This is a genomic window from Consotaella salsifontis, from assembly GCF_900167365.1.
GTDB lineage: Bacteria > Pseudomonadota > Alphaproteobacteria > Rhizobiales > Rhizobiaceae > Consotaella > Consotaella salsifontis.
The window spans coordinates 248156-449417 of record NZ_FUXL01000001.1; the positions used below are offsets into that span (position 1 = coordinate 248156).

Sequence of the window (201262 nt, forward strand, 5' to 3'; positions counted from 1 at the left end):
ATACGCTCAACCCCGGCGATCTGTCCTGGGCCGCGTTCGAGGCGTTCGGTGCGCTGAGCGTCCACGATAGAACGCCCGAGCCCGCTGTCGTCGAGAGGATCGGTGAGGCTGAAGCCATCTTCACCAACAAGACGGTGATTACGCGTCAGCACCTCGACGCTTGCCCGAACGTACGGTTCATTGGCGTTCTGGCGACCGGCTACAACGTGGTCGATATCGCAGCAGCCAGGGATAGGGGCATCGTCGTCGCCAATGTGCCGACCTACGGCACGGCCTCGGTCGCGCAGTTCGCGACCGCGCTTCTTCTGGAGTTATGCCACCACGTCGGGGCCCATAGCGAGGACGCCAGGAGCGGGCGCTGGGCCCGATCGGAAGACTTCTGCTACTGGACCTCGCCGCTGGTGGAACTGGCCGGCAAGACGGTGGGCATCATCGGTTTCGGGCGCATCGGCCAGGCCTTCGGTCGGGTGGCGCAAGCCTTGGGCATGAACATCCTCGCCCATGACGAGCATCCGAATGCAAACCTCGAAGAAGAGGGGCTGCGGTATTGCTCGCTCGACGAGCTTTACGCCAAGAGCGACGTCATCAGCCTTCACTGCCCGCTGTTCGAGAACAATCGAGGCATGATCAATGCGGCGGCGATCGCGAAGATGAAGAAGGGCGTCTTCCTCATCAACACCTCGCGCGGCCCGCTGATCAATGAGCAGGATCTGGCCGATGCCCTGAGCCGCGGTCACGTCGGTGGCGCGGGGTTGGACGTGCTCTCCAGCGAGCCTCCCGCACCCGACAACCCGCTGCTTTCCGCCCCCAACTGTATCGTGACGCCACACATTGCCTGGGCGGCACGCGAGGCGCGGTCGCGCATCATGAACACTGCGGCGGAAAACCTCGCGGCCTTCGTCGGCGGCAATCCCCAGAACGTGGTCAATTCCTGACCCTTTACGCGGCGCGGACATTCCGTGAGCGCGGCCATCAATTCGGAGACGGACAATTGCAGACGGTCGGCAAGATCGAGAGCGCGGCGCTGCGGCTGCGCACGGCCTATGAAACTCGCACGACATGCGAACCGGTGCGCGACCTCGTGGAACCGGCGTCACTGGAAACGGGGTATGCCATCCAGCGCGCCAATGTCCGCCATTGGGAGGATGCGGGACGCCGCGTCGTCGGTCGAAAGGTGGCGCTCTCCGCCAAGGCGGTGCAGCAGCAGATGGGCGTGTCGTCGCCGACCGCCGGCGTGCTCTTCGACGATATGTGCGCGGTCGACGGCGCCGAGCTGAGCATTGCCGATCTCGTCCAGCCCAAGCTGGAGACCGAGGTGGCCGTGGTGCTGGAGCGCGATCTCCCCCATGAGCGACACACGGTCGCCGACGTCCTCAGCGCCATAGCCTATGCCGTCCCCGCGTTTGAGATCGTGGGCAGCCGTGTTCGGAACTGGGATGTCTCGGCGCTCGATTTCATCGCCGACAACTCGGCGGCCAGCATGATCGTCCTGGGCACGCGGCCGAAGCGCCTCTCCGATTTCGACATTCTGCGCTGCGCCATGGAGACAAGGCGCAACGGCGAGGTGGCGACGACGGGAACGGGCGCGGCCGTGGCGGGCAATCCGGTCAACGCGCTGATCTGGCTGGCGGATGCTCTGGTGCGTGCCGGCCGCCCTTTGGAAATCGGAGAGATCGTGATGACGGGGTCGCTGGGTCCGATGGCTCTGGTCGGCGAGGGGGAGCACTATTGCGGCGCCATCTCAGGGCTGGGCTCCGTCGACCTTCATTTCGTACCCTAGCCGCCTCGGCGGCTTCCCCGATCCGCGTCTTTGCGAAAGCCAAGCACATGAAGATTGCCAAGAACTCGCTCAAGGCAGCGCTCGCCGAAGGAAAGACTCAGATTGGCTTGTGGAGCCAGCTGGCCAACCCGTTCGTCGTCGAGATGATCGCCGGCGCCGGCTTCGATTGGATTGGGCTGGACGCCGAGCATGGACCGAGCGACCTTGTCGGCATCTATCATCAGCTCCATGCATGCCTCGCCGCCGGCTCCTCGCATCCGATGGTTCGTCTTCCGTCCTTCGACAAGGTGGCCATCAAGCAGTATCTCGACATCGGGGTGCAGACGCTCCTGATCCCTCAGGTCGATAGCGCCGACATGGCCCGCGCCATCGTCAAGGCGACGCGCTATGCGCCGGCAGGCGAACGCGGCTATTGCAACGCGCCGCGCGCCTCCAATTTCGGCCGGGTCAAGGACTATCCCTTCGTTGCAGCAGACGAGCTCTTCCTGATCGCCCAGCCGGAATCGATGCTGGCGGTCGAAAATCTGCCCGCCATGGTCGAGGTGGACGGCATCGACGCGTTCTTCTTTGGCCCCGGAGACCTGTCCGCCGACATGGGGCACCTTCACCAAGGCAATCATCCGGAGATCGTCGACGTGCTCTCCAAGGCGGCCCGCGTCGTGCGCGACGCTGGAAAGGCCGCCGGCATCATCTGTTCCGACGAGGCATTGACCCGGCGCTATATCGACATGGGCTTCAATATCGTCGCCGTTGGTTCCGACCAGGGACTTCTGGTCAAGGGAGCGGACGCGCTGGCGGCGCGTTTTCGACAAGCCTGATCGCTTCCTTGCGCAGGGTTTCCATTGCCGTCAGCGAGTTCTATTCGTATGACCGTGCGATGCTCTAGGGGCCGATCTTGCCGAACAACGTAAAAGGTGCCGGGACCGGCCCGACCATCAAGCAATTGGCACAGACGCTGGGCATGGCGCATTCGACGGTTTCGCGAGCGCTCAACGATCATCCCGCCATCAGTGATGCCACAAAGGAGCGGATACGGCGCGCCGCTGCCGAGTTTGGTTATGTCCCGAACACGGCGGCGCGCATGCTTCGCACGTCTCAAAGCGGGATCGTGGGTCTGGTGGTGCCCGACATCGTCAACCCGTTCTTCTCGCGCGTCGCCAAGTCCATTTCCAGCCTCGCCATGGAGCACCGCTGGCAGGTGGTGCTTTCCGATACGGCGGGCGATCCCGAGAGAGAGCGGCTGGCGGTCGAGAGCCTCCTGAGGACGCGCGCCGAGGGCGTCATCATCTCGGTGACGGAGGACCCGCTGCCGGAAACCATCGAAATGCTCGGCCGGCTGCGGGTGGTCCAGTTTCTGCGCAGCCATCCGAGCATTAGGGCGCCGGTCGTCAAGATCGGCGATTTCGAAGCGGTGGCGACGGCGACCGCCCATCTTCAGTCGCTGGGCCACACGAATATCGGGTTCATCGGCTCGCCCGCCTCGCTCTCGACGGGCTTCGAGAGACGATCCGGCTTCCTGTCGCGCTTTCCGTCTCGTCCGCCGGAGGAGGACCTCGTGGTTTGCGGTCCGGTCACGCCGGAGTTCGGCACCGAGGCATTTCTCAGAATGATCAGCCGGGACGATCCGCCGACGGCCATCGTTCTCGGCAGCGCGTCCTATTCCCAGGGCGTCGCCGTCGCGGCGAACCGGGCGCGTATCCAAATCCCTGAGGATCTGTCGATCGTCGGGTTCGGCGACACCTATTTGAACGAGGTGCTGCTCGGCGGTCTCACGACCATGGTTCTTCCCTTGCAGGAAATCGCCGACACTTGCGTCGAAACCTTGCGCCTAAGCTTCGCTCAATCCGAGCGAGCGGCGGAGGCCGGCGACGGCTTGGCCATCATTCAGTCGCTGCCGGCCCGCCTCTTGCTGCGCAGCACCACTCGCAAGCTCGATGTCTAGCCGGTCGGCCACACAACGGTTGCCGTTGCCGATGCCCGTACTCTCCAGGAGACGTCGTCGATGAGCTTGCGGCCGAGCGCCTGTCGACCCCTCTGAAAATCCGGAAGCCCGCATCCACGTTTTCGCTCCGTTCCGGGGCGGATTGGGTGACGTGCTTGATGCCGCGTGGCCTGACCGCACGAAGGCGGCGTGGCGATCGAGTGAAGGCGAGACATCCTGCCGCTGAATTTTTATTTGACGAACAAAAGCGCCCAACGTACGATGCACACGTGAGCATTAAGGGATGGCGCTGGCGCGTGGGAGTGTCAAGCGTTCGCGATTCCGCCGCCTTGATGACTTGCCAAAGAGAAAAAAGATGCCGCGCCAAGGGTGCGGTCGGGAAGGGAGGTCGGCTTTCCGCTGCATGGCGAAGTGTCTCGCCGCTGAGGCGTTGCCTGTTGGCGCGAATGGTCTCCTTCGATCGATCGACCCCGAGTGGATAGCCAACCTCCGCCGGGCCTGTCCTTGGAAAAAGAACGTCGTCCGCACGGGACATTCTTCCCTTGAAGAGGAAACAACGATGAAAATGTTGAACTATACGTCGGCGCTGGTAACGGCTGCCCTGCTGATCTCGGGAGCTGCCCTTGCCGAGGATTATCCCACCAAGGATGTCCGCATGGTGGTGAATGCCGGCGCGGGCGGTGGTACCGACGGCATTGTGCGCAAGCTGTCCTCGATCGCCGAAAAGGACCTGGGTCACACGATCTATATCGAGAATGTCGAGGGCGGCGCCAGCGGCAAGGGGACCTATCAGGTCATGACCGCCCGGCCCGATGGCTACACCATCGGCAACCTGACCTACGACTCGGTCATCACAGTGCCTTATCAGAAGCTGCTGCCGGGCTATGAGATGTCCAAGCTCGCCTGGATCGGCCGCGTCACGCTGGAGCCTGACGCGATCGTCGTCGCCGCCGATTCCGAATACAAGACCCTGGAGGATTTGATCGCTGCGGCGAAGGAGAACCCGGGCGAGATCCGCGTCGCGGTGCAGAACTCCGGTTCGCGCACCCATCTCGACATGCTGCGACTCCAGGATATGGCAGACGTCGAGTTCAACCTGATCGCCTATGCCGGCGGCGCGGCGCCCCAGAAGGAAGCCATTCTGAACGGCGAGGTCGAAGTGGCCGTGACGAGCCTCGGAGACTTTTCCAACCTGATCGAGGAAGGAGATGTGCGCGGCCTCGTCGAGTTTTCGGGCACACCCAACCCGACCTATTCGGACGTGCCGCTCGCCAAGGATCAGGGCTACGACATCCAGGCCGGTAGCTACATCATTCTCGCCGCGCCCCAAGGGACGCCGGACGATATCGTCAACAAGCTGGCTGATACCTTCCACAAGGCCCTCGATAGCGAGGAATTCCAGAAATGGGTTTCCAAGGTCGGCGTCACGCCTGGCTGGCTTGGACCGGATGAGGTCGGTGGCTTCGTTGAAGAGCAGCAGAACAAGCTTTTCACCCAGATGGACGATCTGAAGAAGCAGGGAATCCTCAAGTAAATCATCGCGAACGTTGCACAACAGCGGCGGCGAAGACGCTTCGCCGCCAAACCGCTTCGGGGTGCGAATATGGATTCTCTGCCATCTCCATTAAGGAACAAGCGCCTTGTTCTTCCGGCGATGTTCTTCGTCTTCACGACGATCTACCTGCTGAAGGCCATAACCATCGTGCCTCAGGTCGATGAAGGGCTTGTCGGCCCTTCGTTCCTGCCGGTCGTGATATCGATCATCATGTATGCGGCGCTGGCGGTTGTCGTGTTCCAGGAAGTTCGGGCCGGATTGCCCGCTCGCGACAAGCAGACCTTCAACCTCGTCGAGCCCGTGCTGGTCGTCGTTGCGACGGCTGCCTACATCGCGCTGTTCGAGCTGATCGGCTTCGTTCTCTCCACGATCCTCTACGTCTTCGTCCTGCTTTACATCTTCCGGCTGGATCGCAAGGGGATGGGCTGGCGCATCGCCTATACGCTGATCATCACCGGCATTGGCTACCTGCTTTTCAGGGTGTTCTTCGACGTGCGGCTGCCGACGCTGACGGAGTGGCTGTGATGGATTTCGCTCTCAGCATTCTCGCGGGATTTGGCGTTCTTCTGAAGCCAACTGTGTTCGCCTATATGGTCGGCGGGTTCCTCATCGGCACGTTCTTCGGTGCCGTTCCGGGGCTGACGGCGACCCTCGCCATTGCTCTGCTTCTGCCCATCACCTTCAGTCTCGACGTCGAGACATCGCTGGTCATGTGCGCAGCGATCTTCATGTCGGGCATGTATGCCGGCTCGATCACCGCGACGACGATCAACATCCCCGGCGCGCCGTCCTCGATGATGACGAGCCTCGAGGGCTATCCGCTGATGAAAAAGGGAGAGGGTGCCAGCGCTCTCGGCCATGCCGCTTTGGGCTCAATGGTCGGCGGCACCCTTGGCGCGGTGTTTCTCATTCTTTTCACGCCCTTGGCGGCAAAGCTGGCCTTGCTCATTCAAACTCCCGGCAAGTTCTCGCTGGTGCTTTTCGCCCTGATCGTCATCGCCATCTCTCACCGGGGTCTCATTGCCAAGAGTGTCGTGACGACGGCGGTCGGCGTGATGGTGGCGACGGTCGGCATCGATGTCATGCAGCCGGTGGCGCGCTTCGTTTTCGATTCTCCCGCCCTCGTGGAGGGCATCGGCCTGATGCCGGTGGTCATCGGAACCTTCGCGGTCAGCGAGCTCCTGATCCAGGCGCAGGACGTGCGCAGCGCTCGGACGGTCGATCAGAACAACGTCGCCAAGCTTCCGATTCGGCGGCGGGACTTCGTGCCGACGCGCGAGCAGCTGCGTGAGATCGGTGCCTGGACGTACATCAAGAGCACGATCATCGGCTTCATGATCGGCGTCTTGCCGGGGGCGGGCGGCTCCATGGCGGCCTTCGTCTCCTATGCGGAGGCAATGCGAAAATCCAAGCGCCCAGAGCTTTTCGGCAAGGGAAGCCGGGAGGGCATCGCCGCTGCCGAAGCGGCGAACAACTCCATGTGCGGCGGCGCCTTCGTGCCGATGCTGATGTTCGGCATCCCTGGCGACCCGACCACCGCCATCGTTCTCGGCGTCCTGGTGATCAACGGTTTGCAGCCGGGTCCGCGTCTTCTGGCTCGTCAGCTGGACCTGATCGCGCCGATGTTCGCCTCGCTGCTGATCAGCGCCTTGATCCTCATTCCGCTGACGCTGTGGTTGCTCGGGCCGTACTTCGTGAAGATCGTCTCGATCCGCAAGGCGCTGCTCTACTCCTCCATCGCGGTGATCGCGCTGGTGGGCACCTACGTTGCGACATTCTCGCCTTTCCAGATGGTGCTGTCGCTCGTCTTCGGCGTGCTGGCCTTCTTCCTGCGGGTGAACAACTATCCGACGGTCACGCTCCTGCTCGGGTTCATCCTGGGGCCTGACCTCGAGAGCTATCTCAGACGCACGCTCTCGCTCAACCACGGAGACCCCACGGTCTTCCTGACCAATCTCGACAGTCTGTTCTTCCTGCTGCTCACGCTGGTCTTCTTCTACCTGATGGTCATCAAGAAGCCGAAGGTGACCGAGGCAACGGAAACTTGACGTTCGGAAGTAACGGATCGTCCAGGGATCAATCCGCCTCAGACGCTCAGAAATTTCGGTCGCCTCGATAAGGGGCGACCGTCGATTCCCAAAAGGAAAGGAATATCATCATGAAAGTAGGATTCATTGGCCTTGGGATCATGGGCCGGCCGATGGCAAAGAACCTGTTGAAGGCGGGTTATTCCCTCGTCGTATTCGATAAGTTCGCGCCCTCGGAGGATCTGGTGGCGCTGGGCGCCGAGGCCGGGACATCGAGCGCGGACGTCGCCTCGAAGGCCGATATTGTCCTGACGATGCTGCCGAATTCGCCGCACGTGCGCGAGGCGGTGATGGGCGAGGGCGGCGTGCTGGAGGGCGCGAGGTCCGGCACGATCCTCGTCGACATGAGCTCGATCGCCCCGGCGGCCTCGCAGGAGATTTGCGCGGCGGCCAAGGAGAAGGGCGTCGTCATGCTCGACGCGCCGGTTTCCGGCGGTGAGCCGAAGGCGATCGACGGCACGCTGGCCATCATGGTGGGCGGCGACGAGGCGGCGTTCGATAAGGTGAAGCCGCTTCTGGACGTGATGGGGGGCTCGGTGGTGCGGGTCGGCGACATCGGCGCGGGCAACGTGACGAAGCTCGCCAACCAGATGATCGTGGCGCTCAATATCGCCGCCGTCTCGGAGGCCTTCACCCTGGCGACCAAGGCGGGCGTTTCGCCAGAGGCAGTGTTCAATGCCATCAAGGGCGGGCTCGCGGGCTCGACGGTGATGAACGCCAAGGTGCCGATGATCCTCGATGGCAACTTCAAACCGGGGTTCCGCATCGACCTTCACATCAAGGACCTGCAGAACGCGCTGGATACGGCGCATAACCTGCACGTTCCGGTGCCGCTGTCGGCAGGTATCATGGAGATCATGCAGGCGCTGACGATCGACGGCGAAGGCCAGAGAGATCACAGCGCCGTGGCGCGCTATTACGAGAAGCTCGCCAAGGTCGAGGTGAGGAAATAGCCATCGCCCGACCCCGGCGCGGATGTGTCGCGCCGGGGTCGAACGGCAGAATGTCTAGCGGGCGAATGCCGCTCGAGAAACAGAAGAGACGAGAAGAGGCAGATGACCAGCCAGGCTGAACAGCTTCTGCGCGCGATGTTCGAGGCGGCGGTGGCCGCGGCGCAGCCCTCCCTGGTGGTGCGCCAGCATCTTCCTCAGGCGCCGAAAGGGCGTCTGGTGGTGATCGGTGCTGGCAAGGCGTCGGCGGCGATGGCGCGGGCATTCGAGGAGGCATGGACCGGCGAGGCCTCGGGCCTCGTGGTGACGCGCTACGGCTATTCGGTGCCATGCGAGCGGATCGAGATTGTGGAGGCGGCCCATCCCGTGCCCGATCAGGCGGGGATCGATGCGGCGCGGCGCATTCTCGATCTGGTGTCGAATCTCTCGGAAGACGATCTGGTGGTGTGCCTGATTTCGGGGGGCGGATCGTCCCTGCTGTGCCTGCCGCTGGAGGGCGTGACGCTCGCCGACAAGCAGGCGGTCAACAAGGCGCTGCTGAAATCCGGCGCGACTATCACCGAGATGAACTGCGTTCGCCGGCACCTCAGCCAGGTCAAGGGAGGCCGGCTTGCGGCCGCCTGTCATCCGGCAAAGGTTTTGACGCTCATGATCTCCGACGTTCCGGGCGATGATCCGATGGACATCGCCTCCGGGCCGACAGTGGGCGACCCGACGACCTGCGAGGACGCGCTGGCGATCATCGAGCGCTATGGCATCGACGTTCCCGCGAGCGTTCGCGAGGCGCTGGAAAGCGGGCGGGGCGAGAGCGTGAAGCCGCAGGACGAGCGCCTGGCGGGACATGAGACGCGGATCGTGGCCGCGCCGCAACTGGCGCTGGAGGCGGCAGCGGGGATCGCGCGGGACGCAGGCTGGCCGGTCCACATTCTGTCGGACGCCATCGAGGGCGAGGCAAGGGATGTGGGCAAGGTGCTGGCGGGCATTGCGCTTCAGGTGTCGCGCCATGGCCAGCCCTTCGAGCCTCCTTGCGTCATCTTGTCGGGAGGCGAGACGACGGTGACGGTGAAGGGCGATGGGCGAGGGGGCCGCAATGTGGAGTTCCTCTTGTCGCTTGCGGTCGCGCTGAATGGCGCCCCCGGCATTCATGCCCTCGCAGCCGATACGGACGGAGTGGACGGTCTGGAGGAGATCGCCGGGGCCGTGATCGATCCGACCACGCTAGACCGGGCCTGGGCGAAGGGGATCAATCCCAAGACGAGCCTTGGCCGCAACGACGGTCACAGCTTTTTCGAGGCACTCGGGAACCAGGTGATCACCGGCCCGACGCTGACCAACGTGAACGATTTCCGCGCCTTGCTTGTCGAGGGACGCGGCGAAGGACAGTCGGCGAAAACGCCGGGACAAGGAGAAGAACGATAATGTCTGCCGCACCTGCCTACAATGCCTTTCCCAACAGCTTTCGCCGCAAGCTTCTGGCGCGCGAACGCTTGATCGGGTGCTGGAGCGCGCTGGGAAGTCCGATCGCGACCGAGGTTCTGGGGCTTGCCGGATTCGACTGGCTGCTTTTGGACGCCGAGCACGCGCCCAATGATGTTCTGACGCTGATCCCGCAGTTGATGGCGTTGAAGGACAGCTCCTCCGCGCCGGTGGTCCGCCCGCCGTGGAACGAGCCTGTCATCATCAAGCGCCTTCTGGACGCCGGGTTCTACAATCTGTTGATTCCGTTCGTGCAGTCGGTGGAGGAGGCGAAGGCAGCCGTCGCCGCGACGCGCTATCCGCCGCAGGGCATCCGGGGCGTATCGGTGGCTCAGCGCAACAACCGATACGGAACGGTCGCCGACTACCAGGCGGTGATCAACGACAACATCGCGGTGGCGGTCCAGATCGAGAATGGCGCCGGCGTCGAGGCAGCGGCCGAGATCGCGGCGATCGATGGGGTGGACTGCCTGTTTGTCGGTCCGTCGGATCTCGCGGCGAGCCTGGGGCATCTGGGCCACGCGACCCATGAGGATGTGCAAGCGGCGATCAAGTCCGTGTTCGAGGCCGCCGCCGCCGCCGGCAAGGCATCCGGCATCCTCGCGCCAGTGGAGGCCGAAGCGCGGCGCTATCTCGACATGGGCGCCAACATGGTCGCCGTCGGGTCCGACCTCGGCGCCTTCAAGGCAGCCACAAGCGCCCTCTGCCAGAAATACCGCTGACAAACGGTCGAGCGCGGCACGCGTCAGGTGCTGCCGCGCTCGACGATGCTGAAGCCGACATCGATGACCTTCTTCGTGATTTCCTCACCCCTGAGGCGCGCCAGAAGAAGCTCGGCGGACAGGCGCCCGATCATTTCGCGGTTGGTCGCAAGACCACCCTGGGCGAGGCATTGGAGACTTCACAACCAGATGACGCTCTTCACTCCAGCACCCGTGACCTGAGCCGCAGCGCACAGCTCGCCCCGAGCCAAACAAGACGTCGTTGCAAAGATGATCCGAGGGAGCCTCGCGAAGGAGAAGGCCATGTCGAACCCGCTTCCATCCGTCACATCCTCACCGACCGTCACCGCCATGCGCGTCGTGCCGGTGGCGGGCCATGACGACATGCTGCTCAACCTGTCGGGCGCCCATGCGCCGTTCTTCACCCGCAACCTCGTGATTCTCACCGACAACGCCGGCCATACCGGGGTTGGCGAGGTGCCGGGCGGCGAGAAGATCCGGCGAACGCTGGAAGAGGCGATTCCGCTTGTCGTCGGGCAGAGAATTTCCACCTTCAATGCCGTTCTGAATGCCATGCGCCGCACCTTTGCGGACCGCGACGCTGGCGGCCGTGGGCTCCAGACCTTCGACCTTCGAACGACCATTCACGCCGTCACGGCCGTGGAGGCGGCGATGCTGGACCTTCTCGGTCAGTTTCTCGGCGTTCCGGTTGCCGCGCTTCTTGGGGAGGGGCAGCAGCGTGAGGCCGTGAAGATGCTCGGCTATCTCTTCTATGTCGGTGATCGCCGAAAGACCGATCTGCCCTATCGCGAGGAGCCTAGCGCCAAGGTGGATTGGTTCCGCCTGCGCCACGAGGAGGCCCTGACGCCGGAGGCGGTGGTGCGCCTGGCGGAGGCGGCGCAGGATCACTACGGCTTCGACGATTTCAAGCTGAAGGGGGGGGTGCTTACCGGCGAGGAAGAGATCGCGGCAGTTTCGGCGCTGGCCAAGCGCTTTCCCGAGGCCCGGATCACGTTGGACCCCAATGGCGGATGGCTGCTGGAGGAGGCGATCCGCCTGTGCAAGGGCATGCATGGCGTTCTCGCCTATGCCGAGGACCCATGCGGCGCCGAGGACGGCTATTCGGGGCGCGAGATCATGGCCGAGTTCCGCCGCGCCACAGGCCTGCCGACGGCGACCAACATGATCGCCACGGATTGGCGCCAGATGAGCCACGCGATCCAGCTGCACTCGGTGGACATTCCCCTGGCCGATCCGCATTTCTGGACCATGCAGGGCTCGGTGCGCGTCGCTCAGACCTGCCGCGATCATGGCCTGACCTGGGGCTCGCATTCCAACAACCATTTCGACGTGTCGCTCGCCATGTTCACCCACGTCGGAGCCGCGGCGCCGGGCAACGTGACCGCCATCGACACGCACTGGATCTGGCAGGACGGACAGCGCCTGACGAAGGAACCGTTCCAGATCAGGAACGGCTGGGTCGCCGTTCCCGACAAGCCCGGCCTCGGCGTCGAGATCGACATGGACGCGGTGGAAAAGGCCCACGCGCTCTACAAGGACAAGGCCCTGGGCGCGCGGGACGACGCCGCCGGGATGCAGTACCTCGTTCCCGGCTGGACCTTTGACCCCAAGCGTCCTTGCATGGCGCGGTGAGGCAACGGGGATTCGGCGCCTTTAGCGCGGTGGTGGGATCGCTCCAGTCTGCCCTGAAGGGCCGACAGCCCGCGACACTCTGAAGATCCCACCAATCGGGTTGGTCAGCAAACTGATAGGCCCGGGGTGTGTTCGACTTTCTCCCCATGACGTGAATGGCGCCGGTCCAAGGATGCGAGAAGCGTTTGGCGCGCCGTGCCCAGGTGAAATATCGCCGCATCTTCGATGGCGCGCTTATCGCGGCTGCGCAGTGCCGCGATATACCGAAGATGCTCATGGATCGCGACGAAGTTGCGCTCCTTTTCATCGACCTTATTCCATGAATAGTGACAATGAAAGATGAGGCAACGCAGGTTGTCGAAACGATTGATGAAACGGTTCTTCGAGGCGGAATTGATCAAGCTGTGAAGGCTGTTGTCGACATGAGGAAACTCGACGTGGCGCGCGTCGTAATCTTCCAATAGCCAGAGATGAGCGCGTTCGATCGCGTTAAGCTGACCCCAAACTGCGTCGTCATCAGCGAAGTTGACGAAGCGACGGGCCGACTCTAGCTCGAAAATCTGTCTGACATCGCAAAGTTCCTGCGCAAAATCGCGGTCGAAGCCAACGAAAATCCAGCTTCCGCTTGGTCGCCTTTCGATCAGGCCGCATTCGCTGAAGTCGCGCAAGTATTCGCGGATCGCCGATGGCGAAACCGAAAAGCGCCGTGACAGTTCCAGCGCGTTCACCTGCTGCCCCGGCAGGATGTTTTCCTCCAGCACGAAATCCATGAACCGGCGCTCGATAAGAGCGTGGACCGACTGCGTCTCCGCTTCGGGAAAGAAGTCGTTGGGGATTGGCAGGCGGACGATCCTGCGCGAGCGCCCGTCGTCGGCAATAATCCGCCGTTCCTCCAATGTCTCCAGCACAGACCGAACAGTGGTGCGGCTGACGGAGAGCGAACGGGCCAGACTGGCCTCGGCACCGATCTCCTCTCCCACAGAAAGCTGCTCAATGTGTGAAAGGCAATCGTTGAAGGCTCTTTTGTAGACGTCATTGCTGCGCATCAGCAAACATGCCTCCTGCGGGTTGCATGAGAACGTTTTTTAAAGACAAAAGACTTCCGTGCTTTATCAATAAAAACGGTGGTTTCAACCGATTGTTAGCCGCCCCTATTCCTCAGTTCAACCAAAAACCTAAGGCGCAATGCCTGCAGTCGACGCCATTGCCATCCAGGGAGCTGTCTTTGTAAAGTGCTTTTTTTCGATAAAAAACACATATGCCAAACGCGCTGTCATGTCTATAGTCGATAAAAGACAGGCGGGCGGTGTGCTGAAGCGGAAAGTGATCGCGGCAGACCCTTCCCGCCACGCTGCGGCGGCACGGACGATGGTGCGAGTGTCCAAGCGGCAGATCTAGCGAGGGCATGATGAGAGCGCTGGTCATCGAAGGCGTCGAGAGTAATCGCATCTACGAGGTGCCAGAACCCACCGTTGAGCCGGGCCAGGTTCTGTTGGCCGTGCGCCACGTCAGTCTGTGCGGCAGCGACTACAACACATTCAAGGGGCTTAACCCGTTGGTGTCCTTGCCTCGAATTCCGGGGCATGAGATCGGCGGCGTGATTGCAGCTGTCGGCGAGGGAGTCCCTCCAGAATATTCCATGGGTCGCCGAGCGTTGATCGTTCCCTATACGAACTGCGGCGTCTGTCCGTCTTGCCGCAAGGGGCGCGTCAATGCTTGCCGCAGCAACAAGACATTGGGTGTGCAGCAGAATGGCGGCCTGACGGAGAAGATCGCGCTGCCCCACGAAAAGATCATTCTCAACGATACTCTGGCTCCGCGACATCTGGCGCTCGTTGAGCCCCTATCTGTGGGTTTCCATGCCGTCGATCGGGGACACGTATGCTCGGCCGATACTGTGGTCGTGATCGGTTGCGGGATGATCGGAATGGGCGCCATCGCCGGTTCCGTCCATCGCAAGGCGCGGGTCATTGCCGTGGATCTGGGTGAGACGAAGCTGGCGTTGGCGCGCCGCTACGGCGCGGCCGAAGTCATCGACGCGGGCCGCGAGGACGTTGCGGCGCGCGTCGCCGAACTAACGGGGGGCGACGGGGCCGATGTGGTGATCGAGGCGGTCGGTCTGCCGCAGACCTTCACACAAGCTATCGACTTTGCGGCTTTCTCAGGCCGAGTGGTCTATGTCGGCTATGCCAAGGCACCGGTGACGTACCAGACCCAGTTTTTCAATCTCAAGGAGCTGAATATCTACGGCTCGCGCAATGCCACCGCTGCCGATTTCCATACGGTGATCGACTACCTCGAGTCCCTCGAGACTCCGCCTGATGACTTGATCTCAAAGGTCTTTCCTTTCGATCAGGCTGATCAGGCCTTGCCCTACTGGGTCGCCGAAAGAGACACAACCATCAAGGTCATGGTGGAGATGCCGGAACCGGCGCTCTGAAGCCGTGCTGGTCTGTCGGCCGCAGCGGGCGGACCGCGGTCCCATAACGAGATCCGGATCGGCACCGGCCGGTCCGCTAAAGAGCACGGGCGAGCAGAAAGCTCTCCGCCTCTGCAATGCGGCGCTGGCGTTGATCCGTGCCGAGGAAACGAAGATCGAAGGCCTTTGAAGGAGGATCGAATGAAAGGCTTGATGAAGACGACGCTGGCTGCCTGCGCATTCGCGCTCGGCAGCCTGACGGGCGCCAACGCGGCGACGGAAATCAAAATCGCCTATGAAAACAATCCTGGCGAGCCAGTCGACCAGGTAATGCACTATTGGAAGGACCTGCTGGAGAAGCGCAGCAACGGCGAAATCGTTCTGCAGCTTTATCCGAGCTCGCAGCTGGGTGCGAAAAAGGACGTGACCGAGCAGGCGATGATGGGAATGAACGTCGTCACCCTCACCGACGTCGGCTTCCTGCAGGATTATGAGCCCGATCTTGGCGTTTTGTTCGGCCCTTACCTGACCGACGATCCAAAGAAGCTCTTCGATATCTATGAGAGTGACTGGTTCAAGGAAAAGAACGAGAAGCTCAAAGAGGCGGGCATCCACGTTGTGATGAATAACTACCTCTACGGTGTTCGTCATCTGCTGGCAAAGAAGCCGGTGGAAAAGCCCGAGGACATGAAGGGCCTGAAGATCCGCACGCCCAACAACATCATGCAGATCAAGTCCATCGAGGCGATGGGCGCCACTGCCACCCCGATGCCTCTGGGTGATGTCTATCCGGCTCTCACCACCGGCATGATCGACGGCGTCGAGAATCCCATCTCTGTTCTCTACGGCGGAAAGTTTCACGAACAGGCCAAGTATCTGAGCCTGATCGGCTATCTGACCAACACCTCTCTTTGGATCGGCGGCGAGGCCTTCTTCAGCAGTCTGCCCCAGGAAACCCTGGACATGATCCACGAGACTGCTCACGAAGCAGGTGTCTACAGCCAGGAATTGGCTGCCAAGGAAGATGCCAAGTTCATCGAAAAGATGAAGGAAGAAGGCGTAACGGTTGTCGAGCCCGATATCGGCCCCTTCCGTGAGGCGACGCGTGCGGTCTACGACCAGTTTCCCGAATGGTCGCCCAATCTCTACCAGACAATTCAGGATCAGCTGAAGTAATCGGCAAAAACCGGGCGGGCCTTAGGTCCGCCCGTAGCCGGAGGAGCTTTCATGAAAGCGGGACTTTCGCGCGTACCCTCGCTGATTGCGGGAACAGCGCTATTCGGGCTGGTCGCGATCACGATTGCATCCGTGGTCATGAGGTACGTCTTCGCCGCGCCGATATTCTGGTTGGAAGAGGTGTCTGGATTGCTCATGATCTGGATCGTCATGATCGGCGCGATTACGGCAGAGCGTGACGGACAGCATCTTTCCATCCCATTGATTATGGACGGCCTGCCAAGTCGGCCCCGCGCGGTCATCGGCGTTTTCGTATCGCTGCTGTCGCTCGCTGTGCTGCTCTATACGAGCTATCTCGGAGTGATCCTGGCGCTAGGCGCACGGACCAAGATTACCTCCATCCTTCATATTTCCTGGACATGGATCGATCTGGCAGTTCCCGTGGGGGCGCTGGGGCTTTCCGCATACATGGTCGCGCATATCGTTCGCGACATCAGGATCATTGCCGGGCGCGGAGAAAGCGAATGAGCTGGCCGGTCATCGTCCTGATCATGTTGGTGCTTTTCGCGCTCAACATGCGTCTCTATATCGCGGTCTTCGCTGCGGTGCTTTCCTACTTCGTGTTCTTCAGCCCGGTTCCTCATCAGATCGCGGTACAGCGGCTTATCGGCGCTTCGCAGAACATGTCGCTTGTGGCGATCCCGTTCTTTATCCTTCTCGGCACACTGATGGACCATACGGGCGTCGCGCGCCGCCTTTTGCGAGTCGCCGATCTGTTCGTCGGAAAGTTCACCGGCGGAATGGCGCTCACGAATATCGGTCTGTCGACACTGCTCGGCGGCGTCAGCGCCTCGAACCTGGCCGACAGTGCGATGCTAACGCGCATGCTGGTGCCAGAAATGGAGCGCGCCGGCTACAATCGCGCCTTCGCGGCAGCCGTAACCGCTTCCGGTGCTCTTATTACGCCCATCATCCCGCCGGGCATCGCACTCATCATCTATGCCCTAGTGGCGGATGTCTCTATCGGCTCGATGTTCATGGCCGGCATCCTTCCCGGCATCATGATGGCGGTGCTCTTGATGCTGTCGGCCTATTTCGTCAGCAAGCGGCGCGGATATCGTCCCTCCCGCGAGCAGTGGCCTTCGGCCGGTGAGACCGTCAAGACCCTGGCCTTGGCATGGCCGGTGCTCCTGCTGCTGGTTGCGATCATTGGCGGCATTCGAATGAACGTCTTTACGCCGACCGAGGCAGGCGCCGTTGCCGTGGCCATTGTCTTGGCCATCGGCTTCGTCATCTACCGCGAGATGCGGGTCGAGCATGTCGTCCATGCTCTGACGGAGACTTTCAAGTCCACGTCCGCGGTGATGCTCGTAATCATGGCATCCTCTGCTCTGGCATGGATTCTGTCGCTGGAGCAGGCGGCCCAGCAATTGGCCGTGATGATCACGTCATTCACTGCCAACAAGTACGTATTCCTTCTCCTCCTGAACGTCATCCTTCTGGTGCTGGGAATGCTGATCGAAGGCAACGCCATCCTGATCGTGATGGTGCCGCTCATCATGCCGACCGTGCATCAACTCGGCATCGACCCAGTTCACTTCGGCATCGTCATCATCGTCAACTTGGCTCTCGGTTGCCTGTCTCCGCCCGTCGGGACCGTAATGCTGCTGGTTTGCAATCTGGCCAAGGTGAAGATGTCGGACTTCCTGTCAGAAGGAGCACTGCTTTTCGCGGCGCTGTTTCTTTCCCTGATCCTCGTCACCTACGTGCCGATGCTCTCGCTGGCCTTCGTCAACTGAGGTCCCCGGGCTGGGCGGCTCCATTCGACGCCGCCCAATCTCCCAATCATTTTCAGAAAGATCGAGATGACAAAGATCGCTCGCATCCATCCTGATGACACTGTAGCCGTTGCATTGGAACCATTGACCCGAGGCAGCGTGCTGTCCGACTTCGGTGCCCGGCTGATGGATGATGTGCCCCAGGGCCACAAATTGGCGCTCAAGCCGCATCAGGCCGGAGACCCGGTTATAAAGTACGGGAGCGTGATTGGCTTGGCGAAAGAAGCCATCGAGCCCGGTCAACACATTCATACCCATAACATCAAAACGGCATTGGGCGGTCTTCAGGAATATTCCTATGCCGGACCAGCGGACGAGATAGGCGCGGCTTCGTCGCCTCAGAATGCGCCCACCATCGACGCTTACGTGCGAGCCAACGGCGAAATTGGGGTGCGCAACGACCTGTGGATCATCCCGCTGGTCGGGTGCATCAATGGTCTCGCCAAGAACGTTGCCCGCCGGTTCGAACGCATGGGCGCCCTGCCGGAGGGATGTCGCGTTCTGGTTCTGGATCATCCCTACGGTTGCTCGCAGCTCGGCGATGACCTGGACAACACCCGCAACATCCTGCGTGACCTCGCGGTTCATCCCAATGCTGGCGGGGTCTTGATCATGGGGCTCGGCTGCGAAAACAACACGCGCGAGCTCTTCATCCAGGGCTTCGAGCATCCCGACCCGCGCCGTATCCGCTATCTCACGACTCAGGAAGTGGGCGACGAGATGGAAGCAGCCCTCAGTGCTCTTTGCGATCTTTCCGATGTCATCGGGCAGGATCGGCGAGAGAGCGTCAGCGCCAGCCGCTTGCGCATCGGGTTGAAGTGCGGCGGCTCGGATGGCTTTTCCGGGATCACGGGAAATCCCCTGCTTGGGGCCTTTTCGGACTGGCTATGCTCCATGGGCGGCGCCTCGGTGTTGACCGAGGTTCCGGAGATGTTCGGAGCGGAACAGATCCTGATGCAACGCGCAGAAAACCGAGAGGTCTTCGACAAGATCGTCAGTCTGATCAACGACTTCAAGCAATACTTTCTGGATCACGATCAGCCAGTCTACGAAAACCCTTCACCGGGGAACAAGGCCGGCGGCATCAGCACACTTGAAGAGAAGTCACTAGGCTGTACCCAGAAGGCGGGGCGCTCGATCGTGCGTGACGTCATCCGCTATGGCCAGCGTATCAAGACGTCTGGGTTGACCCTTCTGGAAGCGCCGGGCAACGACGGTACGGCCGTGACTGCTCTCACTGCGGCCGGCTGCCACATCGTTCTTTTCACCACCGGGCGGGGCACTCCGCTTGGCGGCGTGGTGCCGACGATCAAGGTCTCCACCAACACCGATCTGGCTGCTCGCAAGGGCCATTGGATTGATTTCGATGCCGGCCCTGTGGCGGCCGGCCTGGAAACAGTTGACGGCTTGCTGCCAACCTTTATCGACACCGTGCTTGCCATTGCCAATGGGCGGTCCACGCGTAACGAAGATAACGACGTCCACGACGTCGTTATCTTCAAGACGGGCGTCACGCTCTGAACGCTGATCAACGGAACAGTCACATGAAGCGACTCGACGAAAGCTTTTTGAACGGGCGTGCCCGCCCCACGCCGCGCATTTTGCAGTGGGGCGAGGGCAATTTTCTGCGTGCCTTCTTCGACTGGAAGGTCGATCGCATGAATGAGGTTTCCGGCGGCGACTGGGGCGTCATTGTGGTGCGGCCCATCGCCGGCGGCCTGCCTTTCACGCTCAACGAGCAGGATGGCGTCTATACGGTTCTCTCGCGGGGCGTCGGGGACGATGGCAAGGCGGTCTCCGAGCCGCGCCTCGTCGCGGCCGTTCGCCGTGAGATGTCGGCGCACGAGGATTGGGCGGGCGTGCTTGCGCTCGCGCACAATCCCGACATCACGGTGGTGGTGTCCAACACCACGGACGCCGGCATCGCCTACGTGTCGACTGTCGCCTATGAGGACGCGCCTCCGGTGTCCTTTCCAGCGAAGATGACGCGTTTCCTGCACGAGCGCTGGAAGGCCTTCGACGGCACCGCGCAATCCGGTCTTCAGATGATTGCCTGCGAGCTGATCGAGCACAATGGCGACGAGTTGCGCCGCATCGTGCTGCAGCACGCCCACGAATGGCAGCTGGAGCCGGCCTTCATCGAATGGGTCGAGAGTGCCAACGCCTTCTACAACACACTGGTCGACCGAATCGTGCCGGGTTATCCGCGCGCCGAGGCCGAGACGCTGCAGGAGGAACTCGGCTACGAAGACAAGTTCATGGCCGCGGCCGAGCTTTTCCACTTCTTCGTCATCGAAAGAAAGCCGGGCATGCCGGCGCTGCGCCTGCCGCTCGCCCAGTATGATGACGCCACGGTGGTCGTTGAGAATGCCGATCCCTATAAGGCACGCAAGGTGGCGATCCTGAACGGCGCGCACACGGCTCTTTGTGCGCTATCGCTCTTGGCAGGCGTCGAGACAGTGGGAGAAGCCGTCAACGATCCTACCGGAGCGCGCTTCCTGGATAGGCTTCTCGGTGAGGAGGTCATCCCCTTCCTGTCCCTGCCGAAGGACGAATTGGAGCAGTTTGCGGCGGCCGTTCTGCGCCGCTTCCGCAACCCCTATATTCGCCATCTTTGGTACGACATCTCGCTCAACGGCATCGTCAAATACCAGACGCGCAACCTCGACCGCCTCACGGCCTACCAGGAGCGCTTCGCCAAGCCTGCGCCGCTGAATACGCTGGCGCTGGCAGCGTGGCTGGCCTTCTATCTCGGCCGCTTCGCCGGTGCCGATAAGCTCACACCGCGCGACAGCGAAGCGGTGATCGCCAAGGCAAAGGAGATCGGCGCCTTTGACGATGGAACCGCTCAGGGGCGCGAAGCGATGGTTGCTGCCTATCTTCAGGAAGCGTCGTTCTGGGGGCGCTCCATCGACAACCCGGCCCTTCGCGCCGCGATCCTCGAAGATTTCGCCTTCCTTACCGAGGAGCCTTTCACCTTCGCTCGCTTGGCAAAGTTCATCGACGGGGCCTGACCTGTCGAATTATTGGCCAGAGCGAAAAGGGCGCGCCGAGCGACGCGCCCTTTTTGCCGTTTTCGAAATCAGGACGAGAAGCCGATCGTCAAGCGCCTCTCTGTGTGGTGGAGACGCTTTACACGGCCTATGGTCGTCCTCAGTCCGACGCCCACGCCGGCGAAACGTTCATTGTGGAAAGAGCGGGGCGCCGGTACGGCGAGTCGCTGCCGAATAGGGGGCGGTCGGAGCGCAACGGCGGCGACCAATGGCATTGATCGGGCCAGTCAGAGACCGCGCATCGAGATCTCCTGGGAGTGTCCCCATGAATGGGTTCAGCGCAGTGGCGTAGTCTGACTCAATCTCCTGGAAGTGAGATTGTCCTGCGCCGCCATGAACTGCCGGATGAGGAATGGGCTGTCATCGAGCTGCTGCTGCCGCGAGAGAGCCGCGGTGTCGCCCGGGTCGATAATTGTCGCTCAATCAACGGCATCCTCCGGCGGTCCCGAACAGACTCGTCCCGGAGCGCTACGGGCCTCGGACCCGCTCTACAAACGCTTCACGCGCTGGCGGAGCGCCGGCGTGTGGGACCGCCTTCTGGCAGCTGTCTCCGAGACTCGCAACGGCGACATCGTCATGATCGACAGCTCCTGCGTTCGCGTCCATCAGCATTGTGCCGGCGTGCAAAAAAAGGGATCTGTCGATCCTTGCATGGGCCATTCCCGCAGCGGCGTGACTACCAAAACCCATGCCCTCGTCGATGCCCACGGACGCCCAGTGCGCGCCGAATTGGCGGCTGGGCAGGCTGGCGACACCCCATGGCAACCAAGCTGTTCGATGCTGTCACACCCGGCGCCACCGTCATCGCCGACGAGGCCAATGATCCGAGGGCGCCCGCTCCTTCGTCGTCAGTCGATGGGTCTAGCGCCAGCGCAACCTCATCGAGCGCTTCTTCAAGCGCATCAAGCAGATGCGATGCCCTGTTGCGCGCTACGACCGCCGCGCCGACAACTTCGCCGCCGCTCTCAAGCTTGCTGCCGACCGCATCTCGATGAATGCCTAATGAGTCCGTTTCCTGGCGCGCGGGACGCGGAATAGAAGAGCGTTCGTGTTGCCAAATTCAACGCTGTTTCATGCGTCTGAAACGCCAGCGACATGCTCTCGTAGCGTCATCTCAGCGATGCTGAACAATCGGAGTGCCGGGGGCGACATAACGACTCACTCATCTGCGGCAGTGTCATCGAATACAGAATGCTATGCTTGTTAAAGCGAATATCAATATTTCGGATTCTAAATTGTCAGTGCATCAAAAGTAGACTCTGGTCGGAGTAATTTGTGTCGGCCAGTCGGGATTAGGAGAGAATCCGATGCGCGGCAAAGTCCTTGGATACGACATGAACTCCGGCGAGGGAATGGTGAGCGGAGACGACGGCAAGCGCTACGCGCTTCATCGTTCTTCTCTTGGTCCAGGAACAAAAGTGCTTCGCGCTGGCGAGGATGTGGATTTCGAAGCCGTGGGCGATGTGGCGCATTCGCTCTTCGTTATCCCCTCCGTGACCGGTGTTGTCTTGTCCAACGGAGACGTAGGCGGAAAGAACAAGATCCTGGCGGGCCTTCTCGCTTTGTTTTTCGGCTCGCTCGGTGTTCACAAGTTCTACCTGGGTCGCATTGGCGCAGGATTGATCATGCTTTTGGTGTTCGTATTTGGATGGTTGCTCCTAGGTGTGCCAAGTATTTTTATAGGAATCATTGCGTTTGTTGAGGCGATACTTTATCTCACACGGAGCGACGAGGCATTTTACAATTTGTACGTCGTTGGCAAGAAGGCTTGGTTCTAGAGTTCGAGACGTTTCCCTGATGTTTGCCGATCCTCGGCCGCGGCTCAGGACCTTTCGGTGCGGTTGAAGCACGACGACCGCGCCGTCCTACCGATGCGGCGTGGTCAATCCCGAAAGCAAGAAACGTCGCTCGAAGCCCGCTGCCTCGGCCGCATTTCAGCACATCAAAGCTAAGCCGCACGGGCAGCGACAGCATTCAATGTGGCGACCATCCATCGAGATGGTGCAGCCGGGCGACACCTCGGTGCCAAGTTTTCTCTATCGCGCAGTAGCCGTTGCGGTTGTGTCCTTGTCGGGGCAAGAATGAGTCCAGATTGTGTCGGGGATTCGATTGGCATGCTTAGGCTCCGCTCAAACCTTGGGCGGCCTGCGAGTTTGCAGTGTCGAGAATGGCTGATTTAATGGTGGAAGCAGCAAAAGAAGATCCGATACTGTGCGGCGGTTGTGGTTCGCCGTTACAGTTGGAGGTCGGCTTTTGCCCGTTCTGCGGGTTTCTGTGCCATTTCGAGCTGCCCAACCGAGAAGCATCGAAACGCGACCTTGGTCAAGACGGTCTGGTCGGACGTCTGGACGAGCCGGAGGCGACGACGGCGGAAGAAGGGGCGCGCTCAGCAAGTTTGGTTGGCCACGGACCGCCTAGAGAGCTGCGGATGATCGACGCGGGCGCCACCGAACCCCCGCTGGATCATGGCGCGACACTTGCCGTTCCGCGGCTTGACACGGGGCTGCCACCTACGGTGTCGCGGAGCCAGACGGCGCGACGCATGGCGATGGCGTTGCTGGTAGTTGTGGCCGCCGGCGGCGGATACTTGGCAGTCCGGACGGGGATGGCGTGGCTGAAATCTTCGCTACCGACTTCAGCTGCTTCGCCTTCTGAATCCGCCGCACCGGCAGGCGCTGTAACGGTTCGATCAGCGCCTGTGCGCCAAGTTCCCGAAGCTGGCCGTCAGGCATCTATCGAGGGGCCGGAAGCTGTCTCAGGCAAGCAAATTGAGAGTGGGCCCTCTCGGTCTGCGCCTCCAGCCCCCGACGTCGTAGACCGGCTCATTCTAACGTCGGCATGGCAGACCATCAGTCTGGGTGCTCCGGCGGCCGCGGACGGAAAGATGGTTCTCGCGGCTGATGGCCCCTTCCGGATGCGGCTCGGCAACAGCCTTTACATCGTGGATGACAAAGGGCCGCTCAGCTTGGATGCCGATATGGCCGGGAAGATCCAGGCTCGGGCGGCTGGAGGGTCGGTCAATCTTGAGGTGATCAGGACAAACATCAGTCAGGCGGGCAGTCGATGACGGTGGCGGATGGAACTTGGCGATTTGCAGCGCCTTCGGACGAGCAGGCAGCACGAGAGTGGCTGTTCGCCCAAGGTCGGCTGGCGGGCCTGAAAGTGCTGGATCGATGGTATCCGATCGACGATCCGCGATTCGATCTGGTCGATTTGCGCCTCACGGACGACGGAGAACGGGTCTATCCGCCGCAGTTTGCCTTCGACCCTGGGACGGGGCGCCCCCTTGGTCGCCGCCAACCGCAATAGCGCCCTTTGCGGCGCCCCAACTTCGCGCTGATGGTCTTCCCGGCTTGACGCTCGGTTCGTCTCAGCCGGCGCCGGATTCGCGCACCACCGAGGCGATGCCGGCAGGCATCTCTGCAGTGTTCGCCTGCGGCGCTCCGCCGTCTCTGCTGGCGCTGACGGTGCAAGGCGATCTACTCTTCCGGCGGATCTCCGGCGAGTGGTGCCCTCTGGAGCGATTGGCACCCTGTAGCTTGCCGGGTTTTTCATTCGCAGTCGCCACCTGCGAACTCGGCTTCGCCACTGTGCTGGGCGGCCGCGCAGTCATCGGCCGCATCAATTCTGACTGCCCCGAGCCCTCGATCCAATCGAGGGTGTTCGAGGAGGCTGTTATCTGTGGTGCTCCCGCACTGATTGAGAACGATCGGATGGCGTTTCCTGTTCGATCCGGATCGTCGGTAAAGATCGCGTTCTATGACTTTAGGTCAGAGTCATGGAGCGAAATGGCGGTTGCCGGCTACTTTGCTGACAGCGAAGGCTACTTCGCTGTCCCGGTTCAGAATCGCTCGGCAGTCCCCGACACCTTCTGGGTCGGTCGACGAAACTACCTCGTTCTCGGCTCGGACTTCGGCGAGCGAAGCGGCGAACTTCGAGACTTCGGCCCGGAAGTTCACGCCGTTCTGGGGCCGCTGCCGTATCGAGATAAAAGCGATATCCTCCATGTGCTTATCGAGACGGAATCGTCCTTCGCCTTTCAAAGTCTGACCTCCAACCCCAGAACAAAACCGCTCGATGGCCCGCATCTGGCCGCCGGAAATCAGAGTTATTTCAGCCGTCTCGCCTATCCATCGGTTCTCGACGATGAGCCTGTAGCGCTGCAGATCGAGGCTGGCGTTGACCGAATCCTTTTGCCGCTCGCCTTCAGCGAGACGACCGGAAGTCGGAACGAAGGCACGCTGCTCGTCTATGTCGAAGGTGTCACGTCGTCTCCTGACATCTTCTCTGATGATACCAGTCGCGTGTTTCGCGGCAGCCTTTACTGGCACTCCGGGGTGCGCCTTTTCAACCTGCAGGCGACCCTTCAGTTCCGTTCCCGCTATGACATCATCGTTTATCAGATTGGCAAGGCGTTGTTTGCAGGAAGCGCAACGACGGGGGTTCTTCACCGATGGGACTGCATTTGATGCGTTTCCTAAGCGTCATATTGCTGATGTGTGCTTTCGTTCCGGAAGCAGCGCAGGCTCAGGCGCAGATACGCGAAGTCTATCTCGTTCAGAACTCCGGTTGGATGGAGCCCTTCTACACAGATAGCCGTTCGCAATTTCGCGGACTGATAGAAAGCCTCGTCGAGGTCACGCGCCTCAACCGAGTTCCAATCTCGATTGCGACATTCAACCAAAACGGGCAGATTCCCGGGGTGGCATCACCCAATGTGGTCTATTCGGGGGAATACTCGGCAGCGGATGTGTCGCAAGCCGTCCGCTCCATATCTTTGCCTCGCCGCCCAAACGGTAAATATGCCGACGCTGATTTTTTCGGCGCACTCAACAATACGCTCAAAGAAGTTCTGCAGGGCGAAGAAGGCGTGATCTGGATGATCACGAACAATAAGAATTCCCCGGACAACGATCAGGACGTGTTAAAGAACACACAAGGTTTCTACGACCTGTTGCGGAACTCCGACTTTATCACCCGGATAGTTGCCTACCCACTCCGCATGAAGGTGACCGGCGAGCATTTCTCTGAAAGTGGCTTCATCATATATGGCATCGCCTACGGGCAGACCGCGGCGCGGGCTCTCGACGTGCTGCTTGGCACCGGCGCTCCGATCCACGGGCTGTTTAATGATCCGGCCGTTTTCCTGAAGCCGATCGCCCCCGAAAGCGTCGAACTTGTCCTGTCGATGCAGGAAGTGGGCGAGGGCATCACAGCCCACATGGAAAGTGGCGTTCTGGTTATCGATGATCTGCCAGGGTCGCAAGAAAACGTCGTTCAACTTACTGGTCGGCTGAAGAACGTTGCTTATCCAAAGAGGATAGCCACGGCACAGATTTCTTCCGGCTGGAGCGGAACCAGCGGAAGTTCGCCCGTGATCGCGGCAGACCCCTCGACGATTGACGGCCTTGCTTATGGGGCGGTTTCGGATCCCGTCACTTTCCAAATCGCACTCCCGGCGGTCCACCGTCCCGCTGGACTGTCAGGCCTTCTTCAGAGCGAGTCGGTTATCGACGGCCGGCTCCAGATCGCTCTCAACAATCTCGATTACGACTTAGACGACGCCTTTGTGGACAAGGCTGCCGCGGTGTTCGGGGGCGACATGCTGGGGCAGGGGCAGCGGCGTCTAGTCGACCAGCAGCTGCCAGACATTTTCTTCGACTTCCGCAATGTTTCGCAGTCGGTGAGCGAGGTTCCTGTGCGTCTGATAGTGCGCTTCTCTTTGCTCCCGCTTTACGGTGCCGTCGCAATATTGGCTTTGATCCTCGCTGGTGGCGGACTGCTGTTCTGGCTGCGAAGCCATGTGCGCACGGCCACCGTGCTTGCCGGCGGAATGCGGCAGAGCCTGTCGCTGAGACCGGGGCAGAGCGTGGAAGTCGATGGCGCCGACGGCAATCGGTACAGAGTGACGGGTCGCCTTCTGAAGACCCATTCCGTTTCGCCGCTCAATTGACGCTCGCAGAGAACCGTCCGAGACCAAAAAACTCCGAAAGAACATAGCCCATGTCAGAGATCATACTCGCGCAAGCGGACTTCACGATCCCCGCGCCGCGTCAGAACCAGTCAACGAGCGAGCCGCCTGCCGCTCGTCAAGGGGACAACGATACTCCGGCGACGAAAGCGCAGACAATGCCGACGGTTGAGGGCAGCCTGACTGTGAACCTTCTTCCCGGGCCCGTCTCCAATACGCAGATTGTGGTTGGGGCCGGTCTCTTCATCGTTCTTCTTGCAATCTTCTTCGCGGTCAAGATCGCGGTCACCCGTGGCCTGCAGGGGCGTTACGTTGCTCCCGGCGCAGCCTCTGAGACTGGTTGGCTTCTGTTTGCCTGGCTGAGCGTGACCAGTCTCTTCCTGATCGTCGCTTTCGTCGGCAACCTCTGGGCCGAATATGTGGTGACTGCGCCGGCGGCACTGCTTTCGCTGATCTTGCTGCTTCTCTTCGTACGCAAGCGCTCTGTGGCCCTAAAAACCCATCGATAATCCTGAATGCGGCGAGGGAGAGCGAACCCATGAGCAACACGCTGAACGCGGATGGCGCGCCCCAGAAGACTGAAACGCTTCTGGATGTGATGCCGACGGTCTTTATCGCCCTGGGCGGGACGGGAATGGAAATACTGCTCCGGCTCCGGCGACGGATTCTCCAAGCCGACTGGGCCGGCAAGAGCATCATGAGCATCGATGAATTTCCGCCGGCCCGCTTCATCTATTTCGATACTGATACGGCCGAAGCGAGAGAAAGCGGGCGAGCGGCAGCGACCGATCTCATGGCTTCCCGCGTCGCATTCTCCAAGGGCGGCGAAACCATTCAGAAGAAGGTCGATACCGCGTATTACATGGCGGAGATCGACAACTATCCGATTATCCGCGAGTGGCTTCCAGACGGCGATCTCGACAAGATCGACACGGAGAAGGGTGCCGGACAGATCCGTAGCATTTCGCGGCTACTCTTTTTCGACGTTTATTCGGACTTCATGAACCTCGTGCGCACGCAGGCCGACCGCGTGACGCAGAACGTTACCAATGAGGAGCGACTTCGCAGTCTCGGCCTGAAGACAGGCACGAAACTGCGCGTGGTCGTGGTGGGGTCATCGGCCGGAGGCACCGGATCGGGTTCGTTCATCGATGTGGGGTATGCGCTGCGATCGATGCGAACTCCCAAGATTGATCAGCTCGATCTCTTCCTGATGCTGCCTGGCGGCTATCGCGATGCAAACAAGGATCGTGTCTTCGCCAATACGTATGCGGCGCTCTCGGAACTTGAGTTTGCTATGCGTGGGACTACCGAGCCGCCATACACGGCTCGGTGGACCGACTATGATCGGCCAGCGCCGGAAGCCAAGGTTCCTTTCCACGATGTCTTCCTGTTCGATCGGCAGAATATCGCCGGTCAGCAGACCGGAGAGAAGACCGACATCTTCGACATGGTGGCCGACATCTTGTTCGAGGATTTCGGTTCAAGCGACTTCGCTCGGCGCAAGCGCTCGGTTGCCGTCAATCAGCAGCAATTCAAGCTCGGCAGTTATTTCCCGAAGCTCCCGGAATGGCTGAAGGACGGGATGCACTTCTCCCGAGGCTATTCTGCTATCGGCCAGACGACATTGATCTCTACGGCCAGCATGCAGGTAGACGAGCATTTGTCGCGCAATAACGCCGCGATGCTACGCAGCTTCTTCGGAATGGCGGTGGGTGACAGCGGCCGGCAGCCTACGACAGAGGAACGCGACGCCTTTATGCGCGATCTCCTGCGCCTGCGCGTTAAGGCCTATGCCGACGACTATGATGAGCGAGCACGCTTCGAGTGCCCGGTAATCACCGACTTCGAGCTCGTCGACTTTCTGTTGATGCGCGAGGACAAAAGCTCGATAGCCAGCACGCTGGCGAGTGAAATCGAACAAGACTTCGCCGGCATACTCAGCCGGATTTCCGACCATCGAGCATGGGCCAATGAGGTTCGTCGGCTCGTAGAGCTTCGCATGACCGACGTTGACGGCCGTATCGGGCAGAGCGGAGCCTACGGACCGAAGGGCGCGGAGGTGGCGAAGGCTCGCGATCGATTTGAACGGGCGTTGCTGGCGAAGAACGTGGATGACGGCAGCCTTCGCGCGACTCTCTACCAGATCCTCGATGATCAGGACCGCGGCGGCCTGGAGTTCACCATCGGACTCGTGACCCAGATCAAGCGGCGCCTGGAGGAAGCGGGGCAGGGCACCATCGCTAGGCTCGCCGAAGCGGAGGAGGCCTACGCGCGGCGCGCAAATCGGATTAACTCCGAGCAACTGCAGGCTTCGATCGATCGTACTCAGCAAGCGGCCGGTAGCAGCTTCTTGACCGGTGGAGGCCGCAAGGCCAGCGAGCGCTATCTGAGCCAAGTCAGAGATGACTTAACGGCGGCGCTTCAGGCCCGCTTGCGCGCCATCGCTTGCAAGGAAGCAATCAACCTTCTGCATAACGCGTCGGCATTTCTGGGCAATCCGCAGGGCATCGATGATACTGGAGACACGATCTGGTCCGGGCTCATCGGAGAGTTCCAGACCGGCCGCAAGCGGGTGCGCGGTCTCCTGTCGGTTATCGACGGCGATACCGCACGCATTCAGGATGCTCTGAAGCGCGGCGACGGCGGCACCTTCTTCGTTCTCAAGGACTCCGGCATCGAAATCAGCCAGGCAGCACACGAGGACCAGGTTCAGTGGGCGCGGGAAGCGTTCGATGGCCTGGGCGGGTCGCGTGAGATCTTCGCCAGTCTTGAGCAGGACGAAGGAAGGCTGGAGATCCTCGGCCGTCTGCGGTCCGTCACGATGAAACGACTCGGCGGCCAGCGCGACCGCATTCCCTCGGTGACGGATGCATTGCGCCAGTTGCCGCTCGCAGAGCAGCAGCGGCTTCTGGATCTGCTGGTCGTCAGGGCCATGCCTTGGATCTACACCGACTTCAGCCGAGGCTTTAGGCCGGAGAACGAGCGGTACAAGATGTTCATAGCCGTCGACGGAGTTGACTCGTTCCGGAGCGAGTTCAACAGCATGATCCTGTCGCGGCTACCGGCGCAATCCGGCCTGACCGCTGTTGCCTATGAGGAATCAGGCGTCCCCGGGCGCATCGTTTGCTACTGCGAACTCTCCGGTTTTCCGCTCGACGCAGTGGCGCCGATCCGCTCGGAGTGGCGGCCGTCCTATCTGCGCGAGCAGGCCAAGCCTGACGGACTGCCGCTGCACAACCACCGAGACGACCTGCGTTTCCCTGATCCAATCGTGCCGACGAACTCAGACCTCGATGTCCTTCGTGAGCGAATCGAATTGTTCCTTAAGGGAGTGTTCCTCGGCGCGCTGCGCTTCAACGTAAAAAGCCGAAGGTACGAAATTGAGATCGGGAAAAACCATTGGGAACCGGTCGGCGAGGAACGCTACCTTCGTCGGCGCGGCTTCCAGCCCAGCGAGCAGGCAAAGCTCCAGGATACGCTGAACAAAATCGAGGGGGGATTGAGCGCTCTGCAATATGCGGGGCTTGCCGCACTGGCGCGCTGGTTCGCTGACCGCGTCTATACACCCCGCAAATTCGACCGTGGGCAGGGTCCACGAATTACTCGCGGCGGAATCGGCAATCATGTCGCCCATCAGTTGGAACAGGCTTTTCTGACCCAGGCCCAGCGCACGAGCCGTGACGGAGAGCTGTCGGCCAGCTTGGAGGGGACGGTCGATCGGCTTTATGAAACGGTCGATCGCTGGACGACGACAATCTTCGGAACAATAGGAGACGTCGAGGACACAGAAGTTGGACGCGATCTCGATGATCCGGTCGAGCGAAGGGCGACCGAGAAGCGAATGGTCGAATGGTCCAAGTTCTCCGAGGAAGGGCTTCGCGCCATTGTCTCTGACGCGCCGTCGGCTGCGCCGGCGCATGTCATCGGCGCTCCGGCTACGACTGTTGCATCCCGGCCGTCCGCCCCGCCGCCGCCGCCCGGCACAGCCAAATACTGGCTTTTCAATGCCGCCGGCCAAGTCGTCGGACCTTATGACGCAAACGGTTTCGAAATGCTGGCCCAGTTGGGGCAGCTAAGGCCCGAGATGAAGGTTTGCCTGGACGGCTCACAAACCTGGCAGAGCGTCAGCGATGTTCCGGCATTGGCCAGCCTTCTTTCACCGCGGTCGACGACGCCACCGGCCCCTCCGCCGCTTCCCAATTGAGTCCTCTGTTGAATATCTGCCTAGGGTGAATTGACATGACAGTTCGATCGAAATTTCTGCGCGCAGCCATGTGTACCACTGTCGCATCAGCACTTCTTGTCTCCGGGTGCGCAAGCACCGGAAGCGGAATGGGGCCCAAGACGGCAACGGGAGCCGGCGCTGGTGCCATGGTCGGCGGCCTTGCCTGTGCGCTGGCGGGCGGTAAGACGGGGCAATGTCTGGTAGCCGCGGTTGCAGGCGCCATCGTCGGCGGTGCTATCGGCGCACAGCTCGATGAGCGTGACCGTCAGCGTCGCCAGGCGGCCTTGATGGAGGCGGTTCGAGAAGAACAATACTGGGCCAGCCAGCGTAGGCATGCCGCCGCCAAGCCATCCACTCCGAGAAAGGTCGCCTGGACTAATCCGGACACGGGCAATAGGGGCACGATCACGCCGCTGCGAACGGTCGTGAAAAACGATCGTGAATGTCGTGTCATGCAGGAAACCTATTTCAAGGACGGCGAGCCAATCACGGGAGAAACGACGGTGTGCAAACAGGCCGATGGCAGTTGGTCCTGATCGAGCGGTGTCGCGCAGAGGGGGCGGCTGGACAGCGGCGGCGTTTGCCGCCGCCCTTGCCAGCACGGCCGAAGTCGGGACAACCGAGGCGTCTGGCACGGTTGCTCCCCTCAGCTCCGTCGTCAGAACGGCGGATCGATCTGTCATCCCCGAAGGCATGTCCGCTCTTGGAACGGGCTTTTTCATCGCGCCTGATCGGATTTTGACGAGTGCGCATGTTCTCGCCGGTTGCGGCGTGTTCGTTGTTGCCAGCCCGATCATGGGGGTGATGCCGGCCGCGGTTGTTCGCCGTGAGGTGACGCGTGATTCGGCTGTTCTGTCGGTCGACCGCTCTTCGCCTTTTTTCCTTGCGAGGGCGCCGACGACCCCGCGTCGGCAGGGGCAATCTTTGCGTGTATTCGGCTTTCCGGAGAAGGGATCGGCAGGCAGTCCGCCGGTCTCCTATCCTGCTTGGTATGAATCCGACCTGGCCGACAGAAACGGCATTCCAGTCATTGCGGTCAGAGCCGCCATACCTCCAGGGGTTTCCGGCGCCCCAGTCCTTGATTCGACCGATGCTGTCGTTGGTGTGATCGTCGGCAGGCTCGACTCGGATCCTCAGAACGTCATAGCCCTGTCAACCGAAGGCCTATCGCCCAAAACGGTTAAGGATTTTGCCAGCGCTCCGGCCGCCCAACAGCCTAAGGCGAACCGTGCAACCTTCCTCAGATCGGGAGAACCACAGAATGCTGTGGTCCAGATTCGGTGTCGATGAAACCGCACTTCAGCTTTTTTGTCCTGTCTTGCTTGCTGGTTGCCGGATCGGTGAAGGCGGAGGAACCACTGTCGGACCAGGACTGGAAACAGGTGAACAGCTACATCAATGAGATCATGCGCACCGGCCGATCTGAAGTGGCGGTCGAATCACCTCTCAATGCCAGTCTGGATGTAATCGTAACACCTCATAAAGCCGTTTCCCGGGCTACTGGCGCGATCTGCAGCGCCGGCTGCTTCGATCCTTGCAGGCCGTTTGATCTTCAGGTGGTTCGGAACAAAGGACAGACAATCTACGAATTCAAAGGACGGAAATGCGCGTCGTCGCAGGACTTCGCGAAGTGGGAAAATGACCAGCCTGTCTCGTTGCAGCGCGTCCTCCAGCTCGCGCCTTCCGGGCCTGATCATCAGATGATCGTCGAGGCTCAGCAGTTGCTGACCGAGCTTGGCTACTATGGCTTTCGGGCGACTGAAAAATTCGATTCAGAGACGAAAGCCGCCTTGCTGGAATTCCGGGCGGATGCGCAAGTATCCGGCCCTCCCGACGACATCACGAGCGCTGACATCACGGAGATGAGGCGAACCCTCAGCCGATCCCGACCGACCGGCAGCTGTCCCGTCGATAAACCGTTCGTTGCCTGTCTCGAGCGCTGACTGCGACGTTGGGGGGCGCTGGAGAGGGGGCTGATCTTCTGTTCTTTCGGCCACAGCGGCCGATCGAGCTTAGGTCGGAAACCCAATCAGGCTGTTGAAGGTGTGTAGCAAATCGGATTCCCTGCCGTGGTTTTGCGACGGAGGCGATGATGAGCAGGCTGTTCTGGCTGGACGACGATGCTTGGGCGGCCATCGAGCCGCACCTTCCGAAGAACCAGCCGGGCGCCCGCAGGGTCGATGATCGGCGCGTGATCAGCGGCATCCTGCATGTTCTGAAGACCGGCTGCCGCTGGCAGGACTGCCCAGCCGAGTACGGTCCGCCACGACCATCTACAACCGCTTCAATCGCTGGTCCCGCGTAACCCTGCGGCGAGGGCCGCGGTGATCAGGTGATGCGGTTTCGGCTTTTGGCGAAGGCTGCCTTGCCGATGGTTCGGCGGCGGGCGAGCTTGGCGATCCGCTTCTGGATTTCGGTCACGTCGAGGGTCGTGGGATCGAACATTCCGCCGGACCAGCGCACCAGATGGTCATGGTCTTCGTGGCCAGGATCGGCGATGGCCTCGAGGAAGAGTTCGAAGCCCGGAAGGCCGCCGACGTCTTCCGGCGGGGCCCGATGCTGGCCCTCGATGAAGCGCGGGTATTCGACGGCCGGATCGGCTTCATCAAGGCTCTCGATGGCGAGCGTGTGCCGCCAGTCGTCGCCGAAGTCGTAGGTGTAGGCGAGTTCGCGCACGCCGCGCTGGACAAGGGTGGCGAGCCGGGTGGTCTTGGCCGACAGGGTCTTCTCGAAGTCCCATTCGGGATTGGGGATAGCGTAACGCCTGTCGTCGGCACGGAACTCGAACAAGTGATAGTCCTGGAAGGGCATGACCGCCTGAACGACGTCATGGAGGCCTTTGAGCGTCGTCGCCAGCGGCACCTCGACACGGCGCCAGATGGCCGGTTGCCAGTCGTCGAGTTCGATCTTCAGGCGAGCGATGCGGTCCCGATCGCTCATGAGGCGAGCGCCAGCGGCTCGTCCGCCGCCTTCCAGTTCCACGGCAGCAGTTCGTCGAGGCGGGTCTGCGGCATGTTGGCGACGCGGGCGAGAACGTCGGCGAGCCAGGCCTGCGGATCCACGTCGTTGAGCTTGGCCGTCATGATCAGCGTCGCCATGGCCGCGGCCCGCTCGGCGCCGCGGTCGGAGCCGGCGAAGAGCCACGCCTTGCGGCCGAGGGCAAAACCTCTCAGCGCCCGTTCGGCGGTGTTGTTCGTCAAACAAACTCGGCCGTCGTGGAGAAAGCGGGCAAAGCTCTCCCAGCGCGTCAGCATGTAGTCCATCGCCTTGGCGACCGGGGCATGACGCGACAGGCGCGCCCGCTCGATAAGAATCCACTCCTCCAAGTCGCCGAGGATCGGCACACTGGTCTCACGGCGAACGGCAAGGCGTGCTGCGGCGGGAAGGCCGTTGATGGTGCGCTCGATGTCGAACAGCGTGTCGATCCGCGTCACCGCCTCCAGGGCGAGCGGCGAGATCGGCGCCGCAGCCTTGCCCCGCCGGGCGCTGCCGGCGATATCGGCCAGTTCGAAGAACTTCCGGCGCGAGTGGGCCCAGCACAGAGCCTCCGTCACCGGCCCCGGACTTCGATCGGGCCGATAAAGCCGTCCGTAACCGCCATAGGCATCGGCTTGAAGGATGCCGCCGTAACCGGCGAGGTGCCGCTCGGGATGATCGCCCGATCGATCCCGGGACGCATAAAACAGGGCCGCCGGCGGCGCGGCGCCGCCGAACGGCCGATCGTCACGCACATAGACCCAGATCCGCCCCGTCACCGTCTTGCCCTTGGCCAGGATCGGCACCGTCGTGTCCCCCGGGTCCGGCCTATGGCCGGCCCGAGGGCAGGCTCTGCCGTGCAGCCGCTCGGCGGCAAGAACATGCCGCTCGATCAAATCGTGCAGCGGCCGCAGCGCGAAGCTGCAAGCCCCGACCTGGTCGGCCAGCGTCGACAGGCTGAGATCGATCCCCTCGCGGGCATAGCGCTCCGACTGCCGGTTCAGCGGTTGGTGCTGGCCGAACTTCTCGAACAGCACCATCGCCAAGAGGTTGGGACCGAGGTGGCCGCGTGGCGTCGGGTGGAACGGTGCTGGCGGCTGGCTAATCCTCTCGCACTCCCGGCAGGAGAACTTCTCCCTGACAGTCTGGATAACCTTCCACTGCCGCGGGATCACCTCCAACGTCTCGGTAATGTCCTCGCCGAGCTTCGACAGTCTGGCCGAACCGCAGCACGGGCACGCGGTCGGCGCCGGCACGACCACCCGTTCCCGCGGCAGATGCGGCGGAAACGGCTTCTTCGCGGGCCGCTGGCGCTCAAAGGAGGAGCGCACCACCGTCTTCGCCCGGGCCGCGGCCTGTTCGGCCGCCAACTCGTCCTCGGTGGCCGCCGCCTCCAGATCGTCCAGTTGCATCTCGAGCTGGTCGAGCAGCCGCGCCTTCCGCTCCGAGCGGCTGCCGTAGAGCTCGCGCCTCAGCTTCTCGATCTCCAGGGTCAGATGGGCGATCAGCGCCTGTGTGCCGGAGGCCTCCGCCTTCACCCGGGCGGCTTCGGCCTCGACCGCGGCGGCATGGCGTTCGGCCAGATCTGCGCGCTGCTCGGCCGCCGCAAGCGCGGCCTTCAGGGCGGCGATATCCTCCGGCGATCCGTCCACGCGCAAAGCTGTCCGAAGCGGTTGAACACGCCAAGGATTCTCGCAGAAAAGCCTGGCAATGCAAGGCTTTCCGCCTATCCGACCGAGCTCGGCCGCCACGTCTTTTGCGGATTGCGCCAGTCGATCCCTTCGAGCAGGTAGCCGAGCTGCGCCGGCGAGATCGTCACCACCCCGTCCGCAATGGAGGGCCACAGGAAGCGGCCGCGCTCCAGCTTCTTCGTGTAGAGGCATGCGCCCTGGCCATCATGCCAGATGACCTTCAGAAGATCGCCTCGGCGGCCCCGGAAGCAGAACAGATGGCCGCTCATCGGATCGCGCTTCAGCACCTCCTGAACCAGTAGGCGCTTTGCGCGGCCGGGAAAGCCCTTACGCATATCCGTGTGTCCCGTCGCCAGCCAGACCTTCACTCCGCTCGGGATCGGGATCATGGCCGATCCAGAACGGAGACGACCCGGGCCAGGGCCTCGGCATCCACATCGGCGTCGACGACGATCCGCCGCCCGCCGACGAGGACGATCTCCATGCGCGAGACCGTTCTCGTCATCTCCGGCCTCGGCGGCTCCAGGGCCGGCGTGAGCACCGCGGGAACGAAGGTCGGCCCGGTCTCCGATCCGATACGCTCGGCCCGAAAGACGCGCCGCCACGTCACCAATTGCGAGCGCGAAATCCCGTGACGACGCGCCGTCGCCGAAACCAGCCGAGGACCGGCCAGGCTCTCCAGCACGATCTTCAGCTTCTCCTCGTCGCTCCAGCGACGACGGCGCCCCGTCTCGACGATCTCAAGCCGCTCGAACGCCCTGTGCGTATGACTGTCCATACGCTCTGTTCTCAAGCCGAAACCTGACTCCCATAGGCAGGTGATGCGGTTGTGGCTCCTGGCGAAGCTGCCTTTACGATGGTCGGCGGCGGGCGAGCTTGGCGATCCGTTTGGATTTCGGTCACGTCGAGAGTCTTCGGATCGCACGTGCCGCCGGACCAGCGTCATCAGAGGCGCATGGTCCTCGCGATCGGCGATTGCCTCGAGGAAGGGTTCGAAGCCTGGAAGGCCACCGACGTTTTCGGGCGGAGCCCGATGCTCGCCCTCGATGAAGCGCGGGTACTCGACGGCCGATTTGGCCTGGCCGAAGCTCTCGACAAAGATCGTGTGCCGCCAGTCACCGCCGCCGTCGCGAGTGTAAGCGAGTTCGCTCTCGCTTCGCTGGACCAAACCAAAATGGCTGCGTGGCTATGATCAATCAGCCTCCGGCAAACCTGGGGCGGTTCATTGTGTGTCGTGGCTGATCCGGGATGAGGACCAGGACGAAAAGCAGATCGCAAAATACCTCTCGATGTCAGTGGAGACGCTCCCCAAGGTCTGTGGCCATCTCCATCCAGACGCAGAGGTCGGAGAGGCGTTCAGTTTTGGGCAGGGCGGGACGCAGGAGGCAGCGGAACCTGCGAAGGCACTGGTATGGCGAGCCGAGAAGACAGAGGAAATCGCAGCCGAACGCTCGCCATCCGAGAGGGAGCGGCGCTCCAAGGTTCAAATGGGCGGAGATGCAAACGCTTCGAACCCTAGTAACGCAAGGGCTGGCGATGGTGGGCGGTGAGAGACTCGAACTCCCGACATCCTCGGTGTAAACGAGGCGCTCTACCAACTGAGCTAACCGCCCGCCCGCCTGTCGCTTAGTCGTTTCGGCGCTTTCGCGCAACCGGCTAAAGGGCCAATCGAACAATCGCCATCCGGGGTTCCGGAGGAGAAAATGAACTTCCTTCGCTTTTCGTTCGAGTATCGCTTGACAGGCCCCTAAGGCTTCCGTAAATGACCGCCACCGACGCCGCTGAGGCGGTGTCGACGGAAAGCGCGGGTGTAGCTCAGTCGGTTAGAGTGCCGGCCTGTCACGCCGGAGGTCGCGGGTTCGAGCCCCGTCACTCGCGCCATTCTTTATCATCAAAATCAGAAGTTTATCGCTTTGTTCTCACGAAGCCGATGAACGCGATCTTGAAGTCGTTTCTCAAATCGCGGGCTTCCTTCTCCATGGTCCTCTTCACGGATCGCCGCTCCTGAGGCGCGGACCGAACCTCAGCCTGTCTACCCCTCGCCGAACGAGTCAGCGCCGCCCATTTGGTGACGGGATGGCGGTGCGGGCAGGATAGCGCCTTCGGTGATATCCATCCCTGAGCCGGAAGCTTCATTGCCGATGGCTGCCGCTGGTCCGTCGATAAGATTGCCGCCCGCTGGATTTCGTTCCACTGGTCGCGAGATCGCCCCATTCGCCAATCAATGGCCACCGCGGAGCCCTTGAAGGCTCGTCACGGCCGCCGAGAATGGTATAGGAGAAGTCCCGCTACCCGCGGGCGCGTTGTCCTGACACGCCAGCATGCATGAGACGCCGAGCAGGCTGACCCGAAGTTGAGACAGAGAAGCCGATGACCATTCTCGAGCGCTACATCTTTCGGCGGGTCCTGACCCTTTCGATCGGCGCTTTGCTCTCGCTTCTCCTCGTCATCTGGATTACCCAGGCGCTGCAGCGCATCAACATCGTGACCACGACGGCCGCCGCCGCGGGCAAGGTGATGTGGCTGGCGGTCCTGATGGTGCCCAATCTCGCGATGGGCATCCTGCCTTTTGCCCTGCTCATCGGCGCCATTCAGGCGCTGAACGCATTGAATGCCGATTCGGAGCGGGCGGCCATCTCCGCGGCCGGGGGCTCGATGCGTATTCTCGGACGGCCCGTCCTGCTGCTTTCGGCGCTTTTCACGCTGGTGATGCTGATCGACGCCAACATCGTCTCTCCTGCGGCACAGCGCACGTTCTATCGAGGCATGAGCCAGGTCAACGCGGACGTCATCACGCTTTTCCTGAAGGAGGGGCGCTTCGAGGAAGTTCAAAAAGGGTTGTATCTCAGCGTCGGCTCCGTGCGCGGCTCGACCGTCCGAGGTCTGTTTATATCGGACCGACGCGACCCGGTCATGGATCTGACCTATCTCGCGGAGGAGGGGCGGATCATCGAGAACGGAGATGAGGCCTATCTCCTGCTCTATAACGGCCAGCTTCATCGCCGCAAGGTCGGCGAGTCGGCGGTCTCGATCATTCAATTTCAAACCTACGCGTTCGACTTGTCGGACCTCCGGGGCGACCACGGCGGCACCTGGACGCGCACCTCCGAGCGTTCGACGGCCGAGCTGCTGTCGCCCGATCCGAACGACCCGCAATATCGCGCAAGACCAGGTTCGTTCGCCGAGGAACTGCACGAGCGATTCTCTGAGTGGCTCTATTGCGTCGCCTTCGCGCTATGGGCGCTTGTCGTCGCCGGACAGCCGCGAACGAACCGGCAGAAGACGAGTCAGGCTCTGACGCTGGGACTTGGCGGCGCCATGGGGCTGCGCGCGCTAGGATTCGTCGTCACATCGGTCGCGGGTCGAAACGATCTCTTCGTTTACGCACTCTATGCCCTGCCGCTCGCTTCCATCGTGTCCAGTATCATTCTTTTGAAAACCGGTAAGGATATCGGTGAAATCCGCTCGGTTCGCATCGCGACCGATCGGATTCTCGCATTTGGCGCGCTGCTCCGCCGCGCCGTTCCGCTTGGCGGGCGGTCGCGGCGCGGGGCGAGCGAGCGCAGCTGAAACATTCATCCGCCGATCACTTGAAAAGAGCCGGCACAAAGCACAGGCCGAGCCTTGCGCGCGCCTTTGCGAGGGGGTAGTTGACGGAAAAATGCGAAAGCCCGGGGCTGATTTGTGCCGTGGCTTCGCCTATCTCTGGACAGGAAACCGCCTCATGGCAGAACTCCTCGGCTCCTATCTTCCAATCGTCATCTTCATCCTGGTCGCCCTTGTGGTTGGGCTGGGCCTTCTGGTGGCGCCTTTCATGGTCGCCTTCAAGGCGCCTGACGACGAGAAGCTCTCCGCCTACGAGTGCGGCTTCAATGCCTTTGACGATTCGCGCATGCGTTTTGACGTCCGCTTCTATCTGGTGTCGATCCTTTTCATCATCTTCGATCTCGAGGTTGCCTTCCTCTTTCCGTGGGCGGCGACGTTTGGTCGGCTTGGTTGGTTCGGCTTCTGGTCGATGATGGTGTTCCTCGCCGTCCTCACTGTCGGTTTCGTCTACGAATGGAAGAAGGGCGCCCTCGAATGGGAGTGATCGGACGATGAGCCGAACCATGGACCGCCAAAATCCCACGCCGGACACGGCTGCTTCGACCGCTATTGCGCGGCCGGACCCGTTCGTGACCGACATCAACAATGAACTCGCCGACAAGGGCTTTCTCGTCACGGCCTCGTCGGAGTTGATCCACTGGGCCCGTACGGGCTCGCTGATGTGGATGCAGTTCGGCCTTGCATGTTGCGCCATCGAGATGATTCACATGTCGATGCCGCGCTACGACTGCGAGCGCTTCGGTTTCGCGCCGCGTGCCAGCCCGCGCCAGTCCGACGTGATGATCGTCGCGGGTACACTGACCAACAAGATGGCGCCGGCGATGCGCAAGGTCTACGACCAGATGCCCGAGCCGCGCTACGTCATCTCTATGGGTTCGTGCGCGAACGGCGGCGGCTACTATCACTACTCCTATTCAGTCGTTCGCGGCTGCGACAGGATCGTCCCGGTCGACATCTATGTGCCGGGGTGTCCTCCGACTGCGGAGGCGCTTCTTTATGGCGTCTTGCTGCTTCAGAAAAAGATTCGCCGCACTGGCACGATTGAGCGCTAGGGCGGAAAGGACGGTCCAATGAACGAGCTGGCGGACTATCTGAAGGAAGCCCTTGGGGAGAAGATCGAGGAATCGATCATCTCCAATGGCGAGCTGACCATCGTCGTGGGCTCGCAGGATATCGTCTCCGTGATGACGTTTCTGCGGGACGACCCGCAGACCCAGTTCATTTCGTTCGTCGATCTTTGCGGGGTCGATTATCCGGCCCGTGAGCAGCGTTTCGATGTCGTCTATCATCTGCTTTCGCCGCGTCAGAATCAGCGCGTTAGGATCAAGGTTCGCACCGGAGAGGACGAACCCGTTCCTTCGGTGTGCGACGTTTTCCCCGGGGCGAACTGGTTCGAGCGCGAGGCCTATGATCTCTACGGTATCCTGTTCACCGGCCACCCGGATCTTCGGCGAATCCTGACGGATTACGGTTTCGAGGGCCATCCGCTGCGCAAGGACTTTCCGCTGACCGGATATGTCGAGGTGCGCTACGACGAGGAGCTGAAGCGCGTCATCTATGAGCCGGTGGCTCTGCGCCAGGAGTTCCGCAACTTCGATTTCCTCTCGCCGTGGGAAGGCGCCGAATATGTGCTGCCGGGCGACGAGAAGGCGAGGCAGTAGGAGAGGCTCGTGACGGCTAGGAAGGTGACAGGAAAATGCCTCTGCGGCGCCGTCCGCTTCGAGGCCGTTGTTGAGAAGCTCGAGGTCGGGGCGTGCCACTGCGGCATCTGTCGGCGCTGGGCCGGCGGTCCGTTCATGGCGGTCGGCGCCTCGGCGGCGGTTCTCTCCGGTATCGACGACCTCGGAATCTTCCAGTCGTCGGAGTGGGGCGAACGCGGCTTTTGCCGGGAATGCGGCAGCTCGCTCTTCTGGCGCAGTCGCGACGAAAGCCATTACGCGCTGTCCGTCAACGCTCTCCAGGACGCCTCCGATGCGACGTTCTCGACCGAGATTTTTATCGACTCGAAGCCGGCTTGGTACGACTTCGCCAACGACACGAAGAAAATGACCGGCGCCGAGGTCTTCGCGGCCTTCGCGCCCGCCCAGGAAGTGCCCCATGGCTGAGGTCAACGTCCGCAATTTCAACATCAACTTCGGGCCGCAGCATCCGTCCGCGCATGGCGTTCTTCGTCTTGTGCTGGAGCTGGATGGCGAGATCGTCGAGCGCGTCGACCCGCATATCGGGCTGCTTCATCGCGGCACCGAGAAGCTGATCGAGTACAAGACCTACCTGCAGGCGTTGCCCTATTTCGATCGCCTCGACTATTGCGCTCCCATGTCGCAGGAGCATCCCTTCTGCTTGGCGATCGAGCGGTTGGCCGGCATTGAGGTTCCCAGGCGCGGCCAAATCATCCGTGTTCTCTATTCGGAGATCACGCGCATCATGTCGCATTTGCTCAATGTGACGACGCAGGTCATGGACGTGGGCGCTCTGACGCCGCCCCTCTGGGGCTTCGAGGAGCGCGAGAAGCTCATGCTCTTCTATGAGCGGGCTTCGGGCGCGCGCATGCACGCCGCCTATTTCCGGCCTGGCGGTGTTCATCAGGACCTGCCGCCGCAGCTCGTCGATGATATCGGCGAGTGGTGCGACCCGTTCCTCAAGGCGATGGACGACCTGGACGCGCTGGTCACGGAAAACCGCATCTACAAGCAGCGCAACGTCGGAATCGGCGTCGTGACGCCGGAGGAGGGGTGGGCACGCGGAATGAGCGGCCCGATGATCCGCAGCGCCGGCGTGGCCTGGGATCTCAGGAAGGCTCAGCCCTACGACGGCTACGAGGAGTACGACTTCGATATTCCCGTCGGTAAGAACGGCGACTGCTACGATCGCTATCTCATCCGCATGGAAGAGATGCGCCAGTCGACGCGTATCATGAAGCAGTGTGTCGAGCGGTTGCAGAGCGCAGGTGGTGCCGGCCCGGTGATCTCCACCGACGGCAAATTCGCGCCTCCCAAGCGTGGTCAGATGAAGCGCTCGATGGAATCGCTGATCCATCACTTCAAGCTTTACACCGAGGGCTTCCACGTCCCGGAGGGCGAGATTTACGCCGCGGTCGAGGCGCCGAAGGGCGAACTCGGCGTCTATCTCGTTTCCGACGGAACCAACAAGCCTTATCGCTTGAAGATCCGGCCGCCGGGTTACGTCCATCTTCAGGCGATGGACCACCTCGGCCGCAAACACATGCTGGCGGATATGGCCGCGCTGGTCGGTTCGATCGACGTCGTCTTCGGCGAGGTGGATCGGTGATGGCGCGCGGCGACGGGAGGAGTTTTTCACCCGACGCTGCACCCTTCTATTCTGTCGGAGAGGCGGGCCGCAGGGCCGGCCTCACGACACGGGCGAAGGCTCTCTTCGCGTGGCGGTCAACTCTTAGGATGCAGGCGATTTGCGGCGTCTCTGGGTGCTGGCCTTTTCGGCCTTCTGTGCTAGAAGCGCGACGATACGAGAGCTGGTTAGAAAAATTCTACTCCATCGAGTCGAGGTCCGATGTCTGTTAGACGTCTTGCCGAAGATCGGGAACAACCCGACCACTTCGCGTTTACCGACGAAAACGCCCGCTGGGCCGAACAGACGATCCGCAAGTACCCGGAAGGACGTCATCAGTCGGCGGTGATTCCGCTGCTCATGCGGGCGCAGGATCAGGAAGGCTGGGTCACGCGGGCGGCGATCGAACATGTGGCGAACATGCTCGGAATGCCGCTCATCCGTGTGCTGGAGGTCGCGACCTTCTACACGCAGTTCCAGCTGAAGCCGGTCGGGCGCCATGCCCACGTTCAGGTTTGCGGCACCACGCCTTGCATGCTGCGCGGGGCGGAAGGGTTGAAGGAAGTCTGCCGAAACCGCATTCATCACGAGCCGCTCCATGTCTCCGGCGACGGCGGACTGTCGTGGGAGGAGGTGGAGTGTCTCGGCGCTTGCGTCAACGCGCCGATGGTGATGATCGGCAAGGACACCTACGAGGATCTGTCGCCGGAGCGTCTGGAGGAGATCATCGATCTCTTCGCCCAGGGCAAAGGCGACAGCGTTCCAACCGGACCGCAGATCGACCGCCATCTTTCGGCGCCGATCGGCGGACCCACCACTCTGACCAGCCTCGATGATGGTCGCGAACCCGCTCCGCGTAGCGGCGGAACGACGTCGTCTGGGCGTACAGAAGCGAGGGACACCGGTCCCTCCAAGGCAGCTCGCCCCGAAACCCACGCGACGGAGACCGCTCCGGCGATCAACGGTCCTGCTCGGGAGGCGGTCAAGGAAGAGGCGTCGGCGACAGATGACGCGGCCAGCGTCGATGCCTCCGCCGGCGCCGGCGCGCCCGCGTCGGGACATACGGGCGGGCGGCAGGAAGGCCCGAACGACACGGTCGAGCAAGAGGCGGTCGCCCATCACGAGGCCGAAGCGACGGGCGGACGCGACCCGGCCGGGTCGCTCGCCGCGCGAGAGGCCGTGGCCGAGGCGGCGGTGGTTCCGGATGTGAGCCGGCCCGACGATCAGCCGGCTCCGGAGCGGCGCGCGCACGGTCCGGTTGACATGACCGGCCTCAACAAGACTGAAAGCAGCGTTCCGGAAGGGCGCAGGACCGGGACCGACGACACGACCGCAGGTCCCGCGGCCACCGACAGCTTCTCTGACGGTAAGGGAAATGGCGGCGGTGAGGCCGGCGAGCCCGGTCTTGAGCGCGAGGCGCCCAAGCCTGTCGGCCGCAAGCCGGAGCTTCTGAGCGAACCGGACGGCCAGAAAGATGATCTCAAGCGGATCAAGGGCATCGGCGATGTGATCGAGCAGCAGCTCAACGAGCTCGGCGTCTTCCACATTCGACAGATCGCGGCCTGGGGCCAGGAAGAGCTGTTCTGGATCGACGATCATCTGAACTTCAGAGGCCGGTCGATCCGGGATCGCTGGGTTGACCAGGCGAAGGAACTGGTCGCGGAGACCGGTGCCGCATCCTCCAATGTCGGCGGGGAAGCCTGAGATGCTGAGCGACAAGGATCGTATCTTCACCAACATCTATGGCCTTTCCGACAAGAGCCTGAAGGGCGCGATGAAGCGCGGCCTGTGGGACGGCACTGCCGACATCCTGGCCAAGGGGCGTGACTGGATCATCAACGAGATGAAGGCGTCGGGCCTGCGCGGCCGCGGCGGTGCGGGTTTCCCGACCGGTCTCAAATGGTCGTTCATGCCGAAGCAGTCGGATGGGCGCCCGCACTATCTGGTCGTCAACGCGGACGAGTCGGAGCCCGGCACCTGCAAGGATCGCGAGATCCTGCGCAACGATCCGCATACCCTCGTCGAGGGGTGCGTCGTCGCTGGCTTCGCCATGGGGGCCCATACCGCCTTCATTTATGTGCGCGGCGAGTTCATTCGCGAGCGCGAGGCGCTGCAGCGGGCCATCGACGAGTGCTATGACGCCGGGCTTCTCGGCCGCAACAACAAGTGCGGCTGGGACTTCGACATCATCGTCCACCATGGCGCTGGCGCCTACATCTGCGGCGAGGAGACGGCTCTCCTCGAAAGCCTCGAAGGCAAGAAGGGTCAGCCGCGGCTGAAGCCGCCTTTCCCCGCCAATGTCGGCCTTTATGGTTGCCCGACCACGGTCAACAATGTTGAGTCGATCGCCGTGGCGCCGACCATTCTGCGTCGTGGCGGCGCTTGGTTCGCGGGGATCGGGCGGCCGAACAATGTCGGCACGAAGCTTTTCATGATCTCCGGTCATGTCGAGCGGCCTTGTGTCGTCGAAGAGGCGATGGGCATAACCTTCCGCGAGCTCATCGAGCGGCATGCCGGCGGTATTCGCGGCGGATGGAACAACCTTCTGGCGGTGATCCCCGGCGGCGCGTCCTGCCCGATCGTTCCGGCTGAGGACATCATGGACTGCGTGATGGATTTCGACGGGTTGAGGGAGGTGAAGTCCTCCTTCGGCACGGGCGGCGCCATTGTCATGGACAAGTCCACCGACGTGGTGAAGGCCATCGCTCGCATCTCCTACTTCTTCAAGCACGAGAGCTGCGGTCAGTGCACGCCGTGCCGCGAGGGAACGGGCTGGATGTGGCGCGTGCTGGAGCGGATGGTGACAGGCAACGCCCAGAAGACCGAGATCGACATGCTGCTCGACATCACCAAGCAGGTGGAAGGGCACACGATCTGCGCGCTCGGCGATGCCGCGGCGTGGCCGATCCAGGGATTGATCCGTCACTTCCGCGCTGAGATCGAGCGCCGTATCGACGAGTTTTCCCGCAATGCCGATGCGAGCCGCCCGGTTCTTGTGGCGGCGGAATAAAAACGGAATTTCGCCTCGTCTCGGCGGGGCCGTCTTTGAGAAGAAGCCATGGCGAAACTGAAAGTCGACGGCAAAGAGGTTGAGGTTCCCGATCACTTCACGCTGCTCCAGGCGGCGGAAGAGGCGGGCGCCGAGATTCCTCGCTTCTGTTTCCACGAGCGGCTGTCGATTGCCGGCAACTGTCGCATGTGCCTCGTCGAAGTGAAGGGCGGGCCGCCGAAGCCCCAGGCGTCGTGCGCCATGGGCGTGAAGGATTTGCGCCCCGGCCCCAACGGCGAGGCGCCAGAGGTCTTCACCAACACACCAATGGTCAAGAAGGCACGGGAAGGGGTGATGGAGTTTCTCCTCATCAACCATCCTCTCGACTGCCCGATCTGCGACCAGGGCGGCGAGTGCGACCTTCAGGACCAGGCCATGGCCTATGGCATGGACCGGTCGCGCTACCGCGAGAACAAGCGGGCGGTCGAAGACAAGTACATTGGCCCGTTGGTCAAGACGATCATGACGCGCTGCATCCACTGTACGCGGTGTGTTCGCTTCACGACCGAGGTGGCGGGCATCTCCGAGCTCGGCTTGATCGGCCGCGGCGAGGACGCCGAGATCACCACCTATCTCGAGCAGGCAATGACGTCGGAGCTCCAGGGCAACGTCATCGACCTATGCCCGGTGGGCGCGCTGACCTCGCGCCCCTACGCCTTCCAGGCGCGGCCTTGGGAACTGACCAAGACCGAAACGGTGGACGTGATGGACGCCGTTGGCTCGTCGATCCGCGTCGACGTTCGCGGCCGCGAGGTGATGCGCATTCTGCCGCGCGTCAACGAGGCGGTGAACGAGGAGTGGATTTCGGACAAGACGCGCTTCGTGTGGGACGGGCTGCGCACACAGCGTCTCGACCGGCCCTATGTGCGCCGTGGTGGCCGGCTGACGCCTGCGACGTGGCAGGAAGCCTTCGCGGCGATCGCGGAGAAGGTCGCTGCGACGGCGCCTGAACGGCTGGGTGCCATTGCCGGCGATCTCGCCACGGTGGAAGAGATGTGGGCGTTGAAGCGCCTCATCGAATCGCTGGGCTCGGCCAACCTCGACTGCCGTCAGGACGGCGCGGCGCTCGATCCGGCGAACGGACGGGCAAGCTATCTCTTCAATTCCACCATCGCCGGCATCGAGGACGCAGACGCGATCCTCCTCATCGGCGCCAACCCGCGCTTTGAGGCCTCCGTCCTCAACGCCCGCATTCGCAAGCGGTGGCGTCTGGGCGACCTGCCGATCGGCGTCATCGGCGAGAAGACGGATCTTCGCTACGAGACCACTTATCTCGGCGCTGGCGTTGAGACGCTGACGGACGTGGCCAAAGCCAATCGCGCCTTCTTCGACGCGTTGAAGGCGGCCGAGCGTCCGATGGTCATCGTCGGATCGTCCGCGCTGACAGGCGAGGGCGGCGCCGCCATTCTTGCTTCGGCCGCTGCGCTGGCGCAGGAAATCGGCGCGATCGGCGGCGACGGCTGGAACGGCTTCAACGTTCTGCACACTGCGGCATCGCGTGTCGGCGGCCTCGATATCGGCTTCGTGCCGGGCGCGCACGGCCTCGGCTTTGCCGGAATGGCTTCGGGCGGCGTCGACCTGCTGTTCAATCTCGGAGCGGACGAGGTGGACGTGGCGGCGGGCCCGTTCGTCGTTTATATCGGCACCCATGGCGACCGTGGGGCGCATCGCGCCGACGTCATTCTTCCCGGCGCCGCCTACACCGAAAAGAGCGGGACCTGGGTCAACCTCGAAGGGCGTGCCCAGACGAGCAGCCGCGCTGCCTTCCCTCCGGGGGACGCGCGCGAGGACTGGGCGATCCTGAGGGCCTTGTCGGCGGTGCTCGGCAAGACCCTACCTTTCGACTCGCTTTCAGCTCTTCGCGCCGAACTCTATGCGGCCCTGCCGACGCTGCGCTCGGATGCGGTGGAAGCAGCCGATACCGGTGCGCTGTCGGCGCTCGCGCAGCGCACGACCAGCCTTTCCCATTCGTCGTTCGGAAGCTCCATCGGCGATTTCTACCTCACCAATCCGATCGCACGGGCGTCCAAGGTGATGGCGGAATGCTCCCGCCTTGCTCACGCCGACCATCTGCAAGCAGCGGAATAGGGAAGGGCAGAGATGACCGACTTCTTCTGGACCTACCTTTGGCCAGCCATCATCATCCTGGCGGAGAGCCTGCTCTTCCTCGTGGTGTTGATGATCCTCATCGCCTACATCCTGCTCGCCGATCGCAAGATATGGGCTGCGGTGCAGATCAGGCGTGGGCCTAATGTTGTTGGCCCCTTCGGGCTATTCCAGTCCTTTGCCGACCTCTTGAAGTTCGTCTTCAAGGAGCCGGTCATTCCGGCGAGCTCTGATAAGGTCATCTTCCTGCTGGCGCCGCTCCTCGGCGTGACGCTTGCACTGTCGACCTTTGCCGTCATTCCGGTGGCTGCGGGCTGGGTGGTCGCCGACATCAACGTTGGCATCCTCTACATCTTCGCCATCTCCTCGCTTGAGGTCTATGGCGTTTTGATGGGGGGGTGGGCCTCCAACTCCAAGTATGCCTTTCTCGGTTCGCTTCGTTCGGCGGCGCAGATGGTGTCCTACGAGGTTTCCATCGGCCTGGTCATCGTGACAGTCTTGCTCTGCGTCGGTTCGCTCAATCTCACCGACATCGTGATCGCGCAGACCACCGGGCTCGGCACCATGCTCGGCCTGCCGAACACGTTCCTCGACTGGCACTGGCTGCCGCTCTTCCCGATGTTCATCGTGTTCTTCATCTCGTCGCTTGCCGAAACGAACCGTCCGCCTTTCGATCTCCCGGAGGCCGAGTCGGAGCTGGTCGCCGGCTACATGGTCGAGTATGGCTCGACGCCGTACATGATGTTCATGCTGGGCGAGTATGCGGCGATCTCGCTGATGTGCTCGCTGATGACCATCCTGTTCCTCGGCGGCTGGCTACCCCCGTTTGGGTTTGCTCCGTTCACCTGGGTCCCGGGTATCATCTGGTTCGTCCTGAAGGCGCTGCTGGTGTTCTTCATGTTCGCCCTGGTGAAGGCATTCGTGCCGCGCTATCGCTACGACCAGCTCATGCGCCTCGGCTGGAAGGTCTTCCTGCCGCTGTCGCTCGCCATGGTCGTGATCGTCGCCTTCGTTCTTCAGCTCACCGGCTGGAGTGACATGCTCTAGAGGCCCGAGGCCAATTCTTAGGTCAGGTTGCTCGAAGCTGTTTGGATCTCGTTGATGAACATTTCACAAGCCGTCCAGTCGCTGTTCCTGAAGGAGTTCTTCCAGGCCGTCGGCCTGTCGATGCGCTACTTCTTCAAGCCGAAGACGACCATCAACTATCCCTTCGAGAAGGGGCCGATCTCGCCGCGCTTTCGCGGCGAGCACGCCCTGCGCCGTTACCCCAATGGTCAGGAGCGCTGCATCGCCTGCAAGCTCTGCGAGGCGATCTGTCCGGCTCAGGCCATCACCATCGAGGCCGGCCCGCGCCGCAACGACGGAACCCGGCGCACGGTGCGTTACGACATCGATATGGTGAAGTGCATCTACTGCGGCTTCTGCCAGGAAGCCTGCCCCGTCGACGCCATCGTCGAGGGGCCGAATTTCGAGTTCTCCACGGAAACCCGTGAGGAGCTGTACTACGACAAGGAAAAGTTGTTGGCGAACGGTGACCGCTGGGAGCGGGAGATCGCCACCAACATTGCGCTCGACGCGCCCTATCGCTAATCGGGTTCGCGGAGCCGCGCCTTTCACGGCGCCGACCTCCGTGCCCCGGACCGACATTTAGCCCGACGCGCCACGAGGCGTTCGGGCCGGCCGAATGAGGAGCCAGGCATGCTGGGCCTGCAGGCACTGTTCTTCTATATCTTCGCGTTCGTGACGATTGGGTCCGCGCTGATGGTGGTTTTCTTGCGAAACCCCGTCCACTCGGTGCTCTTCCTGATCCTTGCCTTCGTCAGCGGCGCGGGGCTCTTCCTGTTGGCCGGCGCGGAGTTTCTCGCGCTCATCCTTATCGTCGTTTATGTCGGCGCCGTGGCGATCCTCTTCCTTTTCGTCGTCATGATGCTGGACATCGATATCGCGCAGGTGCGCGGGCGGATGCTGGAATACGCGCCGATCGGCGCGCTGGTCGGCCTGGTTCTTCTAGCCGAGATCATTATTGCCGTGACCGGCAACTATTACGATCCTGGAACGCCTCTGGTGACCTCTCAGCCGATCCCGCCGCTTGAGACGGTCTCCAACATCCAGGCGCTCGGAAGCGTACTCTACACGCGGTATGTCTTCTTCTTTCAGGTCTCGGGAATGATCCTCCTGGTGGCCATGATCGGGGCGATCGTGCTGACGCTACGCCATCGAGAGGGCATCAAGCGCCAGTCTGTTTCGGAGCAGGTTTCCCACACCGGGAAAAACTCCATCGAAGTTCGCAAAGTCGAAAGCGGCAAGGGCATCTGAGGGCATAAACCCATGGAAATCGGGCTGGGCCATTATCTGACCGTTGGAGCCGTTCTCTTCGTCATCGGCGTCTTCGGCATCTTCCTCAACCGGAAGAACATCATCATCATTCTCATGTCGGTCGAGCTGATCCTGCTCGCCGTCAACGTCAACTTCGTGGCCTTCTCGGCCTTCCTCAACGATCTCGTCGGCCAGGTCTTCGCGCTTTTCGTGCTGACCGTGGCGGCGGCCGAGGCGGCGATCGGACTGGCCATTCTGGTCGTCTTCTTCCGCAACCGCGGATCGATCGCGGTTGATGACGTCAATTCGATGAAAGGCTGAACTGAGCGATGTATCCCACGATCGTCCTCCTTCCTCTCGTCGGATTCCTGGTGGCCGGCCTGTTCGGTCGATCCATCGGGGTAAAGGCGTCCGAATACGTCACGACGGGCTTTCTGCTCGTGTCGATGATCCTGTCGTGGATCGCCTTCTTCTCCTTCGGAGGAGAGACGGTGCGCGTTTCGCTGCTCCACTGGATCCAGTCCGGCGGGGTCGATCTTGACTGGTCGCTGCGGATCGATCGCCTGACGCTGGTGATGCTGGTGGTCGTGACCACCGTGTCGGCTCTCGTGCATGTCTATTCCATCGGCTACATGCACCATGACCCCCACCGGCCGCGCTTCTTCGCCTACCTGTCGTTCTTCACCTTCTCCATGTTGATGCTGGTGACGGCGAACAATCTGGTGCAGATGTTCTTTGGCTGGGAAGGCGTGGGCCTCGCCTCCTATCTTCTCATCGGCTTCTGGTACACGCGGCCCTCTGCCTGCGCCGCGGCGATGAAGGCCTTCATCGTCAACCGCGTCGGCGATTTTGGGTTCACCCTCGGAATTTTCGGCATCTTCGTTCTCTTCGGCTCGGTGAATTTTGACACGATCTTCGCCGGGGCCGCGGGCATGGCAGCAGAGCTCGGCCATGCGGGCGAGGGCGCCACGACGGCCGAAACCGTCTTCACCTTCGCCGGAACGTCGTTTACGGCCGCCGGTGCTCTCACCGTCATCTGCCTGCTGCTCTTTATGGGCGCCATGGGTAAGTCCGCGCAGATCGGCCTGCACACTTGGCTGCCGGACGCCATGGAAGGCCCGACGCCGGTCTCGGCCCTGATCCACGCCGCGACCATGGTCACGGCGGGCGTCTTCATGCTGGCGCGCATGTCGCCGCTGTTCGAGCTGTCGCCCACCGCCCTCGGCTTCGTTACCTTCATCGGCGGTACGACGGCGATCTTCGCGGCGACCGTCGGCCTCGTCCAGAACGACATCAAGCGGGTCATCGCCTATTCGACGTGCTCGCAGCTCGGATACATGTTTGTCGCGCTCGGCGTCGGCTCCTACGGCGCCGCCATCTTCCATCTGTTCACGCACGCGTTCTTCAAGGCGCTGCTCTTCCTTGGCGCCGGCGCGGTTATCCACGCTGTCTCCGACGAGCAGGACATGCGGAAGATGGGCGGCCTCAGGAAGCACATCCCCATCACCTATTGGATGATGATCGTCGGCACGCTGGCGCTGACGGGCTTCCCGCTGACGTCGGGCTACTACTCGAAGGACGCGATCATCGAGAGCGCCTTCGTCAGCCACAACGCCTTCGCGATGTATGGCTTCGTGATGACGGTCGTGGCGGCGCTGCTGACCAGCTTCTACTCCTGGCGCCTGATCTTCATGACCTTCCATGGCAAGCCCAGGGCTTCGGCGGAAGTGATGCACCACGTGCACGAGTCGCCGATGGTGATGCTGGTGCCGCTGGGCGTCCTCGCGCTCGGCGCGATCTTCGCCGGTCTCGTCTTCACCGGAAGATTCATCGGCAGCGGCTACGAGGCGTTCTGGAACGCTGCTCTCTACACGGGGCCCGAGAACGAGGTCCTGCACGAGATGCACGGCATTCCGTTCCTCATCGGCATTCTGCCCTTCCTGATGATGCTGATTGGTTTCGCGGTCGCCTGGTTCTTCTACATCCGCTCGCCGTCCACACCGAGAAGTCTCGCAGAGCGCTATCCGGGGCTCTACCGCTTCCTTTTGAACAAGTGGTACTTCGACGAACTCTATGATCGCGTGTTCGTTCGGCCTGCGAAGCGCCTCGGCCGCTTCCTCTGGAAGACCGGAGACGGCACGGTTATCGACGGGCTCGGGCCCGATGGTGTGTCGGCGCGAGTTGTTGATATCGCCGGACGCGTAATCCGGCTGCAGAGCGGCTATATCTACCACTATGCCTTTGCCATGCTGATCGGCGTCGTGCTCCTGGTGACGTGGATGACCGTGGCGGGAGCGAACTGATGACCGACTGGCCGATCCTTTCCACTGTTACCTTCCTGCCGCTCATCGGCGCTCTGCTGATCCTGTTCATCCGGGACGACAATGAGCAGGCGCGTCAGAACATCCGCACCGTGGCGCTGCTGGCGACCATCTTCACCTTCCTTCTGTCGCTCGGCATCTGGCTTTCGTTCGACGAGAGCAATCCGGGCTTCCAGATGGTCGAGCAGATGAGCTGGCTCGGCAGCGGCATTAGCTACCACATGGGCGTCGACGGCATCTCGATGCTGTTCGTCATCCTCACCACCTTCCTGATGCCGATCTGTATTTTGGCGAGCCGCGAGTCGATCAAGACTCGTGTCAAGGAGTACATGATCGCGTTCCTGATCCTGGAAACGCTGGTGGTGGGCGTCTTCTGCGCGCTCGATATCGTTCTCTTCTATATCTTCTTCGAGGGCGGCCTTATTCCGATGTTCCTGATCATCGGAGTGTGGGGCGGCAAGCGGCGCATCTACGCCAGCTACAAGTTCTTCATCTACACCTTCCTCGGCTCCGTCCTGATGCTGATCGCCATCATGGCGATGTACTGGGCCGCGGGAACGACCTCGATCCCCGAACTGCTCCGGTTCAACTTCCCGGCGTCGATGCAGGGATGGCTGTGGTTCGCGTTCCTTGCCTCCTTCGCCGTGAAGATGCCGATGTGGCCGGTCCACACCTGGCTCCCCGACGCGCACGTCGAGGCGCCGACGGCGGGCTCGGTCATCCTGGCCGGTATCCTTCTGAAGCTCGGCGGCTACGGCATGATCCGCTTCTCGCTGCCGATGTTCCCGCTTGCATCGGCAGACTTCGCGCCGCTGATCTACACGCTCTCGGTGGTCGCGATCATCTACACGTCGCTGGTCGCCCTGATGCAGGAAGACATCAAGAAGCTGATCGCCTATTCCTCCGTCGCCCATATGGGCTTCGTGACCATGGGCATCTTCGCGGCCAATGTTCAGGGCGTCCAGGGTGCGATCTTCCAGATGCTCTCCCACGGGCTCGTCTCGGGCGCGCTGTTCCTGTGCGTCGGTGTCGTCTACGACCGGATGCATACGCGTGAGATCGCGGCCTATGGCGGCCTTGTCAGCCGTATGCCGGTCTACGCGGCCGTATTCATGATCCTCACAATGGCCAATATCGGCCTGCCGGGGACCAGCGGCTTCATCGGCGAGTTCCTGACGTTGATCGGCGTCTATCAGGCGAATTCCTGGGTCGCGATCTTCGCCGCGCTCGGCATGATCCTGTCTGCTGCCTACGCCCTTTGGCTCTATCGCCGCGTCATCTTCGGCGCGCTGGAGAAGGAGAGCCTGAGATCGATCCTCGATCTGTCGCGGCGTGAGAAGATCCTGCTCTACCCGCTGGTCGTGCTGGTCATCTTCTTCGGCGTCTATCCGATGCCGATCTTCAATGCCACGGCCGCCTCGGTCGAAGCGGTGGTGAATTCCTATTCGGCGGCTGTTCAGGCCAGTCAGTCCGTCGCGACGGTCCGGTAAGGGACGAAGAAGACATGCAACCCGATTTCCTCGCCACCAGCCTTCATATCGTCGCGCCGGAACTGATCATGGCGCTCGGCACCATGGTGCTTCTGATGATCGGCGTCTTCATGGGCGAGAAAAGCGCTCAGACGGTGACCGGCCTTGCGGTCGCGCTGCTCATCATCACGGGCCTGTGGCTGACGCTGGTTGCGCCGGACGGAGCAGCCTTCGGAGGGTCCATCGTTCTCGAGCCCTTCGCTCGGTTCATGAAGGTGCTGGTGCTGATCGGATCGGCCGTCGCGCTGGTCATGTCGGTGGGCTTCACCGAGCGTGAGCGGTTCGACCGTTTCGAGTTTCCTGTGCTGGTGCTGCTCTCGACCCTCGGCATGATGCTGATGGTTTCGTCGGGAGACCTGCTTACCCTCTATATGGGCCTTGAGCTCCAGTCGCTCGCCATCTACGTCCTTTGCTCCATCAACCGTGACTCCGTCCGGTCGACGGAAGCCGGCGTCAAGTACTTCGTTCTCGGCGCGCTCTCGTCTGGCATGCTCCTCTACGGCGCGTCGCTCATCTACGGCTTTACCGGGCAGATCGACTTCAAGGCGATTTCGCTGGTGCTGACGGGTGAGCCGGGTCTCGGCCTGATCATCGGCATGGTGTTTCTGCTCGCCGGCCTGGCGTTCAAGATTTCAGCGGTGCCTTTCCATATGTGGACGCCGGACGTTTATGAAGGCGCGCCGACGCCCGTGACGGCCTTCCTTGCCGCCGCGCCGAAGATCGCCGCGATGACGCTGCTGCTGCGTTTCACGATCCAGGCGTTCGGACCGCTCCACGATGAGTGGCGCCAGGTGATCATCTTCATCTCGCTCGCATCGATGATCTTCGGATCGTTCGCCGCGATCGGCCAGCACAACATCAAGCGGCTGATGGCCTATTCCTCGATCGGTCACATGGGCTTTGCCCTCGTGGGGCTGTCGGCGGGAAGCGTCGCCGGCGTTCGCGGCGTCATCCTCTACATGACCATCTACATGGCCATGACCCTCGGCACTTTCGCGGTCATCCTCTCCATGCGGCGCCGCGACGGCATGGTCGAGGAGATCAACGATCTGGCGGGTTTGTCCAAAACCAATCCGGTGATGGCGCTCTTCCTGACCTTTCTGATGTTCTCGCTTGCCGGCGTGCCGCCGCTTGCCGGCTTCTTCGCCAAGTACTTCGTCTTCATGGCGGCGGTCGAGGCGGGCTATTACACGTTGGCCGTCATCGGCGTTTTGGCGAGCGCGGTCGGCCTCTACTACTATCTCCGCGTGGTGAAGGTGATGTGGTTCGACGAGCCCGCGGGCGAATTCGTGCCGGCGGCAATGGAATTGCGCGTCGTCGTCGGTGCCGCCGCGCTGTTCATCTTCCCGGTCTATCTGCTGGTGGGCGGGCCGATCTCGGCAGCCGCGGAAGCTGCGGCGCGGACGCTCTTCTGACCTGTTCATAGGCAGACGTCGCGGCCTTGTCGGCGAGAATGAAGATTGATGTCCATAGGCCGGGATTCGCTGGGCGACGCGAATTCCGGCCTGGTTTTTTCGGAGATGTGCATGGAGCATGGTCGCGGGGAGAAACGATGGGTCGTGCGCGCCAGATGCGGCTCCTATGCGGCCGTGCCTTTGATCGTTTGTCCTGAGCGAGTGGTGCCATGACTTCACCATCGACCAAAGCGCCGCGGCGCATCGCGCTCGGCACGGTCGGATCGACGAATTCCATCGCCCTTGAAGCCGCTCGGGCAGGGGACCCAGGTGACCTATGGATCACCGCGGAGGAACAGAGCGAGGGCAAGGGACGACGCGGCCGCACCTGGATCTCCAGTCACGGCAATCTTTACGCCTCGCTCCTTCTCGTCGATCCGGCGCCGTTGAGCCAGCTTTCGAGCCTGCCGCTGGTCGCCTCTCTCGGCGTGAGAAACGGAATTTCGGCACTGCCGGCGCGGCGGTCGGTCGATGTGGGCATCAAGTGGCCGAACGACGTTCTTCTTTCCGGTCGCAAGGCGGTCGGTATCCTTCTTGAAAGCGAGATGGTAGGTGGGGGGCTGCGAGCGGTGGTGATCGGCATCGGTGTCAACGTCGCCCGCGCGCCGGAGGGAACGCCCTATCCGGTGACCGCCCTTGCCGAGCATGGGGTCATGGCGGGGCCGGAGGACGTGTTCCAGGCGATAGCCAGCGGGGTCTCGGACGCACTGGCTTTGTGGAAGCACGGTCAGGGACTCGCTGCCGTCAGGGCCGCCTGGCTCGACCACGCCGTCGGGGTCGGGGAACCGTGCCGCGTCAATTTGAACGACCAATCCCTTGAGGGGATTTTCGATTCGCTCGATGCGGAAGGGCGGTTGGTCCTGCGCCGGCAGGACGGTGGTTTCAGCACGATCGCGTCGGGTGACGTGTTTTTGTTGGGGGCGGAGGATAAGGCGCGGTCATAGCCCGTTTCGGCGCACTATATTGCGGGATCGAGCATCGTAGAGGAAATCGGGCCGGTCGGATTGTCCCTCGGGGGCATGACGAGGGGAGACCGGCCAATTGAAGGCAAAGCGACTGGACGTGAAGCAATTGGTGTTTGTGCCGCTCGGCGGCATCGGCGAGATCGGCATGAATCTCGCGCTCTATGGCTATGGACCGGCGGACAACCGCGAGTGGATCATCGTCGATTGCGGCGTTTCCTTCGCGGGGCCTGAGATGCCGGGCGCTGACCTCATTTTCCCCGACATTTCCTTTATCGAGGCCGAGCGGCATGCCCTCAAGGGCATCATCATCACGCACGCCCATGAGGATCATTACGGCGCGTTGCTGGACCTCTGGCCCCAACTCAAGGCGCCCGTCTATGCCACCGCCTTCACCGCCGGGCTGCTTCAGGCCAAGCGCGAAGGCGAGCCGGGCGCGCCGAAGATCCCGCTTACCTTGTTCAAGCCGGGCGACACATTTGAATGCGGCCCCTTTTCCATTGAGGCGATCGCCGTCACCCATTCCATTCCCGAGCCCGTGGCCCTGGCCATTCGTACGCCTGAAGGCACGGTGCTTCACACCGGAGACTGGAAGATCGACGAAACGCCGGTCGTCGGCGCGCCCACCGATGAGGAGCGGCTTCGCAAGCTCGGCGCGGATGGCGTGCTGGCCATGGTCTGCGACTCGACCAATGCGCTTCGGGAGGGCGTCTCCCCCAGCGAAACCGATGTCGCGCGTTCGCTGACGAAAATCATCTCCGAGGCCAAGACACGCGTTGCCGTCACCGCCTTTTCCTCCAATGTCGGCCGTATCCGCGCCATTGCCGAGGCTGCGCGCGATGCAGGGCGCCAGGTGATGTTGATGGGCCGCTCGATGAAGCGGGTTGTCGATGTCGCCACGGAGCTCGGCTACATGGAAGGCCTGCCGCCTTTCATCTCTGAGGAGGACTACGGCTTCATCCCGCGCGACAAGATCGTCGTCATCCTGACCGGAAGCCAGGGCGAGCCGCGCGCGGCGTTGGCCAAGCTCTCACGGGACGAGCACCCGTCAGTGGCGCTGTCCAAGGGCGACCTCGTGATTTTCTCATCGCGCACGATTCCGGGAAACGAGCGTGCGGTCAACGACATCAGAAACGGGCTGATCGAGCGGGGCATCGAGGTTCTTGAGGACGGCGAGAAGCTCGTTCACGTCTCAGGGCACCCGCGTCGGTCGGAACTGCGCCGCATGTACGAATGGGTCAAACCGAAGATCGCGGTGCCGGCTCATGGCGAGGCGGCCCATCTGACGGCTCACGCTGCTCTCGCTCGTCAACTCGGCGTTCCAGAAATCGTGGCCGCGCGCAACGGCCGAGTGATCAAGCTAGCCCCCGGTCATGCCGAGGTGATCGACGAAGTGGCGAGCGGGCGGGTCTATAAGGACGGGCGTCTGATCGGTTCGGCGCAGGAACTCGGCATTCTCGATCGGCGGAAGCTCTCCTTCGTCGGCCATATTTCCGTCATGGTGGAGCTGGACGCGCGCCTGGAGCTCGACGTCGATCCTGATATCGTCGCCGTCGGCATCCCTGCCGTCGACAGCGAGGGCGAGGATATGGAAGAACTGCTGATGGACGCGGCGGAAGGGGCTGTCGAGAGCATTCCCCGGTCGCGGCGAAAGGACCTAGGCATGGTTCGCGAGGCTGTACGGCGGGCCGTTCGGTCTGCGGCGGCCGATGCGTGGGGCAAGAAGCCGGTCGTGACGGTTTTCGTCGTCCGCTCCCGCGGATGACGAACGCGCTGCGTCAATGCGGCTGTGAGAATATCGGGGGAGAAGGGAAGGCGGACGCGCAACCATGAACTGGATATCCGGGATCGCCGTCTTCTTCATTATCTGGTGGACCGTGCTCTTCGCGATTCTGCCGCTCGGGATACGGTCGCAGGCGGACGAGGGCGAATTCACCCTGGGAACCGAGCGCGGCGCGCCCGGCCGCTTCAACCTGCGGCGCAAGGTGATCCAGACGACCGTCGCAACGGTGCTGATCTTTGCCGCCTACTATGTCGCCACCCAGGTCTTCGGGTTCGGGCCCAATTCCATCCCGCAGATGATTCCCGACTTCGAGGCAAAGCCCTGACTTGAGAAGCAGGCTCAATGTGGATTGGAGGGCCGTGGCGTCCTCCTCCGCGGCTTTGCTATCTCGTGCTTCTGCTGATTCCGGCCGCGATCGCTCCCGGAGCGTCTCCGAACTGCTCATCGGGCTGTTTCAGCCTCGCATAAACGCGACGTACGACGCCGCTGCATATCGCCGCAGCGGCCCAATCGCTTCACGCCCTGATACAGGACAATGCTGCTGCCCCTGCAGCACCGCGCTTCGCTTTTCGTGAGACACTGCGTCGGCGCTGCCACCTGAAACTCGGCCATTCGCGGCCAAAAAGGGCGTGATCGGCATTTCGGTCGTGCCCGATCTGCTCTGGGTTGCCGACAGCAGCATCACCTCCATCCGCCTCTTCGCTCCCATACTTGAAAACCAAGGTTCCGCGTGAGAGCGTGCCCGCGCTTGAGGAGGCGCAATTTCAAGCGGGGTATGAGGCGTTAGTTATGGGATCGGGCAAGCCTCCGGAAGCGTAAGCGCAACAGCAGAGCGCGTTTCGCTCATTGTGCGCTTGCAGGGAGAATGGTTGGCGTCGGGGTGGGGCAGAGCTGAACCATCTGACGCTTAAGGGCGGGATTTTCTGGCGCAGCGGGTTCGTCCCTCGTCGAGGCGAACCGGGCCGACTTGCCAGACCGCCGCAAGGCGGATGAGGAGCGACTTGCGATGCCCTCTTCGTCTGCCGGCGAACAGGGGGTATGCCGAGTGGGAGAAGCGATCTTTCTTGCAATATCGGTCTATGGACTTGGCATCTGCGTGGCCTTCCTCGCCGCGCTGCTGATCCGGGCCATCGTGGCGGTCCTCGCCCGACACAACGGGGCGGCCGCGCCGACACAGTCTGCGCCATCCGCGGCTCCGCCTCCGACTGCGCCGGCCAGCGCCGCGACTTCAGCCATTCCCACCGATGATCTCGTCGCGGTCTTCGCGGCCGTTCAATCGGTCCTCGGCTCGGTGCGCGTCGTTTCGGTCGAGCCCGCAGGGCGACCGTCAACATCGAACGACCTCGTCGCGATCGCGGCTGCGGTTCAAGCGACGTTCGGCAATCAGCGCATCGTCTCCGTCGCGTCGGTCAATTCTTAGGGGTTTGAGCGCGGCTCTCGCGGTCATCGAAGGCACCGCACGCTTTTCAGCTCGGATCGCTTTTCCAAAGGAAACAAAAAATGCAGAGGAAACTAAAAATCGTTGTCGACGGACGGGCCTACAACGTCGTTGTCGATGATGCGGCTGACGCGGGAGCTGCGCCTGTCGCAGCGCCTGCGCCTCAACCGGCTCCTGCTCCCGCCCCGGCTCCTGCTCCTGCGCCTCAAGCTTCCAGCGGCCAGGAAGAGGTGAGTCCGCTCTCCGGCAACGTCGTCTCCGTCGATGTCACGGTTGGCCAGGCCGTCAAGGCCGGCGACAAGATCATGACCATCGAAGCCATGAAGATGAAGTCCGCGGTCCATGCCAATTTCGGCGGCACGGTCAGCGCCATCAACGTCAAGGCGGGCGATGCGGTCGAAGCAGGGCAGACCTTGATGCTCATCGCCTGAGGGAGCGGGGGCTGTCATGGAAAACATTCACTTCATCGATCTCTTCCAGGGAATTGCCACACTGGCTTCGGCCGAGCCGAAGATCCTCATCATGCGGCTTTTCCTGATCGCGCTCGGACTGCTGCTGATCTATCTCGGCAAGAAGGGCGTCCTCGAAGCCCTGCTGATGATCCCGATGGGACTCGGCATGGCGACGATCAACTCCGCGGTCCTGTTCGTCGCGCCCGGCGGCTGGCTGCGAGCCGGACCGAACACCATCTTCGTCGATGCGCTGGCGGGCGCCAACACGCCCGAGCAAACCACGACGCTGATGAACGTTCTGCAGATCGACTGGCTGCAGCCGATCTACACCTTCACCTTCTCCAACGGTCTCATCGCTTGCGTGGTGTTTCTCGGCATCGGCGTTCTGCTTGATGTCGGTTACGTTATGGCGCGGCCGTTCCAATCGATGTTCGTCGCGCTTTGCGGCGAACTCGGCACGATCCTCACCTATCCCATCGCCATCGCCGCCGGGCTGACCCCGGGGCAGGCGGCTTCCGTGGCGGTCATTGGCGGCGCCGACGGCCCCATGGTGCTGTTCACGTCCCTGACGCTGGCGAGGGAGATGTTCGTGCCGATCACGGTGGTGGCTTACCTCTATCTTGGCCTAACCTATGGCGGCTATCCTTACCTCATCCGGCTGATGGTGCCGAAGCGGCTCCGTCAGATCCCCATGCCGGTATCGAAGCCGAAGAAGCCGGTGACTTCGGGCCAGAAGATGGCATTCGCCGTGCTGATGTGCGTGCTTCTGTCGCTGCTCTTCCCTGTCGCTTCGCCGCTATTCCTGTCGCTGTTCCTCGGCGTGGTGATCCGAGAGTCGGGCATCGCTCCCTATATTGAGCTGCTCAGCAACACGTTCCTCTATGGAGCGACGTTCTTCCTGGGGCTTCTGCTAGGCGTTCTGTGCGACGCAAGCCTGCTGCTCGACCCGCAGGTGCTGATCCTGCTGGTCCTCGGAATGCTGGCGCTGCTCATCTCCGGCATCGGCGGCATCCTGGGCGGCTATGCGATGTATTTCCTCTCCGGCGGAAAATACAATCCGGTCATCGGCATCGCGGCGGTCAGTTGCGTTCCGACGACGGCGAAGGTGGCACAGAAGCAGGTGGCTTCCGACGCTCCGGGCGTTGTCATCATGCCCCAGGCCCTCGGGGTCAATATCAGCGGTGTGATCACGACGGCGATCATGGCCGCAGCCTTCATCACCGTCATTCAGGCGGCCTATCCGGGCTGATGACAAGCTTTCCCGGGGCCGACGCCTTGCGTCGGTTCCGGGGGTGCGGCGCTGTCTGAGCTTTTATGACGTGCCGCATGGTTCTAGAATTCGCCCAGCGTGGCGTGGCTGATCAGGCGAGATGGCGTCCGCATCGTCGGATCATGAGAGCAAGGTTCAACCGAGCTTGCCAAACTCATGATCGAAAGCGGGATGGCGGGCGATCGTACCAGACCAGTCGATTGCCGGAGCGGGTGAGCAAGAGGAGGCGGGCCGGAGTGGTCCGCAAAGCCCGCAACGGGTCGGGATCGGGAGGACCGGCTGTCGGGGTGCTTCGGCGGTTTGTCGGGCGGCCTGGCGTCTCACTCCCCCATCAATCGAGAGTAGGGGTTGCACCATGGCTCAAGAAGTGAAGAAGCTCCGCGTGACGGAACTGGTGTTGCGCGATGCGCACCAGTCCTTGTTCGCGACACGCATGCGCATCGACGACATGCTTCCCATCGCTGAAAAGCTCGACAATGTCGGCTTCTGGTCAGTGGAAACCTGGGGCGGCGCGACTTTCGACTCGTGCATCCGTTTCCTGGGGGAGGACCCGTGGGAGCGTATCCGCGAGCTCAAGAAGGCGATGCCCAAGACGCCGCACCAGATGCTTCTGCGCGGCCAGAACCTTCTCGGCTATCGCCACTATGCTGATGATGTGGTCGACAAATTCGTCGAGCGCGCGGCCGTGAACGGCGTCGATGTGTTCCGCACCTTCGACGCGCTCAACGACATGCGCAACATCTCCCGCGCCGTCGCGGCGGTGAAGAAACAGGGCAAGCACGCCCAGGGCGTGATGAGCTACACCACGTCGCCGGTCCATACGCTGGAGATGTGGCTCAGCCTGGGTCGGCAGATCGAGGACATGGGCGCCGATAGCATCTGCGTGAAGGACATGGCCGGGCTGATCACGCCCTACGCCGCCTATGAGTTGGTGAAGGGCCTCAAGGCCTCGCTGTCCATCCCCGTGCATCTTCACGCGCACTCGACGACCGGCATGTCGACGGCGGCCATCGTGAAGGCCGTGGAGGCAGGCGCCGACGGCGTCGACAGCGCCATCTCGACCATGTCGCACACCTATGGCCATAGCGCGACCGAGTCGCTTGTCGCCATCTTCGCCGGCACCGAGCACGACACGGGCCTCGATATCAAAGAGCTTGAGGAGATCGCGGCGTATTTCCGCGGTGTCAGGCCGAAATACGCCAAGTTCGAAGGTTCGATGAAGGGCGTCGACTCTCGCATCCTGATCGCGCAGGTGCCGGGCGGCATGCTGACGAACATGGAGAATCAGCTCCGTCAGCAAAAGGCTTCCCACCGCTTCGACGAGGTGCTCGCGGAAATTCCGCGTGTCCGCCAGGACCTCGGCTACCTGCCGCTGGTGACGCCGACCTCTCAGATCGTCGGCACACAGGCGGTGATGAACGTCATCATGGGGCAGCGCTACAGCGTTATCGCCGAGGAGGTTCAAGGCATCCTGAGGGGTGAGTACGGCGCTCTTCCCGCGCCCTGCAACGCGGAGCTCCAGGCGCGTGTGCTGAATGGCGCCGAGCCTGTCACAACCCGTCCCGCCGACCGCCTCAAATCCGAAATGGACAAATTGCAGGCGGAGTTGGAGGAGAAGGCGAAGGCGGAGAACTTCAAACTCGAAGACGGCGACCGTCGGAGCGACGACGTCCTGATCTATGCCCTGTTCCCGCAGGTTGGTCTGAAGTTCCTGAAGAACCGTGGAAACCCCGACGTCTTCGAGCCCGCTCCCGGCGTCGTGCCCGCGAAGAAGGAAGCTTCCGCGCCGGCTCCGACGCCCTCGCCGGTGGCGGCTGCTCCGACGGCGGCGGTGACGCCTCTCGGTACGCCGGTCCCTGTGTCGGTTCCTGGTCAGCGTCTTGCGACGTACCGGGTCACCGTGGACGGCAAGACCAGCACCGTCGAGGTTCTCGACGCCTGATACTGGCGGGCGGGCAGACACATCACTGTCATGCCCGCCGGCTGGTCCAAGCCGCGACGGAGAGAGTTGCCGAGTCGGCGATTGTGAAGCCGATTCACCGGTTCGGCAGTCAACATTGAGGAACGTCAAGCCTGGGGCGCTTCGGGTGGCTCCGGGCAAAGCGAATTTCGATCAGGCCACGCATGGCTAACCGGCCAAGCGTGGCCTTCCAATCAGGTGTACCCTCGCCTTGAAACCGCCCCTTTGCTGGCTACCAAGACGGCATGGAAGAAGTGGAGCGGCGATCACTGCACAAAAAAAATGCAAGGCCGAAGCCTTGCATTTCCAGGATGTGCAGGTCTCGATTTCCTGCCGGCTTGTTCGCCGGGGCTGCAGCCAAAGGCGCGCCGGAAATCATGTCCTCCCTAGACTAGACCGCGATTTCGGAAGCTTGTGTGCGGGCTCCGTTATGTGGGCGAAATTAGCGCCTCGATCGCGCCTTGTCACGCAAAATGTCGGTCTCATGACATTCTTTTTCACAATGTGAGTGTCGCGTGGGCAGGGGGATGCTGAACAAGCAAGCATCGCGCTCCTGCTTTTCAATCCGGTCCCGACCGTCTATGAACCGGCTGGGCATCGCGCCCCTAAATCTCTATCGAAAGCACGCCCCGACATGCGCCTGTCGCGATATTTCCTGCCCATCCTCAAAGAGACGCCCAAGGAAGCCGAGATCGTCTCCCACCGTCTGATGCTGCGCGCTGGCATGATCCGCCAGCAGGCCGCCGGGATTTATTCGTGGTTGCCCATCGGCAAGCGCGTCCTCGACAAGGTCTGCGGGATCATTCGCGAGGAGCAGGATCGCTCGGGAGCGTTGGAGCTTTGGATGCCGACGATCCAATCCGCGGATCTGTGGCGAGAGAGCGGGCGCTACGACGACTATGGCAAGGAGATGCTGCGCATCCAGGACCGGCACGAGCGAGACCTGCTCTTTGGTCCGACGAACGAGGAGATGATCACGGAGATCTTCCGCTCCTACGTTCGTTCATACAAGGACCTGCCGCTGAACCTCTACCACATTCAGTGGAAGTTCCGCGACGAGGTGCGGCCCCGGTTCGGCGTCATGCGCTCGCGCGAGTTTCTGATGAAGGACGCCTACTCCTTCGACATCGACTATGGTGCGTCGCAGACCGCGTATCACCGGATGTTCGTTGCCTATCTGCGGACCTTCGCGCGGATGGGCCTACAGGCGATTCCGATGCGCGCCGACACCGGGCCGATCGGTGGCAAGCTCAGTCATGAGTTCATCATCCTTGCCTCGACTGGCGAGAGCCAGGTCTATTGCCACCGCGATTATCTCGGGCTGAAGGTTCCGGGCGAGGACGTAGACTTTTCCGATGCGGCGGCGCTGGCGGGCATCGTCGATACCTGGACGAAGCCCTATGCCGCGACGGATGAGATGCACGACGAGGCCGAGTGGTCGCAGGTTGCCGAGGCGGACCAGCTCGCCGCGAGGGGCATCGAGGTGGGGCACATCTTCCACTTTGGTACGAAGTACTCCGAGCCGATGAAGGCCGTCGTTTCGGGCCCCGACGGCAAGGAGGTGCCGGTCTCCATGGGCTCCTATGGTATCGGCCCGAGCCGGCTCGTCGCGGCCATTATCGAGGCGTTCCACGACGACAACGGCATCATCTGGCCGAAGGCTGTCGCACCCTTCGATGTCGGTCTCATCAACATGAAGCCTGGCGACGCCGATTGCGACCGGGCCTGCGAGGATCTCTATGCCCAGCTTGGCGGGCGCGGGCTCGATGTCCTCTATGACGACGTCGATCAGCGAGCCGGGGCGAAGTTCGCAACCATGGATCTCATCGGTCTGCCGCTTCAGGTGATCGTCGGTCCGCGCGGTGCGAAGGCCGGCGAGGCTGAGATCAAGATCCGGGCGAGCGGCGAACGGCTGACTCTGCCGCTCGACGCTATCGTGAATCGCGTTGCCGATGAGCGCTGAGGTTGCGATGACGCAAGGCGGCGGAGAGGCGCGAGCGCGCGCCTTTTCCCGCTTCGAGTGGATGCTGGCGGGACGCTACCTGCGCGCCCGGCGGCGGGACGCCGGCGTCTCCGTCATCGCCGGCTTCTCCTTCATCGGCATCATGCTGGGCGTGGCCGCTCTGATTATCGTCATGTCGGTGATGAACGGCTTTCGCGGCGAACTGCTGACGCGCATTCTCGGCGTCAATGGCCATGTAATCCTCCAGCCGATTGATACACCGCTCACCGACTATGATGCGGTTGCCGAGCGGGTATCGAAAGTCAGCGGCGTCACCTTCGCCGCGCCGCTCATCGAGGGACAGGTCCTTGCCTCGGGGACAAGCGGCACGGGAACGGGCGCCCTCGTCAAGGGCGTGCGAGGCGCCGATTTGCGGCGTTTGACGCCGATCGCGAGCAACATCAAGTCGGGCAGCCTTGAGGGCTTCGACGAGAGCGGCGGCGTCGCCATCGGCACGCGCATGGCCTCGGCGTTGGGCCTTGGCGTCGGCGACATGATCACACTGGTCGCTCCTGAGGGCGACTCGACGCCCATGGGCGTCGTGCCTCGCGTGAAGGCCTATCCGGTCTCTGCGGTGTTTGAGATCGGGCTGTCGGAATACGATGCAGCCTATGTCTACATGCCGCTGTCCGAGGCCCAGCTCTTCTTCAACCAGGACGGGCGCGCGCAGACCATCGAGATTTTCGTCAACGATCCCGACGACGTCGCCGCGCTGCAGGCGCCGATCGAGCAGGCGGCAGGGCGGCCAGCCTACACGGTGACATGGCAGAAGCAGAACCAGTCCTTCTTTTCGGCCCTGGAGGTCGAGCGCAACGTGATGTTCATCATCCTGACGCTCATTGTCCTGGTGGCCGCGCTCAATATCATCTCCGGCCTCTTCATGCTGGTGAAGGACAAGGGCAGGGACATCGCCATCCTGCGCACGATGGGGGCAACGCGCGGCGCAGTGATGCGGATCTTCCTGATCACGGGCGCCTCGATCGGCGTGGCGGGCACGGCGGCGGGCTTCGTGCTCGGCCTGCTCTTCTGCCTCAACATCGAGAACCTCCGCCAATTTTTCTCCTGGCTTTCAGGGACGACGATCTTCGATCCCGAGTTCTATTTCCTGAGCCAGCTGCCTGCTGAGATCAATGCGGTGGAGGTCGTGTCCGTCGTTGCGATGGCGCTGGCGCTGTCGTTCCTGGCGACGCTGTTTCCCTCCTGGAAGGCCTCGAAGCTCGATCCCGTTGAAGCGCTGAGATACGAATGAAGACGGATGCACTGAGGCTGGAGAACGTCGAGCGGCACTATCGCGAGGGCGAAGGCAAGCTGACGATCTTGAGTGGCGCGAACTTTTCCATGGCCTCCGGCGAGATGGTGGCTCTCGTCGCCCCATCGGGCGCCGGCAAGTCGACACTTCTCCACATCGCGGGGCTCCTGGAGCGTCCGGACGGCGGCGAGGTCTACGTCAACGGCGAGGGGTGCGGTTCGCTCGACGACGACCGGCGCACGGCGATGCGGCGCGACACCATCGGTTTTGTCTACCAGTTTCATCATCTCCTGCCCGAGTTTTCGGCGCTGGAGAATGTCATGCTGCCGCAGATGATCCGAGGGCTGTCAAAGCCCATGGCGGCAGAGCGTGCCAAGCAGCTTCTCGACTACATGCGGATTGGGCCGCGCGCGGACCATCGGCCCGCCGAGCTTTCGGGCGGCGAGCAGCAGCGGGTAGCGATCGCCCGCGCCGTGGCCAACACGCCCTATGTCCTTCTCGCGGACGAACCCACAGGCAATCTCGATCCGAAGACGTCCGGTTATGTCTTCGACGCGCTCACCGCGCTGGTGAGGCAGTCGGGCGTGGCGGCGCTTGTCGCCACCCACAATCACGAGCTTGCCGCGCGAATGGACCGCGCCGTCACCATCGAGGGCGGCAAGATCGTGCCGCTCGATATCGGTTTGCGAACGGCTTCCTGACGTCGGGCACGGCGGCATACGCTAGCTTATTGATCGGGCAGGGCGGTTTCCGCCGGATCAATGTCCAGGTGCTCGGCCAGTGCGCGGACCACCAGCGCGTGGTCGTCGCGCTGTCTCAATCCCGAAACCGTGAGGGAGCCGACGATTCCTGAGCTCACCGTGCGGATGGGAAAAGAGCCGCCATGGGCTGCATAATCGGCTTCCGAGATGCCAAAGCGCGACGTGAGCGTCGTCTCCTTCAGTCTCAGATCTAGACCAACGGCATAAGACGCCCGGTAAAAGCGCGCGACGAGCGAGCTCTTGCGGCGAACCCATTCGACATTGTCGGGCGCGCTGCCTGGCAAAGCGGTGAAGAAAAGCGGAAGTCCGAAGCGCCGTACATCGATCACGATCGGAAGTCCCGCGCCCAGACGCCGAAGCCGGGAGCCGAGCGCCCAGGCGACATCCTCATCGAACGTCGGCAGGACGAGTGTTTCCTCCTGCCGCGCGATCAATACGATATCCCGTTCAATGCTCTGGCGCTGATCATGGTCAAGCATCTGTCTTCTCCCTGTTGCGGCGCCGGAATCCTCCGGCAATGTGAAGCGCTTCTTCCTGCGATTGCGGGCGGCGCTTCATGTCCCCCACCGTTCTCATCTGTGGGAACTTAGCGACCTCGTCAATTAGCGGGGGGGAACTTGCGCGCAGTGAGAAAGGGGCCCTGCAGCCATGTTCTGCGGCGCGCTTGACAAACGAATCCAAAAAGAACAAAACAGGAACATATCAAGAAGGAGTGGAAAATCATGACGATCGTGAAAGATATCGCCTCGCTTGTTGCCGTCTCGATTTTTCTGACCAGCGTCTCGCTTCTCCTCGTTGCCCTGTGATTGGCCGTTTTTCGTGAGAGGGATGATCGCACGTGAGTCGTGGGGACGTTGATCGGGCAATAGTGGTAGAGGCGCGGCTTCGGTATCCAGTGTTCCTCGCGCATCGCCGTGGTCGGTTTTGGGGAAAGCGGCTGCTTTCCTGTTGATGGGCGGTGGACGGAATGCGGACGAAGGTCGAGGTGGGAACCTGCCTCGGCTATCTCTGTGACGCAGGCACGGCTCACTGATGCCCGTGAGAGGACTCTATTGGAGGGAAGAAGCCGATGGACACATCTGTTTCCTCGCCGTCGGGCGAAGCCAAGTCCGCTGCCGAGGCGCGCTTCATCCATCTCCGGGTTCACAGCGCCTATTCGCTGCTCGAAGGGGCCTTGCGCGTCGAGCAGATCATCAAGTTCGCCAAGGCGGATGGCGCGCCGGCTGTCGGCATCGCCGATACCAGCAATCTTTTTGGAGCTCTGGAGTTCTCCGAAAAGGCATCGAAGCTCGGCATCCAACCGATCGTCGGCTGTCAGCTTGAAGTCTTCTTCGATGACGAGGCGACAGAGAGCCAGGGACCGCGTGACAAGGCGATGTTTGCCGGCTACCCGCCGATGGTGTTCATCGCCGCGACGGAGGAGGGGTATTCCAACCTCGTCGAAATCGTCTCGCTCGCCTATCTCGCCCATGACGGCGCAACCCGTCCCCACGTCCTCTTCGAATGGCTGGAAGAGCGCAGCGCCGGCCTCATCGTGCTGACCGGCGGCCCGAAGGGGCCGATCGGCACGGCCATCGCCGCCGGCAAGGCGAAGCTTGCGGAGGAGCGGCTGGAGCGGCTGCGCGTTCTCTTCGGTGATCGGCTCTATGTCGAGCTCCAGCGCCAGGAAGGTCGCAATCAGCGGGTCGAGGCAGAGACACTGCGTCTAGCCTACGAGATGGACCTGCCGCTGGTCGCCACGAACGAGCCCTTCTTCTTCTGCCCCGACGACTTCGAGGCTCATGACGCGTTGATTGCCGTCGCGTCGAACAAGCTGGTGAGCCAGGAGGATCGCCGCCGTCTGACGCGCGACCACTGCCTGAAGTCCCAGGCCGAGATGGCTGTGCTGTTCGCCGATCTTCCGGAAGCGCTGGAGAACACGATCGAGATCGCCCGGCGGTGTTCGTATCGGCCGAGAACGCGCAAGCCGATTCTGCCGCGTTTCGCCGGTGCGGATGCCGATCCCGAGGAAGCCGAAAGAGCCGAGGCGGCCGAGCTCCGTCGCCAGGCGAAAGAGGGCCTCGACAAGCGGCTCGTTTCCCACGGCATCGCTCCGGGGCGCACCGAGGAGGAGTATCGCGAGCGGCTGGAATATGAGCTCGGCATCATCGAGCGGATGAAGTTTCCCGGCTACTTCCTCATCGTGTCGGACTTCATCAAGTGGGCGAAGAGTCAGGGCATTCCGGTCGGTCCGGGGCGCGGCTCCGGCGCCGGCTCGCTCGTCGCCTATTCGCTCACCATCACCGATCTTGATCCGCTGCGCTTCTCGCTGCTTTTCGAGCGCTTCCTCAATCCTGAGCGCGTGTCGATGCCTGATTTCGACATCGACTTCTGTCAGGACCGCCGCGAGGAGGTGATCCATTACGTTCAGCAGAAATACGGGCGTGAGCAGGTCGGGCAGATCATCACCTTTGGATCTCTCCAGGCGCGCGCCGTTCTGCGCGACGTCGGCCGCGTGCTCGAGATGGCCTATGGCCATGTCGACAAGCTGTGCAAGCTTGTGCCGCAGAACCCGGCCCATCCGGTGACGCTTGCCCAGGCGCTGGAGGACGAGCCACGGCTAAAGGAGGCGCGGGAGAAGGAGGAGATCGTCGATCGCCTGATCTCCTTCGCGCTGAAGCTCGAGGGGCTGTACCGCCACGCCTCGACCCACGCCGCCGGCATCGTCATCGGCGACCGGCCGCTGTCGCGGCTGGTGCCGATGTACCGGGACCCGCGCTCGGACATGCCCGTCACTCAGTTCAATATGAAATGGGTCGAGCAGGCGGGGCTGGTGAAGTTCGACTTCCTCGGCCTCAAGACGCTGACGGTGCTGCAGACGGCGGTCAAGCTGATCGCGCGCAAGGGCGTAGCGATCAACCTGTCCAATCTGCCTCTTGATGACACCAAGACCTATTCGATGCTCACCAAGGGCGAGACGGTCGGTGTGTTCCAGGTGGAATCGGCGGGCATGCGGAAGGCGCTGATCGGCATGCGGCCGGACTGCCTCGAGGACATCATCGCCCTCGTCGCGCTGTACCGCCCCGGTCCCATGGAGAACATCCCCACCTATAACGCCCGCAAGCATGGCGAGGAGGAGCTCGAGATCATCCATCCGATGATCGAGCCCATTCTGAAAGAGACCCAGGGCGTCATCATCTACCAGGAGCAGGTGATGCAGATCGCTCAGGTGCTCGCCGGCTATTCGCTCGGCGAAGCCGATCTGCTGCGGCGCGCCATGGGCAAGAAGATCCGCGCGGAGATGGACAAGCAGCGCGTGCGCTTCGTGGATGGCGCTGCCAAGAACGGGCTTCAGAAGGCTCAGGCGAACACGATCTTCGATCTTTTGGCAAAGTTCGCCGACTACGGCTTCAACAAGTCGCACGCCGCCTGCTACGCGCTGGTTTCGTATCAGACCGCCTATCTCAAGGCCAATCATCCGGTCGAGTTTCTCGCCGCCTCGATGACGCTCGACGCGGGCAACACGGACAAGCTCAACGACTTCCGACAGGAGGCCATGCGCCTCGGCATAGACGTGGTGCCGCCATCCGTGCAGACGTCCTATTCCGCCTTCGAGGTGGACAACGGCCGCATCCTCTATGCCCTCGCGGCGATCAAGGGCGTGGGCGGCCATGCCGTCGACCACATCGTCGAGATGCGCGGATCGCGCCCCTTCAAGAACCTCGAAGATTTCTGCACGCGCATCGATCCCAAGATCGTCAACAAGCGCACACTGGAATGCCTGATCGCGGCGGGAGCCTTGGACTGCTTCGGCCACGACCGCTCGCTCCTTTCCGCCAATCTCGATCGCCTGACGGGCTATGCCCAGCGCATTCAGGACGCAAAATCCTCGGGGCAGTCGGACATGTTCGGCATGGCCGCCAGCGGCCCGGAGCCGCTCTATCTCGCCGAAGCACCGCTTTGGACGTCGTCGGAGCGGCTGCTGCGCGAGTTCCAGGCGGTCGGCTTCTATCTCTCGGCCCATCCGCTCGACGAGTATCGCTCCACCCTGCAGCGCCTTCGCGTACAGCCCTATTCGGAGGTGGTGACGAGTGTGAAGCGGGGGGCAAGCGCGGCGCGCCTTGCGGGCACCGTGACCGGACGGCAGGAGAAAAAGACCAAGACCGGCGGCAAGATCGGCATCGTCCAGATGTCCGATCCGACAGGGCAATTCGAGGTCGTTCTCTTCTCGGAAACCCTGACGACGTTTCGCGATCAGCTCGAACCGGGTGCCTCGGTGATCGTCACCGTTTCGGCGGAGCAGCGGCCGGAAGGCATCTCGTTCCGCGCGCAATCGGTTCAGTCGCTGGAGAACGAGGCCGTTCGCATGCAGAAGGCGCTGCGGGTTTTCATGCGGGATGCAACGCCCGTTCGGGCCGTGAGCTCCCAGCTCAAGACCGGCGGCGACGGCGAAATTTCCCTGGTGCTGGTGCGCAACGATGGCGAGCGCGAGGTCGAGATTTCCTTGCCGGGCCGCTACCGCGTCTCGCCTCAGATGGCGAGCGCCATCAAGGCGGCGCCAGGCGTTCTGGATGTGGAGCTCGTCTGATAACGGCAAGCCAAGCGAAGGAGCGTTTCGCGCTCTACCGGCCCGCCGAGGCGGCGCTCGAGCTATTCGTCGAACTGAAAGCGACCAATAGGCCGTTTGGTCGCCTTGAGAATGAGAGCCGCCATTGCTTCAAGCGTTGCATGAAGTCGTGCAATCGGCGTCTCAACTTTTCTCGCCATCATAGGGAAAAGATTCGCTCTTTCCGTTCTGCTTTTCGCTGGTCGTCGCGGCCCTTCCCCTGCGGAAGGTGATTCCGGTTTCGACAGATTGCAGGCCGAACCGTTCGCGAAGCTGATCGAGCGCCGCCTCGGCCTTGGCGCGACGCGCGAAGGACGGATCAACCAAATCGTCAGGGTCGGCGGTGGCAGCCGGAGAGAAAACGCTGCATCCAATTCCGATAAGGCGGAAGGGTGTGCCGTCGAGTTCCTTCAGAAGGAGCGCGTGGCCGGCGTGAAAGATGCGGTCGGCAAGCCGGGTGGGGGCCGCGAGGCGTCGGTTGCGAGTGCGGGTCTGGAAGTCGGCACCCTTGAGCTTCAGCGTCACCTCGCTGGCGGCCAGATCCGTCGCCTTGAGCCGGCGTGCGACCTTTTCGCTGAGACCGCGGAGAATCGGCACAAGATCCTCCGGGCCGGAAATGTCGCGGTCGAAGGTCGTTTCGCTGGAAATGCTCTTGGTTGGCCGGTCTGGCGTGACGCGTCGCTCGTCGACGCCGCGCGAAAGCCGCGATAGTCGCTGACCCATGGTGCCATAGCGCCGCATCAGGTCCTCCTCGCGCATTCCTTGAAGCTGGCCAATTGTCCGCAGTCCGTCGTGCGCGAGCTGCCGGTCGAGTGCCGCGCCCACGCCCCATATGGCCTTGATCGGCAGGGCGGCGAGGAAGGACAGCGTCTCTGCTCGCCCGATCACCGAAAACCCGCGAGGTTTCTGAAGATCCGAGGCCATCTTGGCGAGGAACTTGTTGTGCGACAGACCGACCGATACGGACAGGCCCAATTCCTGCTCGATCGATCGGGCGAAGCGGGCCAGGATGAGCGCCGGCGGCATCCGGTGCAGCCGTTCCGTGCCGGTCAGGTCAAGAAAAGCCTCGTCTATGGAGAGCGGCTCGACCAAGGGCGTCAAGGCGCGCATCCGTTCGCGGATCATGCGGCCGATAGCGGCGTATTTCGCCATGTCCGGCTTGATAACGACGGCTTCGGGACAAAGCTCGAGCGCCTTGAACATCGGCATCGCCGAACGCACGCCGCTGATCCGCGCGATATAGCAAGCGGTGGAGACGACGCCACGTTTGCCGCCGCCAATGATGACCGGTTTATCCGAGAGCTCCGGCCTGTCCCGCTTTTCGACGGATGCATAAAAGGCATCGCAATCGATATGGGCGATCGAAAGCTGCGCAAGCTCGGGATGCTGCAGGAGTCGGGGGCTCCCGCACCGGGCGCAGCGTCGTGCCGGCGCCGGTTGAACGACGAGACAGTCCCTACAAAATATGATATTCAGGTCGCTCATCGCGGAAACGTGTTTGGACAGCAACTGCTCAACGTGACGGCTGCTGACTTGCCTGAATCAGGATGCGTTGCCTGCCTTATAGGTTCCGCCAAGAACGGTTCTTGCTTCGACCACGCGCTGAGGGGAGTGCCCCGATTGTGCAGAAAAGTCGACAAGCGTCGGCTCGTGAGCCAGGATGAAATCGAGGAGACCCGGCAGGAAACCGGGATCGCGCGCCCGCCGGCGCAGATCTGCGACATCCAGTCCGCTTATAGCAAGAAAGCGACTGGTGAGCGAGGGATCGGCGGCGATGTACTGGAGCGCGGAAATCCCCACGGCCTCGGCCTCCTCTGGCGTGATGTTCTGTCGAGCGGGGCGTTGTCTCATTGTTAAGTCTTCCTGGCGTTTTGGCCTGCTTATACGAGCGATTCCCATTTCGTAAATGAACATGGGCTAGGGTTTCGACTGTGCGGCGTGAACAAGAACAGCCCGCTGCGGGCGCCGTTCTGTAATGGAGTATCGCGGACATGACGAAGACCGTGATGATCGTGGAAGACAATGAGCTCAACATGAAGCTCTTCCGCGATCTCATCGAAGCGCACGGCTACCGCACCGTCCAGACACGCAGCGGTTTGACCGCCGTCGAGCTGGCGCGCCAGCATAAGCCGGATCTCATCCTCATGGACATACAGCTTCCCGAGGTTTCGGGGCTCAAAGTGACACAGGATCTGAAGGCCGACAGCGAGCTGCATAGGATCCCAGTGATTGCCGTCACCGCCTTTGCCATGAAGGGCGACGAAGAGCGCATTCGGAAGGGCGGTTGCGAGGCCTACATCTCCAAGCCGATTTCAGTGGCCCCGTTCATCGCCATGATCAAGTCCTTCCTCGGCGACGCCTGAGGAGGGCGCCATGACCGGTCGCATCCTCATCGTCGATGATATCGAGGTCAATCTGCGCCTCCTAGAGGCTCGGTTGTCGGCCGAGTATTTTGACGTCGTGCGCGCCACCAGCGGCGCCGAGGCGATCGAGATCTGCCGGACGCAGGCGATCGATCTCGTTCTTCTTGATGTGATGATGCCCGGCATGGACGGCTATGAGGTTTGCCGGCGCCTGAAGGGCGACTTCAAGACGATGCACTTGCCCATTGTCCTGATCACGGCGCTGGATCAGCCATCCGACCGGTTGATGGGGCTCGAGGCCGGAGCCGACGACTTTCTGACCAAGCCGGTCAGCGATCTGCAGCTTTTCAGCCGTGTCAAAAGCCTGACGCGCCAGAAGCTCCTCACGGACGAGCTACGCATTCGCGCCGAAACCACGGTGGACCTTGTGGTCCGCTCGGACCTGGTGGAGCAGCTTCGGTCTTCCGGTCTGGATGGGCGGCTCCTGATCGTAGACGAGGATGCCAAAGCGGCGGAGCGTCTTGCGCGAACTGTCAGGGGGCAGCATTCAGGCACCGTTGCGGCGTCAGCGCCTGCCGCGTTCGCCGAGGCGGCGCGAATCAAGCCCGAGCTCCTCATCATCAACTTGTCGGCGCAGAGTTTCGATGGCCTACGGCTGGTTTCGCAGCTCAGGGCGGGAGAGTCGACACGCTCAATCCCGATCCTCCTCATCGGCGAACGTCATGATGAGGCGCGCATCGCGCGCGGCCTCGACCTCGGCGCCAACGATTATCTTCTGCGCCCGGTCGACGCCAACGAGCTGCTTGCGCGCACGCGTACGCAAATTCGCCACAAGCGATACGCGGACGGCTTGCGCCAAAGCCTGACGGAAACCATCGAGCTGGCGGTTCGCGATCCGTTGACGGGATTGCACAATCGGCGGTTCATGGAGAACCAGCTCGAGAAAGCCATGGAGCGTTCGCGGCGCGACGGCCGTCCGCTCGCCGTGCTGATTGCCGATATCGACCACTTCAAGCGCATCAACGACGAGTGGGGGCACGACGTCGGCGACTTCGTGCTCAAGCACTTCGCCACCACTATCACGGCGGCGCTGCGCGGCAGCGACCTTGCCTGTCGATATGGTGGGGAAGAGTTCGTCGTTCTGATGCCGGAAGCGGACGCACGCGTGGCGCGGCTGATAGGCGAGCGCCTGAGAATCAGCGTCGCGGAAAACCCGATCGACCTGTCCGGCCAGAGGGTCAACCTGACGGTTAGCGCCGGCTACTCGGTCTACGATCCGACACGAGACACGTCGGCCACGCTGCTTAAGAGAGCGGATGCGGCCCTCTATCTGGCAAAGAAGAATGGACGCAATCAGGTCATGGCCGAGGCCGCCTAAGCAGCGCTAGCCCGGCGTCCTTAACCATTCTTTACCAAAAAAACGTGCTTTCGAAGTGATTCGTTGATTTTGCGACTGGTTTGAGCGAGTCTGAGGGCGTGGATCACGGAGGGCGCTGTCGAGGCGCAAGAACCGTTACCCCATGGAATGCTCAGGTCCGCCGCATCTCCTGGGTCCCGTGGGGCGGCCGGTCGGCATCCGAATACGCGGTTTCCTCGTACCGCATCGGAATCGCCGACCGGCCACTGATCCGCTTTACCGTCATGCCGGACGCTTCGGTTGACGGACTTCCAGCTTCGCTTATCCCCGGCCATACTCCACACGGCGCGATTCGCAGCATCGTCCTTCGTGCATCAACTCAAACGTTGAAACGAGAGAAAGACGCGGCGGCAGGCTGCGCCAATGGCGAAGTGCCGATCGAATACGCAGGCCTGGGATAGAGTAGGGGAGCTCCTGGCGGTGCGCACGCGCGTCAGGAGATCAGCCAAAAACGCCGCCTGAACGGCGGCGTTAAGCAATCACAGCAGCACAAATACGACAACCAAAAACTTCCGGCCGATCCATGGCCGCAAGTCGAACCGAACGTAGCATCGTGCCTTTGCGGCGCGGACGCCTACTTGATCTTGGCTTCGCGGAACTCGACGTGCTTGCGCGCGACCGGGTCGTACTTGGTCTTGACCATCTTCTCGGTCATGGTGCGGCTGTTCTTGTTGGTCACATAGAAGTAGCCGGTGTCAGCGGTGCTGAGCAGCTTGATCTTGATCGTTGTCGCCTTGGCCATCTGTCAACTTTCCGTCGCTGTGCGTTCCGCCGCTCCGCATTCTTCCGAACATCGAAAGACCAAAGAGCTTGAGGACGCTTGCGGCTAATCCCGAATGAGCGGCGCCCTTCGCCGCGCGACCGATCCAAGATCGGCCATATCCCATCGACGCCAGTGGCAAAACCGCTGACGCTTCGGCGGCGCAAAGTACCGATAAGGTGGCTGAAGTCAAGCCTGACGACCGCCGAACACGAGGCGGACAAGGGTGAGAACGAGATAGACGCTGAAGAAGAGCGCCAGCGACCATGCGAATCCGTTTGGACCGGCGGCGTCCATGGCCAAGCCGATGGTCTGTGGCCCGATCAGCATCCCCAGAGCATAGCAGAAGATGAAGGCGGCGTTGGCGGATGCCAGTTCGGAGCCGGAAAGGCGGGCTCCGAGATGGGCCAGACCGACGGTGTAGAGCCCGGCGACGACGCCGCCCCAGATGAACAGCACGAACGCCATGACCCACCAGTTGGCGGTCAGCAGAGGCAGGCAGAGCGTGCCGACGAGCCCCACGAGGCTACAGACGGCGAGCAGGGTCCTGCGGTCACGCACCCGGTCGCTGGCGAGCCCGATCGGGATTTGCATGAAGACATTGCCGAGCCCGACGGCGGTCAGAAGTTGCGCCGCCGCGGATTCGGACAAACCGATTCGCACACCGAAGATCGGGAACAGCGCGAAACCCCCAGCCTCCACCGCTCCGAAGATCAGTACGGCCGCCGTGGCCGTGGGCACCGCATAGAGAAATCTCCAGAAGCTCCCACGCGCCCGTTCGGTGAGGCACGGCTGGCGGTTCCATGCCATGAACAGCGGAAGCGCCGAGGCGAGAATGACGCCGGAGCCGACGAAGAACGGCAGCGGCCCGTCGGCCCCTATTCGCGAGAAAATCCATGGGCCGATCGCGAAGCCCAGCGAGAGCACTGTGGCGTAAAGGCCAAGGACGAAACCGCGCCTCGCCGGCGGCGCCGCCGCGTTGATCCAGAACTCGGAGAGAACGAAAAGGGCCGTGATCGAGAAATGGAAGACAAGGCGCAGCGGGAACCACGTCCAGAACGGCACGAGATAATAGAAGCCAAGCCCGGATAGGGCGGACAGGACGATCGCCGCGAGCATGGCCGTTCGCACGCCGATGATCCGCGCGATGGGCGTCACCAACGGCGCCGCGATCAGCGACGCTATGCCGGCTACCGCCGTGTTGGCGCCGATGAGCGTCGCCGGAATGCCGCGTCGTTCCAGAATCACGCTCAGGAGCGGAAGCCCCAGGCCGAGCCCGAGCCCGACCGCGCTGATCGAGCCGATCGCGGCACCTGCCGAAAGCCAGTCTATCGACTGGATCTGCTGCTTGGCCTCGTGCGCCAGTTCCTTCGGCGTGCTCTGTTCCATGACCCGTTTTCGATGGTCTTCCATTGAAGGCGATACGGCGGCCCTAGCAGGCCCAAAGTGATGTGACCAGCGCGCGCTCGATCACCCCCCTGATCCTCAACCTCGCATGGGTCAGAGCCCACCTGGTAAGTCCACTCGCCGATACTCTTTCGGCGCGACGGAAGGATGACGGAAAGCGCAAGGGCGCGTCAGGCGAGTTCGTCCTCGGGGGCCGGCTCGGTCCCGCCGAAACCATGCATTCGCAGCGCCCATTGAAGCCCCACCGTCGCGCCTTTGACGGGCGGCAACATCGCCAGACAGAGGAGAAGCGTCAGCGTCGTCCAGACCGCGAGATGGACGCCCATCGACCAGGCAAAGAGGTCGTCGGCAGCCATGAAGAGCCCGACAATGAGATGGCCCACGATAAAAACCGTGATGTAGGGCGGCAGGTCGTCCGCCCGATGATGATGGATCGCCTCGCCGCAGGCGGCGCAGTGATCGACCGTCTTGAGATAGCTGGAAAAGAGCGCTCCCTCGCCGCATCGCGGGCACCGGCATTTCAGTCCCTTTAAAAGGGCGGGCCCAAGCGGGCGCGTCTCCTCCGAACCGGTACCGACGATCGTCTGTTCGATGAAATCGGTCAACGCCGCTTCCCCTTCGCCGGTTTGCCTTTGCGCTCGCCGGGCCGACTGGTGCGGCCGCGGCGGGCCTTGTGGAACGACTGGGTGGAGCGCGGAAGCTTGCGCGGTTCCGACAGCATCTCGAAGCGCATGGAACCCGCCATTGGAAGGGCCTCGACGAGACGAACCGTCACGGCGTCGCCGAGCCGGTGGCCTCGTCCGCTCCGCTCCCCGGAGATCGTCTGCGCGGCCTCGTCGAAGCGGTAATACTCGTTGCCGAGCGAGCCGATCGGGATGAAGCCGTCGGCCCCGAAGGTCGGGAGCGAAACGAAGAGTCCCGCCTTCGTGACGCCGGTGATGCGTCCCTCGAAGCTGTCCCCGATCCGATCGGCGAGATGATGGGCGATCAGGCGATCGACCGTGTCGCGCTCGGCCGCCATGGCGCGGCGCTCGGCTTTGGAAATTTCCTCGGCGGTCGTCTCGAGATTATCCTCGTCCTCTTGCGAGAGGCCGCCCTCGCCAAGATCGAGAGCCGTTATCAGCGCGCGGTGGACCACGAGATCCGCGTAGCGCCGGATCGGCGAGGTGAAATGCGCGTAGCGCATCAGGTTCAGCCCGAAGTGGCCGATATTGGAAGGCGAATAGGCCGCCTGGGACTGGGATCGAAGAACGACCTCGTTGACCAGCGCCTCATGCTCGCTTTCCTTCACCTGGCGAAGGATGCTGTTGAAATGGGACGGGCGCAACGTGCCGCTGCCGCCGAGCTTCAGATCGAGCGAGCGCAGGAAATCGCGAAGCGATTCGAGCCGCGAGAGCGACGGCGCGTCGTGGGCGCGGTAGATCAGCGCTTGCCGCCGCTCCTCCAGCGTTTCCGCCGCCGCCACATTCGCCTGGATCATGAACTCTTCGATGAGCCGATGGGCGTCGAGCCGCTGCGGCACCATGACGCAGTCGACGCGACCAGCCTTGTCGAGGACGATCTTTCGCTCGGGAAGGTCGAGGTCGAGCGGTTCTCGCCGCGCGCGCGCCTCCGCCAGCGCGCCATAGGCCGCCCAAAGGGTTCGCAGCAGCGGCAGAACACCGTCCGGCACGGCGCCGGCGGCGCCGTCGATGGCGGCCTGCGCATCCTCGTAGGCGAGCTTGGCCTGGCTCCGCATCATGATGCGATGGAAGCTGTGGCGGCGCTTATCGCCGGAGGCGGAGAAAATCATCCGCACGGCCATCGCCGGGCGCTCGACGCCCTCACGCAGTGAGCACAGGTCGTTGGATATGCGCTCGGGCAGCATGGGCACGACGCGATCGGGGAAATAAACCGAATTGCCCCTGAGGCGCGCCTCGCGATCCAGCTTGGAGCCAGGGCGCACATACCAGGAGACATCCGCGATCGCCACGGTGACGACGAAGCCGCCGGGATTTCCCGGATCGGTGTCGGGCTCGGCGTGAACCGCGTCGTCGTGATCCTTGGCGTCCGCCGGATCGATGGTCACGAGCGGCAGATTGCGCCAGTCTTCGCGCGGCGCCTCGAGCGGGGCGGGACCGGCGGCCTCGGCTTCCTTCAGAACGCCTTCGGGGAAGATGTGGGGAATGCCATGAGCGTGGAGCGCGATGGTGGAGATCGCCTTCTCGCTCTTCAGCGAGCCGACCACCTCGACCACGCGGGCGAAGGGGAGCCCCGCGCGATTGCGGCGCGAGGGCTCGACTTCGACGAGATCACCGTCCGCCGCCTCGCCTGCATCGTCGGGACCAATGGCATATTCCGGCTGGCGCCTGTCGACCGGCTCGATGCGCCCGCCGCCACCCGGCATTGGCCGAAACACGCCGAGCGCGACGCCTGTGCGTTTTTCGAGGACCCGGATGACACGCGCGATGCGAGTGCCATCCTCGTCCTCGGTGATGCGGGCGAGGATACGATCGCCGATCCCGGCGGCATGTCCATTGTCGCGATGCTGCCGGACAAGGAGACGCGGCCGGGGCCCGCGCTCGTCCTCGTCCCAGTTCGTAGGCTCGGCCAGAAGGTCGCCGTCGCTGTCCCTGCGGCGAATTTCGAGGACCGCGACGCCGGGCAGAGCGCCGGGACGGGAAAAGTTCTTGCGTCCGCCCTCGATCACTCCTTCCGCCTGCAGATCGGCGAGGATCTCCTTGAGAGCGAGGCGGTTCTCGCCCTTGGCGCCGAAAGCCTTGGCGATGTCGCGCTTGGACGAGCGAGTAGGATTGTCGGCGATGAACCGCAGCACCGCCTCGCGCGACAACTCCACGGGCGCTTTCGGCCTTGGCGCCATCTCTATTCGTCCCAGGGCGCGGTGTCGGACGCCGTTGCCGGTGCGACCTTAGGCTTCGAGGTCTTCGCTCGCGCCGGTTTCTTCGCGGGTGTCTCGGCGTCCTTTTCGCCCGCCTTCGCGGTCGCTGACTTTTTGGCGGCGGGCTTCTTGGTCTTGGACGCTGTCGATTTGGATGCCGCCGACTTGGCTCCCGACTTGGCTCCCTTGACGTTCGCGCCGGTCTTTTCGGCACGAGCCGTCAGCAGCGCGATCGCCTCTTCGAGTGTGACCGAAGCCGGGTCTTTGCCGCGCGGCAGCGTCGCGTTGATCTTGCCGACATTGACGTAGGGGCCAAAGCGTCCGTCCCGCACGGTGATCTCGCCGCCGAACTCGGGATGCTCGCCGAGCGTTGCGATCGCCGCGGGCGTCGCCCGGCCCTTGCCGCCGCGCTCCTTCTTCTCCGCGATCACCGTGACAGCGCGGTTGAGGCCGACAGTGAAGACATCCTCGATCGATTCGAGATTGGCATAGGCGCCGTCATGCTGGAGGAAGGGACCATAGCGCCCGAGGCCGGCCGTGATGGGCTTGCCGGTTTCCGGATGCAGTCCAACCTCGCGCGGCAGGTTGAGAAGCTTCAGCGCCTTCTCGAGGTCCATGTCCGCCACGGCCCAGCCTTTTGGCAAGGACGAGCGCTTGGCCTCCTTGCCTTCGCCTCGCTGGACATAGGGGCCGAAGCGCCCGACCCGAAGCGTCACGGCCTCGCCCGTGTCGGGGTCTGTCCCGAACTCCTGCGGACCATCGCTGGTCGGTGCCTCTCCGTCCGCGTCGGCGGCGAGATTGGTGCCGAGCTGGCGGGTGTAATTGCACTCCGGGTAGTTGGAGCAGCCGACGAAGGCACCATAGCGTCCGAGCTTGAGACTGAGCTGGCCGTTGCCGCAGCGCGGGCAGGAGCGGGGATCGGAGCCGTCCTCGCGTGGCGGGAAGACGAGCGGGCCGAGCTCCTCGTTGAGCGCGTCGAGAACGTCGGAAACGCGAAGTTCCTTCGTTGAATCGACGTGGCCCGAGAACTCGCGCCAGAAATCCCGCAGTACCTCTTTCCACGAGAGCTCACCCGCCGAGATTCGGTCGAGCTTTTCCTCAAGGCTTGCGGTGAAGTCGTACTCGACGTAGCGCTCGAAGAAGTTCTCCAGGAAGGCCGTCACCAGCCGGCCTTTGGCCTGGGGCAGGAGCTTCCGCTTGTCCTGAACGATATAGTCGCGGTCCTGCAGCGTCTGGAGAACGGCCGCATAGGTCGACGGACGGCCGATACCCAGCTCTTCCATCTTCTTGATGAGCGACGCCTCGGAATAGCGCGGCGGCGGCTCGGTGAAGTGCTGCGAAGCGGCGATCGCTCGGCGCGCCAACTCCTCGGCCGCCGTCATCGCGGGCAGGCGCGCCGACTCGTCGTCGTCCTCGCCTTCGTCCTTGTGATCGACATAGGCGGCGATGAAGCCGTCGAAGCGGATGACCGAACCCGTGGCGCGCAGCTCGGCTTCCTTGCCGCCATTGCGCGCGCTGATCTCGACCGTGGTGCGCTCCAATTCGGCCGCCGCCATCTGGCTGGCGATACCGCGCTTCCAGATAAGATCGTAAAGGCGAAGCTGGTCACGATCCAGAAAGCGCTCGACATCCTTGGGCGCGCGGCTGAACGCCGTCGGGCGGATGGCTTCGTGCGCCTCCTGGGCGTTTTTCGCCTTGGTGGAGTAATGGCGCGGGCTATCGGGAAGATACCGGGCTCCGAAGCTGTCGTTGATGGCGCTGCGTGCTTCGGAGACCGCCTCCGGCGCCATCTGAACGCCGTCCGTTCTCATATAGGTGATGAGGCCGATGGTCTCGCCGTCGAGATCGACACCTTCATAAAGCTTCTGAGCGACCTGCATCGTGCGCGAGGGTGAAAAGCCGAGCTTGGCCGAAGCCGCCTGCTGCAGGGTCGAGGTGGTGAAGGGCGGGCCGGGATTGCGCTTGGTGGGCTTCGCCTCGACGCTCAGGACGCGGAAGGCCGCGCCTTCCAGCATGGTGCGAATGCCGTTTGCCTCGTCGCCCGACTTCACTGTCAGGCGCTGAATCTTCTTGCCTTCGTACGCGGAGAGCCGCGCCGTGAACTCCTCGTTGCGCGATGTCGCGAGCTTGGCCTCGATCTGCCAGTATTCCTCCGGCTTGAAGCGCTCAATCTCCGCCTCGCGGTCACAGACGAGCCTCAGCGCCACCGACTGGACGCGGCCGGCGGAACGGGCGCCTGGAAGCTTGCGCCAGAGAACGGGAGAGAGGGTGAAGCCGACGAGGTAGTCCAGCGCACGGCGGGCGAGATAGGCGTCGACTAGGGGCTCGTCGATCTGACGCGGATTGGCCATCGCGTCGAGCACCGCCTTCTTCGTGATGGCGTTGAAGACCACGCGCGAAACCGGCTTCTTGCCCACGACCCGCTTTTGCCGCAGCACCTCGAGCACGTGCCAGGAAATGGCCTCGCCTTCGCGATCCGGGTCAGTTGCCAGAATCAGTGAATCGGACGCCTTCAATGCCTGCGCGATATCGGAAAGCCGCTTCTGGGAAAGTTTGGCAACCTCCCAGCTCATCTCGAAATCTTCTTCGGGGCGTACCGAGCCATCCTTGGCCGGAAGGTCGCGAACATGGCCGTAGGAAGCCAGAACCTTGTAGTTCTTGCCGAGATATTTGTTGATCGTCTTCGCTTTGGCCGGCGACTCGACGATGACCAGATCCATGTTCGTTAGGTCCTGAACGACAGGGGAATAATGAGACGTGCGCGCAGATGCGACGGCCGGGGTAACGCGCCGCGAAAGCCACGGCAAGCGTTCACATGGACAGTGCGACGCGGCCGGTCAACCCCAATCGGGATTTGAGCGTCGAGATGTATTGCTACTTTACGTAGAGATATTATTATCAGGTGCAACCTAGGCGGTCTGATCGGCTGCGGCGCTGATCGATCGTCCGGCCGTGAATCAAGAGTAGGCAATGAAACCAGAAGATATAAGCTCGAAACGAGCCAACTTGGAATATGTGACGGATATGCTCGGTCAGCTCAAGACCGTCGCGGGAGCGCCGCATGGCTCCGTCTTATCTTACCTCATCGATATGGCAAGGCTCGAAGCCTCCGACCTCATCGGAGCCGCTGGCGAACTAGATCACAATGGAGACGCGGCCGTCTGAGTGGCGTTCCAAACGGCCGGCGAGGTCAAGCTCAAGCAGCGCCAGCTGAACGGCGGCAGGGGAGGCCACCACCTGCATCACAAGGTCGTCGATGGAAACGGGGGCGATACCCAGCAATTCGAGGATCCGCTCGCGCTCCCCTTCCGCCGGCTCGTCGGTCGCCGGTTCGAACGTGGGCTCGCCGAAGTCGAGTTTGCCGGCCAGTGGGAGGCGACCGTCGAGAGGCGTGAGCGCTTCGATCACGTCCTCGGCGCCCGTCACCAGAATGGCGCCCTGCTTCAGCAGCTGGTTAGCGCCGCCCGCGCGAGGGTCTAGCGGCGAACCGGGAACGGCGAAGACGAGGCGCCCCATCTCGCCGGCAAGCCGGGCACTGATCAGCGAGCCCGACCGCTGTGCCGCCTCCACCACGAGAAGGCCGAGCGCCAGCCCGGCGACGATGCGGTTACGGCGGGGAAAGTCCATCGCGCGCGCTTCCCAGCCAAAGGGCATCTCCGAGATGATCGCGCCGCCGCCGTCGACGATCTGGCGCATCAGCGGCTGGTTCTCACGCGGGTAGGGGCGGTCGATCCCGCCGGCCATGACGCCGATCGTGCCCGTCGCGATCGATGCCTCGTGGGCGGCGGCATCGATCCCCCGCGCCAGTCCCGACGCGATCACGAAGCCGGCGCGGCCGATCTCCTCAGCGAGTTTCTTGGCAAACTTGACGCCGGCGAGCGAGGCATTCCGTGCGCCGACAATGGCAACGGCTGGCTGCGCGAGCACCGCCGCGTCTCCCATCACGGCAAGCACGGGCGGTGCCTGCTCGGCCTCGCGCAGCGTCGCGGGATAATCAGACTCGCCAAGGCATACGAAGCGCGCGCCGATACGCTCGGCCGTGGCCATCTCTCGTTCCACGTCATCGAGGCTGGCGAGAGAGATGCGTCTTTTCGCGCCGCCGCGCTCGGCGAGTGACGGAAGAGCCTCCAGCGCCGCTTCCGCGCCGCCGAAGCGGTTGATCAGCATGCGAAAGGTGGCCGGTCCGACATTGTCGCAGCGGATCAGGCGAAGCCAGGCAAGACGCTGGGATTTGGTCAGCCGAATCGCGTTGCCCGGCTTCTCGCCGTCGCTCACCCCTTGGCTCCGATCTTGCCTTCCGCCCCGTTGAGAAGGCGGCTGATGTTCGTCTTGTGACGCAAGAAGACGAGGATGGTGAGAAGCGCGGCCAGAAGAGCGGCCTCCCTCTGCCCCATGAGGAGGAAGAACAGCGGAACGATCACCGTCGCCGTCAGGGCCGCCAGCGACGAATAGCGCGTGACGAAGGCGACAAGGAGCCAAGAGACGGCGAAGACGACGAAGCCCCAGGGGGCGAACCCGAGAAGCACGCCGAGATAGGTGGCGACGCCCTTGCCGCCCTTGAAGCCGAGCCAGACGGGAAAGAGATGGCCGAGGAAGGCGCCAAGGCCTGCCGCAGCCGCGGGCAGCACGCCGAAGCGCCAGGCGATCAGCACCGGGAGGGTTCCCTTCAGCGCGTCGCCGAGAAGCGTCAGGAACGCCATCAGCTTGTTACCGGTGCGCAGGGCGTTGGTCGCCCCGATATTGCCGGAGCCGATCTTTCGGATGTCGCCAAGCCCGAAGGCCCTTCCGAGAAGCAGGCCCGTAGGGATCGTCCCGAAAAGATAGCCGATGATCAGCGCGATCAGCGCCGCTCCCAAGCCTGCACCCTCGGTCATGCGCTCTCTCCCTGTTCACCCTCGGCGTAGACCGTACGGCCCGAAACGAGCGTGCGCATGACCTTTCCTTGGAAGCGCGCGTTCTCAAAGGGAGTGTTCTTCGAGCGGGAGTGGATGCGCTTTTCGGAGAAGACGAAGGGGGCGTCGAGATCGACGAGAACGAGATCGGCGGTCTTTCCAGGCCGGAGAGTGCCGCGATCGATCTGAAGCAGGCGAGCGGGCGCTGAGGTCATTGCCTCGATGAGCCGCGGCAAGGGCACGTCGCCCGAGTGATGAAGCCGAAGCGCCGCCGGAAGGAGGGTCTCCAGGCCGATTGCGCCGACCTCAGCCTCGGAAAAAGGATGGCGCTTGCCGTCGACGTCCTGCGGATCATGGGCGGAGACGACGACGTCGAGGGTGCCGTCGGCCAGGGCCTCCACCATCGCCCGCCGGTCATCCTCGGAGCGCAAGGGCGGCGAGAGCCGGAAGAATGTGCGGTACTCGCCGACGTCGTTCTCGTTGAGCGAGAGATTGTTGATCGAAACGCCCGCGCTGATCGCGCCGCCCCGCGCCTTGGCGGATCGGATCACCTCTGCCGATGTCGCGACCGAAACCTTGGAGGCGTGGTAGCGGCAGCCGGTGAGCGCGGCCAGGCGAAGGTCGCGCTCCAGCGGGATAATTTCCGCCTCGCGTGGAATGCCTGACAGGCCGAGCCAGGAGGCGAACAACCCCTCGTTCATGACGCCGGAGCCGGTCAGGCGCGCATCCTGCGTCTCATGCATGAAAAGCGCGCCGTAGTCGCGCGCATAGGTCATGATGCGGCGGATCAGGGCGGGGTTGCTAATGGTGTTGCGCCCGTTGGTGAACACGGTGACGCCGGCCTCGCTCATCAGGCCGATCTCGGTCATCTCCTCGCTGGCCAGCCCCCGCGTCAGCGCGCCCGCCGGATGGACGTTGACGACTGCCGTCTCGCGCGCGGTCCGCATGACGAATTCGGCCAGTGCAAGCGAATCGATCACCGGGTTGGTGTCGGGCATCATCAGGAGGCTCGTCACGCCGCCGGCCGCGGCGGCGCGGCTGGCCGAGCGAATCGTCTCGCGATGTTCGCCGCCCGGCTCCCCGATGAAGACCTGCGCGTCGACCAGACCCGGCAGAACCGCGAGCCCCGAAGCATCGATGCGCTCGGCCCCCTCCGGCGCGCCCTGGTTCAGCGCATTCGCACCAGCGGCCGCGATCAGACCGTCTTCGACGATGACCGTTCCGATCTCGTCGACGCTTCTGGATGGATCGAGAATGCGGGCATTCTCGATGACGAGGGTACGACTGGTCTCGCTCATCGGCCGGCCTCCCGCTCGGCAAGCAGCGTCTCCATCACCGCCATGCGTACGGCGACCCCCATCTCGACCTGTTCCTCGATGACGCTCTGCGGCCCATCGGCGATGTCCGAGGCGATCTCCACGCCTCGGTTCATCGGGCCCGGATGCATGACGAGAGCGTCGGGCTTGGCATGGGAGAGCTTGGCGGCGTCGAGCCCGTAATAGCGGAAATACTCCCGCACCGACGGCACAAAGGAGCCCTCCATGCGCTCGCGCTGTAGCCGCAGCATCATGACGACGTCGGCCCCTTTGAGGCCATCCTCCATGCGCCGGAAAACTTCGACGCCCATCGAGGCGATGCCGCTTGGCAGAAGCGTCGACGGGCCGATGGCTCTGACACGCGCGCCAAGCGCGTTCAGCAAGAGGATGTTGGAGCGTGCCACGCGGCTATGAAGGATGTCGCCGCAGATGGCCACCGTGAGTCGGGCGACCCGCCCCTTGTGGCGACGCATGGTGAGAGCGTCGAGAAGCGCCTGGGTCGGATGTTCGTGAGCGCCATCGCCGGCGTTCACCACCGAGCAGTCGACCTTGCGGGCGAGCAGCGCGACCGCGCCGGCCGCATGGTGGCGCACCACCAGAATGTCGGGCTGCATGGCGTTGAGCGTCATGGCGGTGTCGATCAGCGTTTCCCCCTTCTTCACGGAGGAATTGCCGACGGACATATTCATTACGTCGGCGCCGAGGCGCTTGCCCGCCAGCTCGAAAGAAGACTGGGTGCGGGTCGAGGCTTCGAAGAACAGATTGATCTGCGTCCGGCCCCTCAGGGCCGTCTTCTCCTTCTCCCGCGTGCGGGAGACGGCCACTTTGGCTTCCGCGAGGTCGATGAGACCCTCGATTTCCTGCGGAGAAAGATCGGCGATGCCCAGAAGATGGCGATGCCGGAACGGGGGAGTAGGTGCGGGCGCGCTCATATTGGACCACGGCTATAGGAGAAAGCGCGAAAGGCGGCAAGCGCATGGGAGCCTTGTGGCTCCACGCTCGTTAACCTTGCCAGCCGCTTTCGCTTGCGCCTCCGGGATGAGGAGCCGAGATTGGCGTTTAGATTTTGTTAAGCACGTCTGAGAGGCGGCTCATGACACGACTGCCGACCACGCTCGCCGCCAGCTGCTGGCTGGGCTTCTGCGGTGGCATATGCCTGCCGTCCATCCTGGCGTTGCCGCAAATCGCCGATCGTTTCCCCGAGGCGGTGAAGGCTCTGTCGGAATCAGTTGGCGTGGACGGTTCCATGCCGATGCTGCCTCTTTCGAGCCTCATCGTGTCGCTGGCGCTGTGCGTTGCGCTGCTCGTCGGCATCGTCGTCATCCACAGAAAGCCGTTTCGGCGTCAGGTCGTCGGCGAGATCATTCTCGGCGTCGCCTTCCTCGTTCTGGTGGCGCTGGCTATCGCCAGTGCTTTGACTGGAATGCGATTCGGGCCGTTTGAGCAGCCTGAGAGCCCGGTCATCACCGCCTTCTTCGTCACCTTCGGCGCGCTCCTTTTCGATCATCTCATCGTCGAGCCGGAAGAAGGCGAGGAGGATGCGGAGTCGTTTGCGGAAAGTGTTTCCTTGATTGCCGGCGCCATGGCCAAGCAGACTCGCCTCTACACGCCGGCGCGTCGGAGCGAGCGCCCGGTACGCACGAGCCGCCCGGAACTGCGGCTGGTGACGCCGCATAGCCGAAGCTAAAGGGCCAATTCGATGTTGCGTGCGTTGTTGATCTTCTGGCTTGGCCCAATCGCCTTTTTCTGGGGCTGGTACTTCCTCTCATTGAACGATTGGAGCCTCGGTTTCTTCTTTTTCTCCCGCGAACTGCACGATCAGGTTTTTCGAATCTATGGCGCCGTTCTCGGCGTCGATCCGGCCGCGCTGCCGGGCATGGTTGCTCATGCGCTCGTCTATGACAGTCTCTTCGTCCTCGCGCTGTTTGCCTTCCGCCAGCGTCGGGCCATCCGCCGCTGGATCGAGGCGCGGCGGCAGCACCCTCATCAGGAAGAGGTGATTTCCCGGGCGAGCCTGTCCAAGGCTCCCTGAAGGATGAAGGCGGCCGCCGCCGAATCAATGCGCTCGGCGCGTTTCCTGCGAGAAACGTCCGCCTCGAGAAGGCCGCGCTCCGCCGCGACCGTCGACAGCCGCTCGTCCCAGAAGGCGATCGGCAGGGCCGTCATCCTCTCGATGTTGCGCACGAAGGCGCGCGTCGATTGCACGCGCGGCCCCTCGCTTCCGTCCATGTTGAGCGGCAGCCCGATGACGATCGCGCCGCAATGTTCCGCTGCCAGCATCTGAAGTAGCAGCTCCGCATCCTTCGCGAACTTGGAACGTCGGATGACCGGCCGTGGCGTTGCGAAGCGCATCCCGAGGTCGGAAACGGCAAAGCCAATGGTCTTCGTTCCAAGGTCCAGCCCCGCAACGACCGCACCCTTGGGCAGGAGCGACGCGATGTCCGCGATCTCGACGACACTCATATCGAACGCGCCTTGACCCCGTCGGCCAAGCCCTCAATTACTCCGCAGGGCCGCGCGATGCTCCGCGTGGGAGCGAGGGTAGAGATCATGAGAATCACCTATTTTGGCCATTCGGCATTTCGCATCGAGACGGGATCGTCGACGATCCTGCTCGACCCATTCCTGTCCGGCAATCCCCACTACAAGGGCGACGTGGAAGGCGCCAGCGCGGGAGCAACCCATATCGTCCTCACCCATGGCCATTCGGACCACATCGGCGACACGCTTGCCATCGCCCAGGCGACCGGGGCCAAGGTTGTCGGCACGTTCGAGCTGGCGACCTGGCTGAAAGCCAAGGGAGCCCCGGCGGTGGAGCCGATGAACACCGGAGGCACGGTGAAGTTCGGCGATTTCTCGGTGACGCTGACGCAGGCTTTCCATTCGGCATCGTTTGCCGAGGAGAACGGTGTGCCGATCTATCTCGGCATGCCCAACGGCGTCATCTTCCATTTCAACGACGCGCCGACGCTCTACGCCATGGGCGACACCGACATTTTTTCCGACATGGCCCTCATCAACGAGCTGCATCGCCCGAAGATTGGACTGGTGCCGGTCGGCGATCGGTTCACCATGGGCGGCGCCGTCGCCGCGCTGGCTTGCCGCCGCTATTTCGACTTTGACATGGTCATTCCCATCCATTGGGGCACCATGCCAATTCTCGATGCCTCGCCGCAGACCTTCGTGGAGGCCATGGAGGAAGAGGGCGGCAAGGTGAGGGTCCCCGTCATCGGTCAGGGCTTCGAGGTCTAGGCACGCCGCGATGGCGGACGAGGCCGCCGTCGCACGCCCTGTTTCGATTGCGCGCCCACGACCGTCCCGGTATAGCGGGACGAGCCCCTTTTTGATCGAAGGAATGACATGTCCGTCGACATTGATACCGTTCGCCGAGTGGCGCGCCTGGCGCGCATTGCCGTCACCGAGGCTGAAGCCGAAGCGATGCAGGGCGAACTCAACGCCATTCTCGGTTTCGTCCAGCAGCTCGACGAGGTCGACGTTTCGGGTGTCGAGCCCATGACCTCCGTAACGCCCATGACCATGAAAAAGCGTCAGGACAAGGTGACGTCCGGCAACATCGCCGACGACATCGTCGCCAATTCGCCGGCGACGGAAGATCACTTCTTCATGGTGCCGAAGGTCGTCGAGTGATGACAGCGGGGGCTGTCACCATCGCGGTCGAGACGCCGCTCCAGGACGACATCCGCGCTCTGGTCCAGAGCCTGAACGACCATCTATTGCCGCTGTCGCCGCTGGAGTTTCAGTTCAAGTTGACCGCGGAGCAGATGGCCGAGCCCGGCGTGACGCTTTGGGTGATGCGGAACGACGCTGGCGAGGCCGTGGCCATGGGCGCGCTCAAGGAGCACGGCGATGGACTCGCCGAGGTCAAGCGCATGTTCACCAAACCCGATCTCAGGGGGCGGGGAATGGGGCGCCGAATCCTTGCGGCCATCGAGGAGGGCGCTCGCCAGCGTGGCATCTCGACGCTGGTCCTGGAGACAGGATCGACCGCCGGGTTCGAGCCGGCATGGGCTCTTTATGAGGCCGCAGGCTTTTCCCGCTGCGGCGCGTTCCTCGACTATCCCGATTCCGGATATTCACGATTTTACGAGAAGACACTGAGCAGATGAGCGATCTTACCTCTCTCACGATCGCCGAGGCGCGTGACAAGCTGCTGGGCAAGGAGTTCAGCGCCCTCGAACTGACCGACGCCTATCTCTCCGCCATCGACCGGGCGAATGAGGCGATTAACGCCTACGTCGTCGTCACCCACGATCGCGCTCGGGAGATGGCCAGGGCCTCCGACGACCGGATCGCGGGCGGAACCGCCGGCGCGCTGGAGGGCATTCCGCTCGGCATCAAGGACCTTTTCGCGACTCACGGCGTCCACACGCAGGCGGCGAGCCATGTGCTCGACGGCTTCCAGCCGCGATACGAATCCACCGTCACCGCCAACCTTTGGCACGACGGCGCCGTGATGCTCGGCAAGCTGAACATGGACGAGTTCGCGATGGGCTCATCCAACGAGACCAGCTATTACGGCCCGGTCAAAAGCCCCTGGCGGCGCAAGGGATCGAACCTCGACCTCGTGCCCGGCGGCTCTTCCGGCGGCTCGGCTGCGGCCGTGGCTGCGCGTCTCTGCGCCGGCGCCACGGCGACCGACACTGGCGGCTCGATTCGCCAGCCCGCCGCCTTCACCGGCACAGTCGGTATCAAGCCGACCTATGGCCGCTGCTCGCGCTGGGGCATCGTCGCCTTCGCCTCTTCGCTGGACCAGGCCGGCCCGATCGCTCGCGATGTGCGCGACGCGGCCATCATGCTGAAGTCCATGGCGTCGGTGGATGACCGCGACACCACGTCCGTCAACCGACCCGTTCCCGATTACGAGGCTGCCATCGGCCGCTCTGTGAAGGGCCTCAAGATCGGCGTGCCGAAGGAGTACCGCGTCGAGGGAATGCCGGACGAAATCGAGACCCTCTGGCAGAACGGTATCGCTTGGCTGAGGGACGCCGGGGCCGAAATCGTCGACGTGTCCCTGCCGCACACGATGTACGCACTGCCGGCCTATTACATCGTCGCGCCTGCCGAGGCCTCGTCCAACCTCGCGCGTTATGACGGCGTGCGCTATGGCCTGCGCGTTCCTGGCCGCGACGTCATTGATATGTACGAAAAAACCCGCGCGGCCGGTTTCGGCCGTGAGGTCAAGCGCCGCATTCTCATCGGCACCTACGTGCTCTCGGCCGGCTATTACGACGCTTACTACCTCAAGGCGCAGAAGGTCCGCACGCTGATCAAGCGCGACTTCGAGCAGGTCTTCGCGAGTGGCGTCGATGCGCTGCTGACCCCGGCGACTCCCTCCGCCGCGTTCGGCATCGCCGATCAGGACATGGCCTCCGACCCGGTGAAGATGTACCTCAATGACATCTTCACCGTGACGGTGAACATGGCCGGTCTGCCGGGCATTGCGGTTCCCGGCGGTCTCTCCCAGGAGGGAACCCCGCTCGGACTACAGCTTATCGGCCGGCCTTTCGACGAGGAGACGCTGTTCGCTGCCGCCCATGTGGTGGAGCAGGCGGCCGGCCGTTTCGAGCCGACGCCGTGGTGGTAGCCGACAGGAGCCGGACGGCGGGTAATTCCCGTCGTCGCTCCTAGACCACACCCTGGACTTGCCCGGCTCGCGGCACATGTGAGCCGCAGCCTCAGTCATGAAGGGAAACCAGCAGCAATGCCGCGAACCGTCCGCAGAGCGCCGGAAGACTGCCGTTCGATGACGGAGCTGCGCGCCGAGATCGACGCGATCGACGACGCGCTCTTCGATCTTTTCGCCGAGCGTATGACTTACATCCACCGAGCCGCCGAGCTGAAAGCCGAGGCGGGGCTTCCCGCCAACATTCCCTCGCGCGTCGACGAGGTGGTCGGCAATGCCAGGAGGCACGCCAGCGCGCATGGGCTAGACCCCGCGCTCTACGGAGCGATTTGGGAGAAGCTGGTGGCCGCGGCGATCGCCGAGGAAGAGCGGCGTCTCGAAGCCTAAGCCGGAACACTCCACCGCTTCATCTGGGCGGCCATGACAGAAACCGGCCCAGCGTCGATTTTTCAGTTGCCGGCCACTGCCGTTTCTTCACGACCCGGCGGCTGATCCTGTGTTGGGTCCGACCGAGCGCCAAGAGAAGCGAAGATGCTGGCGTTGGGGCAGAAGCCGGGCGCAGAGGATGCCCTGACTCGCCACCGCAGCCACGCCCGACACTCACGCTTGCAGGGGCAGGCCCGGCAGGTATCCGTGATCCGGCGGGCAAGACCGTTCTGGGCGTCGAGCATGGAGCGCTGGACGTCGATGGTCTTCATCATCTCGGTGCAGAGGTCGCGTCGTCTTCTTCGGCGCCGCAGCCACTCGAACACTCCCACGGTCAGCCTCGTTCTTCTTGCGAGTTGGCGGAAATTACCGGGTTTGCACGGCCTGCGGCTTGACGCGGATCAAAATCGCGGCAACACCCAAGGGGAAGTTCCTGCTGCACGGGCGGCGGAAACATCGGGCGTCTATCCGCCTTGAATGGCTCCGGCGTTTCCACTAGCGCTTCTCTATTGCATTTTAAGCCAGCAAGGCCTGATCCATGAGCATCGTCGACACTCGCACGCCTGATCCCAAGAGATTCATCGCCGGCGCCACCGGCGACTGGGAAATCATCGTCGGCATGGAGGTTCATGCCCAGGTCGTCTCCAAGGCGAAACTCTTCTCCGGCGCTTCGGCCGAGTATGGCGCCGATCCCAATGAACATGTCTCGCTGGTCGACGCGGCGATGCCGGGAATGCTGCCGGTGATCAACGAGGAGTGCGTACGCCAGGCCATCCGAACCGGGCTCGGCCTCAAGGCGCAGATCAATCCGCGTTCGGTCTTCGACCGCAAGAACTACTTCTATCCGGATTTGCCGCAGGGCTACCAGATTTCCCAGTACAAGGACCCTATCGTCGGCGAGGGCAAGGTCATCGTCTCCGTCGGCCCCGACTCCAAGGGCGAGTTCGAGGACGTCGAGGTGGGAATCGAGCGGCTCCATCTGGAGCAGGATGCGGGCAAGTCGGTGCACGACCAGCACGCCACCATGTCCTATGTCGATCTCAACCGGTCGGGCGTGGCGCTGATGGAGATCGTCTCCAAGCCCGATATGCGCTCTGCGGACGAGGCGCGGGCCTTCCTGACGAAGCTGCGAACCATCCTTCGCTATCTCGGCACCTGCGACGGCAACATGGATGAAGGCTCGATGCGCGCCGACGTGAACGTCTCGGTGCGTCGCCCTGGCGGGCCTTTCAACACACGCTGCGAGATCAAGAACGTCAATTCCATCCGCTTCGTCGGCCAGGCGATCGAATCCGAGGCTCGGCGGCAGATCGCTCTGATCGAGGATGGCGGAAGCGTCGATCAGGAAACCCGTCTCTTCGATCCGGTGAAGGGGGAAACACGGGCGATGCGTTCCAAGGAAGAGGCGCACGACTACCGCTATTTCCCCGACCCCGATCTCCTGCCGCTCGAGTTCGACGAAGCCTATGTCGAGGCTCTCGCCAAGGACCTTCCCGAGCTTCCCGATGATAAGAAGACGCGCCTGATGCAAGATGCGGGGCTCTCGGCCTACGACGCATCGATTCTTGTTTCGGAGCGGGCGATCGCCGATTTCTTTGAGAAGGTGGCGGAGGGACGCGACGCGAAACAGGCCGCCAACTGGGTGATCAACGACCTCCTCGGTGCCTTGAACAAATCAGGCAAAGGCATTGACGAGACTCCGGTTTCCGCCGATCAGCTCGGCGCTATCCTCGACCTTATTCGTGCGGATACGATCTCGGGAAAGATCGCCAAGGACTTGTTCGAGATCGTGTGGACCGAGGGCGGCGACCCTGCGGAGATCGTCGAGCGTCGCGGCATGAAGCAGGTGACGGATACCTCCGCCATCGAGACCGCCGTGGATCAGGTCATCGCCGCCAACCCCGACAAGGTGGAGCAGGCGAAGGCGAAGCCCACGCTCGCTGGCTGGTTTGTCGGTCAGGTGATGAAGGCGACCGGCGGCAAGGCCAATCCTCAGGCGGTCAACCAGATCGTCAAGGCGCGCCTCGGTATCGAATGACGCGCTTTTTCGTACGGACCGCCGCGGCGCGCGATCTTCCTGCGATCAGCGCGCTGCTCGCTGAGACTTGGCACGCCACCTATGACGGCATCTATGGACGCGAGCGCGTCGACGAGATCACCGCCTCCTGGCATTCGATCTCCGCGCTGTCGCCGCGCCTGACGCGCCCGAATTCGGAGTTCATCGTCGCCGATGACGGCGCCCTTCTGGGCGGAATGGCCTATGCCGCGATGGACCGGGCGAAGAAGCTGATTTCGTTGCACCAGCTCTATGTTCTTCCCAGTTGCCAAGGGCAGGGCATCGGGCGGATGTTGCTTGAGGAGATCGAGGCCGCGTTTCCCGAAGGCGAGCGACTTCGTCTCGAAGTCGAGGCTGAGAACCAGCAGGCGATCGGCTTCTACGAGAGCGCCGGCTTCGAGCCGGCGGGCACAAACACGCAGCATAGCAGCTTCAGCGGATTGACCGTGCCGGCGCTGATCTACGAGAAGCGCCTTGATTGAAACCATGGCGATGTCCGCTTCGCTCCGCCAGACGAGGGTGGACTTTTGCTCCGCCCGATCGCATAACAGCCGCACTCGTTCCCAAGGTGTCGACGCTCCATGAAAGCTTCCACGAAAGATTGGCTCCTTCAGTTCTTCACCTGGTGGCACCAGCAGACGATCGGGACGCGCTTCTTCACTTGGCGTGCCGGCCAGCGCGTGGGCGAGGACGATTTCGGCAACGTCTACTATCAGACCAAGGACGGAAAGCGTCGCTGGGTCATCTACAAGGGCGTGGCGGAAGCTTCCTCCATTCCTGCAGGCTGGTGGGGCTGGATGCATCATCGCTCCGACGTCGCCCCGACCGAGATCGACTATAAGCCGCGCCCCTGGCAGAAGCCGCATCTTCCGAATCTCACGGGAACGCCGCAGGCTTATCGGCCGAAGGGCTCGCTCCTGAGCTCGTCGCAGCGCCCCCGCGTCACGGGCGATTACGACGCCTGGACGCCGTCCTGAGCCCCGACGCACTTCGCCATAAATCCGGCTTGCGACGGCGATAGACGGGACGTCTTTCGGCCTTGGAGATTTCTGCCCGTGAGGATGTTGCGCCTTTCTTCGGCCCTGCTTGCCATGCTCGTCATGGTGGGGCCGGCTGCGGCTGAAAGGATCGAGAATAAGGTCGCGGTCTTCTCCGGCCTCGACAAAATCACCGGGCGCATCACGACCTTCGATGTCTATGTGGGCGAGACGGTCCAGTTCGGCGCGCTGCAGGTCACCCCGCGGGTCTGCTACTCCCGCCCGACGAGCGAGACGCCGAAGACCGACTCGTTCGTTGAGGTGGATGAGATCACGCTCGACCGCAAGATCCAGCGCATCTTCACCGGCTGGATGTTTGCCGACTCACCGGGTCTCAACGCCGTCGAGCACCCCGTCTACGACGTCTGGCTCAAGGACTGCAAAATGGAGTCCGACGTGCCGCCGCCACCCGCCGGCTGAAACGTCGCCCGCCGCGTCAGGCATTCCTCGAGCAACGCCTGATACTCCTCGCGAGGAACCTCCAGCGCGCCAAACGTTTCCAGGTGGCTGGTGAGGAATTGCGTATCGAGCAACGTATAGCCGCCGCGCTTCAGCCGATCCCACAGATAGACCAGGGCGACCTTTGACGCGTTCGTCGTGCGCGAGAACATGCTCTCGCCGAAGAAGGCGCTGCCAAGACTGATGCCGTAGAGGCCGCCGACGAGCGCGCCATCCTGCCACGCCTCGACGCTGTGGGCGTTGCCGCGCTGGAAGAGGGCGATGCAGAGGTCGCGGATTTCCTGGTTGATCCACGTCAGCCGACGGCCTGGAGCCGGCTCGGCACACGCGTCGATGACCTCGGCGAAGGCTGTATCAAAGCGAATGTCGAAAGGCTCCTTGCGGATCACCTTGCGCAGGCTCTTCGACACATGAAACCGGTTCAGGAAGATGACCCCACGTTCCGTGGGGTCAATCCAATGCAGGCCGACCTGATCGGCACTTTCCGCCATCGGAAATATGCCGCAGGCATAGGCCTTGAGCAGGATTTCCGGCGTGATGCGAAAGCGGTGATCGTCGCGCCGAGTCATCCTGCCCTATTCCGCGAGCCGTGGACGGGCGAGAAAGTGTTCCAGCCAGTGGATGTCGTAGTCGCCGCTTTGAATGTCGGCGTTGTCGACGAGTTCCCGGAACAGCGGAATGGTCGTCTTGATGCCATCCACCACCAACTCGTCGAGCACGCGCCGGAGACGCATCAGGCACTCGTTGCGGTCGCGCCCGGCCACGATCAGTTTGCCGATCAGGCTGTCGTAGAAGGGCGGGATTTGGTAGCCCTGATAGACGCCGGAGTCGACGCGGACGCCGAGGCCGCCCGGAGGATGATAATGGGTGATCCGGCCGGGTGACGGCGCGAAGGTCAGCGGGTCCTCGGCGTTGATGCGACATTCGATCGCGTGGCCGTGGAAGGTGATCTCGTCCTGCTTCTGCGAAAGGCCGTCGCCCGCCGCGACGCGAAGCTGCTCATGGACGAGGTCCATGCCCGTGATCGCTTCCGTCACCGGGTGCTCCACCTGAAGGCGGGTGTTCATCTCGATGAAGTAGAACTCGCCGTTCTCGTAGAGGAACTCGATGGTGCCGGCGCCGCGATAGGCGATCTTGCGCATGGCGGTGGCGCAGATCTCGCCGATCTTCTTGCGCTGCTCGTCGTTGAGAGCGGGCGAGGGCGATTCTTCCCAGACTTTCTGATGGCGGCGCTGCAAGGAGCAGTCACGCTCGCCGAGATGGATGGCCTCGCCTTCGCCGTCGCCGAAGACCTGAACCTCGATATGACGAGGCTTGGCCAGATATTTCTCGATATAGACGGCGTCGTCGCCAAAAGCGGCGATGGCTTCCGAGCGCGCGGTGGCAAGGGCGGTCGCCAGCTCGCTCTTCTCGCGCGCTACCTTCATGCCGCGACCGCCGCCACCTGCCGCCGCCTTGATGAGAACGGGAAAGCCGATCTCCTCGGCGATCCGTGCCGCCTCGGTATCGTCCGTGACCGCGCCGGCCGATCCCGGAACCACCGGGATGCCCAGCTGAAGGGCCGTGCGCTTTGCCTCGATCTTGTCGCCCATTAGGCGAATGTGCTCGGCGCGTGGCCCGATAAACGTGATGTTGTGGGCTTCGAGAATGTCAGCGAAGCGCGCGTTCTCGGAAAGGAAACCGTAGCCGGGATGGACCGCGTCCGCTCCGGTGATCTCGCAGGCCGCCATAATCTGCGGAATGTTGAGATAGGAATCGCGCGAGGGCGGTGGCCCGATGCACACGCTTTCGTCCGCGAGGCGAACGTGCATCGCGGCGTTGTCCGCCGTCGAGTGGACCGCGACGGTGGATATGCCGAGCTCCTTGCAGGCGCGCAGGACCCGGAGTGCGATTTCGCCTCGGTTGGCGATCAGAACCTTTTTGAACATGACCGCCTCATCCGATGACGACGAGCGTTTCGCCGTACTCCACCGGCTGGCTGTTCTCGACGCAGATCTGCTTGATCTTGCCGCTGCGAGGCGAGGGGATCTGGTTCATCGTCTTCATCGCCTCGATGATGAGCAGCGTCTCGCCCTCGGCGACGGTCTGGCCGACCTCTACGAACGGCTTGGCTCCGGGCGCCGGAGACAGATAGACGGTGCCGACCATCGGCGAAGGCACGGAACCGGGCTCCGGCCCGCTCGGAGCGGGCGCCTTGGAATCCGTCATCTCCGTCGCGGCTGCCATGGGAGCCGGCATGACATTCGCCATGGGCGCCGAGCCAGCCGACGCCGCGTAAACAATATCTTTCTGGCGCGAAACGCGGATGCGCATCTCGCCCTGCTCGACTTCAATTTCCGTCAGGTCGGTCTCGTCGAGGATGTTGGCCAGTTCACGAACCAGCGAAGGGTCGACCGTCGTGTTGTTGTTTGTCATTCGATATCTTCCGGTCAAAGCTACTATTCGGTCCAATTGGCACGAGATGCCGGCGAATCCTCTCGGCGTTCCGGCTGCCGCATTCGCCCTTCCGGCACTAGGCACCGGCAGGAGAGATATCTTCCTTGGAGGAGAGAGCCGGGGAAGCTTGGCGTGGTCGTAAGCATCCTCGGGACCAACCTTGAGCAAGGGTCTGAGCGGCGCGCACCAAAACGTGAGGGCGATATAGACCGCAAAGCGGCTCTGTGGAAGACGTGTGGACCGCGTTTATAGCCGCGCTTCGCCGCAGGCCTGTGGAGGAGGGCTGTCGCGACAGGCCCCACGGGTCAGCACGTCGTGCTGTTGCAGCGGCGGACATTGGCGATCTTCTCGGCAAGACTGTGATAGCCGATGGCGCCCGGAACGAGCTCGTCCGCGATGACGTAAGCAGGGGTGCCGTTGACACCGAGCTGCTGGGCGAGGTCGGCCTCCTGAGAAAGCGTCTGCGATATTTCATCGCTATCCTTGATGGCGCGAATAGCCGCCTCGTCGATACCTTGTTCCTTTGCGACATCCAGGGCGCGCCTCTCGTCCACCAGGCCGCGCGAACCGAGCAGCTCCCGATGGAACGCCGCGAACTTGTCCGGTGCCACTTTCTGAACGGCGAGGCTGACGCGCGCGGCCGCTACGGACTGCTCCGAGAGGATCGGCAGGTCCTTCAGGATGAAGCGCAGCTTGGAATCGCCTTCGATCAGGCTGTTCATCGCCTCGAGGCCGCGCTTGCAGTAGGCGCAGTTGTAATCGAAGAACTCGACCACGGTGACGTCGCCGTCGGCGTTGCCCAGCGTCGCACCCTCTGGCGCTTTGTAGATTCTGTCCTTGAGCTCCGCGATCGCCGCCTTCTGCTGCGTCGCCTGCTGGGCCTTCTGCTTGGCATCAAGCGCCTGGAAGGCCTCGACGAGAACCTCGGGGTTCGCGACGAGATAGTCGCGCACGATCTTCTCGATCTCCTGCTTGTCGCCGTTGTCGAACCGCTCCGCGGCGAGGGTCGGCGAAGGCAGGGCGGTGGAAACGACCGCAAGAGCGGCTATGGCGGCAGCAAGGGCGCGGGGCACCGGACGACTCCTCTTGTATCGCTGAAGAAAGACTACGTCTTCGGCGAGATCTTTGTGTTGATGATGTCTTCGGCCTGGCGCCAGAGCGGCGTTCCCGGCTTGAGATTTTGCTGTGCGCGCGCCGCGAACACCTTGGCGTCGCGATAGGCGCCGACATGCCAATGGCCTTCCGCGGTGGCGAGATCGGCGGCGCCGACGTCACCGAGCCGTCCATAGGCCATGGCCAGAAACCGGTAGGCCGTCGGATTATCCGGATCGCTCTGGAGGCCCGCCTTGATCAGCCGCACCGCCTCCTTCATGCTCTTGGGATCGCCGCCGGTGACGAGCGCCTGACCGATTTCCGCTTGAAGGACGCCCGATTTCGACTTGTCCAGCGATGCCGCCTTTCGATAGGCGTCCGCCGCTTCTCTGGCGCGTCCAGCTCGCATCAGGACCTCACCGCGCATTTCGTGGAACCAGGGGTTCTTCGGTTGCGTCTGGATCAGCGCATCGAACTTGGTGAGCGCATCCGACGGCGAGCCGTTGAGATGGGTTGCGATGGCGATTCCGTAGCGGGTCGCGAGACCGAAAGGCTGCTTCGCGAAGAGGCGCTGGACAGCGACCGCGCCCCCGGTATAGGCGGCGATCTTCGCCCTGGCGAGGTCATGGCGCTCCTGAAGCGTCGGGTCTTCCGGCTTGTCGTAGTAGGGGCTGGCCTTGGCGGCTGTCTGAAGGAAGGCCAAGCGATCCTGCGGCATTGGGTGGGACGAGAGATAGGCGTCACCCCGGCTCGTCGAGAACATGTTGCTGCGCATCAGGCCCTCGAAGCCGTCAAGAAGCCCCTTCGGCGACTGTTTCGTCTTCTCCAGATAGGTCAGAGCGGCGCGATCGGCTGTCGTTTCCTCGCCGCGTTGATAGCGCGCCACCAGCCGCCGCGCGAAATCGCCGGTGCCGGCGGCAATGCCGCTTCCCGCCCTTGCCACTTCCCGCTGGCCGGTCGCCGCGCCCGTGGCGATGGCGCCGACACCCAGGGCGGTGGCGACCATGGCGATGGTCGAGGCGCGTTCAAGCTGCTCGCGAAGGCGCTGCTGATGCCCGCCGGCCAGATGGCCGATCTCGTGGGCGAGGACGCCGATCGTCTCGCTTGGTCTCTCGGAGCCGGCGATCGTGCCGGTGTTGATGAAGATGCGCCGGCCGGAAACGAAAGCGTTGAAACCGGGATCGTTGACGAGGATCACCTCGATGCCGGAACGAGAAAGTCCAGCCGCGCCCAAAAGCGGACGCACGTAATCCTCGACCAGGCCTTCGATCTCGGCGTCGCGCACGACCGGAACGTTGCCCCGTGCCTGAATTGCCATCGCAGCGTTGGGGGCGAAGGCAAAAACAAGCGCGAGGAGATAAGAAGTGAAGCGCATCTTGAAGCGGCGCGAGCGACAATCCATGCTGCTAATCCAGTGCGTCGGTCCGATCCTTAGGCTTGGTAAGGCATCGTGCCCCCGAGCTGCAAGCGTCGTTTCGGCCGTATTATGCGGCGATTATGTGGCGCGCACCATCCATGAGGAGCAGCATTTCGTGAACGAATCCCGCGCCATGAAGGCCTCTTTACGCTCGCATGTCGACCCATTCAGGGCGATGGACATCCTATCCGACGCCAACCGGATGATTGCGCGCGGCGACAAGGTCATTTCGCTTGCGGTCGGCCAGCCCTCGGCGCCCGCGCCGCAAGCCGTCGCGGAGGCCGCGCGCGAGATGCTTTCGCACGGGCGCGTCGCCTATACCGATGCCCTCGGCCGATGGAAGCTGCGGGAAAGGATCGCGCAACATTATCGCGAAACCTATGGCTGCGCCGTCTCACCCGAGCAGGTTATGGTCACGACTGGTTCGTCCGCCGGATTCAACCTCGCCTTTCTTGCCGCCTTCGACGTGGGGGAGCGTATCGCCATCGCCGCGCCCGGCTATCCGGCCTACCGCAACATCCTGAAGGCGCTCGGCCTGGAACCGGTCGAGATCGAGGTGTCTGCCGATGACGGATATATACTGACAGCCGAACGTCTCGCTGCCGAACATCGCGCCAAACCCGTCCACGGCGTTCTCATCGCCAGTCCGTCCAATCCGACGGGAACGGTGACGCCCAGGGAGGAGCTGAAGAGGCTGGTGGATTTCGCCGACAGCGCGGGCATCCGTTTCATCTCCGACGAAATCTATCACGGGCTGGTCTACAGCGAGCGTGAGACGAGCGCGCTGGAGTTCTCCGACAGCCCGATCGTCGTCAACTCCTTCTCAAAATACTATTGCATGACAGGCTGGCGCATCGGCTGGCTGGTGCTGCCGCCGAGCCTCGTGCGCGCCGCCGAGCGCATCGGCCAGAGCCTCTACATCTCGGCGCCCGATATTTCGCAGATCGCCGCGCTCGCCGCCTTCAGCGCGACGGACGAACTCGAGACGATAAAGGCCGGCTATCGTGCCAACCGCGACCGTCTGATCGAGCGCCTGCCACAACTGGGCTTCAGCGAGATCGCGCCCATTGACGGCGCGTTCTATGCCTATGCGGCGATTCCGGAAGGGCAGGGATCGGCCAGCGAATGGTCGAAGCGGCTTTTGGATGAGGCCCATGTCGCCATCACCATGGGCGTCGATTTCGATCTTCGGCGCGGCGAGCGCTTTGCCCGCCTTTCCTATTGTTGCAGCGAAACGGAGTTGACGGACGCGCTGGACCGGATCGAGCAGGCGCTTCGCTGAGACTCATAAGCTTTCTCAAACGACAATCGCCGGCTCTTGTGGGAGCCGGCGATTGAATTCTGCGGTCTAAGACTGTCTGCGGATGTCAGAGAAATCCGCGACGCGACCACCAGCCCGTGCGCTTGGGCTTGTCTTCCGAAGGCGTGTCACCAGAGCCGGTCGTGACCTGAGGCTCCTTCGGCCCCACGGGCGCGCTTGGCGCCTGCTCGGTCGGAGTTTCGTCGGCACGGGCGGAATTTTCTACCGCGTCCGCTTTAGCCTCTTCGCCCACGACCTCGTCCTGCGTCTCTACAGCCGACTGCGTGGCTTCCGGGGCGTCGACAAGGGCATCCGCCGTTGCCGGGATGGCCGAGGGCGCTGCCTCGTCCTCGTTGGTCGAGGGCTCATCCGTGCCAGAGGAGACTTCCGCATGGACGGGAGCTTCCGCCTGTGAAGGGGCCTCTGTTTGCTCGCCAGATGAAACCCGCGCGCCGTCAGAGACCGCTTCGGCTTCCTGGCCTTCGCCAGCCTCCGTCGAGACTTCGCCGTCAGCTAGATCGTCGCGATTGCGCCGGCCGCCACGACGGCCCCTGCGCCGCCGCCGACGGCCGCGTCCCTGGTCGTCGTCCTGCGAGGAGTCGTCATCACCAGCATCGTCATCGCCATCGCTGGCGTCGCCGCTGGCCTGCTGCTCATCCTCGGCGCCATTGCCCGAATCTTCGTCACCCCGCCGCCGCTTGCGCCGACGCTTGCGACGACGGTTGCCGTTGTCGCCGCGCTCGTTGTCGTCGTCGCTCGGGGTCTCCCCGGAAGAAATTACTTCTTCTTCCTCTTCCTCGACGTCCTCGGCGACGACGCTCTCGAGATGGGCAGGTTCGACCTTCGGCGTCGGACGCGTCGCTTCCGCGCCGCGCTCGATCACCACCGATTGGCGACCGTGGGTTTCGTCCGCCTCGATGGTGATCCGCACCCCATGATGGGCTTCCAGTTCGGCGATGGTGCCGCGCTTCTCATTGAGGATGTAGAGCGCGGTCGCCGTCGGCACCTTGACCACGATATCGTGATCGGAGTGCTTGTGAAGATGCTCCTCGATGTGGCGCAGCACGTGGAGTGCCAGCGACGAATCGGATCGGATGTAGCCGACGCCTTCGCAGACGGGGCAAACCTGCGTCGTCGACTCGAGGACGCTCGCGCGGATGCGCTGGCGGCTCATCTCCATGAGCCCGAAGTGGGAGATGCGGCCGAGCTGGATGCGCGCCCGATCGTCCTTGAGGCAGTCCTTCAGCTTCTTCTCGACCGCGCGGTTGTTGCGCTTCTCTTCCATGTCGATGAAGTCGATGACGATGAGGCCCGCAAGGTCGCGCAGTCTGAGCTGCCGGGCGATTTCCTCGGCCGCTTCCAGATTGGTCTGGAAGGCGGTGTCCTCGATCGAGTGCTCGCGCGTCGACCGACCCGAGTTGACGTCGATGGCGACGAGCGCCTCGGTCTGGTTGATGATGATGTAGCCGCCAGATTTCAGCGTCACATGCGGCTGAAGCATCCGGTCGAGCTGCGCCTCGATTCCCTGCCGCGCGAAGATCGGCGTTGCCTCGCGATAGGGCTGGACGACCTTTGCCTGGCTCGGCATTAGCATCCGCATGAAATCCTTGGCCTCGCGATAGGCGTCTTCGCCGGCCACCAGGATTTCGTCGATATCGCGGTTGTAGAGGTCGCGAATCGAGCGCTTGATCAGGCTGCCTTCCTCATAGACGAGGGCAGGGGCCGATGAGGAAAGCGTGACGGTGCGCACCGTTTCCCAGAGCCGCATCAAATATTCGAAGTCGCGCTTGATCTCCGGCTTGGTGCGGTTGGCGCCGGCGGTGCGAAGGATGACGCCCATGCCCTGTGGCACCTTGAGATCGCGCGCCACTTCCTTCAGGCGCTTGCGATCCGTGGCGTTCGTGATCTTGCGGGAGATGCCGCCACCGCGCGCCGTGTTCGGCATCAAAACCGAATAGCGCCCTGCCAGCGAGAGATAGGTGGTGAGGGCAGCGCCCTTGTTGCCGCGCTCTTCCTTGACGACCTGGACCAGCAGGATCTGGCGACGCTTGATAACCTCCTGGATCTTGTACTGGCGACGCGGCCGGCTCTGACGAACCGGAACTTCCTCCATCGCATCCTCGGCGCCGATCTCGTCGACCTCTTCGGCTTCCTCCTCGTGGGACTCTTCGTCGCTCTCCTCCGAGTCGGCGGCGGCCGACCGGCGGCGGCGCTCGCTGCGACGGCGAGAGGAACGCTGAGGGGCCTCGGGCTTATCTTCGGAACCGGTCTTATCTTCGGAGCCGGCTTCGGTCGCCTCTGCGGCGTCCGAGTCATCGCCGCCTTCCTCGCGGAAGTCGGCGGGCGCATTTAGCGCGTCGCCTTGCCGAGAGTCTTCGCTCACCGGCGCGTCGGAACTCGCGCTGTCCGTTGCTGCCTCGGCAGGGGAAGAGTTATCGCTCGATTCTTCGGCTGACGAGCCGTCGGCCGGATCGCTGGCGACCGATTCGGACACGGAGTCCCCGCTCTTGGCGCGCGCAGCCTTGGCAGCCTTGCTGCTACGGCGCGGTTTGCGAGCGGGCTTAGCCGGTTCGTCGCCCGCATCGCTGTCGTCATCCTCCTGCGCACGCGCCAGCTCTTCCTCAATGAGGGCCTGACGATCCGCCATGGGGATTTGGTAGTAGTCCGGATGAATTTCGCTGAAGGCCAGGAAGCCGTGCCTGTTGCCGCCGTAGTCGACAAACGCGGCCTGAAGGGACGGTTCGACGCGCGTCACCTTCGCGAGGTATATGTTCCCCTTGAGCTGCTTCTTGTGCTGCGATTCGAAGTCGAATTCTTCGATTCTGTTACCTTTGACGACAACGACGCGAGTCTCTTCCGGGTGAGACGCGTCGATCAGCATTTTGTTGTTTGCCATGCAGAATGAACTCCGAGGCATGGTGCCGCAGGGCAGAACCCGCGCGAGGCGCGGTGCTTGCCTGAATGGCGACGATGCCCGTCTGTGTCGGCCGAATGTAACGCGTGGCGCCTGGCGACGACCGGGCTCCCGAGCTTCTCAACTCGGAAGAGGGAAACCGGCGATCGAGGGCGACTGACGGCACGGCGCGACCTGTAACGATCTGATGATCGCCAGAGGCGATCGATGGATTTGCGCGGCGCGCCTGACCATCGGGCGGACGCCACGCTCGAACTGCGCCCAGGGAATGCTCCTGAAGGGCACAAGAAAACTTGCAAGAGATCTGAAGATCACGGAGCCAGACCGGCTGGCGCCTTTGTCGCGGACTGATGAGACCACCGCCGATTCAGGTGCTTCGCCGGCAGGAACCGTCTCATAGAAACGCTTCAGCCTCACTTTCGCTTTTATGATGTGACAAGCCAATAAACAAGACCAAAGCAGAGGCATGGCGCGACTGGCGAATGATCGGGCCGCCCTTGCCCTTCCGCGAGCGGGCTGGAATAAGCGCGGAAGGACCTGTCCAAAACGACATGACGGCATGAACGAGCGCACCATCTCGATATGCGGACGCGCCCTAAAGGGTGTCCTCCTCTCCATGATCATCAGCGTTTTCCTTGCCCTGTGCGGTGCGGCAGCCGCCAGTCTTCCTGCCTATGCGGACGAGCCGACGATCATTACCTCGCTTTCCGTTGCGACGTCGCCGGAACAACTAACCGGCACCTTCGAAATAAAGGGCGAAGCCAAGGCACATCTTCTGTTGCTGCGGCATCCGGACCGCGTCGCAATCGACTTTCCAGGAGCGCTTTCGGCCGCCAGGGAGGGCGAAGTCCCTCCAAATGCACTGGTCAGCGGCCTCCGTCAGGGCCTGGTGCCGCCGGATCGCTATCGTTTCCTCTTTTATCTGTCTCAGCCCGCCAGCGCCGAGTTGAAGCCGACGCCTGACAAGTCAGGTCTGACGCTGACGCTGAAACCGACCACCGAGCAGTCGTTTGCCGCGGCCTTCGCCAGCCAGACAGTGCGCCCGTCGGCTGCCGTGGCGACTGCTGGCGCCGCATCGGCGGCGGGCGCTGCGGCGTTCACCGTGGTGATTGATCCAGGCCATGGCGGCATCGACACCGGCGCAATCGCCGACGGGGGCAAGACGCTAGAGAAGACCATCAATCTCCAGTTCTCCAAGGTGCTGCGCGATGCGATGGAAAAGACCGGCGCGATCAATCCGGTGCTGACGCGCGACACGGACGTTTATCTACCCCTCGGCGAGCGCGCGGAATTCGCCCGGAAGCAGGGTGCCGACCTCTTCATATCTGTCCACGCGGATTCCATTCGGTATCCGGACCTTCGCGGCGCCACCGTCTACACGCTTTCCACCAGAGCATCGGATGCTCTCGCGCGGCAGATCGCGGCCAGCGAGAACGCGGCGGATCGCTTTGCCGGGCCGGAGTGGCAGGCCGATCAGCCCGAGGTCTTTGACATCCTTCTCGATCTGACGCGCCGTGAAACCGAAGCCTTCTCGGAGCAGTACGCCGGCATCCTGGTCGACACGCTGGAAAGCCATGACGTGCGGCTGATCAACAACCCCAAGCGCTCGGCCGGCTTCCGCGTACTGAAGGCGCCGGACGTTCCGTCGGTGCTGGTGGAGCTGGGATATCTCTCCAACGACGAGGACGAGAAGCTGCTGACGTCTTCGGACTGGCAGGGTTCAACGGCCAGTGCGATCGCTGCGGCAACACTGGATTTTCTGCGGCACCGAAACGCGTTCTCAGGTCTGGGTCAGTGAGCGGCAGGCGTTGTCGCTGAACGCACAATGGTCTATCGCAGCGCTATCGAGCGTGTTGCCGGTGTGCCACACCTGTCGTGAAGCACTTGCCGATTCGAATGGATTAACATTCGGTTGCCGTATTCCTGGAACACAGCGACATCTATAAGCTGTCGCTTTCGCTTGGCGGAGGCGCCGTCGTGCGCCGGTTGTCGCGCGCTGAGCGCCGAAAAAGCGCGGCAGTGTCGCTTGCGCGCAGGCGGAGCAATGAGGACCGGCGTCGGTCGTCACTGAGGTGGAGAGTTCATGATCAGGCTGATCGGCTATATCTTCGGCATCGGAACGATCTTCGCGCTTATCGTTGCCGCGGGCGTTGCCTGGTATGTCAATAGTCTGACGGCGCAGCTGCCGGACTATGAAGTCCTGGCTGATTACGAGCCGCCGGTGACGACCCGCGTCCATGCGGGCGACGGATCTCTCATGGCCGAATACGCGAAGGAGCGGCGCCTGTTCCTGCCCATTCAGGCGATTCCCGACCGCGTGAAGAATGCTTTCCTGGCAGCCGAGGACAAGAGCTTCTACTCCCATCCAGGCCTCGATATTTATGGGCTGGCGCGCGCGGTGGTCACCAACCTCCAGAATTTTGGCACCGACCGGCGCATGGTTGGTGCGTCGACCATCACGCAGCAGGTGGCGAAGAACTTTCTCCTGACCGCCGATCGCACGATCGATCGCAAGATCAAGGAGGCTGTGCTCTCGCTTCGCATCGAGCGCGCCTATTCCAAGGATCGCATCCTCGAGCTTTATCTCAACGAGATTTTCCTCGGCTTCGGGTCGTATGGCGTGGCGGCCGCCTCGCTCGCCTATTTCGACAAGTCGGTGAACGAGCTGACGATCGAGGAGGCGGCCTTCCTCGCGGCTCTTCCCAAGGCACCCAACAACTATCATCCGTTCAATCACCCGGACCGCGCGATGGAGCGGCGCAACTGGGTGATCGGGCAGATGGCCGAAGACGGTTTCATCACCGCCGAGGAAGCCAAGGAGGCGATCGCCAAGCCGCTGGGGATCAATCCTCGCCGGACGGGCGGCTATCTCTTCGCCGCCGACTATTTCTCCGAGGAGGTTCGCCGCGAGCTCATTGACCGGTACGGCGTGAAGGCGCTCTATGAGGGCGGTCTTTCGGTGCGCACCACTCTCGATCCGACGCTCCAGGTCGAGGCGAGAAAGGCGCTGCAGCACGCCCTTCTGGAATTCGATGAGGCGCGCGGCTTCCGTGGTCCCCTGACGACGATCGACGTGGGCGTCGATTGGGGCGAGGCGCTGGGCAAGGTGCAGGGTCTTTCGGATGTTCCGGAGTGGCAGCCCGCTGTCGTTCTCGATGCGGACGCCAACAAGTTGAGCCTCGGCCTCAAGCCGGACAGGGACGTGTCCGGCCAGCTGGAGCCGGAGCGAAAGGTGATCGAGCTGCCGCTGGCCGATATGAAGTGGGCCTTGCGGCTCAACGTGGACGGCAAGCGCAAGTCGGTGCGGCGGGCCGACGAGGTCGTGTCGCGCGGCGACGTGGTCTTCGTCGAGGAAAAGGCCGACAAGAGCGGCTATCGTTTGCGCCAAGCGCCGAAGATCCAAGGTGCCCTCGTAGCGATGGACCCCCATACCGGCCGCGTTCTCGCCATGTCGGGCGGATTTTCCTTCTCCCAGTCGGAGTTCAACCGCGCCACCCAGGCCTACCGGCAGCCGGGTTCGTCCTTCAAGCCCTTCGTCTACGCGACGGCGCTCGATAATGGCTATACGCCTGCCTCTGTGATCCTCGACGCGCCCATCTCGATCCCAAATGGAACAGGTGGCGTGTGGGAGCCGAAGAACTACGGCGGCGAGTACGCCGGCCCTTCGACGTTGCGCGTCGGCATCGAGAAGAGCCGCAACCTGATGACGGTGCGCCTTGCCCAGGACATGGGTATGGACCTCGTGGCCCAGTATGCCGAACGCTTCGGCATCTACGACCACCTGGCACCCTATCTTCCGATGGCGCTTGGCGCGGGCGAGACGACCGTCCTTCGGCTTGCCTCCGCCTACGCGGTGATCGCGAATCGTGGGCGATCCATCGAGCCTTCACTGATCGACCGCATCCAGGACCGCTACGGCAAGACCATCTACAAGCATGACAACCGCCAGTGCCCCGGATGCCAGGCCGCAAGCTGGGAAGGGCAGGACGAGCCAGAGCTGATCGACGATCGCGATCAGGTGCTCGATCCAATGACAGCCTACCAGATCACCTCGATGATGGAGGGCGTCATCCAGCATGGCACGGGCGGTGTCGTGAATAAGTTGGGGGTCCCCGTCGCCGGAAAGACCGGCACGACCAATGAGGAAAAGGACGCCTGGTTCATGGGCTTCACGCCGAACCTCGTGTGTGGCGTGTTCATCGGCTATGACCAGCCGACGCCGATGGGACATGGTGAAACCGGGGGTGGCCTGGCGGCGCCGGTCTTTCTCGATTTCATGAAGGATGCGATCAAGGGCCAGCCGGTCGCGGACTTCCAGATGCCACAGGGGATGATCGTGCTCCCGGTGGACCGCAAGACGGGCATGGCGGCCGCTCCTGGCGATCCGTCCACCGTTCTCGAGGCGTTCAAGCCGGGAACGGGGCCGTCCGACAGCTATCAGGTCATCGGCAACAGCGAGATGGGCTCGGGCTTTACGGCGGAAATCTCGCCAGAGGCTCAGCAGGCGATCAGCCAGGGGGCAGGCGGCCTTTTCTGAGCCGCCTGACGCGACGTCTGCGAGAACGTTCCGAAGGCGCGCCGGCTTCCTTTACAGGGCGCCGGCGTATCCCTATGTTCGCGGCCCGAACCGAGTTTCCTTTCAATCCAAGAGGTTGCGGCATGCGCGCCGAGATCGAGTCGCTCGTCGACGAAATCAAGCAGGGATTCGCCCTGCTGAGGAGGCATCTTTGACTGGGATGTCTCACTTAAACGACTGGAAGAACTGAACGCCAAGGCCGAGGACGCTTCCATCTGGAACGACCCTGCCGAAGCGCAAAAAATGATGCGCGAGCGCCAGAGCCTCGAGAGCGCGATCACCACGATCCGCAAGCTTGAACAGGACCTCGCCGACAGCATCGATCTGATCGAGATGGGCGAAGCCGAGGGTGACAAGGATGTCATCACCGAGGCGGAGGCCGTCATTCGCCATATCCATGGCGATCTCGCCAAACGCCAAGTGGAGACGCTGCTTTCGGGCGAAGCCGACGGCAACGACACCTACGTGGAAATCCACTCGGGCGCGGGCGGCACGGAAAGCCAGGACTGGGCCTCGATGCTCCTGCGCATGTACATGCGCTGGGCCGAGCGCGCAGGCATGAAGGTCGAGCTTCTGGAAGAAAATCCCGGTGAAGAGGCAGGCATCAAGTCCGCGACCATTCTGCTCAAGGGGCCGAATGCCTACGGCTGGATGAAGACCGAATCCGGCGTTCACCGGCTGGTGCGCATCTCGCCCTACGACAGCAATGCGCGACGGCACACCTCGTTCGCGTCGGTCTGGGTCTATCCGGTGGTTGATGATTCAATCGAGATTCAGGTCAACGAATCGGACTGCCGCATCGACACCTATCGTTCTTCCGGCGCTGGCGGTCAGCACGTCAACACGACGGACTCGGCTGTGCGCATCACGCATCTGCCAAGCGGCATCGTTGTGCAGTGCCAGGCCGAGCGCTCTCAGCACAAGAACCGTGCGACCGCTTGGTCGATGCTACGGGCGCGGCTTTACGAGGAAGAGCTGAAGAAGCGCGAAGAGGCCGCGAGCGCTCAGGAAGCCACTAAGAGCGATATCGGCTGGGGCCATCAGATCCGCTCCTACGTCCTCCAGCCCTATCAGTTGGTGAAGGATCTTCGGACCGGGGTCGAAAGTACGGCGCCGCAGGACGTGCTTGATGGCGACCTTGACGAGTTCATGGAGGCGGCGCTGGCGCACCGCGTTCATGGCGGTGAGCTAGAGGTTGCCGATATCGACTGACGTAAAGGCCCGCGCGGCGACCACTGCGCGGGCTTTCTCCCGCCTCCTAGGACAGGGAGTTGATCTGCCGCCCGGCCGCGAGGAATCGGTTGGGATTGACCGCTCTTCCGTTGTCGCGCACCTCGTAATGGAGATGCGGCCCTGTCGATCGTCCGGTCGAGCCCACCGCGCCGATCGAATCTCCAGCCTCGACATCCTCGCCGACGGAAACCGAGATGCTCGAAAGATGCGCATAGCGCGTCGAGAAGCCGTCGCCATGGTCGATCTCGATCATGTTTCCGTAGCCGGAGGTCGGCCCCGCGTGGACGACCTTGCCGTGGGCTGCTGCCTTTACCTCTGTGCCGCTGGGAGCGACGAAATCGATGCCCTCATGCATTGCTTTCCGGCCGAGGAAGGGGTCGCCTCGAACGCCGAATGGACTGCTTACGTAGGTAAAGGCGACCGGCGTGCGCAGAGGAATCCGGTTCGTCATCAGCTTCAGGGCTTCCAACTCGTCGAGCGCCGAGTCGAGCTCGCCGAACATGTTGTCGAAAGCGTTCGCTGGTGCCGGGATGAATGGACCACCGGTATTCGGCTTGCCCTGGTCACTGGGAACTTCGATCCCGCCAGCTTCGAGGGCTGAGGTGATCCCTTCCGCTGTCCGTCGCGCATTGGCTGCAAGATCGCGAATCTGATCGATCTGTTCTCGCTCCACATCCTCGATCGAGCTTCCGATGCGCAGGATGAAGTCTTCGCCGGTGACGGTCGTCAGTCCTTCTCGCGCGCCATCCGAGGCGTCGCCTGCCGCAATGCTCGGCCGCTCCTTCTGCGTCCGGTCGATGAGCGAGAAGCGCGAAAGGCGGTCACTCGCGGCATTGCCCGCATAGGCCATCAGAGGCGGGTCATTCGGGGCGGGCAGCGCCGCGACTTTCTCAAGATCGACGGGGCGGGGCGTAGGGATGGGGACGCCGCCGGAGATGAGGCCGACCGCCCGTGCCTTCCTGAATAGCGGCGTCAGGCGCTCGTATCTCGCAGAAAGCTGATTCTGCTGATCAAGAAGCGTGTCCACCTTCGTCTTTAGCGTCTCACGGTCAATCATCTGGCGACTGGTGACACGGTCGAGTTGCTCGCGCAGAGAGGCGATGCGCTCCTCATAGCTTTGGGTGATCTGCGTCTGATCGGGCGAGCCGGATGTGAAGTTGCTGCCGAACAGAAATGATGCGGTCGATAACGCAGTTCCAAGAACGAGAAGGGCGGCAACGCCGCCCGCCAGCGCTGCCGCCCAAGGGCGGACCGTGAACTGCCGGACCGCTCCCTCGCCACGAATGATCACGGTGTGAGGCTGCCTCGCCAGTCCGAGTGTGGTGTTGAGGGCTGCCGACATCGCTCTTCCCAACCGGTTACAAGACGCGCGCCACGTCTGAGCTTCTCCTTGCGATGATTAGAACTTGTTAGGGTTAACAAAAGCTTGCTCGACGGCTCCGACGGTATCGCCGCGCAAGGTTCAGGCGCTGGTGGCAAGCTCGCGAGCGGCCTCAAGGACCTCGGCGCCGTGTCCGGGAACGCTGACCTTGGGCCAAAGGCGCGCGATGCGGCCGTCCTTGCCGATCAGCGCGGTGGTGCGCTCGACGCCCATGTATTTGCGCCCGTACATGCTCTTCTCGACCCAGACGCCGAAGGCCGCGATAAGACTCTTGTCCTCGTCGGACAGCAGACTGACAGCCAGCGAGTGCTTATCCCTGAAGCGGCAATGTTTCTTGACCGAATCAGGCGAGACGCCAAGCACCGGGACGCCTATCGCGGCAAAATCCGCAGCCAGAGCCGTGAACTGAAGCGCCTCGGCCGTGCAACCGGATGTGTCATCCTTGGGGTAGAAATAGAGGACGAATGGCCGGCCTGAGAACTCTGCCAGTGATCTGGTCTGCCCGGCATCGTCCGGGAGGGAAAAGTCGGGACATTGTTCACCCACAGCCAACGTTGCCATCATGCCTTCCTTTCGGCGAAAACATCGTGAAAGAGTGCCGCGACGGACAGAACGACCGTCGCGCCTGCGCCTATCGCTTGCTCGCACAGCGTGGACAAAAGGTCCATCTCGAGGGGCGCTTTGGAGGTGGCCGCCAAGCCCGCTGGAGTTGGTCGACGATGATGGTCGTAACGGAGAAGGATGAACGCGCCCGGCTGCGGCGCGCGGCTGACACCGGATTTTGCTGCGGCAAATGAGCCGATCACGCCTCCAACATCCCGTTCGATTCGCCGCGTTCGCGATGGCGGCCTTGGCGTCGTTCATTCTGATTGTCGTGTTGGCGGTCGGGTTTGGTCTTATGACGGAGACCGGCCAACGATTGATCGCCGACCGGACGGAGGCGTTGGTGGCCGGTCTTCTCGGTCCCGATTACACTGTCGATCTCGATGATCAGCATGTCGGGGTTGGCGAGCACGGCAATCTTCTCATCTCATGGTCCACGGTGGAGGTCGGCGCAGCGGACGCGGCGAACCCGCCCGTGCGAATCGGCGGCCTCGCCATCGCGCTCAAGATCTGGCCGCTCCTGACGGCCGATCTCGCCATAGAAACTCTCGATATCCGGGACGCGATGATCGACATCGCCGCGTTAACGCCGAACAAAGCACCTCCAACGCCGCAAACGGGGGAGGCGACGCCCGGTACCTTGGCCTCGTCCGAAGCAGCTTCTCCCGTATCCCTGCCAGACATCGCCGACGGGTTGGTGGCGACCCTGGAACGCCAGACGGGCGTGGTCGACAGGCTGGGCCTCAAAAATGTTTCGCTGGAGGCTGTCGAACTCAGCGGGCTGGACAGAATCGGCAGCAAACTTCCCTCGGCGCGAATAGACCGTCTTTCGATCGAGAGAAATCCTGCGGGCGTTCTGCGCCTCGCCGGGGTGGCGCAGGTGGACGGAATAGCTGTCCCGTTGTCCGGCCGTCTGGACAGGAGCAATTCGGGTGGCGCGCTCCGTCACATGGACCTCGCCGTCGGTCCGCTCGGTCTGGCCAAAATCGCGCCGCCGAGCACGGAGCCTGACGATCGCAGACCGCTCGCAAGCGATGCCTCCCTGGCGATTGCGGCCTCGCTTGATCGTTCTGCGGAAGGCGATCCGTACCGGCTGTCGGCATCGGCGACGCTCGGTGCGGGCACACTTCAGATCGGCAAGGCCCGCACAGGCATCGAGCGCGTGAGGCTTGGGCTCTCCTATACCGAGGGCGACGAGAAGGTCGTCATCGCCGACTCGCCCATGGCCTTCGACGCGGTCTCGCTGAATCTCGTGGGAGAAGTCGTTCCCCAGGCAGCGCCCGCCGAGGGCGGCCCGCCGAGAGCGTTCGACATCCACCTGAAGACGCGCGACTTGACCTCGACCGTAGGACAGCAGGGGAGCGAGCCCGAGAAGGCGGACCTTGCCATCGATGCGCGGCTTGATCTCAGCCGCAGCGAACTCCTGCTCGATCGCTTCGAGCTGAGGCCATCAAAGGGCACGCTGATGGCCACCGGAGAAGCGCGGTTCGGCCGCGCCGACGGGCCGGTGCGTGCGGTGTTCGAGGGGCGGGACCTATCGACGCGTTCGGTCAAGGCCTTTTGGCCGTTCCTCATCTCCAGTAGTACGAGAAGCTGGATTCTGGACCATTTCGCCGACGACGGCGGCGTCCCCCGCGCAACGATCGCGCTCGAATTCACGAAACGGAGCCTTGCCACAGCGCTGGATCCGGAAAACGATCCCGGCGACGATGAGCTCACTCTTGATGCTGAGGTCGCTGGCGCCGCTTTCAGCACACTCGGTGAGATGCCAGCGTTTACGGACGTCAGCGGCGCGATACATCTGAAAGGGGCTACGACGGTCGTGTCGGTTGACAAGGCCGCTCTCGCCGAATTCCCCAAGGTTACTGTCGAACCCTCCAGCATCCTTTTCACCAAGGAACCCGACCGTTCGACGCGGGCGGATCTGCAGCTTGGGCTGCACGGTGACGCCCGAGACCTTCTGACGATCGCGGATCGCGAGCCGGTCAATGCACTCGACCAACTCGACTTCACGCCCGCCGATGTTGCCGGGGAAGCTGGCACAAAGGTCGCCGTGACTTTCCTGCTCGGGCAGGGGATAGACAATAAGGATCGGCTCGTCGATTGGAAGGCCGCGCTCGATCTGCACGGCGTGGACTTCGCCAAGCCGATCGAAGGCAACCGGATCAGCGGCCTCGTCGGCACGGGAACAGTCCTGCCGGATCGGATCACTGCGGAACTATCCGGCAAACTCGGCGATCTGCCGGTGACGTATTCGATCGTGCGTCCGGTGGGACGGTCAAGCGAGGTGGCCGAGCGCCTGACCATTGGACTGCTTCTTTCTGCCGAGGATGTGGAGCGGGCTCTTCCGGGCCTTTCACCCATCGCGAACGGTCCAGTCACGGGATCAATCGTTCACGAGGCTGCCGTCGACCATGTGGCTCTCGATCTCAAGGAGACCGAACTCGGCCTACCATGGGTCGGTTGGAAAAAGGGGCGCGGCATCGACGCCTCTGTAACGTTCGATCTGGTCGGTGAAGGGGAAACGCACAAGCTTGATCGCTTCGCTCTCAAGGGAGCCGGATTCGAACTGCATGGCTCCATGACGATCGACGACAAGGGACTCCGTGCGGGGATGTTCGACCGCATCGCGCTCAATCAGGATGATGAGATCACGCTGAGGCTTGAGCGAGTGAGCAACGGGCTTACGATTCGCGTCGGAGGCAAGCGCTTCGATGCGCGCTCGCTGCTCAAGGACATCCGCGAGGATCTTTCGTCCGACCTGTCGGACAAGGCGAAGCGGAAGAGTGATGACAACGATCAGCTCGATATCGAGGTGTCCATCGATCAGGTGACGGGGTTCAATGGCCTCAATCTCTTCGGGCTGGCCATGAATTATGCGGGAAGCAGTCAGGAGATCGCCGCACTGTCTGCCGTGGCCCGGACGGCGGAGGGAGGCAAGGTTACGGTCGATGTCTCGCCGCGCGGCGGCGCCCAGTCCATGACGGTGACGAGCCAGGATACCGGTGCTCTGCTCTCGTTCTCGGGGCTCTATAACCGAATGAGAGGCGGGCAGGGCTCCTTTTCGCTGGTCGGCTCCAGGCGAGGCGGCTACCGCGGCCGCGTGGAATTGAGGAACTTCACGCTCGTCGACGAACCCCGCTTGTCGAGCCTCGTTTCGACGCCGCCCAGCGAGGGCGAAAAGAGCCTTGCGGCGGCTCTTGGTCGGGACATTCCAACGGCGGAAGCATTTTTCGATCAGGCGTCAGCCAACATCACCTACGGCGCGGGCCGCGTGATGGTGGACGACGGGATCGTGCGCGGCCCCGTATTTGGCTCCAGCTTTTCGGGAACGCTTCACGACGAGAAGGGCCGGATCGACATCGCGGGGTCGTTCATGCCGGCCTATGGCATCAACCGCGTGTTCGGTGCCATACCCTTCTTTGGACAGATCCTCGGAAACGGCAATGAGGGCGGCTTGATTGGCATCACCTATCGTCTGTCCGGCGCCTTTGCCTCGCCGGACCTGTCGATCAACCCGATCTCGGTCATCGCCCCCGGCATCTTCCGCCGGATTTTCGAGTACTAAGGCGCTCGGTGTCCCTCGTCAGACGGGCTTCACCAGAACGTGGCGCTTCTTGCCGAGCGAAAGCTTGATGATGCCGTCCCCGGTCAATCGGCTTGCGTCGACGATCATGCGCTCGTCGCTGACCTGATCGTCATTGAGACGCACGGCGCCGCCCTGGACATGGCGCCGCGCTTCGCCGTTGGAGCCGGCCAGACCTGCCTTGACCAGCAAGGCGAGAAGCCCGACGCCGGATTGAAGGTCTCCGGCCGCGATCTCGACCGTCGGGAGGTTCTCCGACAGGGTTCCCTCCTCGAAGGTCTTGCGCGCCGTCTCGGCCGAAGCCTCAGCGGCTTCGCGACCGTGCAGCAGGGCGGTGATTTCCGTGGCGAGGATCTTCTTGGCCTCGTTGATCTCCGAGCCGCCGAGCGCTTCGAGCTTGGCGATCTCGGCCATGGGCAGCGTCGTGTAGAGCTTGAGGAAGCGGCCGACATCAGCATCCTCGGTGTTGCGCCAGTACTGCCAGAAATCATACGGGCTCAGCATTTCGGCGTTGAGCCAGACGGCGCCGTTCGCTGTCTTGCCCATCTTGGCGCCCGAAGAGGTGGTGAGGAGCGGCGACGTCAGGCAGAAGAGCTCCACGTCCTCCATCCGGCGGCCGAGGTCGATGCCGTTGACGATGTTGCCCCACTGATCGGACCCGCCCATTTGCAAACGGCAGCCGGTTCGCCGGTAAAGCTCGACGAAGTCGTATGCCTGGAGGATCATGTAGTTGAATTCGAGGAACGACAGCGACTGCTCGCGGTCGAGCCGCAGCTTGACCGAATCGAAGGAGAGCATCCGGTTGACGGAAAAGTGCCGGCCGACGTCACGCAGGAACTCGACGTAGTTGAGCCCGAGCAGCCAATCCGCGTTGTTCGCCATGACCGCGTCCTTCGGCCCGTCGCCAAAGGAGAGGTAGCGGGAGAAGACGCGGCGGATGCCCTCGAGATTGGCCGCGATATCGTTGACCGTCAGAAGCTTGCGCGCCTCGTCCTTGAACGAGGGATCGCCGATCATCGACGTGCCTCCGCCCATCAGGGCGATGGGGCGGTGGCCGGTCTTCTGCATCCAGTGCAGCATCATGATCTGGATCAGCGAGCCGGCATGAAGGCTCTTGGCCGTCGCATCGAAGCCGATATAGCCGGTCACCGTCGTCGTAGCAAAAAGCTCGTCCAGCCCCTGATCGTTCGAGGTCTGGTGGATGAAGCCGCGTTCGGAGAGCGTCTGAAGAAACTCGGACTTGAAGCCGGACATGATTGCTGATCCTCATGGGAGGGCGGCGCTCCCGTCGACGGATACGCGCCATCGGCAGGCGGTTTAGCAGCATTCGCCTGTTTTTCCAGTGCGGAAGGGACGGAATTGACCGGATCGAACGTCAAACGCGCCATTGGCCTGATGAGCGGAACTTCAATGGACGGCATCGACGTGGCCTTGCTGGAAACGGATGGTGAACGCGCGCTCGTTCATGGACCAAGCCTCGGCATTGCCTATGACGACGCGTTCCGCACGCGCCTCGCTTCGGCAATGGAAACGGCGAAGTCCATAGGATCGAGAGCCGAGCGCCCTGGCGATCTGGCGGCCCTGGAAGCCGAGATCACGGACCGCCACGCCGAGGCCATTCGCGCTTTCCTGTCCCGGTTTTCGATCGGGAAAAACAGCATCGACCTCGTGGGTTTCCATGGACAGACCGTCTTGCACAGGCCGGAACGCGGCCTGACGGTCCAGCTCGGCGACGGCAAGCGGCTTGCCGATGCGCTGGGCGTGCCGGTCGTCCATGACATGCGCGCCGCCGACATGGCCGCGGGCGGAGAGGGCGCGCCTCTCGCTCCCGCCTACCACGTTGCACTTGCGGCCAACCTGAAGGAAGAACTTGCTGCGTCAGGCCCCGTCGTCTTCGTCAATATCGGAGGCATCTCCAACGTGACCTATGTCGGCGCCGGCGACCCTATCGCCTGCGACACCGGGCCCGGCAACAACCTGCTCGATCAATGGGTCCTTCGCGAGACGGGGCGCTCCTTCGACGACGGCGGCCGCATTGCCGCTTCCGGCAAGATCATTGATGGGCTCGCGAAATCCTATCTCGCCTCACCCTTCATTTCACGCCCCGCGCCGAAGTCATTGGATCGCGCCGATTTTCAGCCGCCGGCAGCGGGCAGCGGAACGACGGCGGACGTCGCGCGAACGCTGTGTTCCGTCACCGCCCGATCGATTCTGATGGCCCGCTCGCTTTTTCCAGAGGAGCCGAAACTTTGGGTGATCTGCGGGGGTGGGCGGCATCATCCGCTGATCATGGCTGATCTTACGGAAGGCGCGGCAGTCTTCGGCGCCCGCGTCGTGCCGGCGGAGGCCTCCGGCCTCTCTGGAGATGCGATCGAGGCGGAGGCCTGGGCGTATCTGGCGGTGAGGTCGGCGCGCGGCCTCCCGCTGACCTGGCCGACCACAACCGGTTGCCGTGCGCCGACCAGCGGCGGTGTCCTCAACCGGCCTTGAGAGCGAGCGACTACTTCAGGCGCTTGGGGCGCGGGTCCGAAAGCTCTCCGGCGATGCGCCGGTCGAGATAGTCGGCGCACTCCTCCAGCAACGTCTCGGTATGCTCCGAGAAGAAGTGGTTCGCTCCCTCGATCGTCTTCTGCGTGATGACGATGCCCTTTTGCGCCTTCAGCTTCTCGACCAGCGTCTGCACATCCTTGGGCGGCGCGACGCGATCCTTGTCGCCATGGATGATCAGGCCCGAAGACGGGCAGGGCGCGAGGAAGGAAAAGTCGTAGGAGTTCGGCTGCGGCGCGATGGACAGAAAGCCCTCGATCTCCGGCCGGCGCATCAGAAGCTGCATGCCGATCCAGGCACCGAAGGAATAGCCGGCGACCCAGCACTGCTTCGAGTCGGGATGAAGCGTCTGCACCCAGTCCAGCGCGGCCGCAGCATCCGAGAGCTCGCCGGCGCCATGGTCGAACTCGCCCTGGCTGCGGCCGATGCCCCGGAAGTTGAAGCGCAGCGTCGTGAAACCACGCTCCACGAACATGTAGAACAGCTGGTAAACGATCTGGTTGTTCATCGTGCCGCCGAAGCGCGGATGCGGATGAAGAACGATCGCGATTGGAGCGTTCTTTTGCTTGGCCGGCTGATAGCGGCCCTCGAGGCGGCCGGCCGGTCCGTTGAAGATCACTTCGGGCATGGACTGAATTCCTTGAGAAGGCGGCCGCAATGCTAGCACATCTTGGCGAAGGACACGCGCTCCTTGGTCCGCTCATCTCTGATGATTAGAACGATTCAAAGCTTCACGCTTCCACGATTGCCGCTATCTAGTGTATGACGAACGGGCAATTCAAGAAATTTAAGCACTCGAACCAGATGGAGCAGGCTTGCCGATGTCGGCTGCGGGCGCCCGTATCTACCTCGACCATAACGCCGCAACCCCGTTGCTGCCGGAAGCGCGGGCGGCCTTGCTGGACGCGCTCGACCATTTCGGTAACCCGTCCTCGGTCCATCGTGAGGGGCAAACCGCGCGCGGCATCATCGACAAGGCTCGCCGCGCGGTGGCTTTACTCGTCGGCGCCAAACCCGACGCCGTGACCTTCACCAGCGGTGCCACGGAAGCCGCCGTCACCTGCCTTTCGCCTCGTTGGATCGTCAACGGAGCGGAAGTTCTCATCGATCGCCTCGCGGTGGTCGAGACCGATCATCCCTCCATTCGTGAGGGCGGGCGGTTTCAGGCTGAGGCGTGTACGAGGCTACCCGTCGATGCCAACGGTGTCCTTCGGCTCAATGCGCTGGAGGCATGGCTGTCGCAGGTCCCCGACGGCCCCAAATCGATGGTCGCAATCTCCTGGGCCAACAGCGAGACAGGCGTTCTTCAGCCGCTCGCCGAAATTGCCGAGAGCTGCCGGGCAGCCGGTGCGCTTCTGGTGGCGGATGCTGTCCAGGTGGCCGGCCGCCTGCCGATCGACCTCAAGAATGCAGGTGCCGATGCCGTGATCCTCTCGGGTCACAAGATTGGCGCTGCCAAGGGAACCGGGGCCTTCGTGCTGCGGGAGGCGACGTGCCGGCCTGAGCCGTTGATCACGGGGGGTGGGCAGGAAAAGTATCGACGCTCGGGAACGGAGGCTGTGCCGGTCATCGCCAGCTTCGGCGCCGCGGCGCTCGTCGCAGCCGAACGTGTTTCCCAAGCGCCGGCTCTGGCGGAGCTGCGTGACCATCTGGAGGACGCGCTTCTTCAGCGTTTCGCGGAGAACATCACTATCGTTGGAAAAGCTGCTCCTCGTCTTGCCAATACCAGCGCCGTTTCATGCAGGAAGGTCCAGGCGGAAACAGCGCAGATCGCGCTTGATCTTGCCGGCATCGCGGTGTCGTCCGGCTCGGCCTGCTCGTCGGGAAAGGTGGGGGCGAGCCACGTCCTGGAGGCGCTGTGTGCGGCGGGTTGCCCGGTGGATGCAAGAATGGGTGCGCTTCGCGTCAGCCTAGGCTATGAGACGCGGACGAGCGACATCGATGCGCTCGTGACTGCTCTCGAACCTCTTCTGTTGCGCGCCGCACAAGGCAAGTCTTCGGGTCGCGCCGCAGCCTGAAGAGGAAATAATAAGGGAGACGGCGCTCCGAATGCCTTCATTTCTGGAGTGTCAGGCCCCAAATGAAGCCGGGAGCTGATCGCCCTCGGTCCCGAAAGCCAACCACCGGACTTTGAATCCGGCGAGTATGGAGACATACGAATGCCCGCTGTCCAGGAAACCATCGATCAGGTCCGCTCGATCGACGTGGACCAGTACAAGTACGGATTCGAGACGCTGATCGAATCCGACAAGGCCCCAAAGGGCCTCAACGAGGATATCATCGCCCTCATCTCGCAGAAGAAGGGCGAGCCGCAATGGATGCTCGATTGGCGGCTCGAAGCGTTCGCGCGCTGGAAGACGATGGAGGAGCCCAGCTGGGCGCGTCTCCATTATCCTGAGATCGATTTTCAGGACGTTCATTATTACTCCGCGCCGAAATCCATGTCGGGACCGCGCTCGCTCGACGAGGTCGATCCGGAAATTCTCCGGACCTACGAAAAGCTCGGCATTCCGCTGAAGGAGCAGGAGATTCTCGCCGGCGTCCGCAAGCCCGAGGAACCTTCGCGTCTTGACGAAGAGGCTGGCGAAGACGCTACGCCCCAGCGCGGCCGGGTTGCGGTCGACGCCGTGTTCGATTCCGTATCGGTCGCCACCACCTTCAAGAAGGAACTCCAGAAGGCCGGCGTCATCTTCATGCCGATCTCTGAGGCCATTCGCGAATATCCCGATCTGGTGCGCAAGTATCTCGGCTCCGTCGTGCCGACGACGGACAATTTCTACGCGACGCTCAATTCCGCGGTCTTCACCGACGGTTCCTTCGTCTACGTGCCAGAGGGCGTTCGTTGCCCGATGGAGCTCAGCACCTATTTCCGCATCAATGAGCGCAACACCGGCCAGTTCGAACGCACGCTGATCATCGCCGACAAGGGCGCCTACGTCTCCTATCTCGAAGGCTGCACCGCGCCTCAGCGCGACGAGAACCAGCTCCACGCCGCCGTGGTCGAGCTGATCGCGATGGACGATGCGGAAATCAAATACTCGACCGTCCAGAACTGGTATCCCGGCGACAAGGACGGGAAGGGCGGCATCTACAACTTCGTCACCAAGCGCGGCGACTGCCGGGGAGCACGGTCCAAGATTTCCTGGACGCAGGTCGAGACGGGCTCCGCGATCACCTGGAAATACCCGTCCTGCATCCTGAGGGGCGATGATTCCCAGGGCGAGTTCTACTCGATCGCGGTGTCCAACGGCCACCAGCAGATCGATTCGGGCACGAAGATGCTGCATCTCGGCAAGAACACGACGAGCCGCATCATCTCCAAGGGCATCTCCGCCGGCAAGTCGAACAACACCTATCGTGGCCAGGTGATGGCGCAGCGGCGGGCGACCAACGCGCGCAACTTCACGAACTGCGATTCGCTGCTGATCGGCAACGAGTGCGGCGCTCACACGGTGCCTTATATCGAGGCCCGCAATTCCACCGCGCGCTTCGAGCACGAGGCGACGACGTCCAAGATCTCCGAGGACCAGCTGTTCTACTGCATGCAGCGCGGCATCCCCGAGGAGGAAGCCATCGCGCTCATCGTCACGGGCTTCGTCAAGGACGTGATCCAGCAGCTGCCGATGGAATTCGCCGTCGAGGCGCAGAAGCTCATCGGCATCAGCCTCGAAGGAAGCGTCGGATGACGGAAGTGGTGGATCTTCGCGGGCGTTGCGCCTGCGGGGCCGTTCGCCTGAAAGCGCACGGCTTCATCGTCGCGATGACGGAATGCTGGTGTCGGGACTGCCAGAAAGAGACCGGTGGCGGAGCTACGCACAGCGTCATCTTCCCGGCGGAATCCGTTGAGTTCGAGGGTGGTGAACTCGGCGAATATATTCGCTCGTCGGATCGCGGTGCTCGCGTCGTACAGCGGTTTTGCCGAACCTGCGCCAACGTGCTCACTGCCGATGTCGAAGATGTCCCGTTTCGCGCCGTGCGGGCCGGGGTGTTCGACGACACGACGTTTTTTGAGCCGCAGATGGTGCTGTACCATTCCGCCGCGCCCAAGTGGGCGCGCTTTCCCGAAAATGCGCGCTTGTTTGAAACGCAGCCCTCCGCTGCCTGACCATTCGCTCGGATAAGAGAACTTTCATGCTTGAGATCAAGAACCTTCATGCCCGAGTGGCCGAAACCGGCACCGAAATCCTGCGCGGCGTCGACCTTACCGTGAAGCCCGGCGAAATCGCGGCGATCATGGGCCCGAACGGCTCCGGCAAGTCGACGCTGTCCTACATCATCTCGGGCCGCGAGGATTATGAAGTCACCGAAGGTGACATTCTCTACAATGGCGAGTCGATCCTCGAAATGGACCCGGCCGAGCGCGCCGCCGCCGGCGTGTTCCTCGCCTTCCAGTACCCGCTGGAAATCCCCGGCGTTGCCACGATGACCTTCCTGCGCACGGCGCTCAACTCCCAGCGCAAGGCGCGCGGCGAGGCGGAGCTGACGACGCCCGAGTTCATGCGCCGCGTCAAGGACGCCGCGGGCGAACTCAAGATCGACTTCAACATGCTGAAGCGGCCGCTCAATGTCGGTTTCTCCGGCGGCGAGAAGAAGCGTGCGGAAATCCTTCAGATGTCGCTGCTCGAGCCCAAGCTCTGCGTCATGGACGAAACCGACTCCGGTCTCGACATCGACGCGCTTCGCATCGTCGCCGATGGCGTCAATGCGCTGCGCGCGCCGGAGCGCGCCTTCCTGGTCATCACCCACTATCAGCGCCTTCTGGAGCACATCGTCCCGGATACGGTGCATGTGCTCTACAAGGGGCGCATCATCCGCACGGGCGGCAAGGAATTGGCTCTCGAACTCGAGGCGAACGGCTATGCCGATGTCATCGGAGAGGCTGCCTGATGAGTGTGACCGCGCCATCCAGAGCCTTTTCGCAGGCGGAGCAGAGCCTCGTCGATCGGGCTGCCGCCGCGCTCATGAGGTCGGCCGCCGGGAATTCCGAGCGCCAGAACGCTCTATCGATGCTGAAGCAGGAAGGCCTGCCCAGCCGCCGCACCGAAGCCTGGCACTATACCGACCTTCGCAATCTCCTCGGCCGTGTCGGTTCCGCCGGCACCGGGGCTCCTGCGGGGGACGCCGACATTTTGGCGCCGCTTTTGCCGAACGGGCATGTTGTCGAGATCGGAGCGGCGACGGACGTCAATCCGCTTGCCGGCGTTACCGTTCAGCAGGTCGACAAGCTGCCCGAGTGGAAAACCGCGCTCAATCATCTCGACCGTGAGTTCGACACCATCCGCCTTCTGAGCGTCGCCTTTGGCGCTAAGGCGACGAAGATCGATGTGGCTGCAGGAGAGACACCTGGGGGATCGATCGAGCTTAGAGCCGAACCTTCGGCCTCCGGCAGCCATACCTATGCGATCTGCGACGTTGGGGATGAAGCCAAGGCGGTCTTCGTTGAGCGCCTGTCGGCGACGAGCGCCGGTTCGCTCGCTACATCCGTCGCCGACCTCAAGATAGGTGACGGCGCCGAGGTGCTCTGGATCGTCGATCAGGAGAAGGGCGCCGGCGAAACGCATCTGTCGCAGTTCAACGTCACCCTCGGCAAGGACGCCAAGCTTCTCCTCTTTGTGCTGAATGCCGGCGGCGGTCTGGTCCGCTCCGAGGTCCACGCCATCACCGAAGGCGAGGGCGCCGAGATCCGCATTCGCGGCGTCAACCTCCTGAAGGAGGGCCAGCACGTGGACGTGACGACGACGCTCAATCACCTCGTGCCGAACACGACGGCGACGGAGACCTTCCGCAATGTCGTGACGGGTGGGCAGGGCGTTTTCCAGGGTATGATCCGCGTCTCCCAGGATGCGCAGAAGACTGACGCCAAGATGGCATGCAATTCCTTGCTGTTGTCGGACGATGGCGGTTTCTCGGCCAAGCCCGAGCTTGAGATCTTTGCCGATGACGTTCAATGCGGTCATGGCGCGACGGCGGGCGAAATTGATGCGGATCATCTCTTTTACCTGATGTCGCGCGGTATTCCCGAGCGTCAGGCGCGGGCTCTTCTGGTGCGCGCCTTCGTCGATGAAGTGGTGGAGGAGATCGACGACGAGCCGGTCGTCGAAGCGTTGGAAGCGCGCATCGATCGCTGGCTCGAAGCCCACGGCTGATCCACGATCTTGGAGGCGCTTGGTTTCGTGCCTCCACTCAGCCGCAGGATAAAGTCGGGGCGGACTGCTTCTGTCCCGGCTCGGCCCCTCAGGAGGAGCAAGGACGATGGACATTACGCTCGACCATTGCGTCATCCATGTTTCCGATTGGGAACGCTCGGGCGAATTCTACGCCCGCGTTCTCGGCGCGGAGATCGTGCCGGACAAGGTGGGGTTCGGTCTTCGCTTCGGCGAGCAGCAGCTGAACTGCCACGGCCCCGGCAAGACGGTCGAGCCAGTCGCCAAGCTTCCCGTCATGCCCGGCAACAGTGACCTCTGCTTTCGCTGGCGCGGGGTGATCGACGGGGCGATCGAGCATCTCAAGGCTCAGGGAGTGACGGTCGAGATGGGGCCGGTGCCGCGCATCGGCGCGCTCGGCCGTGGTCTCAGCGTCTATTTCCGCGATCCCGACGGATCGCTTCTGGAGTTCATATCCTATGACGTCTAACGCAGCGTTGGCGCCGGCCTCGAGCTACGACGTCGAGGCGATCCGCCGCGATTTTCCGATTTTGTCGACGACCGTTTACGGCAAGCCGTTGACCTATCTCGACAACGGCGCATCGGCGCAGAAGCCGAAAGCCGTTCTCGACGCGATTTATCGCGCCTATTCTGAGGACTATTCCAACGTCCATCGCGGGCTCCATTACCTCTCCAACCGGGCGACGGACGCGTTCGAGGCGGCACGCGAGAAGGTTCGGGCGTTCCTGAACGCCGGAAGCGCGGAAGAAATCGTCTTCACGCGCTCCGCTACCGAGGCGATCAACCTCGTGGCCTATTCCTATGGCATGACCGAGATCGGCGAAGGCGACGAGATCGTCCTGACGGTCATGGAGCATCACTCCAATCTCGTGCCCTGGCACTTCATCCGGGAGCGCAACGGCGCGAAACTGGTGTTCGTGCCGCTGGAGGAGGATGGTTCGGTCAACGCCGAGGCCTTCGAGCGGGCGCTCTCTCCGCGCACGAAGCTCGTCGCCATGACGCACATGTCGAATGTGCTCGGCACCGTCACGCCAGTGAAGGCCGTGACCGCCATGGCGCATGCCCGCGGGGTTCCGGTGCTGGTGGACGGGAGCCAGGCAGCCGTGCATCTGCCGGTGGATGTTTCCGACATCGATTGTGACTTCTACGTGGTGACGGGGCACAAGCTCTACGGGCCGACCGGTATCGGCGTGCTCTATGGCAAGCGCGAGATGCTTCAGCGCATGCGCCCATTCAACGGCGGCGGCGAAATGATCGCGGAAGTGACAGAGGACTCCGTCACCTACAATGATCCGCCGCACCGCTTCGAGGCCGGAACGCCGCCGATCGTCCAGGCGATTGGCCTCGGCGCTGCGCTGGACTACATGCGCTCCATCGGCCGCGAGGCGATCCTCGATCATGAGACGCGACTACGCGACTACGCGCATGAACGCCTGTCGGCCATCAATGCGCTGCGCATCTATGGCCACGCGCCGAACAAGGGCGCGATCATCTCATTCAATCTCCAGGGAATCCACGCTCACGACGTCGCCATGCTCATCGATCGCGAGGGTGTCGCGGTGCGCGCCGGGACGCACTGCGCTCAGCCGCTCTTGAAAAGCTTCGGCGAAACCTCCACTTGCCGGGCATCTTTCGGTATGTATAACACCATGGCCGAAGTCGACCGCCTAGCGGACGCATTGGACAAGGCGAGACGTTTTTTCGCCTGAAGGATCGCTGATATGATCGATGACATCGATAGCCGGGTCGCGACGGACGAGGGAGCGGCGATCTCCGCCGATAGCGCTGTTTCTGAAGCGTCAGCCGTTCCGTCGGACGAACTCGCGCGGCTCACGGACGATATCATCAAGGCGCTGAAGACGGTCTACGATCCGGAAATTCCGGCCGATATCTACGAGCTCGGCCTCATCTACAAGATCGACATCGAGGATGACCGCAGCGTCAGAATCGAGATGACTCTGACGGCGCCGGGTTGTCCCGTTGCCGGGGAGATGCCGACCTGGGTCGAAAACGCGGTTGCCTCCATTGAAGGCATTTCTCATGTGGATGTGGAAATCGTTTTTGATCCGCCTTGGACGCCGGACCGGATGAGCGAAGAGGCGCAGGTCGCCGTGGGGTGGTTCTGACGACGCTGATGCCGCCAGGGCGATGAATGATCGGGAATTAGGAAAGCGAGGACGATCATGGGCCGCTTTGCCGTGATGACCATTACCGACGCTGCGGCAAACCGTGTGCGCGATATCATGGCCGCCAAGGACAACGCGAAAGGCGTGCGCATCGGTGTCAAGAAGGGCGGCTGCGCCGGCATGGAATACACGGTCGATCTGGTCACGGAGCCGAACGGCCAGGACGACGTGGTGGAGCAGGACGGTGCGCGGGTATTCGTGGCGCCAGAGGCTGTCCTCTTCCTGCTTGGAACACAACTCGATTATGAGGACACCGTGCTGCGGTCGGGCTTCGTCTTCAACAATCCGAACCAGACGTCCGCCTGTGGCTGCGGTGAGTCGGTGGAATTAAAGCAGGCCGACCTTTCTGCTCTCGGCGCCTGATAGCGTCACCCTCCAAGGCCGCCTCATGGATGAGGATCTTCTTCTCGATCTCTTCTCCACGCTTCCCGCCGTGCGGATCAAGCGCATGTTCGGAGGTCAGGGAATCTTCAGCGACGATCTCATGGTCGCCATCGTCATTTCCGGCGAAATCCAGATGAAGGTGGACGAGGAGACCCGGTCGGCGTTCGAACAGGCTGGCTGCACCCAGTGGGCGTATCTGCGCAAGGGGCGGCCGGTGCCCATGTCGTTTTATAGCCTGCCGGAAGAAGCGCTGGATGATATGGACGAGATGGCGCTTTGGGCGGAGAGGGCATTTCAGGCGGCCAAGCGCACCGCCGAGAAGGCGCCCCGAAAGCAGCGCGCCAAGCGAAAATCAGCACGGGCCGAAGTAATAGGGTAGCCTTGGCCACCAGAGAGCGTGCGATCAGAGCGCGAATAGCGCTCTGACGCCCTGCATTCTCTCAATTCATCGAACGTCATCCCGCCTTTCGGCCTTGTGCTCCCGGAAACCGGCAAGCGCCTCAAGGCGTCACGGATGGACGACGATCAGGTGTTGGTGCCGATCAGCATGAAGGCGGGAATATCGTCGCCGAAGCCTAGGGGCGAAGGTTCATCCCGCTGCTTGCGATCGTCGCGGTTCTTCTCCTGGCGCGGGGGCCGGGCTTCTGCGCGGTTCTGCTCCGGCTTGCGATCCGATTTGTGCGATTTCGCCTCGGCCTTGGGTTCGCGGCGCGGCGCGGCGGCAGTCTTAGGCTCCTGAGTCTCAGAAGCGACCGCTTTCTCCTCAGCTCCCGCGTCGGGCTTTTCGCCGCGCGAACGCCGTGCCCGACCGCCGGAGGCGCGCTTTTCTTTAGGTCCGGCATCCGGCAATTCATCCGGCTTGCCGTCGAGCCACTCGACGTCGTTGCCGATGAGCTTCTCAATCGCGTCGAGATATTTCCTGTCGAGCTTGGTGACGAGCGAAAAAGCCTTGCCCGACCGTCCCGCGCGGCCCGTGCGGCCGATGCGGTGGACGTAGTCTTCGGCATGGGTCGGCAGGTCGTAGTTGAAGACGTGGCTGACCGCTGGAATATCCAGACCGCGAGCCGCGACGTCCGATGCAATCAGCAACTGGATCTTATTGTCCCGGAAGGCTGCGAGCGTCGCCATGCGCGATCGCTGGTCCATGTCTCCATGCAGGGCTCCAACGGAGAAGCCGTGCCGCTCCATCGAGCGGAAGAGGACGGAAACCTCGCGCTTGCGATTGCAGAAGATGATCGCGTTCGTCAGTTCGCTCTCGTCCTGCACAAGACGGCGCAGGCGATCGCGCTTCGCCCAATCTTCCTTCTGAACAGCCACCAACTTCTGCTCGACCGTCGTGGCGGCCGATGCCGGCTTGCTCACCTCGATGCGAACGGGATTTTGGAGAAACTGCTCAGTCAGCCGGGTGATCTCCGGCGGCATCGTCGCGGAGAAGAAGAGCGTCTGACGCGTGAAGGGAAGCAGCTTGCAGATGCGCTCGATGTCGGGAATGAACCCCATGTCCAGCATCCGGTCTGCCTCGTCGATCACCAAGATCTCGACACCCGTGAGCAACAGCTTGCCGCGCTCGAAATGGTCCAGCAGACGACCCGGCGTCGCGATCAGCACGTCTACGCCGCGGTCGAGCTTGCGATCCTGCTCCTCGAACGAGAGGCCGCCGATGAGCAGCGCGACGTTGATCCTTTGGTTCTTGCCGAGGACGGTAAATGCTTCCTCGACCTGAGCCGCCAATTCCCGCGTGGGTTCGATGATCAGGGTGCGCGGCATCCGGGCGCGGGCGCGGCCCTTCTCCATCATCGTGAGCATCGGGAGAACGAACGATGCCGTCTTGCCCGTTCCCGTCTGCGCGATGCCGAGAACATCGCGGCGCTGGAGGGCATGAGGGATAGCTTCCGCCTGGATGGGCGTCGGCTCGGCATAGCCTGCTGCCGTGACGGCAGAGAGAACTTTCTCGCTCAGGCCAAGTTCGGTGAACTGCATCAAATCCGATGTCTCTTGAAGGGTAAGGGCTGCCGCAGCGCCATGCAACGCGACACGAACAATTTGGCGATACGGCTCTGGCTAGATGAAGTCAACCACTTGCCTTGGAAAGAGGATCAATCGCCGCAGATGAATTGTCCAGGGGATAAGTTGTTTTGGCTTCCCGCTGCCGCCCATGTCGCAAATTAGAAGAAAAAGCCACTGGCCGAAGGAGCGCACACAATGCGTGAAATCGGTCGAGAACGGGCGCGGGTGAGGAAGCGGCGCGGGCGCCGCTTCCTCGTTGATCATCACTCAGTTGCTGGCCGGTCCGAAGACATAGGGACCGTCGCGGAAGAAGTGGAGCTCGTAGGTTTCGGCGACCTCCGCATCCGGCGGAAGAACGTCGAAGAAGAGCGTCAGGCTGTTCTCGTCTTCGCCTTCGGCTGGCTCATCGGCGCGGTAACCCAGGATCGCCCCCTTGATGCCCGCAACCTCTGTGACCTCAGTCGAGGAAACCAGGGATAGAGCAGACTCCTTCTCGGCGATCTGCTGGACGAAGAAGCGATACACGCTACTGTTGTGGGAGTCCTGGATCAAGACTGTGCGCCATATTCCCTCCTGGTCGTCGGCCGACCATGAACCGACAACCTGAATGTCATGGACCGACGGAGGCAACGCATTGGCGATGGCCGCCGCTTCTGGCGAGGCGGCAACGGGCGCAGGCGCGGCTGGTGACGCCGCGTCGGCGGGCGGCGTAGCTCCGCTCTGATCGGCTGGCGCAGCAGGTGAGGGCGAGTCTGTGGCCGGTTGGCCGGCATCCTGCGCCAGGGCCGGCGATGACAGTGCAAGCAGTACCGCCACAACCCAGGCGGCGGTGCCCTTTCGATCGGCTTTCATCTCGTTCTCCTGAGACCGTTCGACGATGGCGGTAACTCCGAACCGGAAGGCCCGTCAAGCGGTGGTGCCGCAGGTTGCCAACGCCTTTTTTAAACTGTGCTCGCGATGTCCGGCGCGGTGTGATCTTGCCGCCTGACACACCGACTTGCAGGTGGGGCAGCTTCATCGTTTGGCGAGGCCTGGTCGCCGCGAAAGAACTTCTCGCGCATGTTGACCATCGCCGTCGAGGGCGTTTGGAAGAGCGATGATGTTTCATTTCCCCGCAAAGTTGAATTTCGGGTAGAACGTTAATCGCTCCGCAATGACAATCATCTACGGATAATGCGACTTCAATGATACGCGACGGCAGACCGTCCAGCAGGGCGCCGTTGGCGACTTGGTCGGGCTGACATGGCGCTTTTCTATTGGAACGCCGGTATCGAAACCGGAAATAACACCATCGATCAGCAACATCGGCGCCTGTTCGCCATGACCAACGAACTCGCCGAACTTATTGCAGACGGCGAAAAACTGCCTGAAATCAAAACCTTGATTGGTCGCCTTGAGGAATACGCGCGCGGGCACTTTTGCAACGAGGAACGACTGATGGCGTGCTCGGCTTTGAGTGCGCGGGAACAGGAGCGACATACCTGCGCTCACCGGGTGTTCAGGCAGAGAATTCGCAAGATCGCTGAAGCGCCGGAAATCGAATCGGAAGAGGCAGCGAATTGCTGTCCTTGAGTTTCTTGTCGCGTGGCTCGTCAGCCATATTTTGAAGCTGGATCGGCGTCTCGCGCGCTCGCTGCGCGCGGCAGATGGAGCTTCCGCCACCGTTCAAAGCATGGCGGCCGAAGGAAATGTCGAGCAGGTTCTGTTATCGGCGCTCGCCGAAACCGAGCGGCGCTTTCGCCTGGTCTCGGATGAATCCCCCGTCATGATTTGGATTTGTGGGTCGTCGGGCGAGCGCCATTTCGTCAACCGGGCGTGGCGCAACTACCTCGGCGTGCCGGACAAGGAGCCGGACGAGATCGATTGGATGAGTTTTGTCCATCCCGATGACAGGATCGCCTACAAGGAGATGATGGACGATCTTCTCGCCGAGCCTCGTCGCGGAGAAGTGGAATTCAGGGTGATGCGACCCTGCGGTGAATGGGGATGGATTCAGGAGCGCATCATTCCGCGCCAGGATTCCAACAGATCCTATGGGCTGATGGCCGCGGCCGCCGATGTCACTCTCGTCAAGCAATCCGAGGAGTTGCTTTCCCAGGCCAAGCAGAGGATGGAAACCGAGGTGCGCCGCCGCACTCGCCACCTGCAAAAAATGACGCTGACGGACGCACTGACCGGCATCGCCAACCGCCGGCATCTCTTCGACCAGCTTGCCAGCGAAATCGGGGGCCAGCGCCAAGAACCTTCCGATGTCTCGCTTCTCTATATCGACATTGATCGCTTCAAGGATATCAACGATCGCCTAGGTCATCCGATCGGCGACGAGGTTCTGATCGCCGTCGCCCGCGCACTTCAGCGGCAGATTGGCAAAGGTGGCTTCGTCGGCAGGGTCGGCGGAGAAGAATTCGTCGTCATTCTTCCAGGCGCCTCGCCTCAAATGGCCAAGGACTTGGCTGAGAGCGTCCGGACCGCCGTGTCTCGCCTTTGCATCGCTTCGGTGGGGCATCCCGTGACGGTCAGCATCGGCATCGCCTCGCGATGGCCGGAAGAGCCCGCGGAAGATCTGGTGCGACGTGCAGACGAGGCGCTTCTGCGCGCCAAACAGAACGGCCGAAACTGCTGCGTCCCGTTCGCTGGCGAGCCCGCTCTGGCCTGATGCCGCTCAGGTGCCGTCACGCCCACACGATGGGCGTTCAGATGTCGATTGCCTCGTCCTCGGCAAAGGCCGCTCGGTCCTGAATGAAGCGGAAGCGAGCCTCCGCCTTGCTGCCCATCAACGCGTCGACTGCGGCCGAAGTGCCCCACTCGGGACGTTCATCCACCTCCACCCGCAAGAGCATCCGCTTTCTCGGGTCCATGGTGGTCTCCTTCAACTGGCTCGGCAGCATTTCGCCGAGGCCTTTGAACCGGCTGACCTCAACCTTACCACGACCGGAGAATTCGCGAGCCATGAGCTGCTCGCGGTGGCGGTCGTCACGGGCATAGGCGACCTTGCCGCCCTGGCTCAGGCGGTAGAGTGGCGGGACGGCCAGGAAGAGATGTCCTTGGCGTACCAGCTCCGGCATCTCCTGGTAAAAGAAGGTGATCAGAAGCGACGCAATATGGGCGCCGTCGACATCGGCATCTGTCATGATGATCACGCGCTCGTAGCGGAGATCCTCCTCCCGATATTTCGAGCGCGTGCCGCACCCCAGAGCCTGGACGAGGTCGGCGATCTGCTGGTTGGCGCCGAGTTTTTCCCGCCCGGCGCTGGCGACGTTCAAAATCTTTCCGCGCAGCGGAAGGATCGCCTGGCGCATCCGATCGCGCGCCTGCTTCGCCGAGCCGCCGGCCGAGTCACCTTCGACGACGAAAAGCTCCGCTCCCTTGGCGCCGGACTGGCTGCAGTCGGCGAGCTTGCCCGGCAGGCGCAGCTTGCGCGTCGCGGTCTTGCGGCTGACTTCCTTTTCCTGCCGCCGGCGTACGCGCTCTTCCGCGCGGTCCACGATCCAGTCGATCAGCCGCGCTGCATCCTGGGGCGAGGAGGCGAGCCAGATATCGAAGGAGTCGCGGATCGCCGCCTCGACGATGCGCTGCGCCTCGACCGTCGCGAGACGGTCCTTCGTCTGTCCGACGAATTCAGGCTCGCGAATGAAGACCGAAAGCATGGCTGACGCCGTGATCATTACATCATCGGCGGTGACGATGGCGGCGCGCTTGTTGCCGGAAACCTCAGCGAATGCCCTGATGCCGCGTGTCAGGACCGCGCGCAGCCCGTTTTCGTGCGCGCCACCCTCAGCGGTCGGGATGGTGTTGCAGTAGGAGCGGATGAAACCGTCCTCGGCCGTCCAGCTGACCGCCCATTCCACCGCGCCATGACCGGACGCCTTCTCGGTCCGCCCGGAAAAAATCTGCGAGGTGACGCGACGGTCCTTGCCGAGAGTGTCGTCCAGAAAATCCTTGAGACCGCCCGGATAGTGGAAGGTCGCGCGGCTGGGAACGTCGGATCCCTCGGCGATGAGCGAGGGATCGCAGGACCAGCGGATTTCGACGCCGCCGAAGAGATAGGCCTTGGAACGGGCCATGCCGAAGAGGCGAGCCGGGTCGAACGTGGCGCCTTCGCCGAAGATCTGGGAATCGGGCCGGAAGCGCACCCGCGTTCCGCGTCGATTCTGAATGTCGCCGACTTCCTGCAGCGGCGAGGTGGCGGCGCCCCTCGCATAGGTCTGGCGATAGAGCTTGCGGTTCCGTGCAACCTCCACCTCCAGCTCGGACGAAAGGGCGTTGACCACAGAGACGCCGACGCCGTGAAGTCCGCCCGAGGTCTCGTAGACCTTGGAGTCGAACTTGCCGCCGGCGTGCAGCGTCGTCATGATGACTTCGAGAGCCGACTTGTCGCGATATTTGGGGTGGGGATCGACTGGGATGCCGCGTCCGTTGTCGGTGACGGCCAACCAGCCGCCGGCTTCAAGCGCGACCTCGATGAAGTTCGCGTGGCCGGCCACCGCCTCGTCCATCGAGTTGTCGATAACCTCGGCGAACAGGTGGTGCAGGGCCTTCTCGTCGGTCCCGCCGATATACATGCCCGGACGGCGGCGAACCGGCTCCAGCCCCTCGAGCACCTCGATCTGCGCGGCCGTGTATTCCGCGCCGTTGAGCGGCGCGGTTGCCGGTTCTTCCACAGATTTGACACGAGCCGGCGTTCTGACGGCGCGGGACCGGGCGGCGGAGCCGGAGAAAAGGTCTTCACTCATCAGTGGAAAGGGCCGGTTGGTTTGAGCCGTGTCTGGAGACGGTTTCCATGATAAGGACCTAACCTTTCACGAAATGTTCTTCAAGTCGCTGGCGCCATTTGCCCCCAGGAGAAGCCTTGAATCCACGGGCTTTTTTACTGGATCGCACTGACTGAGCGCGGACGCTGCCTTGCTGGCGATGGGCCTCGTACCCTAAACCTCGGCCTGATACGATTCGTGGGAGACAACGCGGTGCGAGGTTGGCGGGCGAGACTGATGGGCGGTTTGCTCATCGCTGTTGCTTCAGCGCAGGGAGCCGCGGCTGAGCCGCTGGTTCTCCCGCCGTTCAAGGACGCGTTATTCGCCTATCCCGGTCTGACCGCCTATCGCGATGATGGCGCCTTTGTCGACGTCGACTATTCGGAAGCGCGCGATATAGACCAGCGCGACGAGATACCGGAACGCAAAGCCAAGCGGCAGTATGTGAGCACCATCGCGTCAGGCCAGAAGGCGGAACAGACGCTGACGACCTCCGCCGGACCTCTTGCCATCGCCACGGTCGGGAACCACGAGCGGCCGAGGGCGGTCGTGGTGTTCATTCACGGCCGTGGCGGCGATCACCGCCTCGGCATGAACGACTGGACCTTTGGCGGCAATTTCAATCGCCTGAAGAACCTCATGATCGGTGTTGACGGGCTCTACGTCACGGCGGATGCGGGGAGCTTCTCGAGTGCTGACGGGGGGCGCATTGAGGAGCTTCTTAAGGCGCTATCCCGCCGGTTCGGCGCGGCGCCCCTGGTGCTCGCCTGCGGTTCCATGGGAGGGGAGTTGTGCTGGTCCCTGGCGATGCAGCCGTTCTTCGGCAAGGCCGTTGACGCGTTCATGGTGCTCGGGGGCAATTCCAGCCTTGAACGCTTTCGCCACATGCAGGCCGCCGCGGGACACCTCATTCCCATGGTCCTGGCGCACGGTACGCGGGACACTGTCTACCCTTGGGAAAGGCAGACCAGGGCGTTCGATGAGATCCGGCGCGCCTATCCCAAGGAAGCGATCCGTTTTGTCTCCTTTGACGGCGGCACGCACGGCACACCAATCCGCATGATTGATTGGCGAGAGGAGCTGAACTGGCTGTTCGCGCGTCTCGATTAAGGCAGCGGACAGGGCAAACAGCGCGGTCAATATGAAAAGGCCCCCGCGATGAAGCGGGGGCCCAATCGTCGTTTCGCTAATCCGTAATGGATCAGACCGAATAGTACATGTCGAACTCGACCGGATGCGGCGTCATCTCGAAGCGCAGGACCTCGGCCATCTTCAGTTCGATGTAGGAGTCGATCTGATCGTCGTCGAACACGCCGCCAGCCTTCAGGAAGTCGCGATCGGCATCGACCGCATCGAGCGCGTCACGCAGCGAGCGGCAGACGGTCGGGATGTCCTTCAGCTCTTCCGGCGGCAGATCGTAAAGGTCCTTGTCCATGGCAGAGCCCGGATGGATCTTGTTCTTGATGCCATCGAGGCCCGCCATCAGCATCGCGGAGAAGGCGAGGTAGGGATTGGCCGTCGGATCCGGGAAGCGGACTTCCATGCGCTTGGACTTCGGCGACTGACCGAAGGGGATGCGGCAGGAAGCGGAGCGGTTGCGCGCCGAGTAGGCGAGAAGCACCGGCGCCTCGAAGCCGGGGACCAGACGCTTGTAGGAGTTGGTCGAGGGGTTCGTGAAGGCGTTGAGCGCCTTGGCATGCTTGATGATGCCGCCGATGTAGTAGAGGCAGGTCTCGGAAAGACCGGCGTACTCGTTGCCGGCGAATACGGGCTTGCCACCCTTCCAGATCGACTGGTGGACGTGCATGCCGGAGCCGTTGTCGCCATAGACGGGCTTGGGCATGAAGGTCGCCGTCTTGCCATAGGCATTGGCGACCTGGTGGATCACGTACTTGTAGATCTGCAGCTTATCCGCGTTGCGAACCAGCGTGTCGAACTTCATCCCGAGCTCGTGCTGAGCGGCGGCCACCTCGTGGTGGTGCTTCTCGGTGGCCACGCCCATTTCGGACATGACCGAAAGCATCTCGGAGCGGATATCCTGACAGGAGTCGATCGGCGGAACCGGGAAGTAGCCGCCCTTGATGCGCGGGCGATGGCCGAGGTTGCCGGTCTCGTATTCCGCGTCGTCGTTGGTCGGCAGCTCGGAAGAGTCGAGCTTGAATCCGGTGTTGTACGGATCAGCCTTGTAACGCACGTCGTCGAAGATGAAGAACTCGGCCTCGGGTCCGAAATAAGCGGTATCGCCGACGCCCGACTGGTTCAGATAGGCTTCCGCCTTCTTGGCCGTGCCGCGCGGATCGCGATTGTAGCTCTCGCCCGAAATCGGGTCGAGAATGTCGCACATGATCGCCATCGTCGACTGGGCGAAGAACGGGTCCATGTGGGCCGTCTCCGGGTCGGGCATCAGCACCATGTCGGATTCGTTGATGGCCTTCCAGCCGGCGATCGAGGAGCCGTCGAACATCGAGCCTTCGGCAAACATGTCCTCGTCTACGATAGCAACGTCCATGGTGACGTGCTGCAGCTTGCCCTTGGGATCGGTGAAACGAAGGTCAACGAATTTGACGTCGTTGTCCTTGATTTGTTTCAGCACGTCGTTGCCCGTCGTCATTGCGGTCCTTTCCTGCGATACGACAAAGTTGGGTAGAGAGCGAGGAAGATCAGATGGCGTCGTTGCCGGACTCGCCGGTGCGGATGCGCACAGCTTCCTCGATGGGGGACACGAAGATCTTGCCGTCGCCGATGCGCCCTGTCTGGGCTGCCTTGCGAATGGCTTCAATGGCGGCCTCGACGGCCTCGTCGGGGAGCACGACCTCGACCTTCACCTTGGGGAGGAAGTCGACGACGTATTCGGCGCCGCGATAGAGCTCAGTGTGCCCTTTCTGGCGTCCGAAGCCCTTGGCTTCGGTGACGGTGATGCCCTGCAAGCCCACTTCTTGAAGAGCCTCCTTCACCTCGTCCAGCTTGAAAGGCTTGATGATGGCCTCGACCTTCTTCATCGAAAATCCTTCTCGACGTCTCGCCGTGCGCGACTCCCGTCTGTCGCTCAGACGGATGCAGGAGCCGTGCCAACCAATGTGTCCATGACGCACTCGTCGCGCGTCAGACCGCTCACGCTTCACGGATAGGCGTTTCGACCCATTCCGGCAACCTTTCGGGCCTCATTCGAAACGTCCTGCTTGCATTTTTGGTGGTCCGGGCCACATCGATGGGCAGCAATTTCCAAATCCCGCGAAACAACCTGAGCATTCACGCGTCAGGCTGCCAATGAAATAGGCAGAGATGGCTGAAATTTCGAACCGCTTCGCCCTGCTGACTCCGAGGGAGATGTCTTCCGCCGATCAAGCCGCCGTTGCTGCCGGGATACCCGGCATTGTTCTGATGGAGAACGCGGGAAGAGCCGTGGCCGATGCGGTGCGAAAGGCCTTTCCCGCCGTGCGGCGGATCGCGGTTTGGGCTGGCCCGGGAAACAATGGCGGCGACGCCTATGTGGCCGCTCGGTACCTGTCGGAAGAGCCGAGCCTTGAGGTCGTCCTGTTTACGCTTGCTGCCCCTTCAGGCTTGTCGGGTGACGCGGCGATCGCTGCGCAAGGATGGCATGGCGCAGTCAAACCGCTGGACGAGTGCGATCCTCGCGCCTTCGACGTCGTCATCGATGGGCTGTTCGACGCGGGTCTCGGACGCCCCATCACCGGCGGCGCGAAGGAAGCCATCGCCCGGCTCAATTCTGCCGACACGCCGGCTGTCGCCATCGATCTTCCTTCCGGTGTTTTCGGCACCAGCGGTGAAATTCTTGGTGCTGCCGTTGAAGCCAGCCTGACAGTGACGTTCTTTCGCAAAAAGCCCGGCCATCTGCTGCAACCGGGCAAGGAGCTTTGCGGAAAGCTCCTGGTCGCCGATATTGGAATACCGGTTGGGGTGCTTTCATCGATCGGAGCGCGCGCGTTCGAGAGCGATCCGCTCTGGTGGAGGAGCGCAGCCAAGACACCTTCGGCCACGGGGCACAAATATGATCGCGGCCACGCCGTGGTCTTCTCCGGAGGCGCATCGAGGACCGGAGCGGCGAGACTTTCCGCCATCGCAGCGTTGCGGGCCGGAGCGGGCCTGGTGACGCTTTTCTCACCTGCCTCGGCGATGCTGGTCAATGCCGGCGCGCTGACCGCCGTCATGCTCAAGCGCTGCGACGACGAGCGCGATCTCGCTGCTCACCTCGATGATGAACGGCTGAACGCCTTTGCGCTGGGGCCGGGCTTCGGTGTCGGCGAAAAGGCGAAAGCGTTCGCCCTCGCCATCCTGGGGGCGGGACGGTGTCTAGTTCTGGATGCGGACGGAATCACTTCCTTTGCCGGCGAACCGACAGAGCTGTTCCAAGCTGCATCGGCATCAAACGGCGAACTGGTGCTGACGCCGCACGCCGGCGAATTCAAGAAGCTCTTCCCAGAGATCGCTGGCGACAGCGCCCTGTCGAAACTGGAGAAGGCGAGGGCGGCTGCGAGCCTTAGCGGCGCGGTGGTCTTGCTGAAGGGAGCCGATACGGTGATCGCGGCGCCGGACGGGCGAGCGGCGATCAACACCACCGGAACGCCTTGGCTCGCGACCGCCGGCAGTGGCGATGTGTTGACCGGCATGATAGCCGGCTTGCTGGCCAATGGCGGCGAGGCCTTCGAATGCGCTGCGGCGGGCGCCTGGATGCATGGCAAGGCGGCGGAAATCCTCGGTCCGGGGCTCATCGCCGAGGATCTGCCAACGGCGCTTCCGCGTGTTCATTCCATGCTGGTGGAACAGCCATCGAGCGAATGACGATCACCGGGACTGTCGTTCTTGCTCAACCTGCTTGGCAGAACTCCGAAAACGCAACGCGCTCCTGCCGCATCATTCCTTGGCGAGACGCTCCATGAACGCCATCGCGCCCTGCGGCGCGCGCACCTTTCCCTCGTGGATGAAGTAGACGAAGACGTCGCGTTTCGCCTTGGGCGCGGCATGATCCGCATCGGCCAGCGGTAGATCGTCGGGCTGGTCTCCCACCGCCCAACGCCTTGCGCGTTCCGCCCATTTATCGAGTGCCTTGGGCGCATAACAGGTCGGCGTATCGTCATCGCCCTTCTGGAGCCGGGCGTAGACGAAATCGGCGGTGACGTCGGCAATCTCGGGATAGGTGTTGTGATCGGCGTAAACGATGGCGACGCCATATTTGCGAGCCAGCGCCACGAATTCGGGCACCGCAAAACTCGCGTGGCGCACCTCGACGGCATGACGAAGTGCCAGGCCGTCCTGGCGTTCCGGCAGGAGCTTCAAGAAGGCTTCGAAGTCCTCCGCGTCGAACTTCTTCGTCGGCGCGAACTGCCAAAGGAGTGGCCCGAGCTTCTCGCCAAGCTCCGAAATTCCCGAGCCGAGAAAACGGGCCATGGACTCGCCTGCCTCGCCGAGTACCTTGCGGTTGGTGACGAAGCGGTTGCCCTTGAGCGAGAAGACGAAGCCGCTCGGCGCCTCGGACGCCCATTTGGCGAAGGTCGCGGGCTTCTGGGTGGCGTAGTAGGTGCCGTTGACCTCGATGGTCATCAGCTTCGATGCGGCATATTCCAGCTGGCGCTTCTTGGGCAGATCGCTCGGGTAGAACGAGCCTTCCCACGGCTCGAACGTCCAGCCACCGATGCCGGATCGTATGGTACCACTCATTCCGCGGCCTCCCTTTTGGCCTGAGGATGCCGTTCCAGCAGTTCCTTCAGGAACTTGCCGGTCCAGGAGCGCTCGACCTCGACGACCTGTTCCGGTGTGCCGGTCGCCACGATCTCGCCGCCGCCGTCTCCGCCCTCGGGACCAATGTCGATCAGCCAGTCGGCGGTTTTGATGACCTCCAGATTGTGCTCGATCACCACGACGGTATTGCCCTTGTCCACGAGCCCCTGAAGGACCTCGAGCAGCTTGGCAACGTCATGGAAGTGAAGGCCGGTGGTCGGCTCGTCGAGGATATAAAGTGTGCGCCCCGTAGCTCGCCGCGACAGCTCTTTCGCCAACTTGACGCGCTGCGCTTCGCCGCCCGAAAGCGTCGTTGCCTGTTGGCCGACCTTCACATAGCCGAGGCCGACCTCCTTCAACATCGCCAGCTTGTCGCGCACCGCCGGCACGGCCGAAAAGAACTCGACGCCTTCCTCCACCGTCATGTCGAGAACGTCGGCGATCGACTTCTCCTTGAATGTCACCTCAAGGGTTTCGCGATTGTAGCGCTTGCCATGGCAGACGTCGCAGGTGACGTAGACATCGGGTAGGAAGTGCATCTCGATCTTGATGACGCCATCGCCCTGACACGCCTCGCAGCGCCCGCCCTTGACGTTGAAGGAGAAGCGGCCGGGTTGATAGCCGCGTGCCTTGGCCTCGGGCAAGCCGGCAAACCAATCCCGGATCGGCGTGAACGCGCCGGTGTAGGTGGCGGGATTCGATCTCGGCGTGCGCCCGATGGGCGACTGGTCGATATCGATGACCTTGTCGAGGTGCTCCAGCCCCTCGATGCGGTCGTGCTCCGCAGGCAGGTCGCGGGAGTTGGAAATCCGCCGCGCGGCCGCCTTGAACAGCGTCTCGATGAGAAAGGTCGACTTGCCGCCGCCCGATACCCCGGTGACGCAGGTAAACAGGCCAATCGGAACCTCGGCCGAGACGTTCTTTAGATTGTTGCCGCGCGCCCCTACCACCTTGAGCGACTTGCCCTTGGTCGGCTTGCGCCGCTCTTCCGGCACCGCAATGCCGAGCGCGCCGGAAAGGTAGCGCCCGGTCAACGACTTCGGATGCGCCATGATCTCGGCAGGCGTGCCGGCGGCAATGACCTCACCGCCATGGATGCCGGCGGCAGGGCCGATGTCGACGACATAGTCGGCGGTGCGGATGGCGTCTTCGTCGTGTTCCACCACGATGACCGTGTTGCCGATGTCGCGCAGATGTTTCAGCGTCTCGAGGAGCCGCGCATTGTCCCTCTGGTGCAGGCCGATGGACGGCTCGTCGAGAACATAAAGAACGCCGGTGAGGCCAGAGCCGATCTGAGAGGCGAGGCGGATGCGCTGGCTCTCGCCGCCCGACAGGGTACCGGACGAACGCGAAAGCGTGAGATAGTCGAGCCCGACATCGTTCAGGAAGCGCAGACGCTCGCGGATTTCCTTGAGGATGCGCACCGCGATCTCGTTCTGCTTGGCGGTGAGCTTTTCGGGCAGTGCGGCAAACCAGTCGTTGGCGGTGCGAATCGAAAGTTCCGTCACCTCGGCGATGTGACGCCCGGCAATCTTGACCGCGAGCGCCTCCGGTTTCAGCCGAGCGCCGCCGCATGCCGGGCAGGGCGTTTCCGACATGAAGCGCTCGATTTCCTCGCGCACCCACGCTGAATCCGTCTCCTTCCAGCGGCGGGCGAGATTGGGAACGACGCCCTCGAATGTCTTCGTCGTGGAGTAGGAACGAAGTCCGTCATTGTATTTGAACTCAATCTTCTCGCGGCCCGTGCCGTTGAGGATCGCGTTCTTCGCTTCGCCCGGCAGATCGGCCCAGCGGTCGGTCTGCTTGAATCCGTAGCGCTTGCCGAGGGCATCGAGCGTCTGGCCATAGTACGGTGAAGTCGACTTCGCCCATGGCGCAATGGCTCCGGCCTTCAGGGTCATGTTCTCGTCAGGCACGATGCGGGCGGCGTCGACCGCCTGGCGCGAACCCAGACCGTCGCAGGTCGGGCAGGCGCCGAAGGGATTGTTGAACGAGAAAAGCCGTGGCTCAATTTCGGGGATGGTGAAGCCCGACACGGGGCAGGCGAACTTCTCCGAGAAGACGAGCTGGATCGGCTTGCCATTGTCATCCTTCCCGTCAGCCAGTTCGGCGATGGCGAGGCCCTCGGCCAGACCCAAGGCTGTCTCGAGGGAGTCGGCGAGGCGCGTCCCGAGATCGGAGCGCACCACCAGCCGGTCCACCACCACCTCGATGTCGTGCTTGAACTTCTTGTCGAGCGAGGGAGCGTCGGCGATGTCGTGAAACTCACCGTCGATCCGGACGCGCTGAAAGCCGCGCTTCTGAAGCTCTGCCAGCTCCCTCTTGTACTCTCCCTTGCGGCCGCGCACGATCGGCGCCAGCAGATAAAGCCGCGTTCCCTCAGGCAGGGTGAGGACCCGGTCGACCATCTGGCTGACGGTCTGACTCTCGATCGGCAGGCCGGTCGCCGGCGAATAAGGGATGCCGACGCGCGCATAAAGCAGGCGCAGATAGTCATAGATCTCGGTCACGGTGCCAACCGTCGATCGAGGGTTCTTCGACGTCGTTTTCTGCTCGATGGAGATGGCCGGCGATAGCCCGTCGATCTGATCGACATCCGGCTTCTGCATCATCTCCAGAAACTGGCGGGCGTAGGCCGAGAGGCTCTCGACATAGCGGCGCTGTCCCTCGGCATAGATGGTGTCGAAGGCGAGCGACGACTTGCCCGAGCCGGAAAGGCCGGTCATGACGATCAGCTTGTCGCGCGGCAGATCGAGATCAACGTTCTTGAGATTGTGCTCGCGCGCGCCGCGAATGGAGATGCTCTTCAGATCCGCCATGACCCGTCAGCGTTTTGATGTCGATGATTGCGCCGGCTCGTGTCGGCCGACCCGTCGTCTAGATAAAGATCGGAGAGCAGAATGCGAGGCCGCGAAGCGAAATGGAGCGACTCCGATCTTGCATGGACTGGAACATAATGCGAACATTTCGCTATGGCAACGTCTTCCTCGCTGGTTGTGGAAATCTCGCGAAAGCGCCACCATCGAGTTTCAAGCCGTTATCAGCGCTTGATGATTGCATTATGGTGCGCGCAAACTTGGCTCGCCGAGCCGCAATGAAATTCGAAGTGGAGTGAACGGAATGGCTGGCAGCGTCAACAAGGTGATCCTGGTGGGAAATCTGGGGGCCGACCCGGAGATCCGCCGGCTGAACTCCGGCGACATGGTGGTCAACATGCGCATCGCCACTTCCGAGACTTGGCGCGATCGCCAGTCCGGCGAGCGGCGGGAGCGTACCGAATGGCACAATGTCGTGATCTTCAATGAGAACCTGGCCAAGGTTGCAGAGCAGTTTCTGAAAAAGGGCGCAAAGGTCTATGTCGAGGGCCAGCTCCAGACGCGCTCCTGGGACGATCAGTCCGGCCAGAAGCGCTACACGACGGAGGTGGTTCTTCAGCGATTCCGTGGCGAGCTACAGATGCTCGACGGCCGGGGTGAGGGTGGCTCCAGCGGTGGCGGAAGTGGTGGAGGCTACTCCCGTGGCAGTGGCAGTGGTTCTGGCGGCGGCGGATATGACCGTCCGGATGATCGCGGCTATGGCGGCGGCGGCGGCGGTGGCGCGTCGCACGATCTCGACGACGAAATCCCGTTCTGACAGCATTCCATGCCAGAGCAGAATGTAAGGCTGGTTCACCAGCCTTATGACACGGCCGGCAAATAAGGCGGGCGGATCAGCGCAGCTCGGTATAGGTCATCTACGGCCTTGCCGAGCGCGGCGATTGCTTTCTACTCAGATCAAAAAGGCGAAGTGTCGGAGAGAGCCGCTCGGGATTGTGCTGGCGTGAACAACTCGCGGGCACCGTCAGCCACGAACTGCACGGCGAGAGCTGCCAGCACCACGCCCAACAGGCGTGAGACGACCATGCGGCTCGTCGGCCCGAGAAACCTGTCGATGGCGTGTCCAAGCGTCAGAATGGCGAAGGAAAGCCCAAGCGCCGCCGCGATGACCAGGATCAGCCCGACCTGTCCGGCAAGCGTCGGCAAGGAACCCGACAGGAGGATGACGGCCGTGATCGCTCCAGGTCCCGCCATCAGCGGGATCGCGAGCGGAAAGGCGGCGATGTCGTGCCCTTCTTCTTCCTCGGCCGTGGCCTCCTCGGCATTTTTCTGTTTGCGCTCGCCGCGCTTTTCGAAGACCAGTTCGAACGCGATCCAGAAAAGGAAGATGCCGCCGGCCACACGGAAGGCACCAAGCGTTATGCCCAGCGCCTGAAGTACTGACAATCCGGCGAGCCCGAAGAGAGACAGGATGACGCCGGCGATCAGCGAGGCCCGCAACGCGATCCCGCGACGGTGGGCAGCGCGGGCGCCCGGCGTCAAGGCGAGAAACACTGGCACGAGGCCGAGCGGATCGATAATGACGAAGAGCGTCACGAAGCCGTTGATCAGAAGGTTTGTCATGGCCTTTGAGGCAGGTTTCGCCTGTGGGCAAACAGGAGCGGGATCAGAAGGAAAGCCGCGACGCCATGTGGCGGCCCCGGACAGCAGTGTCATAGCCAGGGCGAGGCTTCAAGTCTTGGGAGAGGCTTCCTCCACGTTCGCCTGCCCATAAGAAAGCACTCCGTGAAAATTATCGCCATCTTTTCGCGAAGAAATTTCGCGCCGCACGATAAAGCCTTGTGAACAAAGGAAGAAATCCCTCTTTTAGGCCGGCCTCCGATTTGGCATTCGTTGCGCTAACGCGCTATATACGGCGAACTGAAATCGATTCACCCAGGTCTAGCCTTGGCAGAAGAACAGAATTCCAAAGGACCGCCGGAGCGGCCCTCGGACATTGAATCCGTCTCGATCATCGAGGAAATGCAGCGCTCCTACCTCGATTACGCCATGAGCGTGATCGTCAGTCGCGCGCTTCCGGACGTGCGTGACGGCTTGAAGCCGGTGCATCGCCGCGTTCTTTACGCGATGCACGGCATGGGACTCGCGTTCAACCGATCGTTCCGAAAGTCGGCGGGCGTGGTCGGTGAGGTCATGGGTAAATACCATCCTCACGGCGATGCCTCGATCTATGACGCCTTGGTGCGCATGGCGCAGGACTGGTCCATGCGCGCCCCGCTCATCAATGGCCAGGGCAACTTCGGCTCGATCGATGGCGATCCGCCGGCGGCGATGCGATATACCGAATGCCGGCTTCAGCGGGTGTCTGAGCCGATGCTCTCGGATATCGACAAGGAGACCGTCGACTTCCAGGAGAACTATGACGGGCGTGAGATGGAGCCGACGGTGCTGCCGTCGCGCTTTCCGAACCTTCTTGTCAACGGCTCGGGCGGTATCGCCGTCGGCATGGCTACGAACATTCCGCCGCACAATCTCGGCGAGGTGATCGATGGCTGCATCGCCATGATCGACGATCCGGCGATCTCGCTCGACGAGCTGATGGAGCACATTCCGGGACCGGATTTCCCGACCGGAGCGATCGTCCTCGGGCGCGCCGGAATCCGCTCAGCCTATGAGACCGGACGCGGCTCGATCCTGATGCGCGGCAAGGTTCACATCGAGACGATGCGGGGCGAGCGTGAGGCGATCGTCGTCACCGAGATTCCCTTCCAGGTGAACAAGGCGACGATGATCGAGAAGATGGCCGAGCTCGTGCGCGACAAGCGCATCGAGGGCATCTCCGACATCCGTGACGAGAGCGACCGCGAGGGCTACCGCGTCGTCGTTGAGCTCAAGCGTGACGCGAGTTCCGACGTCGTCCTGAACCAGCTCTACCGGTTCACTCCGCTCCAGACCTCGTTCGGCGCCAATATGGTGGCACTCAACGGCGGCAAGCCGGAACAGATGACGCTGGTCGACATGCTGTCGGCGTTCATCGCTTTCCGCGAGGAGGTGGTCAACCGGCGCACGCGCTTCCTTCTGAGGAAGGCTCGCGAGCGCGCCCATGTCCTCGTCGGACTGGCCATCGCTGTTGCCAATATCGACGAGATCATCCGGCTTATCAGGCAGGCGCCCGACCCGGCGACAGCACGCGAGCAGTTGATGGAGCGCGAATGGGAGGCGAGGGACGTCGCGCCGCTCATCCGCCTGATCGACGATCCGCGCCACAAGATTTCGGAGGCCGGAACCTACCGGCTGTCGGAAGAGCAGGCGCGCGCCATTCTCGACCTTCGCCTGCAGCGGCTCACTGCATTGGGTCGGGACGAGATCGGCGACGAGCTGAACGTGATCGGCGCGGAAATCCGCGATTATCTCGAGATTCTCTCGTCGCGCGTTCGGGTGCGCCAGATCATCAAGGACGAGCTGACGGAGGTCCGCGAGACCTTCGCCACGCCGCGCCGCACGGAGCTGTCCGAGGGCGCGGCCGACCTCGAGGACGAGGATCTGATCCCGCGCGAGGACATGGTCGTGACCGTCAGCCACGGCGGCTACATCAAGCGCGTGCCGCTCGCCACCTATCGGGCGCAGCGTCGCGGCGGCAAGGGCCGGTCGGGGATGAGCCTGAAGAACGAGGAGGATTCGGTCACCCGTCTCTTCGTGGCCAACACCCACACCCCAGTGCTCTTCTTCTCCTCGCGCGGTATCGTCTATAAGGAAAAGGTCTGGCGCCTGCCGCTGGCCACTCCGCAGTCGCGCGGCAAGGCCTTGGTCAATCTCCTTCCGCTTCAGAAGGACGAGCGCATCACCTCGATCCTGCCCCTGCCGAACGAGCCGGAGGCAGCCGAGGAACTCAACGTGATGTTTGCGACCACAAGAGGGACGGTGCGGCGTAATAAGCTGTCTGACTTCCTCCAGGTCAATCGCAACGGCAAGATCGCGATGAAACTGGACGAGGCCGACGACGAGATCCTCGCCGTCGCCACCTGTTCGGAGACCGATGATGTTCTCCTGACCGCCTCGAATGGTCAGTGCATCCGCTTCCCCGTGACCGACGTTCGCGTCTTCGCGGGCCGCAACTCAGTCGGCGTACGCGGAATCTCGTTGACCAATGGCGACCGGGTCATCTCCATGGCGATCTTGCGCCATGTTGATGCGACGCCCGCCGAGCGCGCTTCCTACCTCAAGATGCGTCGCGCGGTGGAAGGCGAAAGTGCCGCCGATACGGTGCTGGAGGAGGAGGGCGTCGAGGACGTCGCCATCAGCCAGGAGCGCTATGGCTTCCTGTCAGCAAACGAAGAGTTCGTGCTGACGGTGAGCGAATTTGGCTATGGCAAGCGCTCTTCGTCCTACGATTTCCGCACCAGCGGGCGCGGCGGCAAGGGCATTCGAGCCACCGACGTCTCGAAGATGAACGAGATCGGCGCGCTGGTTGCCGGCTTCCCTGTCGAGGATGGAGATCAGATCCTGCTTGTCAGCGATCGAGGTCAGCTCATTCGCGTGCCGGTGGAAGGCATCCGTATTGCTGGGCGAGCGACGAAGGGCGTCACAATCTTCAGCACCGGCGAGAGCGAAAAGGTCGTTTCGGTCGAGCGCATTCCTTTCCAGGCTGGAGAGGAAGGCCATGACGTTGGGGAAATTGCCGACGGCGATGACGCCGATCCTTCGACCCCTGAGGCCTGATTTCGAAAGGCCAATAAAAACGAGCGCCTCGCTAAAAGAGGGGCGCTCGTGGGCTGCGGCAAAGACTGACGGATTCTTGAAACCTATGGCGATTGGCTAGAGCGCGCTTGGCTTGCGCTCATGAGTTCGACAAGTTTCCCTCAGCGCATCAATTGATGTTTGCGAATGGTTGCTTTGACCTTAGCCCGCTGAAGGTCGCTATGCAAAGTGATCGCCGTCGCGGACACCAGCGCTGCAGCCATCGTCAGGGAAAGAGCAAAAACAAACATTGTCGGTCTCCTTGCTGGTGGATGAACGTACTGACGCCGATCTGGTTCCACCCTAGATCGAAAGAGATGAACGACCCGCTATCGGGTGGTTCATCTTCGGTTCACCATGATCGATCAAGACCCCGAGTTGGGAAGCAGGTCTGAGAGCAGGAGAGGGGAAGAATGGCGCGCATCGGATTCTACCCGGGTTCATTCGATCCCATCACGCTCGGCCATGTCGACGTCGTGCGGCAGGCTGCGCGCCTCTTCGATGAAATCGTCTGCGGCATAGGCGTGCATCCTGGAAAGAAGCCGTTGTTTTCTTTTGAGGAACGCGCGGATATGGTGCGCGGTGTCCTGGCTGATGTCCTCGGTGGAGGCAGCGTTCGGGTGACGGTCGTGGCCTTCGACGGATTGACCGTCGAAGCCGCGCGCCAGGCTGGCGCGGCAGCGCTGATCCGCGGCTTGCGCGATGGGACCGATTTCGACTACGAAATACAGATGGCCGGCATGAACGGCGTCATGATGCCGGACCTTGTCACCGTAATGCTGCCCGCCAGCCCGATGGTTCGGCCAATTACTGCCACTCTTGTGCGTCAGATCGCGGCCATGGGCGGCGACGTCGGCCCTTTTGTGCCGCCGCTTGTTGCGCGGGCTCTTGGAGAAAAATTCTCGGGCGCTCGAGCTGAAAACTCACGCTAGGGCGAAGAATCCATTAACGGGGACGTTCAAACACATGGGAATTTCCACCCGCATCGCCGGCGCCGCGCTGGCGCTCACGCTTTTCTCGCTTCCGGCGCTCGCCGCTGATCCGCAGAACACGCTGGTGATCACGACCTCGCATGGCGAGATTGACGTTGCGCTGCGGCCCGATCTTGCGCCAAACCACGTCAAGCGTATCAAAGAGCTCGCGCGGGAGGGCGCCTATGACGGCGTCGTCTTCCACCGCGTCATCGACGGCTTCATGGCCCAGACGGGGGACGTCGAATACGGCAAGGAGGGAAGCGCCGGGTTCGATGTTCGCAAGGCCGGCATGGGCGGCTCCGACAAGCCGGACCTCAAGGCTGAGTTCTCTGACGCGCCGTTCAAGCGCGGCGTGGTTGGCATGGCGCGCTCGAGCGATCCGGATTCGGCGAACTCTCAGTTTTTCATCATGCTCGCTGACGGCGATTTCCTGAACGGCCAGTACACTGTGCTCGGCGAGGTCGAGAAGGGCATGGAAGTGGTGGACGCCATCAAGAAGGGCGATCCGAGCCGCAACGGAAGCGTCGACAAGCCCGACAAGATCGTGGAAGCCCACATCGCCGCCGATAAGAAGTAGGGCTGCCGCGCCGGCGAGAAGACTTGTCTCCTCGCCCTTGATGGTCCATGTGCCTGCCATGCCGCGGTCCGGTATCTTCCGGGCCGCTCCGTTCTACGATCACGAGAGGAATACGTCGTGACCTATGAAAATCCGGAAGACACCCTCGTCCTCGAGACGACCAAGGGGAAGGTCGTGATCAAGCTGCGTCCCGATCTGGCGCCGAACCACGTCGCTCGCATCAAGGAACTGGCGCGCGAGGGCGCCTATGACAACGTGGTTTTCCACCGCGTCATCGACGGCTTCATGGCCCAGACCGGTGACGTGAAGTTCGGCAAGAAGGACGGATCGAGCTTCGATCCGCGTCGTGCCGGCATGGGCGGCTCCGACAAGCCGAACCTCAAGGCAGAGTTCAACACCGCCAACCATGGCCGGGGCGTCTGCTCCATGGCGCGCGCCCAGAGCCCGGATTCCGCCAACTCGCAGTTCTTCATCTGCTTCGACGACGCGAGCTTCCTCAATCGCCAGTACACGGTATGGGGCGAAGTGATCGAGGGCATGGAGAACGTCGATCAGATCAAGCGCGGTGAGCCGGTGAGCGATCCCGACTCGATCGTTTCCATGCGGGTCGCCGCCGACCTTTGATAGCGAAGCAATGCGCGTCGATCTCTTTGATTTCGAGTTGCCAGAGGATCGCATCGCGCTGAGGCCGGTCGTGCCGCGCGAGGCGGCACGACTTCTCGCCGTCTCAAGAGGCGGCGCGCTGGCCGATGCCCATGTGGGCGATTTGCCGGATCTGTTGCGGTCCGGCGATGTGCTGGTGTTCAACGACACGCGAGTCATTCCGGCGCGTCTCTTCGGTGTGCGCCGGCGCGGAGAAAACGCTGCTCGCGTCGAGGCGACGCTCCATCTGCGTGAGTCGCCAGAGTGTTGGCGCGCTTTCTTGAAGCCCGCCAAGCGGGTTGCCAGCGGCGAGACGTTGATCTTCGAAGGCGGCGGCGAGGTGCTGATGGCGCGGATCGAGGAGAAAGGCGAGGGCGGCGAGGCGCTTCTCGCCTTCGACCGCAGCGGCGCGGATCTCGATGCGGCGCTGGCCGCCGTCGGCCTTATCCCTTTGCCGCCCTATATTGCGGCCCGTCGCGACATCGACGAGCAGGACCGCGCGGACTACCAGACGATCTATGCGCGAGAGAACGGCGCGGTGGCGGCTCCGACCGCCGGGCTCCATTTTACGCCTGACCTCTTGGCGCGCCTCGATGCGCGCGGCATCCGTCACGAGTTCCTGACGTTGCATGTCGGCGCCGGCACCTTCCTGCCGGTGAAGGCCGACGAGACGGCGGGCCACAAGATGCATGCGGAAATTGGCCACCTCGACGCGGCGACAGCCGAGCGCCTCAATCGCGCCAGAGTCGAGGGCGGGCGTATCGTCGCGGTGGGGACCACCTCGCTGCGCCTCTTGGAAAGCGCGGCGCGGGAAGACGGAACGATCGAGGCCTTCACAGGATCGACAAGCATTTTCATTACGCCGGGCTATCGATTCCGCACTGCCGACCTTCTGATGACCAATTTTCACCTGCCGCGCTCGACGCTGTTCATGCTGGTTTCAGCCTTCAGCGGCCTCGAGACCATGCGGGCCGCCTATGCCCATGCCATCGCCGGCGGCTATCGCTTCTATTCCTACGGCGATGCCTGCCTGCTCGAACGGGTCTGATACAATGACTGAGACCTTTCAGTTCCGCCTCCTCGCCGAGGACGGTCGCGCTCGCCGTGGCGAAATCTCGATGCCGCGCGGAACAATCCGTACGCCGGCCTTCATGCCGGTGGGTACGGCAGGCACCGTCAAGGCGATGTATCCTGACCAGGTGAGAGAGCTTGGCGCTGACATCATCCTCGGCAACACCTATCACCTCATGCTGCGGCCCGGAGCCGAGCGGGTGGCGAGATTGGGCGGACTGCACGAGTTCGCGCGTTGGCCGCATCCGATCCTGACCGATTCGGGCGGGTTCCAGATCATGTCGCTGGCGGCCCTGCGCAAGCTGAAGGAGAGCGGCGTCACCTTCCGCTCCCATGTCGACGGCCAAGTCCACGAGTTGTCGCCCGAGCGCTCGATCGAGATCCAGGGGCTGCTGGACAGCGACATTCAGATGCAGCTCGACGAGTGCATTCGCCTGCCGGCTGAGCGCGAAGAGATTGAGCGGGCAATGGAGCTCTCGCTGCGCTGGGCCGAGCGCTCCGCCGCCGCTTTCGGCGAACAGCCTGGCAAGGCGATGTTCGGCATCGTTCAGGGCGGTGATCAGCCGGACCTTCGCATTCGCTCGGCGGAGCGGCTCTCGGCCATGAACCTGAAGGGTTATGCCGTCGGCGGGCTCGCCGTGGGTGAGCCGCAATCCGTCATGCTGGAGATGCTCGACGTCACGCTGCCGGCGATGCCGCATGCCAAGCCGCGCTACCTGATGGGCGTCGGCACGCCCGACGATCTCCTGGAATCCGTCCGACGCGGTATAGACATGTTCGATTGCGTCATGCCCACGCGCGCCGGCCGCCATGGCTTGGCCTATACTCGCTTCGGCAAGTTGAACCTCAAGAACGCTCGCCATGCCGAAGACAGTCGCCCGCTCGACGAACAGTCTGATTGTTCGGCAGCTCGCGACTACTCACGCGCCTATCTCCATCATTTGGTAAAGGCGAACGAGATCCTCGGCGCGATGCTGCTGACCTGGGTGAACCTCTCCTACTATCAGTTCCTCATGCAAGGCATTCGCGACGCTATCGAGGCTGGTCGGTACGACGACTATGTCGCGAGCGTGAAGGAAGGTTGGGCGCGCGGAGAGGCCTGACGTCCCTCTTAGCTCCAGAAGGTGCGCGGAAGACCTGCCTCAGCGACAATCAGAAAATTTGAGAAAATTTGCTGACGAGAGATTGACTACGATCGAGTGTCTATCTTTGGAAGCTTTTCGAACTATAAGGTTCGTTATCCGTCGCAGAAAGTGCGGAAGCGCAAGGTTTTCTGGCTGATTTCCTTGTGTCTATAGGCGGAGTCGTCGCGGCTTGTGCAGGGCTGATTTACGTTTCCTTACAGTAATTGAACGGTACATATCGACAGTTTGGGGATAATTTCATTTGATAGAAATGGGTCTGCGACAGGATGTCCCTATCAGATTTCCAGAAGGGAAAGGACCCAACGATGACCCAGATGATTTCGACTGTTGCCGTCGATCAGTGCGCCGCCGAAGCCTGCGGTGACAATCGCCACGCCATCAGCATCATCCACGGCCTCGGGATCGAGTATGAATGGTCGGAGCGCGACGCACTGCGCGACCTGCGCGTCTTCCACGGGTGCGTGAACGTTCCGGTTCGGCTTCCTGCCTACATCCGCTCGGTCAAGTGAGCCGCCTGCTAGGTGGGCACGATGTGCCATGACGCGTCGCAGGCAATCCTGCGGCGCGAGGACTGGAGCAGCGGGGATCAGTCCACATCACGCGTAGACGAGAGCACCTCGGCATCTGGCGCACGCGGATTTTCCAGGCCCGTCGCACTATCCCATCAGCGGCGTTCTTTATGCGCATTGATCGCCATGGTTTCGCCCGCCTGACCGTCGAATCGGCGTCTTGCGTCGAACACCCGTTCCTGATTGGCGATGGCCCAGTTTCCCAGTGCCCGAAGCGGTTCGGCCATCTCGAAGCCGAGATCGGTGAGGCAATATTCCACGCGCAGGGGCACTGTCGGGTAGACAGTCCGTTCAACGAAACCGTCCCGCTCGAGGGCGCGAAGCGTGACCGTCAGCATCTTTCGGGAGATGCCGTCCACGGCGCGCTCGATCTCGGTGAAACGCCGCTTGCCCTGCGTTAGAAGCATGACGATATGGACGGTCCACTTGTCGCCGACGAGTGAGATGACTTCATTGGCTCTCGTGCAATGGCCCATCGGGCGGTCCCTCTGTTCCATCGTCGGTCCTCTGTAACGAAAAGGTGCCTTCTTGCGCACCGCCACACGGTCACTATTGTAAAGTCAGTTTCCGTTGTAAACAGAGGAACTCATGAAGACTGTCGCAGTGATCAATGGCTCTCTCCGTCGGGAGTCCATCAACCGCCGTTTCGCCGAAAGCATCGGGAAGCTCGCCGCCGACCGGCTGCGCTTCCAGTTCGTCGAGATCGGCGACCTTCCGCTTTACAACGACGACCTCTGGCAGCCTGAGCCGCCGGAATCGGTGCAGCGGCTCAAGCGGGAGATCGAAGCGGCTGATGCCGTTCTCTTCGTCACCCCCGAATACAACCGCTCCTTCACGCCGGCGATCAAGAACGCGATCGACTGGGGCACGCGGCCCTACGGCAAGAACTCCTGGGCGACCAAGCCTGCCGCCATCATCGGCACGTCGCCGGGCGCTCTGGGAGCCTCCGCGGCGCAGAACGCGCTCAAGGGTCTCGTGACCGTGTGCGACATGGTCCTGATGGGCCAGCCCGAGATCTATTTTGCCTACAAGCCCGAGCTCTTCGACGCCGAAGGCAATATCACGGACGAAAGCACCAAGGCCTTCCTCGGCACCTGGGTCGATCGTTTCGCCAAGTGGATCGACAGGACGTCGGAGCCGCGCGTCGCGGCGCAGGCCGACGCCGCCTGACGAACGTTGCGAAGCCGCCGATTTCTCTCGGCGGCTTCGCTTTATGGATCAGCGCGGAACGACCATCGGCGTACCGGCGCTCGGATCTGGAATGATCCTCGAAGCAAGGCCGAAGGCGAGATCGACATTGGCCTCGGTCAGGACGTCGTCGGGCGCGCCCTGTGCGACCAGTCCACGAGGCCCGAACAAGATCAGATGGTCGCAATAGCGCGCCGCGAGGTTGAGGTCGTGCAGGACGCTGACGACCGTCGTCCCGGCCTCGCGATTGCGCTGCCGCAGCAGGCTCAGGACCTCGATCTGGTGGGGAAGATCGAGCCACGTCGTCGGCTCGTCGAGAAGCAGGAAGGGCGTCTGCTGCGCCAGAACCAGAGCAATCCATGCCCGCTGGCGCTGTCCGCCGGAGAGTTCGGCTAACGGCCTTTCCTGAAGCTCGGTCATCGCAACCGCGCGCAAAGCATCTTCGCAGGCCTCGTGGTCCTGACGGCTCCACGGCGCGAGCAAACCGCGCCACGGTGTTCGACCACGCTTGACGAGATCGCTCACGCGGATGCCCGAAGGGGCGAGGGGGGCTTGCGGGAGGATCGCGATGCGGCGGGCGAGCGCCCGCGTGTCCTGGCGGTGGAGGTCTTCCCCGCCTAGAGTGATTTTCCCTGCCTTGGGGCGGATCAGCCGCGCGAAGGCGCGCAGCAGCGTCGATTTTCCGCACCCGTTCGGCCCGAGGATGGCGTAGACGCGCCCTGGGGAAAGCGTGAGGGAAAGGTCGTCAATGACGGCGCGCTCGCCATAGCCGAGCGTCAGGGCCTCGGCGCGCAGGGAGTCGTCGGTCACAGCTCGCCTTTCTCCATTTCACGAGATAGCCGCCAAAGCAGATACGGGGCGCCCAGGGCCCCCGTCATCACGCCGATCGGTAGTTGCAGGCCCGGGATGGCGGCGCGGGCGGCAAGATCGGCCACGAGGGTCAGGCAGGCGCCTGCTCCCGCCGCTGCGGCAAGGCGGCCGCCCATGCTTCTGCTGCCGGTCAACCTCGCGCCCAAGGGAGCGGCCATGAGCGCGACGAACGGAACGGGGCCGGCAACCGCCACACCCGCCGCAGCAAGCGCGACCCCGGTTGCGGCCAATGCCCATCGTGCCCGTTCGGTCCTGAGCCCCAGTCCCGCAGCAAGGTCGTCGCCCAGTTCCAGGAGGTCGAGAGCGCGAACCTGAAGAGCCAACGCGGTAGCCAGAACACTGCTCATTGTCCAGACCTGGAGTGCATGTCCCCAATCGCGGGCGGCGAGCGAGCCGGAAAGCCACCGTTGGGCTTCCGTGGCGGCCGAGGTGGAAAGCCGCGTCATCAAGAAGGTTCCAAAAGCCGATGTGGCAAACCCGACGCCAAGGCCGACGAGAACCAGCGTCAGCGCGGGGGTCACGTGGCCCGGCCTATGGGACAGAAGCACGACCATGGCCGCCGCGAGCAGGCCGCCGACCGTCGCCGCGAGCGGAAGAGGGAGGGTCAGGCCGGCCGTGATCGCGACCAGGATGGCCAGACCCGCGCCCGACGTGAACCCCATGATGTCCGGCGCCGCGAGCGGGTTGCGAAAGAGCATTTGAAACGTCGCCCCGGAGAGTCCGAGCGCTCCGCCTGCTCCAATCGCCACCGCGGCGCGCGGGGCGCGAATGATCCGAAGGGTCAGCGCGCCCGGACCATCGCCACCCCACAGCCCGTGCCAGAGCGCTGCCAGTCCCACGTGGACGTCGCCAATCAGCAGCGAGGCGACGGTGGCCGCGATCAACAGCAGAGCAAGAACGACAGCTCCTCTCACGTCTGCGCTCCCGGCTTCAATCGACGCGCGATCCATATGAAGACCGGCCCGCCGATGAGCGCCGTCATGATCCCGGCGCGCACCTCGGCGGGAGGAAAGATCAGCCGGCCTGCCGTGTCGGCGACGAGGAGAACGCCCGCACCGAGAATGGCGGAAGCCACCAGCTCGCGCCTGAGATCGTGTCCCGCCACATGGCGCGCCAGAGGCGGCACCATGAGCCCGAGAAAGGCGATCGGACCCGCGACCGAGACGGCCGCGCCAGTCAATGCCGTCACCGCCAAAAGCGCCTGCGCCTGGATCAGTCCGGGGCGGGTGCCAAGTCCCCGCGCCAGCGCCGCGCCCAGCGATAGGGCCTCGAGCCGAGGCGCGAGGATGAGCGCCAACGTCGCGCCCGCAAGGACGATCAGGCTCATCGCCCCGACCGGGCGTTCGATCGCAGAAGACAGCGAGCCCGCCACCCAAAAGCGCAGAACCTCCAGCGTCTCCGCGCGCATGAGAACCATGGCCGAGATCAGCGACAGCAGAAGCGCGTTCAGCGCGGCGCCCGCGAGCGTCAAGCGGATCGGCCCGGCGTCTCCGCTCAGGCCTCCGCCCAGCAGGAATACCGCGGCCGACGCGAGCGCCGCGCCGGGAAAGGCGAGGGCGGTCATCAACCCGTAATCCGCTTGCCCCAAGAGCAGCGCGCCGAGAACGATCGCGAAAGAGGCGCCGGCATTCACCCCCAAAATTCCAGGGTCGGCAAGCGGATTGCGCGTGAGGGTCTGCATCACCGTTCCCGCCAGTCCCAACGCGGCACCGGCGACGAGACCGGCGCCAAGGCGCGGCAGGCGAATCCAGAGGATCGTCACATGAGCCGGGTTTTGCGGGTCCGGCGCGGTGAATGCGTGCCAGACATCGGCCGGCGTAACGGTCCGCACACCCAGAAGGAGCGTCAGTACGACACCGGCAATCAGCAAGCCCACGGCGAGGAGCCCCTTCATGGGGCAAGCCCCGCCTGGAGCGCCGACTGGACGACCGTTTCGGGCGAGCCGTCGGCGGCGGCCGTCAAATCAGCCTCGATGGCGTTCAGCGCGAACGGAAGCGAAAGAACGCTGCCATGCGACATGGCGCCGGCGACAAGCGGCCCGGCAAACACCTCGCGCCCCTCGCGATGGGCCGCGAGCGTCTTGCGCATCGGCAGCGCAATCAGGTCCGGCACCGCCGCAAAGGAGGACACCCAAACCAGGATGTCTGCATCCAGGGGGGAAAGGTCCTCCGGCGACAGGGCGCCATAGAAATCATCCGGTCCCGTCAGCTGCCGCAGTTTTGGCGTTACCGCAAAGCCGAGCTCGCTGAGGAAGTCGGCCCGATTGTCGCCGTGAACGAAAGCACCTGTCTCGCCGCTCCAGTGATAGGCGGCGACCGCCGTCTTGCCGGCCCAGACCGGATTGCGCTCTCGTGCCGCCGCAAAGATATCGCGAGTGCGCGCAACCAACGCCTCGGCCTCCTTGCTCCTGCCAAGGGCACGCCCCAATGTGCGCGTCATGACGTCCCAGGGTGTGCTGTAGGTCGAAAAGCTGGGTTCATGCATCAGCACCGGCGCGATGCAGGAGAGGATCGAATATTCGGCCTTGGAAATGCCGGAGCTGATCGCGACGATGAGATCGGGTCTCAGCGCCGCGACCTTCTCCATCGAAACTTCCCCCGAAAGCAGGACAGGTTCGGCGCCGTTCAAATAGGGCTGCGCCCACGGCCAGACGCCGAACGGATAGTCGCCATACCAATAGCGAACCGCGATCGGCGGCTCGCCGAGCGCGAGAAGCGTATCGTGAGTGGTGTAGCCAAGCGAGACGACGCGCCGCGCCGGAGCAGGCAGGACGGTCTCGCCATAGGCGTGGACGAAGCGCAGCGCCTCGCCTGCGAAAGCCCGAATAGGCAGGAGGGGTGCGGGTGCGAGCAGACCCGCGCCCAACCCCTTCAGGACACGCCGCCGGTCGAATCCCATGCCTACCAACTGTATTTCAACGTCCCGAGAATCTGGCGGCCATCGCCGTAATAGGCGGTGCCGTAGTAGACCGTGGAGACGTATTTCTCGTCGAAGAGGTTCGTCGCGTGAACGGCGAGATCAACGTTTTCGGCGACCTCGTAATTGATGGCGGCGTCGAAGACGGTATGGGACCCGACGTCGACGGTGTTCGCGTCGTCGCCGTAGACCGAGCCGACATATCGTACGCCGGCGCCGAGCGTAAGATCGCCGCGTGCACCGTCCCCTGGAAGCGTATAGTCGAGCCACAGCGAGGCGAGATGCTCGGGCACGTTGGAGGGGCGATTGCCGGCGTTGCCGGTCAGCCCGTCCTCCTCGATCTCGGCGTCCCAATAGGTGTAGGCCGCGATGAGGTTCATGCGATCGTCGAGAGCCATCTTGCCCTCAAGCTCGACGCCGCGCACCCGCACCTCGCCGATCTGGCGCTGGGTCGTCGGCGTGACGTAACTCGGCACGTTGGTCTGCTTCAGATCGAACAATGCCAGGGTGAAAAGCGCGTTGATCTGCTCCGGCTCGTACTTGACGCCGACCTCGTACTGCGTGCCCTCCTGCGGCTCGAACGTCTGGCCGCTGGTGATCAGGGGCTGGAAGGACTCGGAATAGTTGCCGTAGACGGCAAGGCCATCCGTGATCTTGTAGGTCAGGCCCGCGCGCTTGGTGAACGCGGTGTCGGTGTTTTCGTCGCGGGCGCCGGTGTCGCGGTCCTTCTGTTCCGTCTCGACATTGTCCCAGCGTCCGCCGAGCGTCAGGATCCACCGGTCGTCCAGGGTCAGTTCCTCCTGGGCGTAGATACCGGTGCGCTTTTGAATGATGTCGTGGTTCAGATAGGGGTCGAGGGTGATGCAGCCGCGTCCGCAATAGACAGGGTTGTAGATGTCGATCCCGTCCGCCGTGCCGACCAATGCCAGCTCGCCGAGCGTATCATGGACGTAGTCGACACCGACAAGCGTCTTGGAATCAATGCGGTTCCAGCTGGCGTCGTACTGGAGCTGGTTATCGATCGCGAAGCGCTCGACCTCGCCATCGACGAAGAACGAGGTGCGATCGATGGTCGGATCGATCTGAGCGCCGTAAACCTGACGGTAGTCCAGGTCGATGTGGGTGTAGCGGGCGTTGGAGCGGATGCTCAGGCCGTTGTCGAACTTGTGGTCGAACAGATAGCCGACGTTGTATTCCTCGGTGTCGAACGCGTTGAAGCTCGGCTCGCCCAGAAATGTGTCCGGGTCGATGTCAACGCCGGCAGGGAAACCATAGGCCGTGTTGCCGTCACGCTTGTTGTAGTCGGCAAGAAGGGTGAAGGTCGTCGCGGCGTCGGGGCTATAGGTCACTGCGGGAGCCACATAGATGCGGTCGTCGTTGGAATAGTCGCCGCTGCGCGATGCATCCTGTCCTATCGCCGTGAAGCGATAGCTCCACTCGCCGCTGGTGCCGATCGGCCCGCCGAAGTCGGTCCCGACCTCGGCATGAGCGCCACCGAACGTCGTGTAGACCTCGCCGAAAGCCTGATCCTGCGGGAGCTTGGTGATCGCATTGATGAGGCCGCCCGGCCCGTTCAGGCCGAAAAGGGTGGAGGTCGATCCCTTCAGCACCTCGAGACGCTGAAGGCCGTATGGCTCGAGGCGGCTTGCGGTCCAGCCGAGAATCGGAATCGGTAGACCATCGCGATAAGTGCCCAACGACGTTTGGTCGAAGCCTCGGATCTGGAAAAAGTCATAGCGGTCGTCGGAGCCATATTGGTCGACAGAAACACTCGACGTATAGGACACCGCCTGCTGAACGTCCTGGACGTTTCTTCGCTCGAGTTCATCCTCCGTGATGACGGAGACCGACGCCGGCTGGTCGAGGATCGGCGTATCCGTCTTGCTGCCGGTCGCGGAGCGCTTGGCAACGACCGTGTCGTTCGATCCGGTCGTGTCGCCGCCTTGCCCCTCGATAACGATGGTCTGGAGCGTGGTCGTTTCGCCCTGGTCAGGCGCGCTCTGCGCAAGCGCGGAGGAGGGCAGGGCGATCGCCGTGCTGCAGAGGAGAAGTGCCAGTGGCGCTCTTGCGGCTATGAAAAGAGATTCCTGTCTCGGGTTGCTCTCCGAGATCCAGCCGTGCCGCTGTGTCGTTTCCATTGACCATCCCCTCAGATACGCAAAACTCGGCCCCGAACCGATTCAGCAGCCGCCGGCGCGCCACCACGCGACGGCAGAACCGAGCGATATCCAATCGCCCAGGAGCCATTATCTTTGGCCTCGGCATAACTTGAGTCATAAACTCATGTAAAGAGGAGATTGCGATCCTGGCTTTTCAGGCCGACGGATCCGACTGCGGCCGCGGCAACGGTGGTTCCTGTAGGGCGCGCTTTCGAGTGGTAGGAAGACACGCCGCGAGGATGATTCGGAACTGTAATTACCGATAAACGCTTTCCCCCGGGCAGATAGGAGAAAGCGTCCAATGCTGAAACCCACGATCACAGCCATCCTGATCGCCACCAGCCTCGCCTGGGCTGCACCAAGTCCAGCATCGGCTGCCCCCGGCGCGCAAATCGAGCTCGTCCAGCACCACCGTCACTATGATCGCGGCCGCGATCGCTATGAGCGGCGCTGGCATCGGGGCGACCGGCGCCATGATCGCCGTCATGACTGGCGTCGTCATCGCCCTCGCAAGGTCTGTAGGATCGTGAAGGAACGGGGTTGGCGGCATCATCACCGGGTCTGGGTGAACGTGCGGCGCTGCCATTTCGTCCGGTAGCGGACGGCGCGGAACCAACCCCCCGCAAATCAAGAGGCTCGCCTAGGCGGGCCTTTTTCATGTCGACCGACATGCCCATCGTGCTTTTGCCGCAAGATCTCACAACGGAAAATCGAGATGGCTTTGCTCACGCGTACCCGATCATCGCTGGGCTCAAATGCGGGAGTCTGGGCGTCGACAGGCGACGTACGAGCCCCTTCAGGGGGCGCCTTCTCCTTGATGAAGCTGATCCCGAAATCCGCTCAAGGTGCCAATTAAAACCATTATTTTCGCGATTCCAGCGACCTAAAGCCACAGCCGGGGGTAGTTCGCTTGACGCATCGTCGAATGGGGATGCAAATGCGGCATCCCATTGGATGGGAACCTGAGGAGGTGAGCATGAAAGACCTTGGTACCACCCCAACCGCGAATGCCGAGCTGATCGCTTGGGTTGAGAAGATGCAGGCGCTTTGCAAGCCTGATCAGGTCGTATGGTGCGATGGATCGCAAGAAGAATACGATCAGCTCTGCCAATCGATGGTGGACGCAGGAACATTTATTCGCCTGAACCCTGAGAAGCGCCCGAACAGCTATCTCGCTCGGTCGCATCCTTCCGACGTCGGCCGCGTCGAAGACCGCACATTTATCTGCTCGATGAACAAGGGCGACGCCGGCCCCACGAACAACTGGGCTCCGCCGGCCGAAATGCGCGCGACCCTGAACCAGCTGTTCGACGGCTGCATGGCCGGACGGACGATGTACGTCATCCCGTTCAGCATGGGCCCCATCGGCTCCCCGATCTCCAAGATCGGCGTCCAGATCACCGATAGCCCCTATGTCGTCGCCAACATGCGCATCATGACGCGCATGGGTAAGAACGTTCTCGACGCGCTCGGCGAGGATGGCACCTTCATCCCGTGCATGCATTCGGTCGGCGCGCCTCTCGCACCCGGTCAGGCCGATGTGCCGTGGCCCTGCGAGAACGACATTCAGAAGAAGTATATCGTTCATTTCCCCGAAACCTACGAGATCTGGTCGTACGGTTCGGGCTACGGCGGCAACGCGCTTCTCGGCAAGAAGTGCCTGGCGCTGCGTATCGCCTCGGTGATGGCACGTGACGAAGGCTGGATGGCCGAGCACATGCTCATCATGGGCATCGAGTCGCCCGAAGGCGAGAAGACCTATCTGGGTGCAGCCTTCCCGAGCGCCTGCGGCAAGACCAACCTTGCCATGCTGCTGCCTCCGAAGGGTTTCGAAGGCTGGAAGGTCAGCACCGTCGGCGACGATATCGCCTGGATCAAGAAGGGCCCTGGCGGCGAACTGCGCGCCATTAATCCGGAAGCCGGCTTCTTCGGCGTTGCGCCTGGCACCAATCGTGGCACCAACCCGATTGCCATGGACACGATCGCCAAGGACGTCATCTACACCAACTGCGCACTCACCGACGATGGCGACATCTGGTGGGAGGGCATGACCAAGGAGAAGCCCGCCCATCTGATCGATTGGAAGGGCAACGACTGGACGCCGGAGAGCGATCATCCGGCGGCGCATCCCAATGCCCGCTTCACGGCGCCCGCCGCCAACTGCCCGTCCATCGACGCGGCCTGGGAAGATCCGGCAGGCGTGCCGATCGCCGGCTTCATCTTCGGCGGCCGCATGAGCAAGGACATGCCGCTGGTCTTCCAGTCCTTCAACTGGAGCCACGGCGTCTACCTCGCCGCCACCATGGGCTCGGAGGCCACGGCCGCCGCGATCGGCGTGACCGCAATGCGGCGTGATCCGATGGCGATGCTGCCGTTCTGCGGCTACAACATGGCGGACTACTTCACGCATTGGCTGAACATCGGCCGTCGCGTCTCCAATCCGCCGCGCATCTTCCGCGTCAACTGGTTCCGCAAGGACGAGAACGGCAAGTTCATGTGGCCGGGCTTCGGCGACAACATGCGCGTGCTCAAGTGGATCGTCGACCGCGTTCATGGCCGTGGCTATGGCGTGGAAAGCCCGATTGGCTGGATGCCCCGTCACGAGGACATCGAATGGGCCGGTCTCGATTTTCCCGCCAAGACTTTCTACGAGCTGATGGAAGTCGGACGCGAAGCGGGCGCCAAAGAAGCACATGCCCACGAGGAGCAGTTCGACAAGTTCTTCGATCGGCTTCCGAAGGAGTTCATCTTCGAGCGGGAGCTTCTGCGCTCGCGCCTGTGGCGTTCTCCGGATCACTGGGAGCTGGCCCGCGAGGATGTCGTCCGTCCCAAGGCCTAAGATCAGCCTGAAAGAGCGGGGGTCGGGAAAACCGGCCGCCGCCACCGTTCAGACCGCATCTTGATGTCGCGCGGCGCGAGGTGAGTTATCTCGCAATGTTCGCGGACGAGCAGATTGGAGCCGGGAGGGGTAACTCTCCCGGCTTTTTTATGATGCACGGCACCATCAGGGAGATCGGGCACGAAAGCTGCAGGCTGGGAGCAGGGCGGAACCCCGGCCCATCCGATCAACGAGCCCCCTGCCGCGGCGTGCGACCCATTCTTCGTTTGAAGGCATGGGCAAACGCGCTCTGGGACTGATACCCGACATCCTCGGCCACCGTCGCGATAGCCTCGCCTCCTGCCAGCTTTCGTTGCGCGAGCAGCATCCGCCACAGGGTCAAGTAGTCCAGCGGCGGCCGCCCGACTTTTTGCGAAAAGCGCTGGGTCAGCGCTGATCGCGACATTCCGACCTCTCGCGCCAAATCCGGCACGGTCCAGCGGCGCGCGACATCGCTATGCATCAGCTTGAGCGCTTCAGCAATCTTCCCGTCGCCGAGCGCCGCAATCCAACCGATGCTCGGGGTCGCGCCGGTGGCGATATAGGCTCGGACTGCCTCGACCACGAGCACATCCGCCAGTCGCTCGGCAATCAAGGCCGCTCCCGCCCATTCCTGACGCATCTCTTCATGCAGGGACTGTAGAGTTCGGTTGATAGCTTCGGCGCTCGGCGACCGCTGGCTGATGCGGAGGAACCGGGGCAGCGCATCCAGCACGAAAGAGGCGCACCCTTCTTCGAAGCCGCTGCCCCCGCCAATCATGACGGTGTCACACCCGTTGCCGAGGCGAACGGTGTTTTGGCCCGGGAGGGCATAAAGCGCCATGCCGTCGATGGCTTCCAGCGCAGGGTCGCTCGCCACCGTGTAGCGGGTATTGCTGAGAAGCACGACGTCGCCCTCGCTCAGGAGCTCGGGCGCTCGATCAGGAAGCGTAAGCCAACATTGGCCTCGTGCCACAGCGACAAACTTCAATCGCAGCCGGCCGTCGAAGGAGAGCGCCCAGGCGCCCTGGGCTTCCAGGCTGGTGCCGCGAACGCTCTTCGTTCCGAGAACGGCAAGAACGTCAGAAAGGGGATCATGCATGGATCTGGCCGATTGCGATAAAGATGCGGTGATATCAGCATAGAAGCGCCAGTGCTCCCGTCATAGCCTTCTCGGATCATGGAACCCCGAGGAAACGCTGAAGATGTCCATTCAAGGTAAGGTCGTTGCCATCACAGGAGCGGGACGCGGCATCGGGCGTGCCACCGCCCTTCACCTGGCTGCTCAGGGCGCTCATGTCGTCTTGGGTGCGCGAAGCGAACCAGAACTCGCGTCCGTCGCGAATAGGATTCGAGAGGCCGGTGGCGAGGTGGACCTTCTAGTCGCGGACGTCACCCGGCGCTCCGACCTCGAAGCCCTTGTCGGCCGCGCCTGTCAGCGGTTCGGGCGGCTGGACGTTATCGTCAACAACGCCGGCATCGGCCCGATCTCGCGCTTCGACGCGCTGCGCGTGGAGGACTGGGATGCGATGATCGACGTGAACCTGCGCGGCGCACTTTATGGGATCGCCGCGGCGCTGCCTGTGTTCCAGCGCCAGCAAAAGGGCCATGTCGTCAACGTCATATCGACCGCGGGGATCAAGATCGTGCCGACGATGGGCGTCTATGCCGCGACCAAGAACGCTCTTCGCACGGCCACCGAGGCCTTGCGCCAGGAGTCGGGTCAGGGCCTGCGGGTGACGGAAGTCTCGCCAGGCTTCATCGACACGACCTTCGCGGACGCATCGATCACCGATGACGACATCAGGGTCGCGATCCAGAAGAGGAAAGATGAGCTCGCCATCCCTCCGGAGGCGATCGCTCGCGCCATCGCTTTCGCGATCGAACAGCCGGACGACGTCGAGATCGGCAGCATCGTTGTTCGTCCGACCGCGCAGGACTGAAGCGCCGATCGTTCCTGAAGCAATCTGATGCCACGGCAGGCGCAGGCAGAGATGATGGATAGCTCAAGCGAACCGACCAGCGCACACATCGTGGTTCGAACAGACATTTTGAATTCCATCGCTTGCGCGCCTATGCCTCGAGCGGCTAGAGCATCGCCTGCCGGATGGGTGTCCGAGTGGTTTAAGGAACCGGTCTTGAAAACCGGCGTGCGCGAGAGCGTACCGTGGGTTCGAATCCCACCCCATCCGCCACTTCAGTCCCTGAGTGGGCACTGAGTTTACACCACTTCCCGCCACAAGCGTCTGTAGCAGCCGGGACTTCGATCCCATGATGCGAACCTCGCCCTCCGCGACCTCGACACGCTGTGCAAGCGCGCGCAGGTGGTCGCGGCGATAGCCGCCACTTTCCAGCCGGATACGGTCGCGGGCGGTTGCGGCGAACTTCCGCAGCATCTGCGGCGTCACCGCCTTCTGTCCTGTGTTCTGGAGCATCGCCTGCGCACGCTCTGCGTCCGCCTTGGCCTGATCGCGGATGGCCTTGAGTCCCTCGATGCGGTCTTTCAGCGCCGGGTCGTCCAGATCGGCAATGCCCGCCTCGATGGCGTCGTAAAGCCGCTTGAGGCGCAATTCCGATTCGGCTGAGCGCTTGTTCAACTCGGCGATATGCTCGCGGCGGCGCTCGGCGTGTTCTTCCCTGCGGTCCAGCGCGGCGGCAAGGACGGTTTCCAGCCGCTCGGGTTGGAGAAGCTGGCCCTCAAGGTGGTCGGCGACCAGATCGTCCAGCTTGTCCATCGGCACGGCCATGCCGCTGCACGCGGTCGGCCCCTGCCGCGCCTTCATCGAACAAGCATAGTAGCGATAGCGCCCGCCCTTGCCGGTGCGGATGGTCATGGCCCCGCCGCACTTGGCGCAATGGATCAGGCCGGTCAGCATGGTCGGGCCGCTGATGACGCGGGCTGGCATGACCTTGGGATTGCGCGCCTTGAGCAGTTTCTGAACCGCGTCGAACGTCTCTTTGTCGATGATCGGCGGAACAGGGACGGTGACGATCTCGCTCGTCGGCTTCAATTCCTTGGTCTTGCTACGCTTGTTGAACTCATGCTCGCCCATATAGGTGCGGCGGGTGAGGATGCGGTGAACCTGACCGATGCCCCAACGCCCGCCGTCGCGGGTAAAGATGCGTCGGCTGTTGAGGTAAGAAACGATATTCTTGACGCCCATTTGGCCGGTCGTGCCGTCGCCTTCCAGCGCGAGGCGATAGATCAGGCGCACCGTGTCGGCGTGGAGCGGGTCGATTTCCAGCTTCTTCTTGACCTTGGCTCCGCGCTGCTCGGCGGCGACGGTGCGATAGCCGATAGGAGGAAGCGAGCCGTTCCAGAAGCCTTGCCGGGCATTCTCCTTCAAGGCTCGCATGACGTGCTTGGCGTTCTCCTTGGACTGGTATTCATCGAACAGCGCCATGATCTGCCGCATCATGACGTGCATGGGGTCATCCCCCATTTCCTGTGTTATCGAAACCAGCTTGACGCCATTCTTCGCCAGCTTGCGGACATAGAACTCAAGCTCGAAGTGATCGCGGAAGAACCGGCTGAACGAGTGGACTACAACAACATCAAATGGCGCGGGCTTCGACGTTCCGGCCTCGATCATGCGCTGAAACTCGGGGCGGCGGTCGTTGGTGGCCGATGCGCCGGGTTCGATGAAGGTTTCGACCAGTTGCAGCCCGCGTGACTCGCAATAGGCTTCACCCTGCCGCTTCTGGTCGGGAATCGACACGTCATGCTCGGCCTGCCGCGCCGTCGAAACACGCAGATAGAGGGCGGCGCGTAGCGGCACGGAAGAAGCGGTCATAATCAGTCCCCTTTCAAACCCGGTCGAACGAACGAGGCCGCTACTCAGCGGCCTCCCGGATCGTCCCGACGATCCATTCATTCAGGCTCTTGCCCGATGCTGCGGCGGCAATGACTGCGGCGGCATGGTCGTCAGGCGTGAGGCGGACATTGAACTTGCCGGAGAACTTCCGGCGCGGCTCAATCCCCTTTTCCCGGCACATTTCAAGATAGACGGCCAGCGACTTGCGGCCTTCCTCGATCAGATCGTGGACGCTTTCGGCATAGAAGTCGGCCCCGCCATTGAGGCCGACAAACTCGCCGCGCAGCATCTGAATCTCGGGATCGAAAGCGATAACCGCCTTCTCGCCATTGATTTCAACGACATTGTTCATGGCTTTACTCCGTGTTCGTCCAGCCATTTACGGATGCTGGCAACCGCACCTTTGTCCGTATCCGGTGACGGATGCGGGCGATGAAAGACGCGCACTTCGCCGAACAGGAACACGCCGACGCGCGAACCTTCCCGCTCACTGACTTCCGCCCCGAGGCTTAAAAACAGCGCCTCTATGTCGGCCCAGCGGATCGAACCGTTGACCGGGCGGGCGAAGATCAGTTCCAGCGTGGCTCTGTGACGCTTTTTCATGGAGCATCCAGTATCATTTTCTAGTACCGTTTTCAAGGTCGATTTCGGTCCCGGCGTCAGGCAAGGCAATGTCGGGGCCGAACAGTTCATCGAACAGGTCGCCGAACCATCGCTCGAACACCTCGATTTCGGCCTCCGTAACCGGAACGGGGTCGGGCCAGTCGTCGGTGACTGTCCATGTGCTGAGGTCGTGTTTGGGCGGCCTGCCGGGGAACGGCCACGGATAGCCCAGCAGTTCCTCAAGCTGTTCCGATGCCGTGGGCGGGCGTTCGGCGTGCCGGGAACGGGATGCTGTCTCGGGCTTGTCGTCGTTCCTGCGATCAATAGTCATCGAGGAAGTCGAACTCGTTGCGCGGACGCTGCCGCCACCCGGCGGGATCGGCAATCCATCGGTTGATGTCGGATTCCCGCCATCCCGCGCCGTTGGTGCTGATCTTGAGTTGGGCCGGGAACGTGCCCTCTGCGATCTTGCGGTAGATGGTGGACCGCGACAGGCCGGTGCGGGCGCGGACGGTGTTGAAGCGGATGATGCGGTCTGGTTGACGCATGGCTGCGCTGCCTCCTGCTGGCTGTTTCTGGCGATTACAGAGACCAGACAGAGCAACGATTTGTCGTTGTGCAAGAAGTATTTAGCCGTCGTAGTGCTGCGGCGTACAAAGGGCGGCAAAAAGGTAGGTTCTACGATCTACAAACCGATGCCCCGGCCCCTGCCGAGACCGTGACTGAGGGCGAGTTGCCGACCAAGCCTCATGCCTGAGTCGAAATCCATGCTGATGCCGAGTTGCTTCTTGCGGCCTTCGAGCAGGGATTCCATCTGCGGATCGCGTTCGAGGCTCATCGCCATGTTGCCCATCTCCGCCCGCGCGGCTCTGTGGCCGGAATAGTCGCCAGCCGCATATCTGTGTTCGCCCGCCTGCCCGAGTTCCTGAAAGCGCTCCACGAAACGATCCGCGCGCCAGTTCGGATCACGGGCCGGATCGGTGCGGATTTCTGTTTCGAGCTGGAGGGCGCGGATGGCGCGGTCGATCCTGCCGCCGCCCGCCTCGCGGGCAAGGCTGTTGTCCTTGCTGTAAGCCGCCTCCGCATCCTGCCAGCCGTGCGGGCGGACTTCCTCGAAGGCCCGCCGTGCCGCGCCCAACTCACGCCGCTGCTCGTCGGAAGGCGTGAGACCCTGTTGCTTGGCGTCAAGGATCGCATCGGAGGCGCGGGCATGGCGGACAAGCGCCTGCCTGCGGGCGCGGCGCAAGGCGGCTTCCGGGTCTTCCTCATCCTTCCTTTCCGGCTGCCTAACCGCGTCCGAAACGGCTGCACCGTCTGCGGCCAGGTGCAGGCCATCAAACATGCCGCGCACCTTTTCGGGAACCCGCTTGACGATCTTGACAACCCGCTCCATCCGCTCGCGGAAAGTGATGCCGCGCCGCTCGGCAAAGCTTTGGGCCGGGTCGGCGCGCTCGTAGTCCGACGCCATGTCCTTGGCCCGGTCGCGCGACAGGGTGCTGATGAGCTTGTCCTGACTGGCGAAGTCGTCGCGGCCATAATGCAGGTCCATGCCGTCACGGTGCCGAGACAGGGCGACATAGCTGCCGTGGGCGTCCATGCCGGGCGTTGCCAGCACATGCGTCCGGTCCACGGTCATGCCCTGCGCCTTGTGGATGGTCGCGGCATAGCCGTGGTCGATCCGGTCATAGTCCTTCAATTCGAACGAGACGTTGCGCCCGTCATCGGTGCGAACCGTCATGCTCTGGGTGCTGACTTGTTCGATTGTGCCGAGCGTGCCATTCTTCACGCCAAGCCCGCGTTCGTTTTGCAGGAACATCACGCGCTCGCCACTGGCGAAATTTCTGTCTCCGCGCTCGACCTTGACGCGCACATCCTCGCCCAGATCGCCAGCCTCCCGCATCCGGTCACGGGCGGCCTCGTTGAGTTCTCGCACCTCGGCATTGGTGTGGGTGAGGATGATGCGGCTTGCGTCGGGGTTAGCCTGCCGGTCGCGGTCCCAGCGGTCGATCAGATCGCCGCGTGCCTGTTCGCGGGTTTCAGCGGAATGCACCATGTCGTGACTATCATAAGCGTTGATCGCTTTGCCGGTCCTGTCGCTCGCCAGATCGCGGGTGGCGTCGCGCTGCCAATCCTCGCGCTGGCGGCGCACCTCGCCGATTTCCGCGCCGCCGTGGCGCTCATGGATCGACCGGAATGCCGCGCCTGCCTCAATGGATTGCAACTGCTGCGGATCGCCGACCAGCACCACCTTGGCCCCGGCTTCGGCCGCATAGGACAGGACGCGCTCCATCTGCCGCGTGCCGACCATGCCCGCCTCGTCGATCACCAGCACGTCGCGCGAAGTCAGCATGTCGCGACCGTTTTTCCAGCCGTGTTCCATGCTGGCGATGGTGCGGGACGCAATGCCAGAACCGCTTTCCAGATTCTCGGCGGCGATACCCGACAGGGCCACGCCGCGCACCTCGTAGCCTGCCGCCTCCCATGCCTCGCGCGCCACACCGAGCATGGCGCTCTTTCCCGTTCCGGCGTAGCCGACGACAATACCAAGGTCGCGCCCGTCCGTGACATGCGCCAGCGCGTCGGCCTGCTCGCCGGACAGGACAAGGCCGCGCTGTTCGGCGCGGACCAATGCGGCTTCGCGGTCCCGGTCGCTGACTTCGTGCAACTGCTTCTCGGCCATCATTTCCGCCGCGCGGTGCAGGCGCTGTTCGGCCTCGATCATGTCGCGCGTGGTGAACCGATCCTCGCCACGAGAATCCTTGCCGAGTTCGATCAGGTCAGGGGCGTTTCCCATCGCGCCCATGACCTCGTTGAACTGGTCCAACCCGTCGCTGTGGCGATGGGCGAACTTCGCCATGTCGCGCCGCGTGAAGGTTGATTGCTGCTGCGTGATCGCGTCCAGTGCAATGGAAGGATCGGCAATGATCCGCTCGCCATTGTTGCGGGCAATCTCGCGGTGCATGTCCGTGCGGTCGGCGGCTTCAACGCCTTCGCCCTCGATGCGCTGCGCCGGTGCGCCAATCTGGCTTTGCGGCTCAAGGCCGATGCCCTGTGCTTCTAGGCTGCGGTGATCGATGCGCGCGTCAATGTCGAGTTCGGCAAGCCGCTCGTTGACATGATCGGCCCAGCGTTCCCGCCAGCGCTCGACCATCTCCGTCCGGTTCCAGTCGCGCACCTTCTGGCCGAAACCGTTTTCATCCACGCTGCGCATGGTGAGCATCACATGGGCATGGGGCTTGGGGTTGCCGTCCTCGGCAAAATCCCAATGCACATTCAGATCGGCGATCATGCCCTGATCGACGAATTCCGACTGTGCGAAGTCGCGGGCAAGGGAAATCCCTTGTTCCTCGCTCATCTCGCGCGGAATGGCGAATTCGACCTCGCGCGCAAGCTGCGCATCCTTGCGCACCTCGAATGCCTCCACATCGTTCCAGAGGCGTTCGCGGTCGGACCAGACTTCGGGCGCACCGTCCGGCAATAGCACCTCGGAATGGACGACGCCGCGTTTGTTGGAAAAATCCTGCACGCGGTCGATGCGCTCGTCGCGCATTCGCGAGGCCGAGCGGTAGGCGGCGGAGGCCACCGCGCTGCTTCCGGCCTTACGGCCAATGACCTTGACGTGAAGATGATAGATCGCCATCGCGATCAAATCATCTACACCTCTGAGCGCACGTCGGAACGACGTATAAGCGCGCCCTCGAAATGAATTTCTCGGGACATCCCGCGCCGTTTCAGCTTGTCTCGGCAACCTTACAGCATTGCGGCAGACGCTCAACTATCATCGCTCCAGCAACAGCTTATGGAGATGGCGATGCGCAAGCCACGGGACTTCGATGCGGAACTGAAGTCGCTGGAAGACAAGGCGCGAGACCTGAAAGCCCGCAAAGTGCAACAGCTTGGCGAGCTGGTCATCTCGACTGGCGCCGACGCCCTCAGCGCCGAGGAACTGGCGGGCGCGCTGATCGTGCTGGCCGAAACCAAGGAAGCCGGAAAGAGGGAGGCGTGGGCGAAGCGCGGGGCCGCGTTTTTTCAGGGCCGATCGCGGCGATCTGCTCCGGCATCTGAGCGCGACAACGGCGGCGCTCCGGCGCAATCGGGCGGCGCGCAACCGCCATCAGGCGGCACGGGCGCGGCATGACATGCGAAGCTGGCAGGTCGAGCGCCGCAAGCGCACGCGGCATCTGATTGAGCTGGGTGGTCTCGTCGTCAAAGCCGGGATCGTGGACCTGACCGGCGACGATCGCGCCATGATCTACGGCGCGATGATCTGGATGGCGGACAAGTTGCAGAGCGAGGACAGCGAACGGGCGCGGGCGCTGTGGGCCGGAAAGGGGAAAGAGGCGTTCGAGGCGGAACGTGACGGCATGAATCTCACTTCGGTTGCGACCAGCACGACAGGGCGTGAGCGATAGCGGGCGGTGCGGAGACCCCACATATCGCAGCGCCGCCCGCTATCGCGCGGCTTGCCGCGCAAAATTGATGTGGATCAGGAAGTCGGAGTTTCGCATACCTCGCGTAAGGTCCGACTGAAGAGATGGTTGAAGATGCGATCGCGATCTTCCGCGTTGTCCCGGATCAGCGCCCTTGCGATTGAAGGCGATTGGCGTCGTCTCGGGCGCAGATGTGATAAGAGTCGTTGACCCAAGGCTATGCCTTTTGAGATTCGAATAGTGGGAAGCGGATTTCTACACGGGCTCCGCCTTCGGGACGGTTGCCTAGAACTATCGTCCCGCCTTGGGCTTCTACAAGGTTTCTAACCACAGCAAGGCCAAGCCCGGCCCCACCGGTTTTGCGGGCACGCGAGGGCTCCGCGCGAACAAACGGTTCCAAAAGAAGATCGATTTCGCCTTCAGCAATGCCCGGACCATTGTCTTCGACCAGGATGACCGCTGTGTTGTCGCGCTCCTTTAGCGTAACATTTGCGATCTGCCCATACTTCATGGCGTTGTCGACGAGGTTCGCGAGGATTCGCCTGACTGCGAGGCGATCGACTATAACGAGTATCTCTCGATATTGTGGCGGGGATTTCAGGGCCACATTCCAGCCCGATGCCTTCAGATCGGCGGTCTCCTGCTCGACAAGGGCGACGAGATCCAGAAGCTCTTCATCGAGTGCGCCGACGCCGGCCCGGGCGGTCAGCAGAGCGTTGTCGAGAAGGTCAACCATATCGGCGATATCGCGGATCGCCTTCTCCCGCTCTGTCGGATCGCAGATGTGGTCGATTTTCAGCCGCAGACGCGTCGCAAAAGATCGCACGTCATGTTGAACGCCGCTGATGAGCGCGAACCGGCTGCTGATTATGGACTGAAGCCGGTTCTGCAGCCGCTCGAATGCCTTCACGAGAGCAACGGTTTCCGGCGTCCGGAAAGGGATTTTGGTCAACTGCACCGGCTCCACGGAGGGATCCATCCTGTCCACCGCGGCTGCAAGCTGGGTCAACGGTCGTATTTCCCGGTGAAGAAGAATGAAGGCAGCCAGCGCGAAAAGCGTTCCCACCAAGCCGGCACCCATGCCGGCCGGAAGACCGAACAGTGTGACGATAAACGGCGTCTTTGTTTGCAGCCGCGCGATGGCGCCATCGTTCAGCCGCACCCGGAACTCGATGGGGTCTATCGCTCCTGCCAACAAACGCGGCCGCCTGGCACCGGATTCGGCAGCGCCAAGTCTACTGATCGAAACAAGCCTCTCTCCCAGCGCATCGCGGTAGCCGGCAAACTCCGGCAGATCTTCCATATGCTCGCGCGTGACCGGTTCCGGCGCCGTCACGCCGGGCGGATCGATCTCCACGGTCAGGACGGACGAACCGATCGCCGCAGCAAGTTTTCTGCGCGCTTGCGGTCCGGCCTCCGACAATACATCTGCCACCATGAGAATCTGGGTGGTGGGGGGATAGGTGGAGATGCGACTGAGGCCGTTCGACCAGTAGTAAAACGCCACGAGCGCGATCCAGGCGGTCAAAAGGAACGTTACGCCTACGCCGAGGATCCGAGCGGACAGCCCAAGACGGAACATCATAGTACCTGCCGCACCGGCACCGTCAGCAGATAGCCGCCGTTGCGGACCGTACTGATCAGGGTGTTGCCGGGGCTGAGACTCTCCAGTTTCTTGCGCAGCCGCGACACCAGGATGTCGACCGTCCGGTCGAGCGGATCGGCATTGCGGCCATGCGTCCAGTCGAGAATCTGATCGCGAGAGAGAACGCGGCGAGGGCGCAGCACGAAGCACGTCAGAAGGTCGAATTCCGCGCTCGTCAGTGTTGCCGGTTCGCCGTCCTCGTCAGTCAATTGGCGAGCATCGAGATCGATGATGAAGCGATCGAAACCGTACCGCCGGCTCGCGGCCTGGAGAGGCTGGGACTGGCTGCGGCGAAGAAGGGCGCGCACGCGCGCAAGGAGTTCGCGCGGTCCGAACGGTTTCGAAACATAGTCGTCGGCACCGACCTCCAGTCCCACCACCCGATCCATTTCGTCGTTCTTGGCGGTCAGCATCAGTATGGGAAAAGCGCCCTCGGAGCGCATGCGACGACAGATCGAAAGCCCGTCCTCTCCCGGCAGCATCAGGTCGAGGATGATCAGATCCGGCCGAACCCTGCGCAGAACATCGTCCAGTTCCAGGCCGTTTTCGGCGGTTCGGACGTCGAAGCCTTCGCGTGACAGCAAGGCTGCGACGAGTCGCCTTATCTCCGGATCATCGTCCACGACGAGGATTGTGCGTACCAAGTCTTCCATGGCCGGAAAATGAACCGAAACCAGAGTGCGATCAAGAATGCGGAGGCCGCTGCTACAATTCTCTACACGTCAGCAACAAAACCGAACATCTCGACACAGGCTGTTTATCGGCGTGATACCGAAAGCGTCGAATCTTGTCCGTATGTCGAATGCACCCGGCTTTCGGCATTCCTGCAAAGTCTCATTCCTGCAAAGTCTGATGACAGAGAGGACAAGATCATGATGAAGACCATCACCGCCGCGGTTCTGGCCGGCACATTTGCATTGACGGCAGCCGCTGACGCAAATGCGTGGAGCCGCGATCGTTCGGTGAGCGGCGCCAACGGCACAGCCTCGATGCACGCAAGCGGCGGCTGCTCGGGCGGCTCCTGCTCGCGCGATGTGACCCGAAGCGGTCCGGACGGCCAGACCTATTCCCGGTCACGAACGGTAACCTGCCAGGAGGGTGGCTCCTGCAGCGGATCGGCGGCCACGACAGGCCCGAACGGCAATACCGTCACCCGTCAGGGGAGCGTCAACTGGTAGTCGACCATAGCCAGTCCGCACCGTGACGAGCCGGCGGCACGCCGAACCCCAGGAAGCCGCCGGCTTGCAATTTCATGATCATCTCGCGCGATATCGAGGCTCGGCCATGCAGTCCTTCGTCCCTTTGTATTGCCGCTGGCCTTTCTTGGCTTTCATCCGTTCGCCATCGTCGCGACGCTCGCGGCAAACCTTGCCTATCAGTTCTTCCTTCATACCGAGCTCTCACCCGGCTTCGGCTCGTTCGAATGGATATTCAACACGCCTTCCCATCATCGGGTGCACCATGCTTCGGACGCCGAGTACCTCGACAGGAACTTCGGCGGCATACTGATCGTCTTCGACCGGCTGTTCGGCACCTTTGCCGAAGCGCCGGACGGCAAGCCGCTGACCTACGGTCTGCGTGGCGGCTCGGCATCGCATCATCCGCTGCGCATCGCGTTTTCCGAATGGAGCGCAATGATACGAGATGTGCGCGCAGCTTCCACGCTCAAGCAAAAAATCGCCGTTCTCTTCGGCCCCGTCACGCGCAAAAAGGCGTCGGCAGCCAAACCTAAATCGCCCACAACCGGGCGAGCGAAGGCTGATGCTCCCCAACAGACAGATCAATGGAAGGAAATATTATGAGTGCCATCAATCGCCTGACCCCGACCCGTTGGCTGAGCATTGCGCTGCTCGCCGCTGCTTGCGCAGCGCCCGCAGCCGCTATGGCTCAAAGCCAGATGACCCCCGAAATGCAGGCGCTGGCGAGGAAAGTCGTCCAGGCTTGCAAGGCTGATCTCAAGCAGTATTGCCAGGGCATTCAGCCGGGTGGCGGCCGGATTGCCGCTTGCCTTCAGGCAAATCGGGCGAACCTCACGCCGAGCTGCCAGGCCGCGCTCGCTGAGGCTCTTCCGAAGTGACGGCTCATGGATCAGACGGTTGAAGATGCGCGCGCTCGGCAGAAGCGAACGGCCAAGGACAAGGACGCCGGCAGAAATGCCGGCGCCCCGCCGGACGGTTTCGCTTCCAATGATGCCAAGGTCATCGGTTCCCGGCCGCCCTCGCGCCCCGGCGGGCGGTTCAGACGTGTTAGCGCCGTCACCATGGCGCTCGCGGTCCTTTGCGTCGTATGGCTGGGCAACCGCTATCTGGTCTCGCACGCCGTCGACCAATTCACCGTGAAACCTGTCGACCTGACTATCGAATTGACCGGCCCCGGCACGCTGGACGCGACGCGCATAAGCGCGGTCAGCTCCCGACTGCAGGGGGTGATCGCGACGATGCGGGTCGATCGCAACGACCAGGTCAGCCAGGGGGATGTCATTGCCGAGATCGTCACCGACGATCTGAAGAGTGAGCTTGGCGCATCGCTGGCCTCGGTCGACGCCGCCCGCAAGGCCGTCGATCTGGCCAACGCCGACCGTGAGCACGCCGAAGCGGTACTCGCCAATGCCCAGCAGAATTTCGATCGCAAGAAAAGGCTACTCGAAAAAACCATCGCAAGCCAGGAATCCTATGATACCGCGGTGGCCACGCTCCGGCAGGCCGAAGCCGATCTCAAGCGGTCACGGGCGGCGATAGAGCAGGCCAAGGCTCAGGAAACCTCGGCCGCCGCGACTGCGGAGGCCCAGGGGGTTAAACTCGCTGAAGGAACCATTCGCGCACCCTTCGACGGCGTTGTCGTCTCACGCGATCACTATGTCGGCGACACGATCACACCCGGCGCCGAGATTGTCCGGCTCGTTGATCCGGCTTCGGTCATCCTGTCGGCGCGCTTCGACGAGAGCGCGATTTACCGCCTTTCGCCAGACCAAAAGGCCGTCATCCGGTTCAACGGCGCCGGCAAGGGACATTCGGTGACGGCGACCGTGCTGCGCGTCAGCCGGCAAGTCGACACCGAAACGCGCGAATTTTCCGTCGATATGCACCCTGGAACACTGCCGCCAAACTGGGCCTTGGGTCAGCGTGCGATGACGACGATCGAAGTCGGCACCAGGAAAGGTGTCCTTGCCGTGCCGGTCGGCGCGATCGAAAGGCGACAGGGAAAATCGGGCGTCTGGATCATCGAGAGCGGTCGGGCCTACTGGATCGTGGTGACGCTCGGAGACACCGGCGGGCCGTTCGTGGAGGTCGTGCATGGACTTCAACCGGACGATGTCATTCTGAGCGAGCCGCGCGATGCCTATTACGGCATGAAGATAGCCGAAGGTGGAACAAGGCGATGAATCTTGCCTTCAAGGACGTCAAATACAATTTCCTGCGCTTTCTGCTCACGACGGCAGGCGTCGGCTTCCTGATCATGGCCTCGACCGGAATGGTCGGTCTTTACCGGGGTATCGTCGGAGATGCGCTTCTCGTGGTGGATAAGATCGGCGCGGATCTCTGGGTGGTCCAAGGGGGCCGGGCCGGGCCCTTCTCCGAAAGCTCTGCCGTTTCAGCAAACATGGACCGGCGCGTCGAGGGTATCGCCGGCGTATCTGTGGTCCGGCGCTTTGTTCAGATCAGTCAGCAATTCAGCTTCGAAGGACGTGATTTGCGCGCCTCCATCACCGGCCTCGATTTTCCAAAGGATCGAGGAGAGTGGGTTGAGCTGCAGCGAGGACGGTATCTGACTGCCGGGCACTTCGAGGCGATCGCCGACGAAAGTATCGGGCTCTCGCTGGAGGACCGGGTGCGCCTGGGTCAGGATGACTACCTGATCGTCGGTCTGACGCGCGGCATGGTCGACGCCAGCGGCGATGGACTGATGTTCGTTACCGTCAACGACGCGATGGCGATCGCAAAGCGGCGCACCAGCGAAGAGGTCTTGCTGGCGCGCAACGCGGCGGGCAGGACGGGAGCTGCGGATGCCTCCGAAAGTTCCGTGCCGCAGGACAGCAAGATCGCCGCCGTTCTCGTCAGCCTCGACAAGGGGGCGAACGAGGATCGGGTCCGAGCCGATGTCCTTGCATGGGGCGATGCCAACATCCTGTCGCGTGCGGACCAGCGGGACCTTTTGCTGAACCAGCGCCTCTGGCGCCTCAGACTGCAGATTCTGGCTTTTACCGGCGTCCTGCTGGTGGTGATGGCGATCGTCATCTCCCTCATCATCTATATGCTGACGATGGAAAAGCTTCATCAGATCGCCATGCTGAAGCTCATCGGTGCGCGAAACAGCGTCATCGTCGCGATGATCGCCCAGCAGTCCTTCCTGATCGGCGCTGGTGCGCTTGTTCTCGGATTGGCGATGTCGAAACTGGTTTTCCCGTTCTTTCCGCGAAGGGTTGTCATCGATCCATGGGATTTCGCGGGTCTTGCGCTCGCCGTAGGAGCCGTTTGCGCCTTTGCGAGCCTGCTCGGGATCTGGAGGGCGCTGAAAGTCAGGGCGCAGGAGGTGCTGTCGTGACGGCCGAGCCGATCCTGTCGGTGCGCGATGCCACCCGGCATTACCGCAGCGGCGACAGCATCGTCAAGGCGCTCGACGGGGTCTCGCTGGATATCAATGCCGGCGAGCTGGTTGCGATCCTCGGACCGAGCGGATCGGGAAAAAGCACGCTGCTTCTGATCGCCGGCCTGCTGGAGCCGCCAACCGAAGGCGAGGTGAGAATTCGCGGCGCCCTCGTTTCGAAGGCAGGAGAAGAGCTCGACAGGCTGCGCGACTTCCGACGACGTAATATCGGTTTCGTGTTTCAAAAGGCCAACCTCATTCCCTTCCTGACGGCTTCGGAAAATGTGGCGCTGGCAATGGAAATCGATGACGTGCCTGCCCGCGATGCCCGCCGCCACGCCGAGCGGCTGCTGGCAGGGCTCGGTCTCGGACATCGCATCGGCAATCGCCCATCGCGGCTTTCCGGCGGCGAACAGCAACGCGTGGCGATTGCCCGCGCTCTCGCCAACGATCCCACCCTCATCCTGGCGGACGAGCCGACCGCAGCGCTCGACGGTGTTCGCGGGCGTCAGGTGATCGAACTCTTCCGTCAGATTGCCGACACGAGGGGAGCCGGGATCGTGGTTGTGACACATGATCCCCGGTCGCTCGATCTCTTTGACCGGACGATCGAGCTGACCGATGGTCGCGTCGTCGGCGAACGAGCGGGGCCGGACCGCCTGCAGGTTCTCTGAGTCCGGCCATGCAACAAAAAGCTACAAATTTCTACGTCCGCGAGATGGGCGAGCGATGTTCGGGGCCTAGCCTCGCGGTTGGAAGGCTCCGCAGTCGCGGTCCATCATCCCACATTCTCCAAGTAAGTCGCTGATTTCGCTGTCGTAATCGTGATATTTCGCATATAAATCATGGCGTTGACGGCTGCGAGGGGCGCGTTTCATGGATCACCTGGAGGGTGCGGGCTTGGCGCGGGGAGATCGGGTTGATTTCGACCGCCGTGTGCGTCTGGAGTTCCGTGGTGCGCAGATCAGTTCAGACGGTGGCCTGCTGGTGATGCGCGAGCTTGATGACGTGCTCGGCCTGTCCAATCTGGCGTCGGAGGCGCTGCGAGACAGCCGCACCGGGAAGAACACGCTCCATCGGCTTGACGGATTGTTCCGGCAATCGGTGTTCGGACGACTGGCCGGATACGAGGATGTGAACGATGCCGACCGCTTGGCCCTCGATCCCGTGATGCGTCAGGTCGTTGGCGGCAGGGCCGTCGAGGCGCAAGCTGCTTCGGCATCGCAGATGGGACGGTTCGAGACCGAGACGCTGGCTCTGGCCGCGAACCGGGCGGCGCTGGCCGATCTGAACGGCCAATGGATCGACCGGTTTCATGACCGCAACGGGTTGAAATACATCGTGCTGGACATGGACAGCTCGGTCAGCCCCACCCACGGCGATCAGGAAGGTGCTGCCTGGAACGGGCATTTCGACTGCACCTGCTATCACCCCATCTTCTTGTTCAACCAGTTTGGCATGCTGGAGCGCTGCGCCCTGCGTAACGGCAATGTCCACAGCGCCGATGGCTGGCGGGATGTCCTTGATCCCGTCATTGCCCGATATGCTGGCCGCGACCTTGGTGGACGCTTCTTCCGGGCCGACGCTGCCTACGCGATCCCCGCGATCTATATGCGGCTGGAAGAAGCCAGGTTCTTCTACGCCATCCGTCTGCCCGCCAACGCCGTCTTGCGCGAGAAGATCGCGCATCGGCTGACACGGCCCGTGGGACGGCCTTCGCTGACCAAGGTCAAACGGTTCTTCGAGGACTTCGAGTATCAGGCGGCGTCCTGGGACAAGCCGCGCCGCGTCATCGCCAAGATCGAATGGCATCCGGGCGAGCTGTTCCCCAAAGTCGGCTTCATCGTCACCAACCTGCCGATGGAGCCAGACTGGGTGGTGAGGTTCTACAACCAGCGCGGCACCGCAGAGCAGCACATCAAGGAAGGCAAATATGCCTTTCGCTGGACGCGGCTGTCATGCCGGAAGTTCCGGCACAACGAGGTGCGGCTGCAACTGCACGCGCTGGCCTACAACCTGGCAACCTTCCTGCGCTGCATCGAACTGCCCGAGGCCATGGCGGACTGGTCGTTGACCAGCCTGCAACTCAAGCTGATCAAGATCGGCGCCCGCGTCGTCCGCCACGCCCGCGCCATTACCTTCCAGTTGGCCGAGGTCGCCGTCACCGGCCCGATGGTGCGGGCCGTCCTTGCCGCCATCCGCCGTCTTCGAACGCCTCCGTCATGCGCATGACCACGATCCATGCCCAAGCTGAACGAAAGCGGCAGGACAGGTCCGTCTGCCGCGCGGAAAAGCGGCTCTGCCGGGCCAGAATGCTGCGGGTTCGAGGCTTGATCCACCCGACTTCGGCCGTTTGCGCGACGACAGACACCGCTCGGGGCGAAAAACGCTTGCCCAGCGAGCAAAATCAGGCGATCTTGAAGTCAAGCGGCAGGCCACTTGGGGAATGTCGGATCATAAGGGATAGGGATATGATCAAGAGATTATGCATCGCGATCGTCATGGTATTTGCCATGGCATCCATGGCTGCGGCGGCGACCGTTGCAGTTGCCACCGGCAACGTCAATCTAAGGGCCGGACCCTCGACGGGATATCCTGTCGTTGTCGTCGTTCCGGTCGGCGCACGCATCGTCACCCATGGCTGTCTGCCGGGCTACACCTGGTGCGATATCGGTTTCGGCAGCTACCGGGGCTGGGTGTCGGCACGCTATGTTCAGGTGGTCTACAATGGTGCCCCGGTCGTCCTGTCGCCGGCCGTTGCCGCAAGTGTCGGGGTCGCCGTTGTTGCCTTCAACAAGGCCTATTGGGACAACCACTACGCCAGCTATCCCTGGTACTATCGCGGCCCCGCCTATTACGGCCAGGCGGCTCGCAGCTGCGGACCAAACGGCTGCTCCGGCACGGTAACAGGCCCCTATGGCGGCACCGCCTCCGGAGCCCGTGGATGCGGTCCCCGCGGCTGTGCTGGCGCTGGCACAATCATCGGCCCCAATGGGGGTAGTGTCCAGGGCGCCCGTAGATGCGGTCCCTATGGTTGTGTCGGCGGCTATCGCGCCGTCGGTCCGAATGGCGGCACGCGAAGCGGCGCAGGGCATTTCCGTTGGTAAAGGAGACTGCCCATGTCGTCTCACCGCGTGCGATGGACGCTGCTTTTATTGACGTTGTTTCTGGCTGGTGCTGGTCCGTTTGAACTGGCACTTGCCGGAATGGACGGCAGCGAATTCGAGGAAGAGCCGTTGGAATTTTTTTGCATCACGCCGGATGGCGGTCGGGGAGAGGTATGCGTGAGTCTCTATCTTGACGAGGATGGATACCAGGTCTGCCTTTCCGACGAGGCTGCCGAAACGGAACGCTGCGTGAGCTACTATAGTCAACCGGACTATCCGGGCGATGACTACGATTCTCTAGCGACCTCAACCGTCCGCCTGATCGATTGCTAACCCTCGGTACGGTTCTTATTCGTAAGCGCTGTTGTCAGGCCACGGCCCTGAACTCGGGAGCCTGAATGTAGGCCCAGGGGAGGAGATCGTCGATCTGGCTGTTGGGGTGGCCGTTGACGATCCTGGTGAGCACGTCGGCGAGGTAGCCGAGCGGCTCGACGCCGTTGAGCTTGCAGGTTTCGATCAGCGAAGCGACGACGGCCCAGTGCTCGGCGCCGCCATCCGATCCAGCGAAGAGTGCATTCTTGCGGTTCAGCGCGATCGGGCGGATCGAGCGTTCGACGGTGTTGCTGTCGATCTCGATGCGACCGTCGTCGAGGAAGCGCGAGAGGCCATCCCGGCGCGAGAGCGTGTAGCGGATCGCCTCGGCGAGCTTTGTCTTCTGGCTGATCAGCTCGAGCTTCTCGCGCAGCCAGGGTACGAGATCGGCGACGATCGGGAGGCTCTTTTCCTGGCGCACGGCACGACGCTGCTCCGCCGATCGTCCACGAATGTCATCTTCGATTCTGTAGAGCTCCGCGATCCGCCGGAGCGCCTCGCTGGCGATCGGCGCGGGACCGGCTGCGGCAAGTTCGTAGAAGCGGCGGCGCACATGTGCCCAGCAGAAGGCGAGCGTGGCACCGCTCTTGTCGGCGAGCACGCGATAGCCACCATAGCCGTCGACCTGCAGGATGCCAGTAAAGCCCGCCAGATGAGTGATCGGACGTTCGGCCTTTCGGTCCGGCGCATAGACATAGGCGACGCCCGGCGGGTCGGCTCCTTGCCACGGCCGATCATCGCGGGCATAGGCCCAGAGTTGCCCGGTCCTGGTCTTGCCACGGCCGGGATCGAGCACCGGCGCCGTCGTCTCGTCGGCGAACAGTTTTGGCGAAGCCTTCAACTTCGCCAGCAGTCGCTCGTGCACCGGACGCAGGTGCCAGGCGGCGCGGCCGACCCAGTCGGCGAGCGTCGAGCGGTCGAGATTGATGCCCTGCCGGGCGTAGATCTGCGCCTGGCGATAGAGCGGCAGGTGATCGGCGTATTTGGAGACCAGCACCTGGGCGACGGTCGCATCGGTCGGCAGGCCGCCTTCGATCAGCCGGCCGGGAGCCGGAGCCTGAACGACCACATCGTCGCAGGCGCGGCAGGCGTATTTGGGCCGGCGCACCACGATCACGCGCAGCTGCGCCGGAACGATGTCGAGCCGCTCGCTCACATCCTCGCCGATCCGGTGCAGGCCATTGCGACAGCACGGACAGACGTGATTGTCGATGTCGACGATCGTTTCGATGCGAGGCAGATGCGCCGGCAGCGCGCCACGGTTGGCTCGCCGCTTTGTGGCGCGCTCATTGCGTTCGCGCGGGTCGACACGTTCGGCCTCTTCCTCGCCGGCGGCCTCGATCTGCTCGGCCTCTTCGAGGCCCAGCAGCAACTGGTCTTCCGGCAGCGTCTCGGCGCGCCGGCCGAAGCGGTGACGCTGCAGTTCCCTGATGATCTGGATCAGCCGCGCATTCTCGACGTCGCGCGCCAGGACCATCGCCTTCAGCGCATCCGGATCGTCGGGAAGCTGGTCCGCCGTCATCGCCATGAGCGGATCAGACCATATTCGCCGGCACCGGGCGACCGTGGAATCCGGGCTGATTCACTTGGTCGCGGATCAACCCGCCTGCGCCGGAACGCGCGTCGGGCGGGCTTCATGGACCCGTCGCCAGTCGAGACCTTCGAGCAGCGCCGACAGCTGCGCGGCGGTCAGCCGCATGATCCCGTCCTGCACCTTCGGCCAGCGGAACTCGCCATCCTCCAGCCGCTTGTACCTCATCTGAGAATGCAGCCCCGACCAGCGCAGGTCAGCAGTTAGTGCGGGTCATGCACCCGTTTCATCCCCTTTTTGGACAACAGCTTCCTTGCGTCGGCGAGCGAGCTAACTCGCAGGGCAAACGTTTGCTGTTGCAGACCGAGGATGCCACCGTTTGGTCCGTTCCCCCGCAATGGACTGACCTTATGAGCCCAGATCCTGAAGTTGTCATGGGTAACGGACGGTCGCTCTTGCGGGTCGCCGACTTAATGGAATTGGCCGCCCTGGTAGAGCGCCTTTCCAGAACACGATGATGGGCAGAGCTGTAAAGATAAATATGCCGCATCTGTAAAGCTGATTATGCCGCATGGGTCTTATTTTCGTGGAATTTATCCCGCAATTACAGGGCTTATCTAATGCTAAATCATGAGGGTTGCCTTGACGAGGCAGTAAAATGCGTCATAATTAGCATTACGATAACGCCGCTTCATGTCCTCGGAGCCATCGATGTCTGCGAAGTACGACAGCAAGCGCACAAAGACGGATGTCCTCATCGAAGAGGGCACGTTCAATCCCACCCCCGAGAAGGTGCGCGATCCAAAGTTCCGGGGCAGCGAGTTCTTCGATCCGCACGACGCCGTGCAGGTCAAATACGAGATGCTGCGGCGCGTCTCCATCGACAAGGTGTCGGTGACGGAGGCCTCCGACGAGTACGGTGTTTCCAGGCCGACCTACTACCAGGCCAAGGTGAACTTCGATATGGCCGGGATTGCCGGACTAGTGCCGACAAAGCCGGGGCCCCGCGGTCCCCACAAGATCGACGACAAGGTCGTGGCATTTCTGCGGGCGCAGCTCGCTCCAGGAGAACCCGTTCGCGCCCGGGAACTTGCCAAGCTGCTCCGCCAGGAACTCGATATCGAGCTTCATCCCAGATCGATCGAGCGGGTTCTAAAAAAAAGCGGCAGGTAAACCTTGCCGCGACGGCGGCATGCCCGATCCTACCGTCGACCATCGCGTCCCAGTACGAGGTCTTGCGCAAGGCTGCTCTCGGCGCAGCGCTGCCACTTATGGCCCGTAGTGGCCTGATGCTCTTTTTGCGCCGGGGCATGTGGGGATGGGCTCAGACGCTGACCGCAACAGCAAGCACCCCGCGAGAGCAGAATTACCCATCGTCAATTGCTTGGCCGCTGCACCGCGGACACAGCGCCGTCGTTCACGTCCTTGCGACAATCGCCATGAGCATCAACGATCGGAGATCACGATGAATGTACATCTCAAAGTCCAGCCTCATCACCTCGAACGCAGCGCCTACCTCTACATCCGCCAATCTTCGATGCGGCAAGTCATCGACAATACCGAGAGCGCCATGCGGCAATATGCGCTTCGCGGGCGCGCTATCGCCCTTGGTTGGCGCGAGGAGCAGATTATCGTCATCGATAGCGATCAAGGTGAATCCGGCGCATCGGCGGTCTGGCGTGAGGGATTTCAGCGGCTGGTCAGCGATGTCGGCATGGGACATGCCGGGATCGTCATGGGCCTGGAGGTCTCCCGTCTGGCGCGCAACAATGCCGACTGGCAGCGTCTACTCGAGATCTGCGCCCTTGCTGACACCCTGATCCTCGACGAGGACGGTGTCTATGACCCGGCAAGTTTCAACGACCGGCTCCTGCTCGGCTTGAAGGGAACAATGAGTGAGGCCGAACTGCATGTGATCAAGGCGCGGCTGCGCGGCGGCATCCTCAATAAGGCCCGGCGTGGCGAGTTCCGTTGCCCGCTGCCAACCGGGCTGGTCTATGACCACTCCGGCAATGTAACGCTTGATCCGGACATGCAAGTCAGAGAGACGATCGCCCATTTCTTCGAGACGTTCTCTCGCGTCGGATCCGCCTCCCAGACCGTCAAGGCCTTTCGGCAGGAAGGCATTCTCTTTCCCTCTCGCTTGCACGACAGCCAGACGGTTTTCCGGCCACTGACGCCTTCGACGGCGATGCGCGTGCTGCACAATCCACGTTACGCCGGAGCCTATGCCTATGGCCGCCGTCGCTATCGACGAACCATCGATGGCAAAAAGCTCGTGCGCAAACAAGGTAGTGACGATTGGACAGCATGCATTCCAGATGCCCATCCCGGCTACATCAGTTGGGAGCAACATCAGGAGAACCTGAGGATTCTGAAGTCGAACATCTGCCATAAATGGAACGCGGCGGTCGCATCACCTCCGCGGGAAGGCCCGGCGCTGCTGCAGGGGCGCGCCGTGTGTGGGCAATGCGGCAGGCATTTTCACATGCGCTACGCTGCCCGACGCGGTCGGCAGGAAGCCTGGTACGTTTGTGATCGCGCCCGTACCAATCGCGGTGAACCCCTCTGCCAGGCGATCGCTGCACCTCCTGTTGACGAAGCCATCGGCATGCTGATCGCCGAGCAGATGACGCCGGCAGCCATCGAACTGGCGATTGAAGTCCGCAAAGAGATCGAAGCGCGACATGAAGAGGCGGACCGGCTGCGCTGTCGCGCAATCGAGCGCGCGCAAACGGAAGCCGATCTCGCCCAGCGCCGTTTCATGCTCGTCGATCCCAATAACCGCCTCGTCGCCGACACGCTCGAAGGCGAATGGAACGAGAAGCTCCGCATCTTGGCTAATGCCCGCGAAGAGCGCGAGCGCGGCTGGGAGCACGATCAATTCATCCTCGATAAGGCCGTCTACGAGCGGTTGGTCGCAATGACGGCGGACTTCAAAAAACTCTGGACCAACCCAGAGACCCCGAACCGCGAACGAAAGCGCTTGCTTGCCCACATCATTGAGGACGTCACCCTCCTCAAACTACCGAAGAGAGGCACAACCAAGGCTCATATTCGCTTCAAAGGCGGCAAAACCCAGACACTCGTCACCATCAGCCCAAAATCGCCCAGCCAGCAGGTCAAGACGAACCCCGACATCATTGCACTGATCGATAAGCTCCTCGACGATCATATTTTTTCCGAGATCGCCGACATTCTCAACAATCAGGGATACCGTCCGGGCTCGGTGACGCGCCGTGACCAGCGCAACGCCCGCTTCACAACCAAACGCGTCACCTATCTTGTTCGCGAATACAAGCTGAGATCACGCTATGACCGGCTCCGGGATCGTGGGATGTTGACAAAGAAGGAGGCGGCTGCACACCTCAATATCCATGAGCATACCCTCGCCAGATGGGCTGAACATGGCCTCGTCACCAGCCATGCCTACAACGGACACTACTACCTGTACGAGCTTCCGAAGACAGATTTACCGCAAAAGCAATCCAGTCGATGGAACCAGCTCGTCGATCGCCTCGCCGCTCATAAGGAAAATGCCAGCCAAGCCAAAACCTTCAACTGAGTGCGAAAGAGAGATGCAGTATGAATGCAGATCGTTCGCATAGAGGCAGACGCCGGTGCCGTCCCAGAAGATCAGCTTGATCCGGTCCGTGCGCTTGGCACGGAAGACATAGACCGCACCGCTGAACGGATCGGCGCCCATCGTCTCGCGCACCAGCGCGGCCAGCCCCTCCGCGCCTTTGCGGAAGTCCACCGGCTTTGTCGCCACCATGACCTTGACGGCGCCAGTCGGCCCGATCACGACGTTGCCTTCAACGCACGGATCACCGTCGCAACCGTCCTGGCGTCGGCGCCACGGCCGACCCGCATCGCAACGCCGTCGATCTCCAGCTCGATCACGCCGGCGTCTGGCGCGGCCTTCCGCTTCCGCGTCGATCTCGCGCGCTTCCCCGACGGTTCAGGCTCCGGCGCCGCAATCACCGCCGGAACAAACAATGGCTCCGGTGCCGGCGCTCCCGCCAATGGCTGACGCGCGGCCCGACGCCAGGCGAACAACTGCTGCGGGGACAATGCATATCGCCGGGCCACTGCGCTCACGGTCTCGCCGGCATCGTAGCTTTCCGCCACGATCCGAGCCTTCTCCTCCGGCAACCATTCGCGCCTCCGGCCGGAACCCGTGAAAACCTCGAACCGCCGCGCGGGCTCAGGATCGCTGGATTTAAGCGTAAACTCTGAAATCGTCATGTGTCGAAGCCCTCAAAGGCTCCGAACATCGTCGCTCACGACCACGCGCGAAAGGTGCCGCCGGAACAGCGCTTACGCTCAAACCACTTTCAGGCGTCATTTTGTAGGGCTATAGCGTAAGCGTAGTGATCATCACTATCGGTCGCGGCCCGCCACGCTCAATCTTGTCTGACCCGGAGACGTGGGTGACAGATCGTTCCTAAGACACGGATGCCGATTTCGTCGAGCTTGGCTCGAACGTTGCCACCGGCGGCTGGGACGGAGTGGACGAGTTCGCAACTGCACGCGTCCGGATCGACAGCGGGCGGGGTCTCCCTTCGCAAACTTGTCACTTGCCGAACCGAGCCTTGCTCTTGAGCAAGCTGCCGCCCCGTTCCGCGATTGAAGGTGCAGAGGGGGCTCCTGTAACAAAATGTTATCGGGGAGTTGCCGCTTCAGAATAAGGCATTTTCATGGCGAAAAAGTGCTGGCGGCATGCGCGCAGAGCCGGCTTACTTTGAAAATTCGAATCCAATTCGTCATTCAGCACGCTGAATTTCCAGCATATTTGTTGATGAGGTTGCCCCCGATGAAGGTCGGTGGAGTGGCGCGCCGTTTTCGCAGCCTCATTTGCTTGATGCGCCTGCGCAACAGTCAAGTGGAAAGGTGAGGAAAGGCTGGCTTTCAGCCGCAGCGGGTGCGGTTGATTCACAGTCTTTACGACGCTTTAACGTTCCCGTGAACGAGCGATGCGGCACGGGGAGCCGCGTCCACAGCGAGTGGGGACACGCCAGGAATGACATTGGCCGCGAAGCGTTTGGCGCGCGATCTAGGCTCGGTTCTTTTGCCGTTGATCGCTCTTGTCTCGATCGGCGGCTGTCAGGCCGAAGCTCCCGTCGAGACCGCCGAACAGGCGCCGATCGCGACCGCGGTCAAGTTCGACGCTAAGACTTACGGCGTGCCGGCCAGCCCGCGAGTGACGTCACTGTTGGCAGTCCGCAAAGGGGGAGGGCGCACCACGGTTGGCAAGCCCTATCGCGTCAGAGGGCGATGGTATTATCCCAAAGAGGACCCGAACTATTCGAAGGTCGGAACCGCTTCCTGGTATGGCCCCAATTTTCATGGGCGTCTTACTGCGAACGGTGAAGTCTATGACATGAACAGCCTGTCGGGCGCCCATCCGACGTTCCCTCTGCCGTCCTATGCCCGAGTCACCAATGAGGAGAACGGACGCTCCATCGTCGTCAGGATCAACGATCGCGGCCCCTTCGCTCACGGCCGCCTCGTCGATCTTTCGTCTCGCGTCGCGGACATGCTCGACTTCAAGAGCGTCGGCACCGCGAAGGTCAAATTGGATTACATCGGCCGCGCGCCGACGGACGGCGACGACTCGGCGATGTTGATGGCGTCCTATCGGCCTGGGCCGGAAGTGCCGGCGGTTCCGGATTCAGTGATGGTGGCGTCGAACGCGCCGGCGACGGCAGCTTCCGAGGATGACGCGCCGACCCTCCTGGCCGCCTATGCGCCGCCCTCCGTTGTTGCTCTGCCGCGGGCGCGCCCGCTCGATGCCCTCAATGCGCTGGCTCACGCCCGGCCTCTCGAGGCGACGTTTGACGCGGAGGCGGAAGCCGCGGTCCCCGCCTCGCTTCCCGCACGCGCGCCCATTCCCCAACCGCGCGACCTTATGGTTTCGGCCTTCGCAGCTCAGCCGGAAATCGACGGTGCGGCGCGGGCCGTGACGGCGCTGGCCGGGACAGAGGGCGATGGAGCCCTGGCTTCACGCGGCGATCAGATCGTTGTCGGCGTCGTTGACGACCCTCAACTGCGACAGGTCATCGGCGAGATTGCCCAGCCCTATGGCCGGCTGATCGAGGAACCGCTCGCCAATGGCAGCGTCGCCCTATCCATCGACTGCGCGGCGGGTGAGAATTCGGATCGACTGCTTCAGGCGCTCTGGACAGTCGGCGCGACGGACGCCTTCGTGGTCCACGAAGTCGCTGGTTGATTTCAAGCGTAGCGAGGGCGCGGAGCCTTCGCGACATTCACGCTGCGCCGAGACTGTCTTTTGACGTTTTCCGGTGTACATGTCAGCGCATGCTGCGTTCGTTTCTCGTCCATCCCTTCCGGCTGTTCTTGTGCTCGCTTCTGATGGCCGCGCTGCTCGCGGTCGTGCCGGGATCGGCCCAGGAGAGCAGCGCGCCGACCATCGAAACCACCGCGAAGCAGGCAATTCTGATCGATGGCGAGAGTGGGGCCGTCCTCTTCGAGAAGAGCGCCGACGAGCCGTTCGAACCGGCCTCGCTCGCCAAACTCATGACGATGGATCTGGTTTTCGACGCGCTGGCCAAGGGCAAGATCGCGCTGGACCAGACCTTTGCCGTCACGGAGCATGCGTGGCGCACGGGTGGTGCGCCGTCCGGCGCCGCCACGATGTTTGCCAAGCTCAACTCCGAGGTGCCCGTGGAGGCCCTGATCCGAGGAGCCATCGTTCAGGGCGCTAACGACGCGGCGATCGCGCTTGCCGAAGGCATGGCTGGAACCGAGGGGGCGTTCGCCATGCTCATGAACCAGCGCGCCGAGGAACTGGGGCTGAAGCACAGCCGGTTCGTCAACCCCACGGGCCTTCCGGCGGATGGCCAGCAGGTTTCCGCGAGGGACATGGCGGTTCTCGCCCGCCACATCGAGAGAAGCTACCCCGATCTCTACAAGATCTACGCCGAGCCCTCCTACGAGTGGAACAAGATCTTCCAGCGCAATCGCAATCCGCTCCTAGAGATGGATATCGGTGCGGATGGCATGGGAACCGGCTACACCGAATCCTCCGGCTACTCGCTTGTCGGCGTAACGCACGGCGAGGACCGGACGACCATTCTCGTGGTCAGCGGCCTCGCGAGCGCCAAGGAGCGCGCCAGCGAGGCTCGTCGGCTGCTTGAATGGGCGCGGGATTCTTTCCGCCGCCAAACGCTGTTTGCCGCGAGTGACGTCGTCGGCACAGCCGAAGTCTATGGCGGAACGCAATCCTCGGTCGCCTTGACGCCTTCGCAGGACCTCGTGGCGCTGGTTCCGGAGCAGGCGCCGGATAGCGTCACGGCGCACATCAAATATGTCGGACCGCTGAAGGCGCCGGTCGAGCAGGGGACCAAGGTTGCCAATATCGAGATCAGGATTGGCGAGCGCCTGAGCCTCACGGCGCCGCTTTACACCGCCGAGTCGATCGCGGTCGGCTCTTTCTCGGGGCGGGCACTCGAGGCGGCCGGCGAGCTTGCCTTCGGTTGGCTCAAAATGCTCTGAAAGAAGCGGAAGCGAGGTGGCAGGTTCGAGATCGGTGGCCGGATTTTTCATCACATTCGAGGGTGGGGAGGGGAGCGGCAAGACCACGCAGATCGAGCGGCTTGCCGCGCGTCTGCGCAATCGAGGGTACACGGTCGTGACCACGCGGGAGCCCGGCGGCTCCCCCGGCGCTGACGCCTTGCGCCATGTGATCCTGTCCGGCGCCGCCGAAGCACTGGGCGCAGAACTGGAAGCCGTGCTTTTCGCGGCAGCGCGGGCAGACCACGTTGCCAATCTGATCCGCCCTGCGCTGGAGCGCGATGCGATCGTGATCAGTGACCGGTTCCATGATTCCTCGCGCGTTTATCAGGGACTCTCGCCAGACGTGGAAGCGTCTTTCCTGGACGCGCTGGAGCGCGCCGCACTTGGCGGTGTCTACCCCGATCTCACGCTCATTCTGGACATTCCGGCCAAAGACGGGCTCGCGCGCGCCGCAATCCGGCGCGGCATCGGCCATGCCGACCGCTTCGAAAAGGAGGATGTCGCCATCCACGAGGCCCGAAGACAAGCCTTCCTCGCAATCGCGCGGGATGAGCCGGAGCGGTGCGTCGTCGTGGATGCGTCCCGTTCAGTGGATGCCATTGCCGGAGAAATCGCCTCGGCTGTCGATCAGCGGCTCGCCTCCCGGCACAAGGCGCGGGACGAGAGCAAGGGCGAGAGAGGGAGGATCCGATGATGGACGACGTTCTCGCGCCGGAGGAGCACGATTCCATCGAGGGCGTTCCTCCGCCATCCGTGACAGAGGAACTTATCGGCCATCGCGCGGCATGGGCGGAGCTTCAGGCGGCATATGAGAGCGGCCGGCTTCATCATGCCTGGCTGTTGCAGGGACCTCGCGGGGTGGGCAAGGCGACGGCCGCTTTCGCCTTCGCTCGCCTTGTCCTGTCCAACGGCGATCCGGTGAAGGGCGCGGTGATCCGCCGCCAGATCGCGCAAGAGAGCCATCCGAACGTTCTTTACCTCTCGCGGCCGGCATCCGACCGGGGAGGAGGGTTCAAGTCGTTTATCACCGTCGATGAAGTGCGGCGCCTCAATCGCTTCTTCCAGGCGACCAGCGGCGAGGCGTGGCGCATTGCCATTCTGGACCCGGCCGACGACATGAATCGCAGCGCGGCCAACGCTCTGTTGAAGATACTCGAGGAGCCGCCGCGCCGCTCGCTCATCCTCATCACCAATCATACGCCGGGCAGGCTTCTGCCGACCATCCGTTCGCGTTGCCGCACGTTGCGTTTCGGGCCACTTGAGCCCACCGATCTCGGCGCGATCCTGAAGGCGCTGCCGTTGCAGCTCGCGGGCGCCGAGGTGGAGCGGGCGGTGGCTCTGGCGCAGGGCAGCGCCCGGCGCGCCGTCTCCTTTGCCGCCAGTGGCGCCTTTGAGGTCGAGGAACGGCTTCGGGGGCTCCTGGGGGTGCGCGAGCCCGATTGGGGCGGCATTCAGCAGATGGTCGATGCTCTGACGCTGAAGGGGCGGGAAACCGCCTATGACCTGACGATCGAGCTTGCGCTCGCCAAGATCGCCGATGCGGCGAGAATGGCGCTGGGCGAGGGGGAAGCATACAGGGCAAGCCGACTCGCCGATTTTTGGCAGAGCGAGGCGGAACGCTTTGCCGCCGCCGCTGCGTTCAACCTCGATCGCAAGCAGAATCTTCTGACCTTCTTCCTCGGCTATTTCGCATTGGCCGGCGAGCTTAACTGACGCGGACCAAACTGGCGCATTGAGGCTGGAGCCGGGATGTCCTATGTGGCGGAGATGATTGACCGCCGGCACAAGAACACGCGCATGTCCGAACGCTTCTTCCTCACCACGCCGATTTTCTATCCGAATGGCAAGCCCCATATCGGCCATGCCTACACCGCCATCGCAACCGACGCTCTGGCCCGGTTCAAGCGGCTGGATGGCTACGACGTCTTTTTTCTTTCCGGCACGGACGAGCACGGATTGAAGATGCAGCAGACGGCCGAGGCGGAGAAGCTGACTCCGCTGGAGCTGGCGGACCGCAACTCCTCGATCTTCCGCAAGATGCTGGAGACGCTTGGCTGTTCCAACGACGACTTCATCCGCACCACCGAGGAGCGGCACACAAAGGCCTGCCAGGAAATTTGGCGGCGAATGACGGACGCCGGCGACATCTATCTCGGGCGCTACAGCGGCTGGTACTCGGTGCGCCAGGAAGCCTATTTCGACGAATCCGAGACGGTGGTGGGCGAGGATGGCGTCCGGCGCGAGCCTCTCGGCTCCGAGGTGAAGTGGAACGAGGAGGAAAGCTACTTCTTCCGCCTGTCCGCATTTCAGGAACGACTCCTCGCCCATTACGAGGCGCACCCGGAGTTCATCGGCCCGGCGGAGCGCCGTAACGAGGTCATGTCCTTCGTGCGCTCGGGGCTCAAGGACCTCTCCGTGTCGCGGACGACCTTCGATTGGGGGATTCCGGTTCCGGGCGATCCCAAGCATGTCATGTACGTCTGGGTCGATGCGCTGACCAATTATTGGACGGCGACCGGATTCTCGGACGATGAGGCACGGCGGCCATTCTGGCCTGCCGATCTCCACGTCATCGGCAAGGATATCGTCCGCTTCCACGCGGTCTATTGGCCGGCGTTCCTGATGTCGGCGGGAATCGAGCTTCCCAAGCGTGTGTTCGCTCACGGCTTCCTCTTCAACCGCGGGGAGAAGATGTCGAAGTCGGTCGGCAACGTCATCGATCCTTTCTCCCTGGTCGACGTCTACGGGCTCGACCAGCTGCGCTATTTCCTTCTGCGCGAGGTGCCTTTCGGCCAGGATGGCAGCTATTCGCATGACGCGATCGTCAACCGCACCAATTCGGACCTCGCCAACGATCTCGGCAATCTCGCGCAGCGCTCGCTGTCGATGATCGGCAAGCATTGCGGCGGCGCGGTGCCCGAGCCCGGCCCCTTCAGCGAGGCCGATCAGGCGTTGCTGGAAGAGGCACGCGGCCTCCTGGATCGTGCGCGCTCTATGATGGAAACTCAGGAGATCCATCAGATCCTCGCGGCCGTTTTCCAAGTGGTCGCCAACGCCAACCGCTATTTCGCGGCCCAGGAGCCCTGGGCTCTGAGGAAGACAGACCCGGCGCGAATGGGCACCGTTCTTTACGTCACGGCGGAGATCCTGCGGCGCGTTGCGATCATGCTCCAGCCCTTCGTGCCGGAAGGCGCGGCGCGGCTGCTGGCGGTCCTCGCCGTGCCCGAGGGCGAACGCAGCTTCACCCAGTTGACGCCCGACATGGCGCTGGTTCCCGGTCGGGCCCTTCCTGCACCGCAGCCGGTCTTTCCCCGTTATGTCGAGCCGGAGGCAAAGCCAGAATCATGACCCTGCCGTTTCTGGTCGACAGCCACTGCCATCTCGACTACCCGGACTTCGAGAGCGAGCGGGAAGCCCTGATCGAGCGGGCCGAGGCGGCAGGTGTTCGCCTGATGCTGACAATTTCGACCCGCGTTCGCGAGTTCGCTAAGCTGGTCGAGCTGACGGAGCGGTTCGACCGTGTCTACGCCAGCGTCGGCACCCATCCGCACAGCGCAGGCGAGGAGCCGGACATCGCTCCCGAGGAGCTGGCGCGCCTTGCCCGCCATCCGAAGGTGGTCGCGATCGGCGAAGCCGGTCTCGACTATTTCTACGATAAGGCACCGCGCGATGTCCAAAAGGCCGTCTTCCGCCGGCACATCGCCGCGGCGCGAGAAACGCAGCTGCCGCTGGTGATCCATTCGCGCGATGCGGACGACGATATGGCCGCGATTCTCACGGAAGAAAGCGGGAAGGGGACCTTCCCCTTCGTTCTTCACTGCTTCTCCTCGGGACGCGCGCTCGCCGAAGCGGGTCTCGCGCTCGGCGGCACCATTTCGTTTTCCGGCATTTTGACGTTCAAGCGTTCGGAAGAGCTGCGCCAGATCGCCGCCGACATTCCAATGGACCGGCTTCTGGTCGAGACGGACGCCCCTTATCTCGCGCCGTTGCCTTACCGCGGCAAACGCAACGAACCGGCCTATACTCGCCATACGGCGGAGGTGCTGGCCGAGGTGAAAGGCGTTTCGTACGAGGTGATTGCAGAAACAACCTCGAACAACTTTTTTCGTCTGTTCTCCAAGGTGCCGGACCCGAGGTGACGGAGGAAGTGTCCAGGACCGCCCGCGGCGAAGGGCAAAGGCTCGTCATTCTCGGCTGTTCGTCGTCGCCGGGCGTACCGCGACCAACCGGCGAATGGGGCGCATGCGACCCTCTCGAACCCAAGAACCGCCGTCTCAGGGCGGCGGCACTGGTCGAGCGCGTCGGCCCGGACGGCAAAACGTCGGTCGTCATCGATTGCGGGCCCGACTTTCACCAGCAGATGCTGAACGCCGGCGTTTCGCACCTCGACGCGCTGGTGCTGACCCATGCCCATGCCGATCATATCCACGGCATCGACGATATCCGCAGCTACACGCAGGCGCAGAAAGCCCGTGTTCCGGTCTATTGCGACACGGCGACGTTCTCCCGTGTGATGCAGGCCTTCGGCTATTGTTTCATGACGCCCGAGGGCAGTCACTATCCGCCGATCGCCGAGCGCATACCGATCGAGCCCGGCCAGCCGTTCACCGTGACCGGCGCCGGCGGACCGATCGAGCTGCTTCCGTTCGAGCAGGTCCACGGCGACATCCGTTCGCTGGGCTTCCGTATCGGCGACGTTTGCTACTGCAGCGACGTCAGCGATTTCCTCCCGAGCGCCATCGCGGCGATCAGTGGCTGTCGCCATCTCATCATCGACGCGCTCCAGTACCGGCATCATCCCAGCCATCTTTCCGTCGATGAAGCGCTGCGATGGATCGAGAAACTCGACGTCGGCAGCGCGACGCTGACCCATATGCACACGCCGCTCGACTACCAGACTCTCTGCCGCGAGCTGCCGCCGCATGTTCGGCCTGCCTTCGACGGATTGGTCATCGAAATCGATGAGGAAGCGGCACGAAGCTGATCGCAAGCACGTTCAATCACTCGGATCAGCCCGGAGCAACACCAATTTTGTATGCAACTTCAATGCCTTGCTGTGTTGTCTTGATGCAGTGCGACCATCATCCTTGTGTCCGACGCGCGGCGAGCTTGGTCATACGGCCTCCGACGGTCGAATACGGCGGGCGGCATTCAAGGGCGATCGAAGCGTTCAAATAGCTAGAGATATCAAGGCATTGTACGAACCGGCAATCCAGTGTCGTTGCTGCCTTTTATGTTCCATAATCTATCTTATGCAACTTTGGTGTATTGACCCGTGGCGCTCGGATGTTGTGGTATAGCGCGGCGCGTAATCCGTCCAATCGGCGCCCGAAGATGACTCGATCGGCGCTGGAAGATTGCGCCCCTCTTCGCAATGCCGACTTCGGTTGGTGTGACGCGACAGCTCGCGAGAAGCTCCATTGCCGCTCACCCAACGGAAGCACAGCGACTTGCAAGCTTCCGGCACGGCTTCACCATCGCCAAGCTAATGGAAGGCATCTTCGTGGCTTGTTGGCTTTGTCCGGGAGTCCGTGATGCCTTTTCGTGGGGCCGCTTTCGACTCCAGGCACTGCGGCAAGCGCGCGCGAGGCTCGCGCGGCGGCCCCTTCTTGGTGAAACAGCGTACCAGCCGCGCGGCCAAGGGCTTTGGGAGCAACTCCCTCTATCGATCCCAGTCTCCCTGGTCGGTCAGCGGCAGAACTCTGATGATGGCCGTCTGCTACGCTGCAAGCAGAAGATCACCGCAGCCCACGAGCGAACCTTGCACCGTACCATCGTGCTGGCCTTCGAGAGATTGCGTCGAATCTCAAGCAATCGTGAGCAACCGCTAATGGCGTCTCCGCAGGCGTTTGCACCTGACTGCCCGAAGCCCCGTACATAGCGGCGTCCGCCAGGATCGCTGGGCAATCAGCGCCAACCAGCATGATGACTGGCACCCACACTCTGCAACTGTGCTATTGCCGCAAGCCTTGATGACCCGCCTTGACAGCGAAAATGCGAATTTATACGTATCAGTAATTCGTATAAGTTGGACAGCCATGCGAACTCGCCCCACTCAGAAAGATGTCGCGATCAAGGCCGGAGTTTCACAGGCCGCTGTCTCTATGGTGTTGAGCGGGACCAGCACGCCTGCCATTTCAGCAGACACCGTGCGGCGGATCCATGCGGTCGCGAAAGAGCTTGGCTATGCGCCGAACCGCTTCGCTCAGGCCCTGAAAACGCGGCGGACGCTGACCATCGCCTGCATCGTTCCAGACATCACAAACCCGTTTTACCCGAGCCTGGTGCGCGGCGTGCAGGCTATCGCGCAGGACCACGATTACGACGTCATCACGGTCAATACGGATGGACTGGAGGAACGGGAGCGCCACTTTTTGCGCTGGGCTCGCGAGGGACGGGTCGACGGTCTCGTTGGAGTGTTCTTTAACCTGCGAGCTCAGGATTTCTCCGAAGCTTTGGATGCGGGTATTCCCGTGGTGCGCATCGAATCGTCCAAGAAGGCCGGTGGCCCAATTGCGATCGACGACATCTTCATCGACAGCAAGGCCGCCAGCATTTCGGTCGTGAACTACCTGATGGAGGCTGGACACCGCCGCATCGCGATGATTGCTGGCTCCGGTGGACCGCAACGCGTTCGCGTCGAGGCCTATCTTGAGCGTCTGTCGCAGGCCGGTCTTCCTTCGCTCGTCGTCGTCGACGAAGCCTTCAGCGAGAGCGGCGGATATCGTGCTGCTGAGCGGATACTCGTCAGCGACTTCGAACCGACCGCCATCTTCGCAGCGAATGATCTGATGGCAATCGGCGTCATGCAGGCGCTGCGGCAGCACGGCCTGAATGTTCCTGGTGACGTCGCCGTCGTCGGTTTCGACGACATTCCGCCGGCGAGCCTCGTCTCGCCAGCCCTGAGTACTGTCTCTCAATTCCAGGACAAACTCGGCGAAAAGGCTGCGGCGATCCTCCTTGAACGCCTCAGCGGAGACAGGCAGGGCGCTGGAGTGGCGCATGAAATGCCGTACCAGCTCATCAAGAGAGAGTCGGTCTAGGCGATCATTCTTTTTGATTTTCGGAGGAGATTCATGAACAGACGCATTTTCCTTTCGGTTGGGCTCGGCCTGATGGCAAGCACCGCCCTGCCCTTCGCGGCGATCGCGCAGACCCCGGTGACTTGGTGGTACGAATCCGCAAACCCTGAGCAGCAGCGCGCCATCACCCAGGGCATCATCGATCCGTTCAACGCGAGCCAGTCGGACTATCAGCTAACGATCGACTATCGCGGCAGCGAGCTCGACAAGCAGATGCGCGTCGCGCTGTTGTCGGGCAACGGGCCCGATATCGTGTATTCGGCCGGCCCATCCTACGTCGCACCGATGGCCCGGGCGGGACAGCTCATGCCGCTCGACGATTATGCCAAGCAGTTCGGTTGGCAGGATCGGATACTGCCCGTCTTCCTCGAGATGGGCAAATACGAGGGCAAGCTCTACGCGCTCCCCAAGACCTACGAGACGCTCGGCCTGTTTTACAACAAGACCCTGTTCAAGGAGCATGGCTGGGAGGTGCCGACGACGATCGCGGAGCTCGAAGCCGTCTCCGACGCCATGCTGGCCGAGAACATTGTGCCGTTCGCCTCCGGAAACGCCAACTGGCGTCCGGCCAACGAGCACTATGTCTCGCTGGTGCTCAACTCTATCGCCGGCCCGGACAACGTCTACAAGGCTCTCAAGGGGGAGATGCCATGGACAGCCGAGCCCTTCGTCAAGGCCATCACCAAGCTGAACGATTGGTGGCAGAAGGGCTACTTCGGACCGAACTACTTCTCGCTCTCCGACGAGCAGGCCTTCGCCCAGATGGCATCGGGTCAGGCGGGCATGATGCCGACCGGAACATGGCAGTTCCAGCGGATCAACACCTACTTCCCGCAGAACAACGCAGAGGCCGGCTTCGTCGGGTTCCCGAGCGCCGATGACATTGGCGACCCGGTTTACGCGCTGGGTGTCGGATCCACCTTCTCGATCGCCGCCGATGCGAACAACCCCGATGGCGCGGCTGCTGCGATCAACTACATTTTTTCCGATGATGCCTATGCCAAGATGAATGAGCTCTGGCAGGGCGAATGGAATATGCCGATCGCAGACTTGGCCAGCATAGAGGTGAAGAACGTCCAGCCGCTCTACACCGATACGATGAAGGGCCTGGCAACCTCGGTCGCCAACAACCACTACGGCTATACGACCTGGACCTTCCTGCCGCCGGCAACCGACGCCTTCCTCGTCAACGGTATCTAGGAGGTTTGGCTCGGCCGCCGCTCGATCGATGATTACCTCGCGGAGCTGGACCGGACTTTCAAGCAGGAATTGGAAGAGGGCAAGGTTCCCGCCATTCCCGCGCGCTGAGGCGAACCGGAGGACGGAACGGTGGGATCTGCCGTTCCGTTCGCGAAGGAGTAGCATGCACAAGCTCTATGTCGTTCCGACGTTGATCATCAACGCCGTCATCATCCTCGTGCCCGCGCTGCTGACCATGGCGTTGGCCTTCTTCCGCTGGGACGGGATCACCACCCCGGCGTTCGTCGGGCTGCAGAACTTCCAAGCGCTTTGGGTTGATCATGTCTTCTGGACGGCGCTCGGCAACAACCTGATCTGGACTGCTATTTTTCTCGTCGTGCCGATCGCCATCGGCCTGGTGGCGGCGACCATGCTGCTCGTGGTCCGCCGCGGCAGCATGGTCTTCCAAGTCATCTACTTCCTTCCCATGGTCATCGCGACGGCGATCCTGGCGCGCGTCTGGCAGGGCATGATCTACAGCCCCGTCTCCGGCGTCAACGGCCTGCTGCAGCGGACGGGATTCCAGACGCTCGACCCCCTCACCCAGCCTTCCACCGCGCTTTTTGGCATTGCCACCGTGGACCTGTGGCACTGGTGGGGCTTTCTCTGCGTCATCTTCTTCGCGGCGCTCCGCCAGGTTCCCCATGAGCAGATCGAGGCCGCGCGGATCGAAGGTGCCAGCTTCTGGCAGATGATGCGGTACGTGCTTCTGCCTGGCATCCGCCCGACGATCACGCTGATGATGATCATGACGGTGATCTGGTCGTTCCTGGTCTTCGACTTTGTCTACATCCTCACCCAGGGGGGGCCTGCCTTTTCGAGCGAGGTGCTGTCGACGCTCGCCTATCGCAGCGCTTTCTACGACCTTGCCGTTGGCAAAGCGGCCGCGGTCTCGATCGTCATCAGCCTGTTCGGTCTGGCGGCCACGGCTGTCTACATCCGAGCTCAGGCCAAGGAGTTCCAGCAATGAGGCTCGTCGAAAGCAAGGTCACGCTGTATCTCACCTACACTGCGCTCGCGATCCTGCTGGCGATCACCCTGTTCCCGATCGCGCTCCTGGTGCTCAACGCTTTGAAGCCCGCCGCGCAGATCGTCCAGAATCCCCTGACGCTGCCTGACACCATCCGTTGGGACAACTTCACCCGCGCCTGGCAGGATGCCCGCTTCGGCCGCACGATGTTGAACTCCGCCATGCTGGCTGCCTCGACCATCGTCCTGGTCTGCACCACGGGTTCGCTGACGGCCTACGTGTTGGCGCGGCGCAAAATCAAGTCCTGGAAGATTATCACCTTCTACCTGCTCGGCACCACCACGGCACCGATCCAGCTGTTTCTGTTCCCGCTCTATTTCGGCTTTGCCAAGCTGGGACTCATCAACAACATCCTCGCGGTTTCGCTGATCTACACCGCCCTCTACTCCCCCTTCGCGATCATGCTGCTCAGGACCTATTTCCTCGCCGTTCCCAAGGAACTGGAGGAATCGGCCCTGATCGACGGCGCGAGCCATTGGCAGGTCTTCACCAAGGTCATGCTGCCTATCGTCTCGCCCGGCATCCTGACCGTCGCGTTGATCATCGGGCTCTATTCGTGGAACGAGTTCCTCATCGCCACGACCTTCCTGCAAAAGGCGGACCGCGTCACCGCAGTCGTCTCCGTCTTCCTTCTGTCAGGCCAGTACACGGCAGACTGGGAGGAGATCATGGCTGCGGCGCTGATCATCGTGCTGCCCATCGTGGTGCTGTTCGTCCTCCTGCAACGGCGCTTCATCGAAGGCATGGCCGGGGGCGCGGTCAAAGGCTGAAATGGCATCCTTCCTTTCTCAGAGGTTCTAGAGCGGGATGAGATTAGGATCGTCCATATCCTGAGTTGACGAGGTAGTTGCTGCATTCGTCGGCGGAGATGGTGGAGAGGATCTGGCCGATGGCGGAGCAGACGGCGTCTCTGGTGCGCTGGCCGGCTTTGCGCAGCAGGTGCTTCAGCTTGGCGAAGAGCTGCTCGATGGGATTGAGGTCGGGGGAGTATTTGGGCAGGAACAAGAGCTTGGCGCCGGCGGCGCGGATCGCCCGGCGCACCGCCTTGCCCTTGTGGCTGCCGAGATTGTCCATGATGACGATATCGCCGGGCTTCAGCGTCGGCACCAGCACCTGCTCGACGTAGAGCC

General features: G+C 62.6%; 180 protein-coding genes, 3 tRNA genes and 6 pseudogenes (1 of these 189 only partly in view). 127 read left to right on the plus strand and 62 right to left on the minus strand.

Going from position 1 to position 201262, the window contains the following annotated elements:
• The 11 genes from B5D38_RS01140 to gudD all read left to right on the plus strand — a co-directional run.
• A protein-coding gene (locus tag B5D38_RS01140; protein ID WP_078706531.1) for a D-2-hydroxyacid dehydrogenase crosses the window boundary here: on the plus strand, positions 1–935 show its 3' portion. It extends 25 nt beyond the left edge of the window; the window shows 935 of its 960 coding nt (coding positions 26–960); its start codon lies off the left edge, out of view; the stop codon is at positions 933–935.
• Positions 936–991: 56 nt separating this feature from the next.
• Positions 992–1780, plus strand: coding sequence for a 2-keto-4-pentenoate hydratase (locus B5D38_RS01145; protein WP_078706532.1), 789 nt, complete (start codon positions 992–994; stop codon positions 1778–1780).
• A gap of 47 nt (positions 1781–1827) precedes the next feature.
• Positions 1828–2598: an HpcH/HpaI aldolase family protein gene (locus B5D38_RS01150; protein ID WP_078706533.1), complete on the plus strand. Its 771-nt coding sequence runs from the start codon at positions 1828–1830 to the stop codon at positions 2596–2598.
• A gap of 77 nt (positions 2599–2675) precedes the next feature.
• A complete protein-coding gene (locus tag B5D38_RS01155; RefSeq protein WP_131829839.1) occupies positions 2676–3722 on the plus strand; it encodes a LacI family DNA-binding transcriptional regulator in 1047 nt (348 codons plus the stop codon).
• A 559-nt stretch (positions 3723–4281) separates the two neighbouring features.
• Positions 4282–5256 (plus strand): Bug family tripartite tricarboxylate transporter substrate binding protein, encoded by a 975-nt coding sequence (locus tag B5D38_RS01160; RefSeq protein ID WP_078706535.1) that lies wholly within the window; start codon positions 4282–4284, stop codon positions 5254–5256.
• A 69-nt stretch (positions 5257–5325) separates the two neighbouring features.
• The gene (locus tag B5D38_RS01165) at positions 5326–5802 is read left to right on the plus strand and encodes a tripartite tricarboxylate transporter TctB family protein (protein ID WP_078706536.1); all 477 of its coding nucleotides are present in this window, start codon (positions 5326–5328) and stop codon (positions 5800–5802) included.
• The gene (locus B5D38_RS01170) at positions 5802–7325 is read left to right on the plus strand and encodes a tripartite tricarboxylate transporter permease (protein ID WP_078706537.1); all 1524 of its coding nucleotides are present in this window, start codon (positions 5802–5804) and stop codon (positions 7323–7325) included. The genes B5D38_RS01165 and B5D38_RS01170 overlap by 1 nt, the downstream gene beginning before the upstream one ends.
• 110 nt (positions 7326–7435) lie before the next feature.
• Positions 7436–8317 carry a 2-hydroxy-3-oxopropionate reductase gene (garR, locus tag B5D38_RS01175; RefSeq protein ID WP_116002541.1) on the plus strand — a complete coding sequence of 294 codons (882 nt, stop codon included), beginning with the start codon at positions 7436–7438 and terminating at the stop codon, positions 8315–8317.
• Positions 8318–8419: 102 nt separating this feature from the next.
• Positions 8420–9733 carry a glycerate kinase type-2 family protein gene (locus tag B5D38_RS01180; protein WP_078706539.1) on the plus strand — a complete coding sequence of 438 codons (1314 nt, stop codon included), beginning with the start codon at positions 8420–8422 and terminating at the stop codon, positions 9731–9733.
• A complete protein-coding gene (gene garL, locus B5D38_RS01185; RefSeq protein ID WP_078706540.1) occupies positions 9733–10512 on the plus strand; it encodes a 2-dehydro-3-deoxyglucarate aldolase in 780 nt (259 codons plus the stop codon). Before B5D38_RS01180 ends, garL begins: the two co-directional genes overlap by 1 nt.
• A 303-nt stretch (positions 10513–10815) precedes the next feature.
• Positions 10816–12165 carry a glucarate dehydratase gene (gudD, locus tag B5D38_RS01190; RefSeq protein WP_116002542.1) on the plus strand — a complete coding sequence of 450 codons (1350 nt, stop codon included), beginning with the start codon at positions 10816–10818 and terminating at the stop codon, positions 12163–12165.
• A 104-nt stretch (positions 12166–12269) separates the two neighbouring features.
• On the opposite strand, the gene B5D38_RS01195 is transcribed toward gudD, so the two are convergent.
• On the minus strand, positions 12270–13211 hold the full coding sequence (locus B5D38_RS01195; protein WP_131829840.1) for a GntR family transcriptional regulator: 942 nt from the start codon (positions 13209–13211) through the stop codon (positions 12270–12272).
• Between the two features lie 362 nt (positions 13212–13573).
• Here B5D38_RS01195 and B5D38_RS01205 point away from each other — a divergent pair, with 362 nt between their 5' ends.
• Together B5D38_RS01205 and B5D38_RS01210 are read left to right on the plus strand one after the other, a co-directional pair.
• Positions 13574–14605 carry a zinc-binding alcohol dehydrogenase family protein gene (locus tag B5D38_RS01205; protein WP_165690749.1) on the plus strand — a complete coding sequence of 344 codons (1032 nt, stop codon included), beginning with the start codon at positions 13574–13576 and terminating at the stop codon, positions 14603–14605.
• A 180-nt stretch (positions 14606–14785) separates the two neighbouring features.
• Positions 14786–15760 (plus strand): C4-dicarboxylate TRAP transporter substrate-binding protein, encoded by a 975-nt coding sequence (locus B5D38_RS01210; protein WP_078706545.1) that lies wholly within the window; start codon positions 14786–14788, stop codon positions 15758–15760.
• Here B5D38_RS01210 and B5D38_RS22430 read toward each other — a convergent pair.
• Positions 15748–15972 (minus strand): hypothetical protein, encoded by a 225-nt coding sequence (locus tag B5D38_RS22430; protein WP_245318729.1) that lies wholly within the window; start codon positions 15970–15972, stop codon positions 15748–15750. The two genes, B5D38_RS01210 and B5D38_RS22430, sit on opposite strands and share 13 nt — an antisense overlap.
• Between B5D38_RS22430 and B5D38_RS01215 the strand changes: the two genes are divergently transcribed.
• From B5D38_RS01215 to B5D38_RS01285, 15 genes and pseudogenes are all read left to right on the plus strand, one after another.
• Positions 15899–16288 (plus strand): TRAP transporter small permease, encoded by a 390-nt coding sequence (locus B5D38_RS01215; RefSeq protein ID WP_245318728.1) that lies wholly within the window; start codon positions 15899–15901, stop codon positions 16286–16288. The genes B5D38_RS22430 and B5D38_RS01215 overlap by 74 nt on opposite strands.
• Positions 16285–17559 (plus strand): TRAP transporter large permease, encoded by a 1275-nt coding sequence (locus B5D38_RS01220; protein WP_078706547.1) that lies wholly within the window; start codon positions 16285–16287, stop codon positions 17557–17559. Before B5D38_RS01215 ends, B5D38_RS01220 begins: the two co-directional genes overlap by 4 nt.
• Before the next feature lie 66 nt (positions 17560–17625).
• Positions 17626–19119, plus strand: coding sequence for a UxaA family hydrolase (locus tag B5D38_RS01225; protein WP_078706548.1), 1494 nt, complete (start codon positions 17626–17628; stop codon positions 19117–19119).
• Between the two features lie 23 nt (positions 19120–19142).
• Positions 19143–20612 carry a tagaturonate reductase gene (locus B5D38_RS01230; RefSeq protein WP_078706549.1) on the plus strand — a complete coding sequence of 490 codons (1470 nt, stop codon included), beginning with the start codon at positions 19143–19145 and terminating at the stop codon, positions 20610–20612.
• A 356-nt stretch (positions 20613–20968) separates the two neighbouring features.
• Positions 20969–21654: pseudogene (locus B5D38_RS01235) on the plus strand (IS5 family transposase).
• A gap of 304 nt (positions 21655–21958) precedes the next feature.
• On the plus strand, positions 21959–22429 hold the full coding sequence (locus tag B5D38_RS01240) for a TM2 domain-containing protein (RefSeq protein WP_078706550.1): 471 nt from the start codon (positions 21959–21961) through the stop codon (positions 22427–22429).
• A 389-nt stretch (positions 22430–22818) separates the two neighbouring features.
• The gene (locus B5D38_RS21950) at positions 22819–23718 is read left to right on the plus strand and encodes a hypothetical protein (RefSeq protein ID WP_131829841.1); all 900 of its coding nucleotides are present in this window, start codon (positions 22819–22821) and stop codon (positions 23716–23718) included.
• Positions 23719–24004: 286 nt separating this feature from the next.
• Complete coding sequence (locus tag B5D38_RS21955; protein WP_131829842.1) at positions 24005–25120, plus strand: hypothetical protein; 1116 nt, start codon at positions 24005–24007, stop codon at positions 25118–25120.
• Positions 25105–26604 carry a hypothetical protein gene (locus B5D38_RS01255; RefSeq protein ID WP_131829843.1) on the plus strand — a complete coding sequence of 500 codons (1500 nt, stop codon included), beginning with the start codon at positions 25105–25107 and terminating at the stop codon, positions 26602–26604. The genes B5D38_RS21955 and B5D38_RS01255 overlap by 16 nt, the downstream gene beginning before the upstream one ends.
• Before the next feature lie 50 nt (positions 26605–26654).
• A complete protein-coding gene (locus tag B5D38_RS01260; protein ID WP_078706554.1) occupies positions 26655–27131 on the plus strand; it encodes a hypothetical protein in 477 nt (158 codons plus the stop codon).
• Positions 27132–27160: 29 nt separating this feature from the next.
• A complete protein-coding gene (locus B5D38_RS01265) occupies positions 27161–30829 on the plus strand; it encodes a tubulin-like doman-containing protein (protein ID WP_078706555.1) in 3669 nt (1222 codons plus the stop codon).
• A gap of 128 nt (positions 30830–30957) precedes the next feature.
• Positions 30958–31386 carry an RT0821/Lpp0805 family surface protein gene (locus B5D38_RS01270; RefSeq protein ID WP_165690751.1) on the plus strand — a complete coding sequence of 143 codons (429 nt, stop codon included), beginning with the start codon at positions 30958–30960 and terminating at the stop codon, positions 31384–31386.
• The gene (locus B5D38_RS01275) at positions 31370–32140 is read left to right on the plus strand and encodes a S1 family peptidase (RefSeq protein ID WP_078706557.1); all 771 of its coding nucleotides are present in this window, start codon (positions 31370–31372) and stop codon (positions 32138–32140) included. The genes B5D38_RS01270 and B5D38_RS01275 overlap by 17 nt, the downstream gene beginning before the upstream one ends.
• Positions 32137–32793 carry a peptidoglycan-binding domain-containing protein gene (locus B5D38_RS01280; RefSeq protein ID WP_078706558.1) on the plus strand — a complete coding sequence of 219 codons (657 nt, stop codon included), beginning with the start codon at positions 32137–32139 and terminating at the stop codon, positions 32791–32793. Before B5D38_RS01275 ends, B5D38_RS01280 begins: the two co-directional genes overlap by 4 nt.
• Positions 32794–32942: 149 nt before the next feature.
• Positions 32943–33151: pseudogene (locus B5D38_RS01285) on the plus strand (transposase); the annotation flags it as partial.
• Between the two features lie 27 nt (positions 33152–33178).
• Here B5D38_RS01285 and B5D38_RS01290 read toward each other — a convergent pair.
• The 6 genes and pseudogenes from B5D38_RS01290 to B5D38_RS01315 form a co-directional block, all read right to left on the minus strand.
• Positions 33179–33790: a plasmid pRiA4b ORF-3 family protein gene (locus tag B5D38_RS01290; RefSeq protein WP_078706559.1), complete on the minus strand. Its 612-nt coding sequence runs from the start codon at positions 33788–33790 to the stop codon at positions 33179–33181.
• Positions 33787–35478, minus strand: coding sequence for an IS66 family transposase (tnpC, locus tag B5D38_RS01295; RefSeq protein WP_078706710.1), 1692 nt, complete (start codon positions 35476–35478; stop codon positions 33787–33789). Before tnpC (B5D38_RS01295) ends, B5D38_RS01290 begins: the two co-directional genes overlap by 4 nt.
• Before the next feature lie 74 nt (positions 35479–35552).
• Positions 35553–35906, minus strand: coding sequence for an IS66 family insertion sequence element accessory protein TnpB (tnpB, locus tag B5D38_RS01300; RefSeq protein ID WP_078706560.1), 354 nt, complete (start codon positions 35904–35906; stop codon positions 35553–35555).
• Positions 35903–36295 (minus strand): IS66-like element accessory protein TnpA, encoded by a 393-nt coding sequence (tnpA, locus tag B5D38_RS22435; protein ID WP_245318710.1) that lies wholly within the window; start codon positions 36293–36295, stop codon positions 35903–35905. The genes tnpB (B5D38_RS01300) and tnpA (B5D38_RS22435) overlap by 4 nt, the downstream gene beginning before the upstream one ends.
• A gap of 237 nt (positions 36296–36532) precedes the next feature.
• Positions 36533–36685: pseudogene (locus B5D38_RS22800) on the minus strand (IS1096 element passenger TnpR family protein); the annotation flags it as partial.
• Positions 36686–37054: 369 nt separating this feature from the next.
• Positions 37055–37130: transfer RNA gene (locus tag B5D38_RS01315), tRNA-Val, on the minus strand.
• Between the two features lie 191 nt (positions 37131–37321).
• Here B5D38_RS01315 and B5D38_RS01320 point away from each other — a divergent pair.
• From B5D38_RS01320 to B5D38_RS01455, 27 genes are all read left to right on the plus strand, one after another.
• A tRNA-Asp gene (locus B5D38_RS01320) sits at positions 37322–37398 on the plus strand.
• Positions 37399–37887: 489 nt separating this feature from the next.
• Entirely contained in the window at positions 37888–39087 is a 1200-nt protein-coding gene (locus B5D38_RS01330) for an LptF/LptG family permease (protein WP_078706564.1), read from the plus strand.
• 154 nt (positions 39088–39241) lie between these two features.
• A complete protein-coding gene (locus tag B5D38_RS01335) occupies positions 39242–39607 on the plus strand; it encodes an NADH-quinone oxidoreductase subunit A (protein ID WP_078706712.1) in 366 nt (121 codons plus the stop codon).
• A 19-nt stretch (positions 39608–39626) separates the two neighbouring features.
• Positions 39627–40175 (plus strand): NuoB/complex I 20 kDa subunit family protein, encoded by a 549-nt coding sequence (locus B5D38_RS01340; protein ID WP_078706711.1) that lies wholly within the window; start codon positions 39627–39629, stop codon positions 40173–40175.
• 18 nt (positions 40176–40193) lie between these two features.
• Positions 40194–40784, plus strand: coding sequence for an NADH-quinone oxidoreductase subunit C (locus B5D38_RS01345; protein WP_078706565.1), 591 nt, complete (start codon positions 40194–40196; stop codon positions 40782–40784).
• Between the two features lie 9 nt (positions 40785–40793).
• Positions 40794–41228, plus strand: a complete 435-nt coding sequence (locus B5D38_RS01350; RefSeq protein WP_078706566.1) for a GFA family protein — start codon at positions 40794–40796, stop codon at positions 41226–41228.
• Entirely contained in the window at positions 41221–42411 is a 1191-nt protein-coding gene (locus B5D38_RS01355; protein ID WP_078706567.1) for an NADH-quinone oxidoreductase subunit D, read from the plus strand. Before B5D38_RS01350 ends, B5D38_RS01355 begins: the two co-directional genes overlap by 8 nt.
• Before the next feature lie 240 nt (positions 42412–42651).
• Positions 42652–44133: an NADH-quinone oxidoreductase subunit NuoE gene (nuoE, locus tag B5D38_RS01360; RefSeq protein ID WP_078706568.1), complete on the plus strand. Its 1482-nt coding sequence runs from the start codon at positions 42652–42654 to the stop codon at positions 44131–44133.
• Between the two features lies 1 nt (position 44134).
• Positions 44135–45439: an NADH-quinone oxidoreductase subunit NuoF gene (gene nuoF / locus B5D38_RS01365; RefSeq protein WP_078706713.1), complete on the plus strand. Its 1305-nt coding sequence runs from the start codon at positions 44135–44137 to the stop codon at positions 45437–45439.
• A 48-nt stretch (positions 45440–45487) separates the two neighbouring features.
• Positions 45488–47566, plus strand: coding sequence for an NADH-quinone oxidoreductase subunit NuoG (gene nuoG / locus B5D38_RS01370; RefSeq protein WP_078706569.1), 2079 nt, complete (start codon positions 45488–45490; stop codon positions 47564–47566).
• Between the two features lie 12 nt (positions 47567–47578).
• A complete protein-coding gene (nuoH, locus tag B5D38_RS01375) occupies positions 47579–48631 on the plus strand; it encodes an NADH-quinone oxidoreductase subunit NuoH (RefSeq protein WP_078706570.1) in 1053 nt (350 codons plus the stop codon).
• A gap of 51 nt (positions 48632–48682) precedes the next feature.
• Positions 48683–49174, plus strand: coding sequence for an NADH-quinone oxidoreductase subunit NuoI (gene nuoI, locus B5D38_RS01380; protein WP_207552868.1), 492 nt, complete (start codon positions 48683–48685; stop codon positions 49172–49174).
• A 108-nt stretch (positions 49175–49282) separates the two neighbouring features.
• Positions 49283–49900 (plus strand): NADH-quinone oxidoreductase subunit J, encoded by a 618-nt coding sequence (locus tag B5D38_RS01385; RefSeq protein ID WP_078706571.1) that lies wholly within the window; start codon positions 49283–49285, stop codon positions 49898–49900.
• Between the two features lie 12 nt (positions 49901–49912).
• Complete coding sequence (gene nuoK / locus B5D38_RS01390) at positions 49913–50221, plus strand: NADH-quinone oxidoreductase subunit NuoK (protein WP_078706572.1); 309 nt, start codon at positions 49913–49915, stop codon at positions 50219–50221.
• Between the two features lie 8 nt (positions 50222–50229).
• Positions 50230–52203 carry an NADH-quinone oxidoreductase subunit L gene (gene nuoL, locus B5D38_RS01395; protein ID WP_078706573.1) on the plus strand — a complete coding sequence of 658 codons (1974 nt, stop codon included), beginning with the start codon at positions 50230–50232 and terminating at the stop codon, positions 52201–52203.
• Entirely contained in the window at positions 52203–53711 is a 1509-nt protein-coding gene (locus tag B5D38_RS01400; protein ID WP_078706574.1) for an NADH-quinone oxidoreductase subunit M, read from the plus strand. Before nuoL ends, B5D38_RS01400 begins: the two co-directional genes overlap by 1 nt.
• Positions 53712–53725: 14 nt before the next feature.
• Complete coding sequence (nuoN, locus tag B5D38_RS01405; RefSeq protein WP_078706575.1) at positions 53726–55165, plus strand: NADH-quinone oxidoreductase subunit NuoN; 1440 nt, start codon at positions 53726–53728, stop codon at positions 55163–55165.
• Positions 55166–55374: 209 nt separating this feature from the next.
• A complete protein-coding gene (locus tag B5D38_RS01410; RefSeq protein WP_078706576.1) occupies positions 55375–56148 on the plus strand; it encodes a biotin--[acetyl-CoA-carboxylase] ligase in 774 nt (257 codons plus the stop codon).
• Positions 56149–56314: 166 nt separating this feature from the next.
• The gene (locus B5D38_RS01415) at positions 56315–57931 is read left to right on the plus strand and encodes a ribonuclease J (protein ID WP_078706715.1); all 1617 of its coding nucleotides are present in this window, start codon (positions 56315–56317) and stop codon (positions 57929–57931) included.
• 64 nt (positions 57932–57995) lie between these two features.
• A complete protein-coding gene (locus B5D38_RS01420; protein ID WP_078706577.1) occupies positions 57996–58274 on the plus strand; it encodes a DUF1467 family protein in 279 nt (92 codons plus the stop codon).
• Between the two features lie 681 nt (positions 58275–58955).
• On the plus strand, positions 58956–59369 hold the full coding sequence (locus tag B5D38_RS01425; RefSeq protein ID WP_131829844.1) for a hypothetical protein: 414 nt from the start codon (positions 58956–58958) through the stop codon (positions 59367–59369).
• Positions 59370–59449: 80 nt separating this feature from the next.
• Positions 59450–59818: a biotin/lipoyl-containing protein gene (locus B5D38_RS01430; RefSeq protein ID WP_078706579.1), complete on the plus strand. Its 369-nt coding sequence runs from the start codon at positions 59450–59452 to the stop codon at positions 59816–59818.
• Positions 59819–59834: 16 nt separating this feature from the next.
• Positions 59835–61088 carry a sodium ion-translocating decarboxylase subunit beta gene (locus B5D38_RS01435; protein WP_078706580.1) on the plus strand — a complete coding sequence of 418 codons (1254 nt, stop codon included), beginning with the start codon at positions 59835–59837 and terminating at the stop codon, positions 61086–61088.
• 376 nt (positions 61089–61464) lie between these two features.
• A complete protein-coding gene (oadA, locus tag B5D38_RS01440; protein WP_078706581.1) occupies positions 61465–63051 on the plus strand; it encodes a sodium-extruding oxaloacetate decarboxylase subunit alpha in 1587 nt (528 codons plus the stop codon).
• 652 nt (positions 63052–63703) lie between these two features.
• Entirely contained in the window at positions 63704–65032 is a 1329-nt protein-coding gene (gene proS, locus B5D38_RS01445; protein ID WP_078706582.1) for a proline--tRNA ligase, read from the plus strand.
• Positions 65022–66320: a lipoprotein-releasing ABC transporter permease subunit gene (locus B5D38_RS01450; protein ID WP_078706583.1), complete on the plus strand. Its 1299-nt coding sequence runs from the start codon at positions 65022–65024 to the stop codon at positions 66318–66320. Before proS ends, B5D38_RS01450 begins: the two co-directional genes overlap by 11 nt.
• Entirely contained in the window at positions 66317–67021 is a 705-nt protein-coding gene (locus B5D38_RS01455; RefSeq protein ID WP_078706584.1) for an ABC transporter ATP-binding protein, read from the plus strand. Before B5D38_RS01450 ends, B5D38_RS01455 begins: the two co-directional genes overlap by 4 nt.
• A gap of 26 nt (positions 67022–67047) precedes the next feature.
• Here B5D38_RS01455 and B5D38_RS01460 read toward each other — a convergent pair whose 3' ends face one another.
• On the minus strand, positions 67048–67599 hold the full coding sequence (locus B5D38_RS01460; RefSeq protein ID WP_425349302.1) for a heme-degrading domain-containing protein: 552 nt from the start codon (positions 67597–67599) through the stop codon (positions 67048–67050).
• Between the two features lie 551 nt (positions 67600–68150).
• Here B5D38_RS01460 and dnaE point away from each other — a divergent pair.
• Positions 68151–71648, plus strand: coding sequence for a DNA polymerase III subunit alpha (gene dnaE, locus B5D38_RS01465; protein WP_078706586.1), 3498 nt, complete (start codon positions 68151–68153; stop codon positions 71646–71648).
• A 162-nt stretch (positions 71649–71810) separates the two neighbouring features.
• On the opposite strand, the gene B5D38_RS01470 is transcribed toward dnaE, so the two are convergent.
• Together B5D38_RS01470 and B5D38_RS01475 are read right to left on the minus strand one after the other, a co-directional pair.
• The gene (locus B5D38_RS01470; RefSeq protein WP_078706587.1) at positions 71811–73151 is read right to left on the minus strand and encodes a DNA polymerase IV; all 1341 of its coding nucleotides are present in this window, start codon (positions 73149–73151) and stop codon (positions 71811–71813) included.
• 57 nt (positions 73152–73208) lie between these two features.
• Entirely contained in the window at positions 73209–73517 is a 309-nt protein-coding gene (locus B5D38_RS01475) for a DUF3572 domain-containing protein (RefSeq protein ID WP_078706588.1), read from the minus strand.
• A 140-nt stretch (positions 73518–73657) separates the two neighbouring features.
• On the opposite strand from B5D38_RS01475, the gene B5D38_RS01480 reads away from it, so the two are divergent.
• Together B5D38_RS01480 and B5D38_RS01485 are read left to right on the plus strand one after the other, a co-directional pair.
• Entirely contained in the window at positions 73658–74029 is a 372-nt protein-coding gene (locus tag B5D38_RS01480) for a response regulator (protein ID WP_078706589.1), read from the plus strand.
• Positions 74030–74039: 10 nt separating this feature from the next.
• Positions 74040–75407, plus strand: coding sequence for a PleD family two-component system response regulator (locus B5D38_RS01485; RefSeq protein ID WP_078706590.1), 1368 nt, complete (start codon positions 74040–74042; stop codon positions 75405–75407).
• Positions 75408–76020: 613 nt separating this feature from the next.
• Here the strand turns inward: B5D38_RS01485 and rpmG are convergent.
• From rpmG to B5D38_RS01530, 9 genes are all read right to left on the minus strand, one after another.
• A complete protein-coding gene (gene rpmG, locus B5D38_RS01490) occupies positions 76021–76188 on the minus strand; it encodes a 50S ribosomal protein L33 (RefSeq protein WP_078706591.1) in 168 nt (55 codons plus the stop codon).
• A gap of 207 nt (positions 76189–76395) precedes the next feature.
• A complete protein-coding gene (locus B5D38_RS01495; protein WP_078706592.1) occupies positions 76396–77595 on the minus strand; it encodes an MFS transporter in 1200 nt (399 codons plus the stop codon).
• A gap of 188 nt (positions 77596–77783) precedes the next feature.
• Positions 77784–78218: a DUF983 domain-containing protein gene (locus tag B5D38_RS01500; RefSeq protein WP_078706593.1), complete on the minus strand. Its 435-nt coding sequence runs from the start codon at positions 78216–78218 to the stop codon at positions 77784–77786.
• Positions 78215–80473 (minus strand): ribonuclease R, encoded by a 2259-nt coding sequence (gene rnr / locus B5D38_RS01505; protein ID WP_078706594.1) that lies wholly within the window; start codon positions 80471–80473, stop codon positions 78215–78217. The genes B5D38_RS01500 and rnr overlap by 4 nt, the downstream gene beginning before the upstream one ends.
• Before the next feature lie 2 nt (positions 80474–80475).
• Entirely contained in the window at positions 80476–83211 is a 2736-nt protein-coding gene (topA, locus tag B5D38_RS01510; protein ID WP_078706595.1) for a type I DNA topoisomerase, read from the minus strand.
• Between the two features lie 415 nt (positions 83212–83626).
• A complete protein-coding gene (gene dprA, locus B5D38_RS01515; protein ID WP_245318713.1) occupies positions 83627–84766 on the minus strand; it encodes a DNA-processing protein DprA in 1140 nt (379 codons plus the stop codon).
• Complete coding sequence (plsY, locus tag B5D38_RS01520; RefSeq protein ID WP_078706596.1) at positions 84763–85365, minus strand: glycerol-3-phosphate 1-O-acyltransferase PlsY; 603 nt, start codon at positions 85363–85365, stop codon at positions 84763–84765. The genes dprA and plsY overlap by 4 nt, the downstream gene beginning before the upstream one ends.
• Entirely contained in the window at positions 85362–86681 is a 1320-nt protein-coding gene (locus B5D38_RS01525) for a dihydroorotase (protein ID WP_078706597.1), read from the minus strand. The genes plsY and B5D38_RS01525 overlap by 4 nt, the downstream gene beginning before the upstream one ends.
• Entirely contained in the window at positions 86678–87631 is a 954-nt protein-coding gene (locus B5D38_RS01530) for an aspartate carbamoyltransferase catalytic subunit (protein WP_078706598.1), read from the minus strand. The genes B5D38_RS01525 and B5D38_RS01530 overlap by 4 nt, the downstream gene beginning before the upstream one ends.
• A gap of 161 nt (positions 87632–87792) precedes the next feature.
• Between B5D38_RS01530 and B5D38_RS01535 the strand changes: the two genes are divergently transcribed.
• Together B5D38_RS01535 and B5D38_RS22445 are read left to right on the plus strand one after the other, a co-directional pair.
• Complete coding sequence (locus tag B5D38_RS01535) at positions 87793–88386, plus strand: hypothetical protein (RefSeq protein ID WP_078706599.1); 594 nt, start codon at positions 87793–87795, stop codon at positions 88384–88386.
• A 12-nt stretch (positions 88387–88398) separates the two neighbouring features.
• Entirely contained in the window at positions 88399–88731 is a 333-nt protein-coding gene (locus B5D38_RS22445; RefSeq protein WP_116002543.1) for a DUF6105 family protein, read from the plus strand.
• Here B5D38_RS22445 and ruvX read toward each other — a convergent pair.
• Positions 88686–89162 carry a Holliday junction resolvase RuvX gene (gene ruvX, locus B5D38_RS01545; protein WP_078706600.1) on the minus strand — a complete coding sequence of 159 codons (477 nt, stop codon included), beginning with the start codon at positions 89160–89162 and terminating at the stop codon, positions 88686–88688. The genes B5D38_RS22445 and ruvX overlap by 46 nt on opposite strands.
• A gap of 87 nt (positions 89163–89249) precedes the next feature.
• Here ruvX and B5D38_RS01550 point away from each other — a divergent pair, with 87 nt between their 5' ends.
• The 5 genes from B5D38_RS01550 (at position 89250) to B5D38_RS01570 (ending at position 92730) form a co-directional block, all read left to right on the plus strand.
• Positions 89250–89951, plus strand: a complete 702-nt coding sequence (locus tag B5D38_RS01550) for a metal-dependent hydrolase (RefSeq protein WP_078706601.1) — start codon at positions 89250–89252, stop codon at positions 89949–89951.
• A 108-nt stretch (positions 89952–90059) separates the two neighbouring features.
• Complete coding sequence (gatC, locus tag B5D38_RS01555; RefSeq protein ID WP_078706602.1) at positions 90060–90347, plus strand: Asp-tRNA(Asn)/Glu-tRNA(Gln) amidotransferase subunit GatC; 288 nt, start codon at positions 90060–90062, stop codon at positions 90345–90347.
• The gene (locus B5D38_RS01560; RefSeq protein ID WP_078706603.1) at positions 90347–90826 is read left to right on the plus strand and encodes a GNAT family N-acetyltransferase; all 480 of its coding nucleotides are present in this window, start codon (positions 90347–90349) and stop codon (positions 90824–90826) included. Before gatC ends, B5D38_RS01560 begins: the two co-directional genes overlap by 1 nt.
• Positions 90823–92304 carry an Asp-tRNA(Asn)/Glu-tRNA(Gln) amidotransferase subunit GatA gene (gene gatA, locus B5D38_RS01565; RefSeq protein ID WP_078706604.1) on the plus strand — a complete coding sequence of 494 codons (1482 nt, stop codon included), beginning with the start codon at positions 90823–90825 and terminating at the stop codon, positions 92302–92304. The genes B5D38_RS01560 and gatA overlap by 4 nt, the downstream gene beginning before the upstream one ends.
• A gap of 159 nt (positions 92305–92463) precedes the next feature.
• Positions 92464–92730: a chorismate mutase gene (locus B5D38_RS01570; protein ID WP_078706605.1), complete on the plus strand. Its 267-nt coding sequence runs from the start codon at positions 92464–92466 to the stop codon at positions 92728–92730.
• A gap of 62 nt (positions 92731–92792) precedes the next feature.
• On the opposite strand, the gene B5D38_RS22805 is transcribed toward B5D38_RS01570, so the two are convergent.
• On the minus strand, positions 92793–93101 hold the full coding sequence (locus B5D38_RS22805; RefSeq protein ID WP_425349303.1) for a DUF6455 family protein: 309 nt from the start codon (positions 93099–93101) through the stop codon (positions 92793–92795).
• A gap of 206 nt (positions 93102–93307) precedes the next feature.
• On the opposite strand from B5D38_RS22805, the gene gatB reads away from it, so the two are divergent.
• The 4 genes and pseudogenes from gatB to B5D38_RS01590 all read left to right on the plus strand — a co-directional run.
• Entirely contained in the window at positions 93308–94807 is a 1500-nt protein-coding gene (gene gatB / locus B5D38_RS01575; protein ID WP_078706606.1) for an Asp-tRNA(Asn)/Glu-tRNA(Gln) amidotransferase subunit GatB, read from the plus strand.
• A complete protein-coding gene (locus B5D38_RS01580) occupies positions 94804–95307 on the plus strand; it encodes a GNAT family N-acetyltransferase (protein WP_078706607.1) in 504 nt (167 codons plus the stop codon). The genes gatB and B5D38_RS01580 overlap by 4 nt, the downstream gene beginning before the upstream one ends.
• A 99-nt stretch (positions 95308–95406) precedes the next feature.
• Positions 95407–95802: an NADH:ubiquinone oxidoreductase subunit NDUFA12 gene (locus tag B5D38_RS01585; RefSeq protein ID WP_078706608.1), complete on the plus strand. Its 396-nt coding sequence runs from the start codon at positions 95407–95409 to the stop codon at positions 95800–95802.
• Positions 95803–95937: 135 nt separating this feature from the next.
• A pseudogene (locus B5D38_RS01590) lies at positions 95938–96282 on the plus strand (DUF2155 domain-containing protein); the annotation flags it as partial.
• Here the strand turns inward: B5D38_RS01590 and aat are convergent.
• The 5 genes from aat to B5D38_RS01615 form a co-directional block, all read right to left on the minus strand.
• Positions 96219–96890, minus strand: coding sequence for a leucyl/phenylalanyl-tRNA--protein transferase (aat, locus tag B5D38_RS01595; RefSeq protein ID WP_078706610.1), 672 nt, complete (start codon positions 96888–96890; stop codon positions 96219–96221). The pseudogene B5D38_RS01590 and the gene aat sit on opposite strands and share 64 nt — an antisense overlap.
• A 6-nt stretch (positions 96891–96896) precedes the next feature.
• On the minus strand, positions 96897–98249 hold the full coding sequence (gene accC, locus B5D38_RS01600; RefSeq protein WP_078706611.1) for an acetyl-CoA carboxylase biotin carboxylase subunit: 1353 nt from the start codon (positions 98247–98249) through the stop codon (positions 96897–96899).
• A 7-nt stretch (positions 98250–98256) separates the two neighbouring features.
• Positions 98257–98736, minus strand: coding sequence for an acetyl-CoA carboxylase biotin carboxyl carrier protein (accB, locus tag B5D38_RS01605; RefSeq protein ID WP_078706612.1), 480 nt, complete (start codon positions 98734–98736; stop codon positions 98257–98259).
• A gap of 326 nt (positions 98737–99062) precedes the next feature.
• Entirely contained in the window at positions 99063–99830 is a 768-nt protein-coding gene (locus B5D38_RS01610; protein ID WP_165690754.1) for a DsbA family protein, read from the minus strand.
• A 32-nt stretch (positions 99831–99862) separates the two neighbouring features.
• The gene (locus tag B5D38_RS01615; protein ID WP_078706614.1) at positions 99863–101251 is read right to left on the minus strand and encodes a M48 family metalloprotease; all 1389 of its coding nucleotides are present in this window, start codon (positions 101249–101251) and stop codon (positions 99863–99865) included.
• A gap of 148 nt (positions 101252–101399) precedes the next feature.
• Here B5D38_RS01615 and B5D38_RS01620 point away from each other — a divergent pair, with 148 nt between their 5' ends.
• Complete coding sequence (locus B5D38_RS01620; RefSeq protein WP_078706615.1) at positions 101400–102548, plus strand: pyridoxal phosphate-dependent aminotransferase; 1149 nt, start codon at positions 101400–101402, stop codon at positions 102546–102548.
• Between the two features lie 487 nt (positions 102549–103035).
• Here B5D38_RS01620 and B5D38_RS01625 read toward each other — a convergent pair.
• Positions 103036–105462 (minus strand): annotated as a pseudogene (locus tag B5D38_RS01625) (Rne/Rng family ribonuclease); the annotation flags it as partial.
• Between the two features lie 577 nt (positions 105463–106039).
• Between B5D38_RS01625 and B5D38_RS01630 the strand changes: the two are divergent.
• The 3 genes from B5D38_RS01630 (at position 106040) to prfB (ending at position 111268) form a co-directional block, all read left to right on the plus strand.
• Complete coding sequence (locus B5D38_RS01630) at positions 106040–107278, plus strand: N-acetylmuramoyl-L-alanine amidase (protein WP_245318715.1); 1239 nt, start codon at positions 106040–106042, stop codon at positions 107276–107278.
• 285 nt (positions 107279–107563) lie between these two features.
• Positions 107564–110017 carry a penicillin-binding protein 1A gene (locus B5D38_RS01635; RefSeq protein WP_078706617.1) on the plus strand — a complete coding sequence of 818 codons (2454 nt, stop codon included), beginning with the start codon at positions 107564–107566 and terminating at the stop codon, positions 110015–110017.
• Positions 110018–110139: 122 nt separating this feature from the next.
• A protein-coding gene (gene prfB, locus B5D38_RS01645) for a peptide chain release factor 2 (RefSeq protein ID WP_116002544.1) occupies positions 110140–111268 on the plus strand; the annotation gives its coding sequence in 2 pieces (ribosomal slippage) (positions 110140–110205 and positions 110207–111268; 1128 coding nt in all).
• A 46-nt stretch (positions 111269–111314) separates the two neighbouring features.
• Here the strand turns inward: prfB and B5D38_RS01650 are convergent.
• A complete protein-coding gene (locus tag B5D38_RS01650) occupies positions 111315–112631 on the minus strand; it encodes a M23 family metallopeptidase (RefSeq protein ID WP_078706620.1) in 1317 nt (438 codons plus the stop codon).
• Positions 112632–112751: 120 nt separating this feature from the next.
• Complete coding sequence (locus B5D38_RS01655) at positions 112752–113231, minus strand: peroxiredoxin (protein WP_078706621.1); 480 nt, start codon at positions 113229–113231, stop codon at positions 112752–112754.
• A gap of 337 nt (positions 113232–113568) precedes the next feature.
• Here B5D38_RS01655 and B5D38_RS01660 point away from each other — a divergent pair, with 337 nt between their 5' ends.
• Positions 113569–116841, plus strand: a complete 3273-nt coding sequence (locus B5D38_RS01660; RefSeq protein WP_165690755.1) for an AsmA family protein — start codon at positions 113569–113571, stop codon at positions 116839–116841.
• 18 nt (positions 116842–116859) lie between these two features.
• Here the strand turns inward: B5D38_RS01660 and tyrS are convergent, their stop codons facing one another.
• Entirely contained in the window at positions 116860–118113 is a 1254-nt protein-coding gene (gene tyrS, locus B5D38_RS01665; RefSeq protein WP_078706623.1) for a tyrosine--tRNA ligase, read from the minus strand.
• 105 nt (positions 118114–118218) lie between these two features.
• Between tyrS and B5D38_RS01670 the strand changes: the two genes are divergently transcribed.
• On the plus strand, positions 118219–119349 hold the full coding sequence (locus B5D38_RS01670; RefSeq protein ID WP_280949357.1) for an anhydro-N-acetylmuramic acid kinase: 1131 nt from the start codon (positions 118219–118221) through the stop codon (positions 119347–119349).
• 10 nt (positions 119350–119359) lie between these two features.
• On the opposite strand, the gene B5D38_RS01675 is transcribed toward B5D38_RS01670, so the two are convergent.
• Positions 119360–120034 (minus strand): alpha/beta hydrolase, encoded by a 675-nt coding sequence (locus B5D38_RS01675; protein WP_078706624.1) that lies wholly within the window; start codon positions 120032–120034, stop codon positions 119360–119362.
• 193 nt (positions 120035–120227) lie between these two features.
• Between B5D38_RS01675 and B5D38_RS01680 the strand changes: the two genes are divergently transcribed.
• The 10 genes from B5D38_RS01680 to B5D38_RS01725 all read left to right on the plus strand — a co-directional run bounded on the left by B5D38_RS01680 (position 120228) and on the right by B5D38_RS01725 (position 128519).
• On the plus strand, positions 120228–121424 hold the full coding sequence (locus B5D38_RS01680; protein WP_078706625.1) for a cysteine desulfurase family protein: 1197 nt from the start codon (positions 120228–120230) through the stop codon (positions 121422–121424).
• Between the two features lie 141 nt (positions 121425–121565).
• Positions 121566–123092: a Fe-S cluster assembly protein SufB gene (sufB, locus tag B5D38_RS01685; protein ID WP_078706626.1), complete on the plus strand. Its 1527-nt coding sequence runs from the start codon at positions 121566–121568 to the stop codon at positions 123090–123092.
• Positions 123089–123511: a GFA family protein gene (locus B5D38_RS01690; protein WP_078706627.1), complete on the plus strand. Its 423-nt coding sequence runs from the start codon at positions 123089–123091 to the stop codon at positions 123509–123511. Before sufB ends, B5D38_RS01690 begins: the two co-directional genes overlap by 4 nt.
• Positions 123512–123537: 26 nt before the next feature.
• Positions 123538–124293, plus strand: a complete 756-nt coding sequence (gene sufC, locus B5D38_RS01695; RefSeq protein WP_078706628.1) for a Fe-S cluster assembly ATPase SufC — start codon at positions 123538–123540, stop codon at positions 124291–124293.
• Positions 124293–125552, plus strand: a complete 1260-nt coding sequence (gene sufD, locus B5D38_RS01700; protein ID WP_078706629.1) for a Fe-S cluster assembly protein SufD — start codon at positions 124293–124295, stop codon at positions 125550–125552. Before sufC ends, sufD begins: the two co-directional genes overlap by 1 nt.
• Before the next feature lie 106 nt (positions 125553–125658).
• A complete protein-coding gene (locus B5D38_RS01705; protein WP_078706630.1) occupies positions 125659–126039 on the plus strand; it encodes a VOC family protein in 381 nt (126 codons plus the stop codon).
• Positions 126029–127279, plus strand: a complete 1251-nt coding sequence (locus B5D38_RS01710; RefSeq protein ID WP_078706631.1) for a cysteine desulfurase — start codon at positions 126029–126031, stop codon at positions 127277–127279. The genes B5D38_RS01705 and B5D38_RS01710 overlap by 11 nt, the downstream gene beginning before the upstream one ends.
• A 12-nt stretch (positions 127280–127291) precedes the next feature.
• A complete protein-coding gene (locus B5D38_RS01715; protein ID WP_078706632.1) occupies positions 127292–127696 on the plus strand; it encodes an SUF system Fe-S cluster assembly protein in 405 nt (134 codons plus the stop codon).
• A 57-nt stretch (positions 127697–127753) separates the two neighbouring features.
• On the plus strand, positions 127754–128119 hold the full coding sequence (sufA, locus tag B5D38_RS01720; protein ID WP_078706633.1) for a Fe-S cluster assembly scaffold SufA: 366 nt from the start codon (positions 127754–127756) through the stop codon (positions 128117–128119).
• 25 nt (positions 128120–128144) lie between these two features.
• On the plus strand, positions 128145–128519 hold the full coding sequence (locus B5D38_RS01725) for a TfoX/Sxy family protein (protein ID WP_078706634.1): 375 nt from the start codon (positions 128145–128147) through the stop codon (positions 128517–128519).
• Positions 128520–128665: 146 nt separating this feature from the next.
• On the opposite strand, the gene B5D38_RS01730 is transcribed toward B5D38_RS01725, so the two are convergent.
• The 3 genes from B5D38_RS01730 to B5D38_RS01735 form a co-directional block, all read right to left on the minus strand.
• Entirely contained in the window at positions 128666–130123 is a 1458-nt protein-coding gene (locus tag B5D38_RS01730) for a DEAD/DEAH box helicase (protein ID WP_116002546.1), read from the minus strand.
• Between the two features lie 78 nt (positions 130124–130201).
• Positions 130202–130411, minus strand: coding sequence for a hypothetical protein (locus tag B5D38_RS21960; protein ID WP_131829846.1), 210 nt, complete (start codon positions 130409–130411; stop codon positions 130202–130204).
• Positions 130412–130414: 3 nt separating this feature from the next.
• Entirely contained in the window at positions 130415–130999 is a 585-nt protein-coding gene (locus tag B5D38_RS01735; protein ID WP_078706636.1) for a TrbC/VirB2 family protein, read from the minus strand.
• Between the two features lie 390 nt (positions 131000–131389).
• On the opposite strand from B5D38_RS01735, the gene B5D38_RS01740 reads away from it, so the two are divergent.
• Both B5D38_RS01740 and B5D38_RS01745 read left to right on the plus strand, forming a co-directional pair.
• Positions 131390–131719, plus strand: coding sequence for a hemerythrin domain-containing protein (locus B5D38_RS01740; RefSeq protein WP_078706637.1), 330 nt, complete (start codon positions 131390–131392; stop codon positions 131717–131719).
• A gap of 100 nt (positions 131720–131819) precedes the next feature.
• On the plus strand, positions 131820–132803 hold the full coding sequence (locus tag B5D38_RS01745; protein WP_078706638.1) for a sensor domain-containing diguanylate cyclase: 984 nt from the start codon (positions 131820–131822) through the stop codon (positions 132801–132803).
• Between the two features lie 37 nt (positions 132804–132840).
• Here B5D38_RS01745 and parE read toward each other — a convergent pair whose 3' ends face one another.
• On the minus strand, positions 132841–134880 hold the full coding sequence (gene parE / locus B5D38_RS01750; RefSeq protein ID WP_078706639.1) for a DNA topoisomerase IV subunit B: 2040 nt from the start codon (positions 134878–134880) through the stop codon (positions 132841–132843).
• 255 nt (positions 134881–135135) lie between these two features.
• Here parE and B5D38_RS01755 point away from each other — a divergent pair, with 255 nt between their 5' ends.
• Positions 135136–136008 (plus strand): alpha/beta hydrolase, encoded by an 873-nt coding sequence (locus B5D38_RS01755; protein ID WP_078706640.1) that lies wholly within the window; start codon positions 135136–135138, stop codon positions 136006–136008.
• Positions 136009–136099: 91 nt separating this feature from the next.
• Here B5D38_RS01755 and glnA read toward each other — a convergent pair whose 3' ends face one another.
• Both glnA and B5D38_RS01765 read right to left on the minus strand, forming a co-directional pair.
• A complete protein-coding gene (glnA, locus tag B5D38_RS01760; RefSeq protein WP_078706641.1) occupies positions 136100–137509 on the minus strand; it encodes a type I glutamate--ammonia ligase in 1410 nt (469 codons plus the stop codon).
• A gap of 49 nt (positions 137510–137558) precedes the next feature.
• Positions 137559–137897 (minus strand): P-II family nitrogen regulator, encoded by a 339-nt coding sequence (locus tag B5D38_RS01765; RefSeq protein WP_078706642.1) that lies wholly within the window; start codon positions 137895–137897, stop codon positions 137559–137561.
• A gap of 283 nt (positions 137898–138180) precedes the next feature.
• Here B5D38_RS01765 and B5D38_RS01770 point away from each other — a divergent pair, with 283 nt between their 5' ends.
• The gene (locus B5D38_RS01770; RefSeq protein WP_078706643.1) at positions 138181–139698 is read left to right on the plus strand and encodes an NAD(P)H-hydrate dehydratase; all 1518 of its coding nucleotides are present in this window, start codon (positions 138181–138183) and stop codon (positions 139696–139698) included.
• Between the two features lie 72 nt (positions 139699–139770).
• Here B5D38_RS01770 and B5D38_RS01775 read toward each other — a convergent pair whose 3' ends face one another.
• A complete protein-coding gene (locus tag B5D38_RS01775; RefSeq protein ID WP_078706644.1) occupies positions 139771–140574 on the minus strand; it encodes a DUF72 domain-containing protein in 804 nt (267 codons plus the stop codon).
• A complete protein-coding gene (gene uvrA / locus B5D38_RS01780) occupies positions 140571–143453 on the minus strand; it encodes an excinuclease ABC subunit UvrA (protein WP_078706645.1) in 2883 nt (960 codons plus the stop codon). Before uvrA ends, B5D38_RS01775 begins: the two co-directional genes overlap by 4 nt.
• 301 nt (positions 143454–143754) lie before the next feature.
• Here uvrA and ssb point away from each other — a divergent pair, with 301 nt between their 5' ends.
• Positions 143755–144267: a single-stranded DNA-binding protein gene (gene ssb, locus B5D38_RS01785; protein ID WP_078706646.1), complete on the plus strand. Its 513-nt coding sequence runs from the start codon at positions 143755–143757 to the stop codon at positions 144265–144267.
• 140 nt (positions 144268–144407) lie between these two features.
• On the opposite strand, the gene B5D38_RS01790 is transcribed toward ssb, so the two are convergent.
• Positions 144408–145073: a MarC family protein gene (locus B5D38_RS01790; protein WP_078706647.1), complete on the minus strand. Its 666-nt coding sequence runs from the start codon at positions 145071–145073 to the stop codon at positions 144408–144410.
• Positions 145074–145472: 399 nt separating this feature from the next.
• Here B5D38_RS01790 and gyrA point away from each other — a divergent pair, with 399 nt between their 5' ends.
• Positions 145473–148169: a DNA gyrase subunit A gene (gene gyrA, locus B5D38_RS01795; RefSeq protein WP_116002552.1), complete on the plus strand. Its 2697-nt coding sequence runs from the start codon at positions 145473–145475 to the stop codon at positions 148167–148169.
• Positions 148170–148309: 140 nt separating this feature from the next.
• Here gyrA and B5D38_RS22670 read toward each other — a convergent pair whose 3' ends face one another.
• Positions 148310–148438: a hypothetical protein gene (locus B5D38_RS22670; protein ID WP_280949358.1), complete on the minus strand. Its 129-nt coding sequence runs from the start codon at positions 148436–148438 to the stop codon at positions 148310–148312.
• Positions 148439–148600: 162 nt separating this feature from the next.
• Between B5D38_RS22670 and coaD the strand changes: the two genes are divergently transcribed.
• The 6 genes from coaD (at position 148601) to B5D38_RS01825 (ending at position 153105) form a co-directional block, all read left to right on the plus strand.
• A complete protein-coding gene (gene coaD / locus B5D38_RS01800; protein WP_078706649.1) occupies positions 148601–149119 on the plus strand; it encodes a pantetheine-phosphate adenylyltransferase in 519 nt (172 codons plus the stop codon).
• A gap of 34 nt (positions 149120–149153) precedes the next feature.
• Positions 149154–149738, plus strand: coding sequence for a peptidylprolyl isomerase (locus B5D38_RS01805; protein ID WP_078706650.1), 585 nt, complete (start codon positions 149154–149156; stop codon positions 149736–149738).
• Between the two features lie 117 nt (positions 149739–149855).
• Positions 149856–150362, plus strand: a complete 507-nt coding sequence (locus B5D38_RS01810) for a peptidylprolyl isomerase (protein WP_078706651.1) — start codon at positions 149856–149858, stop codon at positions 150360–150362.
• Positions 150363–150372: 10 nt separating this feature from the next.
• Entirely contained in the window at positions 150373–151428 is a 1056-nt protein-coding gene (gene queA / locus B5D38_RS01815) for a tRNA preQ1(34) S-adenosylmethionine ribosyltransferase-isomerase QueA (RefSeq protein WP_078706652.1), read from the plus strand.
• 4 nt (positions 151429–151432) lie between these two features.
• Complete coding sequence (gene tgt / locus B5D38_RS01820; protein WP_078706653.1) at positions 151433–152554, plus strand: tRNA guanosine(34) transglycosylase Tgt; 1122 nt, start codon at positions 151433–151435, stop codon at positions 152552–152554.
• Positions 152555–152901: 347 nt separating this feature from the next.
• The gene (locus B5D38_RS01825; protein ID WP_078706654.1) at positions 152902–153105 is read left to right on the plus strand and encodes a hypothetical protein; all 204 of its coding nucleotides are present in this window, start codon (positions 152902–152904) and stop codon (positions 153103–153105) included.
• Positions 153106–153260: 155 nt separating this feature from the next.
• On the opposite strand, the gene B5D38_RS01830 is transcribed toward B5D38_RS01825, so the two are convergent.
• Positions 153261–153662 carry a winged helix-turn-helix transcriptional regulator gene (locus tag B5D38_RS01830; protein ID WP_078706655.1) on the minus strand — a complete coding sequence of 134 codons (402 nt, stop codon included), beginning with the start codon at positions 153660–153662 and terminating at the stop codon, positions 153261–153263.
• 91 nt (positions 153663–153753) lie between these two features.
• On the opposite strand from B5D38_RS01830, the gene B5D38_RS01835 reads away from it, so the two are divergent.
• Positions 153754–154335 carry an NADPH-dependent FMN reductase gene (locus B5D38_RS01835; RefSeq protein ID WP_078706656.1) on the plus strand — a complete coding sequence of 194 codons (582 nt, stop codon included), beginning with the start codon at positions 153754–153756 and terminating at the stop codon, positions 154333–154335.
• A 48-nt stretch (positions 154336–154383) separates the two neighbouring features.
• Here the strand turns inward: B5D38_RS01835 and B5D38_RS01840 are convergent, their stop codons facing one another.
• From B5D38_RS01840 to B5D38_RS01860, 5 genes are read right to left on the minus strand one after another with little or no spacing between them, the layout of a single operon-like run.
• Positions 154384–155163 carry an ABC transporter ATP-binding protein gene (locus tag B5D38_RS01840; protein ID WP_078706657.1) on the minus strand — a complete coding sequence of 260 codons (780 nt, stop codon included), beginning with the start codon at positions 155161–155163 and terminating at the stop codon, positions 154384–154386.
• Positions 155160–156137 carry a FecCD family ABC transporter permease gene (locus tag B5D38_RS01845; RefSeq protein ID WP_165690756.1) on the minus strand — a complete coding sequence of 326 codons (978 nt, stop codon included), beginning with the start codon at positions 156135–156137 and terminating at the stop codon, positions 155160–155162. Before B5D38_RS01845 ends, B5D38_RS01840 begins: the two co-directional genes overlap by 4 nt.
• On the minus strand, positions 156134–157117 hold the full coding sequence (locus B5D38_RS01850; RefSeq protein ID WP_078706659.1) for a FecCD family ABC transporter permease: 984 nt from the start codon (positions 157115–157117) through the stop codon (positions 156134–156136). The genes B5D38_RS01845 and B5D38_RS01850 overlap by 4 nt, the downstream gene beginning before the upstream one ends.
• A complete protein-coding gene (locus B5D38_RS01855; protein WP_078706660.1) occupies positions 157114–158121 on the minus strand; it encodes an iron-siderophore ABC transporter substrate-binding protein in 1008 nt (335 codons plus the stop codon). The genes B5D38_RS01850 and B5D38_RS01855 overlap by 4 nt, the downstream gene beginning before the upstream one ends.
• A gap of 2 nt (positions 158122–158123) precedes the next feature.
• Positions 158124–160277: a TonB-dependent siderophore receptor gene (locus B5D38_RS01860; RefSeq protein ID WP_078706661.1), complete on the minus strand. Its 2154-nt coding sequence runs from the start codon at positions 160275–160277 to the stop codon at positions 158124–158126.
• Between the two features lie 322 nt (positions 160278–160599).
• Between B5D38_RS01860 and B5D38_RS21965 the strand changes: the two genes are divergently transcribed.
• Both B5D38_RS21965 and B5D38_RS01865 read left to right on the plus strand, forming a co-directional pair.
• Positions 160600–160896 carry a hypothetical protein gene (locus tag B5D38_RS21965; RefSeq protein WP_131829847.1) on the plus strand — a complete coding sequence of 99 codons (297 nt, stop codon included), beginning with the start codon at positions 160600–160602 and terminating at the stop codon, positions 160894–160896.
• Between the two features lie 378 nt (positions 160897–161274).
• Positions 161275–163137 (plus strand): phosphoenolpyruvate carboxykinase (GTP), encoded by a 1863-nt coding sequence (locus tag B5D38_RS01865; RefSeq protein WP_078706720.1) that lies wholly within the window; start codon positions 161275–161277, stop codon positions 163135–163137.
• Between the two features lie 226 nt (positions 163138–163363).
• On the opposite strand, the gene B5D38_RS01870 is transcribed toward B5D38_RS01865, so the two are convergent.
• Positions 163364–164257: an AraC family transcriptional regulator gene (locus B5D38_RS01870; RefSeq protein WP_078706662.1), complete on the minus strand. Its 894-nt coding sequence runs from the start codon at positions 164255–164257 to the stop codon at positions 163364–163366.
• Between the two features lie 103 nt (positions 164258–164360).
• Here B5D38_RS01870 and B5D38_RS01875 point away from each other — a divergent pair, with 103 nt between their 5' ends.
• Positions 164361–165098 carry an SDR family oxidoreductase gene (locus B5D38_RS01875; protein ID WP_078706663.1) on the plus strand — a complete coding sequence of 246 codons (738 nt, stop codon included), beginning with the start codon at positions 164361–164363 and terminating at the stop codon, positions 165096–165098.
• A gap of 162 nt (positions 165099–165260) precedes the next feature.
• A tRNA-Ser gene (locus tag B5D38_RS01880) sits at positions 165261–165350 on the plus strand.
• On the opposite strand, the pseudogene B5D38_RS01885 reads toward B5D38_RS01880, so the two are convergent.
• The 6 genes and pseudogenes from B5D38_RS01885 to traA all read right to left on the minus strand — a co-directional run.
• A pseudogene (locus tag B5D38_RS01885) lies at positions 165321–166949 on the minus strand (recombinase family protein); the annotation flags it as partial. The gene B5D38_RS01880 and the pseudogene B5D38_RS01885 sit on opposite strands and share 30 nt — an antisense overlap.
• A gap of 40 nt (positions 166950–166989) precedes the next feature.
• Positions 166990–167322: a type II toxin-antitoxin system HicB family antitoxin gene (locus B5D38_RS22450; protein ID WP_012090880.1), complete on the minus strand. Its 333-nt coding sequence runs from the start codon at positions 167320–167322 to the stop codon at positions 166990–166992.
• Positions 167319–167573 (minus strand): type II toxin-antitoxin system HicA family toxin, encoded by a 255-nt coding sequence (locus tag B5D38_RS01895; RefSeq protein WP_050742845.1) that lies wholly within the window; start codon positions 167571–167573, stop codon positions 167319–167321. The genes B5D38_RS22450 and B5D38_RS01895 overlap by 4 nt, the downstream gene beginning before the upstream one ends.
• Positions 167574–167586: 13 nt before the next feature.
• A complete protein-coding gene (locus B5D38_RS01900; RefSeq protein WP_050742844.1) occupies positions 167587–167904 on the minus strand; it encodes a hypothetical protein in 318 nt (105 codons plus the stop codon).
• Entirely contained in the window at positions 167894–168121 is a 228-nt protein-coding gene (locus tag B5D38_RS01905) for a helix-turn-helix transcriptional regulator (RefSeq protein WP_050742843.1), read from the minus strand. The genes B5D38_RS01900 and B5D38_RS01905 overlap by 11 nt, the downstream gene beginning before the upstream one ends.
• A 137-nt stretch (positions 168122–168258) precedes the next feature.
• Positions 168259–171213 carry a Ti-type conjugative transfer relaxase TraA gene (gene traA, locus B5D38_RS01910; protein WP_050743145.1) on the minus strand — a complete coding sequence of 985 codons (2955 nt, stop codon included), beginning with the start codon at positions 171211–171213 and terminating at the stop codon, positions 168259–168261.
• Between the two features lie 171 nt (positions 171214–171384).
• On the opposite strand from traA, the gene B5D38_RS01915 reads away from it, so the two are divergent.
• A complete protein-coding gene (locus B5D38_RS01915; protein WP_197283953.1) occupies positions 171385–171711 on the plus strand; it encodes a conjugal transfer protein TraD in 327 nt (108 codons plus the stop codon).
• A 1-nt stretch (position 171712) separates the two neighbouring features.
• Positions 171713–171985 carry a conjugal transfer protein TraD gene (locus tag B5D38_RS01920; RefSeq protein WP_050742841.1) on the plus strand — a complete coding sequence of 91 codons (273 nt, stop codon included), beginning with the start codon at positions 171713–171715 and terminating at the stop codon, positions 171983–171985.
• Between the two features lie 235 nt (positions 171986–172220).
• Here B5D38_RS01920 and B5D38_RS01925 read toward each other — a convergent pair whose 3' ends face one another.
• Together B5D38_RS01925 and B5D38_RS01930 are read right to left on the minus strand one after the other, a co-directional pair.
• Positions 172221–173588: a sensor histidine kinase gene (locus B5D38_RS01925; protein ID WP_245318716.1), complete on the minus strand. Its 1368-nt coding sequence runs from the start codon at positions 173586–173588 to the stop codon at positions 172221–172223.
• Entirely contained in the window at positions 173585–174301 is a 717-nt protein-coding gene (locus B5D38_RS01930) for a response regulator (RefSeq protein WP_050742840.1), read from the minus strand. Before B5D38_RS01930 ends, B5D38_RS01925 begins: the two co-directional genes overlap by 4 nt.
• Before the next feature lie 9 nt (positions 174302–174310).
• On the opposite strand from B5D38_RS01930, the gene B5D38_RS22355 reads away from it, so the two are divergent.
• The 9 genes from B5D38_RS22355 to B5D38_RS22140 all read left to right on the plus strand — a co-directional run bounded on the left by B5D38_RS22355 (position 174311) and on the right by B5D38_RS22140 (position 181672).
• On the plus strand, positions 174311–174826 hold the full coding sequence (locus B5D38_RS22355; protein WP_197283952.1) for a hypothetical protein: 516 nt from the start codon (positions 174311–174313) through the stop codon (positions 174824–174826).
• A gap of 129 nt (positions 174827–174955) precedes the next feature.
• Positions 174956–175450: a sterol desaturase family protein gene (locus tag B5D38_RS01940; protein ID WP_245290094.1), complete on the plus strand. Its 495-nt coding sequence runs from the start codon at positions 174956–174958 to the stop codon at positions 175448–175450.
• Positions 175447–175725, plus strand: coding sequence for a cysteine rich repeat-containing protein (locus B5D38_RS01945; protein WP_245290093.1), 279 nt, complete (start codon positions 175447–175449; stop codon positions 175723–175725). The genes B5D38_RS01940 and B5D38_RS01945 overlap by 4 nt, the downstream gene beginning before the upstream one ends.
• 183 nt (positions 175726–175908) lie before the next feature.
• Positions 175909–177030 carry an efflux RND transporter periplasmic adaptor subunit gene (locus tag B5D38_RS01950; RefSeq protein ID WP_245318719.1) on the plus strand — a complete coding sequence of 374 codons (1122 nt, stop codon included), beginning with the start codon at positions 175909–175911 and terminating at the stop codon, positions 177028–177030.
• Positions 177027–178190, plus strand: a complete 1164-nt coding sequence (locus tag B5D38_RS01955; protein WP_050742836.1) for an ABC transporter permease — start codon at positions 177027–177029, stop codon at positions 178188–178190. Before B5D38_RS01950 ends, B5D38_RS01955 begins: the two co-directional genes overlap by 4 nt.
• Positions 178187–178906: an ABC transporter ATP-binding protein gene (locus B5D38_RS01960; protein WP_050742835.1), complete on the plus strand. Its 720-nt coding sequence runs from the start codon at positions 178187–178189 to the stop codon at positions 178904–178906. Before B5D38_RS01955 ends, B5D38_RS01960 begins: the two co-directional genes overlap by 4 nt.
• A 202-nt stretch (positions 178907–179108) precedes the next feature.
• On the plus strand, positions 179109–180464 hold the full coding sequence (locus tag B5D38_RS01965) for an IS1380-like element ISPme1 family transposase (RefSeq protein ID WP_012112698.1): 1356 nt from the start codon (positions 179109–179111) through the stop codon (positions 180462–180464).
• 239 nt (positions 180465–180703) lie between these two features.
• Positions 180704–181339: an SH3 domain-containing protein gene (locus B5D38_RS01970; protein ID WP_078706666.1), complete on the plus strand. Its 636-nt coding sequence runs from the start codon at positions 180704–180706 to the stop codon at positions 181337–181339.
• 12 nt (positions 181340–181351) lie between these two features.
• The gene (locus B5D38_RS22140; protein WP_050742834.1) at positions 181352–181672 is read left to right on the plus strand and encodes a hypothetical protein; all 321 of its coding nucleotides are present in this window, start codon (positions 181352–181354) and stop codon (positions 181670–181672) included.
• 34 nt (positions 181673–181706) lie between these two features.
• On the opposite strand, the gene tnpC (B5D38_RS01980) is transcribed toward B5D38_RS22140, so the two are convergent.
• Positions 181707–183239, minus strand: a complete 1533-nt coding sequence (gene tnpC / locus B5D38_RS01980) for an IS66 family transposase (RefSeq protein WP_050742833.1) — start codon at positions 183237–183239, stop codon at positions 181707–181709.
• A gap of 69 nt (positions 183240–183308) precedes the next feature.
• Positions 183309–183497 carry a transposase gene (gene tnpB, locus B5D38_RS01985; protein ID WP_256364416.1) on the minus strand — a complete coding sequence of 63 codons (189 nt, stop codon included), beginning with the start codon at positions 183495–183497 and terminating at the stop codon, positions 183309–183311.
• A 20-nt stretch (positions 183498–183517) separates the two neighbouring features.
• Between tnpB (B5D38_RS01985) and B5D38_RS22810 the strand changes: the two genes are divergently transcribed.
• The 3 genes from B5D38_RS22810 (at position 183518) to B5D38_RS01995 (ending at position 186807) form a co-directional block, all read left to right on the plus strand.
• The gene (locus B5D38_RS22810) at positions 183518–183760 is read left to right on the plus strand and encodes a DUF5372 family protein (protein WP_164056374.1); all 243 of its coding nucleotides are present in this window, start codon (positions 183518–183520) and stop codon (positions 183758–183760) included.
• 193 nt (positions 183761–183953) lie between these two features.
• On the plus strand, positions 183954–184415 hold the full coding sequence (locus B5D38_RS01990) for a helix-turn-helix domain-containing protein (protein ID WP_050747112.1): 462 nt from the start codon (positions 183954–183956) through the stop codon (positions 184413–184415).
• Positions 184416–184707: 292 nt separating this feature from the next.
• A complete protein-coding gene (locus tag B5D38_RS01995; protein ID WP_050747113.1) occupies positions 184708–186807 on the plus strand; it encodes a recombinase family protein in 2100 nt (699 codons plus the stop codon).
• Here the strand turns inward: B5D38_RS01995 and tnpB (B5D38_RS22675) are convergent.
• The gene (gene tnpB, locus B5D38_RS22675; RefSeq protein WP_279481382.1) at positions 186715–187017 is read right to left on the minus strand and encodes an IS66 family insertion sequence element accessory protein TnpB; all 303 of its coding nucleotides are present in this window, start codon (positions 187015–187017) and stop codon (positions 186715–186717) included. The two genes, B5D38_RS01995 and tnpB (B5D38_RS22675), sit on opposite strands and share 93 nt — an antisense overlap.
• Before the next feature lie 26 nt (positions 187018–187043).
• Positions 187044–187490, minus strand: coding sequence for an IS66-like element accessory protein TnpA (gene tnpA / locus B5D38_RS02005; RefSeq protein WP_050746558.1), 447 nt, complete (start codon positions 187488–187490; stop codon positions 187044–187046).
• Positions 187491–188265: 775 nt separating this feature from the next.
• Between tnpA (B5D38_RS02005) and B5D38_RS02010 the strand changes: the two genes are divergently transcribed.
• The 11 genes from B5D38_RS02010 (at position 188266) to B5D38_RS02060 (ending at position 200902) form a co-directional block, all read left to right on the plus strand.
• Positions 188266–189474: a septal ring lytic transglycosylase RlpA family protein gene (locus tag B5D38_RS02010; protein WP_078706670.1), complete on the plus strand. Its 1209-nt coding sequence runs from the start codon at positions 188266–188268 to the stop codon at positions 189472–189474.
• An 89-nt stretch (positions 189475–189563) separates the two neighbouring features.
• Positions 189564–190760, plus strand: a complete 1197-nt coding sequence (locus B5D38_RS02015) for a D-alanyl-D-alanine carboxypeptidase family protein (RefSeq protein ID WP_245318722.1) — start codon at positions 189564–189566, stop codon at positions 190758–190760.
• Positions 190761–190794: 34 nt separating this feature from the next.
• Positions 190795–191475, plus strand: coding sequence for a dTMP kinase (gene tmk / locus B5D38_RS02020; protein ID WP_078706671.1), 681 nt, complete (start codon positions 190795–190797; stop codon positions 191473–191475).
• Positions 191472–192494 carry a DNA polymerase III subunit delta' gene (locus B5D38_RS02025; RefSeq protein WP_078706672.1) on the plus strand — a complete coding sequence of 341 codons (1023 nt, stop codon included), beginning with the start codon at positions 191472–191474 and terminating at the stop codon, positions 192492–192494. The genes tmk and B5D38_RS02025 overlap by 4 nt, the downstream gene beginning before the upstream one ends.
• 36 nt (positions 192495–192530) lie before the next feature.
• Positions 192531–194129 (plus strand): methionine--tRNA ligase, encoded by a 1599-nt coding sequence (gene metG, locus B5D38_RS02030; protein ID WP_425349304.1) that lies wholly within the window; start codon positions 192531–192533, stop codon positions 194127–194129.
• On the plus strand, positions 194126–194920 hold the full coding sequence (locus tag B5D38_RS02035) for a TatD family hydrolase (protein WP_078706673.1): 795 nt from the start codon (positions 194126–194128) through the stop codon (positions 194918–194920). Before metG ends, B5D38_RS02035 begins: the two co-directional genes overlap by 4 nt.
• A gap of 8 nt (positions 194921–194928) precedes the next feature.
• Complete coding sequence (locus B5D38_RS02040) at positions 194929–195765, plus strand: MBL fold metallo-hydrolase (RefSeq protein ID WP_078706723.1); 837 nt, start codon at positions 194929–194931, stop codon at positions 195763–195765.
• A 1054-nt stretch (positions 195766–196819) separates the two neighbouring features.
• Positions 196820–197824, plus strand: coding sequence for a LacI family DNA-binding transcriptional regulator (locus B5D38_RS02045; protein WP_078706674.1), 1005 nt, complete (start codon positions 196820–196822; stop codon positions 197822–197824).
• A 33-nt stretch (positions 197825–197857) separates the two neighbouring features.
• On the plus strand, positions 197858–199063 hold the full coding sequence (locus B5D38_RS02050; RefSeq protein WP_245318724.1) for an ABC transporter substrate-binding protein: 1206 nt from the start codon (positions 197858–197860) through the stop codon (positions 199061–199063).
• Positions 199064–199226: 163 nt separating this feature from the next.
• Positions 199227–200072, plus strand: coding sequence for a carbohydrate ABC transporter permease (locus tag B5D38_RS02055; RefSeq protein ID WP_078706675.1), 846 nt, complete (start codon positions 199227–199229; stop codon positions 200070–200072).
• A complete protein-coding gene (locus tag B5D38_RS02060) occupies positions 200069–200902 on the plus strand; it encodes a carbohydrate ABC transporter permease (RefSeq protein ID WP_078706676.1) in 834 nt (277 codons plus the stop codon). Before B5D38_RS02055 ends, B5D38_RS02060 begins: the two co-directional genes overlap by 4 nt.
• Positions 200903–200945: 43 nt before the next feature.
• On the opposite strand, the gene B5D38_RS02065 is transcribed toward B5D38_RS02060, so the two are convergent.
• Positions 200946–201262 (minus strand): transposase (locus B5D38_RS02065; RefSeq protein ID WP_131829848.1); only part of this gene is annotated, 317 nt, incomplete at its 5' end.

Excerpts from the sequence above, each read along its gene's own strand:
- B5D38_RS01150 (WP_078706533.1), top strand. The coding sequence starts at position 1,828 with ATGAAGATTGCCAAGAACTCGCTCAAGGCAGCGCTCGCCGAAGGAAAG.
- B5D38_RS01160 (WP_078706535.1), top strand. The coding sequence starts at position 4,282 with ATGAAAATGTTGAACTATACGTCGGCGCTGGTAACGGCTGCCCTGCTG.
- B5D38_RS01165 (WP_078706536.1), top strand. The coding sequence starts at position 5,326 with ATGGATTCTCTGCCATCTCCATTAAGGAACAAGCGCCTTGTTCTTCCG.
- B5D38_RS01170 (WP_078706537.1), top strand. The coding sequence starts at position 5,802 with ATGGATTTCGCTCTCAGCATTCTCGCGGGATTTGGCGTTCTTCTGAAG.
- garR (WP_116002541.1), top strand. The coding sequence starts at position 7,436 with ATGAAAGTAGGATTCATTGGCCTTGGGATCATGGGCCGGCCGATGGCA.
- B5D38_RS01180 (WP_078706539.1), top strand. The coding sequence starts at position 8,420 with ATGACCAGCCAGGCTGAACAGCTTCTGCGCGCGATGTTCGAGGCGGCG.
- garL (WP_078706540.1), top strand. The coding sequence starts at position 9,733 with ATGTCTGCCGCACCTGCCTACAATGCCTTTCCCAACAGCTTTCGCCGC.
- gudD (WP_116002542.1), top strand. The coding sequence starts at position 10,816 with ATGTCGAACCCGCTTCCATCCGTCACATCCTCACCGACCGTCACCGCC.
- B5D38_RS01195 (WP_131829840.1), bottom strand. The coding sequence starts at position 13,211 with ATGCGCAGCAATGACGTCTACAAAAGAGCCTTCAACGATTGCCTTTCA.
- B5D38_RS01205 (WP_165690749.1), top strand. The coding sequence starts at position 13,574 with ATGAGAGCGCTGGTCATCGAAGGCGTCGAGAGTAATCGCATCTACGAG.
- B5D38_RS01210 (WP_078706545.1), top strand. The coding sequence starts at position 14,786 with ATGAAAGGCTTGATGAAGACGACGCTGGCTGCCTGCGCATTCGCGCTC.
- B5D38_RS01215 (WP_245318728.1), top strand. The coding sequence starts at position 15,899 with ATGAGGTACGTCTTCGCCGCGCCGATATTCTGGTTGGAAGAGGTGTCT.
- B5D38_RS22430 (WP_245318729.1), bottom strand. The coding sequence starts at position 15,972 with ATGACGATCCAGATCATGAGCAATCCAGACACCTCTTCCAACCAGAAT.
- B5D38_RS01220 (WP_078706547.1), top strand. The coding sequence starts at position 16,285 with ATGAGCTGGCCGGTCATCGTCCTGATCATGTTGGTGCTTTTCGCGCTC.
- B5D38_RS01225 (WP_078706548.1), top strand. The coding sequence starts at position 17,626 with ATGACAAAGATCGCTCGCATCCATCCTGATGACACTGTAGCCGTTGCA.
- B5D38_RS01230 (WP_078706549.1), top strand. The coding sequence starts at position 19,143 with ATGAAGCGACTCGACGAAAGCTTTTTGAACGGGCGTGCCCGCCCCACG.
- B5D38_RS01240 (WP_078706550.1), top strand. The coding sequence starts at position 21,959 with ATGCGCGGCAAAGTCCTTGGATACGACATGAACTCCGGCGAGGGAATG.
- B5D38_RS21950 (WP_131829841.1), top strand. The coding sequence starts at position 22,819 with ATGGCTGATTTAATGGTGGAAGCAGCAAAAGAAGATCCGATACTGTGC.
- B5D38_RS01255 (WP_131829843.1), top strand. The coding sequence starts at position 25,105 with ATGGGACTGCATTTGATGCGTTTCCTAAGCGTCATATTGCTGATGTGT.
- B5D38_RS01260 (WP_078706554.1), top strand. The coding sequence starts at position 26,655 with ATGTCAGAGATCATACTCGCGCAAGCGGACTTCACGATCCCCGCGCCG.
- B5D38_RS01265 (WP_078706555.1), top strand. The coding sequence starts at position 27,161 with ATGAGCAACACGCTGAACGCGGATGGCGCGCCCCAGAAGACTGAAACG.
- B5D38_RS01270 (WP_165690751.1), top strand. The coding sequence starts at position 30,958 with ATGGGGCCCAAGACGGCAACGGGAGCCGGCGCTGGTGCCATGGTCGGC.
- B5D38_RS01275 (WP_078706557.1), top strand. The coding sequence starts at position 31,370 with ATGGCAGTTGGTCCTGATCGAGCGGTGTCGCGCAGAGGGGGCGGCTGG.
- B5D38_RS01280 (WP_078706558.1), top strand. The coding sequence starts at position 32,137 with ATGAAACCGCACTTCAGCTTTTTTGTCCTGTCTTGCTTGCTGGTTGCC.
- B5D38_RS01290 (WP_078706559.1), bottom strand. The coding sequence starts at position 33,790 with ATGAGCGATCGGGACCGCATCGCTCGCCTGAAGATCGAACTCGACGAC.
- tnpB (WP_078706560.1), bottom strand. The coding sequence starts at position 35,906 with ATGATCCCGATCCCGAGCGGAGTGAAGGTCTGGCTGGCGACGGGACAC.
- tnpA (WP_245318710.1), bottom strand. The coding sequence starts at position 36,295 with ATGGACAGTCATACGCACAGGGCGTTCGAGCGGCTTGAGATCGTCGAG.
- B5D38_RS01330 (WP_078706564.1), top strand. The coding sequence starts at position 37,888 with ATGACCATTCTCGAGCGCTACATCTTTCGGCGGGTCCTGACCCTTTCG.
- B5D38_RS01335 (WP_078706712.1), top strand. The coding sequence starts at position 39,242 with ATGGCAGAACTCCTCGGCTCCTATCTTCCAATCGTCATCTTCATCCTG.
- B5D38_RS01340 (WP_078706711.1), top strand. The coding sequence starts at position 39,627 with ATGGACCGCCAAAATCCCACGCCGGACACGGCTGCTTCGACCGCTATT.
- B5D38_RS01345 (WP_078706565.1), top strand. The coding sequence starts at position 40,194 with ATGAACGAGCTGGCGGACTATCTGAAGGAAGCCCTTGGGGAGAAGATC.
- B5D38_RS01355 (WP_078706567.1), top strand. The coding sequence starts at position 41,221 with ATGGCTGAGGTCAACGTCCGCAATTTCAACATCAACTTCGGGCCGCAG.
- nuoE (WP_078706568.1), top strand. The coding sequence starts at position 42,652 with ATGTCTGTTAGACGTCTTGCCGAAGATCGGGAACAACCCGACCACTTC.
- nuoF (WP_078706713.1), top strand. The coding sequence starts at position 44,135 with ATGCTGAGCGACAAGGATCGTATCTTCACCAACATCTATGGCCTTTCC.
- nuoG (WP_078706569.1), top strand. The coding sequence starts at position 45,488 with ATGGCGAAACTGAAAGTCGACGGCAAAGAGGTTGAGGTTCCCGATCAC.
- nuoH (WP_078706570.1), top strand. The coding sequence starts at position 47,579 with ATGACCGACTTCTTCTGGACCTACCTTTGGCCAGCCATCATCATCCTG.
- B5D38_RS01385 (WP_078706571.1), top strand. The coding sequence starts at position 49,283 with ATGCTGGGCCTGCAGGCACTGTTCTTCTATATCTTCGCGTTCGTGACG.
- nuoK (WP_078706572.1), top strand. The coding sequence starts at position 49,913 with ATGGAAATCGGGCTGGGCCATTATCTGACCGTTGGAGCCGTTCTCTTC.
- nuoL (WP_078706573.1), top strand. The coding sequence starts at position 50,230 with ATGTATCCCACGATCGTCCTCCTTCCTCTCGTCGGATTCCTGGTGGCC.
- B5D38_RS01400 (WP_078706574.1), top strand. The coding sequence starts at position 52,203 with ATGACCGACTGGCCGATCCTTTCCACTGTTACCTTCCTGCCGCTCATC.
- nuoN (WP_078706575.1), top strand. The coding sequence starts at position 53,726 with ATGCAACCCGATTTCCTCGCCACCAGCCTTCATATCGTCGCGCCGGAA.
- B5D38_RS01410 (WP_078706576.1), top strand. The coding sequence starts at position 55,375 with ATGACTTCACCATCGACCAAAGCGCCGCGGCGCATCGCGCTCGGCACG.
- B5D38_RS01415 (WP_078706715.1), top strand. The coding sequence starts at position 56,315 with ATGAATCTCGCGCTCTATGGCTATGGACCGGCGGACAACCGCGAGTGG.
- B5D38_RS01420 (WP_078706577.1), top strand. The coding sequence starts at position 57,996 with ATGAACTGGATATCCGGGATCGCCGTCTTCTTCATTATCTGGTGGACC.
- B5D38_RS01425 (WP_131829844.1), top strand. The coding sequence starts at position 58,956 with ATGCCCTCTTCGTCTGCCGGCGAACAGGGGGTATGCCGAGTGGGAGAA.
- B5D38_RS01430 (WP_078706579.1), top strand. The coding sequence starts at position 59,450 with ATGCAGAGGAAACTAAAAATCGTTGTCGACGGACGGGCCTACAACGTC.
- B5D38_RS01435 (WP_078706580.1), top strand. The coding sequence starts at position 59,835 with ATGGAAAACATTCACTTCATCGATCTCTTCCAGGGAATTGCCACACTG.
- oadA (WP_078706581.1), top strand. The coding sequence starts at position 61,465 with ATGGCTCAAGAAGTGAAGAAGCTCCGCGTGACGGAACTGGTGTTGCGC.
- proS (WP_078706582.1), top strand. The coding sequence starts at position 63,704 with ATGCGCCTGTCGCGATATTTCCTGCCCATCCTCAAAGAGACGCCCAAG.
- B5D38_RS01450 (WP_078706583.1), top strand. The coding sequence starts at position 65,022 with ATGAGCGCTGAGGTTGCGATGACGCAAGGCGGCGGAGAGGCGCGAGCG.
- B5D38_RS01455 (WP_078706584.1), top strand. The coding sequence starts at position 66,317 with ATGAAGACGGATGCACTGAGGCTGGAGAACGTCGAGCGGCACTATCGC.
- dnaE (WP_078706586.1), top strand. The coding sequence starts at position 68,151 with ATGGACACATCTGTTTCCTCGCCGTCGGGCGAAGCCAAGTCCGCTGCC.
- B5D38_RS01470 (WP_078706587.1), bottom strand. The coding sequence starts at position 73,151 with ATGAGCGACCTGAATATCATATTTTGTAGGGACTGTCTCGTCGTTCAA.
- B5D38_RS01475 (WP_078706588.1), bottom strand. The coding sequence starts at position 73,517 with ATGAGACAACGCCCCGCTCGACAGAACATCACGCCAGAGGAGGCCGAG.
- B5D38_RS01480 (WP_078706589.1), top strand. The coding sequence starts at position 73,658 with ATGACGAAGACCGTGATGATCGTGGAAGACAATGAGCTCAACATGAAG.
- B5D38_RS01485 (WP_078706590.1), top strand. The coding sequence starts at position 74,040 with ATGACCGGTCGCATCCTCATCGTCGATGATATCGAGGTCAATCTGCGC.
- rpmG (WP_078706591.1), bottom strand. The coding sequence starts at position 76,188 with ATGGCCAAGGCGACAACGATCAAGATCAAGCTGCTCAGCACCGCTGAC.
- B5D38_RS01495 (WP_078706592.1), bottom strand. The coding sequence starts at position 77,595 with ATGGAACAGAGCACGCCGAAGGAACTGGCGCACGAGGCCAAGCAGCAG.
- rnr (WP_078706594.1), bottom strand. The coding sequence starts at position 80,473 with ATGGCGCCAAGGCCGAAAGCGCCCGTGGAGTTGTCGCGCGAGGCGGTG.
- topA (WP_078706595.1), bottom strand. The coding sequence starts at position 83,211 with ATGGATCTGGTCATCGTCGAGTCGCCGGCCAAAGCGAAGACGATCAAC.
- plsY (WP_078706596.1), bottom strand. The coding sequence starts at position 85,365 with ATGACCGAGGGTGCAGGCTTGGGAGCGGCGCTGATCGCGCTGATCATC.
- B5D38_RS01525 (WP_078706597.1), bottom strand. The coding sequence starts at position 86,681 with ATGAGCGAGACCAGTCGTACCCTCGTCATCGAGAATGCCCGCATTCTC.
- B5D38_RS01530 (WP_078706598.1), bottom strand. The coding sequence starts at position 87,631 with ATGAGCGCGCCCGCACCTACTCCCCCGTTCCGGCATCGCCATCTTCTG.
- B5D38_RS01535 (WP_078706599.1), top strand. The coding sequence starts at position 87,793 with ATGACACGACTGCCGACCACGCTCGCCGCCAGCTGCTGGCTGGGCTTC.
- B5D38_RS22445 (WP_116002543.1), top strand. The coding sequence starts at position 88,399 with ATGTTGCGTGCGTTGTTGATCTTCTGGCTTGGCCCAATCGCCTTTTTC.
- ruvX (WP_078706600.1), bottom strand. The coding sequence starts at position 89,162 with ATGAGTGTCGTCGAGATCGCGGACATCGCGTCGCTCCTGCCCAAGGGT.
- B5D38_RS01550 (WP_078706601.1), top strand. The coding sequence starts at position 89,250 with ATGAGAATCACCTATTTTGGCCATTCGGCATTTCGCATCGAGACGGGA.
- gatC (WP_078706602.1), top strand. The coding sequence starts at position 90,060 with ATGTCCGTCGACATTGATACCGTTCGCCGAGTGGCGCGCCTGGCGCGC.
- B5D38_RS01560 (WP_078706603.1), top strand. The coding sequence starts at position 90,347 with ATGACAGCGGGGGCTGTCACCATCGCGGTCGAGACGCCGCTCCAGGAC.
- gatA (WP_078706604.1), top strand. The coding sequence starts at position 90,823 with ATGAGCGATCTTACCTCTCTCACGATCGCCGAGGCGCGTGACAAGCTG.
- B5D38_RS01570 (WP_078706605.1), top strand. The coding sequence starts at position 92,464 with ATGACGGAGCTGCGCGCCGAGATCGACGCGATCGACGACGCGCTCTTC.
- gatB (WP_078706606.1), top strand. The coding sequence starts at position 93,308 with ATGAGCATCGTCGACACTCGCACGCCTGATCCCAAGAGATTCATCGCC.
- B5D38_RS01580 (WP_078706607.1), top strand. The coding sequence starts at position 94,804 with ATGACGCGCTTTTTCGTACGGACCGCCGCGGCGCGCGATCTTCCTGCG.
- B5D38_RS01585 (WP_078706608.1), top strand. The coding sequence starts at position 95,407 with ATGAAAGCTTCCACGAAAGATTGGCTCCTTCAGTTCTTCACCTGGTGG.
- aat (WP_078706610.1), bottom strand. The coding sequence starts at position 96,890 with ATGACTCGGCGCGACGATCACCGCTTTCGCATCACGCCGGAAATCCTG.
- accC (WP_078706611.1), bottom strand. The coding sequence starts at position 98,249 with ATGTTCAAAAAGGTTCTGATCGCCAACCGAGGCGAAATCGCACTCCGG.
- accB (WP_078706612.1), bottom strand. The coding sequence starts at position 98,736 with ATGACAAACAACAACACGACGGTCGACCCTTCGCTGGTTCGTGAACTG.
- B5D38_RS01615 (WP_078706614.1), bottom strand. The coding sequence starts at position 101,251 with ATGGATTGTCGCTCGCGCCGCTTCAAGATGCGCTTCACTTCTTATCTC.
- B5D38_RS01620 (WP_078706615.1), top strand. The coding sequence starts at position 101,400 with ATGAAGGCCTCTTTACGCTCGCATGTCGACCCATTCAGGGCGATGGAC.
- B5D38_RS01630 (WP_245318715.1), top strand. The coding sequence starts at position 106,040 with ATGAACGAGCGCACCATCTCGATATGCGGACGCGCCCTAAAGGGTGTC.
- B5D38_RS01635 (WP_078706617.1), top strand. The coding sequence starts at position 107,564 with ATGATCAGGCTGATCGGCTATATCTTCGGCATCGGAACGATCTTCGCG.
- B5D38_RS01650 (WP_078706620.1), bottom strand. The coding sequence starts at position 112,631 with ATGTCGGCAGCCCTCAACACCACACTCGGACTGGCGAGGCAGCCTCAC.
- B5D38_RS01655 (WP_078706621.1), bottom strand. The coding sequence starts at position 113,231 with ATGGCAACGTTGGCTGTGGGTGAACAATGTCCCGACTTTTCCCTCCCG.
- B5D38_RS01660 (WP_165690755.1), top strand. The coding sequence starts at position 113,569 with ATGACGGAGACCGGCCAACGATTGATCGCCGACCGGACGGAGGCGTTG.
- tyrS (WP_078706623.1), bottom strand. The coding sequence starts at position 118,113 with ATGTCCGGCTTCAAGTCCGAGTTTCTTCAGACGCTCTCCGAACGCGGC.
- B5D38_RS01675 (WP_078706624.1), bottom strand. The coding sequence starts at position 120,034 with ATGCCCGAAGTGATCTTCAACGGACCGGCCGGCCGCCTCGAGGGCCGC.
- B5D38_RS01680 (WP_078706625.1), top strand. The coding sequence starts at position 120,228 with ATGTCGGCTGCGGGCGCCCGTATCTACCTCGACCATAACGCCGCAACC.
- sufB (WP_078706626.1), top strand. The coding sequence starts at position 121,566 with ATGCCCGCTGTCCAGGAAACCATCGATCAGGTCCGCTCGATCGACGTG.
- B5D38_RS01690 (WP_078706627.1), top strand. The coding sequence starts at position 123,089 with ATGACGGAAGTGGTGGATCTTCGCGGGCGTTGCGCCTGCGGGGCCGTT.
- sufC (WP_078706628.1), top strand. The coding sequence starts at position 123,538 with ATGCTTGAGATCAAGAACCTTCATGCCCGAGTGGCCGAAACCGGCACC.
- sufD (WP_078706629.1), top strand. The coding sequence starts at position 124,293 with ATGAGTGTGACCGCGCCATCCAGAGCCTTTTCGCAGGCGGAGCAGAGC.
- B5D38_RS01705 (WP_078706630.1), top strand. The coding sequence starts at position 125,659 with ATGGACATTACGCTCGACCATTGCGTCATCCATGTTTCCGATTGGGAA.
- B5D38_RS01710 (WP_078706631.1), top strand. The coding sequence starts at position 126,029 with ATGACGTCTAACGCAGCGTTGGCGCCGGCCTCGAGCTACGACGTCGAG.
- B5D38_RS01715 (WP_078706632.1), top strand. The coding sequence starts at position 127,292 with ATGATCGATGACATCGATAGCCGGGTCGCGACGGACGAGGGAGCGGCG.
- sufA (WP_078706633.1), top strand. The coding sequence starts at position 127,754 with ATGGGCCGCTTTGCCGTGATGACCATTACCGACGCTGCGGCAAACCGT.
- B5D38_RS01725 (WP_078706634.1), top strand. The coding sequence starts at position 128,145 with ATGGATGAGGATCTTCTTCTCGATCTCTTCTCCACGCTTCCCGCCGTG.
- B5D38_RS21960 (WP_131829846.1), bottom strand. The coding sequence starts at position 130,411 with ATGATCAACGAGGAAGCGGCGCCCGCGCCGCTTCCTCACCCGCGCCCG.
- B5D38_RS01735 (WP_078706636.1), bottom strand. The coding sequence starts at position 130,999 with ATGAAAGCCGATCGAAAGGGCACCGCCGCCTGGGTTGTGGCGGTACTG.
- B5D38_RS01740 (WP_078706637.1), top strand. The coding sequence starts at position 131,390 with ATGGCGCTTTTCTATTGGAACGCCGGTATCGAAACCGGAAATAACACC.
- B5D38_RS01745 (WP_078706638.1), top strand. The coding sequence starts at position 131,820 with ATGGCGGCCGAAGGAAATGTCGAGCAGGTTCTGTTATCGGCGCTCGCC.
- parE (WP_078706639.1), bottom strand. The coding sequence starts at position 134,880 with ATGAGTGAAGACCTTTTCTCCGGCTCCGCCGCCCGGTCCCGCGCCGTC.
- B5D38_RS01755 (WP_078706640.1), top strand. The coding sequence starts at position 135,136 with ATGGGCGGTTTGCTCATCGCTGTTGCTTCAGCGCAGGGAGCCGCGGCT.
- glnA (WP_078706641.1), bottom strand. The coding sequence starts at position 137,509 with ATGACGACGGGCAACGACGTGCTGAAACAAATCAAGGACAACGACGTC.
- B5D38_RS01765 (WP_078706642.1), bottom strand. The coding sequence starts at position 137,897 with ATGAAGAAGGTCGAGGCCATCATCAAGCCTTTCAAGCTGGACGAGGTG.
- B5D38_RS01770 (WP_078706643.1), top strand. The coding sequence starts at position 138,181 with ATGGCTGAAATTTCGAACCGCTTCGCCCTGCTGACTCCGAGGGAGATG.
- B5D38_RS01775 (WP_078706644.1), bottom strand. The coding sequence starts at position 140,574 with ATGAGTGGTACCATACGATCCGGCATCGGTGGCTGGACGTTCGAGCCG.
- uvrA (WP_078706645.1), bottom strand. The coding sequence starts at position 143,453 with ATGGCGGATCTGAAGAGCATCTCCATTCGCGGCGCGCGCGAGCACAAT.
- ssb (WP_078706646.1), top strand. The coding sequence starts at position 143,755 with ATGGCTGGCAGCGTCAACAAGGTGATCCTGGTGGGAAATCTGGGGGCC.
- B5D38_RS01790 (WP_078706647.1), bottom strand. The coding sequence starts at position 145,073 with ATGACAAACCTTCTGATCAACGGCTTCGTGACGCTCTTCGTCATTATC.
- gyrA (WP_116002552.1), top strand. The coding sequence starts at position 145,473 with ATGCAGCGCTCCTACCTCGATTACGCCATGAGCGTGATCGTCAGTCGC.
- B5D38_RS22670 (WP_280949358.1), bottom strand. The coding sequence starts at position 148,438 with ATGTTTGTTTTTGCTCTTTCCCTGACGATGGCTGCAGCGCTGGTGTCC.
- coaD (WP_078706649.1), top strand. The coding sequence starts at position 148,601 with ATGGCGCGCATCGGATTCTACCCGGGTTCATTCGATCCCATCACGCTC.
- B5D38_RS01805 (WP_078706650.1), top strand. The coding sequence starts at position 149,154 with ATGGGAATTTCCACCCGCATCGCCGGCGCCGCGCTGGCGCTCACGCTT.
- queA (WP_078706652.1), top strand. The coding sequence starts at position 150,373 with ATGCGCGTCGATCTCTTTGATTTCGAGTTGCCAGAGGATCGCATCGCG.
- tgt (WP_078706653.1), top strand. The coding sequence starts at position 151,433 with ATGACTGAGACCTTTCAGTTCCGCCTCCTCGCCGAGGACGGTCGCGCT.
- B5D38_RS01825 (WP_078706654.1), top strand. The coding sequence starts at position 152,902 with ATGACCCAGATGATTTCGACTGTTGCCGTCGATCAGTGCGCCGCCGAA.
- B5D38_RS01830 (WP_078706655.1), bottom strand. The coding sequence starts at position 153,662 with ATGGAACAGAGGGACCGCCCGATGGGCCATTGCACGAGAGCCAATGAA.
- B5D38_RS01835 (WP_078706656.1), top strand. The coding sequence starts at position 153,754 with ATGAAGACTGTCGCAGTGATCAATGGCTCTCTCCGTCGGGAGTCCATC.
- B5D38_RS01850 (WP_078706659.1), bottom strand. The coding sequence starts at position 157,117 with ATGAAGGGGCTCCTCGCCGTGGGCTTGCTGATTGCCGGTGTCGTACTG.
- B5D38_RS01855 (WP_078706660.1), bottom strand. The coding sequence starts at position 158,121 with ATGGGATTCGACCGGCGGCGTGTCCTGAAGGGGTTGGGCGCGGGTCTG.
- B5D38_RS01860 (WP_078706661.1), bottom strand. The coding sequence starts at position 160,277 with ATGGAAACGACACAGCGGCACGGCTGGATCTCGGAGAGCAACCCGAGA.
- B5D38_RS21965 (WP_131829847.1), top strand. The coding sequence starts at position 160,600 with ATGCTGAAACCCACGATCACAGCCATCCTGATCGCCACCAGCCTCGCC.
- B5D38_RS01865 (WP_078706720.1), top strand. The coding sequence starts at position 161,275 with ATGAAAGACCTTGGTACCACCCCAACCGCGAATGCCGAGCTGATCGCT.
- B5D38_RS01870 (WP_078706662.1), bottom strand. The coding sequence starts at position 164,257 with ATGCATGATCCCCTTTCTGACGTTCTTGCCGTTCTCGGAACGAAGAGC.
- B5D38_RS01875 (WP_078706663.1), top strand. The coding sequence starts at position 164,361 with ATGTCCATTCAAGGTAAGGTCGTTGCCATCACAGGAGCGGGACGCGGC.
- B5D38_RS22450 (WP_012090880.1), bottom strand. The coding sequence starts at position 167,322 with ATGAACAATGTCGTTGAAATCAATGGCGAGAAGGCGGTTATCGCTTTC.
- B5D38_RS01895 (WP_050742845.1), bottom strand. The coding sequence starts at position 167,573 with ATGAAAAAGCGTCACAGAGCCACGCTGGAACTGATCTTCGCCCGCCCG.
- B5D38_RS01900 (WP_050742844.1), bottom strand. The coding sequence starts at position 167,904 with ATGACTATTGATCGCAGGAACGACGACAAGCCCGAGACAGCATCCCGT.
- B5D38_RS01905 (WP_050742843.1), bottom strand. The coding sequence starts at position 168,121 with ATGCGTCAACCAGACCGCATCATCCGCTTCAACACCGTCCGCGCCCGC.
- traA (WP_050743145.1), bottom strand. The coding sequence starts at position 171,213 with ATGGCGATCTATCATCTTCACGTCAAGGTCATTGGCCGTAAGGCCGGA.
- B5D38_RS01915 (WP_197283953.1), top strand. The coding sequence starts at position 171,385 with ATGCGCAAGCCACGGGACTTCGATGCGGAACTGAAGTCGCTGGAAGAC.
- B5D38_RS01920 (WP_050742841.1), top strand. The coding sequence starts at position 171,713 with ATGCGAAGCTGGCAGGTCGAGCGCCGCAAGCGCACGCGGCATCTGATT.
- B5D38_RS01925 (WP_245318716.1), bottom strand. The coding sequence starts at position 173,588 with ATGATGTTCCGTCTTGGGCTGTCCGCTCGGATCCTCGGCGTAGGCGTA.
- B5D38_RS01930 (WP_050742840.1), bottom strand. The coding sequence starts at position 174,301 with ATGGAAGACTTGGTACGCACAATCCTCGTCGTGGACGATGATCCGGAG.
- B5D38_RS22355 (WP_197283952.1), top strand. The coding sequence starts at position 174,311 with ATGAACCGAAACCAGAGTGCGATCAAGAATGCGGAGGCCGCTGCTACA.
- B5D38_RS01945 (WP_245290093.1), top strand. The coding sequence starts at position 175,447 with ATGAGTGCCATCAATCGCCTGACCCCGACCCGTTGGCTGAGCATTGCG.
- B5D38_RS01950 (WP_245318719.1), top strand. The coding sequence starts at position 175,909 with ATGGCGCTCGCGGTCCTTTGCGTCGTATGGCTGGGCAACCGCTATCTG.
- B5D38_RS01955 (WP_050742836.1), top strand. The coding sequence starts at position 177,027 with ATGAATCTTGCCTTCAAGGACGTCAAATACAATTTCCTGCGCTTTCTG.
- B5D38_RS01965 (WP_012112698.1), top strand. The coding sequence starts at position 179,109 with ATGGATCACCTGGAGGGTGCGGGCTTGGCGCGGGGAGATCGGGTTGAT.
- B5D38_RS01970 (WP_078706666.1), top strand. The coding sequence starts at position 180,704 with ATGATCAAGAGATTATGCATCGCGATCGTCATGGTATTTGCCATGGCA.
- B5D38_RS22140 (WP_050742834.1), top strand. The coding sequence starts at position 181,352 with ATGTCGTCTCACCGCGTGCGATGGACGCTGCTTTTATTGACGTTGTTT.
- tnpC (WP_050742833.1), bottom strand. The coding sequence starts at position 183,239 with ATGGCGATGACGGCGGACCAGCTTCCCGACGATCCGGATGCGCTGAAG.
- B5D38_RS22810 (WP_164056374.1), top strand. The coding sequence starts at position 183,518 with ATGCACCCGTTTCATCCCCTTTTTGGACAACAGCTTCCTTGCGTCGGC.
- B5D38_RS01990 (WP_050747112.1), top strand. The coding sequence starts at position 183,954 with ATGTCTGCGAAGTACGACAGCAAGCGCACAAAGACGGATGTCCTCATC.
- B5D38_RS01995 (WP_050747113.1), top strand. The coding sequence starts at position 184,708 with ATGAATGTACATCTCAAAGTCCAGCCTCATCACCTCGAACGCAGCGCC.
- tnpB (WP_279481382.1), bottom strand. The coding sequence starts at position 187,017 with ATGGTGGCGACAAAGCCGGTGGACTTCCGCAAAGGCGCGGAGGGGCTG.
- tnpA (WP_050746558.1), bottom strand. The coding sequence starts at position 187,490 with ATGACGATTTCAGAGTTTACGCTTAAATCCAGCGATCCTGAGCCCGCG.
- B5D38_RS02010 (WP_078706670.1), top strand. The coding sequence starts at position 188,266 with ATGACATTGGCCGCGAAGCGTTTGGCGCGCGATCTAGGCTCGGTTCTT.
- B5D38_RS02015 (WP_245318722.1), top strand. The coding sequence starts at position 189,564 with ATGCTGCGTTCGTTTCTCGTCCATCCCTTCCGGCTGTTCTTGTGCTCG.
- B5D38_RS02025 (WP_078706672.1), top strand. The coding sequence starts at position 191,472 with ATGATGGACGACGTTCTCGCGCCGGAGGAGCACGATTCCATCGAGGGC.
- metG (WP_425349304.1), top strand. The coding sequence starts at position 192,531 with ATGTCCTATGTGGCGGAGATGATTGACCGCCGGCACAAGAACACGCGC.
- B5D38_RS02035 (WP_078706673.1), top strand. The coding sequence starts at position 194,126 with ATGACCCTGCCGTTTCTGGTCGACAGCCACTGCCATCTCGACTACCCG.
- B5D38_RS02045 (WP_078706674.1), top strand. The coding sequence starts at position 196,820 with ATGCGAACTCGCCCCACTCAGAAAGATGTCGCGATCAAGGCCGGAGTT.
- B5D38_RS02050 (WP_245318724.1), top strand. The coding sequence starts at position 197,858 with ATGAACAGACGCATTTTCCTTTCGGTTGGGCTCGGCCTGATGGCAAGC.
- B5D38_RS02055 (WP_078706675.1), top strand. The coding sequence starts at position 199,227 with ATGCACAAGCTCTATGTCGTTCCGACGTTGATCATCAACGCCGTCATC.
- B5D38_RS02060 (WP_078706676.1), top strand. The coding sequence starts at position 200,069 with ATGAGGCTCGTCGAAAGCAAGGTCACGCTGTATCTCACCTACACTGCG.